Annotated in this window: 226 protein-coding genes, 3 other RNA genes, 12 pseudogenes and 3 riboswitches (2 of these 244 cut by a window edge); of the genes and pseudogenes, 54 read left to right on the forward strand and 187 right to left on the reverse strand. The window is 35.2% G+C overall.

All coding sequences use genetic code 11. The features are described from left to right. Both aspA and JFU20_RS06265 read right to left on the reverse strand, forming a co-directional pair. Positions 1–167: the 5' portion of an aspartate ammonia-lyase gene (aspA, locus tag JFU20_RS06260; RefSeq protein WP_002012229.1), read on the reverse strand. Its footprint begins 1,273 nt before the window's first position; only the first 167 of its 1,440 coding nucleotides appear in the window; it begins with the start codon at positions 165–167; its stop codon lies off the left edge, out of view. Between the two features lie 24 nt (positions 168–191). After that, complete coding sequence (locus tag JFU20_RS06265; RefSeq protein WP_002165995.1) at positions 192–1,463, reverse strand: cation:dicarboxylate symporter family transporter; 1,272 nt, start codon at positions 1,461–1,463, stop codon at positions 192–194. 379 nt (positions 1,464–1,842) lie between these two features. Here JFU20_RS06265 and pyrH point away from each other — a divergent pair, with 379 nt between their 5' ends. Beyond that, entirely contained in the window at positions 1,843–2,586 is a 744-nt protein-coding gene (gene pyrH, locus JFU20_RS06270; RefSeq protein ID WP_002012233.1) for a UMP kinase, read from the forward strand. A 227-nt stretch (positions 2,587–2,813) separates the two neighbouring features. Here pyrH and JFU20_RS06275 read toward each other — a convergent pair whose 3' ends face one another. The 4 genes and pseudogenes from JFU20_RS06275 to cls all read right to left on the reverse strand — a co-directional run bounded on the left by JFU20_RS06275 (position 2,814) and on the right by cls (position 6,909). Further along, positions 2,814–3,383 carry an imm11 family protein gene (locus JFU20_RS06275; protein WP_002012235.1) on the reverse strand — a complete coding sequence of 190 codons (570 nt, stop codon included), beginning with the start codon at positions 3,381–3,383 and terminating at the stop codon, positions 2,814–2,816. A gap of 156 nt (positions 3,384–3,539) precedes the next feature. Further along, a complete protein-coding gene (locus tag JFU20_RS06280) occupies positions 3,540–4,112 on the reverse strand; it encodes an imm11 family protein (protein ID WP_002165996.1) in 573 nt (190 codons plus the stop codon). 51 nt (positions 4,113–4,163) lie between these two features. Further along, positions 4,164–5,348 (reverse strand): annotated as a pseudogene (locus tag JFU20_RS06285) (AHH domain-containing protein); the annotation flags it as partial. Positions 5,349–5,697: 349 nt separating this feature from the next. After that, positions 5,698–6,909: a cardiolipin synthase gene (gene cls, locus JFU20_RS06290; RefSeq protein WP_201038480.1), complete on the reverse strand. Its 1,212-nt coding sequence runs from the start codon at positions 6,907–6,909 to the stop codon at positions 5,698–5,700. A 119-nt stretch (positions 6,910–7,028) separates the two neighbouring features. On the opposite strand from cls, the pseudogene JFU20_RS06295 reads away from it, so the two are divergent. Further along, positions 7,029–7,972 (forward strand): annotated as a pseudogene (locus tag JFU20_RS06295) (esterase/lipase family protein). 44 nt (positions 7,973–8,016) lie between these two features. Here JFU20_RS06295 and JFU20_RS06300 read toward each other — a convergent pair. The 5 genes and pseudogenes from JFU20_RS06300 to JFU20_RS06320 all read right to left on the reverse strand — a co-directional run bounded on the left by JFU20_RS06300 (position 8,017) and on the right by JFU20_RS06320 (position 13,115). After that, positions 8,017–9,162: an ABC transporter permease gene (locus JFU20_RS06300; RefSeq protein ID WP_002012242.1), complete on the reverse strand. Its 1,146-nt coding sequence runs from the start codon at positions 9,160–9,162 to the stop codon at positions 8,017–8,019. Between the two features lies 1 nt (position 9,163). Then, positions 9,164–10,273: an ABC transporter permease gene (locus JFU20_RS06305; RefSeq protein ID WP_002166001.1), complete on the reverse strand. Its 1,110-nt coding sequence runs from the start codon at positions 10,271–10,273 to the stop codon at positions 9,164–9,166. A gap of 36 nt (positions 10,274–10,309) precedes the next feature. Further along, entirely contained in the window at positions 10,310–11,248 is a 939-nt protein-coding gene (locus JFU20_RS06310) for an ABC transporter ATP-binding protein (protein ID WP_012260709.1), read from the reverse strand. Positions 11,249–11,372: 124 nt separating this feature from the next. Then, positions 11,373–12,472, reverse strand: a pseudogene (locus JFU20_RS06315) (sensor histidine kinase). A 4-nt stretch (positions 12,473–12,476) separates the two neighbouring features. Continuing rightward, on the reverse strand, positions 12,477–13,115 hold the full coding sequence (locus tag JFU20_RS06320; protein WP_002012250.1) for a response regulator transcription factor: 639 nt from the start codon (positions 13,113–13,115) through the stop codon (positions 12,477–12,479). 324 nt (positions 13,116–13,439) lie between these two features. Between JFU20_RS06320 and JFU20_RS06325 the strand changes: the two genes are divergently transcribed. The 4 genes from JFU20_RS06325 to exsE are packed head-to-tail and all read left to right on the forward strand — an operon-like array spanning position 13,440 to position 16,336. Then, on the forward strand, positions 13,440–13,880 hold the full coding sequence (locus JFU20_RS06325; RefSeq protein WP_229168169.1) for an RNA polymerase sigma factor: 441 nt from the start codon (positions 13,440–13,442) through the stop codon (positions 13,878–13,880). Beyond that, complete coding sequence (locus JFU20_RS06330; protein ID WP_201038481.1) at positions 13,877–14,320, forward strand: hypothetical protein; 444 nt, start codon at positions 13,877–13,879, stop codon at positions 14,318–14,320. Before JFU20_RS06325 ends, JFU20_RS06330 begins: the two co-directional genes overlap by 4 nt. Then, positions 14,313–15,383, forward strand: a complete 1,071-nt coding sequence (locus JFU20_RS06335) for a hypothetical protein (RefSeq protein WP_201038482.1) — start codon at positions 14,313–14,315, stop codon at positions 15,381–15,383. The genes JFU20_RS06330 and JFU20_RS06335 overlap by 8 nt, the downstream gene beginning before the upstream one ends. Next, positions 15,380–16,336 carry an exosporium protein ExsE gene (gene exsE / locus JFU20_RS06340; protein ID WP_002166003.1) on the forward strand — a complete coding sequence of 319 codons (957 nt, stop codon included), beginning with the start codon at positions 15,380–15,382 and terminating at the stop codon, positions 16,334–16,336. The genes JFU20_RS06335 and exsE overlap by 4 nt, the downstream gene beginning before the upstream one ends. A 30-nt stretch (positions 16,337–16,366) precedes the next feature. On the opposite strand, the gene JFU20_RS06345 is transcribed toward exsE, so the two are convergent. Beyond that, positions 16,367–17,614, reverse strand: a complete 1,248-nt coding sequence (locus tag JFU20_RS06345; RefSeq protein ID WP_131929299.1) for a DUF445 domain-containing protein — start codon at positions 17,612–17,614, stop codon at positions 16,367–16,369. A gap of 153 nt (positions 17,615–17,767) precedes the next feature. Then, on the reverse strand, positions 17,768–19,105 hold the full coding sequence (locus tag JFU20_RS06350) for a D-serine ammonia-lyase (RefSeq protein WP_002012258.1): 1,338 nt from the start codon (positions 19,103–19,105) through the stop codon (positions 17,768–17,770). A gap of 149 nt (positions 19,106–19,254) precedes the next feature. Here JFU20_RS06350 and JFU20_RS06355 point away from each other — a divergent pair. Then, a pseudogene (locus tag JFU20_RS06355) lies at positions 19,255–19,799 on the forward strand (helix-turn-helix domain-containing protein). A 56-nt stretch (positions 19,800–19,855) separates the two neighbouring features. Here JFU20_RS06355 and JFU20_RS06360 read toward each other — a convergent pair. The 6 genes from JFU20_RS06360 to JFU20_RS06385 form a co-directional block, all read right to left on the reverse strand. After that, positions 19,856–20,536, reverse strand: a complete 681-nt coding sequence (locus JFU20_RS06360; RefSeq protein ID WP_201039218.1) for a prolipoprotein diacylglyceryl transferase family protein — start codon at positions 20,534–20,536, stop codon at positions 19,856–19,858. A 17-nt stretch (positions 20,537–20,553) separates the two neighbouring features. Next, positions 20,554–21,108: a TlpA family protein disulfide reductase gene (locus JFU20_RS06365; RefSeq protein WP_002031090.1), complete on the reverse strand. Its 555-nt coding sequence runs from the start codon at positions 21,106–21,108 to the stop codon at positions 20,554–20,556. Between the two features lie 18 nt (positions 21,109–21,126). Beyond that, positions 21,127–21,840, reverse strand: coding sequence for a cytochrome c biogenesis CcdA family protein (ccdA, locus tag JFU20_RS06370; protein WP_201038483.1), 714 nt, complete (start codon positions 21,838–21,840; stop codon positions 21,127–21,129). 54 nt (positions 21,841–21,894) lie between these two features. Beyond that, positions 21,895–22,707, reverse strand: a complete 813-nt coding sequence (locus tag JFU20_RS06375) for a M56 family metallopeptidase (protein ID WP_002012264.1) — start codon at positions 22,705–22,707, stop codon at positions 21,895–21,897. Between the two features lies 1 nt (position 22,708). Next, positions 22,709–23,125, reverse strand: coding sequence for a BlaI/MecI/CopY family transcriptional regulator (locus JFU20_RS06380; RefSeq protein ID WP_201038484.1), 417 nt, complete (start codon positions 23,123–23,125; stop codon positions 22,709–22,711). Positions 23,126–23,250: 125 nt separating this feature from the next. Beyond that, positions 23,251–23,649 (reverse strand): DUF3942 family protein, encoded by a 399-nt coding sequence (locus JFU20_RS06385; RefSeq protein WP_002012266.1) that lies wholly within the window; start codon positions 23,647–23,649, stop codon positions 23,251–23,253. A 543-nt stretch (positions 23,650–24,192) separates the two neighbouring features. On the opposite strand from JFU20_RS06385, the gene JFU20_RS06390 reads away from it, so the two are divergent. Then, a complete protein-coding gene (locus tag JFU20_RS06390; protein WP_201038485.1) occupies positions 24,193–24,891 on the forward strand; it encodes a peptidase E in 699 nt (232 codons plus the stop codon). A 53-nt stretch (positions 24,892–24,944) separates the two neighbouring features. Here the strand turns inward: JFU20_RS06390 and JFU20_RS06395 are convergent, their stop codons facing one another. Continuing rightward, positions 24,945–26,354 carry an MATE family efflux transporter gene (locus JFU20_RS06395; RefSeq protein ID WP_002086395.1) on the reverse strand — a complete coding sequence of 470 codons (1,410 nt, stop codon included), beginning with the start codon at positions 26,352–26,354 and terminating at the stop codon, positions 24,945–24,947. A 228-nt stretch (positions 26,355–26,582) separates the two neighbouring features. After that, positions 26,583–27,347 carry a DUF2087 domain-containing protein gene (locus JFU20_RS06400; protein WP_002166007.1) on the reverse strand — a complete coding sequence of 255 codons (765 nt, stop codon included), beginning with the start codon at positions 27,345–27,347 and terminating at the stop codon, positions 26,583–26,585. 264 nt (positions 27,348–27,611) lie between these two features. Here JFU20_RS06400 and JFU20_RS06405 point away from each other — a divergent pair. After that, positions 27,612–28,272, forward strand: a pseudogene (locus tag JFU20_RS06405) (MBL fold metallo-hydrolase). 37 nt (positions 28,273–28,309) lie between these two features. Here JFU20_RS06405 and JFU20_RS06410 read toward each other — a convergent pair. Continuing rightward, positions 28,310–28,471 (reverse strand): hypothetical protein, encoded by a 162-nt coding sequence (locus tag JFU20_RS06410; protein WP_185949913.1) that lies wholly within the window; start codon positions 28,469–28,471, stop codon positions 28,310–28,312. Between the two features lie 162 nt (positions 28,472–28,633). Here JFU20_RS06410 and JFU20_RS06415 point away from each other — a divergent pair. Further along, positions 28,634–29,055, forward strand: a pseudogene (locus tag JFU20_RS06415) (PH domain-containing protein). A gap of 97 nt (positions 29,056–29,152) precedes the next feature. On the opposite strand, the gene fumC reads toward JFU20_RS06415, so the two are convergent. The 3 genes from fumC to JFU20_RS06430 all read right to left on the reverse strand — a co-directional run bounded on the left by fumC (position 29,153) and on the right by JFU20_RS06430 (position 33,071). Further along, the gene (fumC, locus tag JFU20_RS06420) at positions 29,153–30,541 is read right to left on the reverse strand and encodes a class II fumarate hydratase (RefSeq protein ID WP_002016545.1); all 1,389 of its coding nucleotides are present in this window, start codon (positions 30,539–30,541) and stop codon (positions 29,153–29,155) included. Between the two features lie 125 nt (positions 30,542–30,666). Continuing rightward, the gene (gene nhaC, locus JFU20_RS06425) at positions 30,667–32,070 is read right to left on the reverse strand and encodes a Na+/H+ antiporter NhaC (protein WP_002012096.1); all 1,404 of its coding nucleotides are present in this window, start codon (positions 32,068–32,070) and stop codon (positions 30,667–30,669) included. A gap of 341 nt (positions 32,071–32,411) precedes the next feature. Next, the gene (locus JFU20_RS06430) at positions 32,412–33,071 is read right to left on the reverse strand and encodes a class I SAM-dependent methyltransferase (protein ID WP_002012095.1); all 660 of its coding nucleotides are present in this window, start codon (positions 33,069–33,071) and stop codon (positions 32,412–32,414) included. 348 nt (positions 33,072–33,419) lie between these two features. On the opposite strand from JFU20_RS06430, the gene JFU20_RS06435 reads away from it, so the two are divergent. Continuing rightward, positions 33,420–34,385 carry a DMT family transporter gene (locus JFU20_RS06435; RefSeq protein WP_002012093.1) on the forward strand — a complete coding sequence of 322 codons (966 nt, stop codon included), beginning with the start codon at positions 33,420–33,422 and terminating at the stop codon, positions 34,383–34,385. Positions 34,386–34,401: 16 nt separating this feature from the next. Next, positions 34,402–35,073, forward strand: a complete 672-nt coding sequence (locus JFU20_RS06440) for a GntR family transcriptional regulator (RefSeq protein WP_002012092.1) — start codon at positions 34,402–34,404, stop codon at positions 35,071–35,073. A 52-nt stretch (positions 35,074–35,125) separates the two neighbouring features. Here the strand turns inward: JFU20_RS06440 and fbpA are convergent, their stop codons facing one another. Together fbpA and JFU20_RS06450 are read right to left on the reverse strand one after the other, a co-directional pair. Then, positions 35,126–35,296, reverse strand: coding sequence for a Fur-regulated basic protein FbpA (gene fbpA, locus JFU20_RS06445; protein WP_002012091.1), 171 nt, complete (start codon positions 35,294–35,296; stop codon positions 35,126–35,128). A gap of 193 nt (positions 35,297–35,489) precedes the next feature. Further along, on the reverse strand, positions 35,490–36,389 hold the full coding sequence (locus JFU20_RS06450; protein WP_002012090.1) for a cation diffusion facilitator family transporter: 900 nt from the start codon (positions 36,387–36,389) through the stop codon (positions 35,490–35,492). A gap of 268 nt (positions 36,390–36,657) precedes the next feature. On the opposite strand from JFU20_RS06450, the gene JFU20_RS06455 reads away from it, so the two are divergent. Then, the gene (locus JFU20_RS06455) at positions 36,658–37,731 is read left to right on the forward strand and encodes a beta propeller repeat protein (RefSeq protein WP_002166009.1); all 1,074 of its coding nucleotides are present in this window, start codon (positions 36,658–36,660) and stop codon (positions 37,729–37,731) included. A gap of 39 nt (positions 37,732–37,770) precedes the next feature. On the opposite strand, the gene JFU20_RS06460 is transcribed toward JFU20_RS06455, so the two are convergent. Beyond that, positions 37,771–38,877 (reverse strand): DUF4179 domain-containing protein, encoded by a 1,107-nt coding sequence (locus JFU20_RS06460; RefSeq protein WP_201038486.1) that lies wholly within the window; start codon positions 38,875–38,877, stop codon positions 37,771–37,773. Then, a complete protein-coding gene (locus JFU20_RS06465) occupies positions 38,874–39,440 on the reverse strand; it encodes a sigma-70 family RNA polymerase sigma factor (protein WP_002012086.1) in 567 nt (188 codons plus the stop codon). Before JFU20_RS06465 ends, JFU20_RS06460 begins: the two co-directional genes overlap by 4 nt. Positions 39,441–39,708: 268 nt before the next feature. On the opposite strand from JFU20_RS06465, the gene asnB reads away from it, so the two are divergent. Beyond that, positions 39,709–41,532, forward strand: coding sequence for an asparagine synthase (glutamine-hydrolyzing) (gene asnB, locus JFU20_RS06470; RefSeq protein ID WP_002012084.1), 1,824 nt, complete (start codon positions 39,709–39,711; stop codon positions 41,530–41,532). 46 nt (positions 41,533–41,578) lie between these two features. Here the strand turns inward: asnB and JFU20_RS06475 are convergent, their stop codons facing one another. After that, on the reverse strand, positions 41,579–42,406 hold the full coding sequence (locus JFU20_RS06475; protein WP_002012083.1) for a PP2C family serine/threonine-protein phosphatase: 828 nt from the start codon (positions 42,404–42,406) through the stop codon (positions 41,579–41,581). A 124-nt stretch (positions 42,407–42,530) separates the two neighbouring features. Between JFU20_RS06475 and JFU20_RS06480 the strand changes: the two genes are divergently transcribed. Genes JFU20_RS06480 through JFU20_RS06490 form a run of 3 tightly spaced genes read left to right on the forward strand, consistent with a single transcriptional unit; the run spans position 42,531 to position 44,126 of the window. Beyond that, the gene (locus JFU20_RS06480) at positions 42,531–42,941 is read left to right on the forward strand and encodes a MarR family winged helix-turn-helix transcriptional regulator (protein WP_201038487.1); all 411 of its coding nucleotides are present in this window, start codon (positions 42,531–42,533) and stop codon (positions 42,939–42,941) included. Next, complete coding sequence (locus tag JFU20_RS06485) at positions 42,925–43,254, forward strand: DUF3147 family protein (RefSeq protein WP_002166014.1); 330 nt, start codon at positions 42,925–42,927, stop codon at positions 43,252–43,254. Before JFU20_RS06480 ends, JFU20_RS06485 begins: the two co-directional genes overlap by 17 nt. Beyond that, on the forward strand, positions 43,206–44,126 hold the full coding sequence (locus JFU20_RS06490; protein ID WP_033715724.1) for an alpha/beta fold hydrolase: 921 nt from the start codon (positions 43,206–43,208) through the stop codon (positions 44,124–44,126). The genes JFU20_RS06485 and JFU20_RS06490 overlap by 49 nt, the downstream gene beginning before the upstream one ends. Positions 44,127–44,165: 39 nt before the next feature. Here JFU20_RS06490 and JFU20_RS06495 read toward each other — a convergent pair whose 3' ends face one another. Together JFU20_RS06495 and JFU20_RS06500 are read right to left on the reverse strand one after the other, a co-directional pair. Continuing rightward, on the reverse strand, positions 44,166–44,537 hold the full coding sequence (locus JFU20_RS06495) for a hypothetical protein (RefSeq protein ID WP_000461762.1): 372 nt from the start codon (positions 44,535–44,537) through the stop codon (positions 44,166–44,168). Positions 44,538–44,626: 89 nt separating this feature from the next. After that, a complete protein-coding gene (locus tag JFU20_RS06500; RefSeq protein ID WP_201038488.1) occupies positions 44,627–45,202 on the reverse strand; it encodes a histidine phosphatase family protein in 576 nt (191 codons plus the stop codon). A 139-nt stretch (positions 45,203–45,341) separates the two neighbouring features. Between JFU20_RS06500 and JFU20_RS30400 the strand changes: the two genes are divergently transcribed. Then, positions 45,342–46,853, forward strand: coding sequence for an exosporium leader peptide-containing protein (locus JFU20_RS30400; RefSeq protein ID WP_201038489.1), 1,512 nt, complete (start codon positions 45,342–45,344; stop codon positions 46,851–46,853). Positions 46,854–47,124: 271 nt separating this feature from the next. Here JFU20_RS30400 and JFU20_RS06510 read toward each other — a convergent pair whose 3' ends face one another. Together JFU20_RS06510 and JFU20_RS06515 are read right to left on the reverse strand one after the other, a co-directional pair. Beyond that, positions 47,125–47,286, reverse strand: coding sequence for a hypothetical protein (locus JFU20_RS06510; protein WP_002011945.1), 162 nt, complete (start codon positions 47,284–47,286; stop codon positions 47,125–47,127). 50 nt (positions 47,287–47,336) lie between these two features. Continuing rightward, entirely contained in the window at positions 47,337–47,453 is a 117-nt protein-coding gene (locus JFU20_RS06515) for a hypothetical protein (RefSeq protein WP_002011946.1), read from the reverse strand. Between the two features lie 130 nt (positions 47,454–47,583). Here JFU20_RS06515 and JFU20_RS06520 point away from each other — a divergent pair, with 130 nt between their 5' ends. Then, entirely contained in the window at positions 47,584–48,006 is a 423-nt protein-coding gene (locus JFU20_RS06520; protein WP_002011948.1) for a YfmQ family protein, read from the forward strand. A gap of 53 nt (positions 48,007–48,059) precedes the next feature. Here JFU20_RS06520 and JFU20_RS06525 read toward each other — a convergent pair whose 3' ends face one another. From JFU20_RS06525 to JFU20_RS06545, 5 genes are read right to left on the reverse strand one after another with little or no spacing between them, the layout of a single operon-like run. Beyond that, entirely contained in the window at positions 48,060–48,893 is an 834-nt protein-coding gene (locus tag JFU20_RS06525; RefSeq protein WP_201038490.1) for a hypothetical protein, read from the reverse strand. Positions 48,894–48,913: 20 nt separating this feature from the next. Further along, positions 48,914–50,176, reverse strand: coding sequence for an MBL fold metallo-hydrolase (locus tag JFU20_RS06530; protein WP_201038491.1), 1,263 nt, complete (start codon positions 50,174–50,176; stop codon positions 48,914–48,916). Next, entirely contained in the window at positions 50,173–51,843 is a 1,671-nt protein-coding gene (locus tag JFU20_RS06535) for an ABC transporter permease (protein WP_002011952.1), read from the reverse strand. The genes JFU20_RS06530 and JFU20_RS06535 overlap by 4 nt, the downstream gene beginning before the upstream one ends. 12 nt (positions 51,844–51,855) lie before the next feature. Further along, a complete protein-coding gene (locus JFU20_RS06540) occupies positions 51,856–52,881 on the reverse strand; it encodes an ABC transporter substrate-binding protein (RefSeq protein ID WP_002166023.1) in 1,026 nt (341 codons plus the stop codon). Then, positions 52,859–53,851, reverse strand: a complete 993-nt coding sequence (locus JFU20_RS06545) for an ABC transporter ATP-binding protein (RefSeq protein WP_002011954.1) — start codon at positions 53,849–53,851, stop codon at positions 52,859–52,861. Before JFU20_RS06545 ends, JFU20_RS06540 begins: the two co-directional genes overlap by 23 nt. Before the next feature lie 161 nt (positions 53,852–54,012). Between JFU20_RS06545 and JFU20_RS06550 the strand changes: the two genes are divergently transcribed. Beyond that, complete coding sequence (locus JFU20_RS06550) at positions 54,013–54,906, forward strand: LysR family transcriptional regulator (protein WP_002166024.1); 894 nt, start codon at positions 54,013–54,015, stop codon at positions 54,904–54,906. A gap of 40 nt (positions 54,907–54,946) precedes the next feature. On the opposite strand, the gene JFU20_RS06555 is transcribed toward JFU20_RS06550, so the two are convergent. Together JFU20_RS06555 and JFU20_RS06560 are read right to left on the reverse strand one after the other, a co-directional pair. After that, a complete protein-coding gene (locus JFU20_RS06555) occupies positions 54,947–55,471 on the reverse strand; it encodes a DUF4398 domain-containing protein (protein WP_002166025.1) in 525 nt (174 codons plus the stop codon). 126 nt (positions 55,472–55,597) lie between these two features. Beyond that, on the reverse strand, positions 55,598–56,866 hold the full coding sequence (locus JFU20_RS06560; protein WP_002011962.1) for an MFS transporter: 1,269 nt from the start codon (positions 56,864–56,866) through the stop codon (positions 55,598–55,600). A 117-nt stretch (positions 56,867–56,983) separates the two neighbouring features. Between JFU20_RS06560 and JFU20_RS06565 the strand changes: the two are divergent. Then, positions 56,984–58,197 (forward strand): annotated as a pseudogene (locus JFU20_RS06565) (helix-turn-helix domain-containing protein). 66 nt (positions 58,198–58,263) lie between these two features. Next, positions 58,264–58,443, forward strand: coding sequence for an H-type small acid-soluble spore protein (locus JFU20_RS06570; RefSeq protein WP_001025736.1), 180 nt, complete (start codon positions 58,264–58,266; stop codon positions 58,441–58,443). A gap of 55 nt (positions 58,444–58,498) precedes the next feature. On the opposite strand, the gene JFU20_RS06575 is transcribed toward JFU20_RS06570, so the two are convergent. The 4 genes from JFU20_RS06575 to JFU20_RS06590 form a co-directional block, all read right to left on the reverse strand. Next, positions 58,499–59,314, reverse strand: a complete 816-nt coding sequence (locus JFU20_RS06575) for a class C sortase (RefSeq protein WP_201039220.1) — start codon at positions 59,312–59,314, stop codon at positions 58,499–58,501. Positions 59,315–59,350: 36 nt separating this feature from the next. Next, the gene (locus tag JFU20_RS06580; protein ID WP_002166027.1) at positions 59,351–60,151 is read right to left on the reverse strand and encodes a class C sortase; all 801 of its coding nucleotides are present in this window, start codon (positions 60,149–60,151) and stop codon (positions 59,351–59,353) included. Positions 60,152–60,242: 91 nt separating this feature from the next. Then, the gene (locus JFU20_RS06585; protein WP_201038492.1) at positions 60,243–61,904 is read right to left on the reverse strand and encodes a SpaA isopeptide-forming pilin-related protein; all 1,662 of its coding nucleotides are present in this window, start codon (positions 61,902–61,904) and stop codon (positions 60,243–60,245) included. Positions 61,905–61,944: 40 nt separating this feature from the next. Next, positions 61,945–65,271 (reverse strand): isopeptide-forming domain-containing fimbrial protein, encoded by a 3,327-nt coding sequence (locus JFU20_RS06590; RefSeq protein ID WP_201038493.1) that lies wholly within the window; start codon positions 65,269–65,271, stop codon positions 61,945–61,947. A 453-nt stretch (positions 65,272–65,724) separates the two neighbouring features. Between JFU20_RS06590 and JFU20_RS06595 the strand changes: the two genes are divergently transcribed. The 5 genes and pseudogenes from JFU20_RS06595 to JFU20_RS06615 all read left to right on the forward strand — a co-directional run bounded on the left by JFU20_RS06595 (position 65,725) and on the right by JFU20_RS06615 (position 68,568). Further along, positions 65,725–66,060 (forward strand): antibiotic biosynthesis monooxygenase family protein, encoded by a 336-nt coding sequence (locus tag JFU20_RS06595; protein ID WP_201038494.1) that lies wholly within the window; start codon positions 65,725–65,727, stop codon positions 66,058–66,060. A gap of 2 nt (positions 66,061–66,062) precedes the next feature. Beyond that, positions 66,063–66,656 (forward strand): annotated as a pseudogene (locus JFU20_RS06600) (dienelactone hydrolase family protein). An 11-nt stretch (positions 66,657–66,667) separates the two neighbouring features. Further along, positions 66,668–67,027 carry a hypothetical protein gene (locus JFU20_RS06605; RefSeq protein ID WP_002135440.1) on the forward strand — a complete coding sequence of 120 codons (360 nt, stop codon included), beginning with the start codon at positions 66,668–66,670 and terminating at the stop codon, positions 67,025–67,027. A 468-nt stretch (positions 67,028–67,495) separates the two neighbouring features. After that, positions 67,496–67,906 carry a hypothetical protein gene (locus JFU20_RS06610; protein ID WP_002011979.1) on the forward strand — a complete coding sequence of 137 codons (411 nt, stop codon included), beginning with the start codon at positions 67,496–67,498 and terminating at the stop codon, positions 67,904–67,906. 74 nt (positions 67,907–67,980) lie between these two features. Continuing rightward, on the forward strand, positions 67,981–68,568 hold the full coding sequence (locus JFU20_RS06615) for a VanZ family protein (protein WP_002011980.1): 588 nt from the start codon (positions 67,981–67,983) through the stop codon (positions 68,566–68,568). An 82-nt stretch (positions 68,569–68,650) separates the two neighbouring features. On the opposite strand, the gene JFU20_RS06620 is transcribed toward JFU20_RS06615, so the two are convergent. The 17 genes and pseudogenes from JFU20_RS06620 to JFU20_RS06700 all read right to left on the reverse strand — a co-directional run. Continuing rightward, positions 68,651–68,821 carry a DUF3951 domain-containing protein gene (locus tag JFU20_RS06620; RefSeq protein WP_002011981.1) on the reverse strand — a complete coding sequence of 57 codons (171 nt, stop codon included), beginning with the start codon at positions 68,819–68,821 and terminating at the stop codon, positions 68,651–68,653. Positions 68,822–68,883: 62 nt separating this feature from the next. Next, positions 68,884–69,195, reverse strand: coding sequence for an AzlD domain-containing protein (locus JFU20_RS06625; RefSeq protein ID WP_002086437.1), 312 nt, complete (start codon positions 69,193–69,195; stop codon positions 68,884–68,886). Next, a complete protein-coding gene (locus tag JFU20_RS06630; RefSeq protein WP_033715719.1) occupies positions 69,186–69,914 on the reverse strand; it encodes an AzlC family ABC transporter permease in 729 nt (242 codons plus the stop codon). The genes JFU20_RS06625 and JFU20_RS06630 overlap by 10 nt, the downstream gene beginning before the upstream one ends. After that, positions 69,904–70,740, reverse strand: a complete 837-nt coding sequence (locus JFU20_RS06635) for a TrmB family transcriptional regulator (protein WP_002011985.1) — start codon at positions 70,738–70,740, stop codon at positions 69,904–69,906. Before JFU20_RS06635 ends, JFU20_RS06630 begins: the two co-directional genes overlap by 11 nt. 177 nt (positions 70,741–70,917) lie before the next feature. Then, on the reverse strand, positions 70,918–72,216 hold the full coding sequence (locus JFU20_RS06640; RefSeq protein WP_002166033.1) for an NtaA/DmoA family FMN-dependent monooxygenase: 1,299 nt from the start codon (positions 72,214–72,216) through the stop codon (positions 70,918–70,920). Between the two features lie 172 nt (positions 72,217–72,388). Continuing rightward, positions 72,389–73,192, reverse strand: coding sequence for a flagellar basal-body rod protein FlgG (locus tag JFU20_RS06645; protein WP_033710116.1), 804 nt, complete (start codon positions 73,190–73,192; stop codon positions 72,389–72,391). A gap of 43 nt (positions 73,193–73,235) precedes the next feature. Beyond that, a complete protein-coding gene (flhF, locus tag JFU20_RS06650; RefSeq protein WP_002011990.1) occupies positions 73,236–74,546 on the reverse strand; it encodes a flagellar biosynthesis GTPase FlhF in 1,311 nt (436 codons plus the stop codon). A 14-nt stretch (positions 74,547–74,560) separates the two neighbouring features. Then, the gene (gene flhA, locus JFU20_RS06655; protein WP_002166035.1) at positions 74,561–76,627 is read right to left on the reverse strand and encodes a flagellar biosynthesis protein FlhA; all 2,067 of its coding nucleotides are present in this window, start codon (positions 76,625–76,627) and stop codon (positions 74,561–74,563) included. A gap of 23 nt (positions 76,628–76,650) precedes the next feature. After that, positions 76,651–77,697, reverse strand: a complete 1,047-nt coding sequence (gene flhB, locus JFU20_RS06660; RefSeq protein WP_002166036.1) for a flagellar type III secretion system protein FlhB — start codon at positions 77,695–77,697, stop codon at positions 76,651–76,653. A gap of 10 nt (positions 77,698–77,707) precedes the next feature. After that, positions 77,708–78,469 (reverse strand): flagellar biosynthetic protein FliR, encoded by a 762-nt coding sequence (locus JFU20_RS06665; RefSeq protein ID WP_001055697.1) that lies wholly within the window; start codon positions 78,467–78,469, stop codon positions 77,708–77,710. 15 nt (positions 78,470–78,484) lie between these two features. Beyond that, positions 78,485–78,760, reverse strand: a complete 276-nt coding sequence (locus JFU20_RS06670) for a flagellar biosynthetic protein FliQ (RefSeq protein ID WP_002011993.1) — start codon at positions 78,758–78,760, stop codon at positions 78,485–78,487. A gap of 33 nt (positions 78,761–78,793) precedes the next feature. Further along, a complete protein-coding gene (locus JFU20_RS06675) occupies positions 78,794–79,552 on the reverse strand; it encodes a flagellar type III secretion system pore protein FliP (protein ID WP_002126633.1) in 759 nt (252 codons plus the stop codon). Further along, positions 79,549–79,869, reverse strand: a complete 321-nt coding sequence (locus tag JFU20_RS06680; protein ID WP_000121176.1) for a hypothetical protein — start codon at positions 79,867–79,869, stop codon at positions 79,549–79,551. The genes JFU20_RS06675 and JFU20_RS06680 overlap by 4 nt, the downstream gene beginning before the upstream one ends. A 12-nt stretch (positions 79,870–79,881) precedes the next feature. Next, positions 79,882–80,241 carry a flagellar motor switch protein FliN gene (gene fliN / locus JFU20_RS06685; protein ID WP_002011996.1) on the reverse strand — a complete coding sequence of 120 codons (360 nt, stop codon included), beginning with the start codon at positions 80,239–80,241 and terminating at the stop codon, positions 79,882–79,884. 10 nt (positions 80,242–80,251) lie between these two features. Then, on the reverse strand, positions 80,252–81,238 hold the full coding sequence (gene fliM / locus JFU20_RS06690; RefSeq protein WP_002011997.1) for a flagellar motor switch protein FliM: 987 nt from the start codon (positions 81,236–81,238) through the stop codon (positions 80,252–80,254). A 14-nt stretch (positions 81,239–81,252) separates the two neighbouring features. Continuing rightward, positions 81,253–81,477, reverse strand: a complete 225-nt coding sequence (locus JFU20_RS06695; RefSeq protein ID WP_002011999.1) for a flagellar motor switch protein FliN — start codon at positions 81,475–81,477, stop codon at positions 81,253–81,255. Positions 81,478–81,563: 86 nt separating this feature from the next. Then, positions 81,564–82,328 (reverse strand): annotated as a pseudogene (locus JFU20_RS06700) (lytic transglycosylase domain-containing protein); the annotation flags it as partial. Positions 82,329–82,584: 256 nt separating this feature from the next. Between JFU20_RS06700 and JFU20_RS06705 the strand changes: the two are divergent. Next, positions 82,585–83,688, forward strand: coding sequence for a flagellin N-terminal helical domain-containing protein (locus JFU20_RS06705; protein WP_002166037.1), 1,104 nt, complete (start codon positions 82,585–82,587; stop codon positions 83,686–83,688). Between the two features lie 471 nt (positions 83,689–84,159). On the opposite strand, the gene JFU20_RS06710 is transcribed toward JFU20_RS06705, so the two are convergent. The 39 genes and pseudogenes from JFU20_RS06710 to JFU20_RS06895 form a co-directional block, all read right to left on the reverse strand. Beyond that, complete coding sequence (locus JFU20_RS06710; protein WP_033710181.1) at positions 84,160–85,212, reverse strand: P-loop NTPase; 1,053 nt, start codon at positions 85,210–85,212, stop codon at positions 84,160–84,162. A gap of 20 nt (positions 85,213–85,232) precedes the next feature. Beyond that, complete coding sequence (gene moaC, locus JFU20_RS06715; RefSeq protein ID WP_002012005.1) at positions 85,233–85,721, reverse strand: cyclic pyranopterin monophosphate synthase MoaC; 489 nt, start codon at positions 85,719–85,721, stop codon at positions 85,233–85,235. 48 nt (positions 85,722–85,769) lie between these two features. Beyond that, positions 85,770–86,006 carry a molybdopterin converting factor subunit 1 gene (gene moaD, locus JFU20_RS06720; protein WP_002012006.1) on the reverse strand — a complete coding sequence of 79 codons (237 nt, stop codon included), beginning with the start codon at positions 86,004–86,006 and terminating at the stop codon, positions 85,770–85,772. A gap of 4 nt (positions 86,007–86,010) precedes the next feature. After that, positions 86,011–86,475 carry a molybdenum cofactor biosynthesis protein MoaE gene (locus JFU20_RS06725; protein ID WP_002166040.1) on the reverse strand — a complete coding sequence of 155 codons (465 nt, stop codon included), beginning with the start codon at positions 86,473–86,475 and terminating at the stop codon, positions 86,011–86,013. Next, positions 86,456–87,769 carry a molybdopterin molybdotransferase MoeA gene (locus JFU20_RS06730; protein WP_033710182.1) on the reverse strand — a complete coding sequence of 438 codons (1,314 nt, stop codon included), beginning with the start codon at positions 87,767–87,769 and terminating at the stop codon, positions 86,456–86,458. Before JFU20_RS06730 ends, JFU20_RS06725 begins: the two co-directional genes overlap by 20 nt. A gap of 19 nt (positions 87,770–87,788) precedes the next feature. Continuing rightward, complete coding sequence (locus JFU20_RS06735; protein ID WP_002166041.1) at positions 87,789–88,805, reverse strand: molybdopterin-synthase adenylyltransferase MoeB; 1,017 nt, start codon at positions 88,803–88,805, stop codon at positions 87,789–87,791. Positions 88,806–88,829: 24 nt separating this feature from the next. Next, positions 88,830–89,624: a formate channel gene (locus JFU20_RS06740; protein ID WP_151304690.1), complete on the reverse strand. Its 795-nt coding sequence runs from the start codon at positions 89,622–89,624 to the stop codon at positions 88,830–88,832. Between the two features lie 207 nt (positions 89,625–89,831). Continuing rightward, entirely contained in the window at positions 89,832–90,848 is a 1,017-nt protein-coding gene (gene moaA / locus JFU20_RS06745) for a GTP 3',8-cyclase MoaA (RefSeq protein WP_002012013.1), read from the reverse strand. 20 nt (positions 90,849–90,868) lie between these two features. Further along, entirely contained in the window at positions 90,869–91,666 is a 798-nt protein-coding gene (fdhD, locus tag JFU20_RS06750) for a formate dehydrogenase accessory sulfurtransferase FdhD (RefSeq protein WP_002086466.1), read from the reverse strand. Positions 91,667–91,682: 16 nt separating this feature from the next. Further along, entirely contained in the window at positions 91,683–92,027 is a 345-nt protein-coding gene (locus tag JFU20_RS06755; RefSeq protein WP_002012015.1) for a Na-translocating system protein MpsC family protein, read from the reverse strand. Between the two features lie 150 nt (positions 92,028–92,177). Then, positions 92,178–92,660: a helical membrane plugin domain-containing protein gene (locus tag JFU20_RS06760; protein WP_002012016.1), complete on the reverse strand. Its 483-nt coding sequence runs from the start codon at positions 92,658–92,660 to the stop codon at positions 92,178–92,180. A 15-nt stretch (positions 92,661–92,675) separates the two neighbouring features. Continuing rightward, a complete protein-coding gene (gene fdhF / locus JFU20_RS06765; protein ID WP_002166043.1) occupies positions 92,676–95,615 on the reverse strand; it encodes a formate dehydrogenase subunit alpha in 2,940 nt (979 codons plus the stop codon). Continuing rightward, positions 95,584–95,775, reverse strand: coding sequence for a hypothetical protein (locus JFU20_RS06770; protein WP_002149117.1), 192 nt, complete (start codon positions 95,773–95,775; stop codon positions 95,584–95,586). Before JFU20_RS06770 ends, fdhF begins: the two co-directional genes overlap by 32 nt. A gap of 104 nt (positions 95,776–95,879) precedes the next feature. After that, positions 95,880–96,656: a TerC family protein gene (locus tag JFU20_RS06775; RefSeq protein ID WP_002012018.1), complete on the reverse strand. Its 777-nt coding sequence runs from the start codon at positions 96,654–96,656 to the stop codon at positions 95,880–95,882. A 156-nt stretch (positions 96,657–96,812) separates the two neighbouring features. Beyond that, positions 96,813–99,548, reverse strand: a complete 2,736-nt coding sequence (locus JFU20_RS06780) for a sensor domain-containing protein (RefSeq protein WP_002166044.1) — start codon at positions 99,546–99,548, stop codon at positions 96,813–96,815. A 618-nt stretch (positions 99,549–100,166) separates the two neighbouring features. Beyond that, positions 100,167–101,399 carry an N-acetylmuramoyl-L-alanine amidase gene (locus JFU20_RS06785; RefSeq protein ID WP_002012021.1) on the reverse strand — a complete coding sequence of 411 codons (1,233 nt, stop codon included), beginning with the start codon at positions 101,397–101,399 and terminating at the stop codon, positions 100,167–100,169. A 447-nt stretch (positions 101,400–101,846) separates the two neighbouring features. Further along, positions 101,847–102,088, reverse strand: a pseudogene (locus JFU20_RS30145) (Ger(x)C family spore germination protein); the annotation flags it as partial. A gap of 83 nt (positions 102,089–102,171) precedes the next feature. Next, positions 102,172–103,119 carry a DNA-binding domain-containing protein gene (locus JFU20_RS06790; RefSeq protein WP_002166045.1) on the reverse strand — a complete coding sequence of 316 codons (948 nt, stop codon included), beginning with the start codon at positions 103,117–103,119 and terminating at the stop codon, positions 102,172–102,174. Between the two features lie 491 nt (positions 103,120–103,610). Beyond that, complete coding sequence (locus JFU20_RS06795) at positions 103,611–104,519, reverse strand: chemotaxis protein (protein WP_002012026.1); 909 nt, start codon at positions 104,517–104,519, stop codon at positions 103,611–103,613. A gap of 141 nt (positions 104,520–104,660) precedes the next feature. Further along, positions 104,661–105,146 carry a hypothetical protein gene (locus tag JFU20_RS06800; protein WP_002012030.1) on the reverse strand — a complete coding sequence of 162 codons (486 nt, stop codon included), beginning with the start codon at positions 105,144–105,146 and terminating at the stop codon, positions 104,661–104,663. A 365-nt stretch (positions 105,147–105,511) separates the two neighbouring features. Continuing rightward, entirely contained in the window at positions 105,512–105,847 is a 336-nt protein-coding gene (locus tag JFU20_RS06805; protein WP_002012031.1) for a DUF3964 family protein, read from the reverse strand. 49 nt (positions 105,848–105,896) lie between these two features. Further along, on the reverse strand, positions 105,897–107,120 hold the full coding sequence (locus JFU20_RS06810; RefSeq protein ID WP_002012032.1) for a flagellar hook protein FlgE: 1,224 nt from the start codon (positions 107,118–107,120) through the stop codon (positions 105,897–105,899). 16 nt (positions 107,121–107,136) lie between these two features. Beyond that, positions 107,137–107,715, reverse strand: coding sequence for a flagellar hook assembly protein FlgD (locus JFU20_RS06815; protein ID WP_002012033.1), 579 nt, complete (start codon positions 107,713–107,715; stop codon positions 107,137–107,139). 3 nt (positions 107,716–107,718) lie between these two features. After that, on the reverse strand, positions 107,719–108,828 hold the full coding sequence (locus tag JFU20_RS06820) for a flagellar hook-length control protein FliK (RefSeq protein WP_002166046.1): 1,110 nt from the start codon (positions 108,826–108,828) through the stop codon (positions 107,719–107,721). Between the two features lie 10 nt (positions 108,829–108,838). Continuing rightward, positions 108,839–109,249, reverse strand: coding sequence for a hypothetical protein (locus tag JFU20_RS06825; protein ID WP_002012036.1), 411 nt, complete (start codon positions 109,247–109,249; stop codon positions 108,839–108,841). A 115-nt stretch (positions 109,250–109,364) separates the two neighbouring features. After that, entirely contained in the window at positions 109,365–110,669 is a 1,305-nt protein-coding gene (gene fliI / locus JFU20_RS06830; protein WP_002141120.1) for a flagellar protein export ATPase FliI, read from the reverse strand. Further along, positions 110,666–111,352: a FliH/SctL family protein gene (locus tag JFU20_RS06835; RefSeq protein WP_033710117.1), complete on the reverse strand. Its 687-nt coding sequence runs from the start codon at positions 111,350–111,352 to the stop codon at positions 110,666–110,668. Before JFU20_RS06835 ends, fliI begins: the two co-directional genes overlap by 4 nt. After that, positions 111,339–112,343: a flagellar motor switch protein FliG gene (locus JFU20_RS06840; protein WP_002012042.1), complete on the reverse strand. Its 1,005-nt coding sequence runs from the start codon at positions 112,341–112,343 to the stop codon at positions 111,339–111,341. The genes JFU20_RS06835 and JFU20_RS06840 overlap by 14 nt, the downstream gene beginning before the upstream one ends. 13 nt (positions 112,344–112,356) lie before the next feature. Continuing rightward, on the reverse strand, positions 112,357–113,931 hold the full coding sequence (gene fliF, locus JFU20_RS06845) for a flagellar basal-body MS-ring/collar protein FliF (protein WP_002012043.1): 1,575 nt from the start codon (positions 113,929–113,931) through the stop codon (positions 112,357–112,359). A gap of 22 nt (positions 113,932–113,953) precedes the next feature. After that, positions 113,954–114,253, reverse strand: a complete 300-nt coding sequence (fliE, locus tag JFU20_RS06850; protein ID WP_002064631.1) for a flagellar hook-basal body complex protein FliE — start codon at positions 114,251–114,253, stop codon at positions 113,954–113,956. Between the two features lie 17 nt (positions 114,254–114,270). Beyond that, positions 114,271–114,684, reverse strand: a complete 414-nt coding sequence (gene flgC, locus JFU20_RS06855) for a flagellar basal body rod protein FlgC (protein ID WP_002012046.1) — start codon at positions 114,682–114,684, stop codon at positions 114,271–114,273. 20 nt (positions 114,685–114,704) lie between these two features. Next, entirely contained in the window at positions 114,705–115,190 is a 486-nt protein-coding gene (gene flgB / locus JFU20_RS06860; protein WP_002012047.1) for a flagellar basal body rod protein FlgB, read from the reverse strand. Positions 115,191–115,535: 345 nt separating this feature from the next. Further along, on the reverse strand, positions 115,536–115,808 hold the full coding sequence (locus JFU20_RS06865; RefSeq protein WP_002141115.1) for a hypothetical protein: 273 nt from the start codon (positions 115,806–115,808) through the stop codon (positions 115,536–115,538). Then, the gene (locus tag JFU20_RS06870; RefSeq protein ID WP_002012050.1) at positions 115,798–116,166 is read right to left on the reverse strand and encodes a flagellar export chaperone FliS; all 369 of its coding nucleotides are present in this window, start codon (positions 116,164–116,166) and stop codon (positions 115,798–115,800) included. Before JFU20_RS06870 ends, JFU20_RS06865 begins: the two co-directional genes overlap by 11 nt. 22 nt (positions 116,167–116,188) lie before the next feature. Then, positions 116,189–117,568 carry a flagellar hook-associated protein 2 gene (locus JFU20_RS06875; RefSeq protein WP_002012051.1) on the reverse strand — a complete coding sequence of 460 codons (1,380 nt, stop codon included), beginning with the start codon at positions 117,566–117,568 and terminating at the stop codon, positions 116,189–116,191. A 20-nt stretch (positions 117,569–117,588) separates the two neighbouring features. Continuing rightward, positions 117,589–118,452: a flagellar hook-associated protein 3 gene (locus tag JFU20_RS06880; protein ID WP_002012052.1), complete on the reverse strand. Its 864-nt coding sequence runs from the start codon at positions 118,450–118,452 to the stop codon at positions 117,589–117,591. A gap of 283 nt (positions 118,453–118,735) precedes the next feature. Next, the gene (flgK, locus tag JFU20_RS06885) at positions 118,736–120,034 is read right to left on the reverse strand and encodes a flagellar hook-associated protein FlgK (protein ID WP_002012054.1); all 1,299 of its coding nucleotides are present in this window, start codon (positions 120,032–120,034) and stop codon (positions 118,736–118,738) included. A gap of 17 nt (positions 120,035–120,051) precedes the next feature. Next, a complete protein-coding gene (locus JFU20_RS06890; protein WP_002012056.1) occupies positions 120,052–120,504 on the reverse strand; it encodes a hypothetical protein in 453 nt (150 codons plus the stop codon). Between the two features lie 15 nt (positions 120,505–120,519). Then, a complete protein-coding gene (locus JFU20_RS06895; RefSeq protein WP_002141107.1) occupies positions 120,520–120,984 on the reverse strand; it encodes a YaaR family protein in 465 nt (154 codons plus the stop codon). A gap of 143 nt (positions 120,985–121,127) precedes the next feature. Here JFU20_RS06895 and JFU20_RS06900 point away from each other — a divergent pair, with 143 nt between their 5' ends. Further along, on the forward strand, positions 121,128–121,625 hold the full coding sequence (locus JFU20_RS06900) for a flagellar motor switch protein FliG (RefSeq protein ID WP_002012058.1): 498 nt from the start codon (positions 121,128–121,130) through the stop codon (positions 121,623–121,625). Between the two features lie 39 nt (positions 121,626–121,664). Continuing rightward, entirely contained in the window at positions 121,665–122,447 is a 783-nt protein-coding gene (locus tag JFU20_RS06905; RefSeq protein WP_002166047.1) for a CheR family methyltransferase, read from the forward strand. A gap of 38 nt (positions 122,448–122,485) precedes the next feature. Here JFU20_RS06905 and JFU20_RS06910 read toward each other — a convergent pair whose 3' ends face one another. The 7 genes from JFU20_RS06910 to JFU20_RS06940 form a co-directional block, all read right to left on the reverse strand. Next, positions 122,486–123,202 (reverse strand): hypothetical protein, encoded by a 717-nt coding sequence (locus JFU20_RS06910; RefSeq protein ID WP_002012062.1) that lies wholly within the window; start codon positions 123,200–123,202, stop codon positions 122,486–122,488. 27 nt (positions 123,203–123,229) lie between these two features. Then, positions 123,230–124,594: a hypothetical protein gene (locus JFU20_RS06915; RefSeq protein ID WP_002012063.1), complete on the reverse strand. Its 1,365-nt coding sequence runs from the start codon at positions 124,592–124,594 to the stop codon at positions 123,230–123,232. A 29-nt stretch (positions 124,595–124,623) separates the two neighbouring features. Next, entirely contained in the window at positions 124,624–126,270 is a 1,647-nt protein-coding gene (locus tag JFU20_RS06920; RefSeq protein ID WP_002012064.1) for a flagellar motor switch protein, read from the reverse strand. 208 nt (positions 126,271–126,478) lie between these two features. Then, positions 126,479–128,449, reverse strand: a complete 1,971-nt coding sequence (locus JFU20_RS06925) for a chemotaxis protein CheA (RefSeq protein WP_201038495.1) — start codon at positions 128,447–128,449, stop codon at positions 126,479–126,481. A gap of 129 nt (positions 128,450–128,578) precedes the next feature. Beyond that, positions 128,579–128,947 carry a response regulator gene (locus tag JFU20_RS06930; RefSeq protein ID WP_000940577.1) on the reverse strand — a complete coding sequence of 123 codons (369 nt, stop codon included), beginning with the start codon at positions 128,945–128,947 and terminating at the stop codon, positions 128,579–128,581. Between the two features lie 150 nt (positions 128,948–129,097). Then, positions 129,098–129,775: an OmpA family protein gene (locus JFU20_RS06935; RefSeq protein WP_002012067.1), complete on the reverse strand. Its 678-nt coding sequence runs from the start codon at positions 129,773–129,775 to the stop codon at positions 129,098–129,100. 22 nt (positions 129,776–129,797) lie between these two features. Beyond that, positions 129,798–130,631, reverse strand: coding sequence for a flagellar motor protein MotP (locus tag JFU20_RS06940; RefSeq protein WP_002012069.1), 834 nt, complete (start codon positions 130,629–130,631; stop codon positions 129,798–129,800). A 172-nt stretch (positions 130,632–130,803) separates the two neighbouring features. Here JFU20_RS06940 and JFU20_RS06945 point away from each other — a divergent pair, with 172 nt between their 5' ends. Then, positions 130,804–131,406, forward strand: coding sequence for an HD domain-containing protein (locus JFU20_RS06945; RefSeq protein WP_002030912.1), 603 nt, complete (start codon positions 130,804–130,806; stop codon positions 131,404–131,406). 38 nt (positions 131,407–131,444) lie between these two features. On the opposite strand, the gene hfq is transcribed toward JFU20_RS06945, so the two are convergent. Further along, positions 131,445–131,633 carry an RNA chaperone Hfq gene (gene hfq / locus JFU20_RS06950; RefSeq protein ID WP_002012071.1) on the reverse strand — a complete coding sequence of 63 codons (189 nt, stop codon included), beginning with the start codon at positions 131,631–131,633 and terminating at the stop codon, positions 131,445–131,447. Positions 131,634–131,688: 55 nt separating this feature from the next. Further along, positions 131,689–131,907 (reverse strand): aspartyl-phosphate phosphatase Spo0E family protein, encoded by a 219-nt coding sequence (locus JFU20_RS06955; RefSeq protein WP_002141097.1) that lies wholly within the window; start codon positions 131,905–131,907, stop codon positions 131,689–131,691. A gap of 295 nt (positions 131,908–132,202) precedes the next feature. On the opposite strand from JFU20_RS06955, the gene JFU20_RS06960 reads away from it, so the two are divergent. The 6 genes and pseudogenes from JFU20_RS06960 (at position 132,203) to JFU20_RS06985 (ending at position 136,893) form a co-directional block, all read left to right on the forward strand. Beyond that, entirely contained in the window at positions 132,203–132,319 is a 117-nt protein-coding gene (locus JFU20_RS06960) for a YjcZ family sporulation protein (RefSeq protein WP_000007805.1), read from the forward strand. 194 nt (positions 132,320–132,513) lie between these two features. Further along, positions 132,514–132,981, forward strand: coding sequence for a VOC family protein (locus JFU20_RS06965; protein WP_088039090.1), 468 nt, complete (start codon positions 132,514–132,516; stop codon positions 132,979–132,981). 6 nt (positions 132,982–132,987) lie between these two features. Beyond that, a pseudogene (locus JFU20_RS06970) lies at positions 132,988–134,201 on the forward strand (MFS transporter). 128 nt (positions 134,202–134,329) lie between these two features. Next, entirely contained in the window at positions 134,330–134,779 is a 450-nt protein-coding gene (locus JFU20_RS06975) for an ArsR/SmtB family transcription factor (protein WP_000461279.1), read from the forward strand. 19 nt (positions 134,780–134,798) lie between these two features. Beyond that, positions 134,799–136,019, forward strand: coding sequence for an MFS transporter (locus tag JFU20_RS06980; RefSeq protein ID WP_085312950.1), 1,221 nt, complete (start codon positions 134,799–134,801; stop codon positions 136,017–136,019). A 149-nt stretch (positions 136,020–136,168) separates the two neighbouring features. Then, a pseudogene (locus tag JFU20_RS06985) lies at positions 136,169–136,893 on the forward strand (sulfite exporter TauE/SafE family protein). A 242-nt stretch (positions 136,894–137,135) separates the two neighbouring features. Here the strand turns inward: JFU20_RS06985 and JFU20_RS06990 are convergent. The 4 genes from JFU20_RS06990 to JFU20_RS07005 form a co-directional block, all read right to left on the reverse strand. Beyond that, positions 137,136–137,564, reverse strand: a complete 429-nt coding sequence (locus JFU20_RS06990) for a sigma factor (protein ID WP_061688867.1) — start codon at positions 137,562–137,564, stop codon at positions 137,136–137,138. A 174-nt stretch (positions 137,565–137,738) separates the two neighbouring features. Beyond that, complete coding sequence (gene nfsA / locus JFU20_RS06995) at positions 137,739–138,473, reverse strand: oxygen-insensitive NADPH nitroreductase (RefSeq protein ID WP_201038497.1); 735 nt, start codon at positions 138,471–138,473, stop codon at positions 137,739–137,741. Between the two features lie 164 nt (positions 138,474–138,637). Further along, positions 138,638–138,955, reverse strand: coding sequence for a magnetosome magnetite crystal formation protein family (locus tag JFU20_RS07000; RefSeq protein ID WP_002011879.1), 318 nt, complete (start codon positions 138,953–138,955; stop codon positions 138,638–138,640). Positions 138,956–139,102: 147 nt separating this feature from the next. Continuing rightward, the gene (locus JFU20_RS07005; protein WP_306475273.1) at positions 139,103–139,639 is read right to left on the reverse strand and encodes a YdcF family protein; all 537 of its coding nucleotides are present in this window, start codon (positions 139,637–139,639) and stop codon (positions 139,103–139,105) included. A 202-nt stretch (positions 139,640–139,841) separates the two neighbouring features. Here JFU20_RS07005 and JFU20_RS07010 point away from each other — a divergent pair, with 202 nt between their 5' ends. Further along, a complete protein-coding gene (locus JFU20_RS07010; RefSeq protein WP_002011883.1) occupies positions 139,842–140,507 on the forward strand; it encodes a DUF421 domain-containing protein in 666 nt (221 codons plus the stop codon). Positions 140,508–140,557: 50 nt separating this feature from the next. On the opposite strand, the gene JFU20_RS07015 is transcribed toward JFU20_RS07010, so the two are convergent. Beyond that, positions 140,558–141,901, reverse strand: a complete 1,344-nt coding sequence (locus tag JFU20_RS07015) for an MATE family efflux transporter (RefSeq protein WP_087943068.1) — start codon at positions 141,899–141,901, stop codon at positions 140,558–140,560. A gap of 89 nt (positions 141,902–141,990) precedes the next feature. After that, entirely contained in the window at positions 141,991–142,821 is an 831-nt protein-coding gene (locus JFU20_RS07020) for a MerR family transcriptional regulator (protein WP_002086530.1), read from the reverse strand. 268 nt (positions 142,822–143,089) lie between these two features. On the opposite strand from JFU20_RS07020, the gene JFU20_RS07025 reads away from it, so the two are divergent. Continuing rightward, positions 143,090–144,253, forward strand: a complete 1,164-nt coding sequence (locus JFU20_RS07025; RefSeq protein WP_002011888.1) for a cation:proton antiporter — start codon at positions 143,090–143,092, stop codon at positions 144,251–144,253. A 63-nt stretch (positions 144,254–144,316) separates the two neighbouring features. On the opposite strand, the gene JFU20_RS07030 is transcribed toward JFU20_RS07025, so the two are convergent. The 8 genes from JFU20_RS07030 to JFU20_RS07065 all read right to left on the reverse strand — a co-directional run bounded on the left by JFU20_RS07030 (position 144,317) and on the right by JFU20_RS07065 (position 151,059). Further along, on the reverse strand, positions 144,317–144,595 hold the full coding sequence (locus tag JFU20_RS07030) for a DUF3986 family protein (RefSeq protein ID WP_002011889.1): 279 nt from the start codon (positions 144,593–144,595) through the stop codon (positions 144,317–144,319). A 112-nt stretch (positions 144,596–144,707) separates the two neighbouring features. After that, the gene (locus tag JFU20_RS07035) at positions 144,708–146,057 is read right to left on the reverse strand and encodes an aspartate aminotransferase family protein (protein WP_033710118.1); all 1,350 of its coding nucleotides are present in this window, start codon (positions 146,055–146,057) and stop codon (positions 144,708–144,710) included. A gap of 348 nt (positions 146,058–146,405) precedes the next feature. Then, positions 146,406–147,956 carry a solute symporter family protein gene (locus JFU20_RS07040; RefSeq protein ID WP_207198943.1) on the reverse strand — a complete coding sequence of 517 codons (1,551 nt, stop codon included), beginning with the start codon at positions 147,954–147,956 and terminating at the stop codon, positions 146,406–146,408. A 2-nt stretch (positions 147,957–147,958) separates the two neighbouring features. Continuing rightward, complete coding sequence (locus tag JFU20_RS07045) at positions 147,959–148,300, reverse strand: DUF485 domain-containing protein (RefSeq protein WP_002011894.1); 342 nt, start codon at positions 148,298–148,300, stop codon at positions 147,959–147,961. A gap of 234 nt (positions 148,301–148,534) precedes the next feature. Next, positions 148,535–149,164 carry a sterol desaturase family protein gene (locus JFU20_RS07050; RefSeq protein WP_016094423.1) on the reverse strand — a complete coding sequence of 210 codons (630 nt, stop codon included), beginning with the start codon at positions 149,162–149,164 and terminating at the stop codon, positions 148,535–148,537. An 82-nt stretch (positions 149,165–149,246) separates the two neighbouring features. After that, on the reverse strand, positions 149,247–149,540 hold the full coding sequence (locus JFU20_RS07055; RefSeq protein ID WP_002011898.1) for a hypothetical protein: 294 nt from the start codon (positions 149,538–149,540) through the stop codon (positions 149,247–149,249). A 19-nt stretch (positions 149,541–149,559) separates the two neighbouring features. Next, positions 149,560–150,192, reverse strand: coding sequence for a LysE family transporter (locus JFU20_RS07060; RefSeq protein WP_002166053.1), 633 nt, complete (start codon positions 150,190–150,192; stop codon positions 149,560–149,562). A gap of 138 nt (positions 150,193–150,330) precedes the next feature. Next, the gene (locus JFU20_RS07065) at positions 150,331–151,059 is read right to left on the reverse strand and encodes a YqcI/YcgG family protein (protein WP_002135349.1); all 729 of its coding nucleotides are present in this window, start codon (positions 151,057–151,059) and stop codon (positions 150,331–150,333) included. A 260-nt stretch (positions 151,060–151,319) separates the two neighbouring features. On the opposite strand from JFU20_RS07065, the gene cspB reads away from it, so the two are divergent. After that, entirely contained in the window at positions 151,320–151,517 is a 198-nt protein-coding gene (cspB, locus tag JFU20_RS07070) for a cold shock-like protein CspB (RefSeq protein WP_002011904.1), read from the forward strand. A gap of 119 nt (positions 151,518–151,636) precedes the next feature. Then, the gene (locus tag JFU20_RS07075) at positions 151,637–151,885 is read left to right on the forward strand and encodes a DUF2564 family protein (RefSeq protein WP_002011905.1); all 249 of its coding nucleotides are present in this window, start codon (positions 151,637–151,639) and stop codon (positions 151,883–151,885) included. A 33-nt stretch (positions 151,886–151,918) separates the two neighbouring features. Here JFU20_RS07075 and JFU20_RS07080 read toward each other — a convergent pair whose 3' ends face one another. The 3 genes from JFU20_RS07080 to JFU20_RS07090 all read right to left on the reverse strand — a co-directional run bounded on the left by JFU20_RS07080 (position 151,919) and on the right by JFU20_RS07090 (position 153,404). Next, positions 151,919–152,095, reverse strand: a complete 177-nt coding sequence (locus JFU20_RS07080) for a zinc-finger domain-containing protein (protein ID WP_002011906.1) — start codon at positions 152,093–152,095, stop codon at positions 151,919–151,921. A gap of 12 nt (positions 152,096–152,107) precedes the next feature. Continuing rightward, positions 152,108–152,767: a ribonuclease H family protein gene (locus tag JFU20_RS07085; protein WP_002011908.1), complete on the reverse strand. Its 660-nt coding sequence runs from the start codon at positions 152,765–152,767 to the stop codon at positions 152,108–152,110. 148 nt (positions 152,768–152,915) lie between these two features. After that, the gene (locus JFU20_RS07090) at positions 152,916–153,404 is read right to left on the reverse strand and encodes a QueT transporter family protein (protein WP_201038498.1); all 489 of its coding nucleotides are present in this window, start codon (positions 153,402–153,404) and stop codon (positions 152,916–152,918) included. A 6-nt stretch (positions 153,405–153,410) separates the two neighbouring features. Next, positions 153,411–153,455: riboswitch (PreQ1 riboswitch) on the reverse strand. Between the two features lie 131 nt (positions 153,456–153,586). On the opposite strand from JFU20_RS07090, the gene JFU20_RS07095 reads away from it, so the two are divergent. From JFU20_RS07095 to JFU20_RS07105, 3 genes are all read left to right on the forward strand, one after another. Next, positions 153,587–154,459, forward strand: coding sequence for an aldose 1-epimerase family protein (locus JFU20_RS07095; protein WP_201038499.1), 873 nt, complete (start codon positions 153,587–153,589; stop codon positions 154,457–154,459). A 70-nt stretch (positions 154,460–154,529) separates the two neighbouring features. Continuing rightward, on the forward strand, positions 154,530–154,916 hold the full coding sequence (locus JFU20_RS07100) for a reverse transcriptase-like protein (RefSeq protein WP_002011911.1): 387 nt from the start codon (positions 154,530–154,532) through the stop codon (positions 154,914–154,916). 13 nt (positions 154,917–154,929) lie between these two features. Beyond that, entirely contained in the window at positions 154,930–155,835 is a 906-nt protein-coding gene (locus JFU20_RS07105; RefSeq protein WP_002135344.1) for a DMT family transporter, read from the forward strand. A gap of 2 nt (positions 155,836–155,837) precedes the next feature. Here JFU20_RS07105 and JFU20_RS07110 read toward each other — a convergent pair whose 3' ends face one another. Beyond that, positions 155,838–156,098: a DUF6123 family protein gene (locus JFU20_RS07110; protein WP_001195213.1), complete on the reverse strand. Its 261-nt coding sequence runs from the start codon at positions 156,096–156,098 to the stop codon at positions 155,838–155,840. Positions 156,099–156,280: 182 nt separating this feature from the next. Between JFU20_RS07110 and JFU20_RS07115 the strand changes: the two genes are divergently transcribed. Further along, on the forward strand, positions 156,281–156,841 hold the full coding sequence (locus JFU20_RS07115; protein WP_002011914.1) for a cysteine hydrolase family protein: 561 nt from the start codon (positions 156,281–156,283) through the stop codon (positions 156,839–156,841). A gap of 42 nt (positions 156,842–156,883) precedes the next feature. Here the strand turns inward: JFU20_RS07115 and JFU20_RS07120 are convergent, their stop codons facing one another. Continuing rightward, complete coding sequence (locus JFU20_RS07120; protein ID WP_002011920.1) at positions 156,884–157,744, reverse strand: GNAT family N-acetyltransferase; 861 nt, start codon at positions 157,742–157,744, stop codon at positions 156,884–156,886. Between the two features lie 122 nt (positions 157,745–157,866). Between JFU20_RS07120 and JFU20_RS07125 the strand changes: the two genes are divergently transcribed. Beyond that, positions 157,867–172,899 carry a DUF7507 domain-containing protein gene (locus JFU20_RS07125; protein WP_201038500.1) on the forward strand — a complete coding sequence of 5,011 codons (15,033 nt, stop codon included), beginning with the start codon at positions 157,867–157,869 and terminating at the stop codon, positions 172,897–172,899. A 67-nt stretch (positions 172,900–172,966) separates the two neighbouring features. Here the strand turns inward: JFU20_RS07125 and JFU20_RS07130 are convergent, their stop codons facing one another. The 6 genes from JFU20_RS07130 to JFU20_RS07155 form a co-directional block, all read right to left on the reverse strand. Then, the gene (locus tag JFU20_RS07130) at positions 172,967–173,107 is read right to left on the reverse strand and encodes an FbpB family small basic protein (RefSeq protein ID WP_001228051.1); all 141 of its coding nucleotides are present in this window, start codon (positions 173,105–173,107) and stop codon (positions 172,967–172,969) included. Positions 173,108–173,444: 337 nt separating this feature from the next. Then, a complete protein-coding gene (locus JFU20_RS07135) occupies positions 173,445–174,311 on the reverse strand; it encodes a 5'-3' exonuclease (RefSeq protein WP_002011923.1) in 867 nt (288 codons plus the stop codon). A 132-nt stretch (positions 174,312–174,443) separates the two neighbouring features. Beyond that, the gene (locus JFU20_RS07140; protein WP_002011924.1) at positions 174,444–175,169 is read right to left on the reverse strand and encodes a P-type ATPase actuator domain-containing protein; all 726 of its coding nucleotides are present in this window, start codon (positions 175,167–175,169) and stop codon (positions 174,444–174,446) included. A gap of 354 nt (positions 175,170–175,523) precedes the next feature. Beyond that, positions 175,524–175,689, reverse strand: a riboswitch (M-box (ykoK) riboswitch). A 203-nt stretch (positions 175,690–175,892) separates the two neighbouring features. Continuing rightward, positions 175,893–176,279, reverse strand: coding sequence for a DUF350 domain-containing protein (locus tag JFU20_RS07145; RefSeq protein WP_002086561.1), 387 nt, complete (start codon positions 176,277–176,279; stop codon positions 175,893–175,895). Beyond that, the gene (locus tag JFU20_RS07150) at positions 176,276–177,511 is read right to left on the reverse strand and encodes a glutathionylspermidine synthase family protein (protein WP_002011926.1); all 1,236 of its coding nucleotides are present in this window, start codon (positions 177,509–177,511) and stop codon (positions 176,276–176,278) included. Before JFU20_RS07150 ends, JFU20_RS07145 begins: the two co-directional genes overlap by 4 nt. Before the next feature lie 3 nt (positions 177,512–177,514). Further along, positions 177,515–177,826 carry a hypothetical protein gene (locus JFU20_RS07155; protein WP_002086563.1) on the reverse strand — a complete coding sequence of 104 codons (312 nt, stop codon included), beginning with the start codon at positions 177,824–177,826 and terminating at the stop codon, positions 177,515–177,517. 83 nt (positions 177,827–177,909) lie between these two features. Here JFU20_RS07155 and JFU20_RS07160 point away from each other — a divergent pair, with 83 nt between their 5' ends. After that, the gene (locus JFU20_RS07160; protein ID WP_002166056.1) at positions 177,910–178,359 is read left to right on the forward strand and encodes a hypothetical protein; all 450 of its coding nucleotides are present in this window, start codon (positions 177,910–177,912) and stop codon (positions 178,357–178,359) included. A 55-nt stretch (positions 178,360–178,414) separates the two neighbouring features. Here JFU20_RS07160 and ssrS (JFU20_RS07165) read toward each other — a convergent pair. From ssrS (JFU20_RS07165) to JFU20_RS07185, 5 genes are all read right to left on the reverse strand, one after another. Continuing rightward, a non-coding RNA gene (gene ssrS / locus JFU20_RS07165) (6S RNA) lies at positions 178,415–178,598 on the reverse strand. A 21-nt stretch (positions 178,599–178,619) separates the two neighbouring features. Then, positions 178,620–178,802, reverse strand: a non-coding RNA gene (gene ssrS, locus JFU20_RS07170) — 6S RNA. Between the two features lie 116 nt (positions 178,803–178,918). Next, complete coding sequence (locus tag JFU20_RS07175) at positions 178,919–179,752, reverse strand: sulfurtransferase (protein ID WP_002011931.1); 834 nt, start codon at positions 179,750–179,752, stop codon at positions 178,919–178,921. 2 nt (positions 179,753–179,754) lie between these two features. Beyond that, positions 179,755–180,027 (reverse strand): YpbS family protein, encoded by a 273-nt coding sequence (locus JFU20_RS07180; RefSeq protein WP_000451806.1) that lies wholly within the window; start codon positions 180,025–180,027, stop codon positions 179,755–179,757. A 21-nt stretch (positions 180,028–180,048) separates the two neighbouring features. Continuing rightward, complete coding sequence (locus tag JFU20_RS07185; protein WP_002011932.1) at positions 180,049–180,516, reverse strand: GNAT family N-acetyltransferase; 468 nt, start codon at positions 180,514–180,516, stop codon at positions 180,049–180,051. 71 nt (positions 180,517–180,587) lie between these two features. Here JFU20_RS07185 and JFU20_RS07190 point away from each other — a divergent pair, with 71 nt between their 5' ends. After that, positions 180,588–180,842, forward strand: coding sequence for a DUF3931 domain-containing protein (locus tag JFU20_RS07190; RefSeq protein ID WP_000369740.1), 255 nt, complete (start codon positions 180,588–180,590; stop codon positions 180,840–180,842). A gap of 3 nt (positions 180,843–180,845) precedes the next feature. On the opposite strand, the gene JFU20_RS07195 is transcribed toward JFU20_RS07190, so the two are convergent. Both JFU20_RS07195 and JFU20_RS07200 read right to left on the reverse strand, forming a co-directional pair. Beyond that, positions 180,846–184,505 carry a dynamin family protein gene (locus tag JFU20_RS07195; protein ID WP_002011933.1) on the reverse strand — a complete coding sequence of 1,220 codons (3,660 nt, stop codon included), beginning with the start codon at positions 184,503–184,505 and terminating at the stop codon, positions 180,846–180,848. 218 nt (positions 184,506–184,723) lie between these two features. Continuing rightward, positions 184,724–184,879, reverse strand: a complete 156-nt coding sequence (locus JFU20_RS07200) for a hypothetical protein (RefSeq protein ID WP_002011935.1) — start codon at positions 184,877–184,879, stop codon at positions 184,724–184,726. A gap of 354 nt (positions 184,880–185,233) precedes the next feature. On the opposite strand from JFU20_RS07200, the gene JFU20_RS07205 reads away from it, so the two are divergent. Further along, positions 185,234–186,397, forward strand: a complete 1,164-nt coding sequence (locus tag JFU20_RS07205; RefSeq protein ID WP_002166058.1) for a DUF418 domain-containing protein — start codon at positions 185,234–185,236, stop codon at positions 186,395–186,397. Positions 186,398–186,411: 14 nt separating this feature from the next. On the opposite strand, the gene pbuX is transcribed toward JFU20_RS07205, so the two are convergent. The 13 genes from pbuX to JFU20_RS07270 form a co-directional block, all read right to left on the reverse strand. Further along, positions 186,412–187,734, reverse strand: a complete 1,323-nt coding sequence (pbuX, locus tag JFU20_RS07210) for a xanthine permease PbuX (protein ID WP_002011937.1) — start codon at positions 187,732–187,734, stop codon at positions 186,412–186,414. Between the two features lie 3 nt (positions 187,735–187,737). After that, on the reverse strand, positions 187,738–188,331 hold the full coding sequence (locus JFU20_RS07215; RefSeq protein ID WP_000866483.1) for a xanthine phosphoribosyltransferase: 594 nt from the start codon (positions 188,329–188,331) through the stop codon (positions 187,738–187,740). A gap of 106 nt (positions 188,332–188,437) precedes the next feature. After that, a riboswitch (purine riboswitch) is annotated at positions 188,438–188,539 on the reverse strand. Positions 188,540–188,643: 104 nt separating this feature from the next. Continuing rightward, complete coding sequence (locus JFU20_RS07220; RefSeq protein WP_002011939.1) at positions 188,644–189,402, reverse strand: type I methionyl aminopeptidase; 759 nt, start codon at positions 189,400–189,402, stop codon at positions 188,644–188,646. A 154-nt stretch (positions 189,403–189,556) separates the two neighbouring features. After that, positions 189,557–190,030, reverse strand: coding sequence for a GNAT family N-acetyltransferase (locus tag JFU20_RS07225; RefSeq protein ID WP_002166059.1), 474 nt, complete (start codon positions 190,028–190,030; stop codon positions 189,557–189,559). Between the two features lie 48 nt (positions 190,031–190,078). Continuing rightward, a complete protein-coding gene (gene ypwA / locus JFU20_RS07230; RefSeq protein ID WP_002011941.1) occupies positions 190,079–191,596 on the reverse strand; it encodes a carboxypeptidase in 1,518 nt (505 codons plus the stop codon). A gap of 118 nt (positions 191,597–191,714) precedes the next feature. Then, entirely contained in the window at positions 191,715–193,652 is a 1,938-nt protein-coding gene (locus JFU20_RS07235; RefSeq protein WP_002011942.1) for an ATP-dependent DNA helicase, read from the reverse strand. Between the two features lie 138 nt (positions 193,653–193,790). Continuing rightward, on the reverse strand, positions 193,791–193,973 hold the full coding sequence (locus tag JFU20_RS07240) for a DUF3921 domain-containing protein (RefSeq protein WP_002126488.1): 183 nt from the start codon (positions 193,971–193,973) through the stop codon (positions 193,791–193,793). Between the two features lie 61 nt (positions 193,974–194,034). After that, positions 194,035–195,174, reverse strand: a complete 1,140-nt coding sequence (locus JFU20_RS07245) for a THUMP domain-containing class I SAM-dependent RNA methyltransferase (protein WP_002011868.1) — start codon at positions 195,172–195,174, stop codon at positions 194,035–194,037. Positions 195,175–195,354: 180 nt separating this feature from the next. Then, positions 195,355–195,746: RNase P RNA component class B (rnpB, locus tag JFU20_RS07250), an RNA gene on the reverse strand. A gap of 87 nt (positions 195,747–195,833) precedes the next feature. Next, positions 195,834–196,169 carry a cell division regulator GpsB gene (gpsB, locus tag JFU20_RS07255; RefSeq protein WP_000622428.1) on the reverse strand — a complete coding sequence of 112 codons (336 nt, stop codon included), beginning with the start codon at positions 196,167–196,169 and terminating at the stop codon, positions 195,834–195,836. A 97-nt stretch (positions 196,170–196,266) separates the two neighbouring features. After that, on the reverse strand, positions 196,267–196,821 hold the full coding sequence (locus JFU20_RS07260; RefSeq protein ID WP_002011870.1) for an SLOG family protein: 555 nt from the start codon (positions 196,819–196,821) through the stop codon (positions 196,267–196,269). 56 nt (positions 196,822–196,877) lie between these two features. After that, entirely contained in the window at positions 196,878–197,303 is a 426-nt protein-coding gene (locus JFU20_RS07265) for a CotD family spore coat protein (RefSeq protein WP_002011871.1), read from the reverse strand. A gap of 156 nt (positions 197,304–197,459) precedes the next feature. Continuing rightward, positions 197,460–198,098, reverse strand: coding sequence for a YppG family protein (locus JFU20_RS07270; RefSeq protein ID WP_002086577.1), 639 nt, complete (start codon positions 198,096–198,098; stop codon positions 197,460–197,462). A 177-nt stretch (positions 198,099–198,275) separates the two neighbouring features. On the opposite strand from JFU20_RS07270, the gene JFU20_RS07275 reads away from it, so the two are divergent. Next, positions 198,276–198,467, forward strand: a complete 192-nt coding sequence (locus JFU20_RS07275; RefSeq protein ID WP_002030817.1) for a YppF family protein — start codon at positions 198,276–198,278, stop codon at positions 198,465–198,467. 178 nt (positions 198,468–198,645) lie between these two features. On the opposite strand, the gene JFU20_RS07280 is transcribed toward JFU20_RS07275, so the two are convergent. Further along, positions 198,646–198,990 (reverse strand): YppE family protein, encoded by a 345-nt coding sequence (locus JFU20_RS07280; RefSeq protein ID WP_201038501.1) that lies wholly within the window; start codon positions 198,988–198,990, stop codon positions 198,646–198,648. Positions 198,991–199,005: 15 nt separating this feature from the next. Further along, a complete protein-coding gene (locus tag JFU20_RS07285) occupies positions 199,006–199,248 on the reverse strand; it encodes a hypothetical protein (protein ID WP_002011865.1) in 243 nt (80 codons plus the stop codon). Between the two features lie 118 nt (positions 199,249–199,366). On the opposite strand from JFU20_RS07285, the gene JFU20_RS30550 reads away from it, so the two are divergent. Continuing rightward, positions 199,367–199,513 carry a phage portal protein gene (locus JFU20_RS30550; RefSeq protein ID WP_307838389.1) on the forward strand — a complete coding sequence of 49 codons (147 nt, stop codon included), beginning with the start codon at positions 199,367–199,369 and terminating at the stop codon, positions 199,511–199,513. A gap of 343 nt (positions 199,514–199,856) precedes the next feature. Here the strand turns inward: JFU20_RS30550 and JFU20_RS07290 are convergent, their stop codons facing one another. After that, complete coding sequence (locus tag JFU20_RS07290; RefSeq protein WP_201038502.1) at positions 199,857–200,882, reverse strand: DUF2515 domain-containing protein; 1,026 nt, start codon at positions 200,880–200,882, stop codon at positions 199,857–199,859. Between the two features lie 103 nt (positions 200,883–200,985). On the opposite strand from JFU20_RS07290, the gene recU reads away from it, so the two are divergent. Together recU and JFU20_RS07300 are read left to right on the forward strand one after the other, a co-directional pair. Continuing rightward, positions 200,986–201,588: a Holliday junction resolvase RecU gene (gene recU, locus JFU20_RS07295; RefSeq protein ID WP_002166063.1), complete on the forward strand. Its 603-nt coding sequence runs from the start codon at positions 200,986–200,988 to the stop codon at positions 201,586–201,588. 66 nt (positions 201,589–201,654) lie between these two features. After that, positions 201,655–204,342, forward strand: a complete 2,688-nt coding sequence (locus JFU20_RS07300) for a penicillin-binding protein 1A (protein WP_201038503.1) — start codon at positions 201,655–201,657, stop codon at positions 204,340–204,342. 26 nt (positions 204,343–204,368) lie between these two features. Here JFU20_RS07300 and JFU20_RS07305 read toward each other — a convergent pair whose 3' ends face one another. From JFU20_RS07305 to JFU20_RS07385, 17 genes are all read right to left on the reverse strand, one after another. Further along, entirely contained in the window at positions 204,369–204,887 is a 519-nt protein-coding gene (locus JFU20_RS07305) for a YpoC family protein (RefSeq protein WP_002086586.1), read from the reverse strand. 3 nt (positions 204,888–204,890) lie between these two features. After that, a complete protein-coding gene (gene nth, locus JFU20_RS07310) occupies positions 204,891–205,538 on the reverse strand; it encodes an endonuclease III (RefSeq protein ID WP_000933020.1) in 648 nt (215 codons plus the stop codon). 15 nt (positions 205,539–205,553) lie between these two features. Beyond that, positions 205,554–206,261 (reverse strand): DNA replication protein DnaD, encoded by a 708-nt coding sequence (dnaD, locus tag JFU20_RS07315; protein WP_201038504.1) that lies wholly within the window; start codon positions 206,259–206,261, stop codon positions 205,554–205,556. A gap of 121 nt (positions 206,262–206,382) precedes the next feature. After that, complete coding sequence (gene aspB / locus JFU20_RS07320; RefSeq protein ID WP_002011860.1) at positions 206,383–207,570, reverse strand: aspartate transaminase AspB; 1,188 nt, start codon at positions 207,568–207,570, stop codon at positions 206,383–206,385. Positions 207,571–207,588: 18 nt separating this feature from the next. Then, the gene (locus JFU20_RS07325) at positions 207,589–208,092 is read right to left on the reverse strand and encodes a cell wall elongation regulator TseB-like domain-containing protein (protein WP_002011859.1); all 504 of its coding nucleotides are present in this window, start codon (positions 208,090–208,092) and stop codon (positions 207,589–207,591) included. Positions 208,093–208,099: 7 nt separating this feature from the next. After that, complete coding sequence (locus tag JFU20_RS07330; RefSeq protein ID WP_201038505.1) at positions 208,100–208,270, reverse strand: YpmA family protein; 171 nt, start codon at positions 208,268–208,270, stop codon at positions 208,100–208,102. Positions 208,271–208,520: 250 nt separating this feature from the next. Further along, positions 208,521–211,325, reverse strand: coding sequence for an ATP-dependent DNA helicase DinG (gene dinG / locus JFU20_RS07335; RefSeq protein WP_002011857.1), 2,805 nt, complete (start codon positions 211,323–211,325; stop codon positions 208,521–208,523). Positions 211,326–211,455: 130 nt separating this feature from the next. Beyond that, entirely contained in the window at positions 211,456–211,839 is a 384-nt protein-coding gene (gene panD / locus JFU20_RS07340; RefSeq protein WP_002166067.1) for an aspartate 1-decarboxylase, read from the reverse strand. A gap of 12 nt (positions 211,840–211,851) precedes the next feature. Next, on the reverse strand, positions 211,852–212,700 hold the full coding sequence (panC, locus tag JFU20_RS07345; protein WP_201038506.1) for a pantoate--beta-alanine ligase: 849 nt from the start codon (positions 212,698–212,700) through the stop codon (positions 211,852–211,854). Then, complete coding sequence (panB, locus tag JFU20_RS07350; RefSeq protein WP_002011854.1) at positions 212,700–213,536, reverse strand: 3-methyl-2-oxobutanoate hydroxymethyltransferase; 837 nt, start codon at positions 213,534–213,536, stop codon at positions 212,700–212,702. Before panB ends, panC begins: the two co-directional genes overlap by 1 nt. Positions 213,537–213,878: 342 nt before the next feature. Continuing rightward, positions 213,879–214,859, reverse strand: coding sequence for a biotin--[acetyl-CoA-carboxylase] ligase (locus JFU20_RS07355; protein WP_002086594.1), 981 nt, complete (start codon positions 214,857–214,859; stop codon positions 213,879–213,881). Continuing rightward, a complete protein-coding gene (locus tag JFU20_RS07360) occupies positions 214,844–216,037 on the reverse strand; it encodes a CCA tRNA nucleotidyltransferase (RefSeq protein WP_002086595.1) in 1,194 nt (397 codons plus the stop codon). The genes JFU20_RS07355 and JFU20_RS07360 overlap by 16 nt, the downstream gene beginning before the upstream one ends. Further along, entirely contained in the window at positions 216,024–217,169 is a 1,146-nt protein-coding gene (gene bshA / locus JFU20_RS07365; protein WP_002166069.1) for an N-acetyl-alpha-D-glucosaminyl L-malate synthase BshA, read from the reverse strand. The genes JFU20_RS07360 and bshA overlap by 14 nt, the downstream gene beginning before the upstream one ends. After that, positions 217,166–217,870 carry a bacillithiol biosynthesis deacetylase BshB1 gene (gene bshB1, locus JFU20_RS07370; protein ID WP_002011848.1) on the reverse strand — a complete coding sequence of 235 codons (705 nt, stop codon included), beginning with the start codon at positions 217,868–217,870 and terminating at the stop codon, positions 217,166–217,168. The genes bshA and bshB1 overlap by 4 nt, the downstream gene beginning before the upstream one ends. An 11-nt stretch (positions 217,871–217,881) precedes the next feature. Beyond that, on the reverse strand, positions 217,882–218,277 hold the full coding sequence (mgsA, locus tag JFU20_RS07375) for a methylglyoxal synthase (RefSeq protein WP_000684753.1): 396 nt from the start codon (positions 218,275–218,277) through the stop codon (positions 217,882–217,884). Between the two features lie 14 nt (positions 218,278–218,291). Next, positions 218,292–219,092, reverse strand: coding sequence for a dihydrodipicolinate reductase (dapB, locus tag JFU20_RS07380; protein ID WP_002166070.1), 801 nt, complete (start codon positions 219,090–219,092; stop codon positions 218,292–218,294). Further along, a complete protein-coding gene (locus JFU20_RS07385) occupies positions 219,089–219,433 on the reverse strand; it encodes a nucleotide pyrophosphohydrolase (protein WP_002011846.1) in 345 nt (114 codons plus the stop codon). The genes dapB and JFU20_RS07385 overlap by 4 nt, the downstream gene beginning before the upstream one ends. 508 nt (positions 219,434–219,941) lie before the next feature. Between JFU20_RS07385 and JFU20_RS07390 the strand changes: the two genes are divergently transcribed. Further along, positions 219,942–220,823 (forward strand): YitT family protein, encoded by an 882-nt coding sequence (locus JFU20_RS07390; RefSeq protein WP_002011845.1) that lies wholly within the window; start codon positions 219,942–219,944, stop codon positions 220,821–220,823. A 28-nt stretch (positions 220,824–220,851) separates the two neighbouring features. Here the strand turns inward: JFU20_RS07390 and JFU20_RS07395 are convergent, their stop codons facing one another. The 12 genes from JFU20_RS07395 to aroA all read right to left on the reverse strand — a co-directional run. After that, positions 220,852–221,502 (reverse strand): uracil-DNA glycosylase, encoded by a 651-nt coding sequence (locus JFU20_RS07395; RefSeq protein WP_002011844.1) that lies wholly within the window; start codon positions 221,500–221,502, stop codon positions 220,852–220,854. A 133-nt stretch (positions 221,503–221,635) separates the two neighbouring features. Continuing rightward, positions 221,636–222,316 (reverse strand): zinc metallopeptidase, encoded by a 681-nt coding sequence (locus JFU20_RS07400; protein ID WP_002086606.1) that lies wholly within the window; start codon positions 222,314–222,316, stop codon positions 221,636–221,638. A gap of 105 nt (positions 222,317–222,421) precedes the next feature. Continuing rightward, positions 222,422–223,207: a sporulation protein YpjB gene (gene ypjB, locus JFU20_RS07405; RefSeq protein WP_002141040.1), complete on the reverse strand. Its 786-nt coding sequence runs from the start codon at positions 223,205–223,207 to the stop codon at positions 222,422–222,424. A gap of 107 nt (positions 223,208–223,314) precedes the next feature. Beyond that, entirely contained in the window at positions 223,315–224,001 is a 687-nt protein-coding gene (gene lit, locus JFU20_RS07410; protein ID WP_002011839.1) for a lipoprotein intramolecular transacylase Lit, read from the reverse strand. 25 nt (positions 224,002–224,026) lie between these two features. Next, positions 224,027–224,617 (reverse strand): lipoprotein heptaprenylglyceryl N-acetyltransferase LhaT, encoded by a 591-nt coding sequence (gene lhaT / locus JFU20_RS07415; protein ID WP_002086612.1) that lies wholly within the window; start codon positions 224,615–224,617, stop codon positions 224,027–224,029. A gap of 512 nt (positions 224,618–225,129) precedes the next feature. Continuing rightward, positions 225,130–225,897, reverse strand: coding sequence for a menaquinol-cytochrome c reductase cytochrome b/c subunit (qcrC, locus tag JFU20_RS07425; RefSeq protein WP_002011836.1), 768 nt, complete (start codon positions 225,895–225,897; stop codon positions 225,130–225,132). A gap of 43 nt (positions 225,898–225,940) precedes the next feature. Then, entirely contained in the window at positions 225,941–226,615 is a 675-nt protein-coding gene (gene qcrB / locus JFU20_RS07430; RefSeq protein WP_000932700.1) for a menaquinol-cytochrome c reductase cytochrome b subunit, read from the reverse strand. Then, positions 226,616–227,128, reverse strand: a complete 513-nt coding sequence (gene qcrA, locus JFU20_RS07435; protein WP_002011835.1) for a menaquinol-cytochrome c reductase iron-sulfur subunit — start codon at positions 227,126–227,128, stop codon at positions 226,616–226,618. It abuts the gene before it with no gap. A gap of 138 nt (positions 227,129–227,266) precedes the next feature. Then, complete coding sequence (locus JFU20_RS07440) at positions 227,267–227,728, reverse strand: YpiF family protein (protein ID WP_002166072.1); 462 nt, start codon at positions 227,726–227,728, stop codon at positions 227,267–227,269. Positions 227,729–227,881: 153 nt separating this feature from the next. Then, entirely contained in the window at positions 227,882–228,418 is a 537-nt protein-coding gene (locus tag JFU20_RS07445; protein ID WP_002086615.1) for a ReoY family proteolytic degradation factor, read from the reverse strand. A 73-nt stretch (positions 228,419–228,491) separates the two neighbouring features. Then, positions 228,492–229,754: a tetratricopeptide repeat protein gene (locus tag JFU20_RS07450; RefSeq protein WP_002086616.1), complete on the reverse strand. Its 1,263-nt coding sequence runs from the start codon at positions 229,752–229,754 to the stop codon at positions 228,492–228,494. A gap of 107 nt (positions 229,755–229,861) precedes the next feature. Then, on the reverse strand, positions 229,862–230,686 hold the 3' portion of the coding sequence (aroA, locus tag JFU20_RS07455; RefSeq protein ID WP_201038507.1) for a 3-phosphoshikimate 1-carboxyvinyltransferase. Its footprint extends 450 nt past the window's final position; only the last 825 of its 1,275 coding nucleotides appear in the window; its start codon lies beyond the right edge, outside the window — the gene reads right to left on this strand; it ends in the stop codon at positions 229,862–229,864.

The following is a 230,686-nucleotide window of genomic DNA, read 5'->3' on the forward strand; positions in this document are numbered from 1 at the left end:
GCTAACGCTTTAATTAAACCTTCATGAACTTTGTATCCTGTAATCGGGAAATTCTCTACTGCACGCATTGTTTGTACACCGTAGTACGCATAATTTGGTACTTCTTTTTCACCTAAAAAATCTTTTTCAATTCGTACTCCATTTTTAACTTCAGTTAATGTTGCCATGATTACTCACTCCTTAACAATCTCTTACGCTGCTTTTGTTTGTTTGACCGTTTCTACATATTGTTTTGCTTTCTCATCATCGAATTCGCCTTCCCACTTCGACATAACAATGGCAGCTAATGCATTTCCTAATACATTGACAGCTGAGCGAATCATATCTAAAATGCGGTCAATTCCCGCAATTAATGCGATGCCTTCTAGCGGTAAGCCCATTGATCCTAACGTCGCTAATACAACAACGAATGATGCACCCGGAACTCCCGCCATACCTTTGGATGTTAACATGAGAACGAATAATAGCGTTATTTGCTCCGTCAGTGACATGTGTATACCGTACATTTGTGCAACAAACAATGCCGCTAACGCTTGATAAATAGCCGATCCAGTCAAGTTAAATGTATAACCTGTCGGAATTACGAAAGAGGCAACTGCCTTTGGACAACCGAACTCTTCCATTTTTCTCATTATATTAGGTAAAACAGCTTCTGAACTTGCTGTCGTAAATGAAAGAATAAGTTCTTCTTTTAAAATTTTCATTAATGTAAAAATATTTACTCCAACCATTCGCGCATTAATACCTAATACAATCACAACGAATAGTATAACAGTTACGTATACAGCTAGCACTAGTTTTCCTAAAGGAAGTAGTGTTGCTACACCAAATTTTGCAACCGTAACAGCAATTAATGCGAATACACCAAATGGTGCGAATTTCATCACTTGATTTGTAACCCAGAACATCGCTTCGAGCACACCTTCAAAAAAGTTAAAAACAGGCTTTCCTTTTTCTCCGATTGCTGCAACTCCTAAACCGAATAGTACTGAGAAGAATATAATCGGTAATAAGTCACCTTGTGTAATAGACTCAAATATATTTTTCGGTACAATATGAACAATCGTTTCTGCAAAGCCTTTCTTCTCTGTTGCATCTGCTGTTTGTTTATAAGAAGAAATATCACTTTGCTGTAAATTACTCATATCAACGCCAGTACCTGGTTGGAATATATTTGCTGCAAGTAATCCCATTAAAATAGCAATCGTCGTAATAATTTCGAAATAAAGAATTGTCTTACCGCCCAGTTTCCCAAGCTTTTTCATATCACCTACACCAGCTACCGCAACAATTAATGCTGAAATAACAATCGGTACTACAATCATTTTAATTAAATGAATAAATATATCTCCAACTGGTGTGATATAAGAAATCGCCGTTTTATTGCCATAAAAGATTGCCCCTACTACAATCCCTAAAACAAGTGCGACAAAAATTTGTGTTGCCAATCCGAATTTTTTCATTTATGTTCATCCCCTTTATGCGAACGCTTTCATTTCGTATTTATAAAAGCTTACTCACACATCATATAGGCGAACCTACAAAATCATACAAAAACCTACAAGTTCGTCACAAAAAATTCAAATTTATTTCTTATAATATTCATTGACACTTTTTTATAAAAAAGAAATAAAATAACCTTGATAAAACATCAGATTATTTCGTATAATCTAAAAGATATACGTATTCTAAATAAATGGGGATGAAAAGGAGTGGATGTTATGAAAAATCACGTGAAGAAGTTCATCATATCTATTTCTTTTCTATTTCATTTTCTTACGAAGGAACAAAGGCATTCGCCTTTGTTCCTTTTTTATTGCAATCTATATAGGGGGAATTGTTATGAAACCATATAAACGCGTCTTAATTAAACTAAGTGGCGGCGCACTTGCTGATCAATCTGGAAATAGCTTTAACTCCAAACGATTAGAACATATCGCAAACGAAATAATATCCATTATTGACCTAGATATCGAAGTATCCATTGTCATCGGCGGCGGTAACATTTTCAGAGGTCATCTAGCTGAAGAATGGGGAATTGATCGTGTAGAAGCTGATAATATCGGTACGCTAGGTACGATTATTAACAGCTTAATGCTTCGCGGCGTTTTAACAAGTAAAACAGATAGAGAAGTACGCGTTATGACTTCCATCCCTTTTAATGCAGTAGCTGAGCCATATATTCGCCTACGTGCAGTACATCATTTAGATAACGGTTATGTTGTCATATTCGGTGGTGGTAACGGGCAACCATTCGTTACAACAGATTACCCAAGTGTACAAAGAGCCATTGAAATGAATAGCGACGCCATTTTAGTCGCAAAACAAGGAGTAGACGGTGTCTTTACAAGTGATCCGAAACATAACAAATCAGCGAAAATGTACAGTAAACTGAACTATAACGATATTGTTAGGCAAAACATACAAGTAATGGATCAAGCAGCTTTATTGCTTGCTCGAGATTATAATTTACCGGCACACGTCTTTAACTTTGATGAGCCTGGCGTTATGAAAAGAATTTGTTTAGGTGAACATGTTGGGACGTTGATTAATGATGATGTTTCGATGCTTGTGCATGAAAAATAGTATTTTTCATCGGAAGTTTTGTCCACCCCCCACTAATTATTAGCCTTCTCCAATCGGGCTTTTACGAGCAGTTGATCTCCCACCTAACGTCTTTGCTTTAGCCGCATTTTGAAGAGGGAATCTTACTGCTCGTTAATACGAAATCAATAGTCCCCTAATTTGTATAACAAGGGGACTTAAATTTTTATCGTAAACTTATCAGGGTCATTAATAATGTTAGAATTTCTTTACGAAAGCTCTTCCGAATCCCACACTTCAATAAATTCAAAACCTTTTAAATCACTTTGTTCAATTAAAACCTTCAATTCATCCGAAATAAAAACAGCCGTAGGATGAATTTTTCCATTTATGTAAACCTTAAATATCATTTCATTTTGAACTATATTAAAATCAAATGCGAACTTTTCACAACCTACTATAAGGCCTGTAATCAGTTTTTTAAAGATTGCTTTATCACTATCAATTGCATCTAGTACATTCAATACATGAACTAAATAATATATTTCACTATTTGAGTTACGTATAAGGGGTAAGAATTCAACATCAGTACCTACTATAGACTCTAATAATTTTTTTGCCTTTTCACTAACCATTAGGGCACCAATTTCTCCCCAGAAGTGCGGAAAATCACTGGCCTTTCCTTCCTCTAAACATTCAATAGGTAGCTTTCTCCATGAATCTACTAATTTTATTGTAGAGTTAAACTTCCCTTCAAAAAACTTTTTATCTTCTTTATAATTTAATAATTGAAAAGACTCATAGTTATCAGAGGAACTTCTTAATTCCCAAATCTTCATAGCTATTCTCCTTTACTACTGAGTGATATATTGTTGTTTCTGAAACCTTACTTATTCATAATAAAAAGCTTATGCAAATACATAAGCTTCTTATATTTTATTTATTACTCTCTTGGGTATGAATTTACATCAATAATCTAATTTTATTAAATCTCTTTACGCACGCTCTTCTGAATCCCATACTTCTACAAATTCGAAACCTTTTAAATTGCTTTCTAAAACTGTATTTCTAAACTCATCAGATACTAAAACAGTAGAAGAATGTAATCTTTGATTTAAAAATGTTTTAAATATTATCTGTCCCTCAACTCTATTGGCAAAAAATGCGTATTTTTCAAAGCCTATTATTAACCCTGTACTTAGTTTTTCGAAAACTGCTTTATTGTAGTTAATTGCATCAACTGTATTTAAAACGTTCATTAAGTAATAAACTTCACTTGTAACATCATGAATTACTGGAAGGAACTCAACATTATTACAGATTAGAGGCTCTAATATCTCTTTTGCTTTTCTGCTAATCATTGGTGTACCAAGTTCCCCCCAGAACATAGGACAGTCACTTTGTTTATCCCCTTCTACACATTCAATAAAAAGTTCCCCCCACGAATCAGATAGTTTTATTGCCAAATCAATTTTCCCATCAAAATATTTTTTACGGTCTTCTTTCAAATTTAGTAGCTGGAAAGATTGATAGTTATCAAATAAGCTTTTTAATTGCCAAATTTTCATACCTTTTTACTCCTCTAGAATTTAATTAGTAAGTATCTATTATCGGTTAAATTAATTTAGTTTTAAACTACCATTCAATAACCTCTCTCTTATATTATGCAAGGCAGCAACTGCATCTTCTTGATTACCCCCAAAGCGTTTAACTTCACTTAATACTCTGTATACTTCCCTTATATACTCTGGACTATGATTACCTATATGTAGCGCTTCAGTAGTCACATAATCATTCACTTTATATGGTAAAAATACTCCGTTAGCCGCTGAATCATGGTGTATTTCAAACTCTTCTAATAGCTCTTGCACTTGTTTCGCCCTTTTATCCTTCCAAGGTGCAATGTGATGTGTCGCATTAGGATATGGCGGTGTTTCAACCCCTGTATCTTTAAGTTCTGCACGCAATTTTTGAGATGCTGAATAGGAATCGGGATATTCATTTTTCATCTCAACTCTATCAAAAACCTTATCTGCATAATCTTGTATTACTTCTTGTACATCTTTAACTTTACTTCTTCCACCAGTTTTGGAAAACATAAATGTTTCACGAGCTTTTTGTAAAACTTCAAAAGTTTTTATTTGATTGCTTCCAAATCCACTCGCACCTGCAAATGCCAACCGATCTGTCAGCGGTAATTTATTTGTGAAAGAAGAGATTCCTGTAGAAAATTTTGCACCTTTAGCTAATGTAGTGACTTTACTTATTCCCTTATCACCAATGATCCCAAGTCCAATTTGTGTAAAAGCATAACTTCCCCACTTAGCACGACTTTCAGCGTCTCCATTTATTACATCATTAATAAATGAATCTGACAATGTGTTCCACATAGCAGGTAAGGTTTCATTTAAATGAGTAACAGCGTATCCCATGTTCTCCCACGTTTCCCATTTACCAAGTGCCACAACACCATCTATTGTATCTTCAACAGCTTGACCCGTACCTTCTAAAATACCATCTATAATTTTTTCAGATATAGATTTTTCGGGAGGTTTCTTGCACACCGCTCCCTCTTCCATTGATCCTTCCTTTAAAAGATTATCAACTTGACGTTTTCTTTCATCAGCAATTTCTTGAATCGAAACGGTCCAATCCATATTTAATCCTTGTGTACTAAACGTACCACTTACAGGACTAAATCCTTTCCCGCCTTGGACTTCAGCAAGGCCGGCAGTAATGCTAGCCACTAGTTGAAGAGCTGTGCTGTAGTTATTACTGGACGTATAGTTAAATTCACATAGATGATTGTTTTGATTTATAAAAAATTTCAGTTATAAAACTACAGTTTTTTAAGCATTCAACTAGAACTCACTTAGAACCCTTAATCAAAATAGAGACATTAGCTTAACTTTATTTTAACTACATATTGAATTTTTTACCGAAGCGCAAATGAAGACGGAGGAGCACCCGCTAGACCAGATTATTTTTTAACTACCAATAATGAATTATAAAACAAAAAAGAACCTTCTGTTTTTTGAAGGTTCTTTCTTACTTCTCTACTTGTTAAATAAACAATACAGCTTCCTATTTACTATATTCACATGCTTCTTTGCACACACTATATTTTAAATTTCAGGTATTTCAGTTAAGTTATCACAAATAAAAATCAACCAATCCCGCAAATTTCTCCTTACAACGCTCCCAAAAAGATAACTTCTCAAAAAACTCTTTCGTCATTTCTTTCGAGTCATGAAAATCTTGTGTTAACGCCTCATTCACTTCTGATACGATAGATCCACCATGAATATACAAATTCATCTCATCATTTATATAGAAACTTCGTGCAGTTATGTTCGTTGTACCGATAACAGTTAGTTCATTGTCAATCAGCATTAACTTTCCATGAAACATACCTTTTTTATAACCATATACCGTAATCCCGTTATTAACAGCTTGACAAATATAAGGATACGCTGCCTCTTTAATAAGAGGAATATCTGGTTTATATGACCAAAGTATTTTTACTGTAACACCACGTTTTTGCGCTCCAATTAAAGCATTCATTAATTCTTTATTTTTCGCTATAAAATAAGGCGTTGTAATTACAATCGAATGCTTCGCTTGTTTTATTAACTCTATATATTTTTCAGCGACATAATGTCCATTGTAGCTAACCATCGTATGTAATGTATTCCCTTTACTCGCTTTATTCGTACTCCTCTTTATATCTTCTTTCGTATCTCGTTTCCAATCTAAAGCGAATTGCTCTTCTAAATCTTTTGCTCCTTCTCCTCTTATCCGTACATGATAGTCACGCCAATATCCAAATCGCTTATCTTTCCCTAAGTACTCATCCCCCATATTAAAGCCACCCGTATAGCCAATCTCCCCATCAATCGTCGTAATACGACGATGATTACGATGGTGAAGTGAATAAAATCCGAATGGCAATTCAGGTTTTCTACTATATGTAAAATGTACACCACTTTCCCGCAATTCATTTTTCATCTTTCTTTCAAATGATAAATCATTAATGCGATCAACCGATAAATATACGTTTACTCCGTCTTTCGCCTTCTCCTTTAATAAGTTTAAAAAAGTATGGCTACTTTTATCATCCGATAAAATATAAAAATAAGTGTAAATAGATCGCTTCGCTTCACTTATATCAGTAAATAACTGTTTATAAAACGACTTCCCTTCCACATATAATTGAAAGTCACTATAATGAGGCGCATACTCTGTCGGCATATTTTTCCCGGCTTCCATTTTCCTTCCGAGCGTAACATCAATATGCATCCAAATTAAAATAACAACGAAAATAGCAATAATAATAGAAGTGACTCGCAATATTTTTTTAATCATTTTGATTTCCTTCCACTCATATTACTTACTATTTCGTAGTGTTTCATTAAATTATGTTTTCATACAAAATGTATTTCTTACTTTTTGTCGGATGTTAAAAACTTAAAGGAGAGCAGACTATGAAAAGAGCAAAAACTCCTATTATTTTTATCCCAGGTCTTTTCGGTTCAATGAGTAATATTATTATTCCTAGTACCGGTAATTGGAACTTTGGGCTTTCTGCGTTTGTTTATGAGCCATTCATTATGATGCTAGAAAGTATGGGCTATGAACGAAATAAAAACTTGTTTATCTGTTTTTATGACTGGCGCCAGCGTATTGCTGTTTCTACTCAAAAATATTTATTAAAAACAATTGCTTATGTTAAAAAATTTACAGGGTGCGACAAACTAAATTTAGTTTGTCATAGTATGGGTGGACTTCTTGCACGTTCTTACGTTCAAAGTGAAGAATATGAAAATGAAAATGATGTGGAGCAACTTATTATACTCTGTACACCAAACGCTGGATCTCCCCCAATTATAGTTATTGGACTGGAGGTACTCTCCCAGTACATACATCTTCTAAAATAAATATCGTTCATTTTTATATGGAACAATACATTCACTACGTAAGCACCTTACACAAAATGAATAAAGTTGAAGCGATACACCGTTACTTTCCAGGATTACAAGATGTTATTCCTTGTAAAGATTACGGAAATTATTTATTTATAAGATCCGGCTCTTCTATTACATTTCTTCCTTATAACAAGATGAAAACGAAAAATCCTTTCCTCGATACATTAAATGCAAATAGATTTATTATACAGAAAAGAAATATTGAAACTACACTCATTGCAGGAGATGGAGTAGAAACGATTCAATATTTACAAGTCGTCCCTTCACATTCAAAACTAGAATGGACAGAGGGAAAAGTCGTCGGTGATATACTTACAAAACATGGTGACGGTAACGCTGTTCTACATAGCGTTTTTCTTCTAGAAGGAAATAAATATGTTGTGCATGCTTCACATAACGAAGTGCTCTACAAAAGCATTCCTATATTACAAAAGATACTTTAAATTACGAATACAAAAAAGGTGTGGCATTGCGCCACACCTTTTCATTAAATGAAGTTCCTCGCATCATTATTTCTTCCAAACTTATAAATAGCAATTAAGAAGAATGCTATCGCGAAAGCGAATAAAATTAAAATATTTAAATACAACTCAGAAAATGGAATGCCTTGCTGTAGTTTTGAAATCGTATCTAGTAACCAACGCTGCGGAAGGAAATCAGCTACTTTTTGTACTGCTTTCGGCATAATGTCGTACGGGAAATAACATCCAGCAAGTAAACATGTTGGTACTATTACTATATTTTGCATTGCATTTGAAGCAGTTGAACTTTTTGAAAAAGACACAATGACTAACGATAAACCAATTGCAATTAAAGCGAATATCATAAGCACACCAATCATAACTATGAAAGGCATATTTATAGTTGTGTGAAAAACATTCGTCATAAAGAATACTGCAATTACAATTTGTACTGTTAATATCATCATATTTACTGCGACATTAGATAATATAAATTTCTTTCCGTCAATCGGCGTTGATAATAATCTAAAATACGTTCTGTTCTCTTTTTCTTTTAAAATAAATCCTGATAAGTTCACTGCTGAAAATAACATAAACATAATAAGATAACCCATCGTTTGATTTGTCATATCTTTATTTTTTGAAGTATCTTCAAGTGTCTCAGACTTTACTTTAAATGAACTTTTTTGATAACCAGCGTACATACTATTAAACGTACTTTGATCGGCCCCTGCCACTTTACTAATCGCAGCGATGTTATCAACATAGTTATATAAATACGATTTTATAAATCCTGTTACTTGATCGCCTTTAATCGATGAAATCTCAATATAACTCGGTTTCCCTTCTCGAACACTTTCAGAAAAACCAGACTGTAATGTAATAACACCATCAAGTTTTTTTGAAGTGAGTTTATCTTCCACTTCAGATTCCTTAATTTTACTAACATTTACATGATTGAGTCCTTCTAAAAATTTCACTGTATCATTTGCGATAGGTTGATTTTCTTTATTTATAACCCCAATATTTAACGTTCCTTGCCCTACATTCCCATATATCGAAAAGGAAATGAGCGTTCCTATTATCGGCAAGCTAATAATAATGAGTAACCCCTTTTTATTTTTCAGAAGCACAGATAACGTTTTTTGTATGAGCCATAAAATATCTTTCATACTATAGCCCCTCCCGTCTACGTAATGCAATAATCGCAATTAATAAAAAGAGTGCTGAAATTCCGAGGTTTAAAAATATTACTGGCAGTGCCGCCCCTATGTCATTTGCATAAATAATTTTCATAATGGCTGTGTTGGCCCACGTTAATGGCGATAAATTCGTAACGACATTTTCTTCCACTACGAAATACGCACCACCAAAAATAGAAGCTAATTGCACAACAACCATAATAATTGCTCTAGATGCCTCACCTGTTTTTGTAATAAATCCGATTCCTAAACCGAAGCTAATTGCTAGAAAGACTTCTGTTAGTAAAATAATAAATATGATTCCAATATGGTCGCCCCAATTCGCTTGAAAAACAAATTTACTAAATAAAACGACGAGTAATAGACAAAGTGCATTCGCTACAAGACTACCGAGCACTTTCCCAACGAAAATCTCAGCTTTACTTATAGGTGCTGCAATTAAACGATCTCCTGTTTTACGTATTCGTTCTCCTCGAATTAAAAAACTCGCCCCCATTGCAGCGTACAGTGCAATCATCGTCGTCATTACAACCGCATAGTAATCCATAGAACCTGGTTTTTTAGCAGCTTGTAAAGATGTTTCTTTAATATAATCATTATGATTTCCGTTTGAAATAACTGCGCTAACCTTACTCGGATCTACTTTTGCAACTTCGGCCGCTACGTTGTACTTATCAACAAATGTTGTAAGCATGCCTTCCACAATACTTCCCTCAATACTACTTTTGTCACTTCCGTAAAATTTTGCACCATCTTTATTTAACTCTACATAAGCAGCATATTTATTTTGCTTCACTTCTTCTTTCCCATCTATACCTTCGGAAACTTTTTTAAAATGAATACCTGATTTATCGACTTCTTTCGTAAACGCTTCAAACGATTGAGAAAACGTGCTACTCGCTTCATCTTTATATAGCACTTGTATATCCTTAATCGCTTGACTATCGCTATTAAATGCGTTACTTAACGCTGTTCCTAATACAAGCATAAGCACAATCGGAAATGCTAACATAAAAACTAAAGTTCTTACGTCCCTGAAATCTCTTTTAATGTGCATCACTGCAATGTTAAAGATGTTCAATTGATGAACCTCCCTTTACCTTTTCTTCATTTACCTTTATTTATCTCGTAAGTTTCTTCCAGTTAACGTAAGAAATACTGTTTCTAAGTTTGGAGCCTGCTCCTCTAACGAACGAATTTCAATGTCATGATTAATGAAATGCTGAATAATTTTATTTAAATTATTTAATCCTGCATCCGAGTTTACCTTGATTACGTTCTCTTCAATTTGAACAGCTTTCACACCATTTATCTCTTTTAAATTTTCTACATCTAAGTTTTCTATTGACTTTACTTCAATCCAAATATCTTTCGTATCTGTAATAATCGCTTTTAACTGTTCTTTCGTTCCTTCTGCAATTACTTTACCGTGATCGACAATTGCTATTTTCGTACAAATCTCTTCTACTTCTTCCATGTAGTGACTCGTATAAATAATCGTACTTCCCATTTCATTTAATTTTCGGACAGACTGAAGAATGTAGTTCCTTGACTGCGGATCAATTCCAACTGTCGGTTCATCCATAATAATTAACTTCGGTCTATGAGCGATTGCACAAGCGATATTCAGTCTTCGTTTCATCCCGCCAGAAAAGTTTTTCGGATAACTTTTATGTTTATCACTAAGGCCTACAAATTGAAGTGCTTCCTCTACTCTCGCTTTTAGCTCGGCTCCTCGTAATCCATACAATCCAGCAAAGAATTTCACATTTTCATAGGCAGTTAACTCTTCATAAATCGCAATATCTTGCGGAACGATACCGATATTCATTTTCGCAAATCGATTATGTTTCTTTATATTTTTTCCTAGTATGCTAATTTCACCTTCATTACTTCTTAACAAACCAGCAATCATATTAATCGTTGTACTCTTACCAGCACCATTTGATCCTAAAAAGCCAAATATCTCTCCTTCTTTAATAGATAAAGACATATTATCTACTGCGATGAAGTCACCAAATTTTTTCGTTAAATTTTTAATTTCCAATGTGTTCATCATTTCACCCCTATTTCGGTTTCTCTGCTTTTATTATAAACAAAAAGAATGAACCTGCTCAGTGCAGAAGTTCACCCTTTTCACATGAGATTATTCACTTTTTTCATATGAGATGATTCATCCCTCATATCGGCAACAACATCGTTACTGAAAAACCACTTGTTCCATCTACAATAATTTTTCCGTTTACAGACGCTGTTCGCTCCTCCATCCCCATAATACCGAGGCCTTTCTTAACAAGAGCTGCACCTTTACCATTATCCTTCACTTGTACTTTCACCATCTTGTTCAGTACATGAATATCGATTGAAATGACTGTCGCATCAGCATATTTCATCGCATTTGTTAACGCCTCTGTAACGTTTTCACCGATAATTTTCCACTGAATGGGAGAAATCATATCTAAGTTACCTTTATAAACGAAAGGAATATTCATATCATGCTTACCGGCAAATTCCTCTATGAATAATTTCATACGATGAATGCCAATTTGCTCAGTTGATGGCTTCATATTTTTTAATGTAATCCGAATGCTTTCAATTCCATCTTTTGAAATATGAATGGCATTTTGTAATAATTCCGCAGATTTTTCTTTATCTATTTCCATTAATCTCTTTGCTGCTTCCATTTGAATTAGTGCACCTGTCATTGAGTGACCGATTTTATCATGAATTTCTTGAGATAGTCGATTTCTTTCCTCTAATTTAAATGTGTATTCAGATTGCCTTATGTAATCTTTATTTTCATTTAAGCTTTTCGTAAGTCTTTGTATGTCTTTTCTCATTTTATCATTTTGCATTTCTAGTTTTAATAATCGTGCTATATAGCGGTGAGCTATCGTTAAGGAAAAAAACAAAATGCACTAATAAGTCCATACGTCATTTGAATACCTTCACCTATAAAAATAATAGGAAGAATCATAATGAAAAAGATTAACCATTTCTTTTTTATGTAATAATTTGCAATTTCATATAAGTTCAAAGGTAAAAACAAAATAAAAAACGGGTGAACCTTCCATGTAAATAACATAACTACGCCAATTGACACACAAGTTAATACGTTTTTGTACGTATCTTTTTTAAATATAGAGATCAACACATTGACAGAAAGATATAAAAGCAAAGTAAGTATAATCCACGGTAAGTTCGTAACATTTAAATGAATGTAGCTAAACACTATATATAAAAAGACAATAAGTTTACTTACAGTTAACCAAAATTCCATAACATTAATCTACTTTCCCTGTTAAGTAATAAATCGCAATTTGCGTGCGATGTTCTAGTCCAGTTTTCCCCAAAACTGATGTAATATAATTTGCAATTGTTCCTTCAGATATGAAAAGTTGCTTCGAAATTTCTTTATTTGAGAAACCTTTCGCAATTAATGCGATAATACTAAGCTCTCTTTCTGTAAAAAGACTCTTATCAATTTTAGATTCTTCCTCTTTACTTTCCATTAAATTAGACTTAATTTTATCAAGCACTACATCTTGCATAACAGTTTGACCGTTATAAACTCCTTTTATCGCATCACGAATACGCTCCGGATCATTATTTTTTAATAAATAACCTTTCGCTCCGTTTTTTACTGCGTCCAAAATATATTCATCATCATCAAATGTCGTTAAAATGAGAGGCTTCGTTTTTGTCTCTTCACAAATTAACTTCGTCGCCTCTACCCCGTTCATGTTTGGCATACGAACATCTAAAAGCGCGATATCAACTTCATACTTTTTACAATACGCTACAGCTTCTTTTCCATCATTTACAGTATCTAATACTTCAAACTCTTCATATGTATTTAAAATAATTTTCATACCTTCTCTAATAAAAGAATTATCATCGGCTATTAATATTTTAATTTTCATGTTTGTTAGTATGGACCTTATCCTACTAACATTCACATCCTTTCTCCATGTAGCATTTCCTCTTTGCTCATTATATACTTCTCTTTACCATTTTTTCACACCTTTTTCATATAGCCCTCCTGCTAAAAATATATTATTCTTTTTTTATAACATGTGTAGGGTGACTTATCATTTCTTACGTCTATATAATAGAATGCGTCAAAAAGGAGGGAGAGACCGATTGAGGAAAAACAATTAGTTGCAAAAGCACAGCAAGGAAGCGAACATGCTTTTCGTATCCTTGTACAAACATATCGTCATTATATTTTTCAAGTTATCTTTTCTATTTTAAGACATGAAGAAGATGCTAAAGATGTTACACAAGAAGTATTCGTAAAAATTCACGCCTCTCTCCCAAATTATCAATTTCGCGGATTAAAAACGTGGATGGCACGTATTGCCACCAATCACGCTATTGATTATAAGAGAAAAAAAGCTAGAGAAAACGAAGAACTCTCCTTATGTAAAGAAACTGCGGAAAATATAAAATCCTCTCATAATATTGAGGCTTTATTATTGACGAAAGAGCAAAAATTACTCATTGCTCAAAAACTGCGAGAACTTCCCGACAATTACCGTGACGTCGTTCTCGCACATTACTTAGAAGAAAAAAGTTATCAAGAAATTGCTTTGCAAGAAAATATTGAAGTGAAAACAGTCGAAATGAAACTGTATCGGGCAAGAAAATGGATTAAAAAACATTGGAAGGAGGAAGAGTTTCTATGATGCATTATTCAAAAGAAGATTGGCGCAATTATACATTAGATGTTATATCAAACAATGAACGTGAATCTATGGAAGAACATCTTTATGAATGTGATCATTGTTTAGCAATTTATATGGAAAGTATTGATGAACAACATGAAAACCTTCCAATGATAAATGGTGATTCATTTACGAACGAAGTTATGACGCAAATTAATTTTGAAACACTACAATCTAATGAAAATATAAAAACAAACTCACTAAAGCGCACAATTATTCACTACATAATTGCGACTGCGGCTACAATTATTTTTATGGTAAGTGGTTTATTCCAGTATATTTTCACAGCGACATCAAATTTCGAGAAATCCTCAAAACATAACGAGTCTTCTATCTCACAACAAATTGTAAACAAATCGGTAGACACATCAAAAAAGGACGGAGGTTCAAAGCATGAATAAAAATCCCTTTTTAGCACTTGTATTAGGGCTAATTCCTGGGCTTGGACATTTATATTTAAAGAAATTTGGACGATTTATTTTATATAGCGGAGGGGCTTTATTTCTATTTATCTTTGCAGCATTTTGTACAATAGCATTAGGAGCGCGTGATATTGCTTTTCTTTCTCTATTTTTACTAGTCGTGTTATGGGCAATCAATTTATTAGATTTAGTTATCACTATTATTAATCAATCGAAAAAACAAGCAGCCGGAGAATTTACAGAGTCCCCTAAAGAGAGCGAACGATTTTATATCATTCTCCTATCAATTATCCCTGGACTTGGCCATTTCCAATTAGGACTTATGCAGCGAGGACTTACATTTTTAGTAGCTTGTACAGGAATAGGAAGTATGATTATATTCGTTGCACTCTTAACATCTCAAGAAAGTTTCCTTATCTTCCTTATTACGCTACCTGTTTTATGGATTTATAACTTCTTTGATGTTGTTCAACAACTACAGAAAAAAGAACGCGGAGAGCAACTAGATGACCGTACTATTTTCGAAGAGTTTGAAGAGCACCGAGAACAAGGAAAGAAAAATAAAACATTCGCTTCCATTTTAGCAATGTTTCCTGGAGCAGGACATATGTATTTAGGCTTACAGCGCCGTGGTCTTCAGCTTATGGCAGCCTTTTTACTATCTATTTATTTGCTCGACTTATTAAGACTTTCTGCGTTTTTATTTTTAGTACCAATCATTTGGTTTTATAGCTTTTTTGACACATTACAGCAAACAGCCAAATACGGAAAAGAACGCGTACATGACGAACCTATCATCGACTATTTTATAAATCATCAAAGATGGATCGGTATCGGTTTAATTACACTCGGTGGTTATTATTTATTAGATCAAACAGTCCTTCCTATTTTGAATGATTATTTTGTAACTATATTTAACATTCATATTAGTGAACTATATTATCGCTATTTCCAAACATCTATCGTTGCTCTCCTTTTAATTGGTGGCGGCTTTAAATTGTTACTTGGAAATAAAGAAAACAAAGGTGGTACAAACGAATGAGAACATGGCGCGTTGGAACATTCTCAATGGGGCTTTCCATTATTACATTAGGTTGTTTCTTACTATTTTCAGTTATGAAAGGCACTCAAGTATTGGATACATTAACAGCATGGTGGCCTGTTTTACTTATCATACTTGGCGCTGAAATTTTACTATACCTTCTATTTTCTAAGAAGGAACAATCATTTATTAAATATGATATTTTTAGTATTTTCTTTATCGGAGTTTTAGGAAGTGTTGGAATTGCTTTTTACTGTTTATTATCAACTGGATTACTAGAAGAAGTTCGTCATTCTATTAACACAACTAGGCAAACGAGTAATATTCCAGACGGACAACTTGATATACCTGAATCTATCAAAAAAATCGTAGTGGATGCGGGACATCACCCTCTAACAATAGAAGGAAACAACACAAATCAAGTTCATCTTCTTGGAACATATGAAATGACGACGAAAGCAAATGAAAAACTCAATTTAAAACAAGAGGATTTCCTTTCAGTTCAAACAGCTGGAGAAACGATGTATATAACTTTAAAATCATTACCGGTTCAGCATACGTTATTTAACTCAACACCACAGGTGAAACAAACACTCGTTCTTCCGCAAAATAAAAATGTAGAGATCCGCGCTTCAAATAACGAACTATCTCTTTATCCAGGTCAATTACAAAATAATTGGTTTGTACAAGAAAGTTCAAATGTATCTGTTCATTTAGTAAAAGAAAGTGATGTATCTTTAATCGCCATAACAAACAAAAAAGAAACTCACGGGAACACACCTTGGGAACAAGTAGAAGATTTAACGAAAAAAGAAAATAATTCTTCAGAAGAAAATCCAGAATTAAATGGGCAAGAACATTGGTATAAAAACTCGATAAAAACAGGAAATGGGACGTACAAATTAAATATCGAGAAAGCTTATAATATAAATATGAGTGTTATCGAAAAATAAGAAACCTTCCACAATTGTGGAAGGTTTTTCTCATATAATCGCTTTTATTCCTTCTAAAATTAATCCAATCATAAAACCACAAACAGCCCCGTTCACACGAATCCACTGCAAATCTTTACCGACATTATTTTCAATCATTTCGATTAATGTTTTATCATCTAACTTATCAAGGTTTTCTTGCACAAGCTTTCCAATTTTCGAATGATTCTTTTCAACAATAGTAACAACTTGTTTTTGTAACCAATCTTCTATTTTTTGAACAATCAGTTCGTCTGCTTTTATTTTATTCATTTGTGTTTGTAAGAATGGAACAACATATTTATCAACAAATTCTTCATTCTTCACAAAGGTAACTGCCCTACTCTGTACTTGCTCTAGCATTTCTTTTATTTTGTCTGTAGCATCCCAATTTGCAATCCATTTTTCTTTCCAATTCTCTAATTCCTGTAATAAAGATTCATTTTCTTTTACATTTATAATCTCTTGACGAATTTTCGCTAATATAAGTTGTCTTGTGCTATTATCTGCATCTTGTAAGCTGTTAATATTGCTAATGATAAACTTCTGCAAAATGCCGCCGATTTTATCCTCATCAACAATATTCATAAACGATTTCAAAGTAAACTGTAGGAATCCATCTACTTTTATGTTTTCCATCGCCTTCATGCCTAAGCTTCCGAGCTGATAACGTGCTTCATCTTGAGCTGTCCAATCTTTCACTTTTACTAATATGTAATCAAGTGTTTTTTCATCATATTCTTGCACTACTAATTGATCCACGAGAACTTGTAATATGTTACTTGTGTTAATTGTATGCAAATACGTTTTTAATTCTTTTTCAATAATAACTGCTAATTTTTCCGTATCTATTTGAAGAATCGCTTTCTCAGCAATTGTTACAATTCCTTTTTTCACAGCGTCAGACTGTAACTCTTTCTCAGCAATTTGCAGTACCATTTGCGCTAGCTGCATTTCTTTTACTTTACTTGTAATACTGTCTTTCGTCAGCCATTCATTTTCTAACGTAGAAACGAGTCCCTTTGTTACCCGCTTACGATTTTTTGGTAATAATGCTGTATGTGGAATTGGGATTCCCAACGGATGACGGAATAAAGCTGTAACCGCAAACCAATCCGCAAGTCCACCAACTAACCCAGCTTCAAATCCACCTTGTATAATTTCTCCAGCTACCGTTCCTTGAAAAGGGATTGAAGCCGCAAAACCTACGCCCATAACCCCAAGCGAAATACCCGCTATATATTTAGTCTGTAATGACATCGTATACACATCCTCTTATTATGTAAAATAAAGCTTTTTGTTATTTTTATTCGATATTAGCAATCCTTTATATCTATACTATAAAGAACTAGTGCGAAAATAACAAAGAATTTTATGTACATGAAAAAAATGAGGCTGTAAATAGCCTCATTTTTATTTACACGTTAATTCCAAACCTTTCTTATAATACCCATTCATCACGTCTTCCGGAACCATACTCCCACCAGTTCCCCACACAATATGAGTACCTTTCTTCACCTTCTCTGTTAACTGTTGTTTTTGTAAATACTCATTTTCAGCTTTACATACATTCAACGGCCCTATCATACCCGCTAATGCAGAAGGCTCTAAATAAATATTTTCAGTATCAGCCAGTTCTTTTAATAATCTATATAACTCTTCATCACTTACTGTGTAATTTCCACTCAAAAATGGTTCCATCGTTTTACCGACAAATCCAGATGGTCTTCCTACTGCAAGCCCATCCGCATCAGTTACATTGTCAATCCCGATATCTTGAACGGCAATTTTATCGTGAAGCCCTGTCATTAAACCGAGTAACATACACGGAGAGTGCGTAGGCTCCGCAAAGAAACAGTGCACATTGTCTTTGTACAATAACTTTAAACCAAATGCTACTCCGCCAGGCCCGCCACCTACCCCGCACGGAAGATAAACGAATAAAGGGTGCTCTTCATCTACTACAATTTCTAACTCTTCTAATTGTTTTTGTAAACGTGACGCTGCTACTGCGTATCCTAAAAATAAATCATGCGAGTTTTCATCATCAACAAAATAACAGCTAGAATCTGCATCTGCTTGCAGTCTTCCTTCTTCTACTGCTTTACTATAATCAGCTTCATATTCAATAACGTTTACACCTTTACTTCTTAATAAATCCTTTTTCCATTCTTTTGCGTCTGCCGACATATGAACAGTCACATTGAAACCTAACTTCGCACTCATAATACCGATGCTAAGCCCTAAATTTCCAGTAGAACCTACTGCAATTGAATACTTCGCAAAAAAACCTCTAAATCTATCACTATCTAAAATTGAATAATCATCTTTCCCTGTTAACATTCCATGCTGAAGTGCCAGTTGCTCTGCATGTTTCAGCACTTCGTATATTCCGCCTCTAGCTTTTATTGATCCTGATATCGGAAGCCCACTATCACATTTTAATAGTAATTCCCCTAAAATAGGTTTCCCATAACTTTTCTCTAAAGATTGTTTCATAGAAGAGATTTTCACTAAAGGTGATTCTATAATACCGCCTGTTTCTTTCGTTTCAGGAAATACTTTCGCAATATATGGTGCAAAACGCTTTAATCTCTCTTCCGCGTCTTTTACATGTTCTTCATTAAGTGGCGAATTTTTTATTGCTGTTTCATACTTTTCCATATTCGGGTTTATCCAAAATACTTCTTCTGTTGCGATTAAGTTATTTACTAGTGGATATTGCTCTTTTAATGCCTCTATCTCCTTCATTCCTCTTCCTCCTCATATCCTTGTAGCTAGCCATATAATAAATTATAATTAAATTAATTTTAATATAGTTTAACATAAATAATTCATTTTAGTTAATTTTAATTTAATTTATTTAAATATAATTTAATAATTATTAAGGAGCATTTATTATGGAAAATATAGATATTGGTAAAAAGATTGAAAAACAAAGAAAAGAAAAAGGATTAACTAGTAAAGAATTAGCAAAGATGGCCGAAATCACACCATCAATGCTTAGTCAAATTGAACGTGGTTCTGCTAACCCTTCTATTCAAACATTAAAGGTACTTGCAAAAGCTCTTGATGTTCCAACATTTAGTTTTTTACTTGAAGAAAATAATACAGACGATTTAATTGTACGTGCTCATAAAAGAAAAAAATGATTATCGATAATTTATCATATGAATTGTTATCACCTGATTTCACAGGAAATTTAGCAACAGCAATTATGACTATCCCACCAAATACTGCTTCATCAGAAAATGTTCTAGAACATAAAGGTGAAGAATTAGCATTTGTATTAGACGGAAAAATCACATTGCACTTAAATGAAGAAGAATACACATTAGAAACTGGTGATAGCGTAAAAATACCAGCTTATTTAAAACATAAATGGGTAAATCAATTCGAGAAAAATGCGATTGTTTTATTTTCTGTTACTCCGCCGATTTTTTAATTCATATGATGATACAAAAATAGCCATGCATAGATGCTCTCCGTGCATGGCTACTTTTATTTTTTTCGTACTAACAAAATCCCTAGACTAATAACACAAAAACTGAGTATTTGCTGTATTGAAAGACCAACTAAAACCGAATTTTGTTCACTAATAAGTGAAATAATGATATGAGCAATTCCCTCGCAAATTAGAAAAAAGCTTATATTCTTTCCATTTCCTAATCTTTCATTTTTAATCCATAACAAGCCAATTATACCGAGTGCGAGTATAATCTCATACATGAAAATAGGATGATACAAAAATTTTGATTCATATATTTTCATCCCCCACGGCAGTGTCGTTTGTGCACCTACTTCTTGATGGAATATAAAATAAAAGATTATACTCACGCAAAATCCAAAAGGTAATGTATCAAGTAAAATCCGAAGAGAAAATTGCTCTTTTTTACTTTTCCAAACAATATATATACTCGCAATTACGCACCCTACTATAATATGCTGAATACTTCCTACAGCTAATAATGCTGGCATTGGCGCCCCAATGGCCCATACCGGATTTAAAATTGCCGGTGCGAATTTCCATACTAATACAATGATAAGAAAGCCATTCGTTACTGCATCCATCATTTTTTCATATTGAATATTTTGCTTTTTCATCCTTAGTTTCATTAGAGTAAATCCAAATAAACTTCCTATTATAAGAGAAACGGGTTGTAACCTCACCATCCACTCCATCACTATGAAATCCCCTCTTAATTCTCAATTATTTTCTTAAACTTCTCTTCTAATTGATCTGGAGGTAATACACCTCGTGCATGATCTACAATAATTCCATCTTTATTAACAAAAAATGTCGTTGGTAAAGAAAATACTTTATAATCTATTCCAGCTACTCCGTCCATATCTAATAGAACAGGAAATTTAAATCCGTGACGATCTGCAAATGCGCTCGCTTCTTGTACTGGATCCCCGATTGTTGCATTTACCGCAAAGATTTCAACATCCTCCTTATATTTATCATACAAACGAACTAGATCAGGAGCCTCCATTTCACATGGACCACACCATGATGCCCAAAAATTAATAACATATGGTTTTCCCTTTGCATCATTTAAAGAATAAAGCTTCCCATCTAATCCTTTTAATGTTATGTTCGGCGCTTTAAATCCCACTTGTGGTAATACTTCCTTCTCTTGTAACTCCGCTTGTTTCGCTTTTCTTTCTTTTTCTTCTTTCTTAGTATTATAAAAGTTAACTCCGGCCCAAATTAGTGCCCCAGCTAGTATAATAGCAATTAGTTTCTTCACTTTTCTTCCTCCTCATTTCTAAAATCCCGTAAATCCGCCGAATAGACGAATAAAGAACGCTGTAATTTTCGTCATTTGATTTGTATATAATAAAACCCCTGTTAAAATCATCATTCCACCGCCGATTTTCATCATGACATTGGCATAAGTAACAATCCATCTTACCTTTCCAATAAAAAATGCCATCACGAAAAACGGAACTGCAAAGCCAAGAGTATATGCCGTAATATAAAGAAGCGCACTTTCAGGATTGGTCGCCCCGAGCATAAGCACTGCAGAAAATATCGGACCAACACACGGTGTCCATCCTGCTGCATATGTCATGCCGACCAAAATTGAGCGAATATATCCTGTCGATTTACTTCTATACTGCACTTTTTTCTCTGCCATAAGCCACTTAGGCTGAAACAATCCAGTCATAAATAACCCCATCAAAACAATAAAAACCCCACCAATTTGCTGAATCAATCTTTGATTAGATGAAAAAGTAATCCCAATCCAACTCACCGATAAACCTAACGCATAAAATATAACCGAGAAACCGATCATAATAAATACTGTATGTATAATCGCTGACTTTTGCATAATCCCACGATTTTCTTTTAAATCTTGAATAGACACACCTGTAATATATGATAAATAAGATGGATATAGCGGTAAAGAACATGGTGGTATAAATGAAAGTATCCCAGCCCCTACTACTAGCCAAATTGTTAAATCCGCCGCATTCATTTTATCCCTCCTAAACACACTACAATGCGTAGTGTTAATTATTAAAAAAAGAGGCTATATGCACTCTCCGACAATAAGTACAATCGACATACAAAATAGCCCTAACGTTACATATACTGAATTTGTATGTAATGGCATATTCAGCTTAACAACTTTCTCATTCAACACTTGCTCAATTCGTAAATTAATTGCGGTTTTCGCAAACGACGCTGTAATACATTGATTTTCCATCGTCTTTATTTTAATTAACTTTAATAATGCACTACCTAGCTCAAATGAAGATTTCATTTTTTGCATCGCATATTTATCTGCTGATAGCTCTTGATATACATGATAACGCTGCAACATCCCTTTTAATATAGGAATATACATCATTCCCTCAGCTAACAATGTAAAGAAAAATAACTTTAATGGATCTCGATTTTTTTGATGATATTCCTCATGTAATACAATCGCATCAATTTCTTCCTCAGAAAATGCCTGAAACATTCCTTCTGAAATGACAATTTTCGGTCGAAATAATCCAATTGTAAATGCCGTAATCTGTAACGTTGATAATACGTACACTTGCTTTCCTTTTCTAGTAATAGACACGAGATTTCTTTTCAATCTTTTACTATAAAAAAACTGCTTCCAAATTCTTTTACTCATAATGATTACAGTAAATAACAGTAATCCGGCTATCATTATACGAAGTATTGATAGTTCCCTCATATGTTTTTGTAATTCAAATAAACAAAATTGCGAAAGGAAAAATGCTTTATTTTGAAAAAGAAATGGGTATGTAACGTAGTATACTAACATGCTTAAAAAAAGCACACTAATAGTCACTGCTAACAAAACGATTTTACGCATTTGCCACTTCATTTTATCGGTCCTCTTTTTTTAGCTGACTTAATTTCTCTTCTAATTTTTTTATTAAATATGGATCAGCTTGTTCTAACTCATCTATCATATGGTTCACAACAAGATCTCCAAATTCACCCATTAATTCCTGTGTCATTTTCTTCGTTTGATTAGATAAAAATTCTTCCTTCGTTTGTGTAGTACGATACATACCACTTCTTTTCACAATATGCTTTTCTAAATGTGCTTTCTCTACTAATCTGTTCATAACTGTCATTACAGTATTAAAATTCACCGGGGATTCTTCACTTAATTTCTGTTGCACATCTTTAATGGTAATACCCTCAGTAGCCCAAACAATCTCCATTATTTTCGCTTCAAGCGGTCCGAAAAAGTGATTTAACCCTTGCTCATTTAACTTGTAGTTTTGAGTAAACATCGTATGCCCCCTTTCACACTACAGATTGTAGTATAAAATATATAGAAGGTCAAACATAAATGATATTAACTGATACTTAAATGAATCCTAATCTCCACTAATTAGTTATCTGTACCACGTTCGATTCATTGTAAACCTAACTTCTCTCCAAATGTATCATAGAGATAATATTCTAATATTTGCACACTAAATTTCTCATTACGCCCAAGTGCAAATAATTCCCGATCTTTTGCTACGATAGTATCTAATGGAATCACCACATTATCCACTATTTTTGTAATTTCAATTACATTACTTTCTACGTTTACTTCTGTTTTAAATTCAATATTTTCTAATACTATATGTGAACGTCTTCCTGATGCAAAAAAAGTAAAGTTAGGATTTTTAAAAATTCCAATTTCACTCTCTAACGGATATAAATATTTATAAATTATATCTCTATGTCCATCTTTTATTATTTTTTCATCTTTTTCATCGTCTAAATATTCTTTCACCTTCGCTGCGAACTCAAATCGAAAATCCACTCTTTCACGCTCCCTCTTTTCAGTTTACGCTAATAAATATATCGATATAATTTTACCATATTATAGAATAAGTTCCTATAAAAAGTAAAAAACACTTTTGTAAAACTTTTGGTATTCCCTGTACTTTTTAAATATAAATACTCTTTCAACATTCATTAGTACGTCGTTATATTCATTTAAACATATTGTCCCCATATTTTGAAACAATATTTTCCAGTATTATATATCAATAAAGTGAAACTTTAATCAATGGGGATTTTGTTCATCCCCCATTGATTATTAGTCCACACCAATCGGGCGTTTACGGGCAGCAGGGCTCCCACCTAACTGCTTTGCTCCAATCGAATTTTGAGGCGGGAGTTTACTGCCCGCAAATAGCGGGATAAACTGCTTCTAATTCCTTTCTATCCACAGCTATCGACTCCTTATGCTATTTCAATATATTGTTCACTTTATTTCCCCTTATTCATTAAATCACAGAAGGAATGTAACTCCCCACTATCGAATTTTTACATAACAAATATTATTAGGTGGTGCTTTACTATGAAATTAGCTGTCATTGGTGGCGGTGATTTACAAGATCCAAATCACTTGCATATTAATGAACGACTTATAGAATTAACGAATAAACAATACCCAAAAGTATTATTCATTCCTACAGCTAGTCGTGATGATGAAGGATATATAAAGTTATTTTTAGCAACATTTGAAAAGCAATTACATTGTGAGGTTCAAATTTTACGCATTTCAACCGAAACACCTACTAAATATGAAATAGATGAGATGATTCATTCTGCCGATTTAATTTACCTTGGCGGTGGAAATTACGTTCATATGCTTGAACAATGGAAAGAACATAAACTAGATGAAAAGTTACTATTTGCTTTAAAACGTGGAACACTTATTGCAGGATATAGTGCCGGTGCTATGTGCTGGTTCACATCTAGCATTCGTTCAGATTATGAAGGTTCCGGTTATATAGAAAGTAGTGGCTGGGGTATTGTTAACAAAAGATTTTGCCCCCATTACAATCAATTAATTAGAATGAATGCCTTCCATACGTTTTTACAAACTCACCAAGGTAATATAGAAGGTATTGCATTAGAAGATAATTGCGCTTTATATATTACAGAAGTTTCATTTGAAATTATCGGTGAGCCAGATACAGCTTGGGAGTTTTATATGAATAATGGAGAACTCATTAGACAACATTTTGACATAACTTTAAAAAGTTATTTATAAGTATTTATAAAAAAATGTCCCTAAGTATAATGACTTAGGGACATTTTCATCTTTTAACTCACTAATCGTGTAATTCGTTTCTTCTGCCATGAAAGCTTATAATATGCATACTGTAATATTAAGCTGACGATGAATGCAGCTGGATACCCAATCCATATCCCTTCTATTCCAAGGCTCGTATGGTAAGAAAGATAATACGCCACAGGTACTTCAACAAGCCAAATTGATACAACACTGATTACAGTTGGCCATAGTACAGTACCACTTGCTCGCATTGTCGCACTAATAATTTGTGCATGACCGAAAATTAAGTAGCTCCATAATGTAATCATGATTAGACTATGAGCAATGTCAATTGTATTTTGACTTGTTAAAAATAGTGCTAAAATATCTCTTGAGAACAAGTAAATAAGAGATATTAATACACCACCAATTATATAATTCATAATAATTCCGGCCTTAACAACTTTCTGCAATCGATCAAATTGGTTCGCACCAATTGATTGGGCTGCAAAAATTGATACCGTAATACCGAGGCTAACCGCTGGCATTTGTACATAACTTGCAACTTGGTTCACAACGCCATACGCCGCTGTTGCATCTGAACCGTACCGATTTACAAATGCGATTACCGCGATCTCTGATAATGAAACTAATATCATATTAATACTCGCTGGAATACCGAGGCGTAACAATAATTTTAATAACTCCCAGTCCATACGAAGATATTTTCTTACTGTCCCGTCTAATTGCAGTGGATGATTTTTCTTCTTTAAATACACTAGCATGACAATAAACGTAATAACTGTAGATATAACAGAAGCATAGGCTGCTCCATAAACATCTAATTTCGGAGCTCCTAACCAGCCAAAAATAAGAATTGGTAATAAGATCATATTTAGCGCTGTACTTACGATTAAAAAGTAAAATGGCGTTTTAGAATCTCCTGTACCTCTCATAAATGTTGTGTATGCAAAATATAAAAATAATACTGGCATAGATATAAATAAAATTCTTGCGTAATGCACACTTATTTCAATAATGTTTTCTGGCGTTCCCATAAGGCGCATAATATCCATCGCAAAAATACTACCTATTATCGCCAACACGACTCCGATAATAAAAGTAAACGTAAGCGTCGTACCAACGATAGCTTTTAAGCGCTCCTCATTTTTAGCACCAAATGCCTGACCAATTAAAATTGAACTACCAGAACCAATTCCAATTACAAATGAAACGAGTAGGAAAAATAACGGGAAAAATGCCGATATAGCTGCTAGATCATTTACGCCAAGCCATCTTCCTACTACTACCATTCCAAATAACTGTCCAACTGACTGTAATACATTACTTAAAAGTAACGGTACTAAAAACATGGACATCGATTTCCATATCGGCTTATGTTCCGTTTCTGACTTCTGTGACTCTACACCTTCTTTATTGTTATCTGTAGGTGGTTTCAAATTTCATTTCTCCTTTTATTTAAAATCTGCACAGTTAAATCGGTGCTCAAATAGTTGTAATTACTCCAACCATTTCTATACTGTTTGCTCGTCAAAGTAATTGGCTCTTCCACTCACTATTTTCAAATTCATCATAGAACTTTAACATATTTTTCGTATCTGTAATCCTCTATCTCTTTGTATAGTTGTTTTTATTATGTGCATCTATTCATTTTCTTCTCTTCATTCTTATAACTTCACCCAATATTGGCTTCCATCAGCTGTTCTATCTAAAAAACCATATTCGATTAAATATCTTCTCAAAGTTACAAAATCCGGATATATATTTTCTAAAACTGTATTTACTTCTTTTTCAGTATACTTTTTATTACTATCGAATTTCTTCACTAAATGACGTAATATAATCAATTTACGCTTTTGCTTTTTCGGAAATTTAGAAAGCGGTCCATCCAAACCTTCTGTAAAATGCACTGTTAAAACTTCAGCATTTTCTTCCTCTGTAATATTGTATCTATCATCCACCATCGTAGCTGTTCTATGAATCGGTACAAATTTAGTTTGAACTTTTGATTTTTCTTCTGACAATTCCATTAACGCTAAAAATACTTTCGCTTGCTTCATTTTCTCGCGCAATGTAAATCGATGATTGCGAATCGTCGATGTGCTCCCGCCATCCATTTCTTTTACAATCTCTTTATCGTTAAGTCCCATATGGAAAAACTGAACCATTTTCTTTTGCAAATCAGTTAAGCCTGTAAACTTTTTATCAAGATTTAATAAATATTCAAACATAGATGTATGCTCATTTTGAATATGCAACTGTACAAACTTCTCTGCTTCATACAAAACTTGATTTTCTTGATAAATAACCCCTTTAATAAACGTTTCTCCACAAGCTAAACAAACATACGCCTCTGCTTCCTCGTCAAATACATACCCTTTCTTCAATTCCTCTATCGACGCATCCCAAAACTTCTCTGAAATATCACTCATACTAAACATTCCTCCAAAAGGTTTATTAAAACCATAAACAAATTACGATACCGTTTATTACCACTCCATCATCTTACCATACCAAAAGCAAACAATTCAATATTTCGTTTACCTATTTTACAAACTTTTATAAAAATATCTATTTATACGTTATAAAAAGGACTTATCCCAACAAACAGCGAATGTGTTTTAATAAACCACTTATTATTAGGATGTGAAATAAAATATGGTTACTATGAAAGACCTTGGTTTTCCATAAAATAAATCGCGAAAAACACATATACAATTAGCGAATATGGCCATTGGGAGAAAGTACATTCCTTCTTACTTACGGCCAGTACAAATGCAATGCTTATCGATACTGGACTAGGTATTGATAATATAAAACGTATTACTGACAAACTAACAGACTTACCAATTATAGTAGTCACGGACAATATGATGAAATCTATGTACATGCTTTAGAAGAAGATTGGCTCATTAACAGTATAAAAGGACTTCCTATTTCTCAAATCCGGAAAGACATCGCTCGTGATATCACTTTACCTACCCCTAAAACATTTCAAGGAACACCAACAAAATTACTAGAAGATGGAGATATTATTGATATCGGAAATCGGAAAGTTCAAATTATACATACTCCTGGTCACTCACCGGGACATATTTGTATATATGATTACGAGACTGCGTTTTTATTTACAGGAGATTTACTTTATGAAGGTGCGATTTTTACATTTTATCCATCAACAAACCCTGTAGATTTAGTTCAGTCTCTAAACAAAATTACGGTTCACATCACACCCTTGGCCTTTCGCCTATTATATTGAAAGATGTGAAATATACTGTTCAATATTCAAGTGATAAAAACCTAATTCAACATGGAACCGACATTCACACATTCCAAAACTTCAGCATTCAATTTTAACTACAAAAAAGGTGTTTCCATATGCGAAAGCACCTTTTTACCTTTTATATATTTTATAAACAATATCTACTAAAACTTTACGCGCTTGTACAAATACATGTTTTCGATTTCCATCCTTAACGAATCTATTTGAACAACCACTAATCATCATCATACAACTAATTATGACTATTACTTTAATTCTTTTTCTGCAAGTCATTTTATACAACTCCACTGTTGAAAAACTTCATTTAAATTTATCCCATCAAAAAAGTCTACACGAATAACGAAACATAAAAATATGCAATGTTGCATATTTTTATGTTTTATTACGATATTGTGATTTAATTATTTTAATGATTGGTATAACGAGGTGACTGACTTGAAATTTAAAGCGAAAAAAAATCCATTCCATATCATTTTTCTCTCATTGTTTATCGTTGTTTTCTTCATTTCTCTATTTTTTCAACATGAGAATTCTATTTTTTCACTCTTATGATGCTGTTAAATATCGTGAATCTTTCTTCATTCTATTTCTCTCACTACAACATAACGGAATCTTCTCTCATAATAAAAAACGGTTTCATACGACGTACTGAAATTCCATTTGCAGATATTCGTCACATTAAATACTCTGGCAAAACACTCCGTTCAGAAAAATGGACTAGGCAGCAATTAGAAATTGATTATAATTTATTTGACTCAGTGACAACTTTCATACCACAAGAAGAAGAAAAATTCATTTTACTCTTAAAAGAGAACTGCCCACATATGAAAGTAATGAATACGTCTGCTAACAAATAATATCTTTTGAAGCTTGCAATAGTACAAGTGGAGGAAGCATAAAAATGAATATACAAAAAAAGCCAAGATTCTATACTAAGAACCTTGGCTTCTTCTATTACTCTTTCGGAGCAATCATTTTTTTCGGGTCTACAATTTCATCAAATTGCTCTTCTGTTAGTAGTCCAGATTGCAATGCTGCTTCTTTTAAAGTTAATCCATCTTTATGAGCATGCTTCGCAATTTTCGCGGCATTTTCATACCCGATATGTGGGTTTAGCGCTGTTACAAGCATTAATGAACGATTTACATTTTCATTAATTACTTCTTCATCTGCTTCAATACCAACTGCACATTTATCATTAAATGAAACTGTTGCATCAGCTAATAAGTGAGCAGATTGCAGGAAGTTGTAAGCAATAACCGGTTTGAATACGTTTAGCTCAAAATTACCTTGGCTCGCAGCAAATCCAATTGTTGTGTCATTCCCCATCACTTGTGCTACAACCATTGTTAGCGCTTCGCTTTGCGTTGGATTTACTTTACCTGGCATAATAGAGCTTCCTGGTTCATTAGCTGGAATAATAATTTCCCCAAGACCACTACGTGGACCACTTGCAAGCCAGCGCACATCGTTTGCAATCTTCATTAAATCTGCAGCTAATGCTTTTAATGCTCCGTGTGCAAATACAACTTCATCATGACTCGTTAGCGCATGGAACTTATTTGGTGCAGAGACAAATTGTTTACCTGTAAACAGACTAATTTCTTCTGCTACCATCTCGCCAAATTTAGGGTGTGCATTAATTCCTGTTCCAACCGCTGTACCACCAATTGCTAATTCTTTCATATATGTATTGCTATCTGCAATCATACGCTCTGTTTTTTCAAGCATACGGTGCCAACCGCTAATTTCTTGCCCTAACGTTAAAGGTGTTGCATCTTGTAAATGCGTACGACCGATTTTAATAATATGCTCAAATGCAGTTACTTTTTCTGCTAAGGTTTCTTTTAATTTCGTAATAGCCGGTAATACATGATTTTCTACCGCGATTACACACGCTACATGAAGCGCTGTTGGGAACGTATCGTTTGAACTTTGAGACATGTTCACGTCATCATTCGGATGAATATGTACGTCAGATCCCTTTTCTTTCAAAATTTGATTCCCACGGTTTGCAATTACTTCATTTACATTCATATTCGATTGTGTACCACTACCCGTTTGCCATACGACAAGTGGAAAATGTTCATTCCATTTCCCTGCAATAACTTCATCAGCAGCTTCCACAATTGCTTGCGTCTTCTCTTCTGATAGCTTTCCTAATTTTTGATTGCTAATCGCTGCACTCTTCTTTAAAATCGCAAATGCTTTTACAATTTCAAGTGGCATATGCTCTGTTCCAATTGGAAAGTTTTCCTTACTGCGCTGCGTTTGTGCTGCCCATAATTTATCAGCTGGAACTTTCATTTCTCCTAATGTATCTCTTTCAATTCTGTACTCCATTTTTTCATCCCCTTGAAAATAAAATACCTACATCTTTTATTTTAACAGACTTTCTATCAAATGATAAGAATTCTCATTGATACATATAAAAAAAATTACCTTCCGCCACCGCAGAAGGTAATTTTTTATGATGCTTGTTTTCCTTTATCCGCATCATCTACATACCAAATGAACTTGCCTGTATATCCATAAATAACTGCTAAAATGAGTGATACGAAGCTTAGCCACATAAATGGAACGTACGATAACGTTGATACACCTAAAATACCAGCCATAAAAATACCATTATCAGACCATGGAACCATACCAGAAGTCAAAGTTCCACCTACTTCTGAGTTACGTGCTAATACGCGGCGATCTATTTTTAATTTATCATAGCTTTCTTCCATAATTTTTGGCGTTAAAATAAGTGATACGTACATCGCACAACCAAATATGTTTGCTAAAAACGCAACGATTAATGTAGACAATGTTACATTCCCTGCAGAATTTAATTTTTTCTCAAATTTCGATACAATTACCTTTAGAACACCTAGCTTTTCAAGTAATCCACCAAAACCTAAGCCGAAAATAATAACAGCTACTGAACCAAGCATACCATTAATTCCACCACGGTTTAATAACTTATCGACAAACTCGACACCAGATTGAATTGAGAATCCGTTATATGCTGTTCCAATTGCCTCTCCAAAGTGCATTCCTTGGAAAAGAGTTGCCCAAATTGCACCAATTAAAGCTCCCATAGCAATTGTTGGCATAGATGGTTTCTTCATCGCCAATAGCACAATAACAATTACCGCTGGAACAAGCATCCATATTTTAATATCAAAGTGCTTTAATAAAGATTCTTTTAAAAACTCTACTCTATTTAAATCTACATTATCCCCACCATACATCCATCCAGCAACAGTAAACATAATGCCGGTAATAATATAAGCTGGAACGTCTAATACGAGCATAGCTCGAACGTGAGCAATAACATCTACTTTCGCCATAGAAGCTGCAAGAACTGTGCTATCAGAAAGTGGTGATAATTTGTCTCCGAAATAGGCTCCTGAAAGGACTGCACCCGCAACAAGCGGAAGTGGTAATCCAAGCCCTTCACCTATCGCCATCATAGCAATACCTGCTGTTCCAACTGTTCCCCATGATGTTCCTGTCGCGATAGAAGTGATTGAACAAATAATTAAAGTTGCCAATAAGAATATGCTAGGGTGAATGAATTCTAATCCATAATAAATTAATGTAGGTACAACCCCACCAGCAATCCACGTTCCAATTAAAGCTCCAACTGCAACTAAAATAAGAATTGCTTCTAATCCATTAGAAATCCCTTTCGTAATTGCATCTTGCAATTCTTGATAACGAAATCCTAATCTTAATCCAAGCGCAATAACTAAAAACCATGAAATAAATAGCGCTAATTGAATTGGGAGATCAAAAATCGTTTGGAAGGAAAAGACGACAGCAAGAAATAGGCATAAAAGAATAATAATTTCTGGCATCGATGGTAATCTTACACTTTTCATTTTCTTCTCTCCTTACAAGTCGATAACATGATATATGTTGTCTTACGTGTATACTGTATACAATCAGTGTAGACAAAACAAAATTTTCATATTATTTCGATTTATTTTTTCAGTATAATATATACACAACCCTTTCTATTGTAAAAGTTGATGGCGCTTTTCGCAATGGAAAATAAAAAAATATTGTATTTTTATTTATTCTTAGAAAGAACTACCTAATAATAACTTTTTTAATATTTACCACAACAAAACTTTTTACTACTGTCTTCAGCCCATATGTAGTACTATATTTCCTCATAACAAAAAGAGCACACATCATTTAACCGATGTATGCCCCTCTTTTATTTATACATACTTTGTATTTCATCCTTATTTTTAAGTATCTCCGAAAATTTATCACTACACCCTTTAGGAAACAAAACACCAAGACCATAAGAATGCCAAAATTGAAAATGAGGATGTTGCGCCTTCATTTCATCCCAAAACTTATATACACCAAAATCACCAGTAAATACTGTTATATCATGAAATAAGACGATGCCATTATTCGCAACTTTAGGTAACCACGTTTTATAATCATGAGAAACTGCCTCATAAGTATGATAGCCATCAATATGCAAAATATTTATCGTACCGTCTTCAAATTGGGTTACAGCTTCATCAAAAGTAGTCCGAAGTAAGGTTCCTATATTAGGATATACAACATTGGTTACCTTTTCCACTATTTGAAAAATGCCTTCTCCATAAGGTCCTGTATGCCCATCTCCTTCCCATGTATCTACTGCAAAACATTTAGTCGCTAATCCTCCGTCTTTTACTCCCTGACAAAAACTAAAAAAGGAAGCACCTAAATGTGTGCCTAACTCAACTAAAGTTCCTGGCTTTTCAAATCTTACTAAATCATATGCGAAATCCAAATGCCCATTCCATGCAGACTGCGACCGAATAATATGGCTAAAATTATCAAATTCAAACGATGGTTTATGAGTAACCCAGCTCATCTCATATCTCCTTATACACATATTTTTAACAAACCAAATTACTCTTATCTTTATTTTTTTATCATTGTAATTATGATTCTATTTCATAAAAAGATTAAGGATTAGCCCTTTATTGTAAAATCTTCAAAAATAATAAAAAAAGAAAAATAGCGATGAGAACTATCCCTTAGCCAAGTACCATTACAAGAAATTTTAAACACTAAATTTAACCATACACAAAAAAGAGATCCTCGTTCTTAATAAACAACCTTACTTTTAATTAGAAATTTCAGTTTATTAACACTCCATTCTGTGATATATTGCATATTGTATCCAATATATTTTTTTGAAAGGAGGACTATATATCTTATGGAGCCACATCGATTAAAAGGAATTATTATGGTCATAATAGGCGCTTGTTTATGGGGGTTGTCTGGAACAGCCGCACAACAACTTTTTCAATACGAAAATGTTTCTACCGAATGGTTAGTTACGATCCGTTTGCTTATTTCCGGCATCATCTTACTCCTCATTTCATCATTCGGAAAGAACAAAAAGGAAATATTCGGCATCTGGAAACAAAAATCTGATGCTAATAAAATGATTTTGTTTGGCCTATTAGGTATGCTTGCTGTACAGTATACGTATTTCGCTTCCATCAAAGAAGGAAATGCTGCCGTTGCAACTTTGTTACAATATTTAGCCCCTATATTTATCACTGTATACTTACTTTTCAAATGGAGCGTTCGTCCATCAAAAATTGATTATATTTCCATTACCCTCTCATTAGTAGGGACTTTTCTCCTATTAACAAACGGTTCTGTTCATAACTTAGCTGTATCTACACCTGCTATCATTTGGGGCATTTTATCTGGACTATCTCTTGCATTTTATAGTTTGTATTCAAAAGAATTGTTAGAAAAGTGGTCTTCATCCGTTATCGTTGGATGGGGGATGATCATTGGGGGGATTGGCGTAACGATTTTACACTTTATTTCCACAAACGAATTCATTTTATTATCAACTATGAAATATGTAAAACTAAGTACCCTCCCGCTCATTACATTTGTCGTCATTTTCGGGACACTCATCGCATTTTATTTATACTTAGATAGCATAAGATACCTTACGCCTAAAGAAACAACATTATTTGGCTGTACAGAACCACTCGCAGCTATTATTTCTTCTGTGCTTATTTTGCACGTACCGTTTCAATCTTTTCAGTTATTAGGTGCTTTTTGTGTAATTGTAATGGTGCTCATATTAAGCCAAAAACCGGATAAAGGAAAACCAAAACTAAAGCTTGTTAATACGAAAAAGAAACATATACAATGAAAGGATTGAATTCACTATGCCTGTCCCTCAAAATTATAAAAAACCAGGAAGAGTTTCAGCAAAGTCACTCGTTTTAAATCAACTGCAAGATTGGATTATAGAAGGTGTTTTACGACCTGATGAGAAAATAAATGATGGGGAATTGGCAGAAGCACTAGGAGTAAGCAGAACACCTGTTAGAGAAGCTTTACAAATTTTAGAGCTTTCTGGATTAGTTGAAATGGTACCTGGGCAAAAAACGAAAATCGCGCCTATTAAGTTAGACGACGTATCTATCATCTATGAGACGATAGCTGGTCTTCACTCAATTATAGGAAAGCAAGCACTTCAAAAAGTTACAGACGCTGATATTAAACTACTTTCCGAGATAAATGATGCTTTTCAACAATCTATACATGAAAAAGATTCAAAAAAAGCTTTAGAACTAGATATACGATTTCACAATACAATTACTTCTATTGCTAAAAACCGATATATTGAACCTTTTCTAGAAAATATGCAACTTCACATTTTACGCCTTGAATATTTATTTTTCCAAAACTTCGTGCCTGCAAGTCAATCTATTAAAGAACATCACTCTATAATTCAAGCACTACAAAAACAGGATGAAAAACGAATGGAACAAGTGATGTCTCAAAACTGGCTCCGTCCAATGAAAGAAATACAAAAAATAATTTCTATGAAATAATAAAGCTGGTTACACAAAAGTGTAACCAGCTCCTTCTTTAATAATCTATATGCTATGCCTGAATATTTGCGTAATCTTCAATATGCTCGTACTCTTTTTCCAATTCCTCTAAAGACAGCTCGTATAATTGTCGGTCGCGAATCTTAAACACCCCTGCTCCAATTAACTCATCAATTAAATGTCTCTTACGATTTTCAACAGCAAAACGGAGTTGACTACTCATCTTTTAAAAAACTCCTTTCTACGATCATTGAAAATGATAATCTTTATCAATTACCACTTTTGATTATAAAAGATGATTCTTAATAAGTAAAGTAATCTTATGAAATATTTACCTTACAAAGTATTTGTGGCCACATTATATATATGTATGCCACGCGAAAAATGTTATGACATTTTTTCATACCCTTTTTCTTTCATACTTTGCAAGTTGTCTCATTATGGTTAAATTCACCTTCTATTTCAACTTGAATGGTGACATGTTCTACATGAAATTTCCCCTTTAATACATCCGTTGCTTCTTTCAATACGCTTTGCGTTTCATTACCTTCGATAATAAGATGGCAAGTTAATACTTGAAAATCTGATGTTACAGACCATATATGTAAATCATGAACTTCTTTTACAATAGTAATATTTAATAATGTATTTTTCACCTCTTCAGCATCTATGTGCTGCGGTGCACCTTCCATTAATATATGAACTGTATCACGTGTTACACGCCATCCACTTATAATGACTAAAATAGACACAAGAATACTAGCAACCGCATCTGCAGCAGTCCATCCAAAAAATTTAATAAGTAACGCAGCAATAATCGCTCCAACTGAACCTAATAAATCGCCTAGTACATGTAAGAACGCACTTCTTAAATTTAAATTACCTTTCACATCTCCGCCTCTCATTAATATCCAAGCTGATACAATATTAATAAGCAGACCAAGCACAGCAATAATGAGCATTCCATTACTAGCGATTTCAACTGGTTCCTTAAAACGACGAATTGCTTCAATAAAAATATATACTGAAATGACAATAAGAACGACACCATTACATAATGCCGCTAACATTTCGACTCGCTTATACCCATATGTTTTCGCGGCCGTTGCCGTTTTTTCCCCAAGCTTGAACGCAAGTAAACTTAAAGCTAAGGATACTGCATCACTTAACATATGCCCTGCGTCAGACAATAGTGCTAAGCTATTTGTTACAAATCCGCCAATAACTTCAGCAATCATAAAGCTTGTTGTTAATAAGAAGGCAATTAATAACGCTTTTTTATTTTTTGAATGACCGTGATCATGTGAGTGTCCCATACAAATGCTCCTTTAAGTGCAATATCTGTATGTTAGTATGAAACAAATTCCCTATCTTTATCCCCCATTAACGCCCGATAGTGAATGCTACTAATCCGTAGAAGATGAACAATACCCCACTGATTAAAGTTTCACTTTATCCCGCTTCCTCTGTATACAAAATTCGCTACTTTTCAAACAAGTCCTTTTTCTCAACTAAAAACAAGACTACTTCTTTTTTATTTTCATATTGTTTACTAATGAAAGAATTTTTAAGGGGGTTACAAAATTGAAACGACTATTTCTCTGCATGGAGCGTGAACTTGTTGTAGTAAAAAAACAATATGGTAACTATGAAACCACATATCATTTACAAAATATGCAACCTACCTGTATTGTGGTTGATCCATTCCAAACAAATCGTGTTTATTGCGGCACATTTGGACGAGGTTTATGGCTAAGTGACGATGGCGGGGATTCGTGGAGACCAATTGGAGATTCATATCGTTACTTTGATTTCCCTAAAGAGGATGGTATTTTACATTCTTCGATTACTTCCATTACGATAAGCCCTAATGAACAAGTTAATGGATATGGTGTCGTTTATGTAGGTACAGAACCTAGTGCTTTATTCCGTTCAGAAAATGGTGGTGAAACGTGGACTGAACTTAAAAATATGAAATCATTATTATCTTCCTATACGTGGGCTTTTCCGCCGAGACCTTTTACCCATCACGTACGCTGGATTACAGTTGATCCAAACAATCCAAATACACTCCATGTTTCAATCGAAGCTGGTGCTGTTATTCAAAGTAATGATAAAGGGCATACATGGATTGATAAAAAATTCGGTGCTCCTATCGATGCTCATCAATTACTCATGCACCCTGAAGCCCCAAATCGCCTTTATGCATCATGTGGTGACGGATTTATGGGCGGACCTGATCGTGCATATCTTGAAAGTTATAACAGTGGAAACAGCTGGATCTCATGTAGTGACGGACTTGAGCATCATTATTTATACAGCATGGTTATCGATCCCGCTGATTGCGATACAATTCTCGTTTCTGCCGCACCAAGTGCCGACCTTGCTCATCACCGTATTCCTTATGAATCTTATATTTATCGGAAAACGAAAGATACTCCGTTCCAGCAAGTACAGCAAGGTCTACCATCTGCAATTGGTACAGTCATTTCGATGTTTGCTACAAATCCAGCCGAACCACATACGTTTTACACTTTAAATAACAATGGCGTATTTCAATCCAATGATAGCGGTGAAACGTGGGAACAACTAAACATTCCGTGGAAAGATGAATATAAAACGCAGCATCCACATGCATTGCTCGTTACTTGTTCTTAACGAAAAAAGACTGCCTAATGGTTTTAGGCAGTCTCTCTTTTATTTCTTTAAATCAATTACGATATCATCTAGAACAATATCTTTACTCTTCGCTTCTTTTTTCGGCACTTCAATTTTCTTCTCGATTCCATTAATAAATTCCACTCCACCAAAGTTTTCTGGTGTATGCACTCGTAAGTTCACATGAGGTGTAACGATAAGCTTTGTTGCATTTTCGTTCAACTTTTGGAATGTAGCACTCCAACTACTTTTATGCGGTTCTGCTACTGTACTACTTCCGCCATTTCCTTCACCTGCATATCTATTTCCTAAATCATCTTTTATTTCTAATTCCACATCAGCGCTATCCCATATACTTCGTAATGCCTTAGATTCTTCCTGATTGTAAAAAACGATAAAGGACATCGAGGTTACTTCCATTTTGTCTATATTTACTTTTATTAATTCATTTTCAGTACTTCCTTTAAGTTTCATTTCTTTACTTTCCATAGCATTTAAAGACAGCGCAAAATTCCAATCCCCTTTTATTGATTGTTTTCCATCTATTGTTTCTATTTTGTCTATCTCCCACTTGATATTTGCAACATTCATTTTTTTACCATCAACATCACTTGCTGTACTCATACCCACATACTTTTTATCCCCTATTTTTGTAATTTTAGAGCTACCAGTCATACCATTAAAACTTACAACCTGTAAGGATTCAAGGATGTTTGGATTTTCTCCTAAATCTCTATCACTTTCAATAGAATACGTTATTGTTACAGTTCTCCCGTTAAAAACAGCATCATTGAGTGTAACTTTAACCCCATTACTCTCTTTCGTCATATTCAATTCAGTCGAAAACTCTTTATAATTTTCATGTACCCCTGTTCTACCATTATCTAAAAATCGGAATATATCACCTACAATTGGCAATCCCCCGGCATATGTAGGAAACCCAATACCAAGCGTTGCAACTGATAATCCTACTAAAATAGATGCAGCAGCAACACCTTTTTTCCAACTTTTCATCTTTTTCTTCGTACGTATCGATTGTTTTACATTGCGTTTTACTTTTTCTTTTTCAATTTCAGAAGCCTCAATTTCCTCAAGTTCTTTTTCATCTATATCAATGTCATTTAATAGTTCATAAATGTCTTTCATATTGCACTACCTCCAAAACTAATATTCGTAGCATTTTGTTGTAGTTTCTTTTTTCCACGGTACACACGATTATCGATCGCCGCCCTGGTTAATCCTAATTTGTCACCTATTTCCTCTGTCTTCATACCAAGAAGATATTTCATAATGAACACCTTTTGATCTAACGGTTCTAATTGATTAATAAGCTTCAATAACTCTTCCCTATCTTCCATAACGATTAATTCATCTTCTGCCGATTTTTCTGTACTAATATGAAACTCATCTGAAATAATTTCTACTGTTCTAGTCGCTTTCCTGTAATAATCAATCGCCTTAAACTTTGCAATCGCTGCAATCCATTTTTTAAAATCATTCGGCTCTCCATGAAATTTATTTGCATTATTCCAAATGGAAAGAAATATATCGTTTACACATTCCTCTATGAGTCCATCATTTTGAACCGGAAGAAGAACTTTGTGCGTTATCCCCTTTATGAGCGGTAAGTATGTATCGACAACAAATTCTAGCGCATCTTCCTTCTGCCGCTGTAATCTTTTTATAAAATTTTTCTCATTTGATTTCATGTAGCGATTCCCCTTATTTTTTTGTAAAAGCTTTTACACCCTATATAACGTCTAAAAAAATATTTTCTCTCATCTTTTTTATCTTTTGTATGTAATGGAATACTTTTCCTTAGCCATTGTCTCATATAAATATAAGCTTGAAGAAAATTTTCTCAAGTCTGTAATTCAAATAGTGTAGTACACTATTTATGCAGACACTCTTTAACCTGGTGTACATTTCATTTAATTAATCTACTTTTATAATTTTAAATTAGGAGATGAGATTTGTATGTGTGGAATTACAGGTTGGGTAGATTGGAAGAAAGATCTTTCAAATGAACATGTTATTTTAGAAAAGATGGCGAATAGTATTCAGCATCGCGGTCCTGATGCTGAAGGATTTTGGTTTTCTCCTCGTGCGGCCTTTGCACACCGACGTTTAATTGTTATTGACCCAGAAGGCGGGACGCAGCCGAAGACATTTCGTGCTGGTGATTATACGTATGCTCTTACTTATAATGGAGAAATTTACAATTTTCGTGAGCTGAGAGAACAGCTTCGAAAATGTGGTCATGCATTTGAAACGCATTCAGATACAGAAGTATTACTACATGCTTATTTAGAATGGAAAGAAGACTGCGTACAACATTTAAACGGAATTTTCGCTTTCGCCTTATGGGATGATCAGAAGCAACAACTGTTTTTAGCACGTGATCATTTAGGCGTAAAGCCACTCTTTTATACAGAAAGAAATGACAGTATTATTTTCGGATCTGAAATAAAAGCATTATTAGCTCATCCATCTGTTCCTGCTGAAATTGATGCGGACGGCATAAATGAAATATTTGGATTAGGCTTATTTCGAACTCCAGGATGTGGCGTCTTTAAACATATTCAAGAAGTTCGTGCTGGACATTCTATAACATTCACACGTGATAAAAAAGTAGTTAAGAAGTATTGGAATTTAGAAAGTAAGATCCATACAGACTCTACCCAAGACACATCTTCTCATATTTTATCTATTTTACAAGATACAGTAAAAAGACAATTAATTGCTGATGTTCCCCTCGTTTGTATGTTATCAGGTGGATTAGATTCTAGTGGTATTACTGCACTGGCAGGTAAAGAATTTAGAGAGGAACACAAAACACTTCACACATATTCAATCGATTTTTTAAATAGCGCGAAAGATTTCGAACTGACATTTGCTCGAACTGGTCTAGATGCTCCTTGGGTAAAACGTGTTTCTGAACATGTAGGGACATCGCATCATGACATTATTGTGAATGCTGAAGAGTTAGCCAATCACTTATTCGTTCCCCTTCACGCGAAAGATTTACCGAGTGCTGGCGAAATGGAAACTTCACTTTATTTACTATTTTGCGAAATGAAAAAAGATGCAACCGTAGCTTTATCTGGAGAATCTGCTGATGAAGTATTCGGGGGATATCCTTGGTTTCATCAAGAAGAACTATTATATGTAGATAAGTTTCCGTGGTTAACAAACTGGAAAAACACATCTTCTCTATTATTAAACGACGTAACAACTCAATGTAATCCTGAGCAGTATATTAATAAACGATTCCATGAAGCTGCTCTTGAAGTACCTACTCTTGAAGGTGAAAGTAACAAATCCGCGAAACAGCGTCAAATGTTTTATTTATTTTTAACACGATTCCTTCCGTTCTTACTCGACCGTAAAGACCGTATGAGTATGGCTGTAGGATTTGAAGTTCGTGTACCGTTTTGCGATTATAGACTAGTTGAATATTTATGGAATGTTCCTTTCAATATTAAAAGTATTGATAACATCGAAAAGGGAATTTTACGTAGAGCGCTGAAACCGGCTTTACCTGATGATGTGCGAAATAGAAGAAAAAGCGCTTACCCTACTTCACAGGATCCACACTATTTACAAACAATCCGCAATTTAACGCTTGATATGTGCAGCAATAAAAACAATCCTGTTTTCTCACTCATTAACCATTCCATATTACTTGCAATTGCTGATCAAAGTAACAAAGAGATTACCAATTTTGAAGCAAGAAGTGCTATGGAGTATATGCTACAAGTAAATGAATGGTTAAAAACGTATCATATTCATATTGCTTAACAAAAAAGAGTTCAAGGACAAAAAACCTTGAACTCTCTTTCATTTATTAATTGGCACATTGTCTATTTTCAGTATCGATGGACCATCCAATAATAGTGGCACAATCTCTACCTTTCCACTGAAGTACATTTGTTAATACAGGCTCAATCTGTAAACAAGATCCGTCGTGTAATATTTCTACTAAAGATTGATCATCATCAAACTTTAGTTTATCACACTCTAAAATACCATCCGTTGCCATTACAATGTGATTCTGACCTTTTTCTAATCCCCTTACCCCTGATGTAAAGCACGGTGTATTCGCTGCAAAAACATTTTTTCTTCCTATATACTCATAGTTCTTACGCTTATTTAGCCTACCTTTTCCATTTTTCGTTTGCTCTGAATGGAATAAATACGCGAAGCAATCACCAACTGATAGCCAATATAAGAACTCGCCTTTTCGTAAACAAATTAAACATGCAAGTTCCTCATCATCTTGGTCACATTTCTCGATAAAGAGCTCATCTGTAAATAACGCTAATAAATACATATGTGTATGATGAAAAGCTAAATGGATTGGGTATGAAAATAACTCTTTTAGTTTTTCTTCTCTTTCTGAAATCGCTTCTATTATATAATGTATATTTTTCGTTTTATGATGTGTATCAAAAATCATAACAAATTCAAATTCTAATTTCGGATCCCACCAAGCTAGCACTGCATCTCCTCTTTCATATGCATCACTCTCTTGATTTCCTCCATATACGCCGACTGAAAGAGGACCACATTTTTCAACATGTATTTGATCTACATACATCTTTTCATGACTAATCCATTTAAATGTATTCACAGCTATCATCCTCTCTCTTGCTAAATGTATACCTTTACACATAGATTACCTTATATTTCAATAAAAATAAACTTTTTCAACATTTTTAATGAAAATAAAAGGATTTTACTTCTGAATCAACGAATATATCTTACTATACGATATAAAAATAGGAGGATTTATCATTATGAACGACATTAATCAACATTGGGAAAGTATTTATTATCACTTACGATATGAATATGAAGACAATCTTTCTCACCAAGCTATTCGTATTTTACAAATCGTTTCTCGTGAGAAAGATATAACAATTGGAAAAGTTGCTACTGAGCTTAGTCTCTCTCATAACACAGCATCTGAACACGTAAAGCGCCTTATTCAAAAAGGATTTATTATAAAAGAAAGAAACAAACACGATGAAAGGATTGTAAACCTTACTTTAACGAAAGAAGGCATTGAAGTATTAGAAAAGCATACTTTACTAGATAAAGAAAAGATAAAAATATTAGAATCACAGTTATCAAAAGAAGAACAACAATTAATTGAAAAAGCCTTTTCGTTATTAGCGAAGGAGGCAAAATATGCATTTCCTCGTTAAAGTAATCGTTTCGGCACTTATTATCGGCGTTATTACTGAAGTCGCTAAACATTATAGTACGATAGGCGGCTTTATCGCTGCCCTTCCACTCGTTAGTTTACTAAGCCTATTTTGGATTTCTTTCGAAGGTGGGAGTAAACAAGAATTAAGTCAATTCGCTTTAGGCGTATTATATGGATTTCCTGCATCTGCACTACTATTATTTATTGTTTATATCGGTTTAAAAAACTCCTTTTCACTTAGTACATCTATACTCTTCGGCATATGCGCCTGGTGTATCGTCTTTACTTGCCAAAAAGTATTTCAATCTTAGGGGGAATTACTATTAATAGATCAGTAGAGATATTTGGACAAACTGTAGAAGTATATATGAGAGGTAGCAGTAAACAAACTGTAGTCATTCAAACAGGAATGGGATGCTCATTTTATGATTGGCTTCCTATTATAGAAAAGCTTTCACAAAAATTCACAGTCATTTCATATCATCGCCCAGGTTACGGAAAAAGTGAGCTAGGAACTAATCGACGTACAACAATGCAAGTTGTAAAAGAACTACATATGTTACTACATGAACTAGATATTTATGAGCCAATCATTTTAATCGGTCATTCCTATGGAGGTTTATGCGCACAACATTTTGCAATGTTACATGAAGATAGGCTGCAAGCACTTCTTTTAGTTGATTCTACTTCCATGAACTTACACCGATTAGATGAACTGCATTTACCGGTTTCTGATCAAACTGATTCTGATGATATGTGGCTACAAAAATATCATACCTACTCCAACATGGATGGAGAAGTACTTTATAATGAACTAAAATCTATGCTCGGCAATACAACAAAACAGCATATCAAATTTTCCACATCTCCTTCCTTATATAAAGCGACAGCTGCTGAACTGTCCGAGTGGAAATATTGCGCTCGCTCAATAAAAAAACAACATAAAACATTAGAAATACCATTAATCGTTATCGGTAGAGATCCTCAATATTCTATCGCTCAATTGATTGAGGGCGGTATGCCAAAAGAAGAAGCTACACAACTTGAAGATATGTGGCAAGAACTTATTCTTGAACAATTAAATCTCTCAATAAACAGCCAATACATTTTGGCTGAACATGCTAGTCACGGGATAGAAAACGATCGTCCAGATGCTATCATTGAAGCCATTCACTTATTGTAAATAAAAAAAGGAAGCAACTAAAGCTGCTTCCTTACTTATCTATTCATAGTCTTCTTCATCATCGACTTCTTCATAATACGAACTCCCATTGCTTACATATATAGGACCGTTCGCAACATCAATACGTAGTACCCATGCCCACGGCACAGCTAAACGTTTATGTATTGCTCTCCAAAAGTTCATTGATTTTCTTTCGTACTCCTGGAACTCCTGAAGTAACTCTTTATAGGAGGAACCGTCTAACTGAATATTTGCTTCTAATAAACGAGAATGGGCATAGTACTGTAACTCTAGTTCAGCAGCAATCTCCATTTCTTCTTCCGTTGCCATACCTATAATTGCTCCATCTGCTGGTGCGATTTCATATACGTTGTGAACTTCAATAAGCCCTTCTTTCTCTTTCTCAAACATGTAAACAGCCTCCTTTAACAAATATTTTTTATGTTACAAAGTCATACTTCTACAATACTTTCTCTCTTTCCTCTTTTTTTGATAAACTTTTACAAAATGTTTATCCGATGACCCGTTTTCTCTATTCTTTCAGCAGAAATGAAACGATTATTATCAAAAGTTAATTTGTACACATCGGGCATATGAAGTGTTTTCCAAAACTGAAAATCATATTTCGAATCAAAATAATTCATTAGTAATACCATAATATTCCCATGAGTGCCTATTACAATATTCTTCCCTTTATATTTTCCCAATATATTTTGCATACATAATACAGCACGCCTCTGCGCTACATCATTTGATTCCCCGCCTTCGTATGCAAAAGTCCAGTCTTCCCATACCTTCTGAATAGCATCGTTAAAATCTGTTACTGGCTCTTTACTTAATAACCTTTCCCGTAAATCTTCTTCCAGTTGTATTGATAAATTATATGTATTCGCAATTCCTTGCACGGTTTGAATCGCCCTTTTATACGGACTAGAAATAACGACATCAATATTTTTATCTTTTAATAAATTTGTTACATTCTCAGCATCAAGCTTCCCCTTTTCAGATAACGGCCGTATACTTTCTTCTTTTGTATATGTAGAGTGAGCGTGCCGAACGAAAAATATTGTAGTCATAACATTCAACCCTTTCCCATGAAAATTATTTACATTCAAATCGCAACTACTTATATATAAAACCTTCTTAACTTTATTACTCATTATTTTCATACTTTTTGTTTATAATGTACTATGCTTTTCATTAGGGGGGAATACAGTGTCTTTCAACAAAAAAAATAATAAAGTTCCATTATCAAATTCATTTAACCCCGAGCACATTGGACCTACATTTCCACCTCCTTCCTTATTTCCTTTTCCTACTGGACCTACTGGTAGCACTGGACCTACTGGTAGCACTGGACCTACTGGTAGCACTGGACCTACTGGGACTACTGGTGACACCGGACCTGCTGGCAACACTGGAAATACTGGTTCTACTGGGAGCACTGGATCTACGGGAAATACTGGCGTCACTGGATCTATGGGAAACACTGGACCTACTGGCGTCACTGGGGCTACCGGGAACACTGGGACTGCCGGTGACACTGGACCTGCTGGCGTCACTGGATTTACGGGAAACACTGGACCTACTGGCGTCACTGGACCTACTGGCAACACTGGGACTGCCGGTGACACTGGACCTGCTGGCGTCACTGGACCTACTGGCAACACTGGGACTGCCGGTGACACTGGACCTACTGGCAACACCGGACCTGCTGGCAACACTGGGACTGCCGGTGACACTGGACCTGCTGGCAACACTGGGACTGCTGGCAACACTGGAGCTACTGGCAACACCGGACCTGCTGGCAACACTGGACCTACTGGCAACACTGGAGCTATAGGAAACACTGGGACTGCTGGCAACACTGGAGCTACTGGCAACACCGGACCTGCTGGCAACACTGGACCTACTGGCAACACTGGACCTACCGGGAACACTGGAGCTATTGGCGACACTGGACCTACTGGCAACACTGGGACTGCCGGTGACACTGGACCTACTGGCAACACCGGACCTGCTGGCAACACTGGACCTACTGGCAACACTGGAGCTACCGGAAACACTGGATCTATTGGCGACACTGGACCTACTGGCAACACTGGAGCTATAGGAAACACTGGGATTACCGGGAACACTGGACCTACTGGCAACACTGGGACTGCCGGTGACACTGGATCTACGGGAAACACTGGACCTACCGGGAACACTGGATCTATTGGCGACACTGGACCTACTGGCAACACTGGGCCTACTGGTAACACTGGAGCTACCGGAACATTTGATACAAGTACCGAAGCATATGGTCATATTTATAGTACAACTGCTCAGTCTGTTGGACCTGGTGCTGATATTGAATTTGATTCTAACGGCTCATTAAAAAGTGTTTTTTATACACCTGGTACAGTATCCGCCAATGTAGATCCTACAGTAGGGGGTTCATATTTAGTTATTTTCAAAGTGCTAGTTACATCACCAGATACAGCAACTTATGCTATCACTGTAGGGGGCGTTGCTCAAGCTACTACTTCTTATTCACAATCTACAGATGCAACTGGAAATTTATTATTATCCGGATCTGCCGTCATCAACATTCCTGGTGGAACTCCTGTAACAATACGAAATATTGGTGCTACTACAAACGCTTTACCTGTTATCCCTATTACAGTTACTGGTGCTCCTGCCATTAACGCATCTATTCAATTAATTCGGTTAGATATCGGTTAATTCCTTTGAGTACACTTCTTATAAAACCAACAAAAAGATGCTTTATACAAAGCATCTTTTTGTTTACATAATAAAATTATTTCATTATAATTTCTCCCTGAATTACTCATTTTATCCCTCTTTCCCGCTCCGAACATTTCTGATTTCACACTGTATCGTATGGGAATTTTTTATGCATGTGCCTATTAACAACATAACAAAAAAACATGCTTTCATTATGAGAGCATGTTTTGTGATTTTTTTCACATTGTTTAGTTAAAAAATAAACTTTTTACTTACCATGATGTAACATTAAATCACTAAGTTCTTCTTCAATGTGATTTAATTTCGCAACTCCTTCTTTCCATTTATGAATATAACGTGAAATCCCAACGAAAAATAAAATAATAATTGTGGAAAGAATAATACCATAAACGATAGCTACAGTACTCATAGTTACACTTCCTTGTAATTAGTTATATTTTTATTATAAACCTTTTTCTTTTAAAATACTTCGATTTCAACTTTTTGTAACAAAATTGATTTTTCTAATATTTCATTCGTAAAAATGGCATATTTTTCACAAATTATACAAAACTTCACCATATGTACTATTACCACATGAGTTATATTGTTAAATAGGATAAAGTGAAATTTTAGTCAGTACGGGGTATCTATCCCACACTGATTATTAGCCCGCACCAACCAGGATTTTACGGACCGTTACTGTGGGATAAAGGGGATGAATACTATGACGACTTGGTTTATTGTAATGTTAGTTGTATTTGGAGCATTTAAAATTATTGTTTCTAGCCTTCCTAACTCTGCTATTGAATCCATTATTAGCAAGTACGAAACACATCCACAACTTGAAGAAGAGAATGTGACTGTTACAATCAATGGAAATAACTTAGAAGGCGAAAAGAAATCCAAAATTATTCATGATTTTAACGAAGGATTATTTTTAGATCGCTATTATGCACCACCACACAATGAAGGCACTCCTTTAATTATCAATGCAAAACGTGGCAAAAAAGATTTTACATTTTATATTTATAGTCATGAAGAGCATGTTGATGTAGTAAAACAACATAAAAAGAAGGTAGTTGCTTATAGTTTACGCTCTAAAAACCTTCAAAATAATGATATGTTCGTGTCAGCTGATTTAGCTTAATGCTCATATATTAGAAGAAGGAATCCATGGCACATAGATTCCTTCTTTCCTATTTACTGAAAAATAAGCTCTGTCTTCAAACTATCTTTCGGTAACAACCATCCTTTTTTCTCTATACTCGCCATTAATAATTCTCTTTGTTTTGTCGCGATACTTTCCTCATTTGTTTTAAACGACACTTCTATTACGAAGTCATCTTCTATCTTCCCGGTATTACTTAATGGCCAAATTTCAATATTCGTTTTTATATTTTCAAATTCACCTGTATACCGTTTCATTAATACAGGACCATAAATGTGAGAATCCTTCAGCATCTCTTCTCCCCAATTCGTATACAACCATTTGTTCATTTTTCCTGGTAACTTTTCTATTAACATATTTTGAGCAGCTTGTTCATTTGGTAAATCAAGTATCCCATATCCTTTAGCACTATAACTTTTCTTATTTGAAATACTTAATGTTTTCTTCTCAAATCCCCAATCTATTTCTGCCTCATAGTTATCAGTTTTACTATCAAATCCATCCTTTTTAGCCACTTCTAGTGCTTCTTGAATTACACCATTTTGAATAGGATATCTTTTTTTATATGTTAGCTCAAAATCTTTACTAAATTCTTTCTTTCGAATTCTCGCAAACCAACCTTCATTACTTAAATTTTTATTTGCCGTATCTAAAAATTGCACCTGTATTCTTTCATAATTTGTACCAGCCTGAAAATATTCTAGTACCTCTTGCTTCATCTCTTTGTTATAACCTAATACTTGTTCTGGCTTTAATAATAACTTCACTTCAAAACTAGGTTTCATTGGACTAGCAGCAAACCCTTCCTTAACATGATAAAGGAAACAACAAAAGAAAATACTTACGAATACAAATACCTTTTTCATATACCGATCTCCTTTACATTTTAAATTACTTCTATACGTTCCATAGTAAGCGAATACACATTTTCATATCCTGCTGTGCTTAGTTCTTGTTGTAATCGATCCGTATCCTCTTTCAAAGCATGTACTAACACCGTATGTTCTGGTAATAGTGTATTTAACATTTCCTTAACGTCACTTATACTTTGATGAACTTTATATGGAACTCGCTTCACCCTACATTCTTTACCTACACGTTCCTTCAAAACTTTTTCTGCAAAACTTCCTTTAGCAATATGTCCAGTAAAGATAATTGAATTTCGTTCTTCATGCCGAAGTTGTTCATAATACAACTGTGCTCGTTTCGTTTGCATATTCGCATCACTCATTACAACTATTCCGTAACTATTTTGCATACAAATGTCATTATCCATAACTATTATGTTTCTTTTTAAAACCTCCACAACCCGTTCAAGTTTTTCTTTATTTTTTAACCAATCTTTATATATGAACATCTCTTCAAATCCAGCCAAAATTTCTTTATCTACTATAATTGGAAGTTCTTTATATCGTTCATATAAATAAAATACTATATCTTGCGCCCTACCAAGTGAGGGCAGTGGTAGTAATGCTGTTCCTTTATTTTGAGCAACTCGTTCAATTTCTGCACATAATTCGTCTACTCGTTCCTTTTGTGAAACATCATCAGTGTGATAAGCGGCATCTACAATTGCAATTTTTATATCGCTTCGCAAATTTTCAGGTAAATTAGCTCGTAGTATATTAGATTCTGCTGAATAATCACCAGAATAAAATACGTATGTATTACACATATCCACTAAAAACCAAACAGCTCCTAATACATGCCCACTATACCCCCATTGAAACCGCAACGTTGGTGTAATCTGTATCCATTCATTTGGATTACTAATCTCATCAATACATACATAATTTAAATCTTTAATATTTTGATCGTTATAAGGTAAATTCCACCCTTTTGAAAGATTGTAGTTTCCCCATTTTTCAAAATAAGCTGGAAGTTGCTCCTTCGTATAACGAGTCGTCCAAATTTTTTTCTTATATCCATACCTCGTCAATAAAGGTAAACCCATCGTATGGTCTTCATGAATATGTGATAAAAATACTGCATCCAAAAACGGAACAACTTCTCTTTCTATTTTGGGATAACTATCCTCATATGATCGATTAATACCACAATCAAATACTATTTTTGTCTCTTTATTTTTTACAAAATAGCAGGAACGACCGTATTCTCCCGCTCCTCCCCATACTTCCATCCTCATCATGCTACCCCTTTTCGTTTTTGCTCCATATGTTGCAGAAGTAATAAGCACATTGTTGTAAGCCCAACAGAAACAACAGCCATTGCCATTCCTATAGATACTTCTCCTTGTTCAAATTGAGCAAAAATAAACGTTGCTGACGTTTCTACTGATGGAGGTAGTACGAGAAGCGATGCTACTAACTCTCTTATCGAAATCGTAAATGTCATCGCCCATCCAGCAAGAATTCCTGGAATAATAAGCGGCAATATTATTTTTCTAAAAATATAAATATAATTCCCGGAAAAAATACTTCCTGCCTGTACAAGAGAATCATCAATTTGTCCGAGCGATGCTTTTACATACTGCACCGTATAAGGTAAAAAGAGAACAACATACGTTACGATAACCATGACTGGTGTATTGTAAATTGACATAGGCATATAGGGTGAATTCCAAAATAAAATAAGCCCTACAACCATCACTATTCCTGGTACCATATTCGGTAACATGCCGCACATATCAAGCCATTTTTCAGAGGACTTTTTCCCCTTTCGAATCATAAGCGCCAAAAATACGCCAATAATTACAGCAACAATCGCCGTTACGAGTGAAAAAAGAAAACTGTTCCATAAAGCTTCTAATCCCGGAGAACCAATTGTAAATAATGCTTCATAATGGCTTGTTGTAAAGTTATTAAAATGTAAGCCACCGCCTCTTAACTTCGACAAAGAAGCAATAAGTATAGAAAAGTATGGGATTCCAATTGCTACTATTAGTAAGCCAATTACATAAACCCATGCTATAACGCGCGCAAATATAGACAAAGTATACCTTTTAGATTTCACACCTTTTCCACTAACCATTGCATATGTATACTTTCGATTCAATACATTTTGCATATACCAAATGAGCATACACGCACTAAGTAATAAAGAAGATAATGCTGTGGCACTGCCAAAATCAATCGGCCAACTAGAGATAAATTTATGAATCTCAGATGTTAACACATGGAATCCTATTCTACGTCCGAATGTAGCTGGTGTTCCAAATTCAGCAATCGTCTTTACGAAAATGAGTAAAGCACCCATTACATAACTTGATAACAATAACGGTAGTATTATTTTTCTTAAACGATAGAAAAAACTTCCACCATGAACTGCTGCAGCTTCTTCTTTACTACTCCCAATCTGAAGTAACGTGTTTTTCAACATGAAGTAAAGGAATGGGAATAAATGCAGACTCATAATTAAAACCATACCGCCTAAACTAAAAAACGATGATGAAATCGGCTTTAAAGCCGGAAAAAATTGTTCAAAATAACCGTTAGGTTGCATGAATAAAATCCAGCCCATCGATCCGATATAGGGCGGGGTCATAAATGGTATCATAAAAACAATATCTAACTTACTATACTTTCCTACATCTGTTTTGCTCATAATGAACGCCAATGGAAATGCAAATATTGTAGCTCCTATTACAACGAGTACGCCTAGAAGCATCGAATTTAGAAAAATCCCAGCTAATCCACCACCCTGCATAACTTCAAAAGGCTTTAAAAAATTCCAACTGCTATTTTCATATACACTAGAAAATAAAATGAGAAAAAGCGGAATGACGATTAACATCGCCACAAGTAACAACGCTACTGTCATTCCAACTTGTCTTACTGATACGAATCGATTTACCATGTAATCACCATCTTATTGAAATACTTTCTTAAATTGTTTTGCTATTTCATCTTGTTCTTTCTCAACTGTTTTCCAATCAATATTTAATACTGGAATCTCTTCTACATTTGGTCTATTTTCAGCTTTTATATCTTTTCTACCTGGCAACAAATACGCTTTAGAAACTTGTTTTTGCACATCATCTGATAATAAATAATCAATAAACTCTTTTGCACCTTCTACATTTTTACTATCCTTCATAATGCCTGCTGCACGTGGACTAATGACTGTTCCGCTTTTTGGATATACGATATCAACCGGTTCACCCTTTGCTTTTGCACTGTACGTCATATAGTCAACACCCGCGATTACCATATCTTTCGCACCTGTTACAACTGGGTCTAACGCTTCTTGGTTTGCCCCAGCTACTGTAACTTCATTTTTCTTAAGCTGTTCAAATAAATTCCATCCATCTTGTCCATTCTTTTTCACATATCCTGTTACAAAGTCTAAAGCTGAACCTGAAAGTGCTGGATCTGGAAGATTCACTTTCCCTTTCCATTCTCCTTTCGTTATATCGCTCCAATCTTCAGGTGCTGTCTTCACATTTTTTGTGTTATACACAATTCCTAATGCTGAAGCACTATATCCAAAATAATGTCCTTTATCATCCGACCATTCAGAACGAAGCTTATCAGCTTGTTTTGCTTCTTTATAAGCTAACGTTTTCCCATCTTTTTTTAATCCTTCCATCGCTGGTAAAGAAGCAAGTACGACAACGTCAACGACTGGATTTTTCTTTTCAGCCTCCATTCTTGCTAAAATCTTACCTGTTGTCCCTTGAAACATTTCTACTTTTATCCCTGTTTTCTTTTCAAAGTCCTTTTGAATTTTTTCTGCTAATCCTTTTGGTCCTGCACTATATACAACAATTTTCTTTTCATTAGCGTTTTTATTTTTTGCATCTACACTGCCTGTCTTTGAGCTACAACCTGTTACTACAGCAGAAAATAGTAAAGTACATACAAATAAAGACTTAAGCGAACTGAATTTCTTCATACGATTCTCCCCCTATATGATGAATACATTTTTTTGGTACATATAACGATACCGGTTTACCAACGCTTAGCTTACTATTGTGATAAGCTGTCCATACACCGAGTGTCCCCATGTTTACTTTCACTTCATAACGTTCTCCTACATATGTAACGTGCTGAACTTCACCTGTATACATTTCGCACAAGTCATTTTTTGTCCAGCTCACATGCTCTGGACGAATCATTTTTTTCCCCTCTACAAGCCAATTTGCCTTACCAACAAATTTTGCAACAAATTCATGAGACGGTTTCACATAAATGTCTTCTGGTGTTCCTTTTTGTAATACTTCACCCTGCTTCATGACAATAATTTGGTCTGACATTGACATAGCTTCTGTTTGATCGTGCGTTACATACAATGCCGTTAAACCAATGGAATGAACGATGTCCATAAGTTCTAATCGCATTTCTTCTCGCAAAATTGCATCGAGTGCACTTAACGGTTCATCGAACAAAATAAAATGAGGTTTCGTTACAATTGCTCTAGCAAATGCGACACGTTGCTGCTGTCCACCTGAGAGTTCATGCGGATATCTTTTCTCCATACCTTGCAAACGAACTCGCTTTATCGCATCTTCTACCTTTTCTCTTAATTGATTCGTTTGCTTTGTAGCCCTTAAACCAAATGCAACATTTTCAAATACAGTCATATGCGGCCATAAAGCAAAATCTTGAAATACCATGCCGATATTCCGCTCATGAGGTGATGTTTTTATCTTTTTAGCAGAAGAATACATGCACTTATCTCCAAAATATATTTCACCTTTATCCGGTTCCTCAAGCCCTGCAATCATTCTAAGTAAAGTCGTTTTCCCGCATCCTGAAGGTCCTAAAAGTGTGGTGAATTCCCCTTTTTTCATTACAATCTGTAACGGCTTTAACGCCTGTGTTTTCCCAAATGCCTTTTCTAATCCATGAATTTTAATATCCATCGTTTCACCTCTCTCCCCTCATTCTTAACCTGCTTTCATTCTATCTGGAAGTTTTATACTGAATGTTAATGTACTGTAAAGATTAAATTAAAAAATCTCTAATAAACTATTTATTTCTATAGATTTTTTCTATAGTTAGAAGAAAAAGGGGCCAACTTATCATGAATCTCTTAAAATTAGAAATTGTAGTGCTTATTAAGAAATACAAAAAGCTTACTATTGTTGCAGAAAAACTTGGCGTTAAACAACCTACTATTACGTTTCATATAAAAAGCTTAGAAGAGGAACTTGGTGTGCCTTTATTTGAATTACGTTCCGGAAGGTATTTCTTAACAGAAGCTGGTGAAGCGTTGCATCATTATGCTTGTAAAATAGATGCACTTATGAAAGAAGCTAGGCGGGTCACACAAGAGTTTAAAGATTTTAATAAAGGTGCTATAACAATTGGTGCTAGTTATGTACCCGCGACTTATCTTTTACCAGAAGTTGTTCACCAATTTCAATGCGAATTTCCAAATATAAAAATAACACTCATAGTAAAAACAGCTCCTGAAATTCGAACGATGCTACAAAATCATGAAATTGATCTCGGGGTAATTTCTGCGGCACCGTTTGACGAACCACTTCTAAAACAAATAAATGTAATGCCTGATACACTTGTTCTTGCCTTTTCCAAAGAACATCATCTTTCTAAAAGAACGAATGTATCATTACAAGATATCGAAAAAGAACGTATATTATTGCATCGTAACCCATCTACAACGAGAGATTTACTTACACAATGGACGTTAGCACATAACATTACATTCCAATCAGAAATTGAACTAGATTCATTAGAAACGATGAAACAAATTTTAAAATATGGTAATGGGGTTGCCTTTATTTCAAAACTTGCTATTGAGCAAGAAGTACAACGAAATGAGCTATGCTATATACCAATCCCTGATTTTGAATTTCAGCGTAATATTTATACCATTCATCATGAGGACAGATGGAATTCTAAAATAATTTCTTTTTTACTACATAGCATTACTTCTTTTGCAGAAAAAAATTAAAAGGCTGTCGTTATACACGACAGCCTTTTAAACTATAACTCTATTTGTTTTTCTTATCCTCAATTTTTGCTTGTGCCTCTTCAGCCTTATCTAATGCTTCTGAAACTTTTTTCTCTTTTTCTTTTACATCATCTATACTATCAACAGCTTTAATTAATTTATCGATTCCTTCTTCATTTACCTTTTTTCGTTTCGCTACTCTTTCATTTACTTTCTCTTCCACATCTTTTGCTTTTTGAAGCATATTCTCTGCATTTGATGTCACAGCTTTTTCAAGTGCATCATCTTTTTTCTTTTGTAACACTTCATTTGCAATATCTTTCGTTTCTGAATACTTACCGTCTTTTAATGCTGTCGCACCGTGATCTAGTAACTGAGCAACTTCTTTATATGCCTTCGCTTCATTTCCTGATTTCTCTTTTTCCGCTTTTTCAAACCACATAATCGCATCACTATATTTTTCATTTTTCAATGATTGCATACCTGTTTCAATATACGTGTCATAATTACTACATCCAGTCATTACGACTAACAGAAAAAGCATTACAAAACTTAATTTTCTCATGATGTTTTCTCCTTTTCTTTGCCTGCTCACTTTACTGTAACATACATGAAAAGGAGTTTCAAAAACTAAAATACTAATTTGGTCATTTTTATTATTTCCAGTCAATTTTTTATTACTTTCTTATTTTTAGGCCGACACATCCACTTGCTTTTTCGCCACTTGCTTTCTTACTCCAACTAATACAACTAACAATAACCCTCCACCTAATGTCATCATAACAATGCTAGTCGGTAACATATCTAATAATAATCCATATACAATCATTCCAAGCGGTGCGATTGCAGTAGAAATTGTTTCAAGTAGACCGAATACACGTCCTAAATAGTTTGGATCTGTCGTCTTTTGCATATGTACTTGCATCGGGATATTTACAACCATCATTGATATACCAGTTAAAATCATAAAAGTGATATAGTAAATAAAACTTGCTACTTTCGGAATGATAACTAACAACGGAAAGACTGTGCATAAACTCAAGCCCGCAAATAAAAACAGTCCAATATAAACAGAGCGAAACGGATTATTCACTTCTTTACGTACTGATAAAACAATTGCACCAATTAGCATCCCGACTGCTAACATTCCCTCTACAACACCGAGTTGCTTCGAGGATAAATGCAAATTTTTAATAATAATATATGGAAGCGAAACGAAAAGTGCACTCGCAAAAAAGTTTACCCCTACTGCAATTTTCATTAAACCATATATTTCATGCTGTCGTTTCACATATGAAAAACCTTCTTTTATACTCGTCAAGAAATGCTCTTTACTTTCGGCCAATTCTTTTTTATATAAATCAAATACGATGAATAATTGTACAATAACTGCTAAAAAGAATGTAATACTATTTAACAGGAAAAATGTTTTGATTGAAAAGAAACCAAATACAACTCCTCCAATAATCGGCGCTAAAATATTCGATAAAGATGATGCCGTCTGATTTAAAGCACTCGCTTTTTGAATACGCTCCTCATCTACTAAATTAGGAATAGACGAAGTTAATGAAACAGAATAAAAACTTGCACAAATTGATAATAATGCCGCTGATACATAAATAAACAGAAGTGATGGTCCAAATATAGTAGCAAGAATAAACATGATAAGCATTGTTAAGCTACTTAATAAATCAGTGCCAATGACAAGCCATCTTCGGTTCACGCGGTCAGCTACAGCACCTGCAATTGGCCCACAAATCATTCTTGGTATTGATCCACAAATGAGCGTAGTTGCAAACCCCATACCTGAACCAGTTGTTTTTAATACGTATAACCCCATTGCAAACGTATAAATACCCGCTCCTAGCAATGACGTCATCTTTCCAATCATCATTAAAATGATATTTCTCGTTGCAATCTTCATTTTCGAATCATTTGGAACTATACTTACATCCCCCATTATGATACTCTCCCCTTAAAAGTTAAATTGTGTTAAACTTATTATATAATCAACTTTCTAATTTTTACAACAAAAAGTTTAATTGTATTTAACTTTTTAATTATAAAGGAGCATGTGATGTCTACTCTCGGCGAAAAAATTAAAACGTTACGAAAAGAAAAAAGCTTACTCAAACTGAGCTAGCGGGTTCAGAACTGACAAAAAGTATGTTAAGTCAAATTGAAAATGGAAAAGCTACACCTTCCATGAAAGCATTACAATATATCGCTAATAAACTTGGATGCGAAACGAGTTTTTTACTAGAAGAAGATGATGTAGAAATTGTAGAACTCATTCAAAAAATGGAGCCATTAATAAAGGCAAATAAATGTGATGAAGTATATGAGACTTTACTACCTATCGTTCAAAAAGAGCTACCACTTACTTTAAATACAGCACGTTTATATAAACAGTTCATAACTGGAGCGGCTATTATGAACGATTATAATATTGAACATTACGTCGAAACCGCTATTTCTATATTTGAAAAATATACTTTATATCGAGAAAGCACTGACACGAAACTACTGTTTTACTATATGCTCTTCAAACGTAAAAAATATAAAGAATGTTTACAAATGATTACCACTATTCGTGATGAATATAAAACGAAGAATTTAGAAATGGATCTTATTACGCATATACAATTATACTTAAAAGAAGCAATTATTTTACTCGCATATGGTGATTATGAAAAATGTGAAAAAGCCATTTTTGATGCACTTGCATTTTCAAAAAAACATCAAGTGTATTATAAAACAGATGATTTTTATCGTATTTTATCTTATCAAAAAATCATTACAGCTGATAAAGAACGATATTTATATTACATAAAAAAATCTGAGCAATTTGCTATATTTACAGAAGATACTTTATCCACTGCAAATATAGATATATTAAAAGCTTATTACTACAACACCGTTACGAATGAATATACAATTGCATTAGAGCATCTAGAGCAATTTCGAGAAAAACTAAAAAACGAGCCAATTTTTCAAGACAATGGACTGTATTATCTTGAAAAAGGAAAATCTTTATATGGTTTAAAACGTTACGAGGAAGCTTTGGAAACATTACAACGTGCTATCATACCAAATTATATGAGCCATCCGCTTGATCAATCATGGTTATTAACAGCTGGATCTTATCGTGCCCTTTGCTATATAGAACTTCAAGATAAAAAATCTGCTCTGAAAGAAGCAAAAGAAGCAGTTCAAGCGATAGATGACTACCCGGATTCCATCTTCTCTTCATTTATTAAAGAAACATTACAAATAATACAAAAACTTTAAAAATGTCTCGAAATGGTATATTATTCCTCTTTTTTTGCAAAGATAATAATGATGGGAGGAATATAAATGAATATACAACGCGCAAAAGAGCTTTCCGAGTCATCTGAAGAAGCCAATGTCAGTTTCCAAGGCATGCCTGTTATGATTCAACACGTTGACGAAAGCAACGAAACCGCCCGCATATATGAAGTAACAAATCCAAAACGCGAATTAACTGTTCCAGTTAATAGCTTAGAGGAAATATAAAAAATGCCACTTCAATTTTTTGAAGTGGCATTTTTCTTTTATTATATATATTTCATCACTGGTTTTTCTTGTTTAGTAAACCGTACAGCCCAATACAAATTACAATGAGACCTACTATGCCAAAGGCCAGTTTCTCAAATAAATCTCTTGTTTCATGACTCCTAACTTCTACTATACTTTTGTTTTGTCGTTCAATTTCATTTTGGTCTGTTTCTACTCGCTCTCCATATACTAACAATCGATATTTACTAGATGTATATGGTTCACATGTAAGTAATGTAACTCTATCTTGTCCTTTTATTACACTCAATTTATCAACTTGATTTGGAGCAATTATCTCACGCCCAATTACTTTATAAACAAGTTGTTTCCCTAGTACACTGACATAAAATGTGTCGCCATCAACTAATCGATCCAGGTGGCGAAACATCGTTGCGCCGTGATATCCACGATGTCCTGCTAATACAGCGTGCATATCTTGTCCACCGATTGGTAAAGAAGTCCCTTCAATTTGTCCGACTCCTTTACTCAAGTTATCTTGACTTGCTCCTAAGTATAATGGTAACTCTTCATCTATTTTCGGAATTGTAATTGTACCAAATACTTCATCTTTATTTATAAAATCTAACTGTTCGTTATTTACTTTTATATCATGAACAAATGGATCATTCATTTTAAAAGTAGTTCTACCTAATAAGCTATTATATGCTTCCATCCTACGAAATTTCTCATTAACATCTTCTACTTTTAAATTAGCAACCATTTTCTCATAACTTATTACTCTTGTTTTATATACATAATTGTTTATATAATTAGCAACCGTTGGGTATATAAATAATGAAAGCCCTACGAGGAACAATAATAAACTTATAAATCCCCTTCACACACACTCACCACTCAATACATACTATTTTCGTTTTTTTAAATAAATCATTAGAAGGACGATACAAATAATAACAATAGGAAAAACGATCATCCAATCTTCTAAAATGAAAGGTTTTGTAATCATTTCTTTTGCTCCAGCATCATATGGAACCCGGTGTCCTCTCACTAATAGCCTATGCGTATTCACTCCATAAGGGGTGCATGTAATTAACGTTGCATAATCTTGACCTTGTACAACTAATAAATCTCCTGTTTCATTTGGTAATACAACTTTTATTTGATCTACCTTATAGGCAAGTACTTTATCTAATGAATGAATATAAAATATATCGTCCTTTTCAACTTTATCTAAATGAGTAAACATTAGTGCTGAAGGTAAACCACGATGCCCCGTTAAAACTGTATGCGTATTTTCTCCCCCTACTGGTAATGAAGATTCGTTCAGTTGTCCAACTCCGCGGGTTAGTACGTCTTCAGTCGTCCCTTGATAAATCGGAAGATTCACATCAATTTTTGGAATTTCTACATATCCCATAACATCACCGATATTTAACATATCTATATGCGAACTTTTGTTCTCATCACTATTTTCATGAAATGGGTCCGAAAATGTTTGCATCGTACTTTGAACTTTTTCATTATATTCCCGTGCTTCTTTCTCCTTACGTTCAATTTCTTCTTTTTGTAAATTACTTATTGCTTCATCGTACATACTTACTTCCGAATAGTGCGTTCTCGCTGCAAACCAATTACTTGCAATCGGATATAAAAATATACTTAAGCCTAGCAAAAATATACTTCCAAAAATAATATTTCGTTTCATAACAGCCTCTTTCGCTACGGATAAAATGTGGAAAAGAGGAAAGCAATATGCCTTTCCTCTTTTCCAAACTCAATTATTATAAAAATATTAATTAAGAATTCTTTACAGGTTTCTTTCTAAAGAAAATAAACGCCGCTGTCACCATTAATAACAAACCAACTACTGTGAATAAAACTGTTCCTATACCACCTGTTTGTGGGATAATCCAGCCGCTTTTATTGTTCTCTACTTGTAGCTCTATTTTTTGATGTTTTTCATCAATCTTAATCTCAATCGGATCTCTTAATTTTTGATATTGCTCTACTGATCCGTCTTCATCTTTATACTTTGGTGCTACTGTTTCAACAATTTGATATTCACCATACGGGATTTCATTCCACGTAATAATACCATTTGCATCGGTGATATCATCCATTTTCTTCTTGTTTACTGTTACAACATTCCCCTTTTTATCTCTTAATTCTAACCTTGCGCCTTCTAATTTTAAATTCTTATTCTTACCATCAATTTTTTCAATTGTAATATTTCCCATAGTCGGTGTAACCAATACTTCATTAGATGGTTTCCCATCTTTTTCTGATGAAATATCATCTTTATTTACAAAATCAAGTACTGCTTTGTTCGGAATTTCTACTCCAGATTGAACATCACTTTTCATTTTTGCAGTAATTTGCAAGTGTAATTCTTTCCCTGTTACTTTCGAAAAATCTTCCACTGAAGCAATAACCTTTTGTCCAGCAACAATTACATTTACAATACTCTCATCAATCTTTTTACCATCAATCTTTACAATCGGTGTCCCAACAATCTCTAAACGATCATCTAAAACGTCAGTTACGACATAATTTTTATACGTTTGAATATCCTCAGGAAGCAATGTTTTAATATCATATGTATACTCTGTTTCACGATTTATTCCCGCATTTTTTGAACTATCATTAATCGTTTTTTCAATTGTAGGTTCTTTATAGTTTTTTACATCTTTTTCTAATTTAACCAGTTTACCAGTTTCTTTAATAGAAAAAAGATATTCTTCTTTACTTGTTAAATAACCTTTCGGCGCTTTTTCCTCTATAAAATAGTAATCTCCATATTCTAAAGATTCTACACGAATCTTACCATCTGTTCCCGTTACTAATGGTTTTGGTGTTTTTACTTGTGTACTCGTGCCATCTTTATTTTTTTCAAATAAGTGGAACTCTGCATCTGGTAATACTTTGTCCCCTTCACCTTTTTTCATTAATTCTACTGAACCACGTTTCGTTTCATTCTTTGGATAAATATGAACATCGTAATTTAAATCTTTACCATCTGCACTTGTCATTGGAATATCAACTATAAAAGTAGTCTTATCTAACGCAATATGTTTTGGACCTTCAATTGCTTTTACTTCATAACGTCCTAGCGGAAGATCTTTAAAAACAGCTTCCCCTTTCGCATCTGTTATCTTTGTAATTGCAGCGTCTTTTACTGGATTTTCCTCTTCTTTTATAACAGTTCCATCATTTGAAATCTTTTCAAATGACTCAATTCGTTTAATTTCAAAAGTTACACCTTCTAAAGGCTTTGCATCTTCCGGAACAATTTGTCCTTCTTTCCCATTACCTTCTGAAGTTGTTTTAGCATCTTTACTTTGTTCAAACTTGTGAATCGTTAAAGTACCTGTACTTCTAGATTCCGCACTAACAATCATGTTAGATAGCGTTGAAAAAGCTAACATACCAATTAAAAATAAACTAAAAATCTTTTTCATAGTTGCCCACTCCCTATCATTTCTATTGCTTTTGTTCTATCTATCTTTCACTGTTTCTCTTTCTAACAAAGAGGAACAATGTAACAAACATCAATATTCCACCCATTACATAATAAATAATTGTCCCTGTTCCACCAGTCTCTGGAATAACGAATTCACTCTTCTTATTTACTACTCTTATTTTTTGTGAATTCATTCCAGGCTTCACTTCTATTTCTACTGGCTCTCTCATCAACATATATCCTTTTGGTGCTTGTACTTCTTTTAATGTATATTTGCCAACTATTAATGGAGTAGAAGTTGCCAAACCATCTTTATCGGTTGTTAATTTACATACTATATTTCCACCTTTACTTATCACTTCAAATACTGCGCCTTCTAATTTGAGATTTTCATCGTTCGCATCTACTTTTTCAATCTCAAATCCCCCTAATGTTGGTGGTACTACAAATACTTCATTTGATACGGATTTCTTCTGATCAAACAGTAACTCCGCTTTATTTGGAATACCACCATTCGCATTGTATTTCGTTACTATATCTGCATTTACATTAGCATTTAGCATTGACTTAATGTGCATTGTATAAGATTGATTCGCAAGATAATTATAATTTCCGTCCCGCTTTGGTAACTCAATACTTACGTTCTTTAATTGTTCATCAATTTGCGGTATAACTTCTATGGCCTCTCCATCACTGTTTACAAGTTGTACTTGTAGGATAGTTAAAATATCTTCTAAGTCATCCTGTAATACCACTTTTTCAAGGTTCATGACATCATTTCCAAAATTATAGTTTACATGCCATGTAAACTCTTCACCTACACTTTGTAATGTCGCCTTTTCCACTTCTATTTCATCTGCGTCCGAAACCATTTTACTCACCTTAGGTTCCTTTGCTTCCACATGCGTTTTTACATTCGGTTTTTGTGGTGGTAAATCTTCATTATCTGGTGTTTTCCCCTCAACAACCGCTATGTTCTCAATTTCTTTCGTTTTTAATGCGTCTTGCGTAACTTTCACTTTAAAAGTTACCATTCTTTCTTCCGTATCAAGCACGTCACCAAAGTTTACTTTAATCGTATTATCCTCATACGCCCCTGCATCTTCGTCAACTGCGTCTGTCAGTAAATTCCCATTCACTTTCATACTACCAGCTACATACTCTACACCTTCAGGAAGTTTATCCATTAGACGCATATCTTTAATAAGTCCATTTTCTACCTTATTTCGAACTTTAATTTGATACTCAAATTCATCATTGACATGAACTTTTTCTTGCCTCATATCAATAATCTCTTTCTTCGATTCTAGTTGTCCAGACAACGGGTCGACTGGTGTTTCAACTTCTGGCTTCTCCTTATCGGCCGAACTATCAGTCTCAACTATCGCTATATTCTTTACTTTCTTATTTGCCATTTCTGGTTTTACAACAATTTCAAACGTGATTGCTTTCTCTTCCTCGCCTTTAAGGTCGCCGAAATGAGCATAAATTGTTCCATTTTTTATATGTGCATGATCTTCATCTTCAACATCCGTTTGTTCCTTCCCGTTTATCTTTAACGTGTTTGGAACATATTCTACTCCTTCAGGAAGTTTATCCGTAATTTTAACTGATTTTAAGAGAGAATCTGGCACACTATTTTTAGTATGAATTGTATATTCTAGTTTGTCGCCAACTTTCAGCGTACCACCGTTTATATCTTTAGCTAGTTTAGTAGCTATTAACTTACCGTGTTTCTCTTCTCGTTCAGGTAATACTTTAACTACTACTTTATTAGAATCGTTAGCTTCAACCTGACTTCCTGTTAACTCATCAATCCCTTGAACAACAGCGATATTAGGAATTTCTGTTTCCACCTTTTCTCCCCTTAATTTCGCTTTAAATTCAACGGTTGTCTCAGGTGTTTTATCCGTATAGATTCCACCTTTCGTAGCATTTGCTCCTTCACCAATTCTTATCGTTAACTTTCTTGTCTTTGCATTATAATCAACCTGTTCTGTTTGATCTCCCGCATTCGGACCAGAAATAATTTTCACCGAATCTGGTACAAATTCTAGACGCGAATCTAAAACATCTTCAATTTTTGTATCAACAGAACTCGAATTCGGTTCAATGTTTTTCACCCGTAAACGATATGTAACTTCATCACCGGGATCGTACTTTTCTTTTGTATCTATTACTTCCTTATCGATTACAAGCTCTGGCGCTGTTGCATTTACTGCAAAGGCTAATGTATTTAATACGTAATCATCACCAGATGTCGCAGCTTTTAAACGTATTTCCTTTTGATTTGGTTTAATATATCCTGCCGGTAGCTTTATTAAATCTGCATCAACCCCTAAATTATTTTTATAATCTGGGTTAAATGTACCTGGATACTTATCTCGCATATGTTCCTCATATTCAGAAATAGTGGAATTAAATATATTACCTGTCGGATTCAGCTTATCCGTAACTTCCTTCCAGGTGTTATCTGTATGAACAAAGAGTTTATCACCTTGCCAATATCTATCTCCTTGAACAGCGAAAACAGAAACTTTCGGATCTAAATCTCCAGTTTTTGAAGCAATAAAGTTTTTCATCGTGAATTCTTTTTCACCAGATCCAGTAGCTCTTTTCAATCCACCATCATACACAGTAAATGCTTTTCTAGTTTTTGACTTATCTTTCGTGATTACTAACATGTACCAACCAGCAAAAGAATAATACCCAGAATTATATGCAAGTTTTGTATTTGGATAAGGAATATTTGCTACAGTATAGCTTCCTCCTTTTGCACTAGAAGACTTTAAAAGCCCTGTAACATCTGTATAGTTAGAATAATAAGTACCATCAATACCGAAACCATAAAGCAAGCCACTTCCGTAATACGTATTACTTGGTGATACTTGAAAGCTCTTCCCGACCGGTGTAGTAAACTTAACTGGTGCCACATATTGCTGTTGCGTTAATTCGTAACGTGTTGAACTCCAATATAACCCAGCCCATTCGATTTCAGCATCCTCTGGAACAGGAATATATGCTTTAGATGAATTTGTAGTTGTTGGGTCGTCATCCACATCAATTAATTCACGTGTATAACTATTCGGTGTTGTCCCGTAAGTATACGTTATATCCGAATACAATGCCGTTTGTTTCTGAGCTTCAGTAGCTTTAATACCTAAATTCACATTCCCAGTAGAATACATATCACCTTTATGAATAGATTGATAGGTTGGTGTATCAAAACCTTCTTCATCTGTAACTTCTGCCCTTACTCTATCCATTGGTTTAAAAAACTGTAACTGCGATAATAGTAAAAATAAGCTCATAACAACTACAAATACATTTAATATTTTTTTATTTTCTTTTATCTTATTGTGCAAAGAGGTCACCTCCTTAATTAAAATCCATTAATATATTATACGAATATATTTTATACGTATTATTCTAATATAAAATATAAGATTCGTTAACAAAATATGTGATAAATTACTAATTTATACATTTTTATATAAAGATTTTTAGATTCATTATAAGTGTTTAATAATAATTAAATTTCGAATATAAAATAGAAACTTCATACTTTTTCTCCTATTTATGATATTCTACACAACACGAATTACTTAATAATTATAAGGTAATATAAAAAAAATTATCGCTGGTTACTTACAATTAACACAAATAACATTGGAAGAGCAAAATATTCAAAAGAAACCAACACAAGTATGCTGGATTAAAATTTGCGGCCTAAAAAAAGAAAAGAAGCCTCATGCTTCTTTTCTTTTTATTACGTGCTAAAATACAAACTATGAACTGATTTTAAAGGGGGAAAACGTATGGAGAACACTCCACAAGAAACTAGTCCTTATTATGCAGTTATATTCACTTCTAATCTATCCAATGATACAACAGACTATAATGCTGTTGCCGAAAAAATGGAGGACTTTGCGAGACAGCAACCTGGATTTCTAGGCGTAGAAAGCTCACGTGATTCATCTGGCCTAGGAATTACAATTTCTTATTGGGAATCACTCGAAGCAATTGAAAATTGGAAAAAGAACGCCTTACATAAAGAAGCGAAAAAAAGAGGCCGTGAGCAATGGTATGAAAACTTCCACCTGCGTATCTGCCTTGTTGAGAAAGAATATAAGTTTCATAGAGATACATTGTAACTATGAAGAAAAAATTAGCTCTCGTTTCTGTTCATGAAATATACGGTGTGAACGATCATATGCATCATGTTATTGACCACTTCACTACATCTCATATAGATGTATTCTGTCCTAATCTTCTACAATTACAACAGGCATTTCATTATAGTGATTCATAAAAAGCATATCAGCATTTTATGAATCACATTGGATTTGATGATGGAAAAGAGCAAATTGAGGACCTCATTACTAGCCTTTCCAATAGTTACACACATATAGGACTTCTCGGTTTTAGCGTTGGGGCAACAATCGCTTGGCTCTGTAGTACCAATTCAAAAATAGATTTTATCATTGGTTGTTACGGTTCTCGTATACGCGACTATGTTCACGTGAAACCTTCGTGTGCTACATTACTTATTTTCCCTGAACAAGAAACTAATTTTTCAGTATCCTCCTTAATGAAAGCATTGCAGCAACAAAGGAATCCGCTATTAGAAATAAAACAACTACATGGCGAACATGGATTTTTAAATCCATCCACAGTAACATATAACGAACAATCTACAACGCAAGTATACAAAATAATAGATTCGTTTCTTATGAAAACTATGTTGTAAAGGAGTTGCATATGCCACTAACATTACTATTGCTCATATTCATAATCATTCCCTTCATTTCAGCATTAGCTCTCATTTTTATGACGGTTAAAAAAGGAAATTTTCTAAACCGACCATACTTACAATCATTCATCGTATGTGCTCTATTTTTTGCGAATTGGATATTATATTTAACAAATTTTTATTCATTGCTACCTGAGAAGGTTAGTCGATTTATATTTCTACCTATTTGGTTTTTCCTTTGCGTTTTAGGCTTTATCGTTTTCGCACGCGAATGGAAAAACAATCGTGTTTTTTCCATATCTATCGGTTTTCTTTCTTTTATTAGTTTTCTATTTGGATTATTGTTGTTAGTTCTTTCGGGAATGTGACTGTGCAATGGTAGTAAAAACCTAATCGCTTTATTTCATTAACAGCTTTGACCTGAACTTGGTATAGTACCAAGTTCAGGCCTTTTAATTTCTCCTTAATTTTTATGTAATTATTATATCTCATCTATTTAACACTCTCTTCTTGAAATCATTCCACATTCTTTTAAACTTAGAGATTCATAGTACTAAAGAATTGCTCAGCTGCTTCATTCTCCTCAATATACTTTTGAAGTCGTATATTCATGATCCCCATATAATCATACCAATTTTAATGAATTCATTAATCACTTTTTAACAATTGAACTATCTTATCTTAAACAAATTGAAACTATATGGCATTTTCTTAATGATTGTAAAACCATTGTAAAAATTATAAATCTTTATATCTTATTATTTACATGTACAGTTAAATGGATCATTATCTTTATTGAGAAGGCCTCTCAATAATAAAATAACAGGGAGAAAAACATGAAAACAAAAATTTTTTCTATTATTACAGCTTTAACTTTAATGACATGTTTCGCTATACCAACATTAGCAGCATCTAGTAGTTACAGTTTTAAAATGGACTATCGAGTGGTGGATGGTAGTAAAAACAAACAGTTCCACACACTGTCTAAAGGAAGTGTATATATCAATGGGAGCGCATATGTATATTCTACTGATGGAGGAGCGATGGGACCTTACGATGTGAAATATACTCTGTACAGATCTGCATGGGGTTCGGATCCTAGTTATGGAACAGTTAATGGCGGCATAAATAAATCTTTCTCTGGTGCATACAATGTTGATACAAATTCAAATGAATACTACTTATTTATTTGGAAAACAAATGACGATGGACAGAATGTAAAAGGGAACGGAAAAATATCTAATTAAAATATTGCTACTAAACTATGATGTCTAATAATAGACATCATAGTTTAAATATGAAAATATGAGGGATTTTAAACATGCTAATTGACTTTGATGGTTTTATTCTTATTGGAGCATTTATTATATGGTTATTTTTACTCCTCTTTTTTAAGTTACACCTAAAAAAGAGGAACATGTACTTACTATTTTTTTCAATATTTTATTTGTACCTTTGTGTAGTACTTAATTATACTCAATTCCCAATTATTATAGATGAAAATATGAAAAAAGAAATTGGACAAAATGTTTGGAGAGATGCTAATTTTATACCATTCAACACGGAGCATTTCGCTATAACAACATCATTACTTAATATACTACTAACAATTCCTTTTGGCTTTGGTTTTCCTTACATAAAAAAGACGAATTTCAAACAAGTTGTTTTATCAGGAATTGTCTTAGGGTTCTTGTTAGAAAATCTACAACTTTTATCAGCACTTTATGCCGGATTCACTTTTCGATATGTCGATATAAACGATGTAATTTTTAATTGTATGGGTGTCATTTTAGGGTATGGTATATCAAAAGGCTTTACCCTTGTGTATAGAACATTTATACACAAACTTGATATTAAATTGAATTCCTTTTTAAGATATATTTATGAAACGAACAATTCCTCAACATGACTTCCCTTTTACATTAGCATGTTCTATAACGTTTTATAGAACATTATAAAGCAAGAAAAATAGAAGAAAGAAAAGCCTTCATTCAACTTTTCTTCCTTCTATTTTTACCTTTAGATTTTATTGTCATAGTTTCACAAGGTGTGTAATAAATTTGAGGTGTCGCCTTATCAACAAACATCATAAACGTAATAAATCCGATAATAAAAAAAATAAACAACGTTAACAATATTGCTCCTATCGTTAAAAGTATCATAACACCACCCCTATATATTTCATGTTATTACACCTTTCGCTATTATATGAGCTGAATCCTTTTTAGAAAAATAAACGTAACAAAATAATTACAATGACTCCTGTTAATACTGTTCCTAATAAACTACGAGTATATATCGCTACGAAGAATGTCGGGATTGCCGCAATGATATAATCCCACTGCACTGTCTCATGCATAAATAATACTTGTGCTAAAAGTGCTGCTAATATCGCAATTGGTATGTAATTTAACCATTTTAAACCCCAGTCTGGAATTTGTAGTTTACTAAATACGAGAAGAGGTAAAATACGTGGTACGAGTGTGACAGCTCCGGCTGCTAGTAAAAGGAATAATACGTCCAATCTTACTTCCATTTTTCAATCACCACCCCGATTGTCGCAGCTAAAAGTGTTGCGATAATAACTGCTATACTATCTGGCATAAATAAGTGTGAAACGTATGCGATAATAATCGCTACAATTGCAACACTTAGATGAATGGCTAGTTTCGGTTTACTACTTATTAGCTGAAGTACAAATAATCCGATAAACATCGCTGGTAACGCATAATCCATTCCGTACGTATGAGGATCTGGTATCCACTCTCCAAAAAGCCCTCCGAGAACTGTAGCTAAAATCCAATTTAAATATGCTGTTACATTAAGTCCCATCATCCATTTCTCGCCTAAATGGCCTTTTTGTGCTGCTTGTTGCACTGCAACGCCGAAAGTTTCATCTGTAATTTGCGAACCAATTATTAAATTTTTAAAAAGAGGTATCTTGGTGAAGTAAGGTGCGAGTGCAGCACTCATTAATAAGTGACGTAAATTAACAAAGAACACAGTAAAAATAATTGCCGAGGCTGGGGCACCCGCTGCATACATACCCGCTAATATAAACTGAGCAGAACCTGCGTAAATTAATGTGGACATAAAAGCAATTTCTATGATCGAGAAACCTGCTGTTTTCGCAATAACGCCAGCCGCTATACCGATGCTCAAATATCCAAATACAGTTGGTAAACAATCCTTTACACCTTGCTGAAATGAATCATTGCTCTGCAGTGTCATATGTGCTTGAGCTTTATTCACCATTATCTCCCTCCATTTCTTCTATAGTACGTTTTCCTGTTACAACATGAACTAAATCTATGTTTTCACGCCATAATGTATCTAATTTATCAGCTCCAAACTCCTTCGTAATCTCTTCCACCATAATGTCGTGCCGAACATATTCTGTAGCGACGAGAACTAAAGCTGGATCATACGTTGTAACGGCCCATGAAGTGCTATCATTTGAAAAGTTAGCAATTAATACTTCTTCCCCATCACGCGCGATAACAGTTAAATGACCACCCATTCTCTTTTCAACGACGTGAGGCGTCATATAATTATGGTGAAATGTCGCTCCTATTTTTGTTTCTGGAGCACCAAATAAAATTGAAAAAATATGTACGCCTTCCGCTTCCTTTTGATGAATCAATGGCTCAATCTCTTGCACTTGATCTTCCCATACAGAAATCCATAACTCTTCCTTTGCTCTATTAATTATATTGCATATTTCTTTCAAAACACGATCATTTGAGCGAATATGCGAAATTACATCAATTTGTCGCTCCTGCTCTAAACAATTTAATTTTCGGTCTAAAAATTCAAATGATTTCTCGAAATCTTTTCGCATTCGATCCATTAATTCAGTAGCTGGTACTGGTACATATTTCACTGGTTCAGAAGGAACTAAATGTACTGCACCTTTATCCATCAACTTGCCAAGTACTTCATAAATCATTGAACGGGGTACTCCTGTTTGTTTACTAACTTCATAACCTGTTACTGGGGAATGTTTTAATAAACCAATATACGCTTTACATTCATACTGGGAAAAACCTAACTTTTGTAACTCCTTTATTATTTCATCCATCGGTAACCCCTCACAATTTATATAGCTCTAATTTCAAAACGACGATTTCACTTTCCATTAGTAGTTATTGTTATACCTACTAATATAAAAAAGAAGCCTCTACAAGTCAACTGATAATTCCGAATTTTCATCCGAAATAAAAAGCCTTCTTTTGAAAGGCTTTTTGTACATAATGAATTATTTCAACTGTAGAGCATTTGATATATTACCCTCCAAATGCTCACGTAAGGTTGAACCTGTATACTCTTCTCTAAATACACCTGCTCTCACGAATAAAGGAATCACTTCACTAAAGAATAAATCCAATGATTTTGGAGGACCGCCTGGAATTGCAATAAATCCATCTAGTGCCCCTGCTTCAAATCTTTCCATAATTTGCTTACAAACATCTTGTGGTGTGCCAATAGCGACCCAATGAGCAGAACCAACAACTTCTGGTCGTTCTAGTATTTGCTCAACAGTTGGTTCATTTTTTATGATGAAATTCCGTAATAATTCCGCATGTGTTTTACTACGTACAGTTTGATCTCTACTTGGCAGCATATCTTCAGTTACCTTACTTTCTAACGGAATCCCTCTAACGTCTAATCCGAGTACCATTTCAAGTAAAGCGAACCTCTTCTCTTTTGTGAGATGTTGATGGGCTTGCCTATGCATCTCTAGTGCTTCTTCATATGTATCACCTATAAAGAAATATAATCCAGGCAATACACGTATAGCATCTTTCGTTCGGCCATGTTGCTCTGATCTTCTTCTCAAATCTTGACGAAGTTCAATTCCTGTTTCTATATCTGGCATCGCGGCGAAAATCGCATCCGCAACAGAGGCAGCGAAATTCCGACCAGGATCTGACGCACCCGCTTGAAATAATGGCATTTCTCCAGAAATATGCTGAGGGACATTAAGTGGACCTTTCACCTCAAAGTGTTCACCACTATGCTCAATTGGCTGTACCATTTCCCTAATTACATCTGCGTTGTCTTCTTTTAAAACTTCATAAGGATGGCTCCTCCAAAGTTTTCTTACTAACTCTGTACATTCTGCCGCTTTCGCGTATCGCTCTTCAGATGGTGGCATCCCTGTCTCACCAAAGTTTTCAGCACCATCAATTGATGTGACAATGTTCCAACCTACTCGGCCGTTACTAATCCAATTTAAAGATTGTAGTTGCCTCGCTAGTATATATGGTGGATAAAATGATGTTGACGCGGTCGTAACGACTCCAATCTTTTCTGTTGCATACGCAATAGCAGTAAATAATAATGTTGGATCTAAAATTACATTCCCCTTATTACGAGCAATTAAATCAGGGTGCGCCACTAAATAATCGGCTTTAAATACAAAATCTAACTTAGCCTTCTCTGCCAGTCTTGCTAACTCTACTTGTTCATCGATTCCTGAATCAAACTTATTCTCTTGTTCTTTCTTTCTAGAAATCAAACATAGTCCAATGCAAAGCTGTTTTTTTATAGACATATGTACACACCTTCCCCTTAGTTTTTAATTCACCTAGTTAAACAAGTGATTCGACCATTACAACTTCCTTTCTTATTAAATATCATAAAATGATATTGATAATCATTATCATTTTATGGTGTAACTGGAATAAAAGCAACAACAAAAAAAGACTCCCGCTATCGGAAGTCCTTTATCTCAATATTTCATTCGCTTCTTTTTCATAAATTTTATCAAATGAAGTCATAATACGTTGCGATGCTTGAATCATTTTTTGACTCGACATAAGATCTGCCATTTCTTTCGTCATATCCACATTTGAATTTTCTAGCATATGATTTTTTACAATCCCTGTACCGTTCGGTAAATCAGCAATGTTTCCTTCTGCTAGTGTAAAGCTTTTATTTTCACGTTGCACGAGACGCGCGTTCGTTTCTGCATCTACTGTTTTCGTTTGCAACTGTGCAATTACTATCCTCTTAATATCTGGTTTAAATTCAGTACCCTCATTAATCTCCCTATAAATTTCTCCATTATTAGATACGAAGAAATCCACATTTTCTGGAATACGAATACGTTCATTATTTACATCCATAACATAAGCACCTGAAGATGTTTGTAAATAACGATCACTATTTAATGTAAAACTACCGTCTCTCGTTAAAAACGTTTCATCATTTTTAGATGTAACGAAAAATGATGATGTTCCAGCCGCACCGTCGTCTAAAAAGAAATCTGTAGCACTATTTGTCATTTGTATATTTCCTTGCACTAAGTTCACATGCGTCGCAGCTGGTACGACAGCGTAATCGACCGAACCGATATTTGTCGTCGATCCGTCTCCGCGGCGATATGTGTCTTGCACATCAAATACTTTAGAAGTCATGTTTTCTGCTTTAAATCCTGTCGTTTGGGCATTTGCGACGTTATTCGAATGAACATTAATATGCTGCATGTAATTCATCATACCCATAGAGCCTATATAAAGACCGTTCATACTCGTTTGAATAAGGCAAGCGCCTTATTCTTCACCTCTTTTCTTACGATGTTTGTAACATTTGTTTTGCTAAATGTTCAGCTGTAGCGATATGTATATGTTGCTTCACGTCTTGTCCATCTGTCATTAATACAATTGGAGCTGATGATACAGCTGGAATTTTCAACAATTCACCACTACTCGCTGTTTCATCAAATTTCGTAAACACGATACCATCAATATGAATATCTTTAAAGTTCGTAATGATTTCAATCATGTCTTTACTTTTCATAGAAGCTGATAATGTTAAACAAATATAATCTGGCTCTACTTGTCCCATCGTCTCAATCATTTCTTCAACCGTTTCTGACGTACGATAATTTTTACCGGCTGTATCTATTAATATATAATCGACGCTCGCTTCTTCTTTAAAATAAGTGAGCGCCCTTGTCATAGCTGCTTCATCTCGCACAGCAATTACTTCTGCTCCAATTGTTTTTACATAATCTTGCAGTTGCTGTACTGTTCCAATGCGAGAGTGGTCGGTTGTAATAAAACCAACCGTTTTTTTCTTACCGTGAAACTGCCACGCCATTTTCGCAAGTGTCGTCGTTTTTCCAACGCCAGTTGGACCGATTAATGCAATCGTTTGTACTTCTTTTTCAAATACGTTTTCAGTATTGAAATGAGATCTCATATCTTCCAATATGTATCCGATGACTTCCTCTTCTGTAATCATCGTTGCATTCTCAAACTTCACTTTTAATTTTTCAGCATATGCATGAATGAAATATTGTTCCACATCGTTTTGTTCTAACATCCGAATTACTTTTTGAATAATAAATGGCACAGATTCCTGCTGTTCTTTTTTAACAACTACTTCTTCTTTCTTTACAGGAATAGCTTGTTTCACGGCAGGCTGTTTTTTCGTTACTTTCGCCTCTTCCGTACGTTTCACAACGACAATCCCTTTTTCAAACAGTTGTAATAGTTTCTCTTTTTTTCTTGCCCATTCTTCACTATTTCCTGTTTGCATCGCCGCGTACGACATAGAAGTCGTTACGTTTTCTAAATTGTGCAAGACAGATTGAATTCCATTTACCTTCACGATTTCTACTGAAGGTTCATTTACAACATCCATTAATTGTTCATGAAACTGAGCTATGCCTTCGTTACTTTCTTCCTGTTTATCTTCAGGAAAAGCGACTAACATTTCATAATTCTTCTTCCAAAAAAACGGGATGTTTCGTTTTACACTTTCATCGACAACGTAGTAATAATCTGTACCATATTGGTCAAATAACTTTCGATACAATTCATTTTTCGAAGCTGCTTTTATTCGCATTAACGCTTCTTTTTTTTCTGTACTTTCCATTACTTCACCCCCTACTATTCAATATAAGCAATTTGATCTACAACAATTTCTGGTGCCAATTCACTAATACATAATACTTTAGCTTCTATTTGATAACGTTCAAGAAGTCTCACAATCGCAAATCTGAAATCTTTTCTGCGTGTTAATAATACTGGCTCTCTTCCCATTAAACGCGCTTGTTTGAAAACGCGCTGTACTTGCTCTACTACTCGCGTTTCTAAATCTAAATCCCAGTTTAATAAATAACCTTGATATGAATTATTAACAACATCCGCATCTAACTCGATTGAATCAGCGAAAAGCGCTGCATAAATTTTCCCGTCAGGATTTTTCGCACTCTCACAAATAACTTTTGAAATACATTCACGAACAAATGCAGTGACACCATCAACATGGTTTTGATAAATTTCTTTCCCGTCAATAATACCTTCAATAATTGTCGGTAAATCACGGATTGAAATTCCTTCTTTCAGCAGTTGTTTAATAACATTTTGCACAAGTGATAAATCAATTTCTTTCTTCTTAATCTCTTCTAATAAAACGCCATTATCAGTTTCAAGCGAGTTAATCAAGTCTTTCACATGTTGACGCTGAATTAACTCATGAAGATTACGTCTAACGACAACATCTAAATGCGTAATTAATATGCTGAGTGGCTCTAACACTTGATAGCCTTTCATTTGTGCATCTTGTACCATATGCTCCAAAATCCAATATCCATCTTCGCCGAAAATTGGATCTTTCGCTGGCTCTGCATCTAAATCAGCCATTACATTCGGTGTTTTCAGTGCTAATAAATAACCTGATTTTAAAACACCTTCAGCCGCCTTCGCACCTTTAATACGAATAATGTAACGTCCGCGTGGTCTAAAGCTCGTATTATCTTTAAAGTTAATTCCAGGAACGTTAATACCAAGGTCGGTAATAATCGACTTCCTCATTAGAACAACTTTATCACGAGCTGTTTCCCCGTTAATCTTCTGCTTTACAAGTGCCGCTAAATCTAAACCGAGCTCTACGATAATTGGATATTTATCTGTAAAGACTCCGAATGAATCTTCCACTTGCTGTAATTGCTCATCCTCGCCTTGAATCATTTCTAATTCTTTTTGAAGCTCGTCTTCTTTTTCTTTCTTTATTCGCTTTTTATTGCGAATTCCTAAGAAGATAATTGTTCCACCAACGAGAGCAAATGGTAGAAATGGTAGCGGGGTAAAAACACCCATTGCGATAAATAAACCACCGAGTGCATATACAACAACTTCATGCGCTAATAACTCTTTAAAGATTCCTTCAGTTACTGTATCAGCTGAACCGTCAAATACACGCGTTACGATAATACCTGTTGAAATCGCAAGCATTAACGAACCGATTTGGTTTACAATTCCGTCACCGACAGTTAACTGTGTATAGTGAATAGCCGCATCTGCAAAGCTCATTCCTTGCTGCATCATACCGACAATTAAACCGAAAATAATGTTTACGAATAAAATGACAATCCCGAAAATAACGTCCCCTTTAATGAACTTTCCGGCACCATCCATCGCTCCGTAAAACTCTGTTTCCATATTTAATTTTTTTCGTTTCGCCTGTGCATCTTTTTCTGTAATAAGACGCTGATTCAAGTCAGCATCGATAGACATTTGTTTCCCTGGTAAAGAATCAAGTGTAAAACGAGCTGCTACTTCAGCTGTACGAGACGCACCGTTTGCAACAATAAACTGGAATATGATTAAAACTATAAAAATAACGATACCAATTAATAAGTTCCCGCCAATTACGAACTGGCCGAACTCTTCAATAACATGACCCGCATTTCCGTCTGTTAAAATCGCTCGCGTCGTCGAAACGTTAATCGATACGCGGAAAATCCCGATTAATAACAACATCGTCGGAAATGACTTTAATTCATCCCACTCGTTAATACTTGTAGCTCGCATATAAATAAGTACTGACATACTTAGTAGAAAAACGATAACGATATCAAGTATAAATGGTGGAAGTGGAATTAAGAGCGCCACAACGAATGACGCTGCTAAAAAGATAGAAAAATAGGTTCTTGCAGAATCCATCTTAAACAAAGAGATCCCCTCCAAACGCGCTATTATACTTCAAGTTCTTTCGTTTGAATTAAATAGCGCATAACTTCAATTACAGCTACATATAAATCTTCTGGAATCGTCTCATCTTCCTCGACTTGATAATATAAAGAACGAGCGAGCGGACGGTTCTCTACCATTGGTATTTCTTGTTCACGGGCAAGCGTTCGTATATATAATGCGAGCTCATCTTCCCCTTTTGCAACGACAATAGGCGCCGCATCAACTTGTTTATTGTAACGAAGCACCACTGAAATATGCGTCGGGTTGTTCACAATAAACGTTGCACCATCCATCTTCTTCGCGATTGTCCCTTGCAAGATGGCATGCATAAAGTTTTTTCGTTTCCCCTTTACTTGTGGGTCCCCTTCATTATCTTTATGCTCTTGTTTCACTTCTTCTTTTTTCATCTTAATATCTTGTTCGTACTCCCATTTTTGATAAATGAAATCAATAATAGAAAGAATGATTAAAATAATTAAAATGGCTAAAAAGATAAATTTAATTTGGCTAATAATTTCAGTAAGTGACGCTGTCCAGTTAAATCCAATCATACTAACAATCTTCTCTAAATTCTTTTTAAAGAGAACGTACGAAACGTAACCGATTAATCCCATATAAAACAGTGATTTCAAAATATCTACTAAACTTTTACGACTAAACAATCTCGTAAAATAGTTTTTCGGATTAATACGTGATGCTTTCGGCTTAAGTACTTTAGAAGAAAATAAGAAACCGACTTGAATCATATAATTGAATAAATGAAAAGCGTATACGAGTATTAATATAGGAGCTGATACTTTCAGAAGTAATATGCCCATTAAATAAAAATACTCGGTCGAATCTGTATTTTTTCCAATTTGATCAAACAGCACCGCTACGGAATTCGCAATCTCAAAACCGAGCCAATCTCCGAAAAAGTAAACGACAACTGCTAATACAAGAATGGAAAATAAATTATTTAAATCTTTACTCCGGGCGATATTCCCTTCTTCACGCGATTTTTTACGCTTCTGCGGGGTGGCCTTTTCTGTTTTATTATCCTTTGCCATGCGCGTCCCCCTACTTCGTTAAGAAAAAGTTAAATAGTTTCGTATACTCTTCCAGTAATACGTCTGTCATATTTTTAAACACATAACCGAGCATCGGTACACTCATCGCAATAAACAAAATACCACACGTTATTTTAATTACGTACGCATTCATAAAAACGTTTAATTGCGGTGCATTTTTTGCGATTAAAATAAGGACGAAATTAATAATGAATAGACTGCCCATAAGTGGCAAAGCAATTTCAACCGCTGATGTAATTGCAAATAATAACGTTGCGAGTAGACTATCTAAAAAACTAGTCGTCAACAATTTTGAAATCGCCTCTGTATATTGAAACGACTTTAAAATCGTGGCAACGAAATAGTTAATGCCGCCCAGTGAAATAAAAATAATAAGAAAAAATATATCAAAAATTGTTGATAGCAAAGTGGACTGTGACCCTGCATTTACATCAAATAAACTCGCCTGCGATAAACCGATATCAAAGTCTAAAATATGCCCTGCCATTTTCGGAATGTTCCACAGCATCTCTACAATTTTTGAAAGTGATAATCCAATTACAATTTGCGTTCCTGCATAAGCTGCTACATCCCAAACTGTCTTTATGTGAGAGACATCCACTTGATCTGCCACTGTAATCGAAAGAGCGAGTCCAAATGTAACCTTTGCCATCGCCGGAATTGATCGACCTGAGAAAAACGGTAAAAAATATAAAAATGAAGTAATGCGACAAAACGCAAAAAACGTCGCCGCCCATAATTCCATATTCATTTCAGTTCACCTATCTTAGTACGAACGCAATAGCGATGGGATTTTATCAAATAAATCTAAAATAAGCATCGTTAACTCTTGAAACATCCACGGACCTAAAATGATAATAACGAGCACAATACTCGCCATTTTCGGTAAAAACGTCAGCGTTTGCTCTTGAATTTGCATCATCGCCATAATAACCGCGATAATAATAACGACAATCATACTTACAACGGCAATCGGCATTAAAATCATAACCCCTTTATAAAAAAAGGTTTGGAAAATATCTATAATTGGTGACGTATTCATTTATATGACTCCTATCACATAGCATCAAACGCTTCAGGCGACCGTCTTAAACATAATATCGACGATTTTTGTATATCCACCTAAATATACGAAAACGAGTATTTTAAATGGTAAACTTAAAATCATCGGCGGTACCATCATCATCCCAAGGTACATTAAAAGTGTACTAATAATTAAATCAATAAAGACAAACGCTAAATAAATGAACATCCCTGTAAGTAAACCTTTTTGAATTTGCGTTAACGTAAAGGATGGCACAAGCGTAAACAGTGAAAGATCCTTTAAATCTTTCGGCAACTCTTCTCCACGCACTTTCAGCATCATTTTCAAATCATGCTTATACGTATGCTTCGACATATAATCTTTCATAATCGGGGCTGTCGTCTCCGCAGCTTGACTTACTGTTATTTTTTCTTTCGTCATCGGGTCCCACACATCACTCTTTAATTGACCAAGCACTGGCTGCATTGTAAACAGCGATAAAAATAATGCGAGTCCAACAAGCACTTGGTTCGGTGGTAAATTCATAACCCCAAGCCCTTGACGAGTAATCCCAAGAACAATCATAAAATAAGTAAAATGCGTAAATAAAAGAACGATAGAAGAAGATAATGATAGAAGGGTAACGAGCGCGAATAGTTGTACACTTGAATTACTCGTAAACTCTTTTCCATTTTCGAAATTAATAAAGCCGTTCGGGGCTGCATACGCTGGATTTACAAAAACAAATGAAAAAATAATAGAAAATGCGAAAATAACGGCAAATAACGATAACTGTTTCTTTATTCTCATGATGGATCCTCTACTTTTTTCGTTTCACTCTTCACCGCGTCTTCTAACGCTTGTTGAAACTGATTTCCTGTTCCTGTTAACTGCACAGATTGTACACCGTTATTACTAATAACAGTGAACACTTGCTTTCCGTCCACTTCAAATAAAAAGGCGCTCGTTTGATGATTTAAATAAACACCGTCTTTCACTTGAATGTGTCCATTTTCACCTTGCTTAAAAAACTGCTGTTTGCGCGTCTTTTTCGTCATATAATATGCACCATAGCCGAGCGCACCAAACAGTAAAACGACTTGAAATAAGGTCGTCATATACGACATATGACTCCTCCTCTACTCTTTATCCTGCATTTGATTTTGTGCCTTCATAAGCGCTGCATGTTTCTTATCAGCTTCAATTTCAGAAATAATAATGCCAAACTTCTCGTCCATTACGATTGCCTCACCAATACCGACTTTCATATCACTTAAATATACATCTACTTTATGTCCTAAATTTTTCTCTACTTCAAGAACATCGCCAACTTTTAATTGCTTCACATCACCAAGCGTAATAGATGACTTCCCAAGCTTTACTCCAAGTTCAATCGAAATGTCTGAAACGGTATCAATATGTGCCTTCCCCGCTTCATTTCGCTTCCCTGCAAATTCTTCTAATCCCATTAATGACACAGGAGATACTTCATGCTTCATATGGATCCTCCTACTCTATAAAACTTTTAAATAGGAGCGCCTTACGCGTTCCATCTTTCCCGATAAAACAATTAAATTTATGCTTTCCATCTACATAACCACGTAGTTGGTCTGAAACTTTCGTATGAAGCGGAATAATATCGCCTTCTTCAATTTGCTCAATCTCGCCCATTGTCATCTTCTGCTCACCAACCGCAACGTGAACAGGCTTGTACACTTGATTTACTTTCACTTCTACTTCAGACGTATACTTTTTACGCTTATCCGAAGAATGTTCGACAATATTTTCAGACGTTAACTTATCCATAATTTCTTCAACAGATAAGAACGGAATACCAATACGAACTGTCGTATTCCAAAACTCTGTTTTCATATTTACGTTCAATAATGAAATAATATCGCTCGCCGTCGTAATCTTCAGCGCATTCGGATCTGTCTCCGTCGTTACAAACTTCGGTTCAATCGCAACAACGCTTTCAAATGATTGCTCTAAATTTTTACAAAGAAGCAAGAATATATTATCAAGCGTTAAAAACTCAAACGCCGTTAGCGGTCTGCGCATCGTAAAGTTACGCTTACTATCTCCGCCAAGCCAGCATTCATGAATATATATAACGAACGCTAAATCAATCTCAATAACAATTTCTCCAAGCTCTGGTAAACCTAGATCTATCACGCAATATAAATAATAATCTTTTGGCATTTTCTCTACATACTCACTCGTAAATGGAACTTGCTCAACAGTCGAAGGCTCGAGTTCAATCGGAATACGCATACGCGCTGACAACGTCTGTGACGTCTGCTTTCCAAATGTAGACGCAATCGCTTGCAAACTACGTAAATGTTCAACACCAAACTTCTCTGGTCTATTAAAATCATACTCTTGAAATTTATCTTGCTTCCCTGCTTCTTGTGCGAAAGCCGGCATTTCCTCGCCTTCATTTACCGCCTTCAGCAGGGCATCAATTTGCTCTTGGCTTAATTTTTCGCCACTCATGACAATCCCCTTCCCTACCTTTTCAATTCAACGATTTCAACGTACATTTTCCCATTCTTCGTCAAAATCTTTCCGGTTCCAATCTCTTCATTCTCAAGCATAAGACGCACCGTATTTTTCGCTGAATTTTCAAGACGATACAATGTACCTTTCGTAATATGAAGCAGATCTTCAATTTTCTTTTTCGTATTTCCGATTTCAAAATAAATTGTTAACGGAATATCATCTTGTAATTTCAAATCTAGCCAACTCCCATATCATGTTCACGAAAATTTCATGTTCTCTATTTATATAATGAAATTTTCTATTTCGAAACGTCGATATTTAATATTTTTTTAATATATCCTTGCGTTTCTTTAAATGGCGGTACGCCTCCGTACTTTCTCACATTACCAGGGCCAGCATTATAAGAAGCAAGCGCCAATACGAGATCACCGTTATTTTTCTTTAAATAACCGCTTAACTCTTTCACACCGCCTTCAATACTTTCAGCTGGTGAGAATGGATTTTTTATACCCATCTCTTTCACATTCGCTGGCATAAGCTGCATCAGCCCCATCGCCCCTGCATGTGACACCGTTTTCGGATTAAAATTAGACTCTACTTCAATCATTTTTTGAATTAACGTTTTCGGAATTCCATATGTATTACTTACACGATCAATAATATCCTCATACTTACCTTCATTCGAAGAACGTATTTTTTGAATATTATACTTTTTCGTTAATTCCCACGTATCAGCAGCCTCATTTTTCGTTTCTGGGAAACGTCGTTCAAACTCTTTTTGTGCAACTTGTACTTCATCTACTTTCTTCGTTTCAGCTTTCTCCTCAGGCTTACTCGTTTCCTCTACTTTATTAATAGATTCTTTCGGTTTATTAACAACAGTTTCTATTTTCGTAGATTGTACCGGCTGACTCATATCTTCTACTTTTGCCGGCTCTTTAGCAACTTTCGTCTCCTTCGCAGATTCACTCTGCAATTGATCTTGAAAACGGCTACTAACGAACGCTTGCGGACTACTTAACTTTTGCTGAATTTGTCCTTTTTTATATGCAAGAACTTCTTTTACTATATTTCCAACTACCATAATATCACCTTTTCGCTAAACAAAGATAATCTAATATTAGAGTTTTTTTAAAAAGTTTGCAATAATCCTTTTAATAATATTTTAATAAAAAAATGAATAGATTGTTAAACTGTTATTTTTTTATATTCATTAATTCGAATTTTTAGTTGACACCCGTTGTAGCAAGGCTTACAATAAATCTCGAAATCGATTTTTTCGCATATTACCGTTTTTCGATTTGCAGAAAAGTCAATATAAAAAAATGGGGGTTCTTAACATGAGAATTAATACAAACATTAATAGCATGCGTACTCAAGAGTACATGCGCCAAAACCAAGCAAAAATGAGTAACGCTATGGACCGTTTATCAAGCGGTAAACGTATCAACAACGCTTCTGACGATGCAGCAGGTCTTGCAATCGCAACTCGTATGCGTGCACGTGAAAGCGGATTAGGAGTAGCAGCTAACAACACACAAGACGGTATGTCATTAATCCGTACAGCTGACTCAGCTTTAAACTCTGTATCTAACATCTTACTTCGTATGCGTGACATCGCTAACCAATCTGCGAACGGTACGAACACAGCTGACAACCAACAAGCTCTACAAAAAGAATTTGGTCAATTAAAAGAACAAATTTCTTACATTGCAGACAATACAGAATTTAATGATAAAACTTTATTAAAGGCTGACAATAGCGTTAAGATACAAACTTTAGATTCTGCTGACACTAACAAACAAATTTCTATTGATTTAAAAGGTGTTACTCTTAACCAGTTAGGTCTTGACACTGTAAATATCGGTTCTGAAAAACTATCAGCTGAAAGCTTAAATGTAGCAAAAGCTACAATGGCTCGACTTGTAAAGGCAGATCAGAATGCGGATCCATCTACTTTTGCACTTGATGTTAACACTGCAAAAGAATCTTTTGATAAAATTAAAGGCTTTATCACTAATAAAACTAACGTTCAAAATGTAGAAAATGCATTTAATGATTACACAGTAGCTGATCCAGCTGATAAGGCTGATAAAGCTGACGCTATTCAAGCTGCATTTAACACAGCAATTACTGGTCTTGTAGCTGCTACACCAAACACATCAAATCCATCTTCAGCAGTCGATTCAATTGATGCGGCTCTAAAAACAGTTGCTTCTAACCGTGCTACTCTAGGCGCTACATTAAACCGTCTTGACTTTAATGTAAACAACCTTAAGAGCCAATCTGCTAGTATGGCTTCAGCTGCTTCTCAAATCGAAGACGCTGACATGGCGAAAGAAATGTCTGAAATGACTAAGTTCAAAATCTTGAACGAAGCTGGTATCAGCATGCTTTCTCAAGCAAACCAAACTCCACAAATGGTTTCAAAATTATTACAATAAGCCATTTGAGTTAGTTTCATGAATAAACCTCTCTGCTTGCGGGGAGGTTTATTTTTTCTATATAGACAGATTTAAAGGCTTTCTTTTTAGCCTGGAGAGAAGCTCCAGCCATGTTTGGAAGCGGTCAGGGCTTATTCGGACCTCGTCCCGTGTATTAAAACAAAAAGATAAAGTGAGCATAAGCTCCTTTTTCTTTTCATAACCGTTATTAGCTTTAAGACCTTATATTAACTTATAAGGAATGTCCATTATGCGTATTGGTATGAATGGCTAGACAGTCGTTGTGTGGGATGAATGTTACGATGGAGCATTTAGTTGCATTTAATACAGTTTCACAAGCAAATCAAATTTCGCAAATGGTTTCGCAGTTACTACAATCTTAAATATATAACCTTTAAAACTATTAAAATAACTCCATAAAAAATAAAAAGTGGGATACATACATGCTATGTATCCCACTTTTATATCAATTTATCCGTTATAAATTAGATCCTCCGCTAAAGAAGTAAACATCTCCCCAACGAGCGAATCTTCATCATACACACATGAGCCATTATTTTCTTCACGTTTTGCAAACGGTATTTGGGCGATTACTTCTGTTTGCAGTTGTTCTGCTAACATTTCACCACCGCCTTTTCCGAAGAGGTAGTTTCTTGAGCCATCTTGCTCTTCGTAATATGCCATATTTTCAACGATACCTAAAATGTCGTGTTTCGTATGTTTCGCCATTACTCCTACTCTAGACGCGACAAATGAAGCTACGTTATGAGGTGTCGTAACGATAATTTCTTTCGCCTGTGGAATCATCGCTGCGACATCTATCGCAACGTCTCCTGTTCCAGGTGGTAAATCTAGAAGAAGATAGTCTAATTCTCCCCAGTGCGTATTCGCAAGGAAGTTTTGAATCCATTTGTTTAACATCGGTCCGCGCCACATAACTGGGTTGTTTCCTTCTGTGAAGAATCCCATCGACATAATTTTAACACCGTGACTAACGACTGGAATTGCTGTTTGATCGATCATTGTTGGTTTTTCATTCGTTTCCATCATAGCTGGGATACTGAATCCGTATATATCTGCATCTAAAATGCCAACCTTTTTCCCCATACTTGCTAACGCAGTAGCAAGGTTAATCGTCACAGTTGATTTACCAACTCCTCCTTTTCCGCTCGTTACAGTAATAAAACGTACTCCTGAATCAGGTCGAAGCATACTAGGCATTCCAGTTTCTGTTCTAGCTTCTTTCTTTAAAGACGCTGTTAATGCCGCTCGTTCTTCCGGTGTCATTGAACCAAATGTTAAAGACACTTTCGATGCACCAATATTTCGAAGAGAGTCTTCAATATCTTGTTGAATTTTCGCCTTTAGCGGACAACCTTGTATCGTTAAAACTACTTCTAGCCCAACCTCTGTACCATCTATCTTTATATTTCTGACCATATTTAATTCCACAATACTCTTGTGCAACTCCGGATCTTCTACATGGCTTAAAGCATTCATAATTTGTTCGTGAGTAATCATCATACACATTCCTTCCATTATAGTCATTTCACCTGATGGAAAAAGTCTCCGCTTTTCCCACCCGTTTTTTGCACTAAATACGTTTCTTTCATGACCATCGTTTTATCAACTGCTTTACACATATCGTAAAAAGTAAGGGCGGCGATTGATACAGCAGTTAATGCTTCCATTTCTACACCTGTTTTACCGCTGCATTTTACTGTAGCTCGTATCATTAACTCATACCCATCACTTGTCTTTTCATAATGAAACGTAAAGTCTGTTCCTTGGATTAATATCGGGTGACACATCGGAATTATATCCGCTGTTTTTTTAGCACCGATTATGCCAGCAACTTGCGCTACTTGGAGCGGGTCACCTTTTTTCAATCCGCCATTTTGAATTGCTTCAAATAGTTCATTTGATAAAAAAATTGTACTTTGCGCAATAGCTGTACGTGTCGAAATATCCTTTTGAGAAATATCAACCATTTTAGCTCTTCCCTCTTCGTTCCAATGCGAAAACTCACTCATAATGATCCTCCTTATTTTATGAAGAATGCGGTATTCAAAGAAACAGAATTAACCCCCACTTACAGGCGGGATAAACGCGACGATATCTCCAGGTTTTACAATATCTTCGTCCGTTACAAATTCTTCGTTAATCGCTACCATAACTTTATCTAGCGTCTGTAATTGATAGTTATCTTCCAGCCATTTTTTCAATTGCTGAACATTTATCTCTCTTTTTTCTATTATTACTAATCTCTCTGAGCCAACTTCTTCTCGTAAATTTGCGAACAGTAAAATTGTAATCATTCTCTCATTCTTCTTTCTTTGGTTTTCCTTCTGGATATGGAGTATTTTCAAGTTGATCTCCAATCCACTCCGTTCCATCTTCCCAAAATTCTTTTTTCCAAATTGGGACGATTTTCTTTATACGTTCAATTGCGTATTCATTCGCTTCATATGCCACTTTACGATGTGGCGACGATACTGCAATGACAACGGCGATATCCATTATTTCTAGTCGGCCTACTCGGTGCGTGATTGCTATTTTCGCATCCGGCCACTTTTTCTTAATTTCTTCTCCAATTGCAGTAAGCTTTTTTACCGCCATCGGTTTATATGCTTCATACTCAAGATGTAACGTTCGTTTTCCTTTCGTTAATTCCCTTACTGTTCCAATAAAAGTTGTAATTGCTCCTGCTTCTCGTCTTGCTACTTTATTCGTTACTTTTTCAACTACAATCGGATTATCGACAATTTCAAATCGTGCTTGTCCCATCAAAACCTCTCCCCACTTTATGGAATGTCCAAGACCATTCACTACCTTCGTTATCTTCTAATAAAAGAACGTCTACAAACATCCCTTTCTTATATCCTCTCGTTCCGCCCGGTAGTACAATAAAAATGTTTGATTCTGCTAATGAAGAAACGGAACTAGATTTATCAAATCTTGATGGATAAGCGATTAGTTGTCCTTCGTTATACTGAAGCTTCGCTCGTACAAATCTTGTAAATGGATTCGGTTTTAGAAAATCTTCTCCGAGCATTGCTTTTTCTCGTTTTACATGTGGTTTTCCGCTAAACATATACGCACGAATGCTAGGTTTTACGAATAATTCAAAACCTACATAGCAAGCAGATGGATTACCTGATAATCCAAATAATAATTTTCCGTTTAATTGCGCTACAGTCGTGACGCTACCCGGCCGCATGGCTACTTTATTAAAAAGAACTGATGCGCCTAACCTTTCGTATATAGCTGGCAAATAGTCATAGTCGCCTACCGAAACACCACCAGTTGTAATTAACATATCAACTTCGCTTAACGCTTTTTTCACTGCTTCGTAGCACGTATTAAAATCGTCGCTAAACTTTCCAAAGTATTTTACTCTTCCACCTGCTCTTCGAATTTGAGACGATATCATATACGTATTACTATTTCGAATTTTCCCAGGTTGTAGTTCTTCATTTACATCGAGAAGCTCACTCCCAGTCGCTAATAGTCCAATGATAGGCTTTTTCGCTACTGGCACTTCGCTATAACCGAATGTAGCAAGAAGAGCTGAAATACCTGGATTAATGTAACAACCTCTTTTTGCGAGAACAGTTCCTTTACGTGCATCTTCACCTTGAAAGGAAATATTGTCCCCTTCTTTAAATGAGCGCCTCACTTCCATATAGCTTTTTCCGATATTCTCATATTGACGATGACGAGTCAGTTCTAGCATGACGACCGCGTTACATCCTTTCGGAATTTGTGCCCCTGTCATAATTCGAACTGCTTGAAACGCTTCTACTTCTTTATGGAATACAGAGCCTGCTCCAATTTCACCGATTACTTCAAATACAATTGGATTCTCACGACTAGCTCGTAAAGTATCTTCTGCCCTAATAGCAAATCCATCATATGGCGAGCGATCGAAAGAAGGAACATCGTGATCCGCTACTAAATCGTCTGCTAACATACGTCCGTATGCTAATTCCAGTGGTACTAGTTCTTTTACACCACAATTAGCAAATGCCATCACTTTATGAACAGCCTCTTCAACTGTAATTGGCACTCTTCTTTCCATCATTACCAATCCCTCTCTATTATCCTAATAACCGATAGTATAGTTGTTTCGCTTTTTGAATTTCATTCGTGCCATGAATAAATACACGACCATCATGAAAAATGACGATCCGATACTCTTCTAATTGGCAAGAAAGCAAATACGGATTCCGATCAAGTTTCCCGTGGTTCTTTAATACTTTTTCTAACTCATCAAAGTTGTAATGTCTATTATGCGCCGGTCTAATTTGAACTGTATTTCTTCCGCATAAAACAGCTGTCTTCGTTTGATTTTCGTATGATAAATAAGGATAAGTTCTATTTGTTCCGCACGAAGGACAGCCTTCCGTTTTGATTTTTTCTAGTTTGATAGAATGATACTGATTACTCCATATATCAAACATTAAAAACGTTTTTCTAATTGCTGCGTAATCTTCTACTAAAATTTTGAATGCTTCTGCCACTTGATAGGCAGCGACAATTTGAACAGCTGGACTAATAATTCCAACTGTGTCACACGTCGCTCCTGTAACAGGAACACTTTTCAACACGCAATGTAGGCACGGTGTTTTCTTCGGAATAATTGTATAGCTCATGCTGTATGATCCGACACAAGAACCGTAAATCCAAGGGATATTGTATTTTTGTGATAAATCATTCATTACAAATCGAATATCGAAATTATCTGTGGCATCAATAATGACATCGACACCACTTAATAAAGCTTCCATATTATCTACTCTTGCATCCATTACTAGCGCCTGAATTTGCACGTCTGAATTAATTTTTTGTAAACGATTCTGTGCTGCAATTGCTTTTGGCAATTTTTCTATCGCATCTTGTTCAGCGTAAAGTTGTTGCCGCTGTAAATTACTCCATTCTACGTAATCGCGATCAATAATCGTTAATTTCCCGATACCTGCACGTACAAAGCTTTCTGCACTTGCACTTCCTAATGCACCTGCCCCTATTATTAATACATGCTTATTTCTAATTTTCTCTTGCCCTTCTTTTCCAATAGGAGTGAACAACTGTTGTCGTGAATACCGCTCTATCATGAGGTGCCTTCCTTTCATATACTGTTATTTTTTCAATACATCTTCTTCGGTAGCACTTTGTTTCTGATAACAAGAAAAATAAGCGAATCCAACAAATCCCGCTCCGCCAATTACATTTCCGATAAAGACAGGCACAAAGTTTTTCGCAAGATCCATCCACGTAAGGTGACCCGCAAAAATTACGGCTGAAATGACAAACATATTTGCTACTACTTGCTGAAACCCAATGACGACAAATGCCATAATCGGAATCCAAATCCCAACAATCTTTCCGATTAAATCGTTCGTTCCATACGCTAACCAAATTGCAAGGCAAACGAGCCAGTTACAACCAATTGCTAAAATTAACGTTCTCCCGAAAGATTCATGTAATTTATCTTGAGCTATCGCTATCGTTTTATTTAAATAGGCACCTTCAGTTAACCCGCCAAGGTGACCGAAACAATACGCTACGAAAAGGGCACCTGCGAAGTTCGTTAAAGTGATCCACGTCCAATTGTTTAACACATGTTTCAATGAAATTTTCCGTGCATACAGTGCCATGGCCATCGACATCATATTTCCCGTAATTAATTCTCCTCCTGCTAAAACAACGAGCATAAGTCCTATAGGAAAAACCGCTCCTCCTATAAAATTGACTAAACTTCCCCACTGCTCTGGTACATTACCTAGAACACGAATATTAAGTAAAAATCCTAACGAAATGAATGCTCCTCCTAAAAAACCAAGAATAAGCATCGCTGATAGCGGTTGCCTCACCTTTTGAACACCGGATTCAATCACAAGCGCAGCAATTTGTTCCGGTTTATGAAATGCCATAACCAATTCCTCCATTTTTCTCATCTAAAAAAAGCAGCACCAAAAACCCTTACCATCGTAAGGATTTTTGAATGCTGCTTAATCTCTCTGCATATCTCTTACAGAAATATCAATCATCATTTTTACTATACTCATAGAAAGTGTACAAAACTTGCACATTTCCCACTATTTACGTTAACAAAGAGAATCTACATTCTTAGTAGCTTCTCAGCCACCGATATGCGACATTTCAATTTTCGGCATTGCTTTTTTATTCGTATTGCTTAACCGTTCGTCTGAATAACGGTCTGAACGATTATTCCAAATGTCACGAATAACATTAGTAATCTCCTCATCCGTATATCCAAAGCGAAGTAATTCTTTAAGATCGTTTCCTTTAGAAGCAAACAAACATGTATACAATTTTCCTTCTGCAGAAACACGCGCTCTTGTACATGATGAGCAGAACGAATCCGTTACAGATGAAATAATTCCTATTTCTTCTTCGCTACCAACATAACGATAACGTGTTGCAACTTCACCAGGATAGTTCGCTTCAATATGTTCAAGCGGCATCACTTTATGAATCATCTCTACTATTTCCTGCTTAGAAACTACTTCACCTAATTCCCAGCCGTTAAAATTTCCGACATCCATATATTCAATGAACCGAAGGATATGCTTATTCTCTTTAAAGTACTCTGCCATCTGAACGATGTCTTCTTCATTTTTCCCTTTTTGGACAACCATGTTCATTTTAATTTTCATTCCGGCTTCCGCTGCAGCCTGTATTCCCGCAAGAACCGTTTTTACTTTACTTCTATTCCCATTTAAATAAGAGAATCGTTCTTCATTTAACGAGTCTAAACTAACTGTTACACGAGATAAACCCGCCTTATATAAATCTGGCGCAAACTTTTTAAGTAATGATCCATTTGTCGTTAAACCAATATCCTCTACTCCATCAATTTCGTTTAACCGCTGTATGAGTTCAGGTAAGTCTTTTCGAAGTAACGGCTCTCCTCCGGTAATACGTAACTTTCTTACACCTAAAGAAACGAAAATACGTGTAATCCTTTCAATTTCATCAAAAGATAAAATTTTATCATTAGACAAAAAAGAATAATCACGACCAAATATTTCTTCTGGCATACAATATCGACAGCGAAAATTACAGCGATCAGTAACAGAAATACGTAAATCCTTTAAAGGACGATCTAATTTGTCTAATGTAACAGATTTCATGATTATTGCCTCGTTTCTACTTATTTTATATTTATAATCCGCTCTGGATGCGTATATACATTTAAAGATTTATTACGAATGAAGCCTATTGTAGTAATCCCTAACTGCTCCGCTAGTTCTAATGCTAACTCAGTTGGAGCTGATTTTGACAATATTACTTCACAGCCAATTTTCGCAACTTTTAATAGAATTTCAGAAGAGATACGTCCACTAAAAACAATAATTTTATCACCAATCGAAATGTTATTTTTTAAACAATAGCCGTAAATTTTGTCTAAAGCGTTATGTCTTCCTATATCCATGCGGCTTAAAACAATTCCACTCACATTACATAAAGCTGCATTATGAACGCCGCCTGTATGTTGAAACGTAGACGCAGATTGCTGCATATCATTCATTAACCGAAAACAATCCTCGGCAGAGATCTTTACGCGAATATCATTCATTTCTTTCGCAGTCAGCGCATCGTTCGCAAAAACAAACCCTTGCCTACTCATTCCACAGCACGAAGTAATATAACGTTTGTTTTGTATGTCACGATAATAAGGATTGATTTTCGTCGTTTTTACATGTACATAGCCTTCTTTTTCTTGCATCCATATTTCATCAATATCTTCATACTTTCGGATAATGCCTTCAGAGGCTAAAAAGCCAATTACCATGTCTTCAATATACTCTGGAGTACTAACCATTGTAACAAATTCCTGGCCGTTAATTTTAACCGTAACAGGAAACTCTGTTACAATGCTGTCCTCTATATGTTTAAATTCCCCTTGCTCATATTTAAAAATTTTCCGTTCCACCTGAATCGATTTCACGATGAGCATCCTTCTCTCACGTTATATTTTTATCAAAAACAAACACGGAAACTGCAATATCCTCATCTACTTTCATATCAGAAAACAGATGAACTAACTTCGCACCAACAAGTTCTTCTAAATGTTCATGAGGATTAGCCACATACACTTCTTGAATCATTTTCGTTCGAGCCATATGAACCATTTCCGCCCCATCCGTAGTTCCCGAAATAAATTTCTCAGTAGGTGTTAAATTCCCATAAAGTGTTGCAATCGCCATGTTCTCGGTAAATACAGTATGAATTCTTTCCGGCCCTTTCCCGAACAACTCTTTTCGAAGCTTTCGGATCATATCATTAAATTCATGTACCATTTTTGACATACTCTCATTCCTTCCTAGTTATTCCATCACAACTATTTTAACAAAATGACCATTTCGCCTAAACTATTTAATAATGAGACGAAATGGATCACCTTTTACAATTATCTCAAGTACGCAAACAACATATGAAATACTATTATTGTTGCTTATCTATTCTTCTTTTAACCCTTTACCCATACCTTTTAAGAAATGAAGACCAAATCCGATAGCACGATTAATATCTGGGTCTTTCAGTACTTTCATAAGGTCTAATATTCCTACTTTTTTATTGCTTTGCAGATGCTGGTTTCCTTCATCCATACCTGTCAACACGCTACCTATAAGCTTTTTCGTAAGTTCCGGATCAAGTTCTGTTAAAGCTCCTGCAGCGCCCATCATATTATTAATTAAATTTGTAACTGGTTCACGAGTGACTTGGCCTAGAACGATTTTTGCGATTGGTTCTTTCGCTTTCAGCATAGAATTTGCTGCTTCCAGCATCCCAATGTCATTTAATTCACCTACTATATTAAACATTTGATTTAAAGCATCTTCATTATTAGCTAGCAGTTCTTTTAAAGCTTCGAGTTTTTGTTGTTTAAGTTCTTCCTCAGTTAGCTCCTGCTTCTGGATCGCTTGAATAGGTGCTGCCATATTCTTTTCTCCCCCTTAGTTATCCGTTAAATGTACGTATCCTGGACGAGCCCACTTACGATTTACCTCAATTCCGTTTTGAGGATGACGCTTTTTATTACGTGGGTTCGTTTTTGGCATCGGATTTTCGCCATCAACTTCTAACACTTCCATACGTACTTTCGTTTGCTTATATGCCGGCGTGTTTGTACGCAAGTCAACGGCAGGACCTGTTAAAAAATTAATTGCCGATTCTTTATCCGTCGAGTTCATCGGTAAATACAGTTCATTCGCTTTTACACGATCCGTTACAAGTGCACGTAATTTAAGTGCTCCAAATGGAGAAACAAGGCGTACTAACGAACCAGTTTTCACTCCGCGTTCCCTTGCTAACTCTGGAGAAACTTCAACGAAAACACCTGGTACTTTCGATTGAATACCAGTTGATTTATTTGTCATGTTCCCTTCATGGAAATGTTCAAGCATACGGCCGTTATTAATGTGAAGATCGTATTCTGCTGGGAATTCAGCAGGACGTACCCAATCAGCTATCGCAAAACGAGCCTTTTTGTCCGGGAAGTTAAATCCATCTTTGAATAGAAGCGGCGTATTCGTACCATCAAAACTTCCCCAGTGGAAACTGTTCCACCCTTCAAGCACTTCATAGTTTGCGTGTGCAAATAGTGGTGATAAGCTTGCCATTTCCGCAAAGATTTCACTTGGGTGATTATAGTTCCAATTTGCGCCTAACTTATTAGCAATTGCCTGCACGATCCACCAGTCTGGTTTCGCATCTCCTAGCGTTGGAAGCACTTGATATAATCTTTGTACGCGACGCTCTGTATTTGTAAAAGTACCTTCTTTCTCAAGAGATGGCGCTGCTGGTAATACTACATCAGCGTATTGAGCTGTTTTAGAAAGGAACACATCTTGAACGACAAAGAATTCAAGGCTTGATAACACTTCATGCACATGATTTGCGTTCGAGTCTACAAGAGCCATATCTTCTCCAACAAGATACATAGCTTTCATTTTCCCTTCATCAATTGCGTGAAGCATTTCAATGTTATTTAGACCTGGTTTATTATCAATTTTTACTCCGTAAGCTATTTCAAATTTCGCACGTTCTACATCGTCAGTAACGTGTTGATATCCAGGAAGCCAACCTGGGAGAGTTCCCATATCACAAGCACCTTGTACGTTATTATGACCTCGAAGTGGATATGCACCAGCACCTGGACGGCGATAATTTCCTGTTGCAAGAAGTAAGTTTGAAATCGCAGCGGAAGTATCTGAACCACCCGTATTTTGCGTTACACCCATACCCCAAAGAATACACGTACCATCTGCATCACGAATCATCTCGGCCATTTGAACGAGAGTTTCTTTTGAAATACCTGTAATCTCTTCTGCATATTCAAGCGTATATTCTTTAAGACTATCTTTGAAATCTTCAAAGAAGTTTACATTCTCGTCGATGAACTGCTCATCATGCCAACCTTGATCGATCATATATTTTGTAACAGCCATTAACCATACTTGATCTGTTCCTTGCTTTGGACTAATAAAGATATCTGAACGCTCTGCCACTTCAGTTTTACGAAGATCTGCGACAATTAGTTTTTGACCGTGAAGTTTATGCGCACGTTTCACACGAGTCGCTAACACAGGATGACCTTCTGTTGGATTACAACCGACGATAATAACAAGACCCGATTGCGCGATATCTTTAATCGTCCCTGCATCTCCGCCCATACCAATTGTACGGAACAATCCATCCGTCGCTGGTGATTGACAATAACGTGAGCAGTTATCAATATTGTTCGTTTCAAACACTTGTCGTGCTAATTTTTGAATAACATAATTATCTTCATTCGTAATTTTAGAAGAAGAAATAAAGCCGATAGAACCTTTACCGTACTCTTCTTTAATAGAGCCCATTTTATTTGCCACTACATGAAGCGCTTCTTCCCAAGTTGATTCCACGAACACTCCATTTTTACGAATTAAAGGTTTCGTAATTCGTTTTTCGGAATTCACGAAATCCCAACCAAACTTTCCTTTTACACAAGTAGAAATCGCATTAACTGGTGCTTCAGAAGATGGTTGCACTTTTAAAATTTCACGGCCCTTCGTCCACACTTCAAATGAACAACCTACACCACAAAACGTACATACTGTTTTCGTCTTCTTCGTACGAGTATCGCGCATTGCAGCTTCTACTTCTGACACAGCGAAAATACCGCTATATCCAGGTTCAACCTCTTTAATAAGATCGACCATAGGCTCAAGAATATCCGGCTTCAGCCCAGTCATAAATCCAGCTTCACCAAGCATCGATTTCTCCATTAATGCATTACAAGGACAAATTGTTACACATTGACCGCAGCTTACACATGAAGAATCGTTAATATCTACTCCTTCATCCCAAATAACACGAGGACGCTCTGCCTCCCAATCAATAGATAACGTTTCATTTACTTGTAAGTTTTGACACACTTCTACACATTGACCACACGCGATACATTGATTCGGGTCATAGCGATAAAATGGATGAGACATATCAACTTCGCTTGCATCAACTTTTGGCTCGTAAGGATATTTTTGATGCTCAATTTCCATTAATTCTGCCGTATTATGCAGTTTACAATTCCCGTTATTGTTGTCACAAACCGTACAGTACAGTAAATGATTTTCTAATAAGCGATCCATCGCCTCATGTTGTGCTGCCTTCGCACTAATAGAGGCTAACTCAATATTCATGCCGCTCGTCACTACAGTTGAACAGGATCGCACAAGCTTTCCATTCACTTCTACAATGCAAGTATCACACGTTTGAATCGGATCCACTTCCGGCACGTAACAAATTTGTGGATGTTCAATTCCGTTCTCATTAATGATGCCTAGTACCGTTGAACCAGGCTCAGCACTATATTCTTTGCCGTCAATTGTAATATGAACCATGCTGTCGTTCATGGTTACTCCCCCTTTTTGAGAATAAAAAAACTCCACCACGAAAATATACGCACCACATTTTTGGCACGTTATCATCATGGTGGAGTAGTTTATTAGCACATCTTGCTAAAATACCAGTCCATTTATTCATAAATAAAATGATAGATTCATAACAGGTCATATCACGATTCCATCTTTAACACTATAATTATAGCGTTAAATCGAAAAATACACAATATAATTATTATTGAAAAGGACAAAGCACATAATGCTCTGACCTTTGTATTACATTTTAGAATTATTCTGAGATGACTTACTTCCCGGTGCAAACCAACCAATTAGTGCAATAGCAACTAATACTCCGTAGAAGATTAAAGTCCAAGTTGTACTGTGCGGGAAATCATGGTCTAAGATACCAATATCCTCATGGGCAAGTGTAATTACAGCGAGTTTTACACCGACCCAGGCAACAATTGCATATGCTGTTGTTTCCAATGCTGGACGTTTCTCAAGTAATTGTACAAACCAAGTTGCCGCAAATTTAATTAAAATAAGCCCGGCAATCCCTCCGAGAAGTACAACTATGAACTGTCCTCCATCCATACCACCGAAATCTTCTAGCGGTGAATCTGGAAGACCAAGGGCAAGAGCAACTGCGGCTAATATTGAATCGATCGCGAAAGCAAGGTCAGCTAATGCAATCTTTCCTACTGTGAACCAGTAGCTTTTACCTGCCGCTTCCTTTTCATCGTCCTTATGAATATTTTGATTGTCTTTTCCGAATTGCGCCTGAATGACATGCTTCAATCCTAAATAAAGAAGATACGCTGCTCCTATTGCTTGTATTTGCCAAACATTTGCAATAAATGAAATCGCAAATAGAGCTGCAAATCGAAAAACGAAGGCCATAATGATTCCGTAATTTATAGCTCTTTTTTTCTCTTCTTCGGGTAAGTGTTTCGCAATAACTGCTAGGACAAGGGCATTGTCAGCCGATAACAATCCTTCTAATCCAATTAGAATTAATAATGCCCAAGCGTACTCTAGCCATATTGAATCCATCCGCTTCTCTCCTTTCTAAAACTAAAATCAGATAAGGTCTTTGCTCATTAGAATTTCCTATTAAGCCAAATTAAATGCTAAAACATTTTGACAGTTACTTTGCTGTCCTCTATTTGTTATAATTTCAACAAAAAACAAATCTAGATTGTGGTTTTCTTAGAAAAGGTGACGCGACATTGTGCTTAAAAACTTGATGAATTCATCTTCACTTACAGGTTTACTGTAGTAATAGCCCTGAATTAGATAACATGCATTACGTTGTAACACTGTTAATTGTTCCTTCGTTTCTACCCCTTCTGCGATCACTTTCATGTTTAAAGTATGCGCTAGTGAAATAATGGTATGAATAATTTCATTTCCATCAGTAGAATTTCCGATCCTATTAACAAATTCTCTTGGAATTTTTAAGGTATCAATTGGATACAAAGGGAGATATGCTAATGAAGAATACCCTGTGCCAAAATCGTCAATTGATAAATGTACACCATATGATTTTAATGCTTTTAACTTCGCTAACGTTTCTTTTTCATCTACCATTGCTATCCGCTCAGTTAATTCTAAATCGATCGAACTAGCAGGTACCCCTACTTCTTCTATAGTAGATATGATTGTTTGAACAAAGTCCTTCTGTTCAAACTCTATAGCTGATAAATTTATCCCCATTTTTAGATTTGAATAGCCCGCAGAATGCCATTCTTTCAGTTGTCGACACGCTTCCTGTAACGTCCATTTCCCAATTGAAATAATCTGCGATGTTTCTTCCGCGATAGGTATAAATTCAAAAGGAGAAATAAGTCCCAGTTCTGGATGTTGCCAACGAATTAAAGCCTCTGCACCAATAACCATACCAGTCTTACTGTCAACTTGTGGTTGATATAATAAAAACAACTCATTATTTTCTAATGCCTTCGGTAAATCCTGTTCTAATCGTAATCGTCTTGTTATTTTTTTTGATAATGTCTCGTCATACATGCAAACAGCATTATTACCTTTTTCCTTTGCACTATACATAGCAATATCAGCATGTTGTAAAAGTGTAGTAGTATTTATTCCTCCAAACGGATACACCGCTATTCCTATACTAAGAGATAAGTAAAAGCTATGCTGATTTACTACAAATGCTTCTTCAGTTATACGAAATAGAGTTTCACACAAATCCAATAGCTGTTGCTCTGTATGGTTATGGACTATGATTGCAAACTCATCTCCCCCTATTCTCGCTAGAGGAATAGCCGGTAACAGACATGTCCTAAAACGTTTAGCAACTTCTTTTAAAACACTGTCACCAATTGAATGTCCCAGTGTATCATTAATAGTCTTAAAACGATTTAAATCTATATACAAGAGTCCAAATTCACCCTGCGTTTTTCGTGCACGCTCAATGGATTTTTCTAATTCTTTTTGGAAGAATATTCGATTTCCAATCTCCGTCACTGTATCATGGAATGCTAGATAGTTTATCTCATCTTGTTGTTTCTTCATTCTCGTAATGTCTTTTACCATTACATAACTCCCAAAAGTTTGTCCTTCTATCATAATAGGAACAATGGTGACGTACCAAAAATGAATGTCCTTCTCATTATTATTTTTCACACGTAATTGTAACGAAGCCGAACTGCATCGTTTCCCTTCCTGTAGAGCTGCTTCCAATTCAGATCTATCTTCGTCTAAAAAAATCGAGAAGCACTCTTTACCTATTAATTCATCACTGTTTTTTCCTAATAACATACTTCCAGCCTGGTTTATATTTAACACAGTACCATTTGAATTAATCGTTAAAATAGGATCTGGATGATACTCATATAATGACTTAAATCTCTCTTGATTTTTGACCAAGTCATTGGATTTGTTTATTAAATCTTCTGTTCTTTGAGATACTTTTTGTTCTAATTGATTATTAAACACTTTTAACATTTCGGTTAAATCGCTGTTTTGCATTCGTACGATAGTATGACGAATCAGCACAAATACAAATGCAATACAATTCCCAGTAATAAGTGTAGACGAGGAAGTTTGCTCTTTTAAAGTAAAGCCAATTAATACCGCAACTGCAAGATAAGGAAATATAACAAGAAGTTTCTTCCCAAATGTGGGATCGATAATGAAATAATTCCTTCTAGAAGATGCATTCTTTGAGATCGAAGCAGCAATAGCAATTAATAATAGGAAAACTCTATACAAACACCTTAATAATATAAGTGAACGATCTGACAAATCATCTTGTAAGTAAAAATACAAGTAGTCCGTAATAGCCAATCCAGTTAATACGAGAATAAAAATAAATAATTTACTTTTCGCATTAAAAATAGCTGGTCGAAAGATCAGGCTAATTCCTAGTAAAAGAAGCAATAAATCTATAATCGGAAAAATAAATGAAAGAAAAACATCTCCAATTGATAAGAATAAGATATTTGCAGAAGGTTTATTAAACAGGTACCACTCTAATGTAAAAATGGCAGTAACAACAATACATAAATCACAAATTAAATACGCTTTTTCCCACTTGTTACATTCCATAATGATTTTATAAAAGAATGCAAAGAGAAAGAAGAATAAGAAAAACAACAAAAACACATCAGAGATATTAAAATTTTGTATCGGCAATTCTACATTAAGTACTTGAAAAGCGGATATAAAATTCCCTATCAAGAAACACCCTATTGCAATAGTAATGCAAACCCAGAATACTCCTAACTTAATTTTTCCGGATAATATAGAATAAAGTAATGAGATAAATACAGTAGTTTCAACAACTAAGGATGATAGTCGGATATTAAAATCTGATACAAAATAATGATTCGGAAAAACAAATAAAAATATATAGCAAAAGCTTATATAGAATATTAGAGCTATTGTTAATAAGATAAATTGCAAATGTGAATGTTTAAGCAATATATTCACCTTCTTAAGTCTTTCATCATTTTTTAAAATTTGTATCTAATTATTATTCATATTATGACCATTTCAAAAGATTTCTTTCAAAATAAAGCACCGTTATATTACACCTGCAGATATTTAAAAATTCCATAACAGGAATTACAACAAATATCTGCAGCTATGTCCTTAACAATATCAATTATTGTTATACGAACTATTTATGTAACAAGTAGATTTAATAGCTAATTAGTTCAAAGAATGTTTTCTTTGAACTAATTATATACTGCCCATCTGAATCATAAAGCTTAACGATCTTCAAGTTAAAATTTCACGTAAAAATAATGAATGTAGATGTATGTCTCTATCTATTTTTTGTGATGTTAAACAAAGAAAAAACCCTAAACTATTTAGACATGAAAGTACCTACAATATTTCTAATAGTAACTATTTATCGTTTTTTGTTCATAACTTTCTATAGTATTTATTAAGGATACTAATTAAAACACCGACTTATTTATAATCCTTAATAAGTCGGCACCAGTATACACTATAAAACTAAAACACATTACAAAACTATACTTTAGCAATTTATAAATTTCATATTCCTAGAATTACTAAACTTTCTTTTACCTATTACAATCTATATTCAGATACATTATTTCCTTTCCATTCATAATAATCTAAAACCCCTTCATAAATGGCTTCTGCTGCAATCTGTCTGCCGTTTGCCGTAGATAGTTTACTGTAATCGATACCATTATCTATAAAAGCCAGTTCCGTTAACACAGCTGGCATGTCGTTTTCTCTTATAACATGAAGATCTCCATGTTTAACGCCTCTATCACGTGTTTGAAGAGCCTCTACTAAACGTGTTTGAATTTTTTCCGCTAACACACGACTTTCTTCCACATGAGGATTTGTTTTTTCGGATTCAGAAGATTTATAGTAGTATGTTTCTGTCCCTTTTGCATTACCATTAAAAGCATTTGCATGAATGCTTATAAAGATATCCCCCTCATTTTGCTTAGCAAATTTAACACGTTCCTGTAAAGAGCTTTTTTGGTCATGTCCAGGTCTAGTATCAGATTCACGAGTTAGTAAAACTGTAAATGGTGTATGTTTTTCGAGCAATTGTTGTAGGCGTAAGGAAGTGTCTAATACGATTTTACTTTCAGGCAATCCTTTTGTGGACTTTCCGGGATCTGCACCACCATGTCCAGGATCAATAATGATTGTTTTACTTTCTAAAGGGTTTTTCGGACTGTATTGAAGGGTATCTGTTTTGGCAGTAAGTTGTGCGGCTTCTGCACGTGTTATGAATTTATTTGGTTGCCAACCATTATCAGTACCAACAGAAATCTTTAAATCAATTAAAATATTGGCAAATTTTTCACCCCAATGTCCTTTTAAATCATCAAATTTACTTTGCCCATTACTATTTGTTCTATCTTGTAGCTTATATGCATTTACTAACATTGTTGCCATTGCAGCACGAGTAACTTTTCCAGAAGGATTAAATATTCCATTTCCTTCACCTTTAATTATTCCTGCTTTTTCAGCAGCAGCAATATACGGCGCTCCCCAGTGGTTTTGTGAATCTGTAAAAGATGGTTTTGCATTTAAGTCAATATGTATACCAAGGGCCTTTGTCATAATTGTTGCCGCAGAAGCCCTATCTAATGTATCACTTGAACCAAAAGTTCCATCTGGATAACCACTCAATACTTTTTTATCAACTAAATAATTAACGGATTTGTCAGCCCATGCAGGAACATCTGAGAATTTATGAGTATTTGCAAATGCACTAGATGAGTAGGATAGTAGACTTCCAGCAAGAATTCCTGTAGCAATTAATTTTTTCTTCAAAATTTAGCACCTCTAAAAAATTATTACAAGTTGGTAAATATATCATTTATAGTTAATCTTTAAATAATACGACCTAGAATAAAGAATAGATTAAATCCGCGTTATCCCTATATTAAAGATATCAAATGCAAATCGAACTATTATTCCGAAAAGAATCCTGAGACATACACTTATAGATAGAAACTATTAAATATATTCACCAACGTCGTGTAACCAGTATAGTTACTCATATGTACGAGTGTCAATTAAAAAACCTTACATTTTTGTAAGATAACCATGTTAATTATGTAGTAAGTAATTATTATATAATGTGAATAATTACTCGGTATAATAAAATAGTAATCTTATATTTTAAACAAATATTAATTATCTTGGTAGGCAAATAACTTATAACAGCCACCTTTTTGGCTATGCTTTGGAATCCTACTTTACTCTTCAATTCTCCGTATTAAAAGTTTGTTGATGAAATGTAATAACTACTGTACGATTATACAACCTATTCACCTCAATTAAATCAGTTAAATATTGAGGAAGAGTCGGTTTATCTTTAAAATCATTATGTATTAAGTCCTTTCACAGTGACAATACGCATATTCCCAGTATTTTTCTGATGACAATACTACAAAGTAAGACCTAGCTCCTTCCTTTTGTAAAAATTTTTGATTTACTAAAATTAATTGTAACTTTTCCTCTGTCCGAAACAATTCCATACAAAACAAAAGGGAAATACATATACACTATGTATCTCCCTTTTATTTTGTACCCAATTTTTTTATTGTGTTACGGTCATAACTTGTCCACTACGGTCAACCATAATTTTCATTTTTCCGTCTTGAGCGTTATATAACCCTAGCTTATGTAGATCTTGTTTGCATTCTTTTACGAAGTAAGGCAATGTACGAATTTGATCGATATCAGAGCTCGTAATAAAATGAATTAAATGATGCGTCATCTCTTTAATATCATGAACGAGTTCTTCCTTCTCTCGTTTTAATCTTTCATTTTCAGCTCGTAATGAATGTAATTCACCTTCAAGACCACGTGCATTCTTTTCATCTTTTGAACGCTCTGCTGCCATACTGGAAAGCTTATAGATTCCCTCCATGAACTGATGCAATTCGTGTTCTTTCTTGTCACTACATTGACTAATTGTTTCAAAGTTGTCCACGATGCCAGATATAACTGTTACGAGGCTTTTTTCATCATCTTCATTTCGAACGTCTTCAATTACTTCCTGCTTACTTTCTTGTTTTGTCTCAACAATTGTCTCTTTTACAGGTGCATATTTACGTTTTCGCCCCGGCTTTTGTTTTTCAATATTTTCAAACGGGATTTCTTGTTTTTTTAATTTATAATACGTATTTTGCAATTGACTTTCCGTTTTTCGGAAAAGATTCATTTCATTTTTACTAACATATTTTGAAATATTTGCGATGTTTAAGCCATGACGTTGACAAAATTGATACACTTCATACAATAGTTCTAGTTCAGACTTCAACCAAGTAATCGCTGATTTTTCATATACTCGCATACCGCCATTTTTTTCTATATCTATTTGAAATAATACCATTCTATTATATAAATCGATTAGCTCTTCATACCTGACTTGGAATTGTTTCTCTATTTTTTTAAATTCCGCCTCTAATTTCATATCGTTCGTTTTATTATTTGACATGTTTTGTAAAAGACTTAATACATTGATTGCTGTGTGGTGATACATAATCTGTGTCACTCCCCCTCATCCTTTCACAATTCTCATATGACTCCCATGCCCTTTAAGAAAATAGAAATTTTTACATATCCATATTATAACATTTCGAAATTATCTGTCAAATAATTAACATATAAAAAGGTATAAAAAGTATCGAAATAAAAAATGATTTTTAACAAATATTAAAAAATAAAAAATAGCTAAGTAAAATATTATATCAGAAAAATTCTACTTAATTATATTATATGGTATTCCTAATATATTTTCACCGAAAAAGTTTGCGCCACCACGAAATCTTATAGATGAAATAATTGAACATCATGTAAGAAAACCCTCACCTTTATAGTAAAGGTGAGGGTTTTACACAACGCTAACTAATTAACCGAAAGAATGACCATTATTACCACGGTGGCTACAGAAAAACAAAAATATCTCAGAAACACTCTACCTTTCTGTCTTTACACACATGGCTGGCTCCTCTCTTCCAACTAAAAGAGGCTTTATAGTACTAACTTATCAACTAACCCAATTAACTCTTGAATATCTGGCTTACTTACTTGAGCATTCGCTCCTACTGCTTCACCTTTATGGAATAATTCATTTGTAATTAATGAAGAGAAAATAATAACAGGTAAACGATTCATTACCTCACTATCCTTAACTACTTTCGTTAAATGATGTCCATCCATTTTCGGCATTTCAATATCAGTAATTAGCAAGTGAATATGTTCAAACATTTTTTCGCCTTGCTCTTTTGCTAATTTTTCAATTTGCGCTAACGCTTCCGCCCCATTGCTGAAGAAGTTCATTTTCGTATATCCAGCTGATGATAATGTTTCTTCTAGTATTTGACGAAGCATCGCTGAATCTTCTGCAATATAAATAACTTTTTCAGCTCGATCTGTTTTTTGCTCTAATCCTGCAAGTGATTTATTGTCATAACCAGTACCGCTAATTTCACATACAATTTTTTCATAATCTAATAGTAAAATGATTTTCCCATCTAGTTTTACAATACCAGATGTCGTTTCTTCTAGTCCCATAGATAATGAAGCTGGTTCATCAATTTGTTCCCATGAAATACGTTGAATACGATGCACTTCATCAACACGGAAAATAACTTTCATTTGGTTTAATTCTGAAATGATAAATTTCGTTTGATCAAGTGGTTTTATAGATTTTAAATTAAGAGCCGTTGCTAAGTTAATAACAGGTAAAATTTCACCACGTACTTGAACAACACCTTCAACTGCATGATGAGATTCTGGCACAGTTGTAACAGGGAATGGATTAATAATTTCACGCACTTTCATTACATTAATACTAAATAAATTTTCACCAACAGTGTACGTTACGATTTCTAATTCGTTTGTTCCGCTTTCTAATAAAATACTTTGTGCTTGTGACATAAAGGTGTCGCTCCCCTTCCATTAATTCCGTATATTTAATTATTAAGCTTTATTAAAACCAAAAAGTCAACTACCTATATGAAAAATATAGATAGTTGAGTGACCCTCACAGTTTTAAAGTAGAAATACTACCGGTAAAACTTAATCTTGTATAAACGAAGCAAGTGCCTCTAGTAACACTTCTTGTGCTCCTACAATTTCTGTCGGCATTGCTTCCCATTTTTTCGAAAGTTCCGTTTCCACTCTTATTCTTAGCTCCGGATTCATTTCTTCTAGCACGTATTCTTTCGTTGCTATATCAACATCAAGTAGCGCAAGTGCATATAACTCCGGATCGTTTATTTTTTTAAATACTTGTTTCAATACCGCCGGTGCTATATGTTTTAACTTTTCAATGTGAATTTCCTTATCAGAAAATAGTAACTCATATTGAATATACGTAACATTTTCTTTAATAACTTTAAAATAGCAATTATTTTTTTTATCATTTACAAAATAACCGTTCGGATCTGCAATAATACTCTCTACTTGACGTATTAAATTAGGTAAACTACTCGCCGCCATTACAGTACGTTGCTCAATCTCACTTGGCGAAATGAATGTAACGCGATACTTATTCTGCGCCATCCTCCTCACCTCTCCTTTTATATAAACTTAGTCTAATTGTACAATATCTTAATTAATCTAAATCTATTTCAAATCAATGCTTCTAGACTCGGATAAATCCTCTCTCCCAAAAGTGAAGAGACACCACCTAAACACTTGGCTTTTGGCCTCTTCAACTACCTTAGAACCAATCCATACCTCTCGTCTTACAATGTACGAGCCGCTCATAGGCAACTGACCGCTACTACACTCAGCTAGGTCCTCGCCCCTCTTCAACTAACCTAGAACCACTCCATATCTCTGTTCTCACAATGCGCGAGCCACTCATAGGCACTAACCGCTACTACACATCGCTGGGTCCTCTCTCAAAACCTTAAAAAAAGCTTTTAAGCTCCCTTAAGCAACTCAATGTTATTGAACCAAAAAGCAAGCTGCTGATCCGTAATATCCGGCAACATAACGAAAAACTCACGGCACTTCATCTCATCTTTAAACAGTTGATACTTCCAAACACTATCGCTACCAATACTTACGAAATAAAACTCGTGTATACGGCCAATGATTGCTTGTTTTTCACCAAACGAATATGGAGGCACTTGTTTGATTTCAAATTGATCTGGTAAATATACATGCTCTTCTCGTTCTATTTTTAACACTTGCTCAGCAAGCTCACGTTTATTTTCGAAAAAAGGCAATTGTAAAATTCGCTCTTGTCTTGTCATACGAATATAAAACCCTTTCTACTACGTTACAATTTTTCTTTACGATTTATTATCGAATTAAGTTCACAACTTCATTTAATACTTCATCTGAAATTTTGATTACTTTCGCATTTCCTTGGAATCCGCGTTGGTATAACATTAAATCAACGAATTCTACAGATAAATCTACGTTTGCACCTTCTTGTGCACCACCACGTATTTTTCCTGCACCGTTTTGACCAGATGCACCTAACGCTAAAATACCAGTTGTATTCGTCGCTGTATAGTTACCATTTCCAGTTTTCATCAAACCGCCTTCATTCGGGAACATCGCAACAGCTAATTGACCAGCAGATTTCATACTTCCATCAGAATATTTTACCATCACATATCCACCGTCAGCAATAAAGCAATCTTTAACAGTCGCCGCCGCTCTACCATCTACGTTTGTTACTGATAATGTTTTATCTGTCGGATGATTCGTTAAATGACTTAAGTCTAACTTTATAGAGCCACCATCAAATGGAATATTGGCCCCTTGCTCTTTCGGATTTGGATTTCCAACAGCATCAAATGTCATATTACCACCTGCACCTGGAACATCCTCAAACTTTGTATCCTTTTTCGAGTCATTACGCATCTGTACTTTATATGTATAATTGTGTTCGCTTGTTTGTGTAAATTCTACACGCATTGTCCATGTATTACCGGCATTATCGTATACAGGTAAGTCTTGCGTAATTTGTTTTTCACCAGTTGGAATATTCCCTTTAATTGTCCCTTGCGATGTTCGAATACCACCAATTGCCGTCCCCATTGGAATTTGCAATGGGCCTGGAATACCAGATAAATCAACTTCACCAGTCGCCTCATTAGCAGGGTATGCGAATACGTATTGACCTTCTGTGTTCGTAATATAATAATCTGAAGATATTCCAAACGTACCTTTACGCGTAAATTCCATGTTTCCGCCTTTTGAATCACCTACAACGAAGAAACCATTACCTTCCATTGCAGCTTGTGTTTTGCCACCTGTTAATGTAATTGTACCATCACTATAATCCGTAACCGTACCACTCATTTTCACACCGTTACCGATACTTTTCGGATTCGTTCCTGCGTATTTACCGTCACCTTTTGCACCAATTGAATTGTTATACAGTAAATCATCAAACATTGCTTTTTGTTTTTTATAACCAACTGTTTGTGCATTGGCAATATTATTTGAAGTTACACTTAATGCATTTTGTGTTGCATTCATCCCTGTAATACTTGTATATAACGCTTTAATCATAATGTATGTACACTCCTTATGAATTTGTAGTTTTTACTTCTTCAGTTACTTTTTGATCGTCTTTCTTTGCATCTTCTGGATTCGTTTCTCCAATCGGTTTATCAGACACCCTCTCAACAAAGCGAAGAGATACAATCTTATTATCAATAACGAGCTGTACATCGTTATTTTCCGCAAGGCGAACTGTCTCTACTTGACCAGTTACTTTTTTACCGTCACCGTCGATCCCTCTTACGTATTTCCCTAAAAACTTCATTCCGCCATCAAGCGCTGTCGAATACATCGTCGTTCTTAAAGAATCAACTGCTTTTGTCATATTTTGCACTTGTTCCATAAGAGATAACTGCGCTGTCTGATTCATCATTTGATTCATATCCATCGCATTGAATGGATCTTGGTGCTGGAAACTTGATAAAAACAATTTTAGAAAATCATCTTTCCCCATTACACCAGGAGTCTTTTGCTCTCCTGCTGAAACTCCATTTGTTTGTTGAACTGGCGATTGTACACCGTTAACAGGTACATTACTTTTTTGCGCTCCTGCTTGTAACGGAATATGATTTGTACTCGTTGTATTTAATCCAACTGTTGGCACGCTTTATTCCTCCAATAATCCCGCAAATTCTTTTGATTGTTGTTTCTCATGTTTCGTATTTGCAAATTTTTGTTTTTGCCTTTGCTCTTGTTCTCGCTGTTCTTTACGTTGTTCATCTTTTTCTGAATAACTTATTTGAATATTAATTTCTTTTTCTTTTAACTTCAGCTTCAATTCGTCAAAAATTATTTCAACACGCTTTTTCGCATCGTGTTTTTCCATTTCTACATGGACTTCAATTTGATCTCCATGCTTTTTCATAAATACAGTTAATGAACCAAGTTTCTCTGGATTTAGCTGGAATAAAACACGTTCTTGTTTCACTACAAACTTTTGCAGAGCCTCTACTTGTGCTTCCATTTTCTTGCCTAAGTCAGGTAATGTAACCTTCTCAGCTCCACTATTTTGTTTTCCTATTTGGTCAGTACCCGTTGCTTTATTTAATAACTCAGCTCCGGCCGAACTTGAGTCATTTAACTGATCGACTTTTGGTAACTCTACCTTCACATCATCGCTCTCTGCTTTCGGGAGTTCTACTTCCTTAGACTCCTCTTGTTTCTTTGCAATATTACAAGTTTCTGATTCTACGACTTTTAATACTTGCAACGTCTGCTCTGGCATCGTCACCTTGTCTAGCGCCATTTGCATTGTATCTTCTAAACATATGGCATTTTTAATATTCATGTTAGAAAAAAGCTCTTGTAATTGCTGTAATTCAGCTGCGGGCAATTCGTTCAGTTTAATATTTCCGTATTCTTTATATAACGCCTGTATTTTTTGTATGTATTGATATAACAATTCTGGCTGCACACGCAATTGCTCAATTGCAACCATCTGCTCAGATACAGCTAACAATAACTGTTCTGTCTCTTTCTTTTCTTCTTTCTTTACAATCGGCTCTTCTTTCGTTACCGTTTTTTTTGCGAGAATATATTCTTTCTTCTCTTCTTCTGGTGCTTCTTCTCGTTTCATTTTCTCCGTTTTCGGCTGTTTTTTATTTTCAATTCTCATTGTATTATCGAATGAAGAATTTTCATTTTTCGATTGTACTTCTAGCCCTTTTTCTTTTTGCGGAGGTAAACTTTGCTGCACCGGTAATACAAACTGTATCACTACATCCACCTCATCCGTTCATACACATTTTTAAATCAAGAAGCATTTTTTCTTCCAGCTTTTCTTTTACTTTCGCAAGCTTCTTACAATCTTCTTCATACATTTCATCAATGACACGTTCTTTTTCTTTTATTTGCTCTAAAAAGCTTTCATTTTTTTGAATAAAACCTTCTGTTTTTTTAATTTTCCGATTCCATTCTTCTATTCTTTCAGGTGAAAATGTATGTGATGAAAGCATACCAGCCATAATACGTTGTCCCGTTTGTACAACCTTATTGCGTGATTTCACAACATATAGATCATATTCTTTTTTTTGTTCTATTTTTCTTTTTTCAGCTGTTAGTTCGTACACTTCTTTCAAGATATGTTCTTTCTCTTGATTAATCTGCAATTTAATCGTGTCGTACTGCTGCTTATCCAACCGTTTTCATAGCCCCTTCCTATTATAACGTTACCTTTTTCTATTATATAGTTTTTTTACAAAAAAATCTGTGAAATATTAAAATCAAAAAAATAAGACCTCAAAGGGCGAGATCTTATACAATATGGTGCATCGCTTGGACAACATCTTCAAACTGAAAACTATCCGTTCGACCTTGTTTTAAAAACGTATTTATAGCTTCTACTTTATTTTTACATTCAAAAATATAAGCATTTTCTTCATTCTCTTGAATTGTTCCAAGTTTAAAATACAATTCATTCTCTTTATAAATAGATAGAATTTTTCTCATTTCATTTGCAAGTTGCCAATGATTCGGCGATACGATTTCTTCCATAATCCTACTTACCGAATCTAATACCGAAATGGCAGGGTAATGACTAAGAGTTGCGAGCTCACGTTTTAATACAATATGTCCATCTAAAATACCACGAGCTAAATCTGGTACAGGACCATTTAAATCATCACCATCAACTAACACTGTATAAATACCTGTTATTGACCCTTTTTGCGTTTTTCCTGATCGTTCTAATAACTTTTTCATATAACTTTCCATTAACAGTGTTTTACCACCGATCGGTAATTCCTTTACCGCAATATCAACACTTCGGCGTGCATCAGCAAAACGAGTAACAGAATCCATCATAAGTAATACGTTATTACCTTGGTCACGGAAATATTCAGCAATAGATGTTGCAAGCTTAGCCGCACGAAGTTGCATAAGGTGACTTTCATCTGACGTTGCTACAACAACGACACTTTTTTTCATACCTTCTTCGCCTAATTCTTTTCGAATAAAGTCTTTTACTTCTCGGCCACGTTCTCCTACTAAACTAATAACGTTAATATCAGCTTTTGCGTTTTTCGCAACCATTCCAAGCAAGGTAGATTTACCAACACCCGATCCTGCGAAAATACCAATCTTTTGACCAATCCCAATCGTTAACATGGAATCAATCGATTTAATTCCCGTTTCAAATACATCTGTAATTTCTTCACGCTCAAATGCATGAATCGGCGGTGCATCTAATTTTATTTTTTGTAGTGGAATGTTTTCAGTGTTCTCATTTAACACTTCACCATTCGCACTTAACACTTTCCCAAGTAAATGATTACCACGAGGTACAACAACATCTTCTTCAATTAATGTAACTGCATCTCCGTAACATACTTTTTCTGTCTGTCCAAATGGAAGTAGCATATTATTTTCTTTTTCAATCGCAATTACTTCACATAAGACACTATGTTCTCCAACGAGACAAACATCTCCAATCTTTGCTTTCGGACCTTTCGCTACAAAAAACTGCTCTTGTACACTATGAACTTTGCCAACTTTCGTATAAAACGGTGTTTCAATAAATGTATTCCATTTATTATGTTCATTCATTAGCTCGTTGTTCATACATTTTGCTCCTCAAACAACTTCTCTTCTTCCCACTTATGACGAAGCTTCGCAAATATAGGCGCAAATTTAAACTCAAAAAACTCTTTCTCTTCTTCCAGAACAAATTCGCCAAACTGTAAAGAAAAATCATACTTCCATTCTACTAATTGTAGTAGCCAATACTCTTTCGTATTTTCTTTCTCTTCTTGTATACGTTCAAATGTTTCTGGATGAACCGTTATAATTAATTTTTCAAATGAAGTAGGCAATGTTTGCACGATGCCTGTTAAAATCGGCAAAACGTCTAATAAGCGCGAATCTACCGCTTGATTCACTACTTTTTCTGCTAACTGAAAAGATTGATTCCATAATAACTCTGTCCATTCGTGTGCTGTTTCTTGTTGTTCTTTTTGAAACTGTATACGCGCTGCTTCCATCTGTTCCATTTGTTCATGAATATGCATTTGAAACTGTTCTTTATCTTGCAACAACTGCTGACGCTCTCGTTCTAGCATTTGCTGCTGCTGCCTTAGCTGATTCATTTCAATATGTAATGCATCTTGCTGTGCAAGAAGTTCTGCATGATCCACTTGTATCTCTTCTTCAATATGAACTGATACTGGTTTCGGAAATTGTAATTCATACGTTTCTTCAGAAAAAGAAACAGAATTCTTCGGAATTCTGTTTTTAAATAAGGACATCATCTTCACCTCTTTGAACGATAATTCTTCCTTCTTTTTCTAACTTTTTCACCGTACCTGTAATCGTTTGTTGTGCTTTTTCAGCATCCGTCATCTTAAGCGGTCCTAAGCCATCTAACTCTTCAAGAATCATCTCTCTACGGTTTGAAGACATACATGTAAATAGTTTCTCTTTAATTTCTTCTTTTGCAATTTTAAGTGCTTTCGCGATAACACCGTTATCTGTAATTTCCTCTAATACACGGCGAAGCGCAAGATCCTCAAGACCAAGTAAGTCTTCAAAGACAAACATATTTTCTTTAATTTTCTCAGATAACGCATAATCGACTTCATCCAGCTTTTGAAAGACTGTTTTTTCAACACCTCGTGAAACATTATTTAAAATGTTCACTATTGTTTTCAATCCATCTGTTTTATTAATAGCACTAAATGCCATATTATTTAATTTTGCTTTTAATAACTCACCAATTTGATTAATTAATTCACCATCTACTTGTTCAAGCTTTGCAATCCCCATTACCGTTTCTACACGTTTATGATCTGGTAATCTCTCAATTAATTGAGAAGCAAGTTGCGGCTTAATATAAGAAGCAATAATCGCTATCGTTTGTGGCGATTCATCATTAAGCACTGTAAGCAGTGGCTCTAAATCTGTAAGTGAATTTAAGAATTCAAATGGATTATCTTTGTTGTACCAAAGATCTTCCAATAATTTTTCCAGATCTTCTTCTGGCATATTTTTAAATATACGACGAATGTATTCTTTATCTGGAGTTACTAAATTCAATTCTTTGACATTTAGTTCATACAAAAACTCCCCTAATACATTTTCTAACGTTTCTGGTTTATATACACGAAACTTCGCGATTTCACGAAGTAATACTTCTTTTTCCTCAGCCGTCATATATTCAATGACTTTTGCTGCCACCTCTTCGTTTAATGTACGAATGAGGATGGCAGCTTTCTCTTTGGAGGAGATTTCATCTAACATTGTTTTTCCTCCCTTACTGTCCGTTTAACCATTTTTTAATTACTTTTGCAGTACCTTCTACATGCTCTTTCGTAGCTTCCTGCACTTGATCATCTAATGTAGGCTCTGATGGTTCTACTGGCTCTGGTTTTGGTTCTGGTACTATTTTTTCTTCAGGAATTTCAAAAATACTTTCACTACTAGCAGCAACTTCCTCTTCTGCTAAATATTCTTCATATTCCTCTTCCTCTCTCTTTTTCTTACGTCTTGCTAAGAAGAACCATACTAGGCCAATTAGTGCTAGCAAGCCAGCTGTAATTCCACCGAATAACCACCAGTTCATACCACTTTTTTCTGGCTCTTTCTCTTTTTCAACTTTCGGCTGGTCGAACTGAACAGTTACAACGTTAACTTGACCGTTTGTAAAGTTTCCATTCGGATCAGCTTGCAGCCCAGCTGCTGTGCCAATCGCTTCTTTAAATGTTGTCATATCAATTTTTCGTTTTACTAACGTATCGTTATCTACCCATACAACAACATTTGTTTTTGTTAATTCCGGATGTTTCTTAATTGTTTCAACTGTTTTATCTATTTCATAGTTTTCAATTTTGTTACCATTTTTATTATCGTAGACAACTTTACCGTTTTGATTATTGTTCGTACCGTAGTTCGGCACTTCACCGTTCGCTGTAATACCCGCACCTTGCTTCGTATCTGCTCCTTCTTGCGCAGTAGAACTTTCCTCTTGCTCTTGTTTACTGCGAAGTACACCTTTATCGCCATATTTTTCTGACTGACGTGTAACTTCATCGTAGTTTACAGACACTTTCGTATTCACTTTATATTCATTTGATTTAAACATCGTCATTAACGTTGCGTCAATATCTTGCTTTAATTTACCTTCAATTTGATGCTGCATCTCTACTTCTTTTTCATAAGAAGAGGAACTGTTAGAATGCGCTTCATCTGTTCCTTTTGAGATGATACCTTTTTTACTATCAATAACACTTACTTCTTCTGCTTTCACCCCAGGAACTGCAGCACTTATCATTTGCTGTATACCCGCAACTTGATCAGCTGTTAATAGTTGTCCACGTTTCACACCAACAGTTATCGCCGCTGTTCCTTTTGCTTTTTCTTCATCAAAAATTGTTTCTTTTTCAGGTAATGTAATTTGCACATTTGCCGTTTCAACTGTCGCGAAGTTTCGTACAATATCTTGCTCCAATTGCTTTTTCGTGCCGACAATCTGCTTCATTTTCTTATCTTGTTCACTTGAACCGAGTGAGCTTTCTAATAGAATTTCCTCACCGCTTTTTGAATTAAACGGCAAGCCCATTCCATTCATTTCTTTTCGAACCCATGGAGCATCGTTCTTTTGCACTCGAATCGAACCATCGGCTGCTAATTGGTAATCAACACCTAGCTTCGATAATTCTGCTGTAATCTCTTGCTTATCTGTATCATTTAAATTTTGATATACAACAACATATTTATCTGGCAAGGTGAAGTATAAAAGTGCTCCTGTTGCAATCGCTAAAAGCGCAGCACCAATCACTAACTTATGCCACGTTTTCAACGATTGGAAAACATTTTTTATCTTTTCCATTTAAATACACCCGTCCATTTTCCTAAATTTGCATATTAATTAGTGACTTATAATTTTCAATAAGATTATCGCGTACGAGAGCAGCTGTTTTCATTTGTGATTCAGCTTTCTTCTGCTGAATTAAAACGTCATGCGTTTCTCCTACCCCTTTTGTCAGTAAATCATATACTGCTGTTTGGGCATTATTTTGCGTTTGATTCATATCTTCCAATAAATCAATAAACTTTTTGCCTTCAACTACAGATGTTTCTGAAGTTTTCTGTGTGCCAATCGGCTGAATCGCTCCAAATGGCTGTGTATTTAACATTGGTTGAATTTTCATATTTCCCCTCTTCCCTCTTATCCTCGGCCGATTTCTAAATCTTTATCGAGCATTTTTTTGTTCGCATTTAATACGCTTGTATTTGCTTCATACATTTTTTGAGCAACCATTACATTCGTCATCTCAGCTGTCACATCAATGTTCGGATAACGTACATATCCTTCTTCATTTGCATGCGGATGCGTCGGTTCATACACAAGATTTTCATTTCGATCCGTTTCAATACTTTTTATTTTCACTCCGTTAGTAGGAGCTCCATCTAGCATACTTGCAAAACTATTATTTGATTCTAATACTACACTTCGACGGTGATACGGCTCTGCACCCGGTGCTCCCGTCGTATTTACATTTACGATATTGTTAGAAGTAACTTCCATCCATTTTCTCGCTGTAGTTAGCCCTGAACCACTTGCATTAATTGCCTGAAACATCTTTGTCTCTCCTTTTACTATTAACGTCCACGTGCTGCTTGGTTAATAGCGTATTGCGTATTAATTGCATTAATTGAAACACCGTATAATTGGTTTGTCTTCATTAAATCTAGCATTTCTGTCGTTACATCAACACTGTTTCCATCTTTATTCGTTTGCATTGATTTCGTTTGAATCTTTGCGTATGTATTTTTCGTATTTGCTGTCGGTAAGTGCATTACATTCGTTTGATATAAATCTGGATTACTCTTTAAATCCGCAGCATTTTTTTTATATAATGCACTGCTCATATTCATTTGCTCAGCAAATGTTACATCTTGTGCTTTATAGCCAGGTGTATTCGCATTTGCAATATTACTAGAAACGGTATTTCGCTTCGTTACTAAATAGTTCATATAATGACTTACATCACTAACTAAATCTGGCATATTCCACACCCTTCCTTTTCCATCATGCTCGTTTAGCGCATGATCATCCACTGATGGAAGTTTCACTTTATTATTCATTTTCCTATATGTATTTATTTATTAAAATATTATCTATTTTGTACCCTTACATATTTTATTCCATTTTTCCATTGTTGTCTTTAGAAAAATACAAAAATATAAAAAAGAATATAAAAAACTGTATACGCGTAGTAATCCATGTAACATTTTGATATATAAACAATAAAAAAAAGAGCTTCCATACACTTCTCTCTATAAAATAAAGACATCTTATTTTTCATTGTTTGGATTATTACCATTCTTTTTATTACAGTCATAAAGTGAAACCTCAATCAGCGGAACGCCTTATTCAAACAATGGAATGGATCCCCTTTTAAAAGGGGTATCCATTTCCGTAATTTACCATTAAAATTTACCGTAAAACGAATTCGCTTTCATTCGTCCATCATTTGTCATAATCATTTCTTCCAAAAATTTTTGCTTATCTCGAATATGCTGTGCTGCCTTAATTATTAATGGACTCACTTCCGCTGCAACATCTGCGCGCGTCTCTTCATCCAATGTCATCATCCAGCGATTTAACATTGCACTCTTCTCAGCAAATTCCCCATCTGATACTTGCAATTCACCGATTTCATTAAAACAGCCGACAAACGCTCGATAAATATCATTGTTCATTTTCGAGTGCTCCGCGGTAACCGTCTATTAAATCTTGTAACACTTGTACAATCGCATCCATGTCTTTTGCTTCACGCGTTACTTTCATCGTCTGAATTTGAATGCTAATCCAATCGTATAAACCGAATAGACTATCATATAAATCTTTAGTAATCTCAGGATTTAATTGAAGCTTTAACTCTTCAAAAATACGTTCTAATTTTTCAAGAAGCGCATCTCCTTCTTGTAGTTTAAAAGTATTTAAAAGTTCTTCTAAATTACGAAACTCAACGATACATCTTTCATAAATAAAAATTGTATTTTTAATTGGATTACTCGTCATAATATCATTTTGCATATAACGTTGCCATGCTTGCATACAATCACTTCCTTAACTTTCATTAATCATCACTTTTTTGTTTTGTCATTGCTTTAATTGTTTTTAGTTGGCTATCTAGCGCCGCTAATGTACTTTCTAGCTTTTGATACTTCTTCACAATCTCATCTTGTTTTTGCAGATTTTGTGTTTCAATATCTTTAATCTTTTTATCTAAATCACTTACACGTGAATCGATGTTTTTTACACGCTCTCCGACTACACCTTTATCACCAAATAGTTTATCAAGTGGTTCTTCCATCATCTTCCCTAAACCGTTAGAACCAAAGAAAAATTGCTTCGCTGCATCCGGCTTGTCTTTTAACGCTTTTGTTAATTGTTCATCATTAACTTCCATCGTCCCGTCTTGCTTTAATTGGATACCAAATGAGAATAAATAATTACCGTCTTGAGAAAATGTCACGACATTATTCATCGCTTGACGTACACTTTGCATAATGGCTTGACCTTGGAAAGCTCCACCTTTCCCAGCAAAGATATCTACTGTAGAAACAGCTTTATTATAATCCGCCACCATCTTTTTAATAACATTCGATGCATCTGTTACGTTTGAGTCACTTACTGTAAACTTCAGATCTATACCTTTTGCTTTTGGATCTGTTGTTGTACCTGCATCTGGTGTTCCTTCTGCTTTCGGCTCAGTTACTTTTAACAATTCAATTTTCACGCCCGGAAGAGCTTCAATTGTATTGGTAAAACTTTCAGTTTCAATACCATTAATACTATATTTGGCATTTTGCGCTTCATTAATTGTATTGACTGCTGTCCCATCCGCCTTAGCTAAACCAATATCTTGAAACAGTGTAGATGTGTTCCCCTTAAAATTAATTTCTCCATCTGTTCCTTCTTTTTTCGAGGACATAAAGATTTTATCTCCAAGTGTATAAGCCGATACACCATAATCTCCGTCATTAATTTTGTTAATTAAATCTTTATATGTCATATCAGTTGTTACTTTTAGTTCTTTACCGCCTAGTTGTAATGTTTCATCTTTAGGAAGCTTCGCATTTATATCAGCAATCTTATTAGAGGCTATTTGATGACGTTGTGCAAGCTGTGTAATCGTCATATTAAAAGTTCCTGCAATCGCTCCACCATCAGCTTTTACATTAATATAACCGTCTTGTGATGTTGTTACCTTTTTCTCATTTCCTTTAAAAGCTGCTAAGTTTTTAAAAGTCTGTGTAAAAGAACTAAATTCTGATTTTAAACTTGTATATAATAGTTTATCGTTTGAAAGATCACTCTTTTCTTTCGTATACGGTGCTTTTCTCATATCTAACGCTTGCATTTCTAACTCTACAAAGTTAGAAGTGTCGATCATATTATTTCCGAGATTCCAAATCTGTTGTCTACCACCGATACCTGTTAATGTTCCTGCCATATTGTCTCACTCCTTATTGTTTACATGTAATCTAAAATACTCGTTTTACTCATCGTACTAACCGCTTTAAGCGTCGCTTCATACGTTGCATTGATATATGCTAGGTCAGAAATTGCTACCGCCAAATCGACATCTTCAATTTCTTTACGGTTTTCTTGAAGCGCTAAATTTTGCTCGCTTAAAATTGTTTTAAACGTCTCCATTGTGTTCATTGTTGAACCAACTTCAGTTGTACGGTTAATGACGCTATCTAAGTTTTTCTTATTTTCTCCTAATAACGGTTGCAAAGCTTTTTGATCACCGTTATTCAGCGCTTCACTCATCTGTTTTAACGTTTTTATAACTGGTGATAATAATTCTTCTCCGTTACGAAATGCTTTTAATTCATAGCCATCATTTAGTTGCCAGTTCACATCATTTTTTCCACCTTGATACGTACCATCTTCTGTGAATGGAACTTGTTCAGCGCTATCCCCACCGAAAATATAACGGCCTTGCTCTTTCGTATTCGCTAAATATACAACTTGTTTTAAAATTTGATCAATCTCTGCACCGATTGCCTTCAATTCTTTTTCACTATTCGTCCCATTTAGCGCTTGTACTGTTAATTGATCCGCTCTTGTTAAAGATTTAAAAACACCTTGTAATGTATTTTCAGTTTGTGTTAATACATTTTTCGAATCCGCTAAATCTTTTTGCATTTGTTCAATATTTGCTAACGAATGCTGAATCGCAAATGATTTACTTGCCGCCAGTGGGTCTTCGCTCATAAAAAGATTTTTCTTACCTGAAGTTACTTGATTTCGATGATATTGCTGTTGCACATTCAAATCCATCATCTGATTCTTTGCCCAGTTTGCATTTTGAAATGTAGATACTCTCATCTTTACCTTCTCCTTTATCTATATTTGAATTGGCGCGAAGAAGAAACCGCACCTATATACAGCTATCCTCTTCCCTCATAAAAAAAGACCTTTTCGTTTTCATTTAATTTACATGGGGGAGGACGCTTGCTAAACATGGCTATTCTCCCCCTTAACTTCCCATTCAACCATCTCATATCTCTGGTCTAACATCGCTCGGTCCACTAAAAGGCTCTGTCCGCTTCTCCCCTGCGCCGGACCCTCTCTTCCATCACAATAAAAGCTTTTTCGATCCTTCTACATGTTATCTAATAATCGAAAACAAACTATCAAACACTTCATTCATCGTCGTAATAGCTTTAGAGTTTGCGACAAAATATTTTTGGAAAGCCATTAAATTAACCATTTCTTCTTCCATATTTACGCCTTCAATACTCATTTTTTCTTGTTGAATACCTTCTAATAAATCTTTATGAATATTTTGATAAGCATTCACTGCACTTTTATCAGAAGCTACACCAACTATAAATTGGTCTAATGCTTGTTTATAAGAAAGACCTTCTTTATAATCTCCATCTGTAATTCCTGCTAGTTTATTTGCTGTTTCAGCAGAGATTTTCATTTTCGAAACATCTTTTGCGAATTCAGGGTTTAACTGAATATCTTTCGCATGATCTCCAACGAAGAAATCTTTTCCCATCACTGTATTCACTTGACCTTTTACAGAACTCATTAATTCTTCAAGGTTTTTCTTATAACTAGCAATCTTCACTTTCGTATCTATCGCTGATTGAATTGCTCCACCATTTAAAGGAATATCCGATCCATAAATCGCAACAGACATTGGTTCTTTTTCTTTATTTAATTGAATTGGATATGTATCTTGTCCATTTACTGTTAAAACACCATTCATTCTAACACTCGCGATATTAGGATTCATAGATTCATAAGATACTTCGATATTGGCATACTTAGACATCTCTGTAACGATGCGATCACGTTCGTCTAATAGTTGATTAGGTACTTGTGTCCCCGCTTGTCCAATTTTTTTATTCGCCTCTGCTAAACTAGCACCAAGACGATTAAATTCATTCACATGTGCTTCAATATCTTCTGTCGTCTGTGCTTCTGCTGTATCTAAGTTTTTCGCAAGACGATTTATCTGACTTGTGAACTTCCCAGTTTCAGAAACTAATGTATCGTAGTAGTTTGGTTGTTCTGGATTTTTTGCAACTTCACGAAAAGCATTGAAGAATCCATCCATTAAACTAGATAATGAATTTTTCCCTGTCGTTCCTACCATAGACTCTACTCGTGATAAAGTAGAATTCATATATGCGTAGTAAGAGAACTGTGACAACTGATCATTAAATTGCTTCGTTTTCACTTCATCTGTAATACGGTCAACTCCTAATGTTTGTACACCATAACCGATTCTCTGTTCAGGCGTATGACCGTTACTTGCTCCAACAGATCCGTAATTTACCATTTGACGAACATAACCCGGCGTATGAATGTTAGATAAGTTTTGTTTTGTCGTTTGTAATCCCATTTGGGCCGCTAGCATACCAGATAACGGCGTATTATAATCAGATAATCTCATAATGCTTCACTTCTCCTTTACAATAGTTCATTCATAAAGATTTGCGAATTATTGTTTTTCTCCAAATTGTATTCAGAAACGGAATCCACAATACTTTCTGTAGTTTTTAATAGTACGTTTAAGTAATATTGATTTTTCAAAAGAATCATTTTTACATTTTCTTCTAATTCATTTAAACTTTTTTGTAATTCGTCCATTTTTTCATTTTCTTCCTGTGAAAAATACGAAAATAGAGAACGCATACGCAACGGTTCAACTTGTTTTTCTTTACAAAGCTGAACAACCATTTCCTCAAAAGATCGCGATAATCCTTTAACACCTTCTATGTACTGCAATTGCTCTACTTGCAACTTTTGAACTGCATTTACATTTTTATTTTTTAAATTCTCATATATTTGTTCCCCAAGCGTTTGAATATTTTCATATGCCTTTTGAATAATAACGAGCTTTTCATATAATTGTATGTACATATAGCTTCCTTTCCTTTACAAGACTAAATTTACAATCAAACCATGAATTTCTCCAATTTGATTTAACATTTCTAAATGCCCTGTTTTCGTATTAATTAAATTCATAACATCTTCTAACTCAGTTAATCCCATTTCAGCTTGTTTTACGATCGTCATTTTCTGCGAATATCCGTAACGCGGATGACGAGACATAACATCTTTATACTGCAATACGTTATCAACGTAAAAATTCAAAAATGATTTTACAGTATTTTTGTATTCCATTACATTATCGAGCGTTAACTCTAATTCGATTTTCTCTTTAATTTCTCCAATGTTATCAACAAGTGCTTCCATTTGTTCTAACAATTTATCGTTTTTCGGATCTGCATGCAAATTATCCGAAAAAGCAAGTCCTGTCCTGACATTTGCTTCTTTCGGCATTTGAGTAGCAGGCGGTATATGCGATAAAATTGGATTATGCGAGATAGAACGCAGCATATATATCACCTATTTATTTTTTTATTTCCTTCTAAACTTAATCGTAAAATCTAGTTATTTATAATTATACTCCGTACAATGATATTTTGCAGTTATTTTTTATAGAAGATATGTTACAATTTAGCATGAGGTGGCACAAATCTATGAATATTTTTCTTTGTGGTTCAAATCAATTAACAGCATTAGATCAGGAAGAAATAAAAAAATTTTTAATTGACTATGCTCACAAACATAAAATTTACATATTATGTTATAAATCTATTGAAAATGAGGTTCTTCGTTTCTTCATTGAAAACGAAAGACTTGCTCAAAATTTATGTCTTTACACACTACAACCGTTACAAGTATTAACAGACGAATTTCAAGAAGTCGTTGATTACTTAAAAAAACACGGAGCCGAGTATATTGCTTTTGATCATCCTTCCGAATCCATTTATCGATCAGATTATATGTTTTTTGTAAAGCAAGTTGTCGAAGATACCGATTTAGTTCTCTGTTTTTATAACGGAGATAAACATACGTCTGTCATTCCCGTTGACGTTGCAAAAGAAGCAGGAATTGATGCTGTTATTTATGATTTACCAGGCTTACATGAAAAGCAGATGAAAAAAAGCTTTGAACAAAAAATTCGTATGATGTAAAGGGGGAGGCACAATATCGTTATTGTGCCTATTGTAAATATGATAACTGAACAAGATTATAATCAATTTGTCGTAAGTTTTAAACAGCACTTTAATATGGATATCGCTTCCTATAAGCAAGATAGAATGCGCCGAAGAATCGACGCTTTCATTTCGAGAAAAGGTTTTGAAAATTACACAAATTTTTTAAATAATTTACGCACCGATCAAACGTTATTTTTAAGTTTTATTGACTATATTACAATTAACGTATCAGAGTTTTTCAGAAATAAAGAGCGCTGGCAAACGTTAGAGACGAAAGCTCTACCAAAGCTACTTGAACAAAATAACGGTAAATTAAAAATTTGGAGTGCTGCTTGCGCTGCCGGTGAAGAACCATATACACTTTCTTTAATATTATCGAAGCATCTAGCTCCGTTTCGTTATGACATTCAAGCAACGGATCTTGATTTTCATGTTTTAGAAACTGCAAAACGTGGTCAATATACAGAACGCTCTTTGAAAGAATTACCTAATGATTTAAAACAACGTCATTTCACAAAAGAAGATGATACATATATATTGCATCAAAATATTAAACAGCAAGTTACATTTAAACAACATGATTTATTAATGCAGACATTTGATACGAACTACGATTTAATCATTTGTCGAAATGTAATGATTTACTTTACAGAAGAAGCAAGAATAAAGCTTTATGAAAAGTTTAGTCGTTCTTTACGAAAAGGCGGCGTACTATTCGTTGGTAGCACAGAACAAATTTTAACACCCGAACGCTACAACCTTCAGCGTTTTGATACATTCTTCTACGAAAAAATATAGAAAAAGGTCGTCATAATTGAAATGGCGACCTTTTTTTATTATATAATACGAATCAATATGATACCTATAACCCATATAAAGAGAAATAGAGCTGTAACAGACCATTTATGCTCTTGAATCGTATGTTTCAACGCATGAGATAATTGCGTCATATTCATTTCTGCAAGTGCTCTCCACACGCTCACATCACGTTCTTTAGAAATACGATCTGTACCGCTAATTAAGATTGTTTCATTAGACAATTTCGTCATGTAAGCTGTAATAACCGTTATCATTAAATTTATATTTCCTTCTGAAGAATCACTTTCCACTCTAGAAATGAGAGCACTTACGTCAAGTAAAGGAATATGTACTTTTCGCCCGAATGAAAGCTGTACTTCAGCGAAATCATACGTCCCATCGAGTAACGGAATATCTTTTATATACGCTTGCTTAATAATCCCTTGTAAACTTCTAACAATTTGTTCATATATTTTTTCCGATTGCTTTCCTTCCTCGGACAACATATGTAACTTTGAGAACAACTGCAACACCGTATCCATTTCCTTAGAAAGCATTTCTTTTACAATCTTTCCATCACCTAAACTCGCAAGTAGAATCCCTATTTCATTATTGTTCGAAATGATTTGGGACCGCCCGGTAAACACAAGATTACTCCGTTTTCGCTCTTTTTGAATTTCATGTTCTGAAATAGCTGCAGGCTGTTTTAATGGGTGTAGCGTCTTATTTTCAATTGTAGTACGTTTAATTTCCATCTAAGCGCCTCCACTACTATCAAATTATTAGCCCCACTCTTTATTACTCTTTAAAACTAAAAATAGTACAAATAATCCTGACATAACAGCAAACACATTAGAAGCCTGTACTCCCTGCTCACTTTTTTCCTCTTTCTTTTCTTGTTGTTCTTCTATTTTCTCTTTCTTTTTAGAAACGACTTGATTTTCATTTTTGCTTTTTTTCTCTTTATGAGCCTTCACATTATTTACTTCCTTATTGTCTGTCGCTGGCTCTTTTATAACGTAGTTGATTTCCTCTTTCTCTTTCAACGGCTCTTTTATAAAATAGTTTACTTTCTCGTCTTGCTTTGGAATTTGAATAACTGGAAGTTTTTCTTCTGGAAGCGGCATCTCTATTTTCGGATCTTCCTGCTTCTCAATTTCTTTCTTATCTTCTACTTCATTTTGATTCTCTTGCTCTTCTATCTTTTCATCATCTTTCACTTTTTGTTCGATGATAGAAACGATATATTCACTCTCTGTCACAAGTTTGTTACCTGCCCCATCTGTTACTTCCACAATAAGTTGATGCGGCCCAACAGGTAAAGCTTCTGTTATTTCAAATATTTTCTGCCAATCCATGTCGCGTTTATTATAGTCTAATAAAAAAGTAATATCGTTACCGTCTTCTTTTCCTTTTAATATAACGCGCACTTCTTTAACAACCGATTCTATATCTACCGTTTGTACTCGTATATGAACGGATTCTCCCTTTTTCCGTTCAATTAAGTTCCCTTTTGCCTCATCAATACTAACTTTCTCTAACTTTGGCAATTCTTTATCTATAGTTGGTGCTTCATTGTTTATACGAATGAGCGGGACATTTAATTCGTTCTCTATTACTTCTTCCTTCTCATCTTCTTTATAGCTTTCAACGAGCCTAAGGTTCCAATCACCTTGTAAATCATATATTCCGGCCTTATAATTAGCGATCCATCGCTTCGTTTCTTCTTCATACTCAAAAGATATTATTCTCTCTTGTCTGTACTGCTCACCATTTTTTTGTAATTGTAATATGCCTTTTACACTTTGAATGTTTTTTTCATTTGATTCTACAGCAATCCGCACTTCTTCGCCAACCTTTAGCTCCTGCTTATTAACTGTAATAACCCCTCGGTCTGTTTCTATCGTTCTTTCTTCTTTTTTTTCTTTCCCTTGCTCATTTTCTACTACTTTTTTTTCATCTTCAACCGAGGGCATTTCCACTTGTTCCGGCTGTTCCTGAACTTCTTTATTTTTTCCCTCTTGGTCATTCATTTCGCTTATATTTTGATCTTGTACACTTTTTTCTTCTGCCTGCCCTTGTGATGGTGAAAATATGCATATATGTAAGAATAGCCAACTAACTAGAAAAAACTTTACTTTTTTCATCTATTTGTTCAAACTCCTATTTTGATGCCTTATAGCGATTTCGTCACTTTTACTCCGAAAAACCCATCTACATTTACAAGTTCTCCATACGCCACTAATACATCGTTCACATAAATTTGAATCGGTTCATCAATATCTTCATCAAGTACGACCGCTTCATTTTCTTGTAGACTTAAAATATCTTGAATTGTTCTCACTGTACTTCCAAATACAAATTTAACATTCATTTCTACATTTTGTAGAATAGATGTATCCATATATACTGGCTCAACTTGCTTGACTTCTTTATATTCAATTGGCTGTACGACTGGTGCAGGAATTTCTTCCTCTTCAACAACTTCCTCAACTATTTCTTCTTGCTCTTCCACCATCGGATATAGAAGTCTTCTAACCATTTCTTTCGCTTCTGATATCGGTAGTATTTGATACATCTTTGATTGAAGGAGATCACCAATTTCAAGATTAAAAGTAATTTGAACGAGTTCGTCAACTGCCATCGACTCTCCCAAATACTCCATTTCTTCTTTTAAAGAAACAAATTTAACGTCTGGTGGTGTCATATCCATTTTTTCTTTAAACATTTCTGACATCGCTGTTGCAGCATGCCCCATCATTTGGTTCATAATTTCTTTAATGCCACTTAACTCTAATTCACTTAGCTCTTTCTCCGGATCAATTTCACCCGTTCCCATCATCATTAAATCTACCATTGTTAAAGCAACATCTTTCGTAAATACGAATACATTCTCATTTTTTAGTCCTTCAACAAAATCGACATTTAAAATAACAAACGGAACCGGTACTCCTTCATAATGACGAACATTAATCGCCTCTACATTTGGTGTACTAATAGTGACAGGCTGATTTAAAAGCGTCGATAGTACTGTTGAAGCCGAACCGATTGAAATATTCGCAATTTCACCAAGCACATCTTTCTCTTCTTGTGTTAATTGCTCTTTTTCTACATGCTCTTCTACAATCTCAGTTTCCTGCACTTCCGTCGGCTCATCTATTTCTTCTTCCACACCACCAGATAATTGTAACAATTTATTTATCATTCGCTTCGCATGTTCAACTGAAACAACCTGTACAAGCTGAGAATTCACAAGATTATCTATTTTTAATTCAAACGATACTTTAACAACCATATTATTCCCATTAATACCAGAAATCTTCTCCATCTCTTCTGTAAGTTGCACAACTTTAATTGTTGGCGGAGACATGTCTACCGTATCTTGGAAGAATTCTGACATAGATGTTGCTGCGAATCCCATCATTTGATTCATAGCTTCTTGTACTGCACTTAGCTCTAATTCACCAAGCTCTTTTCCCTCTTCAACTTCACCTGTTCCCATCATCATTAAATCAGCAATAGATAAAGCAACATCTTGTTGAAGAACAAGAAGATTTTCCATATCTAATCCTTTTGTGAAATGGATATTTAATACAACATGTGGAATTTCAACATCACTTGTATCATATAAATCTACCAATTCTACTTGAGGAGCAGTAATACTTACTTGCCTATTTAAAATTGTTGATAATACAGTCGAAGCTGAACCAAATGATATATTAGCAATCTCACCAAGAATATCGCATTCTTGAGGCGTTAAATGTTCATTTTCTTTTTCTAGCACAATTGTGCCAGTATCCCCTTTTGTGTGTTGCTCAGGCATTTTTCCTGCCTCCTCATTTTTGTTTTTCTATCAAATGATTTAAACTCTCTATTACACTCGTTATATTTTACCAAACTTATCATCCGAATTGTGAACATGTATTTATTTCCACAATATGTGTAAACGACGGTTTTCATATACTTATATTATTAGTTCTACCCAAAAAGCTCCCCAATTGTATACAAGTGGGGAGCTTCCTTCATTCCTATTATAAACCTTCTGGGTTTAAAATGAGGACCACTCGTCCATCACCGAGAATTGTCGCACCAGAGAAATAGTTAGAGCTCTCTGCAAAGAAATCACCTAATGACTTTAAAACTATTTCTCTTTGACCGATAATTGTGTTTACGATAAGTCCATAGCTACGATGTGTATTACGAACAATTAACACAGGAACCATTTGACTATCATATGATGCGAACGCCTCATCTACTGTTTTTTCACCAAATACAGTACTTAAATGTTTCACTTCAATAATTTGATTGCGATAGTTTAAAACGTCTTTCCCTTGTAACGATTGTATGTCTTCTTTCTTAATTCGAATGGCTTCAGCAATATTGCCAAGAGGCAAGGCATAACGCTTATCATTTGTTTGAACAAGCATTGATTGAATAATAGACAATGTTAAAGGAAGTTCAATTCTGAATGTACTTCCTTTTCCTTCTTCAGAATCAATAATTAAATGCCCACCTAAACTATGAATCGTATGTTTAACAACATCTAATCCAACCCCACGTCCAGAAAGGTCAGATACAACTTCCGCTGTACTAAATCCCGGTTGGAAGATAAGATCAAACACTTCACGATCCGTTAATTTATTTGCCTCTGATTCCGTTACAACACCATTTTTTATCGCTTTTTCTAATACTTTTCCTTTATGAATACCATTTCCATCATCAGTAATTTGCATTACGACATGATTTCCACTATGAAACGCCTCTAATTTAATAGTACCTGTCTCATTTTTCCCGGCATCACGTCGGTTTTCGACAGTTTCAATACCATGATCAATTGCATTACGAATTAAATGAACGAGTGGATCACCAATTTCGTCAATAACAATTTTATCAACTTCAGTATCTTCACCTTTAATTTGTAAATCGATTTTTTTACCTAAATCTTTCGCTAACATACGTACCATACGCGGAAAACGATTGAAGACCGTTTCAATCGGTACCATACGCATATTTAATAATACATTTTGGATATCTTTTGAAATATCCCCTAATCGATTTAAATGCTCGATTAACTCTTTATTTTGAATCGTTTCTGCTAATTCATCAATTCGTCCACGCTCAATTACACTTTCTTCAAACATATTCATTAATCTTTCGATTTTTTCTAACTGAACACGAATAGAACGATTCTCTACTTTAGCATTTTTCGTTTTTGTATTACTTTTAGCCGGTGTAGTACTAGCTGTTGGAGTTCGTGCCTCTAGAGATGGATCCAGCTGCGTTGCTGCAATAGATTGTACGATTCCTTCTTCAGCTATATTTCCTTGCTTCACTTCTACTTTCTCAATTTCAGAAACGTGAAGCACCACCTGTTTCAATTCTTCAACACTACGATCAGTATCCATATATACTGTAAACTCAAATCCAAAAGCATCCGCTTCGATTTCTTCAATGCTTGGAACCGTTTTTTGTATATCCCCTACATTTTGTAATGCTTCAATACACATAATGGCACGTACTGCTTTTAAAATGGCTTGTTGTTCGACGGTTATATATACTTCATGTGAAACTGTATCATCATTGTTTATACTACTTTGCTCTACTTGTTCCATAGAAGCTTCTACATTCCCATTTAATAATGCTTCTAATTTATGCTTTGTAGATACAACATCAATATTACCCATTCCGCCCTGCTGTACATCTGTAACCATCTTTTCTAAATTATCAATGCACTCAAAAATAACATCAATAATATTAGCATTCACCATCATATTTCCATGACGGATTTCGTCTAAAACATTTTCCATCTTATGAGTTAAATCTGCCATTTCCGCAAATTCCATACTCGCAGACATACCTTTAAATGTATGAGCTGAGCGGAATATTTCCCCTACAACACCCATATCGGCAGGATTCTGTTCTAAATTTAGCACATTTTCATTTAGCGACTGTAAATGTTCTTCTGCTTCTTCAAAAAATATATTTAATAGATCTGTTTGCATTTTAATCCCCTACCTGTCTAACAAACATTTCATTTATGTATAACAATTTAGTGTTTTATAACGAGAAAAAAGGGGGCCACACGTCTATCCGCTATCATTGATTTGATTCTTTGTGGCACCCCTTCTATATTAGCTATTTGCTACTTTTGTTAAAGCTTCGATAACACGATCGGCTTGGAATGGCTTTACAATAAAGTCTTTTGCCCCGCCTTTAATTGCATCTAATACCATACCTTGTTGTCCCATTGCAGAACAAATAACAACCTTTGCACTCGAATCAATTTTCATAATTTCTTTTAATGCTTCAAGTCCGTCCATTTCTGGCATAGTAATATCTAGTGTTACAATATCAGGTTGAAGTTCTTTATACTTTTGAATCGCTTCTACCCCATTCTCTGCTTCACCGATAACTTCAAATTCTGAATTACTTTTTAATAAGTTTTTAATCATTGTTCGCATAAACATTGCATCGTCTACAACTAAAATTTTATGTGCCATTCTTTTTGGTTCTCTCCCTCTATGTATAAATATATCTTAATATTTCACCTTATCATTCTCACTCATTATACAAAATAAAACGAGAAAATTTAATATTTTTTTAAAAGAATTTCTGTATTTTTATTATTTTATTAATAAAATGGAAATATATTATTCTTTAATATATATTACAACGCGCCGGTTTTTCTCCCAATTTTGCGGTGAATCATTTGATGCTACTGGTTTTGTGTCCGCATATCCTACCGCTGCTAATCGTTTATCATCTACATTATACACTTCAATTAAGTGGTGAATCATATTAGCTGCTCGTGCTGAAGATAATTCCCAGTTGGAAGGAAATTTTTCATTATGAATCGGTCTACTATCTGTATGTCCTTCTACAACAATTGGGTTTGGTACCGATTGAAAGAACCCTACTAATTGACTAATTACTTCTTTTGCTTCCGGCTTAACATTCGCATCGCCTGTATCGAATATTAAGTTATCTACTATAACGATGCTAACACCTGTATCTTCTCGATATACATTCACTTGACTAACACCATTATTATCTACATATGCTTTTAACTTTTTATACAATTCATCCATTCGCTTTTTTGAAACTGCTTTTTCATCATTTTTTTCATGTGAAATATCTGGTATTGTACCTTCCATTACTTTCGCATCCACTTGTTCTGCATCACTAAACTTTTCAAGCATCTTCGATAATTTTACTGTATCTTGTTTTGATGTAGCAACTAATAGTACAAAAAAAGTCAATAACAACATCGTTAAATCAGTAAAAGTCGTCATCCAACGAGGCGATCCTTTTTGCGGTCGTTTTATCATCACCATACCACTCCTTGAAATATTAGGCTGCTCGTTTTTCTTTTTTTATCTTCGTTTCATATACGTATGTATCAAGTTTTAACTTTAACTTAGAAGGAATTTGTCCTCGGTAAAGCTCTGTGATTGCTTCTATTACAAACTTCTTCTCTGTATACAAATCTTCAATGCCACGATACACTTTTTCAGATAACGGTATTGCAATCATGTTTGCAATAACAGATCCATACAATGTCGTCAACATAGCAACTGCCATTCCTGTACCAATTTGCGATGTATCTTGCAAGTTTTGAAGCATAATAATAAGACCAATTAAAGTTCCTATCATACCCCACGCTGGAGCGAAATCACCAATCTTATCTAATAATGTTGCTCCTTTTCTTAACTCATATACTTCTGTTTCAACATCTCTCATTAATACTTCTTTTAATTCTGCTTCATCATATCCACTTAACATTAAACGAATCCCCTTTTGAATAAAAGGATTGTCTACTTGCTCTCCATCAACTTCTAACGAGAGTAAACCATGTTTTTTAGACTTCTTTGAAAAATCAACGAACAAATCCGTTAACTGTTCTAGATTTTCCTCTCTTCTATGTAAAACAGTAAAAATACTTTTCGTATATTTTTTTATTTCTCCAAATCTATATGCCACAATAATTGTCGCTGTTGTTCCCCCTATAACGATCAAAATAGATGAAACATCTAAGAAATTTTTAAAAGCTTTTATTCCACCACCGCCAAGCATGATCGCTGCAATTAAAATAACGAAACCTACTACAATGCCAAAGGGGCTAGAAATATCAAACTTCCTTTTTTTCCTTTGCGGTCTAGCTAATCCTTGATTTTCGTCTCCCATATTCCTGCCCTTCCTTTTTCGTTTTCGTAAAACATTTTTTTATTTTAATAATGCGTTTTCACATATAACAATCATTATACGCGTATCATCTATTTATCGCAATATACTCATTAAATTGACACATTTCATTTCTATATTAGAATCATAGTATGGAAATATGAGGAGGATCACGATGGAACATAACATTTTACAAGTCATTGCATTAGCAGAAAAACTAAAATATGAAATGCGACATAGTTGGCTTTCTAACGGACGTCAAGAAAGTGTTGCTGAACATACGTGGCGTATGTCCCTAATGGCTATCTTAGTTGAGCCTTATTTGGATCAAAAAGTAAATATAGAAAAATTACTTAAAATGGTTATTATTCATGACCTTGTCGAAGCAGAAGCTGGTGATATTCCTGCCTTTGATACGATGAATAGCCGTGAATTACAATTACAAAAACAGAAAAATGAGCTAGAGGCCATTTTAAATATTAAACGTACACTAGAAGGTCCTCTCGGCGTGGAATTATACGATTTATGGATGGAGTTCGAAGCTAAAGAAACGTATGAAGCAAAAGTTGCTAACGCACTTGATAAACTTGAAGTGAAAATTCAGCATAACGAAGCTGATATTGATACTTGGCTACCAATTGAGCATAAAATGACTTTCCAAGTTGGTAAACATACAGATTTTGACTCTTTCTTATCTAGATTACAAAAAATCATTGAACAAGACGGAGAAAAAAAATTACTAGCTGCTGGCATTGACGTTGAAGCATGTAAACAATAACCATTTAATTATGAAATAAGACACTCAAAATGAGTGTCTTATTTCATAATTGTTGATATTGCCTGCTTATAAATAAGTTGTTGTTTTCCATCTACTAATATTAATACTGTAAATCTATCTACTCCAACTACTTCCCCTACTATTCTTACTCCGCTCTTTAAAAATATAGTAACTGCACCTTTTTCTTCTTTTATTTGTTTATACAACTCTTCTTGTAAATGTTCCAATAACTGTTCTCTCCTTTATCAGTAAATAATCCTAATATAAAAAATTAAAGATTAATCACTTACATACTTTGCCTTTTATATTCATAAACTTATTAATTAGTATATCTAAATCTCGACTAAATAACAAAACTTTATCATGATCTAATCCATGCCTAGCAACAAGTTGAATTAACTCTTTCTTTTTGTGTTCTATTTTATTGTGTAATTGTCCCATCTCCATCTCTATACTAAAACTCCCTTTTCCCATAATATTACTTGTAAAATTATAGTACATTTCCACTCATAAAAAAATAAAAAAATGGCTTTTTTTACAAATTTTATATTTATGAAAAGAAATTTTAATGTAATTGTAAGTTACATACCCCCTTCATTTGCAATACATTCACCTAGTATACACTTCCACATTGTTTTACCATTTCGCTATGAAACAAAGTAAATATCACCTTTAAATCCGATCACAGGCTCTTGTCTAATTAGAAGTAAGACTTGCTCCTTTTCTAAATAAAAACATATCTTATAAAGTAATCCATTAGTTATATAGATTAATTTCCTAAAAAGGAGGAAAAAACATGAGCTTTGGTGGTAGTTGCGCTGGTTTCGGCGGTGGATTTGCTTTACTCATCGTGCTATTCATCCTTCTAATCATTATCGGATGTAGCTGTTGGGGTGGCGGCGGAGGGTTTTAAATATAATACGTATCCTTTTCGCTAAACTCTAAATGAATGAAATATGTTAACTAAAAACTATATGAAAACAGCTCATAATTGAGCTGTTTTTTCATACTTTCGTATGAGTTTATTCTCCTTCTATTTTGCGATTTCAATAAACAAAACATCGTTTACTATTGAATAAGAAAACGTTTTTACTAAGGAGGATTATAATGATTAAAGGTCTTTATGAAGCACATTTACCTGTCTGTAATTTAGAAATTTCGATACCTTTTTATGAATCACTAGGGCTGAAATTATATAAAAGAGACAAAGATATCGCCTTCTTTTGGATTGTAGAAAATGCAAGTTGGATTGGTCTTTGGGAAGGAAAAGAATACAAAGTCAATTATCATCCAGCCTTACGACATATCGCCTTCCAAGTAAGCTTACACGATTTAGAAAACGCAATACACTGGCTCAAACAGAAAGGAATTTCAGCACGAAAAGACTTTGGAATGGAACCAATTGAACCAATCGTTTTTCCAGAATTAGCACACGCCTCCGTATATTTTAACGATCCTGATGGAAATAGTTTAGAATTCATTACACAACTGCCTGTTGGACTACCTAAAGCAGAGAAAATGTATTTAAGTGAATGGAAAAAACAAGTACAGGCATCACTTATAGATAAGGTTTAATTTCTCATGTCAATTTCTTATTACAGGCTTCTTAAAACAAATACAAACTTCAAAAGACTATTTTTCGGTCAAACATTAAGTGTACTTGGGGATTGGTTTCATACTGTCGCTTTATTAACACTCGTCTATAGCATAACAGAATCTTCATTTATGTTAGCACTCACCTTTATGAGCAAAGGGTTACCTCAACTTCTTCTGAGCCCATTCATAGGCGGAATTGTAGATCGTTTTTCAAAAAAGAAAATTTGATTTTTACCGATATTTTACGAGGAATTATCGTCCTCACTTATTTATTAGCATTCTACAAGATTGAAATTATTTTCGTTTCTAATATATGTTTAGCGGTACTCTCTTGCTTATTCGAGCCTGCTAAGCAATCAACCCTAAAAAATATCGTACATCAAAAGCATTTAGTAACCGCTAACTCTCTTTCTAGTACAATCAATGGTTTTATGTCTATTATGGGAGCCTCTTTAGGTGGGCTCATTGCACAATCTTTAAGTATCGAGATTGCCTTTTTTATTAATAGCCTATCATACTTTATTTCAGCCTATATTATTTATAAAATAAAGATCCCTTCTCGTGACACTTTTAGCACGAAAAAAGCATTTTTTACTGATATAAAAGATGGTTATACATACATATTACAAAGAAAAATTATTTTATCATTAATTCTCGTCGGAATTTCATGGGGAATTATTGGAGGTGCTTATCAACTACTCTTAACAATCTATGCCGAAAGAATTTTCCACTCTAACATTGGAATTTTATATACGGTTCAAGGGGCTGGACTTATGATTGGTAGCCTTCTCGTTAACCTATATATATCTAAAAATGAAGACAAAATGAAAAGAGCATTTGGTTGGGCCTATTTACTACAAGGAATTTTCTTTCTCGGATTCGTTCTATCCGATCAACTTATTATCGGTATCATTACATTACTCTGTATGCGTATAGCAGGAGGAATCATCGTTCCACTTGATACGACATTGCTACAAATGTATACAGAAGAAAACATGATTGGTAAAGTTTTTTCATTTCATTATTCCATTTATGGATCTCTTATTCAGTTATCTATGTTTATAACAGGATGGCTTTTAGAAATTCTTTCTCCGCAAGTTATTGGTAGCCTGTTAGCTATATGCTGTATTTTCGTTAGTTTTATATGGCTGTTCTTGTTTTATCATGGGGAGCTTAGTGAAGAATCTACTATCACTTAATGGCATGTATATGTACATGCCATTTTTATTTATGTCGAAATTCACAAGAAAAAGGCGATTTATTTCTCTTACAATCTAATTTTTTAGAACGTACAATAAATTTAGATTATAAGAAAGGGGCTAACATAATGTTTGAGGATCGACTTACCATTTCAGCAGAACAACAAAAGCTAATTTCCAATGCAACTCGCATTCAAATTCTTCACCTTTTAAAAGACGAAACACTCACTGCAAAACAAGTATCTACTAAACTAAATAAATCTGCTGGTAGCGTTCACTATCACATCCAAATTTTATTTGACGGAGGCTTACTTGAATTAGTAGATACAAAGGAAAAACGAGGGATTATTGAAAAGTACTATAAAGCAAAATCTGCTCACTTCTATATTGAAGAAGCAGGCACGGAAGGAACAAATACAGGGAGCCATATTGTATCTCATTTATTTTTAACTCCAGAGGAATTACAACAACTCACTTGGGAGATCTCACAAGTTTTATTACGCTGGGAAAGCAAAACCGCTCGTCAATCAGCCTCAGAAGAAGAATACGCTATTTCCTGCCGGATTAAAAAACAATGAAAGAAAGGTCCAATTGTTTATGAAAAACAAATTATTATTATTGTCGGGAACAGGAATTTCTCGTTTAGGTGATTTTATGTATCTCATCGCTCTAAACTTAATGGTGTTAAATAGCACAAACTCCCCTGCTGCTGTAGCAGGATTATGGATTGTAGGTCCAATTGCCACCGTTGTTACAAAAATATGGTCTGGTAGTATAGTAGATCGATTAAACAAACGGTCCATTATGCTCATCACAGATATAATTCGAGCAGCTCTCATTGGCTGTATTCCACTATTTGATTCTATTTGGGCCATTTATATTTTTATCTTTTTGACTCGCATTGCTACATCATTTTTCGATCCAGCTTCATTCACTTATAAAACAATGCTTATACGAGCTGAAGATCGTGCTCAATTTAATGCTTGGAATAGCCTATGTACAAACGGGGCTTTTATTATCGGTCCAGCTCTTTCTGGAATACTTCTCACTACTTACTCGGCAGACTTTGTTATTTACTGCAATTCACTTTCATTTCTACTTTCTACCATTCTCATTTACTTCTTGCCAAACATTACATTACAAACAAAGCAAAACGAAGAGGTTGCAAATACTTTCGTACAAACATTACGAAGTGATTGGAAACAAGTTTTTTCATTCGCTCGAACGGAAACTTACATTATTCTCATATTCGTTTTATTTCAATCCACTATGCTTGTTTCTATGGCACTCGATTCACAAGAAGTTGTTTTCACAAATCAAGTACTGTTTTTATCCGATATAGAATATAGCATGCTTGTTAGTATAACTGGTGCTGCTTACATTTGCGGTTCATTTCTCGTCTCTCTCTTTGCCAAACGATTAGCAATTCAACATTGTATCGGATTAGGTATGATTTTCACAGCAATAGGTTATGTGATTTTTGCCTTTTCAAATTCATTTATAGTCGCAGCGAGCGGTTTTATTTTACTTGGTATTTCTTCATCATTTGCTGGTACTGGCTTTATAACATTTTATCAAAATAACATCCCTGTACATATGATAGGACGTATCGATAGCGTGTTTGATTCAATAAAAAATTTCATCCAAATCTTTTTCATTTTAGCAATTGGAGCATCCGCACAATTTCTTTCCGTTCAAATTACTGTAATCAGTAGTTCATTACTCATTCTTTTCCTTTCCTGTTTATTAGCAATCCGGGTAATGACGCCTTCACGAGAAAAATATTTTAAAGCTACAGGATCATCTTTGGAATATTAACCGCAACATAAAAAGCGGCTATTTGCCGGGCAGCAAGATCCCAATTGGTGTGGGCTAATAATCAGTGGGGGATGAACAAAACCCCCACTGATTAAAATTTCACTTTATGTTAAAATATTTATTGGATCTGATTATGTAGGGGGGCTATTTTGGGGATTATATTCATTTTCATATGTATTATATTAGTAGCTTCTATTTTACAAACAAGTACAGGTTTTGGCTTTTCTATTATGGCAACACCTTTCTTACTCATGCTATTTCTACCACAAGAAGCTATACAAATAAATATCATTTTATCATTAATTATTTCCATATCACTCGTTTGGAAAATAAGAATGGACATTGATTTTATTCTACTGAAAAGATTAATTTTCGGAAGTATAGTTGGTGTTCCTTTTGGTATTTTAATTTTCATTTCCATTAACATCAACACATTTAAATTAGCAATTAGCATCCTGCTCTTACTATTAACGTTGATGCTAATATGCAACTTTAAGATTAAATCAACAAAATCTAGAGATTTCTTAGTGGGTGGATTATCCGGTCTTTTAACGACAAGTATCGGTATGCCAGGACCACCCCTGTTACTTTACTTTACAGGAACTGATACGAAAAAAGAGAAGTTGAGAGCAACTACTTTAGCTTTTTATCTATTTATATATTTCATTAGTCTACTAACTCAAATACTCTTTACTGGCACAAATAAAACAATTTGGGAATCAAGTTTTTATGCTATTCCAATCGTATTTCTAGGTTTGTATATAGGTCAAATTATTTTCAAATGGCTTAATCAACGGATTTTTAAAATATTTACGTATATCCTTTTAAGTTGCACGGGGGGTATCTTCTTATTGAAAGTTTGAACTTGTTATAGAGGGTGCTTTAGATAGTGGACAATAATAGATAGGTTCAAACGAAATTATTGCTGCATTTTCAAGTGCGATGGGGCATTCTATATCAAAACTTAAATAACTTTATTGGCAGTTTACAATTAGCAATAATCGTTCTTTCATAAGACAAATATTTTAAATCGAATACTAAATAAAACGATAAAAAGCGGCTATTATGCCGCTTTTTACATTAAATATTTTATAAAGCAAAGACCTGCACTTACTATCACGAATATATTAAAAAATAAGAAAAACCCTTTTTATTTAAATCTTGCACTATTTCCATAATCTCTTCTTCTTGTTCTATTTCATAGCTATCATGGATACCTTTATCTATTTCTACGTCTTTATCCATTTTGTTCTCTCTATATACTTTCTTTTTATATTCCAATGCCTTTAATTTAGTAATACCCATCATCCAAGATTTTAAGTTTCCCTTTTCTATATCAAATTGGTCGATATTAAACCAAATGACAGTAAATACATCGTTATAACAATCATCTACATATTGTTTCTCAATAGGGGTACTTAATGATTTATGAATAATGTATAAAACTAATTTTCCATATTGATCAATGACTTCTTTCAAAGCATCTTGATCACGTTTTTTCATAGCTATAATTAAATCCTCTTCAGAATCAAAAATCATAAACATCTTCCTTCCTCAGTTCCCCTTTAGCAGCTGCTTTTACTTACTATTGGCATTTCATTCTCATTTTCTATCACTTTTGTAAAAATTTATTAATTTTTATTTCTATGTATATGATAGCAAAAAAATACATTTCTCCTCTAAAAAAGACAAACCCGCATTCCAGGTTTGCCTTTTTACTTATTTCTTATTTAATCCTTTTTCATTTAAAAACTCTTTCATATGCAGTCTTTTCTCTTTGGACATAAATGAGCTCATTGATTCCGTCCATGTTACGTTTTTTTGATTTGACGATCTTTCTTTGTAATACGCACTCATCGTTTCATCATATTCGTTTAATAATTCATCATATTTCTTTTCATCGTATCCATTTTCATGAAGAATGGCCGCTACCGGTAAACGTGGCTTAACTCCATGATCTTCATTTGGTACGCCCACTGTCATTCCGAATACCGGATATACTTTATCCGGTAAATGAAGCAATTCACTCACTTCTTTCGGGTTATTACGAATTCCGCCAATATAACAAATGCCGTATCCTAATGATTCAGCTGCAAGTGCTAAGTTTTGTGCAAATAATGAGGCATCTACTGTTGCTACAATAAAGTCCTCTACTCCCTCATGTTTAATTTCTGTTCCATGTTTCTCACATGCAGTTTCTAGACGTTTTAAATCCGCACAGCATACAAAGAATGCTGCGCAGTCTTTCACATGACGATTCCCGGATAATTCAGCTAGTTTAGCCTTTAGTTCCTGATCTGTTACATATATAAGAGAATACGCCTGTACAAAATGTGAGGAAGCTGCATGCTGCGCAGCTTGCACCATTCTTTCTACTATCTCTTTTGAAATTGGTTCTTCTTTATATTTACGAACTGAAACGTGTTGCTCCATTTTATGTATCATCTCATTCATAAAAACCACTCCTTTTTTCTCTTCATAATAAAAAATTAACATATCTTTTTCATTATTCACAACTTATAAGCAAAAAAGAGCAATCCTTTGTGAGTTGCTCTTTTTTAAATACATATTAATGTGGTAAATGAAATTATATCGACTTTACACACATAACGACAACGTTAAGCTGCTTTCAATACTTTAATACCTTTAACAATATTCCAAATGAAGTAGTAAATCCCTACAAGAATAAACACTGCATACGTTATAACCATCCCAATTCCAACGCTCTCAGACTGATTGAAACTTAAACCGTATACTCCTGATAAAGCTAACCCTCCAAATAAAATTGCATATGGGAAAACATGTGACCAAAATGCTTTTTTCGCATGATATTTCACTTCATCTTCCGCAACGAAGTAAACGATAATTGGTAGTAAAAATGGTGCAAAAAAGATACTAAAATAACATAGCGAGGATAAAATATTATTTCCTTTCATACGATTCACCTCTAAAGTTTTTTGTTACCTTCATTATGTCAGGAAACCTTTCCAGAAACTATCGCTTTACCTTTCATGAACATGACATTTTTGTAAGATTTTCCTCGAAATAAATCCCGCCTCAAATTTCGGGCGGGATTACTTTAACTATATTCGATTCATAAACCAATATTGCGTAATCGCTAAATATTCTCGTACATTCGATGGAATGATAATTGGCTTCGGTGTTTTGGCCGGAAGCCCTTCTAATTGCAAACCTTGTTTTGCAGCTATTTTTTTCGCTCTAAACATATGGAAATCGTTTGTTACGATCATACCTTTTTTCATATTGGCTGGAATTAACGGTTTTGAGAATTTAATATTTTCATCTGTGCTCGTCGACTTATCTTCCATTATAATGCGGTCTTCTGCAATATTTTGTTTCATTAATCCTTGTTTCATCGCTAATGCTTCTGTAATATCTTCACCTTTTCCTTGGCCTCCAGATACAATAGCAATTGTTTTATCATGTAATTTTAAATACTCAGCTGCTTTATCAATACGATATTGCAATGAATAAGAAGGTTTTGTTCCATTTACTTTCGATCCCAGTACAATTATATAATCCGCATCATCAATTGCATTCATATGCCCATGCTTATAAATGTTATATTGTAAAAACCCCGCATATACGGCGCAAATCATTATAACAACTAAAATATACTTGATTATTTTCTTCTTTCTCATATCCATATACCCCTATTCCCTTTACTTCCTTCATCATAATATCCATTTATTTGTTTGTATACAGACGAATTCCAATTAAGCCTAATTTATCCTCCAAAAGGTAATATTTCTATTAATTTTGGGAATAGTAAGTACAACTTCGCACGAAGGAGTGTCCCTATTGCTTCTCTTTTTATGTAACGTATCATTCTTTTTTATCTTATTTTTACTATCACTTAAGCTACTTGGTAAATCTGCATTAGCACAACTAACTCCTCATGATTTTGGGGCTATTATCTTTTTATCTTATTTAGCTTTTCAAGCCATACCAGTCGCTGGTGCTTTACAAGCATTTCTCGGTATGGTCGTTATTACATGTTTGCATTTGCTTCTTACAAAATTAAGCCTACTCAACAAACTAAATCGTTTTATTCTCGGACACCCCATTATTTTAATTAAACATGGTGATATTATTTTTGAGAACTTACAAAAAAGTAGATATCCGATCCCTGAATTGCTTTCTAACCTTCGCGTCGCAGGATATCCAAGTGTTCATGAAATTGAATATGCGATATTAGAAGCGAATGGAGCTATTAGTATTTTACCAAAAAGAGAACTTGTGCCTCTGACTCCAAAAGATATGAATATAAATGTTAAGTATGCAGGCTTACCAATTGCTCTTATCGTCGATTCACAAATTCAATACGATAACTTAAAATTAATCCATAAAAATGAAAAGTGGTTACATGCAGAGTTAATGGAGAAAGGCGTTACAAATATTAAAAATGTGGCTTTCGCTTCTGTGCAGGAGACAGATGGATCTTTTGCGATTAGTTTAAAAGAATGAAAAAAAATCCCCTTACTTGTTCAAGGGGATTTTCTTCACTATATTACTTTTTACTCTCTCGCCATGTTTAACGGAACAGGATGTTTCATACGATTCATCGTAAATACGATAATTGCTGTCAATACTTCCGCTACTGGCATAACGAGCCAAATTCCGTTTATACCAAATACTTTTGGCATAATCCATAACAATGGGATAACAAATAGTAAACCTCGGCTCATTATTATAAGTACTGATTTTTTCGTTTGTCGCACTGATTGGAAGTACTCTCCATATACAATGTTATAGCCTAAAAATACATATTGAATAAAGAATAAACTAATACCTGTTAACGTTAACTCCAGTAGTTCTGGCGATTGAACATTAAATAAACCTATAATATATTTCCCGAAGAATAAACCGACAACAATTGCAATACCTCCGAGTACAAGCGCAATTTTTACAGCAAACTGCAATCCTTCACGCAATCTTTCTGATAAATTTGCACCGTAATGGAAACTAGCGATTGGTTGTAACGCTGCTCCAACACCGAAGAATAATAGCAATGTCATTGCATGAATACTATTCACCATCGCATAAGAAGCTACACCTAGTTCTCCTGCATATTGAACGAACGCAATGTTAAAACCGATCGTTACGATTGCAACTGTACTTTCTGCTGTAAAGCTTGGGAAACCGATCACCATAATTTGTTTAACCGTATCCCATTCAAAGTGGAATTTCGTCCATTTTAAAATACTACTTTTTCTAAAGAAGTGAGTTAATAATACAAGGAAACCAATTGCTGCCGAAAGAATAGTCGCTGAAGCAGCACCAGTTACACCCCATCCAAAGATGAAAATAAAAATATAGTCGAACACTATATTTAATACAGCCGTTACAACAAGACCTGCCATTGCTAAATTAGGATTTCCGTCATTTCGTATAAATGTACTTAAAATATTTTCTAAAACGTATATCATTCCAAATGTTAATAACACCTGTAAATAGTCTAATGCGTATGGTAAAATCACTTCATTCGCACCAAATAAATATGCTAAATCTTCTATTCTCCATAAGCAAATAGCCGCTAAAACGCCAACGATAACAACTGCTACTGTCATAGATTGAGTAAAGATAGACCTTGCTCTTTCCAGTTTATTTTCGCCTAGTGCAATGGAATATAGCGTTGCTCCGCCCATTCCAATCCATAATGAAATAGAGAAGAAAATTGAAAATGCTGGAATAGCTACGTTTACTCCGGCTAAACCGTTCGCTCCAACTCCTCTACTAATCATGACTGCATCAATCACAATATTAACCGACATTAATACCATCCCAAGAACAGCTGGTATTAAATACGTAATAAATAAACTTTTAATTGGTTTTTCTCTTAATTTTTCTGTTGTTTCCATCATATAAATGCTCCTTTTTCAATGCTCTGTTCACAGTTTAAACCTTCAAGTTACTTGAAGGTCAATAGAGAATCGAAAAATATATAAGCCTATTTTTTAACAACAGGTATTTGAATTTCCGTTACTTGCTCCTTCGGATTTTCTGTTACGGACCAATCAATTAATGCAAGTTCCAGTGCATCTCCGCACACTTCATATCCTTCGTTATCAATGTGCTTTAATAATTCCGTATACGTTGCGTCTGTTTCTTCATATGGTCCATGGTGATAAGAACAGGCAAATATCCCTTCTTTTATTTCATCTGAAGTATGCGCTTCAAAAGGCATGTAATCCAATAAAATAAACACACTGTTATATGCTTGAAACTCATTTTGCATTAATGCTTTTTTTGAAACTGTTACACCGATATCACCTGAAAATAAACTATTATCAATTTGCTTCATATTTTTTTGCAACGAATGGATATAATATTCAAACATATCATCCGTTGTATTTGGTGCAACTGCAATTGCTGTAATTTTTCGTTTCGGTATCTTTTTATAAATAATTTGATTTGCTTCAGATTTCGTCGCTTTCTTCATTAAATGGATTTTATGTTCCATTTTTGCCAAAGCATACTCGATTTCTCTTTGTTTTTTCAGCATCATTTCTTGTTGTTTTTCAAGTAAGTTCAGCGCATAAGATGGATTTCGTTCATCAATATATTTCTTTATTTCCTTTAACGGGATGTTCAATTGGCGTAAAAATTTAATCGTATCTAATAGTGAAAACTGATCAATTGTGTAATAACGATAATTGGTTTGAGGGTCAACAATTGACGGATGAAAAATCCCTTTTTCATCATAATAACGTAATGTAGATTCCGCTATATTATGCATTTTCGCCATTTCCCCAATTGTAAAACGTTGATTTAATAACATTTTTCTTTCTCCATTCATTATATGTAAACTTTATTACTTCCTATTATATATCTATATCCCCCGTTTCTAAAACGAATCCTCTCATGAAAATCTGCTATTTTTTCATTGATTTTTAATAAATTTTATTATATATTAATTACAGGTTCAAATTACAAGTTCAAAAGAACTTGTAATCAGACCCTTTGTTTAATGGATCTTTACATATTATCATTAGGCAAATTCCGAGAAATCGTATGATAAAAATAAAAAATGATGAGGAGAGGATCAAATGGAATTCGAATTTTTCTTTCAGATTGCACTTATTTTATTAAGTACAAAGCTCGCTGGTGACCTTAGTGTTAGATTAGGTCAACCTTCTGTACTCGGTAAATTAATTGTTGGTATCGTTATCGGTCCAGCTATATTCGGATGGATTGAAAATTCAGAGCTTCTAACACAATTAAGTAATGTCGGAGTTATTCTTTTAATGTTTATGGCAGGACTTGAAACAGACTTAGAAGAATTAAACGCAAATCGTAATTCTTCTTTAGCTGTTGCACTTGGAGGTATCGTTCTTCCATTCGTAGGTGGTTACGTTGCCGGTCTTGTTGTCGGTATGGAACAAGGGAATGCTGTCTTTTTAGGATTACTTCTATGTGCAACAAGTGTTAGTATTTCCGTTCAAACACTTCGTGATTTAGGTAAAATGAAAACACGTGAAAGTACGACGATGCTTGGAGCCGCTGTATTTGATGACATTCTTGTTGTTATTTTATTAGCATTTGCAATGAGCTTCTTAGGCACAGATGACGTTAACTTAACAATGATTATCTTGAAGAAAGTAGTATTCTTTGCTTCTATCATTTTAATTGGTTGGAAAGGTGTTCCAGCAATCATGCGTTGGTTATCACCGCTTCGCGTATCTGAGTCTATCGTTAGTGCTGCGCTTATCATCTGTTTCTCATTCGCATACTTCGGCGAACTATTAGGAATTGCTGGTATTATCGGTGCTTTCGCAGCTGGTATCGCTATTTCTCAAACGAACTACAAACATGAAGTAGAAAAGAAAGTAGAACCAATTGCTTACGCTATGTTCGTTCCAGTATTCTTTGTTAGTATCGGTATGAATATTACATTTGACGGTATTGGCGATCAAATTTGGTTCATCTTAGCATTAACAGTTATCGCTGTATTCACAAAACTAATCGGTTGTGGATTTGGTGCACGAATCACTGGATTTGATGCAAAGTCTTCTGCAATTATCGGTGCTGGTATGGTTTCTCGTGGTGAAGTTGCACTTATCATCGCAGGAACAGGACTTTCTTCTGGCCTATTAGCACAAGATTACTTTACAGCAATCGTTATCGTAGTTATTTTAACAACGATGATTACACCACCAATGTTAAAATACACTTTTGGTGCAAAAGATAAAGCAATGAAAGCAAGTAAATAAGTTTACTATAATAAAAGGAGATTGCTATCTTAAAAGATAGCAATCTCCTTTTTCATTTTCTCTTTAAACAATTCCATTCGTTTTTAACCATTTTTCAAAAATGGAGCGTGCTTCTTCATCATCGATATCATTACTAAATGAATATACTTTAATGCCATAGTCATCTATATATTCACCTAGCTTCATTTCCTCCACTTTTTTGTAAAAATCGGTTACCTCATAGTGTGGAATATAGGCATCCCAAACTGGTTCATTTATTCTTTTGTACGCTGTCACTTCTAAATCATATCCATCTTCATAATATCCGATGTGATAATGTTTGTTAGGATCATATATCCTCATTTATATTCCCCTTTTATTAAAAATTACTGCTCTTCCAAATTCAGGTTAACATATTTAATCTCATAAACAAAAGCGAGCCTTATATTACAGCTCGCTCCTCTCGTTCTATTTATTAAATACGTTCCATAGCTGTCTTCAACGTTCCAACAACAAAGGCAATTTCTTCACTTGAAATAACGAGCGGTGGCGCTAATGTTAAAACGTTATTATAACCTGCTGTTGTCATACCGTTACGCCCAATAATAAGCCCTTTTTCTTTACAAGCATTTACAACACTTGCAATTTTATCGTTATCAATTGGTTCTTTCGTCACTTTATCATTTACTAGTTCGATTCCAACTAATAACCCTTTCCCTCTAATATTACCAACAAGCGGATGTTCCCCAATTTCTTCTTTTAATTGATTTAATAAAAGCGAACCCATTTGTGCAGAGCGCTCAATTAAATTTTCATTTTCCATAATCTCTAAGTTTTTAAGCGCTAATGCACAAGCCGCTGGATTTCCACCAAATGTATTAATATGGCGGAAGAATTCATATTCTCCTGTTCCTTTAAATGCCTCATAAATTTCTTTTTTTACAGCTGTTGCTGATAATGGTAAATATGCGCTCGTAATACCTTTTGCCATCGTAACGATATCAGGCTTAACGTCATAGTTCATAAACCCAAATGCTTTTCCTGTACGCCCGAAACCACAAATAACTTCATCACTTATAAGTAGTGCTCCGTGTTTTTGACACGTTTCATGAACAGCTTTCATATAGTCTTGTGGCGGCATTAAAATACCTCCGCCTGTAATAATTGGCTCCATAATAAATGCTGCTATCGTTTCACTTAATTCCCATGTCATAACACGATCTACTTCTTTTACGCATTCTACATCATAAATATTTTGTGATTCCATTTCTGGCATGCGATAACAATCTGGAGGCGTTACATGTAAAAACCCTGAAGCAAATGGCTCATATTGATATCTACGTTGTGCTTGGCCAGTTGCCGCCATCGTTGCCATTGTGTTTCCGTGATAACCACGATAACGCGACATAAATTTATAACGATGCGGTTCACCTTTTTGAGCATAATATTGTCTTGCTATTTTAAAAGCGGTTTCATTCGCTTCTGATCCACTATTAGAGAAGAAAATAACATACTCTCCACCAAGCCACTCGTTTAACTTTTCAGCGAGCTTAATTGCTGGTTCATGTGATTGTGACATCGGAAAATATGATAATGTTTGCAATTGCTTATAAGCTGCCTCTGCAAGCTCTTTTCTTCCATATCCGCTATTTACACACCAAAGACCACTCATACCATCTAAGTATCTTTTTCCTTGTATATCTTCAACCCAGCACCCTTCTGCTTTTGCCCCTACCATTGTACTACTTGGACTAAAGGGACGCATTCCGTGCCACACATATTGCTCATCTTTTGCTAATAATTCATCGGTTTGTTTTGTCTTCATCATTTCTTCCACCTTCCATAACAACTTATTTTTCACAAAGCTGCGCTGGTGCCATGATGAGTTAAATTTCTCCCTGCCTATTTTCATTCCACAAACACAAGACAAATCCTACCAAAATTAAAGTAATATTTATCCCGCTATTTGTGGGCAGTAAAACTCTCACCCAAAAATTAAGCTGGAGCAAAAAAGTTAGGTGGGAGATTAACTGCCCATAAACGCCCGATTGGTGAGGGCTAATAATCAGTGTGGGGGGATGAACAATCCCCCACACTGATTAAAGTTTCACTTTATAAGAAAATGTCAAAAGAAAGAGGAGCTTTTCTTATATTTCGAAAAGCTCCTCTTTTTTTAATGTGAAGAAGCATCACTAATACCATGACCAGTATTAGATTTCACAAGAATTTCATCAAATTTCGCTGCATCTTCTTTCTTACTAGAGAAAACAGTTCCTAAATATGCTGCAAGAAACCCGAGCGGGATCGAAATAATTCCAGGTGTCGTATATGGGAATATCGCTTCTCCAACAAAAATAGCTTTTCCAGCTACTGGGTTCCAAACATTTGGACTTAACGCTACAAGAACAATCGCTGATACAAGACCAACAATCATACCAGAAATTGCTCCTGTTGTATTAAAACGCTTCCAATAGATTGTAAATAATATAACCGGTAAATTTGCACTCGCTGCAACTGCAAATGCTAGTGATACTAAAAATGCTACGTTTAATGTTTGAGCAAATAAAGCAAGTATAATAGATACTATCGCCACCCCAATAGACGCATAACGCGCCATTGACACTTGCTCTTTTTCCGTTGATTTTCCTTTACGGATAATCTCATTATAAAAATCATGCGCGAATGCTGATGCTGCTGTTAACACAAGTCCTGCTACTACAGCTAAAATAGTTGCAAAAGCAATTGCTGATACGAAAGCAAATAAGAAATCTCCGCCTAATGCTTTTGCTAATAAAGGTGCTGCCATATTACCAGCAGGGTTTGCTTTAATAATCGCCTCATTTCCTACAAATGCTGCTGCTCCAAACCCTAAGAAAATTGTCATAATATAAAACGCGCCAATTAACCACGTCGCATATACAACAGATTGACGTGCAGTTTTTGCATCACGTACTGTAAAAAAGCGGACAAGAATATGCGGTAATCCCGCTGTACCAAGGACTAGTCCTAAATTTAAAGAAAGTGTATCAAGACCATCCTTATACTTTACTCCTGGATTTAAAAACGAATCTTTTAATGGAGTAACTGTTTTCATGTGAGCGAACATTTCAGTCACACTGAAATTAAATTTGGAGAAAACGATAACAGAAATAATAAATGTCCCTGCCATAAGTAGTACTGCCTTTACAATTTGAACCCAGCTCGTAGCTGTCATTCCTCCAAAAATAACATACACAGTCATAAGTGTACCTACGATTAATACAGATGTTGTATATTCAATACCTAATAATAGTTTAATAAGTGCACCCGCACCAACTAATTGTGCAATCATATAAAAAATTGAAATCGTCATCGTATTAAGCGCTGCTATACCACGAACTTTTTTCGCATCAAAACGTGCCGCAATCATATCCGCTAACGTGTACTTCCCTAAATTTCTAAGCGGTTCTGCGACAAGATATAGAACAACTAAATAAGCAACTAAAAAGCCGATACTATAAAAGAACCCATCAAACCCAGTTAATGCTATCGCTCCCGCTATACCAAGAAATGATGCAGCAGACATGTAATCCCCAGCAATAGCCAGACCATTTTGCCAGCCAGTTAATCCCCCTCCAGCCGTATAAAATTCACTCGCATTTTTCGTTTTTTTTGATGCAAAATAGGTTATGACGAGCGTACCAAGGACAATAATTAAAAATAGTGCAAACGCAGTAGTATTCAAATTCAGCCCCTCCCTTTTTGCATATCTTGCAGAATTTTTTGCGAAATTTCATCAAAGGATTCGGCTTTCTTGCTGTAAATCATACATAATGACCATGTCATAATAAATTGTGCAAAAGCAAATACCCATGCCCATGTCACATCACCAAACGCCGGTGTATTAAGCACCTTTGAATACGATGTTAAAATAGGTAGTGCTATAAAAAAACTTAAAAAGAAAATACTCATCGGAATGATAAACTTCTTTTTCGTATTTAATAACAATTGAAACTCTTCAGACTGAACAACTTCTGTATAATTCACCTCATTTTTTAACTTACGTGCTGACGTATCATCTCGTTTCATTCTCTGGTCCCCTCTCTTAACTTAAAATACAATTCACCTTGTATACATAAAGACTAAATTTTATAAATATTCAGAAACTTATTTTCATTTTAGACAATCCGTACATTCCTGCAAAGATTTTTCGATAGACATTTTTCGTCATTTTCTCCTAAATTTTCAATATACTTTTTTAACATAATATTTGATTGATTCGATTAAACTTTTATTCCCATTAATAGAATAAAAAAGTAGTGCTTATCGCACCACTTCTGTCTTTGTCTCCTTTTCTAAATTACGAGCTGTTTCACTTAATTCAACTTCTTTTCCATCTTTAAGCGTTCCAAATATAAAATCGAATACTGGATTTGAAACACCGAACCAAAACTTTTCATTTTTATAATGGTGTAATATATGCTGTTTTTTTAACCATCTTCCAAACTTAGTGAAGGGACGAATCGGCTTATGTGCAATATAATGTTTCCATTCATAAACGAGGAGCATGATAATCATTCCGATTCCGAATGAAAGTGTAACAGTAACACTTTTTGTAATACCATACGTTATAAGTAAATATATAGTAAAGCTAGGTATACTAAACCATACAGGCAAAAATAAAAGTTTTAAATCATCTGGATATACGTGATGATCATAATGTAATCTTCTTAACATTTTTAATAAAAATGCGTTTTTAGGCGGCTTTAAATGGAATAAAAAACGGTGTGTCATATATTCGTTAAACGTATAAAAAACAATCCCAAACATACACGCTAACATACCAATCCATGTGAAAAATTGCATTTTTAAAATAATAATAAAAATTAATAGAACACTATACATAATAACAATATCATGTTGTAAAAAAAACTCTTTCACCACTCTCTTCATCTTACTTCCCCCTTTTCCACAAAAACAGCCGCAACATATCGTTACGACCATTTTTTTCTATTTCATTCTTATTCTATTCACTTTACAAATTTGCCTGCTGTTCTATTGTCGAGAAAAAAGTGTTCGGACCAAATATATTTTGCTTCGGGATAATGTGTTCTACTGCAAACACTGTTACTTCACCCCTTTGTACTTCTCCAATAATGAGACCAAATACTTCATGATTTACCGCAAACGTTGGTTGTTTCGTTTGCAGTAACCTTGCTGCATTTTTAAATACCGCTTCATATAATGGGTTCCTGTCAGTAATTTCTTTTCGGATTTTTGGTGCTAACGTGATGATAATTTCTTTTCCGTCAATAGTGGTTCGATACATAAAAATCTCCCCTTCAATCTTATGTGAACAACTGTAAAGCTTTGTATGCAAAATGGATAGAATATCCTACTAAAATAATACCTGCTCCGGCTGTAATATAGCCAAGTGCTTTTTTCTTTAATAAAGTTCTTCCAAAATGTACAGAAAAAGCAATATTTAAGTTCCACAAAATAATACCAATAATAATGCAAAGACTGTACAAAAAAGCTTCTTGTTTCGTTACCTTTGTAAGCAATGAGCTAAGTGTACTTCCGTATATACCAAACCAAAAAACGAGATTTAATGGGTTGGATATCGCAATTAAAAATCCCGCCATAAAAGATTGTTTAAGTCCACCGACCTCTTCTTTGTTATATTCCATATTCGAGTGGGAGATTCCTTGTTTTACACTTTGAAATCCTAAATAAAATAACAGGAAAAACCCAGTGCAGTACATAAAAGCTTGTACATATGTATACATAAACACAGAAGATAAACCAAAATAAATAAGAAGCATAAACAAAATATCAGCAGTCATTCCTCCGATTCCAACAATCCACGCATGCCAAAATCCACGTTCAATTCCACGTTTTAACATTTCAATATTAATTGGACCTACCGGCGCAGCTAATGAAATACCCAATACTATTTGTTGTATAATTGCTCCAAACATCGCTCTATCCTTTCTACTTCTTTTACTATTAAGTAATGATGCAAATATAGAAAATAGACTAGCTTTCATAAAAATTATTCACTAATACAATACCCTTTTTTATCCAAAATATACAAAAGAGCCATCAGTTGATGGCTCTTATTTCTGTATCCTATGATGAAAAGGACATTTACCTTTAATCGGTTCTATATCATCTCCAATAAAATATTGTTTCCATTCACGATGGTCAGGATCGCCATAGTGACTAATGTTAGGATGCTTTGGCAGCTGATCCCACTTTTCAACTCGCTCACGAACCATTTGTCTCGAATATGAGCCTTTAGGACGATCTCCTTCTAAGCCCTCGAAAATAGTTCGTGGCTGGAATCCAATAACGAGAGAATTTCCTAAATGCCTAGTCTTTCGCTGTTTATAAGCCGGCGCATTCCCAAATGCAAATATCGGTTCACCACCAAATGAAAATTCCCATAAATAATGATCTGGATCTTCAGGAATTTGCTTCGGCCATGTTTGATCATCGTTTTCATGTAAATATTGTAGTACTTTCCAAAAATAATCTCGATAATATTCGATTGATTTCTCTTCACATTCCGGCTCTACAAAAAGAAAAAATCCTCTTCTTACAATTGGCCGTTCTTTCATTAACTCCAAAAAAGATAACATTGTATTGGGTAAATGCCCCCAATCATTATGAGAGAGAAATGAATAACGAAGTTCATTCTTCTTCAAAGCTGTTAAACCGAAATAACACGGAAAAGTTGGTTCTAGCACGACATTCGAAAAATCATGAAATTCTTTTGCAACCCAATTCGGTATGTCGACTCTATTTTTCATCCCTTCATTATCTAATAAATAAGACTCATCCATTCTTTCACCTCATTATGTACAGCATTCACTTAAGAATATTACATACTCGGCTTGTCCTATACCTTTTTAAAAATTCGAGAAAAAATTAATTCAAAATACAAAATTTTAAAAACGCTTACTTGACTAAATTCTACCAATTCATGTATATTTAAATTAATCATTTGGCAGAATATTCGAGAATATAGCATTTTTTATTTATATTATTTTTTGATGAATTTCACTAAATGAAAAAAGGAATCGTTTTTAGGAGGAATTGTGACATGCAAGGAAAAGTAAAATGGTTTAACAATGAAAAAGGTTTTGGATTTATCGAAATGGAAGGCTCTGAAGATGTATTCGTACATTTCTCTGCTATTCAAAGCGACGGCTACAAAGCTTTAGAGGAAGGTCAAGAAGTATCTTTCGACATTACTGAAGGAAACCGTGGACCTCAAGCTGCTAACGTAGCAAAACTTTAATCCCACATATGACAGGAGGTTACCTTACTTGGTAACCTCCTTTGTTATTCCTTTGTATATTTCCGTTTTCCAGAGCAAAAACTATGTGAAATGCGCAAAATACAAAGGAGGCAATAACAATGGGGTCACATGTAAATGATTTTGAAGAAGTAAAATTCCGTGTAGAAACTGCACAAAAAATGGTAGGTTCTGCAACAATTTCAATGGATCCAGACACATTAGAGCATGCCACTACTGCAGTAGAATCGGCTCGTTCTCAGCTTGAAATCATGAAATCCGTTGCAACGGATTTAGATGAGCCATTTCTAATGAATGAAGAAAAAAAATTAAGTAAATGCGAGCATCAATTACACGAAGCGAAGCACTAAAAAACATCCAGAGAAAATTCTCTGGATGTTTTTTTATGACAATTGCTCCCCATACTTTTTCAACTTCTCTCCAACCGTACATTGCCGTATACAAAAAGAATGGGCATAGTATTTACTATGATTTTTTCGATTATGTTCCTGCAAGAAACACCCTCCGCAATACGTTTCTAATAAGTCATTTACCTCTGTAATGAGTTGCTTCTTCTTCACGTGTGCACCTCTCTATTCGGTTATTTCTTTATGACTATCAATTGTCGTCCCTTCTAATGCTTGCGCTGCTAATTGATGTGCCTCTTTATTTTGTTTTCTAGATATCGGTTCACAAACAAGCTTTAATTTCATTTGCTTCGCTTTTTGTTCAATTTGGTCTAAGTAATGATTTAAATGTTCATCATAGCAAGGCCATTCACCAGCTAATTGCTGCAGTACAACTTGAGAATCTCCACGAAGTGTAACTGCTTCATATTTAATTCCTAATTCCTCGAGTGTATTCATCCCGTATAATAATGCTGCATACTCCGCTTCGTTATTATCATATATGCCTTCTATGTATGCATTGCGACGAATTCGGTAATTTGTATTTCCTTTTTTATAGTATACACATATACCAACCCCAGCTTCTTTCGTCTGTACATCATAACCACCATCAAAATAAACTTGAATTTCTTGCGGATCTTCCTCCACTTGCTTACTCAGCTTTTTCATTTCCTTTAATGACCATTCTGCATCCATTTCATCATAAAATGATAGTTCTTTCACTCTTCCTGTTTTCTCAAAATCCTCTGCAAATTGCAGTACATCTTCTATGTTCATATAATCTGTCGTTAATTCCGTCTGCAAACCGCGCTTCGTTTTATACAACCAATGAATTTTATATTTCATACTAGATTCCCCTTTTATAAGACTTCTTATATGTAGCCAGCTAATGAAAGCCTCACTTTATTTTATTATATTGTATCAAGAGTCACAGCATTATATTCAATGTGATTACATACAAAAAGAGCTATCCCTATAGGAATAGCTCTTTCATCTATTGCATAAATCTTTCAAATTGCACTCGCTTATTAATCCAGTACATTACAGGCATACCAATTGCCATTACAACAAATTCACCAACTGCACAAGTTAGCCATGTCAATAAAAATGGCAGATCAAACGCAAGATGCAGTTCAATTGCAATCATAAACATTGTGACTGTAAAAATAACTGTATTAAAAATCATACGAGCCCAAACACCTTTAATGAAGCGCATAGAAATAATAGTTGCAAGTAATGCAAGAATTGATTGCCCTACTCCAAATACTAAATCATAAGCGATCATAGGTGAGAAAAAGAGATTCGTTAAAAATACACCTAATATAATCCCGTAAATTGCTTTCTTATTGAATACAACGAGATGATTAAACATCTCTGAAATACGAAACTGTACACTGGTAAAGCCAAATGGCTGAATAAGCATAGAAACAGCAATATATAATGCCGCTAAAATACCATTACCGACTAATGTCCTTATATTCATGACAAAATCTCCTTAGTTTTTTTACGTGGGATGGTTTCGAACCACGTTATTCGTTTTTAAGCAACAAGATTATATTTTACGCAATAGGCACTCTTTCGTCAATAGATTCCTATCATTTACTACCTTTTTTCTTTTGGACAACGTATAATAAAACATATGAAAGATTTAGGAGGTTTCACTTCATGACAGCAACAATTCAAAATGAAAAAGTGATCGTTTCCATTTCTGACAAAGGTGCAGAATTACAAAGCGTTCGCTTAAAAGAAGATAACACTGAATACTTATGGCAAGGCGATTCTACTTATTGGGGGCGCCGCGCACCAATTTTATTCCCAATTGTCGGCCGATTAGTAGATAATACATACTACGTAGATGGTAAACCATATTCTTTAACACAACATGGCTTTGCTCGTGATCTTACATTCTCTGTAAAAGAACAAAGTGAAACGAAGATTACTTATATTGTTACTAGTAATGAAGAAACATTAAAAAAATACCCATACGAATTCGAATTACTCGTTTCTTATGAGTTAGATGGACAAATCGTTCATGTAACATATGAAGTAAATAACCCTACTTCAAAAGAGATGTTCTTCTCAATCGGAGCACATCCTGGTTTCAACTTCCCCTTATTAGAGGGCGAATCATTTACAGATTATCATTTATCATTTAATGGTTCTGAACGCTTAGAAACAAGCGTATTAGAAGGACCTTATCTTTCAAGTAAAAAGCAATTAATCGCTGAAAATACGAATGAATTACCACTTACATACGATTTATTCAAAAATGATGCACTTATTTTTAAAAATATGAATACGGATGAAATCTCTATTCGTTCTCATAAACATAATAAATTTGTAAAAGTAGAATTTGACGGATTCCCATTTGTCGGTGTATGGACACCAGGCGAGAACGCACCTTTCTTATGTATTGAACCTTGGTACGGGATTGCTGATGAAGTAAATCCGGCAAAAGATTTCAAGGAAAAAAAAGGAATTCAATCTTTACAAACGAATGAAACATTTACATGTCGTTATAGTATTACAATCGGCTAAGTTACTCTATCCCCTACTTCAAAGAAACATATAAGTAGGGGATCATCTTATAATTTGGAGGTTTCTCATTTTGATTGAAGTATATATTGATGGTGCATCAAAAGGAAATCCTGGTCCTTCTGGTGCAGGAGTGTTTATTAAAGGGGTGCAACCAGCTGTACAGTTATCATTGCCCCTTGGGACAATGTCCAATCATGAAGCAGAATACCACGCTTTACTTGCGGCATTAAAATATTGCACGGAGCATAATTATAACATTGTCTCTTTTCGTACCGATTCGCAGCTTGTCGAGCGAGCTGTCGAAAAAGAATACGCAAAAAATAAAATATTTGCACCACTATTAGAGGAAGCACTACAGTACATAAAAAGTTTCGATCTCTTTTTTATTAAGTGGATTCCAAGTAGTCAAAATAAAGTTGCTGATGAATTAGCTAGAAAAGCTATCTTACAAAATTAACGGGGGTCTGAGTGTGAAAAAAGATTGGATTGCTCCTCTTGCTTTATTATTTGTATCTTTTATTTGGGGAGCTACGTTTGTTGTCGTCCAAAATGCTATGTCTTTCGTTGGTCCATTTACTTTTAATGGGATTCGCTTTTTATTCGCTGGAATTATTTTATTATTCGTTCAAATGATTTTCTCACAAAAAACTTCAAAACAAGATATAAAACAGAGTAGTCTCGCTGGATTGATTGTTGGATTCTTTTTATGTGTTGGCTATTTATTACAAACATTCGGCTTACTTTATACAACCTCTTCAAAAGCTGGTTTCTTAACTGGACTTAGCATCGTTATGGTTCCAATCCTATCTTTTATCTTTTTAAAACAGCGTGCTACAATTTTCATCGTACTTGGTATTGCTGTAGCAACAGCAGGTTTATACTTATTAACGGCTGGTGATTCTTTTCAATTAAACATTGGAGATATACTCGTTCTCGGTTGTGCAGTTGCTTTTGCTGCCCATATTCTTGTTAACGGTTTCTTTTCTAAGAAAATATCACCTTTATTACTAAGCACCTCTCAAGTATTAGCTGTCGGTATATTTTCTTCTATTTGCGCTTTTTTGTTTGAAGATTGGGAAAAATTATTTTCAGTTTCACTATGGACGAATCAATCCTTTTTATTCGCTCTATTTCTAACTTCCCTATTTGCGACATCAATTGCCTTTTTCATTCAAACATCGGCACAAAAACATACTTCTCCAACGAGAGTAGCAATAATCTTCGCAATGGAGCCTGTTTTTGCAGCATTAACAGGTGTTCTAGTAGCAAATGAACAGCTTTCTATTTCTGCTATTATTGGATGTCTATGTATTTTCCTAGGTATGGTTTTTGTTGAACTACCTTCCAAAACGAAAAAAGAAGCGCGGGCTGCGTGAAGTTACGCTTGTAACTTCCGCATAAAAGCCTTAGCGCTTTTTTTATCTGTAATTTCTTCTTCTTTCAAGCGTTCTAATAACGCAACAAAATAACTGCCATCAAACTGTAATTGATGTTTAATCGTCGCTTCTATTGCTACGTTCACAATCCCATCAGATGCACCAGTATATCCTTGTCCGAACATAATAAATCCTTGTGCTTCCTCTGATAATTTAAATCCTTTCGTATGTAAGAATGAAAGATAATCTTCTACTGTTTGCATGATATTCCCACCTACTCAAAAATTCTCCACTTCTTATCATACATGTTTTTATACTCTATGAGAATGAAATTTATTTGACAACTTTGTAAATCTATCGTCTACTTCTTAGAAAAAAGAGGAGTTCCTTACAATATAAAAGAATATGTAAAGTGGCATTTATTTTATATTAAAGGGGATATCGAATGAAACAAGCACTATTAATTATCGATGCTCAGCAAGAATTAATTGATGGAAATGAACAAGAAAATGAAGTTTTTCGTAAAACCGAGCTATTATCTACACTAAATACAGCCGTACAGAAAGCAATAGATTCAAATGCCCTTATTGTTTTCGTAAGAGATATCGATGTTGCTTCTGGTAGTGGTGTAGGATTTGAAGTACATAATCAAATTAAAGTACCTCAGTCTGCAATCCTTATTAATAAAGCAGCAACAAACTCATTCTATGGCACTTCTTTACTTGAACTTTTAAAAGAAGAAAAAATTAATCATATTGTTATAGGTGGATGTAAAACAGAACATTGTATTGACACCGCAGTTAGAACAGCTACTGTACAAGGATTTGACGTTACATTAATTAAAAATGGTCATTCCACAACTGATTCTGACGTATTGTCTGCAGAGCAAATTATTGGTCATCATAATAAAACTCTACACGGTCATTATAATGTTGATCATTTTTCTATGGTGAGAGATATCGAGGAAGACCTTTTTCAACCTATTCATGATCAATATCGCGATTAATTTGGCTATAAAAAAGAATCCTTTTCACAAAAGGATTCTTTTTTATCCAAAAATTTGCGCTGCAATACTGTATAGTTCTCCATTTCTTTTCAAAAATTGATCACTATTTTTTATCATAATTGGTGGGGTATTAACCTTTTGAAAACCAGTAATCTCTAATTCTTTCATGAAATCTTTCTTTCCTTCTGGTACATCAATTCTCAATTTACCATTATGTTCTCTTACTAAATAATGTACCATTCTCATTGCCATCTTATCATTTTTAGCAACAACTGGTCCTATTATTTTATTTTCTGGCGTTTGTATACTTATACCGTATCCTAATACATTTTGTTGTGCATCCTTTGTAACAATACATTGTTCACTTTGAATAATTCGATACTTTAAAAACTCTTCTCTATTTGTTCCAAATGCATCTTTATCTATTTGTATTATTTCTTCTAAATCACGTTCTTCATAATTCACAATATACTCTTCATTTTCTACACAATGGTAATTCGCATTATACGAGTTACATATGTATTTAGAAACATAACTAACAGCCCTGAATCCTAGTTTTTCATATAAAATTTTCCCCTCATCCGTGGCAATAAGCATAATGGGGGTTTGAGTTAATACGCTTTTAACACATAAATCCGTTATTATCTTTCCAATCCCTCTTCCTTTATAATCTGGATGTACAATTACCATTCCAATTGAGGCTAATGTCTCCCCGTATAGTATAATTGCTGCGCTAGCAATAAGCTCTTCTCTCTCATTTACTACACCATATACTATACCCGTATTCAAAATCATCTCAATTTCCTCTCTGTTGTAATCCCAGCCAATATGAGAAGATAATGCTACAATATCCTCTATTTTTCCTTTCCTAAGACGCTCCACCCTAATCTCCACTTCAATCATTCCCCATCTCCTTCTTTAGACGTTTGAACCATTCTGCATGAATCAACTTGTACATGTTTCCCTTTATCACTCACACACATATCCTATTTTGACCAAGACTATATTGTAAATGAGGTGACAACATGCCCATTACGAATCGATTTTCTACCACCACTAACGGCGCACTCGCTATTACAGGAAACACACTAGGTTTAAGTAAAATTAGCAATCTAAACCGTGCTGGTACAATCGGTGCAATTGGTGCATTCGTAACTACGAATACCGCTTTACAAGTAACTACTTTTCCTGCAGGTACAACGTTAAACTATACACAAAATAGTTCTACCGCTATTTTGAATATCCCTGCTGGTAGTACTATTCTTTACGCAGAACTCGTTTGGGGTGGAAACTATTTATCTCGGGATCAAAACATTACGAGTGTATTAGGAAACCCCGTTTCTTTTACAACACCTGTGTCAACATACTCAATTACCCCCTCGGCTGTTACAGCTTCAAATCAAACATTCGTTTCTGGATCTGTCACATTTGGATTTTATACACGATCAGCCGATGTAACGTCGCTCGTTCAAGCTGCTGGATCTGGATCTTATACAACAGGTTCTGTTCCTGGACTTGTAGATCCTTTAGACGCTTCTAATGGAGCCATTAATTCTGCAGGATGGACGCTTATTGTCGCTTATCAAAACGGTTCCTTACCCGCAAGAAATTTAACAATTTACGTAGCTGGTAACCGTGTTTCTGTAGAAACCGGTAGTGCAGATGTATCTGTCTCAGGGTTTTTAACACCTGCCGGGGGACCTGTAAGCGGGAGATTATTTTTAAGTTCTACTGAAGGGGATGCTGATTTAACTGGGGATCAAGCTTTATTTGGACCAAATTTCAGTTCATTAAATGCATTATCTGGGCCAAATAATGCTGTTAATAATTTCTTCGGTTCTCAAATTAATAATGCTGCAGGGAACTTAGATACAACTGGTACATTTGGAACGCGAAACCAGAGTGCCTCTACAAGTACAAATATCTCCGCTGGAAGACAAGGATGGGACATTACTTCCATTGATATTTCTCCTTATTTAACAAATTCCCAAGTATCTGCCGCAATTCGTTTAACTACTAACGGGGATGCATATATGTTAAATACAGTCGGTTTACAAATCAATATAAACTCACCTAATATACAAGCAACTAAAAGCGTGAATAAAAGTGTCGCTACAATTGGAGATATTCTAACCTATACAGTTACTGTTCCTAACACCGGGCTTCTTCCTGCAAATAACGTTACTTTTACAGATGTTCTCCCTAACGGTACTTCCTTTATACCTGGAAGCGTAACGATAGATAACGTACCACAAACAAACGCAAATCCGGTCGCCGGTATATCTCTGGGGACAATTAATAATGGCTCTTCTCGTACAGTAGCTTTCCAAGCGACTGTCGTTTCTCTTCCAAGTCAAAATCCTATCTCTAACACTGCTAATATTACATTTCAATATACACCGATTGCCGGAGGAACGACTTTTAACGGTCTTGCAACAAGTAACTCTGCAGGAACACAAATTAACCTCGCAGATATTAATGGCACAAAATCAGTTAACAAACTTTTTACCGATATTGGTGAAACATTAACTTACAGTATTGCCTTAGCTAATATAGGAAATATCGCTGCAACGAACGTTATATATACGGATCCGATTCCTAGCGGGACTACTTTCATTCCAGGGAGTGTAACTGTTAACGGGGTTACTCAAGGGGGAGCAAATCCTGCTAATGGTATATCAATTGGATCTATTGCTGCAAATTCTACTACTACCATTTCATTTCAAGTATTCGTTCCTTCTATCCCCCAAACAAATCCAATATTAAATAGTGGTACAACAACATATCAATACATTCCTGTACCAAATCAGCCGGCAGTAAGTGGAACTGATACGACAAATATTGTCTCCACTCAAGTGAATAATGCTACTGTAACAATGACGAAAGCAGTAGATAAAAACTATGCAGATATTGGCGATACACTGACTTACACTGTTGCCTTTACAGGTACAGGTAATACGAATGCGAACAATGTTATTTTTACAGATGTCATTCCTACAGGAACAACTTTTGTCCTAAACAGTTTAACAATAGATGGCTCGACACAAGTTGGCGCTAATCCCGCTAATGGTGTGAACATAGGATCCATCCCAACTGGCACAACCAAAAGTGTTTCATTTCAAGTAGTAGTAAACACAATACCCGCGTCAAATGCCGTATCTAACGGATCAAGCGCTTCTTATCAGTACACCGTTAACCCTAGCCAATCACCCATTATGAAAAACATTTCTTCTAACGTCGTTACTACTCAAATTAACAATGCGAATTTAACATTAACAAAGTCTACAAATAAACAATTTGCCACAATTGGCGAAACGATAAGTTATACAATCCTTATTACAAACAGTGGAAATACGGCCGCCAATAACGTTCAACTAACAGATCCACTTCCAAATGGAACGATATTAACATTAGGTTCTGTAACGCTCAACGGAGTTTTGCAAAATGTAGATTCTCTCGTTGCTTTACCTATCGGCACAATTCCTGGTGGAGCTACTTTCACCTTATCCTTCCAAGTAACAGTCATTAACATTACTGCACAAAACCCTATCATTAATAACGCTTTCTCCTCTTATATTTACACTGTAAATCCAAGCCTGCCCCCAACTTCAAAAACAGCAAATTCTAATTCTGTTACATCAACAATTAGACTAGCAAATCTTCATGCTAATAAATCTGTAAGTCAAACGTTTGCGGAAGTTGGAGATGTATTAACTTACACCTTTGCTCTTACAAACGATGGAAATGTTACAGCGAACAATGTATTACTATCCGATTCCATTGCGAATGGCACTTCCTTTGTACCGAACAGTGTTATAGTTAACGGTGTTACTCAGCCGGGCGCAACACCAGCTAGCATCAATATTGGTAGCATCAATGCTAATACTACAATTACAGCTTCATTCCAAATATTAATAACTAGTATTCCAAATCCTAATCCTATTTTGAATAGCGCTTCCATCTCCTATAACTTTATCGTTGATCCAAACGCTTCTCCTGTAAGTACAAACACAACTACAAACACTACATTTATCCAAGTTAATGATGCAAATGTAATTTCGGCAAAATCAGTGGATCGAGAGTTCGCTACTGTTGGAGATATATTAACTTATACCGTTATTTTAACGAATGCAGGAAGCGTTTCTGCTGATAATCCTACTTTCATAGATATAAATCCAGATGGTACTACCTTTATTCCAAATACTTTTCTTATTAATGGCGTTTTGCAAAACAATGCAGATCCAAATATCGGTGTCCTGTTACCTTCTATTCCTGCTAGCGGATTAATTACCGTTTCTTATCAAGTAACTGTCACTGCTTTACCAGCCCAAAATCCAACAACTAATTCATCGAGTACACAGTATAGTTTCGTTCTAAATCCAGGTGATCCACCAATTATAGAAACATCTTTAAGTAATACTGTAAGTACACAAATTAATTTAGCAAATGTAGTTATTGTCAAAGAGGTAGATTTAACTATTGCCGATGTCGGGCAACCAATCACATATACAATTTCCTTAGCTAACCTTGGCAATACTACAGCAAACAATGTTGTTGTTACCGATATAATCCCTCCCGGCACCACTATCGTACCAAATAGTATTTTTATAGGTGGCGCTTTACAGCTAGGTGCAGACCCAAGTACCGGCCTTCAAGTCGGCTCCATTCCTGCAGGTGGTTTTACAACGATTGTTTTTCAAATAAGTGCAAATGGGCTACCTTCACCAAATCCAATTCAAAATAGCGCTTCACTTCAATATAACTTTATCGCTGATCCAAATTTACCTGTTGTTGTGAAAAACGCTACTAGTAATATAGTAACTACACAAATTAATACTGCTAATATTGTTGCAACGAAGCTAACAAGCACAAACTTCGCTGATGTTGGCGATGTCATAACGTATGCAACGATTTTAACGAATAACGGCAATATCCCTGCCTCTAATGTAACGTTTACAGATATCATTCCAGCGGGTACCCTGTTCATTCCTAATACTGTAACGATTAACGGTGTCCCTATAGCCAACGCAAATCCTGCTAACGGTATTTTGATCGGTACGATCGGGGCGAATTCATCACGTACCGTTTCATTCCAGGTTTTTGTACCAAATATCCCTGCTGTAAATCCGATTACAAATCAATCAGGCACAACATTCCAATATACGTACGATCCATCCAAACCAGCTGTAATGCAGATGGTGGCTTCTAACACGGTACAGACAACTATTAATAACGCCTCAATTGCCGCTACAAAATCTGCAGATAAACAGTTTGCTAACGTAAATGATATTATTACGTACACGACTACTTTAACGAATAGTGGGAACACACTTGCATCAAATGTAATATTTACAGATGTAATTCCAAACGGGACCTCGTTTATTCCTAATAGTGTAACAGTAAATGGGAATACACTCCCTAATGTAAATCCAGCAAACGGAATTGCAATTGATCCAATCAATCCGAATGCAAATACTACAATCTCATTTCAAATAAAAGTAAATTCTATCCCTAGTCCAAATCCAATCCCGAACCAAAGTAATACAACGTATCAATATATTGTAAATCCTAACTTACCTCCAGCATCCGCCAATGCGTTAAGTAACGTAATAACAACTCAAATTAATAACGCTACGATCGTCGCTACTAAATCAGTGAATACACCGACAGCTGCAATTGGAGATATCGTTACCTATACGATTGCAGTTACAAACACTGGAAATATCCCTGCTAGTGCAAATGTTTTAACGGATGGGCTTGGCGCAGGAGCTTCATTTATCCAAAACTCCGTAACTATCAATAATGTTCCACAACCAGGATTAGATCCATCACTTGGTATTCACTTAGCAGATATTCCACCAGGTAATACTGTATTTATTACTTTTCAAGCACAAATTTTAGCGATACCGCCTAGTGGCACATTAACAAATAACGCCCTTGTAAATTATGAATATACAGTGAATCCAAACCAATCACCTGCTGTTGGTAGTACAATTACAAACACAACGATTACTCCAATTATTGATGCTACTCTATCTATAAATAAAACTGTCAATTCAACATTCGCTACTATTGGAGATACACTTACTTTCACTTCCACCATTACTAATTCCGGTAACACTACCGCAAACAATGTTATTTTTACAGATTTAATTCCAGATGGTACAACGTTTATTCCAAATAGTTTTACAGTAAATGGAACAACCATTCCTAATGCAAATCCACAAAATGGTATCAATATCGGTAACATAAATTCAAATGCATCAGTTATACTCAGCTTTCAAGTAAACATTGCAACGATTCCAAATCCTAATCCAATCCCTAATAAATCATCGGTTCAATATAGTTTTATTGTAGATATTAATGAACCACCTGTTTCACGAACAGTTAAATCCAATAAAACTTTTACACAAGTAAATACTGCTTCCGTTATCGCAACAAAAACTGCGAGTAGTGCATTTGCTGCTGTTGGAGATACAATTACGTATACAACAACCCTTACCAATAGTGGAAATACAACTGCAAACACACCTGTTTTTATCGATATATTACCACCTGAACTTTCATTCGTTCCTGATAGCGTACAAATTAATACCACCCCACAACTCGGATTTAGGCCAGATAACGGGGTTCCTTTAGACCCAATTCCAGTTGGAGGAACGACAACCATCAGCTTCCAAGCTATTGTCGGTTCAATACCAGATTCAAACCCTACGATGAACCAATCTAGTACAACATACTCTATCATTATTGATCCTACCGAGCCGCCTGTTACAGAAACGGCTACTAGTAATCCGGTCTTAGTTCAAATAAATGAAGCGATCATTCAAGCAACGAAAAGTGTGGATCGTATCTTTTCTGACGTAGCACCTGGAAATTCATTTTTAACGTATACTGTTTTATTAGAAAATATAGGGAACACGACTGCTACTAATATCATTTTTACAGATCCGATTCCAAATAATACAGTATTTATAGAAGATAGCGTTCGAGTAGGTGGGGTTTTATTACCTGGAGTAAATCCAGCGAATGGGATACCAATTGGAGATATTATTGCAGGAGATTTTATAAACGTCACCTTCCGCGTGCAAGTAGTTAGTATTCCAAATCCAATTTTCACAATTGGGCCTGGGGGACCAAACTCACCGGTTGTAAACGGTGCTTCTATTAATTATCAATTTATGACAGGACCTAATTTACCACTCGTTTCACGAAGTACAACATCCAATTCTGTTTCGACACAAATAAATTCCGGGGAAATTGTAGCGGTTAAATCCGCGGATAAAAATTTCGCAACGATCGGCGATACAATTTCTTATACTATTACATTAAATAATCCTGGAAATGTCACTTCACAAAATATAATTTTCACAGATATTTTACCTGACGGAACGACATTTATTTCCGGGACTCTTACAAGCGATTCTGGTACACAGCAAATAGGCAATCCAGCGAGTGGAATTCAGATTGGAAATATAAATCCCGGTAGCACGGCTACTATTACGATAAACGTACTTGTAACAAACATTCCAAGTATAAATCCAATCTCTAATTCTAGTTCTATACAATTTCAGCATATTGTTGATCCAAGTCAACCCGCTATAACACAAACCGTTTCATCTAATACCGTTACTACGACAATAAATAGTGCAATATTAACTACAACAAAAAGTGCTGATAAATCTATAGTGTCTGTTGGAGATACAATTACGTATACCACTACTATTACAAATACAGGGAATACAGCAGCAACGAATATAACATTCACAAGCGCTATTCCAGCTAGCACTACATTCATACCAAATTCAGTTACAGTAAATGGAGTTCAGCAACCTGGTGCGCAACCAGCACTTGGAGTAAATTTACCAAATATCGCACCCGGTGACACAGTAACTGTTACTTTCCAAGTAAATGTTATTTCTATTCCCCCTTCAAGCTCGATTATGGATAATGACACAATTTTATATTCTTATACTGTTGATCCAAGCGGAGCTCCTATTACAACTTCTACTTCAACGAATATCGTTACAAATCCTGTACTAGATGCCATGATAACGATGGTAAAATCAGTCGATCAAACACTTGTAACACTAGGTGATACCATTACCTATACGACCATTTTAAAGAATAGTGGTAATACAAATGCAACTAACATTACTTTCACTGACCTTATTCCAGATGGTACAACGTTTATTACTGATAGCATTACAATAGATGGCATCACACAAATTGGTCTTAATCCTAATACAGGTATAACGATTGGATCAATTGCTCCTAACAGCTCAATATCTATAGCATTTCAAGTTACCGCTACTTCCACCCCTGTTCAAAATCCCATTGCCAACTCCGCTACTGCTTCTTACACATTTATCGCTGATCCAAATGCACCAATTGTTTCAAGAAATGTTACTTCAAACACTACGTTTACTACAATTAATACAGCTACCATTCTTTCATCAAAGCAAGTTGATAAAGCATTTAGCCATATCGGAGACACACTCACTTATACTGTCACTTTAACAAACAATGGAAATTCCTCCGCACAAAATGTTATATTCACAGATACCGTGCCGAGCGGAACTACTTTTATTGCAAACACATTTTCTATCAATGGAATTCCTCAAAGTGGTGCGAATCCAACGAACGGTGTAAATATTGGGCCTATAACAGCTGGGTCTACAGTAAATGTTTCCTTCCGAGTAAACGTGACCTCATTACCAACTGAAAATCCAATTGTAAATTTCTCATCGACATCGTACCAATTAGTCTCACCGCCTGATGCAGAAACTTCAATTAGTAATCCTGTTTCAACACAAATTAGAGAAGCCATATTATCTATGACGAAAAATGAAAGTGTATCCTTTGTAGATATCGGGCAAACTGCTTTTTACACTACTTCTATTGCCAATGTAGGCAATACGGATGCAACTAATATTGTATTCACAGATGTATTACCAAGTGGACTCACATTTGTTCCTAACACATTAACTGTCGATGGCATTTTACAACCTAATGCGGATCCAAATACAGGTGTATTACTTGCAGCACTTCCACCAAATGAAATATATAGTATCGTCTTTCAAGTTACAGTGAACAGCATTCCACCTATTAATCCAGCACCGAATACAGCATCAACGACATATGAGTTTACTGTTGATCCAGGTAATCCGCCGGTATCGAATACAGCTAGCTCCAACACTACACTTCTTCAAATAAACAACGCAAATATTATTAGTACAAAAACAGCAAATCTTACTTTTGCGGATGTTGGTAATACAATAACATTTACACTTAACCTTCCTAATACAGGGAATGTGGCTGCAACTGATGTAACTATTATCGATATTCTTGATAGCAATTTAAGTTTCATTCCAAACAGTTTCACAGTTAATGGGCAAACCATTCCAAACGCTGATTTGTCTACTGGTGTAAACATAGGTTCAGTTAATGAGGGTAATACGGCAATCGTTACATTCCAAGCAACTGTTACTACACTTCCAACACTTAATCCAATTTCTAATTTTGCTTCTACCACATATCATTATGTCGTTGATCCTAGCCTGCCACCTATTACAACTTCCAATCAATCGAATACAACGACAACACAAATTAATAGCGCTATCCTTACTGCACAAAAAAATTCAAATGCGGAAACGGTAGATATCGGGCAGGATATCGTCTACTCCGTTACAATTACAAATAGCGGAAATGTTAGTGCAACGAATGTTATTTTCACCGACCTTATTCCAGCCGGAACTTCCTTTGAACCGAATAGTTTTACACTTAACGGAATTAGCATCCCAAATGCAAATATAATTACAGGTGTTCCAATTGGTGATATCGCGCCAAACCAATCTGTCATCGTAGCATTTCATATTAATGCCAATGAAATTCCGCCTATAAATCCAATTTCCAACCAAGCTAGCGTTAGCTTCCAACATATCGTTAATCCAGCAAATCCTCCAGTTTCAAAAAATATTACTTCTAACAGCGTTACAACAAAAATTGAAAGTGCTATTTTAAACACTATTAAAATAGGAGATAAAGCTTTTGCAACGATCGGTGATACGATTACGTATACAACCACTATTACGAATACAGGAAATATCTCTGCTAACAACGTTGTTTTCTCAGACCCTATACCGACATGGACACAATTTGTTGCAGGATCAGTCATTGTTGATGGCACTTCATTACCATCCGCTTCTATCATTGACGGTGTTGGCATAAATACAATAACTCCAAATCAAATCGTAACAATTATGTTCCAAGTCCAAATAATAAGCAATCCAACAACCTTCACACCTGAACTCCAAAACTTAGGATTTGTTAACTTCCAATATAACGTAGGCAATTCATTACAAGCCCAGCCTGGCAATGTGGAAACGAACGTCTTCGTTACTTCTATTAATTCAGCAATACTTTCAGCTGTAAAAACTGCTAATACAGCCTTTGCAAATATCGGAGACACAATCACTTATACAGTTTTGATTCAAAACAGCGGCAATACAAACGCTACGAATTTAAATTTCTCAGATCTTATTCCAGCTGGAACGACCTTTGTTGAAAATAGTTTTTCTGTAAATGGAAGTATCATTCCAGGGGCAGATCCAAATAACGGGGTTAATATCGGAACCGTTAGTACGAACAGTTCCTTAACTGTTACTTTCCAAGTCATGGTTGCATCTACTCCACCTTCAAACCCAATTACAAACGTTGGATCTATTCAATTCACATTCATTGTTGACCCGGCAGCTCCTCCTGTTACAAGCACAATAAATTCTAATGGCGCTTCAACACAAATTAATAACGCTACCGTTACTACTGTTTTAGAAGCAAATCGATCAATCGTATCCATCGGAGATATAATTACGTATACAGCAACATTAACAAATACCGGAAATTTCCCTGCAAATTCTGTATTGCTCATAAACGGAGTTCCTGTAGGTGCAGTATTCGTTCCAAATAGCGTTACGTTAAATGGAATGTCACTTCCAAATGCAAGTCCAACTCTCGGTATTCCAGTTGGTATTATCGCACCAGGTGATTTTGCTACTATTACGTTCCAATTTCTTGCAAGTTCTATTCCACCGCAAGGGGCGATTATAAATCAAGCCATTACAAGTTACACGTATATTGTCGATCCAAGTCAACCCCCAGTTACAGCAACATCCTCATCTAATACGGTTAATACAGCTGTCGTTGATGCATCGTTATCCGTAATTAAAAATACAGATTCTCTCGTACAATCTACTAACGGTACAATCACTTACACAGTAGTCGTTCAAAATAACGGAAATACAACTGCAAATACAGTTAATTTAACAGATTTGGTCCCTGAAGGAACTGCATTTATTCCTAATAGCGTGACCATTAATAGCGTTTCCGTTCCAGGTGCCGATCCAAACGTAGGGATACCATTAAACGCCATCGCGCCGTCAGAAATCGTCACCGTCACATTCCAAGTTATCGTTCAATCCATTCCAAGCGTGAATCCAATTTCTAATACAGCCCGTATTGACTATACTTTTATCGCCGATCCAACCTCTCCTATCATCTCTCGAACAATTACGTCTAATCCAGCTTTCACACAAATTTCGGATGCGAATGTTCTTTCTTTAAAAGCTGTCAATGCACAACAAGCAACAACCGGTGACATTTTGACCTATACGATAACGCTAGAAAATACCGGAAATATTCCAGCTACTAATCTCATATTTTCAGATACGATTCCAGAAGGGACTACATTCGTAGAAAATAGTTTTACACTTAACGGAACAGCTATACTTGGTGCCAATCCAAACGTAGGTGTTACTTTGCCTAACCTTGCAGCAAACGCTACTCACCTTATTTCGTTTCAAATTCTTATTAATAATTCATTCTCGCAAGATTCTATTACAAATCAAGCCAATACAACATATACAATTCAACCAGATCCAAGCCAGCCGCCTATTACTGAAACATCTACAAGTAATATTGTCATTACAAATTTTGTGCAAGCACAATTGACAATTACAAAAACGTCCAATCCAATAACTGTAGATATTGGCGGAACTATACTTTATATTTCTGAAGTGAAAAATATCGGCAATGTTGACGCAATAAATATTATTTTTACAGATTCTATTCCAGCTGGGACTACATTCGTTCCCGATAGTGTCACAATTAACGGTGTCCTGCAACCAGGTGTACATCCAGAAAACGGAATACCAATTGGAACAATTCCAGTAAACAGTTCCAAAACGATACTATTTCAAGTGCAAACAAACAATCCACCTACTGAAACCGAAATTGTAAATCAATCTTCTGCAACTTACCAATATGTAAGTATTCCTACAGCTCCACCGGTGAATCGCTCTGCAAATTCTAACATTGTTACAACATCACTTCAAAATGCAAATATTATTTCTGTTAAAAGCGCGGATGTAACTTTCGTATCAATTGGGCAAATTATTACCTACACAAATACACTACAAAATATAGGAACCATTCCAGCTAACAATACCGTGTTTATTGATAACATTCCAGAAGGTACGATATTCATTGAAGATAGCTTATCAATAAATAATGTGATTCAGCCTGGCGCGAATCCTGAAAACGGAGTAACTCTCGGCACGATACAACCAAATGAAACGGTCACTATTTCATTCCAAGTACAACTTACAAATATACCGTCCGGCAATACGGTCATTAATCTTTCAGACACTTCGTACGAATACCAAATTGACCCTAGCTCTCCGATTATTCAGCGTAGATCGTTATCAAATGCAGTAAACACGAAAGTACGGACGGCAAATGTTAGTGCAATTAAATCCGCCAATAGATCCATTACACGCATCGGTCAAATCATCACATATACAGTCGCAGTTACAAACGCTGGTACAGTACCTATTACAAATGCACTACTTATTGACGCAATTGCAGCTGGAACCACATTCGTTCCAAATAGCATCCTTGTAGATGGCATAACACGACCTAACGAAAATCCAATTACCGGAATCACCCTTGGCATTATCCTTCCAAATAATACGATTATCGTTACGTTCCAAGTAAATGTAGTCTCTATACCTTCACAAAATAATATTAATAATATCGCTGTCATTCACTATGAATATCAACCGGATCCAAGCTCACCACCAATTTCAGAAACGACCTCTTCCAATAGTACAAATATACAATTTATTGACGCTATTCTTATCGCTACAAAATCCGCTAATAAAGTATTAGCTAATATTGATGAAATCATTGAATATACAGTATTAATCCAAAATAACGGATCCACTACAACTAACTCCATCTTTTTTACAGATACTATAGAAGATGGAACAGTATTTATTCCGGGAAGTGTAATAGTTAACAATACTGTACTTCCTGCAGCAGATCCGAATATCGGCTTTTCCATTCCTAATATCGCGTCAGGTCAATCGACAACAATAACATTCCAAGTTTCCGTTACGAATTTACCTGCTGTAAATCCAACACCTAATACTGCAAACATCGTCTATGACTTTATTTTCAATCCTGACTTTGCACCAATTCAAAAATCTACTACTTCCAATACTACTTTCGTTCAAATTAATGACGCTGATATCGTTTCACTGAAAACTGTTGATTTAACTTCTGTAACGATTGGTGACATTTTAACTTATACAACAACTTTAACGAATACAGGGAATACGGATGCTACTGCTGTTGTATTTACAGACAATATTCCTGATGGAACAACCTTTATAGACGGTAGCGTTTTAGTAAATAACATTCCGCAGCTTAACGCCAATCCAAGTACCGGTATACTTGTAGGAACGATTGCTCCTGATATTTCTATCCCAGTCACATTTTCTGCTACCGTCGTAGCTCTTCCAGCTAGCGGTCGCATTCAAAATCAATCAACTTCCCGCTATACAATAAATGGGGAAGAACAAATATCGACTAGTAATATTACCTTCACTGAAGTTATTTCTGCTAATGTAATTGCGACAAAAACAACGCCAATCCAATACGCTGACCTACAAACTATTATCCCTTATACAATTTCCATCATAAATAACGGAAATATACAAGTGGAAAACATTATTGTTACAGATATCATTCCAGCAAATACGAACTTTATAGAGAATAGTGTTATTGTGAATGGCAACGCTCGGCCAAATGACAATCCACTTAGCGGTATACCAATTGATAACATTCCGCCTAATACGACAGCAACTATTCTATTCCAAGTCCGGGTTATTTCGATTCCGCAAACAAATCCAATCTCTAACACGAGTACAATTGAATATGAATACACGGTACCAGATCACCCACCTATTACCGAGACTATTATTTCATCAACTGCCGTAACAGAAATTCATCACGCGAATTTGGATAGTAATAAAGATGTTGACCTTGCATTTGCAACGGTCGGTGATACGTTAACGTATACGATTACACTAAATCAAACTGGTAATGTTTCAGCAAATGATGTAATCATTCAAGATATTATTCCTCAAGGGACTACGTTTATAGAAAATAGCGTCATTGTAAACGGAGAAACGCTTCCGGGAGTTAATCCAGTAAGCGGCATACCAATTGGTACTATAATTGTAGGTGGGAATGCTATCGCTTCATTCCAAGTAACTGTAACTTCTATTCCAACACCAAATGAACTCAACAACAAAGCAATTACTACTTTTAACTATATAGTCAATCCAAATAACTTACCTGTTACAAATACGACTACAACAAATACTGTCACAACAACTGTCCAAAATGATAATGTCGTTGCCATAAAATCTGTTAATGCCACGAATGCATTACCTAGTCAAACTTTAACGTATACAATTACAATTACTAATAGCGGTAATGTAACGATTGAAGACCTTCTTGCCATAGACACCGTACCAGTAGATACAACCTTCGTTACTAGCAGTGTTACAATTAACGGAATCAATCAGCCTAATGCAAATCCCGAAAATGGTATTACATTAGGAAATCTTGCTCCTAATGAATCTGTTATCATTACGTTCCAAATAACAATGTCTTCTTCAACTCTTCTACCTGCAATCAATAATGATGCTTCTGTTTCCTATACTGTTATCATTGATCCGAATGAACCACCTATTACAATGACCAAACAAACAAATGTCGTCACAACAACAATAGTGGATCCAATGGTTGGTATTGCAAAAATCGCTAACAAATCTATTACTATTACAGGAGATATCATTACATTCACACTAGACGTATTTAATCATTCCCCAATTCCTACAGTAAATACTTCCGTTTTAGATATGATTCCAGCTGGTACAACATTTATAGAAAATAGCGTAACCATTAACTGTACCCAAATCCCAAATATCCGTCCAGACACTGGTATTAATATCGGAGCTTTACCTGCAGATGGAGTAGCAACTATAACATTTAAAGTTCTCGTAACTTCTATCCCTTCAAACAGTACAATTATCAATTCTGCAACAGTTACAGCTGCTTTCCAACTGACGCCACAGGATCCGATTATTACTTTTATCGTTAATTCGAACATTGTTCGCATACCAGTTCAATTTATAACTGCAACTGTGCTTAAAAACGCTTCCGTTAGCTCAGCTTATTTAAATCAATATTTTGATTATACGGTGCATATTACGAATACCTCGGAATTTTCAATTACAAACATTTCTTTACAAGACACCATTCCTGCAGGTTTACGATTTATGAACGGTACGGTCTTCATTAATGGGGAACGCTCTCCACTAGCGAATCCGAATATCGGTTTCCTAGTCGCTACTAATTTGGAACCGAACGAAACAATTATCGTGTTATTCACAGTACAAGTGATAAGTCCACCTATTAATAATGAATTTAAAAACACGGCAAACGTTTCTTTACAACTTCAAGTCTCTCCTACCGATCCACCAATCACAGTAACCATTACAAGTAACGAAAACATCGTCACCTTCATTCCAGAAAATCCAGATGAAACACTTCCAAATTTAAATTGTTTCTTTGACGGTGAACGTTTCATACGCATTACTCCTCGAAATATACGAAATTACTTTTGGACTTGGATTTGGTGGCGTTAATCAAAAAAGAAAAAGCTTGTAGTTCGGATAATATCCAAACTACAAGCTTTTTTCATAAACAAAATTATCAATTGCTAGCAGCACTATATGCTACATGTCGTTTCTCAATCCGTTCTTCAATTTCTTTCATATTCTCTTTATTAGTTAGTAGAGATTGTTTATTTTCTATTAATAATTGTTTAAAGGATTTTCTCACTTTTTTTCGCATGTTTATTTTCCTCCTTGGGGGATGGTTTATATAAAAGATAACTTGAAACTTTAATCAATGAGAGGATTTACCCTCACTAATTATTAGCCTACATCAATCGGGCTTTTACAGGGAGTTACTCTTCCATCATCACTCTTTATTCAGCTATAATACTGAGATAGAAGTCCTATCTCCCGTTAATGCGGGATAAGGATTTATCTGTGTGTCCTTATAATAGTTGATTGTTGTGAATTCCATTTGAACTTCATATGAAAATTCCGTTTATTTTCTGACAACTTTGTGAACAAAAAAAAGAAAGGTTAATCAAAAATATATTTGATCAACCTTTCCATGCTCTTTAAAGCATATTAATTAATATTTCAGGTCTTCCCCAATTCATTTCGTTACAAACAAAGCGTAGTTTTTCTTCGTCCATTGTGTGTAACCCTTCTTCTAATAAGCATGAAATTGGAACTTCACAATGAATTTGCGCTAATTGTAAAGAGATATTTAAATTCTCTAAATCACTTTCAATTTTTGTGCGCTGCGCTTTCGTTAATGCTGCTATATTTTCTAGCACTGCCGATACTGTCCCGTATTCTTGAATCAGCTTATACGCTGTTTTTTCACCAATACCTTTTACACCCGGATAATTATCACTTGTATCTCCCATGAAAGCTTTCGCATGAACAATTTGCCAAGGTTCTACACCTTTCTCTTCCATGATTTTTTCCGGTGTGTAATACTCGTAATTTCCAATTCCTTTACGAAGAAGCATAACTGTAACATTCGTATCAACAAGTTGAAGTAAATCTGTATCACCTGTCAAAATATAAACTTCCGCTTCATTGCAATATTGTTTTGCAAGCGTACCGATACAATCATCCGCTTCATAACCTTTCATACCGATTACAGGCATAGATAATTTCGCAGTCATTTCTTGCACTAAATCAAATTGCGGAATTAATTCTTCCGGCGGTGCTGCACGATTTGCTTTATAATTCGAGAAAGATTCCGTTCTAAATGTCGTACTTCCCATATCCCAGCACGTTACAATGTGCGTTGGTTCGATTGCTTGTGTTGCTGTTAATAAATGCTTCATATAACCATGAATCCCATTCGTCGGGGTACCATCTTGTCGTTTCATAAATTGTCCATATACACTTGTTGCGTAAAAAGCACGAAATAATAGTGCCATACCATCAACTAATAATACTTTTTTCATAATTCCTCTCCTACTAACAAAAAATAATAACCTCACGTTATCACGTAAGGTTATATATAGATTACCATTCTACGTTTTTGTTCAACTTTGTCTATTATACATTGTTTTTGTATATTTAGCATCATTAACACATTAAGACATTCTACCGCAGCAAGTATGAAGTATTCCTGAATACGTATTTTTACCTGTCGAAACAACTACAGCCTTTGCATTTCCGTCAACAATATACGTACCTTTGAAACATACATTTTCAAGTTCAAGTGGATTATAGTCTTTCATCCGTTTTAATGGAATAAATCGTTTACGTTCAAGATGATAGCAACTTTCAAATTTCTCAATACTAGCATCATTTCCTGTCAGCATAGATTCATTTACTAATAAATCATTTGCATAAATAATACGTACATCTGCTGGCACTGTATCGCCCTCTGCAAGAAAAATCATATCTCCAGGTACAAGCTCTTGTACTGGTAATTTCATCATTTTTAGTTCACTGTTTAGCCCTGTTACGCTACAGCCAGCTACTCTAGAAACAGTAACTGTTTCACATTGTAATTCATCACCCATATTTTGTTTTGAAAGACCTGGGATCATTCCACTTAGCTTCATCATTACTTCCGCAATACGCGCTCTTTTTGAAGTTAATTCATTTCGGCCGTATACTTGAATACGCTTTTGTGCCTCTTTCATAGATAGTCCGTCTCTTGTTGTTTTAAAATACGCAAATACAGATTTTACATCTCTTGTTGCGATTTCAATTAATAAATCTTTATTTTTTTGAAGCATTGTTTGTTCTTTCATTGCTTTTTTACTTAATTTATACGAAGTGTTACCCACACTTTTATTTACATATAACATATTATCGTCTCCTCCTTTACAACATAGGAAGAAACGCTTTGTTTCTCAATTTATCCACTTTACTGTGAAAGTGTCTAGCGCTTAAATACTCGAATAAACGCTACATTATGATAAATATAGAGGGAGGAACAAGTCGTTTCCTGCCTACATCATATATTTTTGATTTGAAGTATATGGGTAACGGAACCGAGTCAGAATTTGACATGCTCCTCACCTCCTCTTTAATTTTTTAGTTATAATCTATACTATGAAATTACTCATAGCTTGCTAACAAAAAAGACCCTTACTCATAAGAGAGCAAAGGTCATTGCATACACAAATAAGCGATTCCTAATATAATACAATTAGAAATCTACGGACCTCTCCCTCGCCGAGTTTTAGCACTGTATAGCATAGGTTCATTACCAGCTACGTTAAGAAAAACCTTAATTCGATCATTCCTGTTGACCCATTGGCGTCTCTCGACATTTTTGGGCAGTAGCATTTCTCTATACAGGAGCCTCACCTAACAGAGACTTATTATAATTACATAGAAAATGTTACTCTTATTTAAAATAGATGTCAACACTTTGTATGGAAACTTTTCCTTATTACAATAACTATCTCGAGTTTAGTACACTAATACGCATCCTGCTCAGCGTTCGGCTACATAAATTAATTGAACACATATTGCAAAAAATTAGCAAATGAAAAATAAAACCCTTACGTTAAAATGTAAGGGTTTTAATACGTTACACAACCAGCAATTACAATTCCGATGGAAAGTGATAAAAACATAAGGAAAAGACCAACTGCTTGATTATCTTCTTCGAGACTTTTATTAATATTAAAACGTGGTGTAAGCCATTCCGCTAAATAAAAGACAATAATTTGAGCTAAGATCCCAACAGCTCCCCATGAAACCATATCAAGAATTGAAATAGAATTAGCAGCCGTTGAATATAAAACGATAGCAAGACCAAGTAGTCTTCCTCCAAGTACATAGCTTACCGCTTTATTCCCTTGAGCCATTAACTTAAATTCCTTAACTTTCGTTGTCACTTCCATAAGAAAAAGACCGATACACAAAAGTACAAGTGATACTGCTAAATATAGTAAAAAATTAATCATTTATTTTCCTCCTTCTTAATACCTACCGGTAAATAATACGATTCATTTCCCGTAATTTTTTCCCCGGCACGTATACCGATGCTGCTCGCTTTTCCAGCAATTAAAAAAGCCCCAAACACGTACGACAGCTTCTCAATTCCTTTTTCAGTTTCCAAAAATACAACTGGAAGCTCTGTATATTTCTGAAATATAGGCAGTGACGATTTATACGTTTCATGTGCATTTCGAATCATAATATTTGTATCCTTATCACGAATCGTAATCGTGTCACCTTCCCTACCGAACGAAGGTTTTTGAACGAAAGGACTTTTCCCCAAAAATAAATCTGGCTCTAAATATGTAGGAAGCATATATTCTTTAATCCACTTTTGTTCCTCACTTGTGTAAAAAGCACCTTCTTCTGCTAATCCCCAAATAAGACATTGAATTGATTTCGGCTGAAGTAAAAAGGCCGACAAAGGATTTATAATAAAAAGCTTTCCTTCTTTTACAAGTTGCAAAAGTTCTACTCCCACCAAATCCCCCGTTTCGGGATCTTGATCTTCAATTAAGTCTTCAATTGGATATGTTTGGCGATACAAAACATCAATTGGTACACCATCTCTATCTACTAAAGCATCATCTGTAATTCTAAGTTCTGTCATTGGCATCACTTTATTTTCAACATGACATAGCCCACTCAAATACATAGTCGTATTCCAATCTTCTATATGTTCAGGATGAGCTGTGAAAACAACATTTGGATCTTCCATTCCTTTTGTAAACTCCATTACGGCTTTTGTAATACCAGAAGAAAGTAAGCGCTCTTGATTTGCATTTGGATCATCATAGTCAAGTTCTTCACAAACTTTTCCATTCATTTGAAAGCATTCCACAATAAAAGTTGGAGTATCACTATTAAACTCAAGCATTTTAATACGATTATCCTCTGTTAAAGCAAAATCAAATCGTGAAATAACAGATTCAGGATACATCCCTTTCAGTCTAATAAAAGGCAAGCTTGCAGTTGGAAAACCGAGTTCAAGAAGCTGTTCATTAGATACATTCCGAAGAAGTCTAGCAGTCTTAAAAAATATTTTCCCCATTCGTTCAGTTGCTACTTGTAATTGTTTCATCGTTTGCTCTGTTATCGGGAAAACATGAAACAAACTATACTCACATTCATATAAATCCGACCAGAAATGAGGATAATTCGAATACAATTCTTTTCGTTTCTTTATGTATTGCGACATATTTTAACCTCCAAATCCACCTTTTGAACCGCTTCCAATTCCACCTTTAAATTCGGCCGAAGATTGATAAGTTTTAAACTCTGATGAATTTTTGAAGGTGGATTTATTTTGATAGTATTTACCACCATAAAAGTAATGTCCACGATAACCTGAACTACTATCATCACACTGCCAAACACCAAGTTCATCATCCCAATCCCAATCAGAACAACTATTATCATTCGGTTCGGGGGGAATATCTTGCGCGCAGCCAAATAAAGTGCCCGTCATTAAAGATGTCAGGACACTACCTACTAGCCATTTCGTTTTTGTCACCTTTGCACTCCCCTTTTTAAATTATATTTCTATTATATAAGATGTCATGATAAAGTAGAAGAAAAAGGAAGAAGAGGGATAAAATGCGATTGGAATATCGGCTCAATGATGAAACAAACGGGTATCCAGCTTTATGGAACTACGCAAATATTTCTAATTCTGAAATTGTCGCGCGCATGACTTGTGAATATTTTACAAAAGATAGAAATACATATATCGTTACTGCAACTTCAGTAGATCCAGACGGGACAGCAGTGTTATATATACAAAAAGAAGTTTTTTCCAACGACCCTTCAGATCCTACATACTCGCACATAGGTTTTGAAATTAGAGAACTAAAGGAAACCTGCTCAATTATGATAGAAAGTAAAGATATTTGGAATTACGAGGATATCTTACCCTCTCTCCATTCAGATATTATATATATTCAACGGGATGGAATACATTTGGAATTCACCCTCGATTCAAGAGAAATTGATGAAGACCGCAAGTGCTATATTTATTATGGGAACTTTACAGGTAAATCGAGATAACATGAGTATATTTATTCAACAAAAAAACCTTACGTATAAAACGTAAGGTTTTTTATATAGTCCCACATATGCCGTTATCTATAGATGTCCATAAACCTGTTCTCACAGGTGGATGTTCTCACAAATGTTTGTAACTTCCTTCTTAAAAAGATGGCCTGCTATCTACATTTAAATATTGAACTTCCGCATTATACTTATTGGTTTAAGACATACACAAGCTACGTACACCGTAGGAATTTTATATACTATTAGTTGAAATAAGACCCCCGCAAGTGCCGTCTCTCGTAAATGTCCAAAAACCCGCTACTCGCAGGTGGATGCCCTCACAGTTACCGTATATCTTCCTCCACAAGGAAGGCTTGATAATGGTCACTAAATATTGAGCTTCCGTAAAACTAACATCGGTTTTAGACATAAATAAGTTACGCACACCGCAGGATGTATTATTTACTTGTCGTTATATTATCACATTGTTTCCAATGTGTAAAATATAATTTTTTTGAAGCAATCTCTTGCTTGTGACCTTATTTTAATACAAATTATTTTTGCATGCAAGTGATTAATCTTCTTCTTTTGCAATTTGATTTTCTGGGTAAGAAATCCAATCACTCCAGCTACCTGTATACAATTTAACATTTTGAAAACCAGCTAATGTTAATGCAACTATGTTCGGACACGCTGTAACACCAGAACCACAATATACGATTGTTTCCTTCTCTTTATCAAGATTTTGGAAACGCCCTTGCTGCTCCTCTTCGTTTTTAAAGTGTCCCGATTCTAAAATCCCATCTTTCCAAAAATAGTTTACTGCCGTCGGAATATGCCCTGCCTTCGAATCAACGAGCTCTTCCGCACCAGCATAACGTTTTGGTTCCCTAGAATCAATTAATGTCATATTTGCACCTGCACGAATTTTCCCTCTCACATCTTCCATCGTTACAAGCATATTTTCTTGTATTTCCGGTATAAAAGGTTTTCGTGCAATAACTGGGATATTCGGCGTTGTGTGTAATCCATTCTCTTTCCAAGCTGGAAATCCACCGTCTAATATATACACTTTCTCATGTCCTACATAGTTTAATAACCACCATAAACGAGAAGCCATTGCACCAGCTTGACTGTCATACGCAATCACTGTCGTATGTTCATCAATCCCGGTCTGTGAAAGCTTGTCTGCAAACTCCTCAATATTTGGCAACGGATGGCGGCCACCATGTTCTGCTACAGGACTTGATAAATCTAAATTTAAATCAAAATATAACGCATGAGGAATATGTTCTTCCTCATACTTCTCTCTACCCCAATTAGGATTCGCTAAATCAAATCGACAATCGATTATACGGACATTCTCATCTTCTATATGCTCACGTAACCATTCGACTGTAACAACCATCTTTAACGACCTTCTTTCTCTTGCAAACGACTTACATACTCCATAACCATTTCTTCTGTAACAAATTTACGCTGCAGTGTAACACCATTTTTTGCAAGATCATTAATTTGCTTTGTTACAACATTAATGATATCAACCGAAAATTCTTTCCCCTTTGACGCAAGAGATACGGCTGCTTCAATAGCTGCTTCACGCTGCGCATCTAATTGTAAACATGCTTTTACACTTTCATTTTGTTTACGAGAATGTGCTGTAATTGCTTTATGTACTTCCATCTTCTCTTCCCCCTAAATAAGTTATACGTTCTTATTCAATTCCATTGCAAGCCGAATCATATCGCGACATACAATCCCATTTTCAATAATCTCTTCTTCATAATGCTTTGAAAAGTAATCAAAATCAATAGAAAAAATACGAAATCCACATTTTTGATATAAAGCAAGTTGTGAAACACTAGAATTGCCTGTACCAACTTCAAGTTTTGACATACCATATCCTTTAGCAGTTTCTACGGCATGACTTAATAGCTGCTTTCCAATCCCTTTTCCTTGCAAATGCTCTACAACCGCAATATTCATAATTTCCATTGTCCTTGGTCTTGTTTCCAAAAGCACATATACACCGATGATTCTTTCTTCTTGTTTAGCTATATACGTATACCCTCTCTGTACATATGCATCAATTTGGCTTTCACTTGGATCAGCAAGAAGTAATAAAGATTTCGGTATAGCTTCTTTCGAAATACGCTCTATGACAACAGACATAAAAATTCCCCCTCCTCTATTGTTCTAAACCCCCCTTGTCTACCATAGATAATAGAAAGGAGGGATTCACCATGGACAACAATGAGAAAAAATGCAACGTCATCTCTATTGATGGAAAGAAAAAGAAGAGCGACACATATTCCTATCCAAAATTAGTAGTAGAAAACAAAACGTATGAGTTTTCTTCATTCGTCTTATGCGGTGAAACACCAGACGGCAGACGCTTAGTTCTTACCCATATGATTTCTACTGATGAGTTTGCAGGGTTTGTAAAATCTTTAGATACTGTACTACAAAAGAAAATTGAACGAATCTTTTTTTCATAACAGCTATTTAATATAAATTTCTTTTTCAATTTCTACTAACTGCTTTTGTAGCTCTTCTTTACTTTGTTCGTATAGCGATACATCAATTGTTTCAGCTAAAGCGAATAATATACTTTCATAATAATTCTCAACGTCTTGCTGCATCACTTTTTGGAATAGGTTCCATTTTGCATTCCACTCTTGCTTATAATGATGAACGAATAAATCTTCTTCATCAACTACATAGTTTGATACGAAAGGTTCTAACACTCCTTTAGCGTCTTCTTGCATAAAAGCTTTATCATTTTTTTCAAAAAAGCTTTTCTCATTTTTAAAATGTGCTAGTGCCTTTTTAAAATCTTTTATTTCTATTGAAGGAAACGGCTCTTTATGTGTAATAATTTTATATTCATAATCCACTGTTCCACCCATAGAAATCGATTCATTTTCCACTTTGCAATTCACAACAATTTCATCCTTTGCACGCTTCATCGCTTCATCTATCCATTTTTCAAGACGTAATGATGTCGCACGCATTTCTTGTAATAAATCATGTTGAATAAATGAAACTAATTCCATTACACATTGCTGCAACTGCATTTTCACATTCCCATCTGTTCGTAACGACGCCGGATTAATAAATTCAGTAAACACATCGTTATAGCGTAAAAATAGACGTTGGTGTACATAATAAAGCAATTCTTTCACTTCATTTTGCATTGCTTGCTCTTCAGCAAGTACACTATATGATGAAATAATATGAAGTAGCTGATTACGCTCTGCTTCATATTTTTTTGTTTGCTTCTCTTTCTCATCATTTCCCTGCTTTGCGCCATTTATCATATTTACAAGAAGCTGATTCGCTCCTTGCAATGCACCATATAAAGCATGCACAGATACAAGCATTAAATCCCTCATCATAAAGGACGTAAATGATTCTTCAAACTTAGTAATCCCGGAGTTTTGTAAAATACCATACTTTTCTTTATCAATACTTTTCCCTTGCTTTTCTTCAAGCGCACATAAACTTGAAATTGCAAATAAACGTGGATTTCTAATACCGTATTGCAGGAGCTGGTCCGCAATATAACCTTTTACCATTTCAAGTTCTTCTTCAGATTGTGCTAAATCGGCAGCATTTATTAAGAAGAACATTTTATCAAGTGCAAATGTATCCTTTACACGACCGAGCTGAATTAAAAATTCACGATCTGCACGAGAGAAAACATGATTATAGTATGTTACGAATAAAATAGCATCTGCGTTTTTAATATACTGGAATGCAACATCCGTATGGCGCGCGTTAATAGAATCCGCCCCTGGTGTATCTACAAGAGCTACTCCTTGCCTTGTTAAAGCACAATCATAATAAAGCTCCATATACTCAACAAAGCATGATTTTTCTTCATTAGCTACATAATCAGAGAACTCCTCTAACGTAACTTGTAATTGTTCCCCTAAATGATTAGCAACTGCCTCATATCCTTTTTGTACCGCTCGCAAAAAGCTAAATGTTGTTTTTTGCTTCCCGCTTGGTGAAGGGTATTTCATAATTTGATCAATTTTCGTTAACGCTTCTTCCAATGTAGCAATTTCATAGTGAAACATTTTATAAACAGCTTTCATATCTTCTAACAGCGCTTGCTCTGATTTAAACTGGACAATTACCGTTCCATGTTGTTTATCTTCTGTAACTGGCAAAATTTGATTTATTGTTGCTGTCGTTGGGTTTGGCGATACAGGAAGTACCTTTTCACCGAGCAATGCGTTAGCAAATGATGATTTCCCAGCACTAAAAGCTCCAAATAATGCTACTGTAAATTGCTTCGTTTCTACACGCTGTCTTTTTCCAACTACTTCTTGCTGTAGATGTTTCAGTGTAGGCAATGGATCTAATATCGTTTCAGCTTTCTTCACTTTTTCTAATATACGCTGAATATTTAAAGCTTTCGTTCCTTTAATCTCTTCTTCACTAGCCGCTACGTTATCATTTACAATTTCTTGCTCTTGTAGTTTAAACTTCTCACTAACAACTTGTTTTTTACTTTGTAATATTTCGTCTATTTGCAATCCATCTGGTATAGAAACATTTTCATTCCAAATATCTCCTAAATAGCTCTCATATTCCTCATACGTCTTAATGTATTGTAATTTTGTTTCTTTTGCTGTTTGTAACATCGTGTATTTTTCAATTTCTTCTTCAATACGAGCAATCTCTATCTTCACTTTCTTCTGCAATATACCCGTACTTTTTCCAAAGATTTGCTGAGATTTCATAAAGTATCTTTTCTTTAACTCATTTGCAACGTCAGCAGTATACAGAAGTAAGTAATCACCGGTAAATCCAGCCCCCTGTTTAATTGTTTCAGCCAACACTTCCGGTCCGAAAGCAATTTCTAACGCATATATGCCTTTCCCTATTTCCTCTGTAAATAACCCTTCTTCTTTTAAGAAGGCTACAATAAATTCTTTCACATGAAAATCAAGTTGCGTTTCAACAGTCTTTTGAAGAGCAGAATAAAAAGCATCTACACGTCTCTGTTTTTCTTGCTCCGTCTTTCCTTTCGCAAATAACAAGCCAACTTTAAACTTCGTTAATTTCGTTTCTAAATATTTATTTGCCAATTCTCTCATTTCAAATGGCATTAAATACGCGTTATCTAATATGGCTTGTAAACCTTTTATAAATTCATTTCTCACATCAGATTCTTTACTAGCCACCCGATTTTTATTTTCAGTTAACTCTTCCTTTTTTTCAACTATCTCTGAAAGTGACAGTGGTGATGTTAATTCTTCTTCATATTTCATGAGATGTTTTTCATTTTCAGAAAGAATAAACGAACAATGTTCTTGCAGTAAATATTCTGTTTCTCGCTCCATTCCCTTTCTTACATACTGCTCTTTTTCTTTCATGATAGAAAAGATTAATGCTTCTAAACTTTGAATTTCATTGTATGGATGATTCATCATTCGCAATGATGTATAGAAAATACCATCTACTTCAATATCCCAGTTAGAAAAAGACTGTTTTACACTATCTCTATACTCTTCAAACGATAACTCATTTGCTTTATGTTTATCTATTTGGTTTACAACGAGATAAACCGTTTTATTACGTTGTTTCAATTCTTTAACAAACTGTAAGTTAACCTCTGATTGGACATGGTTATAATCCATCATATAGAAAATAACATCTGCTAGATGCAGTGTTGATTCCGTCGCTAATTGGTGGGCATCATCCGTAGAATCAATTCCGGGCGTATCAACTAACATAACCCCATCAGGAATTGGCGCATCATTTCGATAAATATGAACACCAATTACTTCATCACCGTCTTTACATATTTGTTTTAATTCTTCTGCTGAATATGCGCCGTCATATTCATACTGTTCTCCAGACTTAATCGTTACAACAACACGATCAGATCCTCTTTCAATTTTAACAACGTTAGCACTCGTTGGAATCGGACTTGTCGGTAATAATTGCGCTTTATATAGGTGATTCATCATTGTCGATTTCCCCGCAGAAAAATGACCACAAAAAGCTAGCATAAGCTGCTCTTGTTTATATTTTTGAATCACTTCAAACAACTTCAAACTATTCTCTACATCGCCGTTTTTTTGCCACTCTTCATAAAAACAAACAAGTTTTTTCATACCGTTTGTCTGTACTATGTTTGTCATCCCCTTGTTCCCCTTTATCCAAGATGTATATACTTTATCCCGCTATTTGTGGGCAGTAAAAGCCCGTTTCGTGCGGGCTAATAATCAGTGCGAGATAGACCTCCCCGCTGATTAAAGTTTCACTTTATTATCATACTAAATTTTCAGCATATTCACATCAAAAATAAAAAATCCCTTTCATTCTTTTTACAAATGAAAGGGATTTTATGTAATATTATTCATTTTGTTGTTCCTACTCCATTTAATACATACTTTGTAACACCAACATATATAGCAATCGTTCCTGCAACAAGTGCATACACCATATTAACACACCAACCTTTTTTGATAATGATTATCACTTTTGAATACATTTTATCATTAAAGAGAATCATTATCAACAAATTTCTAAAAAAAGAAAGCTCCTTCGGGAAAAGGAGCTTTACTGCCTGTTTTAAAGAAGTTTAAAACTTGCTGTGCACTCTTATTATATCTCATAATACACATCTTAGCAGTTTTAAAAATTGGAAATAACCTATATACCCTCCCCTTTACATTTTGTATAATAAAGTGAAACTGTAATTAGTGGGGATATTTCCCATCTCCACTAATTATTAGTTGAACCAATCGGGCTTTTACAAGCAGTTGATCTCCCACCTAACTTCCTCGTATTCACTGAATTTTGAAGTGGGAGTCTTACTGCTTGTTAATGCGGGATAAAAGGGAATTACTTAACAAGGAGGAAAATAATGACACAAAATATTTCACAAGGCGAGAGGATACATTCCATCGATATTATTAGAGGAATAGCTGTACTAGGTATTTTTCTTGTTAACTGGCCAGTTATCGCTGGTGTTGATTCTCGAGATATTTCCGGCGTTTATGATGGATTAGACAGCTATATTCGCTTATTTTATGACATGTTTATTCAAACAAAGTTTTATACTATTTTTTCATTTTTATTCGGATTAGGTTTTTATATCTTTATGAATCGTGCTGAGGCGAAAACAGATCGTCCGAAAACTTTATTTGTTCGCCGCTTGCTTATTTTATTATTATTTGGGTTCTTGCATTACGTTCTTTTATGGGACGGGGACATCTTACATAGTTATGCAATCGCTGGATTTTTCTTATTGTTATTTTATAAGAGAGAACCTCGTACTATTTTGATTTGGGCATTAGTTTTACTAAGCATTTTTCAATTTTTAATGCTAATTACTAGCATTGGAATTGCCTTAATGCCAAGAGATGAGCTAGGACTCTCCTTACCAATCATGCCATTAGAAGACTGGATGTTACAAATACAAAATCGTTTCCATGCGTTTTATTCTGAAACAATTGGGCTAAGTGCATTCATGCTTCCAGAAACAGTTGGATTATTTTTGCTTGGTTTATATGCTGGTAAAAAAGATATTTTCCGCCGTTCAAAAGAATTAGATCCAAAACTAAAAAAATGGCAAATCATTATGTTCGTTTTAACATTACCAATGTGGTTCTTTATGGTTCGTTATTTCTTGTCAAAACAACCTTATGATCCGATTTATATGAGTGCCTTTACAATGTTTAGTGGAAAAACATTATTCATCTTTTACATTTTTACACTCATGCGCTTATTACAAAAAGAAAGATGGCAAAAATTATTACGACCATTCCAATATGTCGGACGAATGGCGTTAACAAATTACATCACGCATACCATTGTTACGTTACTTGTATTCGGTCTATTTTTCAAAAATTATTATCCCGCTCCATTATGGATCGGACCACTATTTTGCATCGGTTTCTACACGTTGCAAATCTTTATTAGCCGCTGGTGGCTGTCACGTTATCAATACGGGCCACTTGAGTACATTTGGCGTCTTGGTACGTACGGGAAAATGATGCCACTTAAAAAGAAAAGCAAGGTCTCATAATGAGACCTTGCTTTTTACGCTTCTCTTACTGCACTTTGCATAGAGACTGGTTCTTCTTTTACTTTTACTTTGCGATGCGGCACCATATTAAATACAATATTTAAAAGTACTGCTGATGCACTTCCAAGTACAATTCCGTTATCAGTTAAAATACGAATATTTTCCGGAAGCTGTGAAAATAACGTTGGAACAACTGTAACTCCAAGTCCGATTCCGACAGAACATGCGACAATTAATAAATTTTCTTGTTTTCCAAAATCAACACTGCTTAACATTTTAATACCATATGCCATAACCATGCCGAACATTGCTAGCATTGCACCGCCAAGTACTGATTTCGGAATAATTGTTGTAATGGCTGCGATTTTAGGAATAAACCCAAGAGCAATTAACATACCACCACAAGTATAGATAATGACGCGATTTCTTACTCCAGTTAATTGAACAAGTCCTACGTTTTGAGAATATGTTGTGTATGGAAATGCGTTAAAAATACCACCTAGAACCATTGCTAATCCTTCTGCGCGATAGCCTTTTGTTAATTCTTTTTCACCGATCTTTTTATTGCAAATATCAGATAATGCAAAATATACCCCTGTTGCTTCCACAATTCCTACGCAAGCAACGAGAATCATCGTAATAATTGGCGTTAATTCAAATGTTGGTGTACCGAAGTAAAATGGCTGAATACCGTGGAACCAATCCGCTTCTCCAACCGCTTGCAAACTTACTTTCCCCATAAATGCTGCAACGATTGTACCGAACAATAGACCTAGTAAAATAGAGATTGAACGAATAAATCCGTCAAAGAAACGATACATAATGATGATAAATAATAATACACCAAATGCTAACGCTAAATTTTCAAGACTACCGAAATCTTTACTTCCTACTCCTCCAGCCATATCATTAATTGCTGCTGGAACAAGTGTAACTCCAATTACGGTAACGACAGATCCTGTTACAACAGGTGGAAACAGTTTTACAAGCTTTCCAAATAATTTCGCAAAAATAACAACGAATAACCCGGCAGCAATAATCGCTCCATAAATAGAAGACACCCCGTATTGTTTTCCGATTGCAATCATCGGTCCAACCGCTGTAAATGTACAACCAAGTACAACTGGAAGTCCAATACCGAAAAAGCGATTTGATAATGCTTGTAAAATTGTCGCAACGCCGCACATTAATAAATCAATTGAGACTAAATATGTTAACTCTTTTTGATTTAAACCAAGTCCACCACCCACAATAAGCGGAACGATAATTGCACCAGCATACATAGCAAGCATATGCTGCATACCAAGCGATGCGATTTTAAATGGATGTTGCTTCATCGTTTATTTCACCTCCGCAGTTTCTTGCTGTACAAATGTAACTGTGCCGTTATCAAGTGATGCAATTTCTGCTAGTGACTCAACACGAACTCCTTGTTCGCGAAGCTTCTTTCCTCCATCTTGAAATGCTTTTTCAATAACAATACCAATTCCTGCAATACTTGCTCCAGCTTGCTCTACTAAACTCATTAAACCTAAAGCAGCCTGACCGTTTGCTAAAAAGTCATCGATAATTAAAACGCGATCATTTTCATCGATATGATTTCGAGATAATGAAATTTCATTCGTTTCTTGTTTCGTAAATGAGTATACGTTTGCAACGTACATATTATCTTGTAACGTTAACGATTTACGTTTTCTTGCAAAGATTACTTTTACACCAAGCTCTAATGCAGCCATAACTGCTGGTGCAATGCCTGAAGATTCAATCGTCACGATTTTTGTAATGTTCTCTTCTTTAAAACGTTTAGCAAATTCTTTTCCGATCTCTTGCATAAGTACTGGGTCAATTTGATGATTTAAAAATGCATCTACCTTTAATACGTCACCAGATAAAACCTTTCCTTCGTTCAAAATCTTTTCTTGTAATACTTTCATGTTTGTTCCCCCTCTTATGCAATAAAAAACTCCAAAAGCCGCCACCACTCGTTACAAGTGAGAGACGCGCTTTTGGAGTTTCGCAAAAAAGAATGCTAAACAAGCAAATATATTCGTCCTCACTCATAGTCAAAGTATTTACGGTACTTCGGTAGAAACTTGCAGGCCATATCCCCGCGATTATATGAGTGTAGCTAACTATTTATTTTATAGAAGGATTATAACGCACTTTTTAAATTTTGGAAAGCATTTATTAAAAAAACACGTACGAATTTTATGAAAATACTATTTTCGTTCGAGTTTTGCAAACTCTTACATTTCATATTTAAGCGTCGTTAAAATGATTGGACCATCTTTTGTAATCGCAATTGTATGCTCATATTGAGCTGATAATTTACCGTCCATCGTTCTTGCAGTCCACCCATTTAAATCTACTTTAGAATATCGCATACCTACATTTACTATGGGTTCAATTGTAATTACCATTCCTTCTTGTAACTCAGGCCCTTGTCCTTGTTTACCAAAATGAAAAATCGCTGGTTCTTCATGAATCTCTTTACCGATCCCGTGTCCCGTAAAGTCTCTTGCGACAGAAAAACCTTCATTTGCTACATAACTTTCAATTGCATAGCCAACGTCTCCTACATGATTACCGATTACCGCCTGATCAATCCCTTTATACAAAGCATTCTCAGCTACTAACAATAACATTTCTGCTTCATCAGAAACGTTTCCAATTCTATACGTCCAAGCAGAATCTGAAAGACCACCATTTAAGTTTACTACCATGTCAATTGTTACAATATCGCCCTCAGTTAAAGGAACATCCGCGGGAAACCCATGACACATTTCATCGTTTACAGATGCACATATCGCATATGGATACCCGTTGTAACCTTTCTGTTCAGATGTTGCACCATGCTTTTCTAAATATGCTTCAACAAACGTATCAATTTCTTTTGTCGTAATACCTGGTTTCATCATTTTGGCAATTTCCCTATGACATGAAGCAAGTAATTTCCCAGATTCATGCATCAAATCTATTTCATTTTTCGTTTTAATTGTAATCATACTACCTCTCCTTACTAAACTTGCTATTTGCTACTAAACTTCAATCATACACATCCTCTTCCAAAATTTCAAAACTTCTAATTAAAACAAGTACAAAAACAAACATCATTTATTTCTACATCAAAATAAAAAAACAGAAGCTCTCCTCTGTTTTTTAATCATTTTTACATATATAATTCATTTTCAAAAACTCAAAACAACTACCATTTGTTTTCTGTATAAACGTTCCAACAGCTTCAAATCCTGCTCTTTTATACACTTTAATCGCTCTTTCATTAAATGTCGCTACTGATAGTGTTATATAATTGCATCCGTATTTTTCTTTACTAAAAGCTAGTCCAGCTTTTACGAACTGTAGACCAAATCCATTCCCAGTTATATCAGGTCTCATTCCAAGACCTATATCAACCGTTTGATTATTTATGTTACTAAAACTAAAGAAACCAATGAGAGTACCATTTTCCTTCACAGAAAATGTATGATTCCCTCTACTCTCATCCTCTAAAAACTCAGCTAAATCTTCTTCATCTGCCTCTATATCATAAAAGGAATACTCCCCTTCATAATGCCAGTTATATGCAATTTCTTCTGCTTCCGCTTGCGACATTACTGTAAACATATAGCCCATTTCTCTCACTCCCTCATAAAAAAAAGCTGCAATTAAGCAGCTCCTGTTTTATAACTCATAAATCTCTTTATATTTAGCTTCTAAATAATCAGCTAAGTAGTTTGCATTTAAACCTTCACCTGTCACATCTTTTAAAATTTCAAGTGGTTTTTTCGTTTTGCCATATTGGTGAATATTCTCTGTTAACCATTCACGAATTGGTGTCACGTTTCCTTCTTCTAATAATGCATCAAAGTTTGGAATATCCTTTAGCATCCTATGTTTAAATTGCGCTGCATACATATAACCAAGCGCATAAGATGGGAAGTATCCAAATGAACCACCAGCCCAGTGAACATCTTGCAATACACCCTGTGCATCGTTTTCCGGACGAATTCCTAAATATGCTTCCATCTTATCATTCCAAGCCGTTGGCAAATCCTTCACTTGTAATGTACCATCAAATAATTCTTTCTCAAGTTCATAACGAACCATGACGTGAAGCGGATATGTAAGCTCATCTGCTTCTATACGAATAAACGATGGCTTCGATTCGTTAATCGCATCATAAAACTCGTCTACTGATATATCATTGAATTGACCATCGCTATACTCTTTTAATAAATCATAATTTTTCTTCCAAAATGATTTATTACGACCGATAAAGTTCTCAAAGAATAATGATTGTGACTCATGAATACCCATAGAAGTTCCACTACATAGCGGTGTACCTTCAAATTCCTCTGCAATATTTTGTTCATATACAGCATGACCACATTCATGAATCGTGCCGAAAACAGCCATACGGAAGTCTTTCTCATCGTAACGAGTCGTAATACGAACATCCCCTCTATTTAATGTAATTTCAAAAGGATGTACCGTTTCATCAAGACGACCCGCTTCAAAGTTATAGTTCAATTGTTTTAATAACTCTAAAGTAAAATTCTTTTGTTTTTCTTTTGAAAAATGTTCAGCTAAAGCATTTGTTTTTAATTCTTTTTTAGACTCAGAAATTTCTTTCACAAGCGGAACGATACGTTCACGTAGTTGACCAAATACATGATCTAACACTTCTACTGTGATTCCCGGCTCATACATGTCTAATAGCGTGTTATATTTGTACGTTTCGTAACCCCAATATGTAATAAACTTCTTTTTGAATTCAACAATTTTTTCTAAATACGGACGGAACATTTCGAAGTCAGATTTTTCGCGAGCTTCTTCCCATACACTTTCCGCTTTCGCTTCTAATTTCACATACGCTTCATATTCCGCTTGTGGAATTTTCTTATTTCTATCATATTCTTTACGACACTCTTCAACCATTTTCTTTGTCGTTTCAGAAAGTTTATTTTCAACAATTAAAGATTCTAGTTCAGTTAAATAGTTCCCCATCTCATCTGAAGTCGACATCGCAAACACTTCGGATGAAAGCATTCCAATTACTTCTGAACGCTGGTCTACTCCTTGCTTTGGTGCACCTGTTCTTAAATCCCAAAACATTAAGCTTAATGCCTCTCCGTAATTCTCTATCTTCTTCACATATGTTAAAAATTGTTTTTCCACTTCATATGTAGCAACTGTCATAGTATAAAAAACCTCCTTTTTCTACCTCAAACTTATTTCGACACTAAAACATAAATTCCTTTTCTAATAGAAAAAAAGCTTGGCAAATGCCAAACTTTTCCCTACAACATTTTTTCGCTTAAAGTACTTTTCCTTCTACCGGAAGTACTTTCTTCACTGCTTCTATCACTTTTTCATCTTCATTATCTGATAAGAATAATGATATAGCACCTTTATCTTCACTTGTACGAATTAAACGTCCAATTCCTTGGCGAAGACGTAAAATCATATAAGGCACATCTACGTCCCAGAATGGATCATTCACATGTTTACGCTTCGCCTCAAACACAGGATCGTTTGGAGGGAATGGTAATGACCAAATAATAACATGTGATAATGATGAACCTGGAATGTCTAAACCTTCCCATAAATGAACGGCACAAAGTACAGTCTCTTCTTCATTTTGGAAACGAGAAACGAGCTGACTAATTTCTTGATCTCCTTCATATAGGAACGGAACTGACATTTGCTCTTTACTTACATATTCTTTAAACGCTGCAAGTTCTTGCGTTGTACGGAATAATACGAGTGTACGTCCATTTGTTTTTTGTATATTTTCAAGTGTATATTGACACTTTCTTTCCCATTCATTTTCTTTCGTATACGGAAGTAAGTTTACTGTCATTTGCTCTTCATAATCAAACGGCGAAGCAACTGAGAATGATAAGTAATCTTTTACCCCTAGACTATTTGCAGTAAATGCGAACGAATCATTGTCAGATAATGTCGCAGAAGAGAAAATATATGGAATCTTCTTCGAGAATACTTTTTCTTGTAACACTTCTTCAACTGCACGCGGCATAATAACTAACGTGAAAGCACCATCGCCTTCTTCACCCCACGTAATTACATTTTTCTCGTGCATGAAAAGACGAAGTGAATGCTCTAACACATCTAAATGCTCATCAACAATATTTAAATCGTATGTGTTTACTGTATGCATTTCACTTTCAAATACTAATGCATCACCGACTTCACCGATTTTCGCATAAAGTCTTTTCGCTTCTGCAGTTACCTTTTCTGTCACAGTAATTTCTAAACGATCAGAACCTTCAATTTCCTTTTTATTCTCTTGTAGTACCCCAAAGAATTGTTCAGTTTGCCAAATTGTTTCTTCTACTAAATGTGCGAACTCTTCACGAATATCATTTTGTAATAATCTCGTTAAAAGTTGCTCCATCATCGTTTGTTTTAAACGGTACGTTAAAGCTTTTTGAGCTGCATATTCTACAAGATGCCCTTCATCGAATACAACGCAGCTACTTTCTGGTAATAACGGAATTTGTCCTTCACGTTTGCGAGCTTCGTACGTCCAAATATGATCCATATAGAAATCTTGAGAACAAATGATTAAATCTGCCGCTTTACGATAATGCTCGCGCGAAAGAGTTTGACCACAACGATGACGAGAATCACAAGTGAAGCAATCTTGGAAGTAATCCCAGTTTACCTTTGACCATTCCTCGTCATTTAACAGTGGAAATTCTTTTCGATCACCATAGTGAGTAAAGTTCTGCATCGTACCATGATCGAATACGAACTGAGGTAATTCGTAATATACATCTTCAATTACTTCTGGAGCTCGTCCACTCATAACATCTTCAAGTTTACGTAAACATAAATAATTATCCATTGACTTCGCAAGTCTAACATCAACAGATAGCCCTAATGCTTCAGATAACTTAGCAATGTCTCCTTCTTCTTTCACAAGCTGCTCAATTAACGTTTCATCTGCACAAGCGATAATAGCCGGCTTCCCTGTATAACGTGCATAACAAATTGCATATAAAAGATATACAATTGTTTTCCCTGTTCCTACACCTGCTTCTGCAAACATAACTTTCTTCTCTTGGAAAGCGCGCTCTAACTGAAACGCCATAAAAATCTGTTCATCACGCTCTTCAAATCCTTTTTCCGGAAGAATGTCGTAAAACACATCTCCAATCCACTCATTCAACTTATCATAAAAATTATCTTGTTTTCCTACTTCAAATGGTAACCTATTCTCAGTAAACATCCTTAGCCTCCAACCAAACAGTTTTTCTATAAAAAGATATAGCAACTGCTACTCACATGTGTGCAGCCACTTTCCCCTGTTACAATACATAGAAATACACGAAAAAAAATTTTCCTTTCGAAAAAGGAAAATTTTTTTCTATATTAATGACCTTAAATAACGTTTATCAATCGCTGTTTCATGTGAAAGAGCTGACAAATATTCTTCCTGCGCTTTTTGTATTCCATCTACAATTGCACCTTGACTATCCACTTCTTTTCCGAGCTCATCATACGTACGGTGAATAGCTTTTTGAATCATCGATAATTGGAAACTATCCATATCACTTCCTCCTTTACGCATTACATAATAGCCAGTATATGCGTGCTGGAGGAGTTTTATACTATGAATTACGCGGTGGACGCTTTCCGAAGTATTGATAGTAATCTGTACGGATAAATCCGTTAAACAGTTTACGCTTTTTCGATGCATCTTTCCCATAACATTTCTCAAATGCTTCATAACTTGTTAATAAATACATTGACCACGTATCTAATGGGCGGAATACCTCTCCCATTTCTTTATATAATTTTTCAACAAGCGCTCTTTCACTTAAACGTTCTCCGTATGGAGGATTCGTTACAACATAGCCATATTCCTCTTTTGTCGTGAAATCTTTTACTTGCATTTGTTTAAATGATATAAGATCCCCTAATCCAACTTCTTCTGCGTTATCTTGGGCAACTCTTATCATACGGTGATCGATATCTGATCCAATGATTTGCAATGGTTGATTATAATTAGCTAAATCTTCAGCTTCTTGACGAGCTTCGCGCCAATTTTGTTTACCAACCCAGCCCCATTCATCCGATGCAAAGCCTCGGTTAAATCCTGGTGCGATATTTTGTCCAATTAATGCAGCTTCAATTGGAATTGTACCAGATCCACAGAAAGGATCAACGAAAGGACGATCCGCCTTCCAGTTTGTTAACTTAATTAAAGACGCAGCTAATGTTTCTTTTAAAGGCGCTTCACCTTGCTCAAGACGGTATCCACGTTTATGAAGACCTACACCACTCGCATCGATTGTTAACGTCGCAATATCCTTGAGCATTGCAATTTCAATACGGAATAACGGTCCATCTTCTTCAAACCAAGTTGTGCGTCTATACGTTGTTTTTAATTTCTCAACAACAGCCTTTTTAACGATACGTTGGCAGTCTGAAACGCTAAATAATGTTGATTTCAAAGATTTCCCAATAACAGGAAATTCTCCGTTCTCTGGAATATAATCTCCCCAGTTTAACGCTTTTGTTTTTTCAAATAACTCATCGAATGTTGTTGCTTTAAATTCGCCGACTTTAATTTTCACACGGTCTGCAGTACGTAACCATAAATTCGTACGACAAATCGCTTTTTCATCCGCTTCAAACGTTACCTTTCCGTTTTCCACTTCACATTCATAACCAAGATCGCGAACTTCTCGGGCAACTAACGCTTCAATACCCATTGCCGCTGTTGCAATTAAAGTAACTTTTCCCATTTGCATTCACCTCTTATGTATAATCAAACAATAATTAATAACATGTTGTCCTATTAATTATCACATATTACGAAGAATATTCTCACTTACCATTTTAACTCACAACTTATAACTTCATACAAATAAAAAGCCCTCCTCTAACAAAGGAGAGCTGAGTTATTTCATAGTTGGTTCATAACGTTCTGTAAGCCATGTTCTGTTCCTTTGTACTGCAAACGGCCCACGCCTCGTACTCCGGTGGTAATCATCTATCTACAGGTTACGAAAACCTGTCCTTTTCCGTCGTTCATTTCCTTGGAAAAGATTCCCCTACCATTATTTGGGTTTCTCGCTCGTGGGGTTTACCTCGTTCCACTCCTATCATTTCTTCAAGGACTTCGTCACTGTGGCACTTTAAAGGTAGTCAAACCATATCCGAAAGGACTTAGGTTTTTTCCCTGCCGTTAAACCAGCCTTGCAGCCAGAATACCCTAGCTTATGACTTGGCTAGGCACGAACACTACAGCCATCTCAGGCCGTGCGAGCATGGACTTTCCTCTACAACGTTGGCGTTGCAGCGATTACCCAAACGTTATGACAAACATTAGTATAGTGGAAACAAAAAGATTTTGCAATGTTTTTTTCTATGTAAAATGCTTTAACCTTTTTGTTACCTTAATTTATTCGTATAACTTACTTCCAAATACAGCTTTTTCTAAATTAGATAGACGTTTTAAAATATCCGTATTCGTATTGTTATACACTGGTTGTGCAACTGGTGTTTGTACCGGTTGTTGCGGAACTTGTGTTGCCGCTACTTTCTGCTCTTCTAATTCACGTTTCAAACGAACGTTTTGTTGTTTTAATTGATCAAATTCCTTATGAAAAGCTTCATAATCTTTAATAATCATATCAAGAAACTTATCTACTTCTTCTTGTTGATAACCTCTCATACCTGTTTTAAATTCTTTTTCTAAAATATCTTTCGCTGTTAATTTAATTTTATCCGAAATCATTTTCTTCACCTCTAATTTTTGCCAAAGCTTTCATTAACTAAATTTTTTCAGAAACAATGCCTTTTGTCAATCAAATATACGAGTACTATATTACATATTACTCTGCATTATTCCACTGTTCCTCTTCCATTATATCTTGTAAATCAGAAAAAAGAATAAAATAACTGTGATAATTTTCTATTTCTCCTTTTTTCTTAGCTGCTTCTACAATATATTTAGGGCTCCCAGACTTTTCTTCATCATATACAGCTAAAAGTGCATCGCTTTTTTCAATAAAAAACTGATTCTTTAATTTAAATTGCTCTGGGCTTTCGTACTTCCGTTTCGTAATACTATCAATGTGATCTGCTTGCGAAAGAATAAATTCGTAATATTCACGGTTATCTTCCTTCCAATTTTCTTCTTGTTCTAAAAAAGGAGTAAATACCGCTAATTTTAAATCTGGATATTCTACTTGAATTTCAAAAACAACTTCAGCAGCCCATAGCTCTACTCCTAACTGGCCGCTAATAATAACCCATTCCAAGCCTTCTTCTACAAAAACAGTTAATTTACGACGCAGCGCCTTTTTTATACACTCTACTCCTGGATGATCATTTTTAAATATTCCAAGTTCAAACGGCTTATATCCTGTTACAGCAACAACCTTCATATCAACACTCCAATTACAAAAAAAGAACTAGCATTTCGCTAGTTCTAACATATCATTTACTTTTTAAACATTCCACCAACGTTTGGTCCGATATTTGGTCCAAATGGTGATACATTCGGTCCTGGTCCAAATGGTGATACGTTCGGTCCTGGTCCAAATGGTGATACATTCGGTCCTGGTCCAAATGGTGATATTTGATGCCCATGGTGATGATGGCCATGACCGCATGGTCCACATCCTCCGCCGAATCCTGGATCACCAGGATCTACAACGTTTACGTTCGAGTTTGTTTGTGGAAAGAAGCTTTGATTTTTAATTTGTTGATGATGAACATGCGTTGTATGGGTTGGAAAAATGTGTGGCACCACCGTTGTTGAAAAAGAATGTGTTACGCATTGTTTTGTTGGATGAATGACAGGAGCTGTCGTACAAATAGGTCCTACAGGCTTATGCCCTCCAAAGCAAGGATGACAATGATGCATAGTTTTTTCTCTCCTCTCTCATTAAAAAAATCTGACTACACTTTACAATATGAGCGAGGGGGTAAAGCCGCTTGTTATATATACCCATTTATTTCATGGAAATTTGTCTAGTATCCAAATTCATACGTAATACCTATTATAGACAACCCCCTACTATTATTTACCAAAAAAGCCCCCGACTTGCTTAACAATCCCTGTTACTTGATTCATCGCGTTCATCATTTGTCCAGCTGTGTTCATCATTTTATTTACATCGTAGTTACCATCTGATGATTTAAATTGTGAAACAAAACTAGAAAACTGACTTGGTTGCTGTTGCTGTTGCTTTTGTTTATTCATCGTTGGATATGGTTGTTTTGGTGGATAAAACATAGCTTGTTGATTTACATATTGAGCTGGCGACATGTAGTTTTGTGAATTCATATACGCTTGCTGTGGTTGATTCGTATACATTTGCTGCGGCTGATTCATATGCGGTTGTTGCGACTGATCCATGTGCGGTTGTTGCGGTTGATTCATATACGCTTGTTGCGACTGATTCATGTGCGGTTGTTGCGGTTGATTCATATGCGCTTGCTGTGGTTGATTCGTATATGCTTGTTGCGGCTGATTCATATGCGCTTGCTGCGGTTGATTCCCAAACGACACTTCAAATGGTTGATAATAATTTTGGTTTCCATAATGAGGCTCGAAAGGATACATATTATATCGTAAATATGTATCCTCATTATATTGGTACATATTTTGCTGTGCATATGGATTTGCTTGCTGATATACATTAGGTTGTTGAAACATGCATTCTCTCCTCCTTGGCATAAGTTTCTACATATAGAATATGTACCTATAAAATAAAATGTGTGACGGAGTACCTGTCTGTTTTTGTCGGAAGTTTAAATTTTTAAAAAAATTAGAAAGTAAACCCTTCCATGCTATGATAATAAGGAAGAAGATTCTCATGGGGGAGGAATCAACATGGTATTAGGGGATTTAAAACAAGCGTTTTCTCAAAAAAAGGGGTATTACACAGAAAATTCGAATGAACTGTTAGACTTTGCAAGACATTGTTATCTTGAAGGAAAAGTATGCATATCAGATTACCGAACATTAATACGAGAGTTAGAAATAAACGGTGCAACAAAACCTACAACAGTGACAGAGGCATAAAGTGAAACTTTAATCAGTGGGGGTTTTGTTCATCCCCCACTGATTATTAGCCTTCACCAATCGGGCTTTTACGGGCAGTTGATCTCCCACCTAACTTCATTGTTTCAGCCGAGTTTTGAGGTGGGAGTCTTACTGCCCGTTAACGCGGGATAAAAAAACAAGAGGGTTTTCCCTCTTGTTATTTACATTGATCTACGATATTTTGCAAAGTATACGAAATAGCTTGATGAGTTTCAAAGAAACGTTTGCCTTTTCCCTTATTAACAAAACATTGTAGCACATTAGTTTGTAAATTATCATACACTTGATCAATTTGTTGTGCATGTATATACTTAGGTCGTTCTTCCTTTATCCACCTATAAGCTAATTCTTTCCACATCTCTAACTCCGCATCTACAATATCAACAAATGGCTTCATATCCTTATAAAAATCGTATTCAGCCATCTCTCTTTTTTTCACATTCGCTTCATCATTATACTGCATTAACTTCTCCGAAGACTGGATTAATGCTTCATGTCCCATTTTGTTCCCACCTTATTATGCACTCACTACGACGTTTTGAAATGTCTTTACCCAGCTCCCTTTTTCTTCGTGATGCACTAATTTATTTTCCATATGTTCTATATGCATTTCTGTTATTTCTATCTTATTGCATATTTTTTCACCTTTATCCTTCAATGCATGATTCATTCTAATCCCAATCTTCATTTCCAGCAAATCGAGAGAACTTAACATTTGATCCATTTTTTTCATAACATCTTCCTTCTGAACCATCGCCATATTTAAAACGCCCCCTTCTTTGCCTTTCCTTTGTCATGTAATTTCGCCGATTGATTACTTACTCCTTCTCACATGACAAAACTAGTTGATATTCGTCAAAGAAATCATTTAGTATGCCATTTTTAGAAATGGTAACAATACAAAAAGGAGGTGTATTACGATGACAAAAAATAAAAACGAAAAAAAGAAAAAGCAAAACAAACAACAAAACAAACCTGAGACTGGTAATCCAAAGCTTGATGGTCCAAATTTCCCCGCTACATAAAGTGAAACTTTAATCAGTGGGGTTTTGTTCATCCCCCACTGATTATTAGCCCGCACCAATCGGGTGTTTACGGACAGCAGGGCTTCCACCTACATTCTTTGCTCCAGCCAAATTTTGAGGTGGGAGTTTTACTGTCCGCAAATAGCGGGATAAAAAGACACTTTAACCAAAGTGGCTTTTACAAACAACTATTTTCTAGTCTACCTTACCTCTTCGCTTTCGATAAGTGTTGAAGTTAAAGTCGTACTCCTGGCAAATAGCCGATTAGAAAGTAACTTGTTGTAGAGCATATTACTTTTAATAAAGAAGTCCCGCCTTCATTTAAGAAGGCGGGACTTCTTTATTATATCATGAACTCATCTATTCTTTTAACAAAACTACTTAATATAGAAAGAGTATGTATTTGCTCCCTCTTCTTTCTATACCATTCTGTTATATTAATTTCCCCCTTAGGTTTTTCAAGTAAAAATAATGAATCTATTTCCACCCCTTCACTAAACCAATCTTTTTCAATTAATTTTTCATGAGCGACAATAGAATACACATCCCGAAGAGCCGGCGTACATGATTTTCTAATTCCCCTTATATTACATTCATAATCCATCCTTGATCCTGTATGCCTAGTTTGCACTGCAAATTTATAAAAAGAAGCCTTATACTTTGAATGAAATAATAACCAAGCTAATTGTTTCCCCAGTTCTATACGTTTTTGCAACGTTTCAAATTGATAAACTGAAAATCCATACATTCCCCCTTCCACCGTTGGAAAAATAACTGCACTAACGTGAAATATTTCTTGAAATTTGAATAGTGCAGTATCAAATACATTTTTTTGAAAGTATGCATTCTCAATTACTGGTTTTTGAATTTTATTTTGTTCATTAATAATAAGTGCCGTCATAAGCCTATTTATATCTTTTTTCTCCCAAAACGCGACCCATTCTTTTTCCATAAAAATTGATATGTTGAAAAATTGTAACAAATGAAAGAGCGGCGCACATCTCTTTTTACTTTCCTCATACAGTAATAGTTGAGGAAATGCATCTAAAAAAATGAGCCAATTGGCTTTCTCATACAAATGAAATAATCGTCTCTTAACTGTTTGAGATAAAAGATTAGAATAATATTCTCCTTCTAAATCTGTCATGTTCCATCCCCCATTCCTTGAAACCATGCTTGCTAAAAAAGACCATCTAATTTCTCTATTTCTCAAATAATATTCTTGGTAAGATTGTGTACGTGAAATATTATCTACGTTAGCTACATCCGTGCTCTCCTTAATATTAAGAACTATAGCTTTTTCCTCTTCTGTACAAAAAATATCATTACGGGTCTGTTTAATTTTTTCGTAATCATTCCATCGAAACATGAATAAGTCACCATACCTTTCTTGAAAAAGGTCACATCTTTTTTCATTTTTTGATATAATCACCTTTGTAAGTAAATCTTATCAAGTTGGGAGTGGACAAAATATGACCATTCGTTACCCAAATGGAAAAAGGTACGATCAAGCTTCACAACCTCATAAAACACCAATAAAAAAAAATACTTACAGTAATAGAGGTATGTCCCTTGAAGAGGAATTGAATGACACCAATCAATATTACTTAACCCATAATATTGCATGCGTACATAAAAAACCTACACCTCTTCAAATTGTAAAAGTAGATTACCCCGCTCGAAGTGCTGCAGTGGTAAAAGAAGCGTATTTCAAACAACCTTCTACAACAGATTACAACGGTGTATACAAAGGGAAATACATCGATTTTGAAGCGAAAGAAACTAAAAATAAAACCAGTTTTCCACTTCAAAACTTCCACCTTCATCAAATTGAACATATGAAGCAAGTAGTCGCTCATAATGGAATTGCATTTGTTATTATTAAATTTACACTTTTTGATGAATTTTATTTATTAGATGCAAAACATATTATTGCATTTTGGAATCGTCAAAATACTGGTGGACGTAAATCGATTACTAAACAAGAAATAGAAGAGCATGGGTCTTTATTATCATGCGGTTATCACCCTCGAATTGATTATATCCGCGTACTAGACACGGTTTATTTTTCGTGATAGAGTCATCACTAAGGCTCTTTTTTCGACTTTTGGGGGAGAGAATGAAAGGTAGGAGAAAGTATAATGTCAGATAATTATCGTTCTCGTACAGAACGAAATCATGTAAAAAATCAAACGAAAGAAACTCATAAAGAAGAAAAGCCAAAGAAAAAAGGTTCCTTTTTCAAGAAATTCCTTATAGGTTGTCTACTTCTTGGTATCGTCGGCCTCGTAGCTGGCGTTTCGGCTTTCTTTGTTATGGTAAAGGACGCTCCGAAATTAGACAAATCAAAACTTGTCAATCCTTTATCAACAAAATTCCTTGATAAAAACGGGAATTTCTTCTATGAATACGGTGCTGAAAAACGAACCCATGTTACATACGATCAAATTCCAAAAGTAATTGAAAGTGCATTCCTTGCGACTGAGGATGCTCGTTTCTACGATCATAATGGAATTGATTTTAGACGTACTGGAATGGCAGTCATGGAAAATGTCACTGGTGGTTTTGGATCACAAGGTGGTAGTACGATTACACAGCAAGTAGTTAAAAACTATTTTCTAACGATGGACAAAACTGCAAAAAGAAAAGTGCAGGAATGGTACTTATCTTATAAGTTAGAGCAACAGTACTCAAAACATGAAATTTTAGAAATGTACTTAAATAAGATTAACCTCGGTAATCGCTCTTACGGTATTTCAACAGCAGCAAAAAAATATTACGGCAAAGATTTAAAAGACATACAACTACACGAAGCTGCAATGCTCGCTGGTTTACCCCAAGGTCCTAACATTTATGATCCAACAAAATCAGATAACGTTGATAGAGCAACGAAACGTCGTAATATCGTATTAACATTAATGAACCGACACGGGTATATAACGAAACAAGAAATGAATGACGCAATGCAAATCTCTGTAACACAAGGACTTCTTCCATCTTCAGAAGTGACTGAAATGAAGTATCAAGCATTTATAGATGCTGCTGTAAAGGAAGTTGAAAAAGAATACCCTGATGTAAATATCGGTTCAGATGGTTTAACGATTCATACAACACTTGATCAAGATGCTCAAGATTACGCTGAGAAAATTATGGATGGCAATCTCATTAAATATCCAAACGATCAGTTCCAAGGATCATTTGTATTTATGGATACACAGTCTGGAGAAGTTCGAGCAATTGGTGCTGGGCGTAAAGAAAGTAAGTCTACTTTCAAAGGTCATAATATGGCAGTTGATTTAAAACGCCAAGTTGGTTCAACAATGAAACCAATTTTCGACTATGGTCCAGCAATTGAGAATCTTCAATGGTCTACTTATCATCAATTAAATGACTCTGAATATACTTACTCTGATGGCACAAAGATTAAAAATGCTACGGGTAATTTTAAAGGTGACGTTTCACTTCGTGAAGCATTGAAGAAGTCATTAAACATCCCGGCTTTAAAAACAGCTCAAACAGTCGGTATTCCTAAGGCACAAGAGTTTGCTGAAGGTTTAGGAATGACGTTTAAAGATGGGAAAGCATATGAATCTACTGCAATCGGTAGTAATGAAGGCTCTCCGTTAGATGTCGCTGGAGCTTATGCAGCATTTGGAAATGACGGTGTATACAATAAACCTCATTTCGTTAAAGAAGTTATTTTCCCAGATGGAAAAAAGAAAAGCTTTAAACCGAAAGAACAACGCGCAATGCATGACTATACAGCTTACATGGTTACTGACGTTCTTCGTGACGTAGTAAAACCTGGTTCTGGCGGTACAGGTCCAACAGCATATGTTTCTGGATTCGACGTTGCTGGTAAAACAGGAACACAAAACTTTGATAAATCTGTTATTAAAAAATACGGTATTCCAGCAGATGCCAACAGAGATAGTTGGTTCGCAGGATATACACCACAATATACAATGGCTGTATGGACTGGTTATGAAAAAGATAGCCCAGAAAATTACATTAGCGATCGTTCTACTAGAATTGCTCAGCAAATGTTCCAAGCAATGATGAGCAAATTTGCTACGGATAAATCTCGTTTCGAGCGCCCTTCTTCTGTACAAGAATTAAATGGAGAACTGTACATTAAAGGTGCGAAAAAAGATGCAGTTAAAGAAATTAAAGTAGATCCACCTAGTGGCCTTAATGTCGCTTTCGATGGCGCTAGCACAGTGACACTGAACTGGTCTGGACCATCATCAAATGTTGATGCATACGCAGCAAGCTATAAAGCTACTGACGGTTCTAGTGGTAGCTTATCAGTAAGCGGTACGACAGCTACTCTTGGTGGTATTAAACCAGGTGTTACTTACAGTTTCTCTGTAGTAGCGAAAAAGGGTACTGGAACAAGCCCTGCAGTTGGTGCATCCTTCACTGCCCCTGGCGGAACTCCAGATGCGAAAAAAGCTGACGAAGAAGCCCTGAAAAAGACCAATGAAGATAAACTAAAACAAGAAGAAGCTAAGAAAAAAGCTGATGAAGATCAGCGTAAACAGCAAGAACAGCAGCAACAGCAACACCAAGAACAACAACGTAAACAACAAGAACAACAGCAGCAACAAGAACAACAACGTAAACAGCAAGAAGAAGCTCAAAAGAAAGCCGCTGACGAAGAGGCTAAGAAGAAAGCTGACGAAGAAGCTAAGAGAAAAGCCGACGAAGAAGCTAAAAGAAAAGCTGACGAAGAAGCTAGAAAAAAAGCTGAAGAGCAACAACAGCAACAAAATACCGGAGGAGATATACCTCACGCGGACGGAAATGTTGTTACAACAGAGTCTTAATAAACAAAAAAAGAAGTCGGTTTCTCTTAATGAGAAATCGACTTCTTTTTTGTTATCATTTTCTTTACATATAGCTTTTCTATTTCGATATACAACTGTACTAATTGAATATACGAATGGTAATTACTCGGTTTCTTTATAATAAATGAATATCGCTCCATAAAATTAACAGGTTGTACTTCCAATTTATTCGTATTTACTTGCATCTCATTCAAACTATGAACAGGCTGCTCATTTAACCAATATATAACCGATAGAAAGTGCGCTGCAAAAAGAATCATCGGACCCTCAGCTTCTTGTTTTTTTCTGTTCCGAAATAGTATAGCAATTTCTTCATGCTTGCTTTTCCATATATTTAACACCGCTGGAATACTTGTTTCAATTTCATTCCATGGCTCATATTTTCTTTCAATATCAAATATAAAGTAAGTATTTTGTATTATCTCTTCAAAAGATTGGTCTGTGTGATACGTAATCGAATTTGCACTCTCTTTAAAAAATGGTACGCACCGAAACTCTTTCGGTATTTCTATAACTCGCTCCATCCTTTATTTCCCCTTCATTCGTTTCTTTCCTTCGCGACATATTTCTAGTAATCGACACTCTTCACATTGTGGTCGCTGCGCCTTACAGTAATAACGTCCGAAGAAAATCATACGGTGGTGTGTAACTCCCCACTCATCCATTGGAATCTTCTTCATCAATGTCTTTTCCACTTCTAACACAGAATCTTTCCATCTACAAATTGCTAACCGTTTACTCACTCTCTCTACATGCGTATCAACAGCAATCGCTGGAATCCCAAATGCTACCGAAACAACTACATTCGCTGTCTTTCTCCCTACTCCTGGTAATTTCGTCAGCTCATCACGGTCTTCTGGAACTTTCCCGTTATAATCATCTAGTAACATCCGGCACAATTTTTGAATATTTTTCGCCTTATTTCTAAACAATCCAATGGAACGTATATCTTGTTGTAATTCTTCTAAAGACACACTTAAATAATCTTCTGGTGTTTTATATTTTTGAAATAAGTTTTTCGTCACTTTATTCACAAGTGCATCTGTACATTGCGCAGATAATGCCACTGCGATTACAAGTTCAAATGGATTATCATGAATTAATTCACAATGCGCTTCTGGATACATATCCGCCATTGTATCTAAACAATAACGAATTTGCGTTTTGTTCAACATATCTTTCCTCCTACACTACTGCTCCAACCAATTATAAAAAGGCACTTTCCCAGTAAATTTCGTCTCTTGTTTTGTCGTTTGTTGTGTGCGTTGTTGATTCGCTCTAAATTTCTGGCCTTGATTTTGCGCTTGATCTACCGTTTTAATTCCGTTCTTTTTCCACTCAAACAAAATACGATCAATATACCGGAAATTAAGTTTACCACTCATAACAGCTTCACGAAGAGCCGCTTGAATTAAATTCGGATGGTGTTGATCTTGATCTTCCCACATCCCTAATGTTTCACATTCAAATGGCGAAAGTGGTCTTCCGAATTCTTTTTCAAATACTGTATATAAATTTACTTGAATTTGCTTTTGTTCTTTTTGCTCTTCCTCTATAGATTCATTCATTAAAAAGTGCAATATTTTTTCCCACAGTGGTTGTAAAGAATAACTTTCACACATCATCGCTTCAGATTTTCGTCCACCTTCTAGTGCTAAAAAACCTTTTTGGATTAAAGTCTGAATCACTTCCATGCATTTCATTTCTGTTATCGTCATCCGTTCTGAAATCTCTGAAGGAGTCGGGAACGAATTACCTGATTCTAAAAATGTGTGTACATGAAGTACTACCATAAATTCCGTCTCATTTAAACCTAGCTTTTTATAATGCATCATAAGCAATTTAGGAATCGCTATGCTTCCCTGTTCAAACCATTGTAACATCATTTTCTTTTTCATCACCAAACACCTCGTTCTCTAGTATAACACACCTTTAGCCATTTCTTTTTGCCACAATTCGTCAAAAAAACCTCCCTATATATAGGGAGGTTTTTTGCCATTTACTACAAGAAACAGACGATTAAGCCTGTACTTTACTTTTCATGAACGTATGAATTCGTTCTAATGCTTTCTCAACTTGCTCAAGAGATGTCGCATACGATAATCGAACGTTATTTGGTGCACCAAATCCTGTACCTGGAACAAGAGCCACCTTTTCTTCTTCTAATAATGCTTTTGCCCACTCATCAACTGTATCATACCCAGCTAACGCTACGGCTTCTTTTACATTTGGGAATAAGTAAAAAGCACCTTGTGGCTTAATGCAAGTGAAACCAGGAATTTGAATTAATTTATCATAAATAATGTTCAATCTTTCTTCAAACGCTTGACGCATTGTTTCTACAGGTTCTTGTGAGCCTGCATACGCAGCAATTGCACCGTATTGAGCAATTGAAGTAGGGTTTGACGTACTATGACTCGCTAAGTTCGTCATCGCTTTAATAAGCTGCTTATTTCCTGCTGCATATCCAATACGCCAACCTGTCATAGAATGTGATTTAGATACACCATTAATAATAAGTGTTTGTTCTTTTAATACATTAGAAAGCTGGGCAATTGAAGTATATTCCGCGTCACCATAAATTAATTTTTCATAAATCTCATCTGAAACGATTAAGATATCATGCTCTAAACATACTTCTCCAAGCTGTTGTAATTCTTCTTTGCTGTAAATCATCCCTGTTGGATTGCTCGGTGAATTAATAATAACAGCTTTCGTTTTCTCTGTAATTGCCTCACGCAGCTGCTTTGCTGTAATTTTGTACTCATTGCCTTCTAGACCTTCTACATAAACTGGCTTACCACCAGCAAGCTTTACTTGCTCAGGATAACTTACCCAATAAGGAGTTGGGATGATAACTTCATCTCCTTCATCAAGTAACACTTGGAATAATGTATATAATGCATGCTTGGCACCATTACATACAATAATTTCAGATGGATCATACGCAATTCCTTGATCACGAGTAAACTTCTTCACAATTTCTTGTTTTAACGCTTGTAATCCACCTGTTGGTGTATATTTCGTATGTCCTTCTAACATCGCTTTATGCGCAGCATCCATAATATGTTTTGGCGTATTAAAGTCAGGTTCTCCTGCTCCTAATCCAATTACATCATGACCTTCTGCTTTTAATGCTTGTGCCTTTGCTGTAATTTCTAAAGTTGCAGATGGTGTTAAAGCAGCTACTCGCTTTGCTAATTTCATTTGTAGTTCCCCCTACATCTATTTTTCAATGCTATATCGTCTTAAAAAGTTCCCATCTTTAAATTCAAGATAGTAGTAACTATAACGATTGTCATCATCAATATATGTAACTTCCCATAATGGTATATTATTTTCAAAGCCTAATTTTGCTTTTAAAATTTCTTTCGGCTTACTTTTGGGTTCTTTACTTTCATCTCCGACTTGTTCAATCGTTCTTTGTAAAGCATCTTTTTCAGAAATACCTTCGCTCTTTTTCCTTACTATAGTTTCCCCTTTTTTCTCAGGCACCCAAACGATAAGTTGTTCTCCTTTTTCATCTGTACCTTGTACGACTGTATATGAAGATTTTCCGTTATAATAATCAACGGTATTTACCTTTGTAAGCTTTGCCTTTTCTTTCGCAATTTCTACAGACTTTGACTCTTTTGGAATTTTCTTTTCCATCGCTTTATTATAAACATATGCCCCATATATTCCGCTAGCAACGATAACGATAATGATTATAAAGATCCACTTTTTCATTGTATCACTACGTTCTGTAAATCGTAAATACAGCTATTTCTTTATCTTTTTCGTCTAATGCTAATCCGAACATGAGGTCCTGCTCTTTTAACGTACGATTCAAACCATCAACAATTTTATACAAGTCAGACGAATATTTAATACGCATCGTTGATAGGACTTCGATTTTCTTATCCATGAAAAAACTCCTCCGTTACACAAAAATTTCTAATTATAGAAGAACGCAATGCGGTTACAATAAGAGTACATTCTTTACAACCCCTGCTTCATCACCCATCTATTATAGCAGGACATGTACAGCAAAAAAAGGTTTCAAATCGAAAAGCAATATATTTTGTATACAAGAAGTAAGAAAAATAAAATTCCTCCTACCCACATTTTTTACGCCTGAAGTTTAAATGTACTTCAGGCGTATTTTTCTTCCAATTTTATTCATTTGACGATTCTTCTAACTGTACTAACAATTCTTCTAACGGTCCTTCATAGAGCGGTACAGTTGGGATTGATTGTAAAAATCGTTTTCCATAGGAAGAACTTGTCAAACGACGATCTAATACAAATACAGTTCCCGTATCTGTATTTGTTCTAATAAGACGACCAAACCCTTGTTTGAAACGCAAGATTGCTTGCGGGAGCGCCAACTTATCGAATACGTCTTCTCCTTGATTTTTTAACCACTCTCCTTTTGCTTCCATCATCGGCTGATGAGGAGGGGTAAAAGGCAGACGGACAATGACAAGACAGCTTAGGGCATCTCCAGGTATATCTATCCCTTCCCAAAAACTACTTGTTCCTAACAAAATCGATTTGTCGAACTCCTGGAATTTGCGGATTAGACGACTTCGGCTCTTATTATTCACACTTTGCGTTAATAATAAATATCCTTCTAATGTCTCATCATTTTTCAAATTCGTATACGCTTCTTTCAACATTTCATACGAAGTGAATAAAACGAGCATTCTACCTTTTGTAGCTTTCGCTATTTTCGCAATATGTGCCGATATAGACTCAATATATTCTTCATTACTTGCTTTCTTAATAAAAGGTACATCCGTTGAAACCATTAATTTCATTTGCTCTTCAAAACGGAATGGTGATGGAACCTTTAATGTATTGGGAGCAAAATCATGTAAACCTAGCTCCTCTTTTATATAGTCGAATGAATCATTAACTGTTAACGTTGCTGATGTGAAAATAACACTCTTTTTCTGGGTTAAAAATTCATCAGCAAATCTTTCACCAATATGAACAGGCTGCGCATATAGAACTGTTGAATGAATCGTTCCCTTCGTTTCAGTCTCCATCCATGTCACGTATGAATTTTTTTCTAAAATGAGTAATTGTAAAGATTGTGCCATCTTTCTCAACAACTCAATTAAATGCATAAATTCACCTGTAACGACATGCATCTCCCATTCTAATTTACTTTGCAATATTTCAGCTTGCTTCTCAAGTGTAGTCAATAACTTTCTTACATCATACACAAATCGATTTGTTAACTCGGTAATGCTATCCCATAACTTACCTTTCTCTACTTCCGTGTTATATCGATAAATGAGTGGCATATTGCTCATCCCTTGTTCCTGCTTTGTTTGTTTAAATACGAAAGTCCGTAACATTTGAAATAGTTCATCCGCATCAAATTTCAATTCCTTCAAACTATGACTCACCATACGGAAAGTCGAACGCGATGCTTGCTCTGATTTTTTCATCATTTTATATACTTTAGAAAGTACATCATCTGTTTCTAGCGTACCAAGACGAGATAAAGCTAATTGAAAATACATGCATGAGAACTGTTCACCTAATGTTCTACTCGCCGCTTCCTCGATATGATGAGCTTCATCAAAAATAATATGTTCACATGAAGCAAACAGTGGTTCTTCACTTGAAAAATCTTGAAATAATAACGCATGATTTGTAATAACGATATCTGCAAATAATGCTTTATTCTTTGCTCTTTGATAAAAACAACGACTATACCAGTTGCTTTGCATCCCGCCTGGACTATGTACATCACTACAAATACGGTTCCAAAGTAACTTGCCGCCCTCAGGAATATTTAATTCATCACGATCGCCAGTTTCCGTTTGCAATAACCACACTAAAATTTTTGCTTTTGTGAGCGCCATATCATAATTTTTCTCTTCCTCTTGCAAAGCATATTCAAATTTATGTAGACACAGATAATGCTTTCTTCCTTTCAGAAGAGCTACTTCAAATGAAAATGGCATTATTTTCTTTAATAAAGGAATTTCTTTTTCTAGTATTTGTTGTTGCAATTGTACAGTTTGTGTACTTATAATGACAGGTTCTTCTTTTTTCTTTGCGAAATAAATACTTGGAAGTAAATATGCAAGCGTCTTCCCCGTACCTGTTCCTGCTTCAATCAGTGAAAACCTAGAATCTCTTAGCGCTGTATATATTTCCTTCATCATAATCTGTTGGCTTTCTCTTTTTTCAAACTTTGGCATATTCAATTCAAGTTTATCGATTGTCTTATGTAAGAAAGCATCAAATTTAGATGAGTATATTTCACTGAGGCTTAAAGAATAATTCCGCTTTCGAAGCGCAATATTTCGATACACCTCACACTCCTCTGCCTCTTCTTTACCATGCATCATTTTCTTTAAAATATTTTCAGAAAGTACATCAGCTATATCACTTTGGAAAACATCACTTAATTCATAAAGAGATTGTAATGTGACAAGTGGTAACTTTTCAATTTCACTTAAAAATTGTAAAAATAACTCCGCTGTTGCAAGAGCATCACTATCCGCACGATGTGGTTGATCGTGCTCTAGTTCATGCTGCTTAGCTAAATCACGTAATTTATAACTATCAGCTGTCGGCAAAAGAATTTGCGCCAATTCAACTGTATCAATTTTAGGACAATGTACTTCTGTATATCCAGCTTGCCTTAATTCTTCATTTAAAAAATTCCAATCAAAGTGAACGTTATGTGCAACAAAAGCCGCACCTTGTAATAGCTCAACAATCATCGGGGCTACATCTCGAAATAACGGGGCTTGTTTTACAAGATCTTCATCAATCCCAGTTAATTCTGTAATAAATAGGGGAATCTCTCTCTTCGGATTAATAAAAGATGAAAAAATCTCTAATATCTCTCCATCTTCCACTACAACAGCTGCAATTTGGGTGATTTTATCCTTCCCATCCTTCCAGGAGTTCCCTGTCGTCTCTAAATCAACAACGACATAACGCTTACTCATATATGTAACACCTCAATTTCTTACCTATCAAACATAAAAATTATATAATGTTACTATACCACGTTTTACCTCATCTTAATGAAAAGATGCACAAAAAAGCTATCTCCTTAATTAGAGATAGCCTTCCTACTTATAATATCGTGCCAGCTTTTTCAGCACCTAACATTTCAATAATTTGATTATCATCGTCTAATACTGCAATTTTCGGCTTTTGTTTATGAATATTTTCTTCTGCCACTAAACCATAGCAAATAATAATAACTTTATCACCCGGTTGTACAAGCCTTGCAGCTGCACCATTTAAACACACAACACCGCTACCGCGCTCTCCTTTAATAACATATGTCTCTAAGCGAGCTCCATTGTTGTTATTTACAATTTGTACTTTTTCATTTTCTACAATATTTACCGCATCCATTAAATCTTCATCAATTGTAATACTACCTACATAATTTAAATTTGCTTCTGTTACAGTTGCACGATGTAACTTCGCTCTCATCATTGTGCGAAACATAGATGCTCCCCCTTATTTCCCCATTAATGTTATATTGTCAATTAATCGTACATTTTCAAACTTAACCGCAATCGCTAAAATGATTCTTCCTTCAATTTTATTTATTTCTTTTAATGAAGGATATGCATATAAATCAGCATAATCTACAGTGCCTTTCGTATACTTCTCAATATGCTCTTTCACAAGATTCATAATGATTTCCGGATTACGTTCGCCTGCCTCAATTCGTTCTTTCGCTATACATAGACTGCTGTATAAATGAGGAGCCTCTTCACGTTCTTCTAGTGATAAATACACATTACGAGAACTTTTCGCTAATCCATCTTCTTCCCTTACAATATCAACTGGTACGATCGTAACGGGAATATTAAAATCAGTTACGAATCCTTCAATTACAGCTACTTGCTGTGCATCTTTCATACCGAAATAAGCACGCGTTGGCAATGTAATATTAAATAGTTTCATTAGTACAGTCGCCACACCAGCGAAATGACCAGGTCTTTGTTTGCCACATAATACGTCGGTACGCTTCACAACTTCTACTGTTGTCGTTTGTTCTGCTGGATACATCTCTTCTACATTCGGATAAAATAAATAATCAACACCAGTTTCTTTTGCTACATTTTCATCTCTATCAATATCACGTGGGTATCGATCTAAATCTTCATTTGGTCCAAATTGTAGTGGATTTACAAATACACTTAAAACTACAATTTCATTTTCTTCCCTTGCCTTACGTAGTAACGTAGCATGCCCTTCGTGTAAATACCCCATCGTTGGAACAAAACCGATACTTTTTCCACTTGTACGAAGTTCGTTTGTAATTTGCTGCATCTCTTGCACTGTAGTTATGATTTTCATTATTGTTTTCCTCCGTATAACGCTAAGCACTCTTCCTCTTTCATTGTAAATGAATGTTTTTCTTCAGGAAATTGCCCTGTCTTTACTTCAGTAACGTATTGCGAAATCCCTCGCACAATCTCCTCTTGAACAGACGTATATTGCTTCACAAATTTCGGAACACGATTTACGCCGTACGAGATAAGATCGTGGTATACAAGAACTTGCCCATCTACTTTTTGTCCTGCTCCAATTCCAATTGTAGGAATTGTTAACTGCTCTGAAATAAGTTCTGCTAATTGCATTGGCACACATTCTAGCACAAGTGCTATCGCACCAGCTTCCTCACATTTCTTTGCATCTTCTATTAATTTTTTTGCACTTTCAGCATCTTTCCCTTGTACTTTATACCCACCTAGCACTCCTACAGATTGAGGAGTTAAACCTAAATGCGCCACAACGGGAATTCCCGCATTCGTTAAGTAGTGAATAGTTGATATAACTTCTCCAGCACCTTCTACCTTTAATGCATGTGCCCCGCTCTCTTGAACAATGCGACGTGCATTAATCATCGTATCTTGCAATGAGACATGATAAGACATAAATGGCATATCAGTTACAATAAACGTCTCTTTCGCTCCGCGGCGTACAGCTTTCGTATGATGAATCATATCCTCTACTGTTACTGGAACTGTTGAATCATACCCAAGTACAACCATTCCTAGAGAATCACCCACTAAAATCATATCGACTTTAGCTTCTTCTGCTAATTTAGCAGATGGATAATCATACGCCGTTAGCATTGTAATCGGCTCACCTTGCTCTTTCATTTTCAAAAAATCTGTTTTTGTTTTCAAAAACTACTCCTCCTTTATGCAGGAGAGAGGAGATGGCCGAAATCATATAAAAAACCCCTCTGGCCATAAAAGGGCAGAAGGGTTGTGTGTTAGTCGGCATTATTCATCCCTCTGTCCCAGTCCATTATTGGATCAAGGCAGAATCCAAATTATTATTTTTTCATACTGCGTAAAATAATGGTGCAGTTCGCTTTGATACTGCCCATATTCGAACTAATTATAGCAAACTCTGAAAAGGAATTGCTACATTTTTTCGAAAAAATAATTTTTTATCCCTATTACGGTATGTGAAATTTATTAGTATCTAAATGACAAAAAGAAGCTCCAAAATAGGAACTTCTTTTACTTAATTTCTATATCAGCAGAATGAATGTGGTGCACTTGTCCTTGATGATCCTCAAGTAACAATACACCATCCTCCGTAATTCCTTTTGCTAGCCCATTAATAGTTTCCTTCATCGTTCGAGCTGTAATTTCTTTTCCGATACTTACTGCGTAACTTTCCCAAAGAATTTTAATAACAGAGAAGCCATTTTTTAAATACTCTTCATACAATTTCTCTAGTTGCAAGAAAATTTGTTGCATAAGTTCCGCACGAACAATCGGCTTACCCGATTCAATTGCTAATGAAGTTGCAATTTGCTGAATTTCCTCATCAAAATGTTCTTGTTTCTGATTTGCATTAATGCCAATTCCCATAATAACAGCATTAATTTTATCTGGATCAGCTTGCATCTCCGTTAATATACCGACAGCTTTTTTACCTTGAATTAAAATATCATTCGGCCATTTAATCCCTACGTTTACACCGGTACATTTTTCAATTGCTTGCGCTACGCTAACAGCTGCTAATAAAGTAAGCTGTGGTGCATGATGAACTGGAATCGAGGGACGCAAAATAATACTCATCCAAATTCCTGTTCCTTTTGGGGAATACCATTTTCTACTTAAACGTCCTCTACCTGCTGTTTGTTCTTCAGCAACGACAATTGTTCCCTCTTCTGCGCCTTCATAAGCAAGTCTCGCTGCAATATGCTGAGTAGACTCAACCGATTCTTCAAAATAAACCGTTCTACCGATACGCTCTGTTTGTAATCCTAATTGAATCTCATTCGCAGTTACTTTATCTGGTTTACTAGCAATTCGGTACCCTAAGCGGCGTACAGCTTCTAGTTCATACCCTTCATTACGAAGGTCCTCCATATGCTTCCATACAGCGGTTCTCGAACAACCAAGTTTGTCACTAAGTATTTGACCAGATACAAATGCACCATCTGCTTCAGAAAAAACTTGTAATAACTGCTTTCTTATAGTAGATTGCATCTTTGTAGCCACTCCCTTATATCCTCTTTCTTATTAACTAAATCTCCTTGTACGATTGCTTCTTCAATATTTTGAAGCATTTCGGCAACCCACGGACCTGGCTTTTTATCTGTCCAGCTTAATAAATCATTACCAGTCACATTCATTTCTTGACGATTTTTTATCGGCAATGCATGAAATAATGATTGTACTTGCTTAACAGACGCACTATTATAACTTTCTATTATCGCTTCATATACTCTTTCCGCCATCTCAGCGATGCGAATCCCAGTTTTATAAAGAAGGATTGTATCCCACTCCTTCTCCTTTCTAGAACGAATTGCTAATAAAACCGCTACGATATCTTTAATCTTTTTATTCGAGAACTTCCATTGACGCAAAAAGACAGATGGATGCTCTTCTCCGATACAATATAAGAAAAATGCCCACGCCTCAACGTCTGTTTCGAAAGAATCCCATTTATACTGCGTAGCTTTCAAGAGTCTTTCTTCTGACATTTGCAAATATGGCAAATGAGAAAATAGCTTCGTTTCTACTAACTCTTGAAGACCATTCACACAATATGTACCGGTCAACAATTTTTCAAATTCAACTGTAATTCTTTCAATCGCTATATGTTCGAGCAAATGCCCATACGTTTCAATTGCTTGTTTCGTCTTTATTTCCAAAGAGAAACCTAACGTACTTACGAACCGAATACCACGCATCATTCGCAATGCATCTTCTTGAAAACGGTCTGCAGCATCTCCAACCGTTGTAATTTCCTTCAGACGAATCGCTTCTTTCCCAGCAAATAAATCAACCATTTCGCCTTCCTCTGTCATTGCAATTGCATTCATCGTGAAATCACGTCGTTTTAAATCCTCTTCTAATGAACGGACAAATTGAACACTACTAGGTCTTCGAAAATCTTCATATTCGCTTTCTGTTCGAAAAGTAGTTACCTCATACGGTTCACCATTTTCTACAACAATTACAGTTCCATGCTCAAGACCAACCGGAACATGTCTGGGGAAAATAGCCATTACTTCTTCTGGTAAAGCAGATGTTGCGATATCGATATCTCCAATCGGTCTATCGATAATAAGATCGCGTACACTTCCACCAACGAAGTAAGCCTCATGTCCGTGCTGTTTTAACATCTCAATAATTGAACTAGCTTTTTTAAATCTTTCCATTCTTGTCATCCCTTAGTATGTCATAATAAATCGCCTCATACTGTGAAACGATTTTTTCCGAACGAAACTGCTCATATACAGATTGCATCGCTCGCTCTCCCATATTACGGTGAAGTTCTTCATTTTCTAGTAGCTGAATTGCTTGCTTAGCTATTCCGTCTGTATCTCCAACTTCACATATATATCCTGTTTCACCATGTTGAATGACCTCTGGAATTCCCCCAACCCTCGTTCCGATACTAGGCACACCACACGCCATCGCTTCTAATATAACAAGACCAAAACTTTCCTTTTCTGATAAAAGTAGCATTAAATCACTCATCGCAAGAAGCTCTGCAACATTATCTTGCTTTCCTAGGAATAAGACACGTTCCTCAATATGTAAACTTTTCACCAATTGTAAAATAGTACAGAACTCTGGTCCATCACCAACAAGAAGCAATTTCGCATCTACTTCCTTTACAATTTTGGCAAATGACTGCACAACATCCTGTACACGCTTAACCTTTCGGAAATTTGAAATATGAATCAACACTTTTTCATTTTCTCGTATACCATATTCTTTTTTTAATTGAGACATATCACGTTTGAAATAAACACGTTCATCTACAAAATTGTATACCGTCTCAATTTCTTTATCTGGTTTTACAAGTTCATTTGTTTCTTCAATTAACGAATGTGACACAGCTGTAACAACATCAGATTGTTCAATACCAAAGCGAATTAAATTATTTAACGAAGGGTCGGAACCTAACACAGTAATATCCGTTCCATGTAAGGTCGTAACAATTTTAATACGCTCCCCAATCATTTGTTTTGCTAAATATGCACAAATAGCATGCGGGATTGCATAATGCACATGTAAAATATCAAGGTTTTCTCTTTGAGCAACCTCTGCCATTTTACTCGCTAATGCTAAATCGTAAGGTGGATATTGAAAAACAGAATATTGATTTACTGTTACTTCGTGAAAATAAATGTTCGGGTACACTTTATTCAACCGAAATGGTACACCCGATGTAATAAAATGAATTTCATGCCCGCGTTCCGCCAATTGCTTTCCTAACTCTGTCCCAACAACCCCAGAACCACCTACAGAAGGATAACATGTAATACCTATTTTCAATTTCATTTACATCCCCCTATTAAATCAGCATGTAATAAAACCGGTTTCTTACTCATAAATCCTTCGGCATACAGCACTCCAACTTCTTTCCCAAACATCTTCTCCCGAGCGATTACAGTTTCAACGTATCCTTCGGTTAATGGCGTCTTAACACCATCACTCCCTGTTGAAAACTGACTTTCATACGCTTCTAACGCTTCCACCTTTTTAGAAAGGTATTCACTAATATCTATACAAAAATTCGGTTTATGAAAACCATTAATCATATAATTATAAAACGACTCTACACGGTGCGGCGGAAGTTCAGGCATATATTTACGAATTCCCGCTGAAAAGATAGCTTCTTCCACAAGTTTCGCGCAATTAGCATGGTCTGGATGACGATCTTCGTAATATGGTGCGAAAATTAGTGTTGGTTTATATGTACGAATAATCTTTACAATTTCACGTATATATTCTTCTTTCATATACAAACCACGGTCTGGCATTGCTAAATTAATTCTCGTTTTTACTCCCATAATACGAGCTGCAGCCTTTGCTTCTTCTTTTCTTAGTTCTACCGTTCCATTTGAAGAAAGATCAGCTTCTGTTAAATCGCAAATGCCTACTTCATATCCTTGCTTCGTATACTTTGCAATGGTACCTGCCATGCCGATTTCAACATCATCGGCATGAGCACCAAACGCTAATATATGTAATCCACTCATAATTGTTCCCCTCATTTTCTTAACTTTCGGTAATCTAAATCTCCCCGCTCTAATGCATGCATTAGCATTTCAGCACTTGCCATATTTGTTGCTAATGGGATGGCGTATACATCACATAAACGAAGTAACGCATTAACATCTGGTTCATGCGGCTGGGCTGTTAGTGGATCCCGGAAAAAAATCACCATATCCATCTCATTTTTTGCAATCATTGCACCAATTTCTTGATCTCCACCAAGAGGACCGGATTGATATCTTGTTACAACTAAACCAGTTGCCTCCATAATACGAAGTCCTGTCGTTCCTGTTGCAAAAAGTTCATGTTTTTCAAAAATTGGTTTATATGCGTATGCGAACGAAACCATATCATCTTTCTTTTTGTCATGTGCGATTAAGGCAATTTTCATCCGTTGTCTCCCCTTTAGTCGATAATATTTTCTAAACCGTACACAAGATGATCAAGGTTCATTACTGTTTCAATTGATAGTTTTACACCTGACATAAATGATGCACGGTTGAATGAATCATGACGAACTGTTAACATTTGTCCATCTCCGCCGAACATTACTTCTTGGTGTGCAATAAGCCCTGGTAGACGTATGCTATGAATGTGAATACCGTCTACATTTGCACCACGTGCCCCTTCTAATTGTTCCGTTTCATTAGGGTGCCCTTGCTCTTTTGGTACACGATTTTGACGGATTAATTCTACTGTTTTTACAGCTGTACCAGATGGTGCGTCTAATTTTTGATCATGGTGTAATTCAATTACTTCAACATCTTGGAAGTACTTCGCTGCCATTTGAGAGAACTTCATCATAAGCACTGCACCAATCGCAAAGTTTGGAGCAATGATTGTTCCTACTTCTTTTTCTTTTGCATTTTCTGTTAATTGCTTTAGTTCTTCTTCAGTAAATCCAGTTGTACCAATAACTGATCTAAGTCCACGTTCAACTGCAAGTGTCACATGTTTCTTTCCAATTTCTGGTGTTGTTAAATCTAACAATACATCTGCTTCTACTTCATCTAAACAAGTATGTAAATCCGCGTAAATAGGTGCATCTAGCGCTGGCATTCCCGGTAAATCAGAAATTTTTTCTCCGCCATGCTTATAATCAATTGCTGCTACTAAATTGAAATGCGCTGTTCTTTCCATAAGAAGGACTGCTTCATATCCCATGCGTCCTCGTGGTCCAGCGATAATTACTTTAATTTCTTTCATGCGTCTTTCTCTCCCTCATCAATACGTGTCCAACGATCTTTATCACGTGTATTAAATTTATTCATTACAATGTTATGCGCTGTTTCTAAATCAATATTTAAACTATTTGCCATACAAATCATAACAAATAAAACATCTCCAAGCTCTTCCTCAACACTTCGCTCTTTCTCAGTCGTTTTCTTTGGTTTCTCACCATAATAATGATTAACCTCTCTTGCAAGCTCTCCCATTTCTTCAGTTAAACGAGCCATCATTGCAAGCGGACTAAAATAACCTTCTTTAAATTGACCGATATATGCATCTACTTCTTTCTGCATATCTTTCATCGTTTTTGCTTCCATACTAGTCACCTCTTATTCCTTCCTCTTTCATGTTAGCCAATTCATCGCGATTTGACAAATATTATTCCCTCATATCACTATTTACGACTCTTTTTAGGATAGACTATAATAAAGTGAAACTTCTTTTGCGTGGTTTTTACAAAAGATCAGCCTGAACCAATCGGGCTCTTACGGCTGGTTCGACCTTTCTTCACTGTTTTACCCTCTACCAGCCGTTAGAGCGGGATAAAGTGAAACTTCTTTTGCGTGATTTTTGCAAAAGATCAACCTGAACCAATCGGGTCCCTGCGGCTGGTTCGACCTTTTCTTCTTCGCTTTTCCCTCTACCAGCCGTTGGGACAGGGTAAAGTGAAACTTTCTTTTACAGTTTTTCCGCACAATATCAGGCTGAACTAATTAAGCTCTTATACCATTCTCTATTTTCACTATCAACTAGAAATAACTTATTATTATGTTCTATCGTTTAAGAGGAGCAATGTAATCATTACATAATTAGGGGGATTTCTAAATGACATCAAATTTGAAGATTCGAAATATCATTTTTATTTTAATCGGTTCCGCTATTTTTTCTTTCGGTATTGTGAATATCAATATTGAAAACCATCTTGCAGAGGGTGGATTTACCGGCATTACGCTATTATTATATTTTAAATTTTCACTTGATCCTTCCTATACAAACTTAATTTTAAACGTCCCTCTATTTTTCATTGGCTGGAAATTACTCGGCCGAACAACATTTTTATACACATTAATCGGTACATTTAGCGTCTCTTTATTCCTTTGGGTGTTTCAGCGCTACGAGGTTCTCAACTTACATTTAAACTTGCAAAATGATATGACACTGGCTGCTTTATTCGCTGGGGCATTTATCGGCATAGGACTTGGAATTATATTCAAATACGGCGGGACTACTGGCGGTGTTGATATTATCGCAAGGCTAGCTCACAAATATGTTGGCTGGAGTATGGGAAAAACGATGTTTATGTTTGATGCGGTCGTTATCATTATCTCTATTCTTACATATTTATCATATCGCGAGGGCATGTATACGTTAGTTGCTGTTTTTATCGGGGCTAAGGTTATTGATTTCATGCAAGAAGGTGCTTATGCAGCAAAAGGAGCAACTATTATTTCTGATAAAAACGATGAAATTGCTTCAAAAATTTTATCAGAAATGGAGCGCGGAGCAACCTTTTTAAAAGCAGTTGGATCCTATACAAAAATAGAACGTAATGTACTATATTGTGTTGTTGCTAAAAATGAAATCGTAAAATTAAAAAACATCATTATTTCAGTAGATCCACATGCCTTTGTCGCTGTAAGTGATGTACACGATGTTGTTGGTGAAGGATTTACATTAGATGAAAATAAAAAACCGTTACATAATTAAATTCAGCTAGAAAAGCTCTGTAGCTTTTCTAGTTTTTTATTATAAATCTTTTAAGTTTCTCCAAATCCTCATAAATAAGCTCCAACAAACTCCGATTATAGAAAATAGAAGCTGGATGAAAGGTCGGAAAAATATGATATTCTTTTTCTGACCAAATAAATTCTGTACTGCTGCTATCTTTCAATCGCTGCACAGGTTGCTTTAACAATTCTCCATGAACATCCGTAATTTTATTATTTTTACCAACTAAACGCTGTAATGCAATATTACCAAGTGTGACAATAACCGGCTGCTGTATAAATTCCAGTTCATAATCTAGCAAAGGTGCATGGGCAAGTATCTCACCTTGATTCGGTGTTCTATTGTACTTCTTCTGTATTATTTCGCCATTTCGTTCCCTTTTCTCTCTCCATTTATAAGGTCTACTCCGGACCGCACTCGTAATATATACTTCTTCCCTTGTAACGTGAATACGTTCTAAAAATTCCATTAAATGTTTTCCCGCTCTCCCACTAAATGGGATCCCATTATGAATTTCTGTTTCACCAGGTGCTTCTCCAACAAGCATTAATTTCGGGTTTTTAGGGCCCTGTCCACTTAAAAAACCTTCTAATTGGTATGTAGCACTACGCTCCTTCACTTGTTTAACTAAATAATATGGATATTCTATGTCCGTCACCTTCTTTCATCATTCCATACTTATCTTTATTTTAACTAGTTCTATACCCCATATTCTCTCTATTATTTCCATTTGTAACATATTATAAGATTCAATCCACAAAACAAAAAAAGACTATCAAAATTGATAGTCTTTAATCGTCGCTACGCTGCATACCAGTATAAATTAATACGAGACGTAATAATTCAAATACTGCTACAGCAGCTGCTGCTACATATGTTAATGCTGCCGCATTTAATACTTTACGAGCTTGACCGTACTCATCTGTTGATACGATACCAAGTGCTTCAATTTGTTGCATTGCGCGTTTTGATGCATCAAACTCAACTGGTAATGTAACAAGTTGGAAAATAACACCTGCTGCCATTAAAATAATTCCTAGTAACAACAAACCAGACATTTGTGCAAATACACCAATTAGGACAAAAACCCATGACATGTTTGAACCAAAATTAGCAACTGGCACTAACGAATGGCGTACACGCATAAAGTTATAATCTTTCGCATCTTGAATTGCGTGTCCTACTTCATGTGCTGCTACAGCTGTACCAGCAACTGAATGACCATAATAGTTATCTGTCGATAATCTAACCGTCTTTACACGCGGGTCATAATGATCTGACAAATGACCTGGCGTTTCTTCTACGGCTACATTGTACAATCCATTTTCATCTAAAATTTTTCGAGCCACTTCCGCTCCTGTCATACCTGATGTTGAATAAACTTGTGAATACTTGCTATAGGCACTACGTACTTTTGACTGTGCATACAACGGTATGATCAAAATGATCGCGAAGTAAATTAAATAAAACATCATAAACCTCCATTGAAGTTTTAATTATAGTACTTCTCATTCTATTTTTTTCTTCCACCGTTGTCAATAAATAAACCTTACAATCCGTATCTTTATTTATGCGTATTATCTATCTTTAGAATGCAAGTTGCTTCTCCGCTTCTCTCTCTCCCCTTTATACTTTCTCCATCCAACATACGTTAAAGTGAACAAAATAAGTCCTCCAGTAATTGTCATAAACCAAATGAGAGAGGGAGCAATCTCATCTTTTTTTACTGTATGAAATATTTTTTGCAAATCACCTTTAATAATCCCTAGTTGCATTTGTCCACCTTTCGTTTTTAACATAACGTTACGAAATTCATCCAAATAAGATAAATGTGCATTTACACGCTGCGCTTCGTTTTCCGGCAGAGCAATCATTAAACTAGGATAAATAATATTAAATTCATTTAAAAATGTATTTAGCGTCTGTTGGAACTGTCCATCATCTTCTTTTTCCATCGCCTTTTCTACTTGAGAAAAAGCATTCATTATCTTTCTTTCTCTTTCCATCCAAAGTGGCTGATATTTAGATACTTGTGCATCAACAGCAAGTTGTAACGCTAACATATTATCCACTTTAACTTGCCTATCTGAATCTTCCGCGAGAGATTGTTTCGCCTTATCGTATGCTAAAGAAACGACTCTAATTTGTCCCGGAGTTACTTTTGAATTATTTTCATTCTCCTTTGATAGAAATTGCTCTGAGAAATGGTACAGTACTTGTATTGCCTTTTCATCTTCTTTTTTCTTCACTAACTGCAAAGAGTCATCTAGCAATCCAGTTAGTTCACTCCACTCTTCAGCATATATACGTACTGGAAACATTATAATTAGAAATGCTATCAGTCCAATTAATGTTCTCTTCATCCCGGTCCCCCCTATAACTACTAGTACAAAATATGTGGAATTGGACAAGAATAGAACAGAACAAAACCAAAAAATATATTATCTCTATGAAAACAAAAAAATTCTCTTTAAACAGAGAATTTTTTCTTTGAAACCCTTTTCTTTTTCACTAAATATTTATACACACCGTAACAAAGCATGCTACCACCTAAAATCAATAATAAAATAATACATGCAGCATGCATAAAGAATTCTTCCGGTAACATTAAAATAACCGGATCTGTTTCAATATCAAACATCCAATAATCATTGCTAAATAAAAGCTTATGAAATAATACGAAACTCTTTTCAAAATTAATAGCAATTGGTAACGTAAGAGCTATTGGAAAAATAATTGTAAGAATCGCTCCGTGAAGTAAAAACTTTTCTTTTTTCTTTTTTAATAAATACGCTCCTCCTAATACAGCAATTACAATCGTTCCATACATTATATATTGAATCTTTACTAAAATATTTTTAACATCTACAAAATGAATGCGTCCATTTGTGGACATATCTAATGTCGGCAATTGTAATGCACCTTCATAAAACGGCGATAAATATGTAATAAGCACATCATAGTTTCTCTTAATTTCATCTTTCGTCATATCCGCTAAATCTGGAATATTTAAAAAATCAATTTCAAAATAATACAACCATTTTCCATATACAACTACCGTTGTCGCGAGAGCGAAAACAGAAAATGCTATGCTATAGGAAACTACTAAAGTGATCAATCGATCCAATATGTTTATACTGCTCTTATTTTTCTTCATTTTCTCCCCCTAAATGTCCTCACCATCATAAAGAAAACTGTTTTCGGTTCTCACGTAAGCAATAATAATATGTAATACACAGTACAGCAATACTTAACCAAAACGTAAAATAACCAATTTTCTCTACAAATAAATGCATAATCCCATATCTCGGCATTTGCCAAAATAAATAATCAATTGCATCATTATGTAATGTCCATATGCCAGCTACAGTGAAGTGCCATTTTTTTATCCGATAAAACGGAGCATATAACATTCCCTGCACTGCCATCGCAAAATGAGATAACATTAACATATATCCCATAAGGCCAATAGGACCTTTTACATAAATCATAATTGCATTTACAACAACAGCCCAAACACCATATTTTATTAAAGTAACTATCGCTAGCGCTTCTATTAACCCCCAGTTCTTCTTCATCAAAAAAGCAATTAAAACAAAGACAAAAAAGAGAGTCGCCATAGGGCTATCTGGTACAAACGGCCAAAATATAGGTGAGGTTTCTTTTAATTGATTTCCATACCATATGAATCCGTAAATTGTACCTAATATGTTAACAACCAATAAAAATAATAGTACCGAACGTTGCCTTAACATTGCATACAAGTAAGCCAATCTGTATGTCCAACACCTTTCAAACAAAGTAATTCTTTCATCGAACTCTACTCTATTATATAGCAAACTTTCCGTCATCGTAGAGTAGAAAACTGAAACAGATTAAATTTTCTTTAGGGATGGCTTTGCTATCCCTTTTCTGTTTCAGCTTCCCCACATCAAACCGTACGTGAGGTTTCCCCTCATACGGCTCTCCGATGCTCTTCCTTCTTTAGCTTTCAGTTTGTTCTAGCTTCCTACTTTCACGAGTGTGTATGTTATTTTCTTCATCAAGCCCTTGATACGGCCATGTTTCTTTCGAACATTTCTTTTCTTATTCCAGAAAAGGTTAAGCCTTTCTAAGAAGTACCAATCTATTTTACCGAGCCACTTCTGTCCAATTGAAGATAGGCTATAATAATTTTTGAATCCTTGTAGAATTCTATTTAAACCTTTCACCATCAAACAGTGCCCAGCTTAGCTGGCCACGCAAAATAAAAAGCTGACCACAGATTTTGTAGTCAGCTTTTCTATTATTTTTTATTATACTTTGCAACGAATTCCGAAAGCTTTTTCAGTTCCTCATCTGTACCTTTAAATACACCTTTAGGCATTGAACCTTTTCCATCTTTCGCAATTTTAGCGATTTCTTCTGGTTTTAAAGTTAAGTTTTGCAAAGCCGGTGCTGCCGCTCCGCCCTGTAAATTGTCACCATGACATGTTAAACAAGTATTTTTTTGCATCAACTTGTAGCCGTCATCATTTTTATCAACTGGTGCTGTTTTTACAATTGCTCCTTGTTTTTTTGCAGCTTCCCAATCGTGGTGTGCTACAGATTCCCAAGTTAAAAAAATAATCGATGCAATTGCTAAAAGCATAAACCCCGTTGCTACAGGACGCTTCAATGGTGCTCTTTCTGGGCCTCGATCTAGAAACGGAGCTAATAGTAACGCTCCAAACGCAATCCCCGGCATAATAAACGCACCAATTACAGTAAATGAGCCTGAAGCATACGAATACTTTAATAACTGATACAAGAATAGGAAATACCAATCTGGAAGTGGTATATATCCTGCATCTGTAGGATCCGCCATTCTCTCAAGCGGTGACGGATGCGCCACTGTTAAACATAAATAACCGACTAAAAAAACTGCACCAACCATCCATTCTTTTAACAAGAAATTCGGCCAAAACGCTTCTGTTTTCCCTGGATATTCAGAATAATCTTTCGGAATATTTGGTTTCCGGGCTACTGGTACCCGAGAATCTCCTACAAACTTCATCCCTTTGCCGCGATGCATAATCTCCCTCCTTTTGTTCTTTCCCCTTTAATTTAGCAATCTCTTATAGCGGACCGGAAATACCTTGTTTGCGAATCATGATGAAGTGGAAGGCCATTAAACCTAGAAGTGCTGCTGGTAAGAAGAAGACGTGAATAGCAAAGAAGCGAGTTAATGTTTGAGCGCCAACGATTTCGGAATGACCAGCGAGTAATGTTTTAATATAAGGACCAATGAGCGGCGTTTGCTCTGCAATTTGAATCCCTACTTTCGTAGCAAATAACGCTTTCATATCCCACGGTAATAAATATCCGGTAAAACCAAGACCTAACATAACAAAGAAAATAAGAACACCAACAATCCAGTTTAACTCACGAGGCTTTTTATACGCACCTTGGAAGAAAACTCTGAGTGTATGTAAAAACATCATTACAATTACGAGACTAGCACCCCAGTGATGCATACCACGAACAATTTGCCCGTAAGCTACTTCATTTTGTAAATAATAAACCGACTCCCAAGCATTTTTAATATCCGGCACATAATACATCGTCAAAAACATTCCGGACAAAATTTGAATTACTGTAACGAAAAAGGTAAGTCCTCCAAAACAATAGACGAATGCAGAAAAGTGATGTGCCGGGTTAACATGCTCAGGTACCTCATGATCAGCGATATCACGCCATATCGGTGTAATATCTAAACGTTCGTCCACCCAATCATAAATTTTATTTAGCATCTACTTTGCACCCCCTCTTGGCTTCGCTTTTCCTAAATACAGCGTTCCATCTTTCACTTTAGACTCGTACACATCAAGCGGAGCAAGAGGCGGTGTGCCTTTAATGTTCATCCCATCCTTTGTGTAACGTCCCCCGTGACACGGGCAAAAGAATTGATTAGGATGTGCTTTGTCCGAATTCCAGTTCACTGTGCAACCTAAATGTTTACATACTGGCGAAAACGCAACAATTTCTCCACTTTCATCTTTATGCACCCAAGCAGATTTTGGCTCTTCAGACTTGTACCACCCGTCAACCTGCTTCACCTTAAAATCGAAGCGCTTCGGCTCTGTTGTAATATCCTTTACTTGTCCAACAGCAACCATATCTGTTCCCGCTTCTTTTCTTAACACCGGATCAAGCGCAAACCTCGTCATCGGCATTAAAATACCCGCCGCCATAAAGCCTCCTACCCCTGTAAGTGTGTAATTTAAAAACTGTCTTCTTGACACACGATGTTCTTTCTCGCTCACGAAAATTTCCCCCCTCTATCAGAAATTGTCCCCTCGTGAAAAAATTATATAAAAAATAAAAACTAGGACACTATCATGATATAATACCCTCTTGTATAGGTCAATATCATACTACTCATAATAATAAGAACTTTCTGTTTATTGTTGTTTTATCCATCTTTCTTCCAACATTTCCATAATATTTTTTATGTGTGCACGAATAACTTCCCTTTTCGCTTGGTCACTAAATTGCTCTAATGATAACGATGGAAACCAAAATAAATCACCCTGCACATCTCTCATATCTTCTTTCCATGAAAAGTCACTTGTCACATAGGCAATATGCTTAAAACCTTGCCTTTGTAAATGATCTGTCCATTCTTGCAAACGGTCTTTTTCATTCTTTTGGCTCTCTACCAAATACGTAAATGCGGGCAGTAAAAGCACTCTTCCTTTATACTCCCTTTCCAACTCCATACTCAAAGCCTCAATAAATTCACCTTGCTCTACAACCATTTTCATCCCTTTTGCTGCCGAAATAGACAAAAGGGGTATAATCCCTGTATCTACATACTCCCTCGCTTGCTCAAACTGTTCTACATCTTTTACAATCCATTTCACCTTTTCTCCCCTCCTCCATTCGAAATAACAGAACTTTCACTTTATATATATTAAACCATACTAAAAGAGGTAAAAAAAGAAAAACTACCTATTATTAAGTAGTTTTTCTTAAAAAGTCTGAATTTCGTAAAGATTGCATATTCAAAATGGATTCTATAAAATTTTCAACTCTGCTGTTAACCTATGAAATGCTTCCTTATCTTGCTTATCCAAAGCTTCATCAATTTGTTTCAAAAGACGTTCTCTTCTAAATGAGAATACACTTTCTTCTAAAAATCGTTCTGCAAGCAATCGATCTTTTTCATTCACTTCAATATGCTTTGGCAAATATGGGTTTTCTTCTAATACAGCTACATAGTTTGCATTTTGGAACGATGATTTAAAATTAAGCTGAATATAAATATCCTCATCTCGATTCAAACGAATATCATGAAACGATTTTTCTGCATCTGTTGTCATTACATTTTGTTTAAAAAAATGAAACGGTGTGTCTTTCACACAATTTGCTGACATTACTAAGCCACGCGGACAATATTTTGCATGTTCTACGAAGTGGACTTTATGCATTAATTGATCGTGACTCATTAAATAATTCAAAATCCATACACATTCACGCTGTTTCAGTTGGTAATTATTCAAAAACCATTTTACAAAATCCTTCTTCTCGTTTACAGAAACAGGGGTATTCATAGCGATTAAGTCCCTCCTCTGTCTTTCTCTTTTCTTTTTAGATTCAAGAAGCGGCATTCAGTTTCCTTCCAACTTATGAAAAATCCTCTAAATTATATAACAATTCTTCAATATGAATTTGTGTCGGGTCTAGTTGTATTAACTGCGTAAATACTTCTTTCGCCTCTTTTCGCATTCCTTCTTCTAATAAGAAATAACCGTACTCTTCCAAGAAATCTGGATGATTCTTAAAAGAAGTATATGCACTTTCATAGTGTTTTAATGCATCCGAATACATTTCTAATTGTTTTTTTGCAAATGCAAGATCCCAAAGTAGTTGTGTATCTGGTTCTCCACTGTCAATTGCACGTTCTACAACTGCAATTAGCTCTTCGTATTTCTCTTGTTCTTTTAAAATATACGCATATTTTAATATCGCGCCTAAATGTCCCGGATCTAGCTCCAGCGCTTTTTGAAGCACTTCTTCTGCCTCCGCTATTTTACCTAATTTCGCCGCAATATTCGCTAATTCTACATAGAAAGGAACAGACAGCTCATCTACTTTAATTCCTTCTTGAAGTGTTTCATAGCTTTCTTGAAGCATGCCTTCTTTTTCATAGCTTTTCGCTAAATACATGTATAACGATGCGTATTCAGGATCTAATTCTTTTAATTCTTGCCAAGCACCAATTGCTCTTTGATATTCTTCTCCTTGGTATAATGTGAAGGCATATCCAAATAATGAGTGAATATCTTTTTGCTCTTCTAACCCCGCTTCATAGTAAGAGATTGCCTCTTCCCAGTTTCCAATAGCACTTAAAGTTTCTGCTAGACGAAGCGCAATGACAACACCACCCATAACTTTATGTTCTGCTAGTAACGATTCATAATAAGTGATCGCCTTTTGCTCTTCACCTTTACTACTATATAATTCTGCTAACCCAAACGTAATAACAGGTTCGTCTGGCATCATTTCTTTCGCCTTCAATAGTTTTTGTTCTGCTACATCATCAAAACCTTGCATTTGGAATAAATCCGCTACAAGTAATAACGATTGAACATATAAATCATCGTTTTCTGGAATATCATGAAGCACTTCAATCGCTTCATCTTCTTTATCTAAATCAATATATAATTCTGCTAAAAATACCGTAAATTCACTTTCTTCCGGATATAGCAAGCGTAAGTCTTCAGTAATTGCTAACGCCTCATCCATAAACCCAAGTGTATGATAGTAACGAGCGATATCATACTTCTCTTCATCATTAGCAACTCGTAGTTGTTCTTTTAATAATTGTAATCCTTTTTCTGCTTCACCGTTTTCAATATAAGAAACAGCCTGTTCAAACTTTTGCATAAACGTCTCCTTTAATTCAAAAAATATTCTCTTCTGTTCATTTATCATAAGCAACTAGGTGTAAGAACGCAACCTTTTGAGTGAACTACCTCTTCCTATACTTTCTCTCATAGCGCAGCTAATTGTTCGAAAAATTCCGGATACGATACAGCGACCGCATCACTATTCTCTATTTTCACTTCTCCATCTATAATACACGATGCGATTGCAAGCATCATCCCAATACGATGATCGCCGTGACTATTAACAGTATTTCCTTTTAAACTTCGTTTACCATATATGATCATACCATCTGGTGTAGCTTCAATCTTCGCACCTAATTTACCTAATTCATCTACAACCGTATCGATACGATTTGTTTCTTTTACTTTTAACTCCTCAGCGTTTTTAATAACAGTAATTCCTTCTGCCTGCGTTGCCAATAAAGCAATTACAGGAATTTCATCAATTAATCTTGGAATAAGAGTTCCACCAATTTCTATTCCTTTTAGTTTAGATGTTTCAATCGTAATATCCCCGCACGGTTCAAACTCTTCATTTCTAATATGATCGATAGAAATAAGTGCACCCATCTTTGTTAATACATCTAAAACCCCTGTTCTCGTCGGATTTAAACCAACGTTTTCCAATACAAGCTTACTATTTTGGACAATTGCACCAGCTACTAAGAAAAATGCCACCGAAGAAATATCTCCTGGAACTTCTATGTCTGCACCTTTAAGTTGTTGTCCACCTTGTAATGAAACAGTCCGTCCATTAACATCTACGGTACAACCGAATGCACGCAACATTCTTTCCGTATGATCACGAGATTGCATAGGCTCTGTTACCGTAGTAATCCCTTCCCCTTGCAAACCCGCAAGTAAAACTGCTGACTTCACTTGTGCGCTTGCTACTGGTGAATGGTAATGCATACCTTTTACCTTACCACC

This window comes from Bacillus sp. TH30 (genome assembly GCF_016650875.1).
Taxonomy (GTDB): domain Bacteria; phylum Bacillota; class Bacilli; order Bacillales; family Bacillaceae_G; genus Bacillus_A; species Bacillus_A mycoides.

Bases quoted from the DNA above. Each gene is read 5' to 3' on its own strand.
- JFU20_RS06265 (WP_002165995.1), bottom strand. From the start codon at position 1,463: ATGAAAAAATTCGGATTGGCAACACAAATTTTTGTCGCACTTGTTTTA.
- JFU20_RS07110 (WP_001195213.1), bottom strand. From the start codon at position 156,098: ATGCAAACAGTAGAAGATTATCTTTCATTCTTACATACGAAAGGATTT.
- JFU20_RS07065 (WP_002135349.1), bottom strand. From the start codon at position 151,059: ATGGATGAGTCTTATTTATTAGATAATGAAGGGATGAAAAATAGAGTC.
- JFU20_RS07215 (WP_000866483.1), bottom strand. From the start codon at position 188,331: ATGAAAGTATTACAAGAAAAGATTTTGAACGAAGGAAAGGTTTTATCT.
- JFU20_RS06795 (WP_002012026.1), bottom strand. From the start codon at position 104,519: ATGTCACAAGCACAAAGTATTTTATTAGAAAGCGGAACAAACGAATTA.
- JFU20_RS06320 (WP_002012250.1), bottom strand. From the start codon at position 13,115: ATGAAAATTAAAATATTAATAGCCGATGATAATTCTTTTATTAGAGAA.
- JFU20_RS07160 (WP_002166056.1), top strand. From the start codon at position 177,910: ATGCGATTGGAATATCGGCTCAATGATGAAACAAACGGGTATCCAGCT.
- JFU20_RS06510 (WP_002011945.1), bottom strand. From the start codon at position 47,286: ATGAGTACTGTAGCTATCGTTTATGGTATTATTCTTTCCACAATTATT.
- JFU20_RS06430 (WP_002012095.1), bottom strand. From the start codon at position 33,071: ATGAGCTGGGTTACTCATAAACCATCGTTTGAATTTGATAATTTTAGC.
- JFU20_RS06615 (WP_002011980.1), top strand. From the start codon at position 67,981: ATGCTAATTGACTTTGATGGTTTTATTCTTATTGGAGCATTTATTATA.
- JFU20_RS06480 (WP_201038487.1), top strand. From the start codon at position 42,531: ATGAACGACATTAATCAACATTGGGAAAGTATTTATTATCACTTACGA.
- JFU20_RS07280 (WP_201038501.1), bottom strand. From the start codon at position 198,990: ATGGGACATGAAGCATTAATCCAGTCTTCGGAGAAGTTAATGCAGTAT.
- JFU20_RS07115 (WP_002011914.1), top strand. From the start codon at position 156,281: ATGAAACAAGCACTATTAATTATCGATGCTCAGCAAGAATTAATTGAT.
- JFU20_RS06990 (WP_061688867.1), bottom strand. From the start codon at position 137,564: ATGTTTATGATTTTTGATTCTGAAGAGGATTTAATTATAGCTATGAAA.
- JFU20_RS06680 (WP_000121176.1), bottom strand. From the start codon at position 79,869: ATGTCGTATATGACGACCTTATTTCAAGTCGTTTTACTGTTTGGTGCG.
- JFU20_RS07140 (WP_002011924.1), bottom strand. From the start codon at position 175,169: ATGTTATATGTAAATAAAAGTGTGGGTAACACTTCGTATAAATTAAGT.
- JFU20_RS07265 (WP_002011871.1), bottom strand. From the start codon at position 197,303: ATGCATCATTGTCATCCTTGCTTTGGAGGGCATAAGCCTGTAGGACCT.
- JFU20_RS06310 (WP_012260709.1), bottom strand. From the start codon at position 11,248: ATGAACACATTGGAAATTAAAAATTTAACGAAAAAATTTGGTGACTTC.
- JFU20_RS06675 (WP_002126633.1), bottom strand. From the start codon at position 79,552: ATGAGAATAAAGAAACAGTTATCGTTATTTGCCGTTATTTTCGCATTT.
- JFU20_RS07145 (WP_002086561.1), bottom strand. From the start codon at position 176,279: ATGATTAATTTTTTACTATATTTAGCAGTATCACTTGTACTTTTGTGT.
- JFU20_RS06560 (WP_002011962.1), bottom strand. From the start codon at position 56,866: ATGGGGGATGTAAGTATAGTTCCAAATGATTCGAAAATGAAGATTGCA.
- JFU20_RS07060 (WP_002166053.1), bottom strand. From the start codon at position 150,192: ATGTTTGGAGCAATTATACAACAAATAGTATTGGGTATTTCATTAGCT.
- JFU20_RS07270 (WP_002086577.1), bottom strand. From the start codon at position 198,098: ATGTTTCAACAACCTAATGTATATCAGCAAGCAAATCCATATGCACAG.
- JFU20_RS06460 (WP_201038486.1), bottom strand. From the start codon at position 38,877: ATGAAAGACATTTATGAACTATTAAATGACATTGATATAGATGAAAAA.
- JFU20_RS07175 (WP_002011931.1), bottom strand. From the start codon at position 179,752: ATGGTTGTTACAGTCGAATGGTTACGTGAGCATATAGAAGATGAGAAT.
- recU (WP_002166063.1), top strand. From the start codon at position 200,986: ATGACCATTCGTTACCCAAATGGAAAAAGGTACGATCAAGCTTCACAA.
- JFU20_RS07015 (WP_087943068.1), bottom strand. From the start codon at position 141,901: ATGGAAACAACAGAAAAATTAAGAGAAAAACCAATTAAAAGTTTATTT.
- JFU20_RS06925 (WP_201038495.1), bottom strand. From the start codon at position 128,449: ATGCAAACAGATCTATTAAATATATTTTTTGAAGAAGCAGAAGAACAT.
- JFU20_RS07090 (WP_201038498.1), bottom strand. From the start codon at position 153,404: ATGAATATAAGGACATTAGTCGGTAATGGTATTTTAGCGGCATTATAT.
- JFU20_RS06435 (WP_002012093.1), top strand. From the start codon at position 33,420: ATGGAGCCACATCGATTAAAAGGAATTATTATGGTCATAATAGGCGCT.
- JFU20_RS06725 (WP_002166040.1), bottom strand. From the start codon at position 86,475: ATGGGACAAGCACGATTTGAAATTGTCGATAATCCGATTGTAGTTGAA.
- JFU20_RS06800 (WP_002012030.1), bottom strand. From the start codon at position 105,146: ATGGCGCAGAATAAGTATCGCGTTACATTCATTTCGCCAAGTGAGATT.
- JFU20_RS06585 (WP_201038492.1), bottom strand. From the start codon at position 61,904: ATGAAAAAGATTTTTAGTTTATTTTTAATTGGTATGTTAGCTTTTTCA.
- JFU20_RS06625 (WP_002086437.1), bottom strand. From the start codon at position 69,195: ATGGAAGTAAGATTGGACGTATTATTCCTTTTACTAGCAGCCGGAGCT.
- JFU20_RS06810 (WP_002012032.1), bottom strand. From the start codon at position 107,120: ATGATTAAAGCGTTATATACAAGTATTACAGGGATGAATGCAACACAA.
- JFU20_RS06900 (WP_002012058.1), top strand. From the start codon at position 121,128: ATGAATATTTTTCTTTGTGGTTCAAATCAATTAACAGCATTAGATCAG.
- JFU20_RS06915 (WP_002012063.1), bottom strand. From the start codon at position 124,594: ATGAAAAAAGTAAAGTTTTTTCTAGTTAGTTGGCTATTCTTACATATA.
- JFU20_RS07225 (WP_002166059.1), bottom strand. From the start codon at position 190,030: ATGGGCTATATGTTTACAGTAATGTCGCAAGCGGAAGCAGAAGAAATT.
- aspB (WP_002011860.1), bottom strand. From the start codon at position 207,570: ATGAAATTAGCAAAGCGAGTAGCTGCTTTAACACCATCTGCAACTTTA.
- JFU20_RS07035 (WP_033710118.1), bottom strand. From the start codon at position 146,057: ATGAAGACAAAACAAACCGATGAATTATTAGCAAAAGATGAGCAATAT.
- JFU20_RS06495 (WP_000461762.1), bottom strand. From the start codon at position 44,537: ATGTTTGAGAAAGAGAAAGAAGGGCTTATTGAAGTTCACAACGTATAT.
- JFU20_RS07095 (WP_201038499.1), top strand. From the start codon at position 153,587: ATGACAGCAACAATTCAAAATGAAAAAGTGATCGTTTCCATTTCTGAC.
- JFU20_RS06910 (WP_002012062.1), bottom strand. From the start codon at position 123,202: ATGGAAATTAAACGTACTACAATTGAAAATAAGACGCTACACCCATTA.
- JFU20_RS07325 (WP_002011859.1), bottom strand. From the start codon at position 208,092: ATGAAAAAGTGGATCTTTATAATCATTATCGTTATCGTTGCTAGCGGA.
- JFU20_RS07235 (WP_002011942.1), bottom strand. From the start codon at position 193,652: ATGTTTACTGAGAATAGGTTACCATTTGAAGTAGGAAAACAAGATAAT.
- JFU20_RS06735 (WP_002166041.1), bottom strand. From the start codon at position 88,805: ATGATAGAGCGGTATTCACGACAACAGTTGTTCACTCCTATTGGAAAA.
- gpsB (WP_000622428.1), bottom strand. From the start codon at position 196,169: ATGATTTCGGATAAAATTAAATTAACAGCGAAAGATATTTTAGAAAAA.
- fumC (WP_002016545.1), bottom strand. From the start codon at position 30,541: ATGGAGTACAGAATTGAAAGAGATACATTAGGAGAAATGAAAGTTCCA.
- panC (WP_201038506.1), bottom strand. From the start codon at position 212,700: ATGAAAATCATAACTACAGTGCAAGAGATGCAGCAAATTACAAACGAA.
- JFU20_RS07135 (WP_002011923.1), bottom strand. From the start codon at position 174,311: ATGAAAAAAGTATTATTAGTTGATGGTATGGCACTATTATTTCGTGCT.
- fliF (WP_002012043.1), bottom strand. From the start codon at position 113,931: ATGGAAAAGATAAAAAATGTTTTCCAATCGTTGAAAACGTGGCATAAG.
- JFU20_RS06465 (WP_002012086.1), bottom strand. From the start codon at position 39,440: ATGAAATCAAATGAGAAAAATTTTATAAAAAGATTACAGCGGCAGAAG.
- flgC (WP_002012046.1), bottom strand. From the start codon at position 114,684: ATGTTTCAGGCAATTAATGCAAGTGGTTCAGGGCTAACTACAGCGAGA.
- fliM (WP_002011997.1), bottom strand. From the start codon at position 81,238: ATGAGTGGCGAAAAATTAAGCCAAGAGCAAATTGATGCCCTGCTGAAG.
- JFU20_RS06450 (WP_002012090.1), bottom strand. From the start codon at position 36,389: ATGGGACACTCACATGATCACGGTCATTCAAAAAATAAAAAAGCGTTA.
- JFU20_RS06905 (WP_002166047.1), top strand. From the start codon at position 121,665: ATGATAACTGAACAAGATTATAATCAATTTGTCGTAAGTTTTAAACAG.
- JFU20_RS06345 (WP_131929299.1), bottom strand. From the start codon at position 17,614: ATGTCATTACAGACTAAATATATAGCGGGTATTTCGCTTGGGGTTATG.
- JFU20_RS06275 (WP_002012235.1), bottom strand. From the start codon at position 3,383: ATGAAGATTTGGGAATTAAGAAGTTCCTCTGATAACTATGAGTCTTTT.
- JFU20_RS06350 (WP_002012258.1), bottom strand. From the start codon at position 19,105: ATGAAGGAGATAGAGGCATTAAAAGAGCAATATCCACTAGTAAATAAC.
- JFU20_RS06980 (WP_085312950.1), top strand. From the start codon at position 134,799: ATGAAAAACAAATTATTATTATTGTCGGGAACAGGAATTTCTCGTTTA.
- JFU20_RS06730 (WP_033710182.1), bottom strand. From the start codon at position 87,769: ATGGAAAGAAGAGTGCCAATTACAGTTGAAGAGGCTGTTCATAAAGTG.
- flgK (WP_002012054.1), bottom strand. From the start codon at position 120,034: ATGAGATTATCTGATTATAATACGCCGTTATCTGGTATGCTAGCGGCC.
- moaD (WP_002012006.1), bottom strand. From the start codon at position 86,006: ATGATTACAATTTTACTGTTCGCAAATTTACGAGAAGAAGTTGGCTCA.
- JFU20_RS07220 (WP_002011939.1), bottom strand. From the start codon at position 189,402: ATGATTACAATTAAAACGAAAAATGAAATAGATTTGATGCATGAATCT.
- JFU20_RS06890 (WP_002012056.1), bottom strand. From the start codon at position 120,504: ATGTACATACAATTATATGAAAAGCTCGTTATTATTCAAAAGGCATAT.
- JFU20_RS06550 (WP_002166024.1), top strand. From the start codon at position 54,013: ATGAATCTCTTAAAATTAGAAATTGTAGTGCTTATTAAGAAATACAAA.
- JFU20_RS07130 (WP_001228051.1), bottom strand. From the start codon at position 173,107: ATGCGAAAAAAAGTGAGAAAATCCTTTAAACAATTATTAATAGAAAAT.
- JFU20_RS07330 (WP_201038505.1), bottom strand. From the start codon at position 208,270: ATGGATAAGAAAATCGAAGTCCTATCAACGATGCGTATTAAATATTCG.
- fliN (WP_002011996.1), bottom strand. From the start codon at position 80,241: ATGAAGCATGAAGTATCTCCTGTGTCATTAATGGGATTAGAAGAATTT.
- pbuX (WP_002011937.1), bottom strand. From the start codon at position 187,734: ATGAAGCAACATCCATTTAAAATCGCATCGCTTGGTATGCAGCATATG.
- JFU20_RS07025 (WP_002011888.1), top strand. From the start codon at position 143,090: ATGGAATTCGAATTTTTCTTTCAGATTGCACTTATTTTATTAAGTACA.
- JFU20_RS06865 (WP_002141115.1), bottom strand. From the start codon at position 115,808: ATGAACAATGATATTTATCGAGCGTTTGTCGGCTGTTTTAATGAAATC.
- flgB (WP_002012047.1), bottom strand. From the start codon at position 115,190: ATGAATAATAAAGTGAAACTTCCATCAGTGGATGATCATGCGCTAAAC.
- JFU20_RS06895 (WP_002141107.1), bottom strand. From the start codon at position 120,984: ATGCTGCGTTCTATCTCGCATAATCCAATTTTATCGCATATACCGCCT.
- JFU20_RS06525 (WP_201038490.1), bottom strand. From the start codon at position 48,893: ATGAAAAAGGTATTTGTATTCGTAAGTATTTTCTTTTGTTGTTTCCTT.
- JFU20_RS07125 (WP_201038500.1), top strand. From the start codon at position 157,867: ATGCCCATTACGAATCGATTTTCTACCACCACTAACGGCGCACTCGCT.
- JFU20_RS07205 (WP_002166058.1), top strand. From the start codon at position 185,234: ATGACACAAAATATTTCACAAGGCGAGAGGATACATTCCATCGATATT.
- qcrB (WP_000932700.1), bottom strand. From the start codon at position 226,615: ATGCTAAATAAAATTTATGATTGGGTGGACGAACGTTTAGATATTACA.
- JFU20_RS07290 (WP_201038502.1), bottom strand. From the start codon at position 200,882: ATGTTTCGATGGAATGATTACGAAAAAATTAAACAGACCCGTAATGAT.
- JFU20_RS06775 (WP_002012018.1), bottom strand. From the start codon at position 96,656: ATGGATTCAATATGGCTAGAGTACGCTTGGGCATTATTAATTCTAATT.
- JFU20_RS07000 (WP_002011879.1), bottom strand. From the start codon at position 138,955: ATGAAAGGAAATAATATTTTATCCTCGCTATGTTATTTTAGTATCTTT.
- JFU20_RS06605 (WP_002135440.1), top strand. From the start codon at position 66,668: ATGCCACTAACATTACTATTGCTCATATTCATAATCATTCCCTTCATT.
- JFU20_RS06805 (WP_002012031.1), bottom strand. From the start codon at position 105,847: ATGACAAGACAAGAGCGAATTTTACAATTGCCTTTTTTCGAAAATAAA.
- JFU20_RS06485 (WP_002166014.1), top strand. From the start codon at position 42,925: ATGCATTTCCTCGTTAAAGTAATCGTTTCGGCACTTATTATCGGCGTT.
- JFU20_RS06620 (WP_002011981.1), bottom strand. From the start codon at position 68,821: ATGATACTTTTAACGATAGGAGCAATATTGTTAACGTTGTTTATTTTT.
- JFU20_RS07190 (WP_000369740.1), top strand. From the start codon at position 180,588: ATGGACAACAATGAGAAAAAATGCAACGTCATCTCTATTGATGGAAAG.
- JFU20_RS06835 (WP_033710117.1), bottom strand. From the start codon at position 111,352: ATGTCCTTATTTAAAAACAGAATTCCGAAGAATTCTGTTTCTTTTTCT.
- JFU20_RS06630 (WP_033715719.1), bottom strand. From the start codon at position 69,914: ATGGTGAATAAAGCTCAAGCACATATGACACTGCAGAGCAATGATTCA.
- dapB (WP_002166070.1), bottom strand. From the start codon at position 219,092: ATGAAAGAAATTAAAGTAATTATCGCTGGACCACGAGGACGCATGGGA.
- JFU20_RS07195 (WP_002011933.1), bottom strand. From the start codon at position 184,505: ATGACAAACATAGTACAGACAAACGGTATGAAAAAACTTGTTTGTTTT.
- qcrC (WP_002011836.1), bottom strand. From the start codon at position 225,897: ATGCATCGCGGCAAAGGGATGAAGTTTGTAGGAGATTCTCGGGTACCA.
- JFU20_RS06875 (WP_002012051.1), bottom strand. From the start codon at position 117,568: ATGGCAGGAACATTAACAGGTATCGGTGGTAGACAACAGATTTGGAAT.
- JFU20_RS07200 (WP_002011935.1), bottom strand. From the start codon at position 184,879: ATGATTCTCTTTAATGATAAAATGTATTCAAAAGTGATAATCATTATC.
- JFU20_RS06375 (WP_002012264.1), bottom strand. From the start codon at position 22,707: ATGAAGTGGCAAATGCGTAAAATCGTTTTGTTAGCAGTGACTATTAGT.
- JFU20_RS06360 (WP_201039218.1), bottom strand. From the start codon at position 20,536: ATGGAGTGGATGGTGAGGTTACAACCCGTTTCTCTTATAATAGGAAGT.
- JFU20_RS06665 (WP_001055697.1), bottom strand. From the start codon at position 78,469: ATGAATATGGAATTATGGGCGGCGACGTTTTTTGCGTTTTGTCGCATT.
- JFU20_RS07085 (WP_002011908.1), bottom strand. From the start codon at position 152,767: ATGAAATATAAAATTCATTGGTTGTATAAAACGAAGCGCGGTTTGCAG.
- fliE (WP_002064631.1), bottom strand. From the start codon at position 114,253: ATGAAAATTCAACCAATGTTAAATACACAGCCATTTGGAGCGATTCAG.
- JFU20_RS06740 (WP_151304690.1), bottom strand. From the start codon at position 89,624: ATGGCATTTCATAAACCGGAACAAATTGCTGCGCTTGTGATTGAATCC.
- JFU20_RS06595 (WP_201038494.1), top strand. From the start codon at position 65,725: ATGGAGAACACTCCACAAGAAACTAGTCCTTATTATGCAGTTATATTC.
- JFU20_RS06770 (WP_002149117.1), bottom strand. From the start codon at position 95,775: ATGACCTGTTATGAATCTATCATTTTATTTATGAATAAATGGACTGGT.
- JFU20_RS07285 (WP_002011865.1), bottom strand. From the start codon at position 199,248: ATGGCGATGGTTCAGAAGGAAGATGTTATGAAAAAAATGGATCAAATG.
- JFU20_RS07260 (WP_002011870.1), bottom strand. From the start codon at position 196,821: ATGAAGGTTGTTGCTGTAACAGGATATAAGCCGTTTGAACTTGGAATA.
- JFU20_RS07445 (WP_002086615.1), bottom strand. From the start codon at position 228,418: ATGAATACCCCTGTTTCTGTAAACGAGAAGAAGGATTTTGTAAAATGG.
- JFU20_RS06935 (WP_002012067.1), bottom strand. From the start codon at position 129,775: ATGATAAAACGACCGCAAAAAGGATCGCCTCGTTGGATGACGACTTTT.
- JFU20_RS06965 (WP_088039090.1), top strand. From the start codon at position 132,514: ATGATTAAAGGTCTTTATGAAGCACATTTACCTGTCTGTAATTTAGAA.
- JFU20_RS07185 (WP_002011932.1), bottom strand. From the start codon at position 180,516: ATGTCTGTTGTCATAGAGCGTATTTCGAAAGAAGCTATACCGAAATCT.
- dnaD (WP_201038504.1), bottom strand. From the start codon at position 206,261: ATGAAAAAGAAAATGATGTTACAATGGTTTGAACAGGGAAGCATAGCG.
- JFU20_RS06410 (WP_185949913.1), bottom strand. From the start codon at position 28,471: ATGACTTGCAGAAAAAGAATTAAAGTAATAGTCATAATTAGTTGTATG.
- JFU20_RS07400 (WP_002086606.1), bottom strand. From the start codon at position 222,316: ATGTTTTATTTAATTTACTTCGCGATCATTTTGATCATACCGTTGTAT.
- JFU20_RS07385 (WP_002011846.1), bottom strand. From the start codon at position 219,433: ATGGAAGCAAAAACGATGAAAGATATGCAGAAAGAAGTAGATGCATAT.
- JFU20_RS06545 (WP_002011954.1), bottom strand. From the start codon at position 53,851: ATGGATATTAAAATTCATGGATTAGAAAAGGCATTTGGGAAAACACAG.
- JFU20_RS06535 (WP_002011952.1), bottom strand. From the start codon at position 51,843: ATGGTAAATCGATTCGTATCAGTAAGACAAGTTGGAATGACAGTAGCG.
- JFU20_RS07055 (WP_002011898.1), bottom strand. From the start codon at position 149,540: ATGTATCGAACCACTATTGACGGAAAAGAAATTATCATCACGTTAGCA.
- JFU20_RS07355 (WP_002086594.1), bottom strand. From the start codon at position 214,859: ATGCAATCTACTATAAGAAAGCAGTTATTACAAGTTTTTTCTGAAGCA.
- JFU20_RS06705 (WP_002166037.1), top strand. From the start codon at position 82,585: ATGAGAATTAATACAAACATTAATAGCATGCGTACTCAAGAGTACATG.
- mgsA (WP_000684753.1), bottom strand. From the start codon at position 218,277: ATGAAAATTGCCTTAATCGCACATGACAAAAAGAAAGATGATATGGTT.
- exsE (WP_002166003.1), top strand. From the start codon at position 15,380: ATGAGAACATGGCGCGTTGGAACATTCTCAATGGGGCTTTCCATTATT.
- flhB (WP_002166036.1), bottom strand. From the start codon at position 77,697: ATGGCAAAGGATAATAAAACAGAAAAGGCCACCCCGCAGAAGCGTAAA.
- JFU20_RS06490 (WP_033715724.1), top strand. From the start codon at position 43,206: ATGCGCCTGGTGTATCGTCTTTACTTGCCAAAAAGTATTTCAATCTTA.
- JFU20_RS06330 (WP_201038481.1), top strand. From the start codon at position 13,877: ATGATGCATTATTCAAAAGAAGATTGGCGCAATTATACATTAGATGTT.
- JFU20_RS06280 (WP_002165996.1), bottom strand. From the start codon at position 4,112: ATGAAAATTTGGCAATTAAAAAGCTTATTTGATAACTATCAATCTTTC.
- JFU20_RS07390 (WP_002011845.1), top strand. From the start codon at position 219,942: ATGACATCAAATTTGAAGATTCGAAATATCATTTTTATTTTAATCGGT.
- JFU20_RS06945 (WP_002030912.1), top strand. From the start codon at position 130,804: ATGGAACATAACATTTTACAAGTCATTGCATTAGCAGAAAAACTAAAA.
- JFU20_RS07180 (WP_000451806.1), bottom strand. From the start codon at position 180,027: ATGGAAGTACATAAAGCAATTACAGCACATTCTCGTAAACAAAATGAA.
- ypwA (WP_002011941.1), bottom strand. From the start codon at position 191,596: ATGACAGTTGCTACATATGAAGTGGAAAAACAATTTTTAACATATGTG.
- JFU20_RS06880 (WP_002012052.1), bottom strand. From the start codon at position 118,452: ATGAGAGTATCTACATTTCAAAATGCAAACTGGGCAAAGAATCAGATG.
- JFU20_RS06610 (WP_002011979.1), top strand. From the start codon at position 67,496: ATGAAAACAAAAATTTTTTCTATTATTACAGCTTTAACTTTAATGACA.
- moaC (WP_002012005.1), bottom strand. From the start codon at position 85,721: ATGAGTGAGTTTTCGCATTGGAACGAAGAGGGAAGAGCTAAAATGGTT.
- JFU20_RS06840 (WP_002012042.1), bottom strand. From the start codon at position 112,343: ATGTTAGATGAAATCTCCTCCAAAGAGAAAGCTGCCATCCTCATTCGT.
- JFU20_RS06440 (WP_002012092.1), top strand. From the start codon at position 34,402: ATGCCTGTCCCTCAAAATTATAAAAAACCAGGAAGAGTTTCAGCAAAG.
- bshB1 (WP_002011848.1), bottom strand. From the start codon at position 217,870: ATGAGTGGATTACATATATTAGCGTTTGGTGCTCATGCCGATGATGTT.
- ccdA (WP_201038483.1), bottom strand. From the start codon at position 21,840: ATGAATGCGGCGGATTTAACAATTTGGCTAGTAGTAGGGGCTGGGATA.
- JFU20_RS06790 (WP_002166045.1), bottom strand. From the start codon at position 103,119: ATGTATCACCACACAGCAATCAATGTATTAAGTCTTTTACAAAACATG.
- nhaC (WP_002012096.1), bottom strand. From the start codon at position 32,070: ATGAAAAGTGTAAGATTACCATCGATGCCAGAAATTATTATTCTTTTA.
- JFU20_RS06530 (WP_201038491.1), bottom strand. From the start codon at position 50,176: ATGATGAGGATGGAAGTATGGGGAGGAGCGGGAGAATACGGTCGTTCC.
- ypjB (WP_002141040.1), bottom strand. From the start codon at position 223,207: ATGAAGAGAACATTAATTGGACTGATAGCATTTCTAATTATAATGTTT.
- fliI (WP_002141120.1), bottom strand. From the start codon at position 110,669: ATGAACAACGAGCTAATGAATGAACATAATAAATGGAATACATTTATT.
- JFU20_RS06570 (WP_001025736.1), top strand. From the start codon at position 58,264: ATGAATATACAACGCGCAAAAGAGCTTTCCGAGTCATCTGAAGAAGCC.
- nth (WP_000933020.1), bottom strand. From the start codon at position 205,538: ATGTTGAACAAAACGCAAATTCGTTATTGTTTAGATACAATGGCGGAT.
- fbpA (WP_002012091.1), bottom strand. From the start codon at position 35,296: ATGAGTAGTCAACTCCGTTTTGCTGTTGAAAATCGTAAGAGACATTTA.
- panD (WP_002166067.1), bottom strand. From the start codon at position 211,839: ATGTTTCGCACAATGATGAGAGCGAAGTTACATCGTGCAACTGTAACA.
- JFU20_RS06975 (WP_000461279.1), top strand. From the start codon at position 134,330: ATGTTTGAGGATCGACTTACCATTTCAGCAGAACAACAAAAGCTAATT.
- JFU20_RS06335 (WP_201038482.1), top strand. From the start codon at position 14,313: ATGAATAAAAATCCCTTTTTAGCACTTGTATTAGGGCTAATTCCTGGG.
- JFU20_RS07120 (WP_002011920.1), bottom strand. From the start codon at position 157,744: ATGATTGAAGTGGAGATTAGGGTGGAGCGTCTTAGGAAAGGAAAAATA.
- JFU20_RS06710 (WP_033710181.1), bottom strand. From the start codon at position 85,212: ATGATGATTACTCACGAACAAATTATGAATGCTTTAAGCCATGTAGAA.
- JFU20_RS06670 (WP_002011993.1), bottom strand. From the start codon at position 78,760: ATGAATACGTCACCAATTATAGATATTTTCCAAACCTTTTTTTATAAA.
- JFU20_RS06930 (WP_000940577.1), bottom strand. From the start codon at position 128,947: ATGGCACATAAAATTTTAGTTGTAGACGATGCAATGTTTATGCGAACA.
- JFU20_RS06380 (WP_201038484.1), bottom strand. From the start codon at position 23,125: ATGTTTACTCAAAACTACAAGTTAAATGAGCAAGGGTTAAATCACTTT.
- JFU20_RS06870 (WP_002012050.1), bottom strand. From the start codon at position 116,166: ATGCAAGCATGGCAACGTTATATGCAAAATGATATTATGACGAGTAAT.
- JFU20_RS06540 (WP_002166023.1), bottom strand. From the start codon at position 52,881: ATGAAGAAATTCAGTTCGCTTAAGTCTTTATTTGTATGTACTTTACTA.
- JFU20_RS06580 (WP_002166027.1), bottom strand. From the start codon at position 60,151: ATGAAACGAAATATTATTTTTGGAAGTATATTTTTGCTAGGCTTAAGT.
- JFU20_RS07245 (WP_002011868.1), bottom strand. From the start codon at position 195,174: ATGGGAAAAGTTACTTTAATTGCAACAGCGGCAATGGGTATTGAAGCG.
- JFU20_RS06300 (WP_002012242.1), bottom strand. From the start codon at position 9,162: ATGAAAGATATTTTATGGCTCATACAAAAAACGTTATCTGTGCTTCTG.
- JFU20_RS06555 (WP_002166025.1), bottom strand. From the start codon at position 55,471: ATGAGAAAATTAAGTTTTGTAATGCTTTTTCTGTTAGTCGTAATGACT.
- lit (WP_002011839.1), bottom strand. From the start codon at position 224,001: ATGAAGAAAAATAAGAGCAGTATAAACATATTGGATCGATTGATCACT.
- JFU20_RS06500 (WP_201038488.1), bottom strand. From the start codon at position 45,202: ATGACTACAATATTTTTCGTTCGGCACGCTCACTCTACATATACAAAA.
- JFU20_RS07045 (WP_002011894.1), bottom strand. From the start codon at position 148,300: ATGAAACGAGATGATACGTCAGCACGTAAGTTAAAAAATGAGGTGAAT.
- bshA (WP_002166069.1), bottom strand. From the start codon at position 217,169: ATGAAATTGAAAATAGGTATTACATGTTATCCTTCTGTAGGTGGTTCT.
- flhF (WP_002011990.1), bottom strand. From the start codon at position 74,546: ATGGAAAGTACAGAAAAAAAAGAAGCGTTAATGCGAATAAAAGCAGCT.
- JFU20_RS07305 (WP_002086586.1), bottom strand. From the start codon at position 204,887: ATGGAGCGAGTTATAGAAATACCGAAAGAGTTTCGGTGCGTACCATTT.
- JFU20_RS07240 (WP_002126488.1), bottom strand. From the start codon at position 193,973: ATGGATAGTTTCCAATTATCGATGATTCAAAAAGCTATTCACCGTACG.
- JFU20_RS06635 (WP_002011985.1), bottom strand. From the start codon at position 70,740: ATGGATGAAATAATAAAGGAGTTACAAAAGTTAGGTTTTTCCCAGTAT.
- JFU20_RS06755 (WP_002012015.1), bottom strand. From the start codon at position 92,027: ATGTCAAAAATGGTACATGAATTTAATGATATGATCCGAAAGCTTCGA.
- JFU20_RS06760 (WP_002012016.1), bottom strand. From the start codon at position 92,660: ATGGCAGCACCTATTCAAGCGATCCAGAAGCAGGAGCTAACTGAGGAA.
- JFU20_RS06475 (WP_002012083.1), bottom strand. From the start codon at position 42,406: ATGTGTAAAGGTATACATTTAGCAAGAGAGAGGATGATAGCTGTGAAT.
- JFU20_RS06390 (WP_201038485.1), top strand. From the start codon at position 24,193: ATGAAATTAGCTGTCATTGGTGGCGGTGATTTACAAGATCCAAATCAC.
- JFU20_RS07150 (WP_002011926.1), bottom strand. From the start codon at position 177,511: ATGTCGCAATACATAAAGAAACGAAAAGAATTGTATTCGAATTATCCT.
- JFU20_RS06400 (WP_002166007.1), bottom strand. From the start codon at position 27,347: ATGAGTGATATTTCAGAGAAGTTTTGGGATGCGTCGATAGAGGAATTG.
- JFU20_RS06940 (WP_002012069.1), bottom strand. From the start codon at position 130,631: ATGGGAGACGAAAATCAAGGATTAGCTAGACCGCAAAGGAAAAAAAGG.
- JFU20_RS07005 (WP_306475273.1), bottom strand. From the start codon at position 139,639: ATGATTTGCGCCGTATATGCGGGGTTTTTACAATATAACATTTATAAG.
- fdhF (WP_002166043.1), bottom strand. From the start codon at position 95,615: ATGAACGACAGCATGGTTCATATTACAATTGACGGCAAAGAATATAGT.
- JFU20_RS06920 (WP_002012064.1), bottom strand. From the start codon at position 126,270: ATGCCTGAGCAACACACAAAAGGGGATACTGGCACAATTGTGCTAGAA.
- nfsA (WP_201038497.1), bottom strand. From the start codon at position 138,473: ATGAATGAGATGATACATAAAATGGAGCAACACGTTTCAGTTCGTAAA.
- JFU20_RS06955 (WP_002141097.1), bottom strand. From the start codon at position 131,907: ATGTACTATAATTTTACAAGTAATATTATGGGAAAAGGGAGTTTTAGT.
- JFU20_RS07020 (WP_002086530.1), bottom strand. From the start codon at position 142,821: ATGTTATTAAATCAACGTTTTACAATTGGGGAAATGGCGAAAATGCAT.
- JFU20_RS06520 (WP_002011948.1), top strand. From the start codon at position 47,584: ATGACGACTTGGTTTATTGTAATGTTAGTTGTATTTGGAGCATTTAAA.
- asnB (WP_002012084.1), top strand. From the start codon at position 39,709: ATGTGTGGAATTACAGGTTGGGTAGATTGGAAGAAAGATCTTTCAAAT.
- cspB (WP_002011904.1), top strand. From the start codon at position 151,320: ATGCAAGGAAAAGTAAAATGGTTTAACAATGAAAAAGGTTTTGGATTT.
- JFU20_RS07360 (WP_002086595.1), bottom strand. From the start codon at position 216,037: ATGGAAAGATTTAAAAAAGCTAGTTCAATTATTGAGATGTTAAAACAG.
- moaA (WP_002012013.1), bottom strand. From the start codon at position 90,848: ATGAAATCTGTTACATTAGACAAATTAGATCGTCCTTTAAAGGATTTA.
- JFU20_RS06960 (WP_000007805.1), top strand. From the start codon at position 132,203: ATGAGCTTTGGTGGTAGTTGCGCTGGTTTCGGCGGTGGATTTGCTTTA.
- JFU20_RS07030 (WP_002011889.1), bottom strand. From the start codon at position 144,595: ATGAGGATATATGATCCTAACAAACATTATCACATCGGATATTATGAA.
- JFU20_RS07050 (WP_016094423.1), bottom strand. From the start codon at position 149,164: ATGAAGAGAGTGGTGAAAGAGTTTTTTTTACAACATGATATTGTTATT.
- JFU20_RS06640 (WP_002166033.1), bottom strand. From the start codon at position 72,216: ATGTCTATAAAAAAACAGCTTTGCATTGGACTATGTTTGATTTCTAGA.
- JFU20_RS07300 (WP_201038503.1), top strand. From the start codon at position 201,655: ATGTCAGATAATTATCGTTCTCGTACAGAACGAAATCATGTAAAAAAT.
- JFU20_RS07275 (WP_002030817.1), top strand. From the start codon at position 198,276: ATGGTATTAGGGGATTTAAAACAAGCGTTTTCTCAAAAAAAGGGGTAT.
- JFU20_RS07450 (WP_002086616.1), bottom strand. From the start codon at position 229,754: ATGCAAAAGTTTGAACAGGCTGTTTCTTATATTGAAAACGGTGAAGCA.
- dinG (WP_002011857.1), bottom strand. From the start codon at position 211,325: ATGAGTAAGCGTTATGTCGTTGTTGATTTAGAGACGACAGGGAACTCC.
- JFU20_RS06645 (WP_033710116.1), bottom strand. From the start codon at position 73,192: ATGAACGGTCTTTATATAGGCTCTATGGGTATGATGAATTACATGCAG.
- cls (WP_201038480.1), bottom strand. From the start codon at position 6,909: ATGATTAAAAAAATATTGCGAGTCACTTCTATTATTATTGCTATTTTC.
- pyrH (WP_002012233.1), top strand. From the start codon at position 1,843: ATGAAACCATATAAACGCGTCTTAATTAAACTAAGTGGCGGCGCACTT.
- JFU20_RS07075 (WP_002011905.1), top strand. From the start codon at position 151,637: ATGGGGTCACATGTAAATGATTTTGAAGAAGTAAAATTCCGTGTAGAA.